Here is a 226,899-nt window from a genome sequence, read left to right on the forward strand (position 1 = left end):
ATGCTTGCCCACGTGATCGATACCGCTCGTGGCCTCGGCCCGTCGCGCATCCATGTGGTGATTGGCCATGGAGCCGACCTGGTGCGTGAGCGCCTGCAGGCGGATGACCTGAATTTCGTGATCCAGGAACAACAACTGGGCACCGGCCACGCTGTGGCGCAGGCAGCCCCGTTCCTGAGTGCAGACAATGTGCTGATCCTCTACGGCGATGTGCCGCTGATCGAGCAACCGACCCTGGAACGCCTGATGGCCCAGGCCACGCCGGCACAGCTGGCGCTGCTGACGGTCGAGCTGGACGACCCCACTGGCTACGGCCGCATCATCCGTGGCGCCGATGGCGAGGTTCAGGCCATCGTCGAGCAGAAGGACGCCACTCCCGAGCAGCGCACCATTCGCGAAGGCAATACCGGCATCCTTGCTGCGCCCCGTGAGCGCCTGCTGGGCTGGCTGTCGCGGCTGTCCAACTCCAACGCCCAGGGTGAGTACTACCTTACCGACGTCATCGCCATGGCGGTGGGTGACGGCCTGCGTGTGGCTACCGCCCAGCCGCAGGTGGCGATGGAAACCCAGGGCGCCAATGACCGTCTGCAGCTTTCCGAGCTGGAGCGCTTCTTCCAGCAGCGCGTGGCGCGCCGCCTGATGGCCCAGGGCGTGACCCTGATCGATCCGGCGCGTTTCGACGTTCGTGGCGAAGTCAGCGTCGGCCGCGACGTCAGCATCGACATCAACGTGATTCTCGAAGGCCAGGTGGAGATCGAGGATGACGTGCAGATCGGCCCGAACTGCTACATCAAGGACAGCACCCTGCGTCGCGGTGCGATCATCAAGGCCAACTCGCACCTGGAAGGCGCCCATGTCGGCCCCGACAGCGATGTCGGCCCGTTCGCCCGCCTGCGTCCGGGCAGCGTGCTGGAGCGCAAGGTGCATGTGGGTAACTTCGTCGAGCTGAAGAATGCACACCTGCAGGACGGCGTGAAGGTCGGCCACCTGACCTACCTGGGGGACAGCGAAGTCGGTGCGCGCTCCAACATCGGCGCCGGCACCATCACCTGCAACTACGATGGCGCGAACAAGTGGCGCACTACCATCGGCGAGGACGTTTTCATCGGCTCCAACAATTCGCTGGTGGCGCCTGTGGATATCGGTACCGGGGCCACGACTGGCGCGGGTTCCACCATCACTGCCGAAGTTCCGGCCGGCACCCTGGGGGTCGGTCGCGCCAAGCAGCGGGTGATCGAAGGCTGGAAGCGCCCGGAAAAGATCAAGAAGTCCTGATTCACAACGCATCGTCCTGTGGGTAAGTCGTTATCCACAGGGCGATGGCGTCAATCGATTATCCACAGCCTGTTTCGCCTTCGCGCAGTGGCTGGTTATCCCTGGAGTTTCCCCGGCCATGCTTGGCGTCGCCATCCTGATCTTTCTGATCACCGACCCGTTCGGCAACATCGCGGTCTTCCTTGCCGCTCTCAAGTCGGTCCCCGCCGAACGCCGTCTGAAGGTGGCACTGCGCGAACTGCTGTTTGCCCTGGGTCTGCTGCTGTTGTTCCTGACCCTGGGCGAGCACATCCTCACCGGGCTCGGGCTTTCGAAGGAAGCTACCGGCATTGCTGGCGGCATCATCCTCTTCGTGGTCGCCATGCGCCTGATCTTCCCCACGCCCCAGGGCGTACTGGGCGACATGCCGGACAACGAGCCGCTGTTCGTGCCGCTGGCCACCCCGGCCGTGGCGGGGCCGTCGGCGCTGGCGATGCTGATCACCCTGCGCAGCACCTACACTGGTCCCTTGTGGGAGCTGTATCTGGCGGTGATCCTGGCCTGGGCCGCGACTGCCTTCATCCTGATGCAGGCAGCATTCCTCCAGCGCTTCCTCGGCCCGCGCGGGCTGATGGCGGTGGAGCGTCTGGCCGGCATGCTGCTGATCATGCTCAGCGTCAACATGCTCCTGCAGAACGTGCGCAGCTTCCTGCACATCGCCGCTTGATGCTGTCCCCTTGAGAACTGCCATGACCCTGCGTGTCCTGACCTTCGCGCTCCTCACCACACTGCTCGCCGGCTGCGCCGACAAGGGCCTGCAGATTGATCGCGAGCACGTGTCGAAGAACCAGGACAGCCGCATCCAGTACGTCATCGTCCACTACACCTCGGCCGACCTGCCGCGTTCGCTGGCGCTGCTGACCCACGGCGAGGTGAGTGCGCACTACCTGATCGGCGACAACCCGGCGACCATCTACCAGCTGGTGGACGAGAACCGCCGCGCCTGGCACGCCGGCGCCAGCGAATGGCAGGGCCGGACCTGGCTGAATTCCACGTCCATCGGCATCGAACTGGTGAACCCCGGCTACCGCGACACCCCCAGTGGCAAGATCTGGTATCCCTATCCGGATGCGCAGATCGACGCGCTGATCGCCTTGCTCAAGGACATCACCAAGCGCCAGGGCATCACCCCGGAACACATCCTCGGGCACAGCGACATCGCCCCGCAGCGCAAGGTCGACCCGGGCCCGCTGTTCCCCTGGAAGAAGCTGGCCGACGCCGGGCTGATTCCCTGGCCGAAACCGGGCGAGCTGTCGCGCAGGCTGGCCGAGCTGAATGGGCAGCTGCCGGCGCCGGTCTGGTTCCAGCAGCAGCTGGCGCGCCACGGTTACGCGGTGCCGCTCGATGGCGTGATGGATGAGGAAACCCGCAACGTGATCGCCGCGTTCCAGATGCGCTTCCGCCCGGCGCGCTTCGACGGCGAGCCGGACCTGGAAACCGCCGCGCTGCTGCTGGCCGTACCGACTTCTTAAACCGGCAACAGCAGGTAGAAGCGCGAGCCCTTGCCCTGTTGCGAGCGCAGGGCAATGCGTCCGCCATGCAATTGCACGATTTCCCGGCACAGCGCCAGGCCGAGTCCGACGCCGCCTTTCTTGCGGCCCACCTGCACGAAGGGTTCGAAGATACGCCCCTGCTGGCTGAGCGGGATGCCGTCGCCGCTGTCTTCCACGGCAATCGCCACGCGCTCGTCCTGGCAACGCGCCTGCAGGCGGATAGTGCCGCCCTCAGGGGTGTGGCGCAGGGCATTGCCGATGAGGTTGTCCAGCACCCGTTCGATCTGCGTGCGGTCGATGTTGATGGGCGGCAGGCCCTCCGCGATCTCCAGGTCCAGTTCGATGCGCTTCTCCGCTGCGAGCCCGGTGAAGCGGTGGTTCGCCTGACGAAGCAGGTCGGCAACGTCGCACGGCTGCAGTTCCAGCTTCTGGGTACCGCTCTGGTAGCGAGAGAAATTCAGCAGATCGTTGATCAGCCGTACCAGACGGTGCATTTCCTCGTCGACGGTGCGGACCAGGTCTCGCTCGCGGGATTCCGCGGGGAATTTCAGGCGCTCGGCGAGCAGGCCGAAGGCCATGTGCATGCCGGTCATGGGGGTGCGCAGCTCGTGTGAAGCGCGTAGCACGAAGTCGTTGCGCACGCGCTCGAAGGCGCGCTGCTCGGTGACATCGCGCACCACCATCACCGCGCCGATGTTGCGGCCGTCGTCATGGCTGACCGGCGAAATGCCCCAGGTCAGCAGCCGGCTTTCGCCGCTCACTTCCACCACCAGGTCCTGTGGGGTCTCCTCCAGCAGGTTGCCACTCAGCACGCGCTGTACTGCCTGGGTCAGCGCCGGGTTGTTCAGCATCTTGCCGAGGTCCTGGCCCTGGGGGTCGCCATGGGAGAACAACTGGCGCGTGGCGACCGGGTTGGCGTGCTCGATGCGGCCATGCCGATCGAGGATCACCAGGCCGTCATCGATGCTGTCCAGCACTGCCAGCAGGCGCTTGCGCCCTGAGCCCAGGGCTTCGGTGTTGCTCGCCCGATAGAGGCGCAGCGCTTCGGCCATCAGGCCGAAGCGGCGGCTCAGGGAAGACATCTCGGCGACGCCGGAAACCGGCAAGGTCACGTCGAAATCTCCCTGGCCTATCTTGTCCGCCGCCTTGGCCAGCGTCTCGATCGGGGCGCCGAAGCGCCGGGCGATGCTATGGGCGGTGATGAAGCCGACGACCAGGATGGCGATGCCGATCAGTCCGAGGAGGCCGCTGATCAGCAAGGTTCGGTCACGGGCCGAGCGTTCGTCGTTGCTGATGTTTTCCATCGCCACCTGGTGCAGCGCCAGCAAACGGTTGCGCAGGACGTCCAGGGTGCGGCTGAGGTCGCTGTCTTCGAGCAACTCCGGGCGGCCCGGCCCAGGCGTCTCGGTAGCCGCGACGAACAGCCGGTGGGCGTCGGCGATTTCCACCATCGCCTGGCGTTCGCCGCTGGTACGCACCATCGCGCGCCCGCGCTCTAGCGCCTGGGAGAAATGCGTGCGGGCCAGTTCCAGGTGTTCAGTGCTCGGCCGCGCACTGAGAACCTGCACCAGTTCGTCGCCCAGCGCCTGGCGCAGGTGCTGGCTGACCTCGATGGCTTCGAAGTTGCGCTGGATCAGCTGGGCCTGCTGACGGCCGGTCAGCACCACGCTGAACAGGCCCAGCAGCAGGCCCAGCAGGGCTACCGTGATGAGTGCGGAGATGCTGAGAAACAGCCTCGTGCGCAGCGTCATCGGGATAGGCAGGTTCACAGGCTGTACTGCTTGCGCTTGCGATAAAGGGTGGAAGCGTCGATCCCCAAAGTCTTGGCCGCCTGGTCGAGGGTGGCGCTGGAGGCCATCACGGCGGCGATGTGGGCTTTCTCCAGTTCCTCGAGGCTCATTGCCTCGCCGATGCGCGGTGCGGAGTTGGAAGTCTGTTCCCCGATGGCCAGCTGTTCCACGCCAATGAGATCAAGATTGCAGATGATGCTTGCCCGTTCGATCACGTTGCGCAGCTCCCGGACGTTCCCCGGCCAGTTGTAGCGGCGCAGCAGCGCGCGGGCCTCGTCGGTAAAGCCGCGGGCGGGGCGGCCGTAGTCCTTCACGAAGCGCGCCAGGAAGCGTTCGGCCAGGCCGATGATGTCCTCGGCGCGTTCGCGCAGTGGCGGCAGGTTCAGCACGATGACGTTCAGACGGTAGAGCAGGTCTTCGCGGAAAGCGCCCTGGGCGACCATACCGGCCAGATCCCGGTTGGTGGCTGCGAGGATGCGCACGTCGGCGTTGCGGGTCACCGGGTCACCGACGCGCTCGTATTCCTTGTCCTGGATGAATCGCAACAACTTTGGCTGCAAAGTTAGGGGAAAATCGCCGATCTCATCGAGAAAAAGTGTTCCTCCGTCAGCTTGGCTGATACGCCCGAGGGTGTTTTCGGTGGCGCCGGTGAAGGCGCCGCGGCTGTGGCCGAAAAGCTCGCTTTCCATCAGTTCGGCGGTCAGGGAAGGGCAGTTGATCGTCACACAGGATTTCTTCGCGCGTTTGCTCCAGTTGTGGATCGCCCGCGCCAATTCGCCCTTGCCCGAGCCGGACTCGCCGAGGATGAGGATGTTGGCGTCGGTGGCGGCGACCTGGCGGGCGGTTTCCAGCACGGCTGCCATGGCCGGGCTGTGGGATTCCAGCACGTCGCCCTGTTTGCGCATCTCGCCTTCGAGCGCTTCGATGCGCGCGGTCAGCTGGCGCACCTCCAGTTGCTTGGCGGCGGCCAGGCGCAGCTGGTCGGGGCTGCAGGGTTTCACCAGATAGTCGGCGGCGCCGGCCTGCATGGCGTCCACGGCGGTGTCCACTGCCGAATGCGCGGTGACTATCACCACCCGCATCCAGGGCGCCTGCACCCGCATCTGCGCCAGAACGTCCAGGCCGTTGTCATCGCCCAGACGCAGGTCGAGGAAGCAGAGATCGAATACCTGACGTTGCAGCAGGTTCTCGGCCTGCTGTGCGCTGCTGGCGGTCGCCACGCTATAGCCTTCGTCCTCCAGGCAATAGCGGAACGAGCGCAGGATGGCGGACTCGTCATCGACCAGAAGGATGCGGCCCTGCTGTTCAGGCGTTGCGTCCATTCAGCGTTTTCCTCGTGTGAATCGTTGTTGTTAAGTGTGGGATTTTGCTTAGTCCAAGGATTTTCGTGCAAGTTGCAAGAATCTTTCGCTCCCCTCGGGCAGGGTGCACAGTCAGGGGGGCTGTATGAAATCCACAACACATTGAATTACAAGATTTTTATTCTAAAAAACGCACTGGCATGGGGCTTGCGAATCCAATAGCGAAACATCGTTGGACGGAGACCGCCATGCCTAACCCGAAGATCCTTGCCCTGGCCCTGGGTACCGCGCTGCTGGCCCTGCAGCCGCTCGCCAGCCACGCTGCCGAAGCCGGAATCACTGCCCAGTTGGCCGAAGCCCGCCAGGAGGGCTCGATCTGGACGGCCATCAATCTCAATCGCGAACTCAAGCCTTACGCCATCAAGGTGGACGTCGAGAACGGACGCGCACAACTGACCGGCGCTGTCGCCAGTGAGGAGCAGAAGGCACTGGCCGGGCAGATTGCCGGCAGTGTCGAAGGCATCAGCGCTGTGGATAACCATCTGGCCGTCGATGCCTCCCTGGCGGATGCGCAGAAAGGCGATGCCGCCAAGGACGATGGCGTCGTCCAGCGCTGGGACGACGCGACCCTCGCTGCCAAGGTGAAATCCAGGCTGTTGCTGGAAAAACGCGCCGATGGCCTGGATATCAAGGTCACCAGTCGCTCCGGCGCCATCACCCTGGAGGGCACGGCCGCCAGCGAGGAGACCAGCCAGCAGGCTGCCCACCTCGCCGCGCAGACCGAAGGCGTCACCTCTGTGGATAACCGCCTCAAGGTCGACCCGGATGCCGCTTCGACGCAGAAGCTGGAGAAATCCGTTGGCGATGCCCAGGCCGCCGTCAGCGATGCCTGGATAACCAGCCAGATCAAGGCCGGCATCCTTTCTGCCCACGCGCTGGATGGCCTGTCCATCGGTGTGTCCACCCGCGATGGCGTGGTGACCCTCAGTGGCCAGGTACCCAGCGCCGACGAGCGCCAGCAATTGATCGATTCCGCGCGCAAGACCCGCGGTGTGCGTGAGGTGGACGCCACCGCGCTGAAGGTGGCCGGCCAGGCCGCCTGACGCTTCCACCCTTCCCTGCAGGAGTAACTCCCATGTCCCGCATGACCAGTCAGCTCAACGAACTTATCGAGATCACCCGCGACGGCCAGCGCTTCTACCAGCACGCCATCCAGGAAGTGAAGGATGCTCGTCTGCAGAGGCTGTTCCAGTCCATGGCGCAGGCCAAGACCGACGTCATTAATGCCCTCGCCGGCAAGGTTGCCGCCAACCATGAGGACCCCGCCACCGGCGGCACCCTGCTGGGCAAGCTGCGCCAGGTCTACGCCGACACGCGCGCCACGCTGGCGAGCGACGAAGGCGCCACCTACGTCGCCCAGCTGGAGGAAACCGAGGATCGCATCCTCCATGCCTTCGAGGACGCCATGGAGAAAGGCACGCCGGAAACCCAGGCGTTGCTGCGTGCCGAGCTGCCCAAGGTGCGGGCCTGCCATGACCAGATGAGCCAGCTCAAGCATTCGCTGAAGTGACGTGGTTCACAGGGCGCAGGGACGCGCCCTGGACGCGGGGTTGCAAAACGCACGACCAATCCTCCCCCATCGTGCAGGATGCAGCTCAAAGGGACTTTAGTACTAGATTCAACTTATTGATTTATAAGGTAAAAATAGAAAATCCAAGACTGGCACGCGGCGTGCAATTTCTCTGATAAGCCAGTCAACAAACCACCCGCGGCGGCGAGAGCGAATAGTCCGAGAGAAAACGGACCGAAGCTCGAACAAGAAGACCGGAGGCGGGCAGGAGAAACGGGATGAACAGTGGAATGAACAGCCAGGTGCAAGTCGCACGAATCGATGTCTGGAGCCGGATCTTCTTCGCCGGTGCCCTTGTGCTGCTGCTGATCAATCAGGTTCAGCTGCAGATGCAGGTCTCCCGCACCCAGGCTGCCAGCACTACGGCCGCTTACGTCCCGACCACCTCCAGCACGCCTGGCCTGTACCGCGAAGCTTCGCGTTATCCACAGGCCGCCCCAGCTCGCAACCAGGCTCAGGTGCTGCCAGCCCCGCAGGCGCAGACCCAGGCACAGGTCCAGCCGATGGCGCGACCGCAGGGCGGCTGGGTGTTCTGACCGAATTCATGAATCGCCGGCGGGCCGAGGGCCTGCCCGATATGTCCGCAGTGCCCGGAAGTGCCCGGGCGGACAAAGCCTCCCGGAGGCTGCCTTGCGAATACTCCGCGGGCTTTCACTGGAGCAGGCACCCGGAGCGGGTGCCGAACCGACAACGAGAAGAGGAGAGACCCCATGCTTAGCTGGGCACTGACATTCCTGATCATCGCCATCATCGCCGCCGTACTGGGCTTTGGTGGTATCGCAGGCGCAGCCACCAGTATCGCCAAGATCCTGTTCGTGATTTTCCTGGTGCTGTTCATCGTGTCGTTCTTCATGGGTCGTCGTCGAGGTTGATGCCCACGGACCAGGCTGAAGACGAGCAAGGAGCTTACCGATGAGTTTTACCCGCAGCCTCCTGCTGTCCCTTCTGCTTGCCGGCGCCGGGGCGAATGCCCTGGCCGCCGAGGCGGACAAGGACGCGCAGTACCGCCTCAACGAGCTGATCGCCACTGACGAGCAGTACCGTGAAACCTGGCAATCGGTGGTCAAGGACGAGAGCCGCCTGCCGGACTGGGTGATGAACCTCAGCGGCACCGCCACGCCGATGCAGGCGGTGGACGAGCAGGGTGACAAGTATCTGGTGGGGCAGCTGTGCGAGCAGCACAACTGCGCCGCCGAACGGTTGTACGTGGCCTTCACCTGGGACAAGGACAAGGCCTACGCGCTGTACGTGAAGGTTCCCGAGAACCTTCCGGCGGACAAGTCGCCGAGCAAGCACGCCAGTTTCCGCTGGCTCGGCGAGCCGGACGACTCGGTGAAACGGATCCTCGACGACCAGCTCAAGAGCGATCCCAACTGGTATTGATGCACCGATTTCGAATACCGCGTCGCCATTAAGGCGTACGCATGGCCAGGGGGCCGGGACGTTCGGGATGCGCCATGTCTTGAGCGACCCAGGGGTACAGGGAGTACCTCCGCGTCAGCGGGCTGGGTCAGGCAAGGCGTACGGAACCGGGGCGACGCGCTCGCACCGGTTCCGGGGCGCCATCACAGGTCAGGGCTTGAAGTTGGCCGCGTCGCGCGCCCAGCCATCGAGCACCGGCTTCAGGTCGTCGAGGGTGAGGTGGGTGCTGGAGTTCTCCAGCGTCTTGCCTGCACCCTTGCGCACTACCTTGGCGACCGGCTTGCTGGTCGCGCCATCCAATGCCTCGAATTCCACGAAAACCTCGGTGTCCTGGTCACGCGTGCCGATGGCGGTCGAAGTAGCCGCTACCACCAGAGCGATCGGGATGACTTCATAGGCGTGCAGGCCTTCGTTCGATACGTCCACACCGCTGATCGCGGTGCGCAGCACCAGCGTGTCGCGGTCAGCCTGCTGGACGATGCGGTAGCGGCTGCCCAACTGCAGTTCGACCTGCTTCTTCAGGTAGTCGGGAATTTGGTTGAGGGTTGTCTGATCGAGGTTTTCGGTCGGCTTGGGCGGCGGGTAGTAGACCGGCCGCTCGACCAGCACCGAGCTGTAGTTCGCGAGCTTCAGGTTCGGGTCGACCCAGCGCAACACCGGCTGGCCACTGGGCGAAGTGGCGGGCTTGAGTTGCGAGTAGTCGCCGAGGAAGCCCGAGTACTGCGAGGCGTCCGGTTTCTGGCTGGAACAGCCGGCCAGCGCAAGGGCGCCGGCGAAAAGCAGGGTGGGTACTACAGAGCGTCGCGTCATGGAGCGTCCTTATTCAGAGTGTCACCGCGTTGTGTTTTCACCACATCGAACAACCCATTGCTTATCCGGCTGTCGCGGCGGCAGGGTATCCGCACCCTTGCTCGAACCCGCTCGAACTTCACTGATGTCGGTCAATTCGGACTCAGGCAGATTCGTCCTACAATGCCTCGCCGATTCCCGTCGGCCGAATCGACGGCCCTCCGGCATCTCAATAATGAAGAGCGGAATCCGACACTTATCCACAGTGCCTGCTTTCCCGCCAGCCTCGCAGTCGAAGGGCCCTTTTCCTCGCCCTCGGCCATCCATGACGGTCCCCTGGCGGCGACCGTACATCCGGTAACAAGAATCCGCCCGTGAGCGCGCGCGGACTTCTCATCCGAACAATCCGGGCCATTGATGGCCAATCAGCAGCAAGCCTAGACGGCTTTGCAGAGCGCTGCGTGACAGGCATCGAGGAACCTGGGTCATGCAGAAAATCAAGGGTCTTACGACCTGGAACCAAGGTTTCAGATGCCTTTTCCTATGCCGATTGTGCATGGGGTAGGCGTTTCCGGCATTAGACGGGAAAGGGGTGGGTCGGAATCATGCGCCCCTTTTTTCGCTGGCCGTCGGCATCCCGATGGTTCGGCGACCCCGACTTCCACAAGAATCAAGGGTGACTCACTATGGGCAAAGCCAAGCTCAGCCTCGCCTGGCAGATCCTCATCGGCCTGGTACTCGGAATTGCACTGGGCGCCGCGCTCAACCATTTCAGCGCGGAAAAGGCCTGGTGGATCAGCAACATCCTCCAGCCGGCGGGCGATATCTTCATCCGCCTGATCAAGATGATCGTCGTTCCGATCGTCATCTCCTCGCTCATCGTCGGCATCGCCGGCATGGGTGATGCGAAGAAACTCGGCCGCATCGGCCTGAAGACCATCATCTACTTCGAGATCATCACCACGGTCGCCATCGTGGTCGGCCTGCTGCTGGCGAACATCTTCCAGCCCGGCGCCGGCATCGACATGAGCACCCTGGGTACTGTGGATATCTCCCAGTACGCGCAGACCGCCAAGGAAGTCGAGCACCCCCACGCGTTCATCGAGACCATCCTCAACCTGATCCCGTCGAACATCTTCGCGGCCATGGCCCGCGGCGAGATGCTGCCGATCATCTTCTTCTCGGTGATGTTCGGCCTGGGCCTGTCTTCGCTGCCGGCGCCGACCCGCGAGCCCCTGGTGAAGATGTTCCAGGGCGTGGCCGAGGCCATGTTCCGCGTCACCCACATGATCATGCGCTACGCCCCCATCGGCGTGTTCGCGCTGATCGCCGTGACGGTGGCCAACTTCGGCTTCGCCTCGCTGCTGCCGCTGGCCAAGCTGGTGGTGCTGGTGTACTTCGCCATCGCCTTCTTCGCCTTCATGGTGCTGGGCCTGGCCGCACGCCTGTTCGGCTTCTCCATCATCAAGCTGATGCGCATCTTCAAGGATGAACTGGTCCTGGCCTACTCCACCGCCAGCTCCGAGACCGTGCTGCCGCGCATCATCGAGAAGATGGAAGCCTACGGCGCGCCGAAAGCGGTCAGCAGCTTCGTGGTGCCCACCGGCTACTCGTTCAACCTCGATGGCTCGACCCTGTACCAGAGCATCGCGGCGATCTTCATCGCCCAGCTCTACGGCATCGACCTGTCCATCGGCCAGCAGTTGATGCTGGTGCTGACCCTGATGGTCACCTCAAAGGGCATCGCCGGCGTGCCGGGCGTTTCCTTTGTGGTGCTGCTGGCGACCCTGGGCAGCGTGGGCATTCCGCTGGAAGGTCTGGCCTTCATCGCCGGCGTCGACCGCATCATGGACATGGCGCGCACCGCGCTGAACGTGATCGGCAACGCCCTGGCCGTGCTGGTCATCTCCAAGTGGGAAGGCGTGTACGACGCGCAGAAAGGCGCCCGTTACTGGCAGGCCATGCAGAACGGTCGCGTTGAAGCCTTCCTCGAAGGCGAGAGCGCGGACGGCAAGGAAAGCCCCGCCGCTCACTGACCCGCAAGGGTTATCCACAAGGCCCCGGCAGCGTCCGGGGCCTTGTCGTTTCTGGCGTCGGTGGGGTCCGTGCCGCTATCATCCGGGCCATTCCAAGGGGGACGATCCATGCTCAACGGCCTGTGGCTGAGCTTTTTCATTGTGGCGGCTGTCACCGCGCTTTCCCGCTGGCTGCTGGGCGGCGAAGCCACCGTCTTCGCCGCCATGGTGGAAAGCCTGTTCGCCATGGCCAAGTTGTCGGTGGAAGTCATGGTGCTGCTGTTCGGCACCCTGACCCTGTGGCTGGGCTTCCTGCGCATCGCCGAAAAGGCCGGGCTGGTGGAAAAGCTCGCGGTCGTCCTTGGCCCCCTGTTCCGCCGCCTGATGCCGGAAGTGCCTGCCGGTCACCCGGCCATCGGCCTGATCACCCTGAACTTCGCCGCCAACGGCCTGGGCCTGGACAACGCCGCCACGCCGATCGGCCTGAAGGCCATGAAGGCGCTGCAGGAACTCAACCCCAGCAGCACCACTGCGAGTAATGCGCAGATCCTCTTCCTGGTGCTCAACGCTTCCTCCCTGACGTTGCTGCCGGTGACCATCTTCATGTACCGCGCCCAGCAGGGCGCGGTGGATCCGACCCTGGTGTTCCTGCCGATCCTCCTGGCGACCAGCGCCTCCACGCTGGTTGGTCTGCTCAGCGTCGCCGTGATGCAGCGCCTGCGTCTGTGGGATCCGGTCGTGCTGGCCTACCTGATTCCCGGTGCGCTGGCGCTGGGTGCCTTCATGGCCTTGCTCGCCGGGCTGTCCGCCACAACGCTGGCGCAACTGTCCTCGCTGCTGGGCAACCTGACGCTGTTCGGCATCATCATGTTGTTCCTCGTCGTCGGCTGGCTGAAGAAGGTGCCGGTGTACGAAACCTTCGTCGAAGGCGCGAAGGAAGGCTTCGATGTCGCCAAGAGCCTGCTGCCGTACCTGGTGGCGATGCTCTGCGCCGTTGGCGTGTTGCGCGCCTCAGGTGCGCTGGAGATGGCACTGGACGGCATTCGCTGGGTGGTCGAAGGCGTGGGCTGGGACACCCGCTTCGTCGATGCGCTGCCTACCGCGCTGGTCAAGCCGTTCTCCGGCAGCGCCGCGCGGGCGATGCTGCTGGAGACCATGCAATCCCACGGCGTGGACAGCTTCCCGGCCCTGGTAGCCGCCACCGTGCAGGGCAGCACCGAGACCACCTTCTATGTGCTGGCCGTGTACTTCGGTGCCGTTGGCATTCAGCGTGCGCGCCATGCCGTGGGTTGCGCGCTGCTGGCAGACCTCGCCGGCGTGCTGGCGTCCATCAGCGTCTGCTACTGGTTCTTCGCCTGAAGCTGGCGGGTCGCCCCGCGCTTCGTCTGCTCCTGAAACAGCAGCCATTCGCGCTGGATCACCTGGTAGGGGACGAAGACACTGAGCCGCTCCATTCCGGCCAGTTCCGGTCGGTTCGCCGGCGGCGTCCAGCCGGCACGGAAGCCGATGTTGATCCCGAGCACGCTGCCATCTCCGGCCAGCAGCGGGCCGCCGGACATGCCCTTGGCCATCGCGGCATCGTGCACGCCGTAGCGCTCGGTACTTCGCGAACCGGAGTTGACGAATGGAACCGGCCAGACCCGACCCTGGGAGCTCACAGGGATCATCAGCGTGCTGCTGCCGATGGCGGTCACCCTTTCACCCGGGCGGAAATCCCGCCAGTGCGGAACTTCACCCACTGCCTTGTGGGCGATGAACAGCAGGTCGCAACCTGTGCTGCAGCGGTACGCCTGATTCATCAGATAAGGGGTGTGGGCCGCGGTTACCGCGTAGTCGGCGTTCCACTGCACCGCGGAAGCAACCAGCAGGCCGGGCAGTGGCGGGCCTGACAGGACCTGGAAGTAGCGCTCGGTCAGGCGACTGTCGGTTTCCGGCGATACCCAGCCATTGCATCCTGTCAATGTCAGGATAAGTAGGAAACTCCATTTCATATCACTAGCCTTTTCCGTTTAATTTGTGGGAAAAGTTAATGATTATTGAAGGAAAGTTCCTATATAAAATTAGGATTTATTACTCAGTAAAATAGCTTGTTAATAATCTTATATGGCGAAAGTTTCCTAGGAAGTTTCTGAAGGAAGTTGATGGGAAGTTTCAGGTAGCAACTTGGGCGTCGAAGAAACCCGGATAGTTGATTTTCCTTATCAAGACCATGATGGTTTTTGCCGACGAACAGCATCGAAGCTTTCGCGAAGCTTTCAAACCCATGTAATTCACACCTTTCAGCCATTTTTCGATTGTCTGATGTCGGTCATTACACATAGGGTTACAAATACGTCGACCCTCCACTGCCCCGATCCACCCGGATGGCGACTGTCGATTTCCTTCGTGGAAATTCCCGTGTGTCAGCCTGAGTGATGTCCCCATGGCCTCGAACAATTCCAAAGCCAAAGCCGTCTTCCGCGTGGTGAGTGGCAACTTCCTCGAGATGTACGACTTCATGGTGTATGGCTTCTATGCCACCGCCATTGCCAAGACCTTCTTCCCCGGCGACGACCCCTTCGCCTCCCTGATGCTGTCGCTGGCGACCTTCGGCGCCGGCTTCCTGATGCGTCCGCTCGGCGCCATCTTCCTTGGCGCGTACATCGACCGTCACGGCCGTCGCCAGGGCCTGATCATCACCCTGGGCCTGATGGCCATGGGCACCCTGCTGATCGCCTTCGTTCCGGGCTACGCCACCCTGGGTGTCGCGGCACCCTTGCTGGTGCTGTTCGGCCGGTTGCTGCAGGGCTTCTCCGCCGGCGTGGAGCTGGGCGGCGTGTCGGTCTACCTCGCGGAAATCGCCACCCCGGGCAAGCGCGGCTTCTTCGTCAGTTGGCAATCGGCCAGCCAACAGGTCGCCGTGGTGTTTGCCGGCCTGCTGGGCGTGATCCTCAACCACTGGCTGAGCCCGCAGGACATGGGCGAGTGGGGCTGGCGCGTGCCCTTCTTCATCGGCTGCCTGATCGTCCCGGCGCTGTTCATCATCCGTCGCTCGCTGGAGGAAACCCCGGAGTTCCAGCAGCGCAAGCATCGCCCGACCCTGGGCCAGGTGCTGCGCTCCATCGGCCAGAACTTCGGCCTGGTGCTGGCCGGCACCGCCATGGTGGTGATGACCACGGTGTCCTTCTACCTGATCACCGCGTACACCCCGACCTTCGGCAGGAACGAGCTGCACCTGTCGGACTTCGACAGCCTGCTGGTGACCATGTGCGTGGGCCTGTCCAACTTCATCTGGCTGCCGGTGATGGGGGCGGTGTCCGATCGCATCGGTCGCAAGCCGCTGCTGCTGGCCGCCACTGTGCTGGCGCTGGTGACCGCCTACCCGATGTTGTCCTGGCTGGTGGCCGAGCCCAGCTTCGCTCGCCTGCTGGAGGTGGAGCTGTGGCTGTCCTTCCTCTATGGCAGCTACAACGGTGCGATGGTCGTCGCACTCACCGAGATCATGCCGGCGGACGTGCGCACCACCGGCTTCTCCCTGGCCTACAGCCTGGCGACCGCGACCTTCGGCGGCTTCACCCCGGCGGTCTGCACCTGGCTTATCCACACCCTCGACAACAAGGCTGCTCCGGGAATCTGGCTCAGTGGCGCGGCGGCCCTGGGCCTGCTCGCCACCCTGGTGCTGTTCCGCAAGGGCGCCCGTGCGCGGGAAGGGGCGCTGGCCGCTGGGGCCTGAGACGCTCTGCGACGTTCTGCCCCAGCGCGGTTTCGGGCGGCATTGACTCAGGTCAGGCTTGCCCGGACCGCGCAGGAGAAGGATAGGGTCAACCCAATCCCTCTTCTCCAGCGGAGAACGCGTCATGATCACCCACCCCACCGCCGAGCTCGCAGCCCTCGGGGCTGTTGGCGCCGATCATTGGATAGAAACCCTCGAAGACGGCAGCCATGTGCTGATCCGCCCGTTGCGCGCGGAAGATCGCGAGCGCGAGCGCCTGTTCCTCGAGCGCCTGTCCCCCATGACCCGCAAATTCCGCTTCCACGGCGAAGTGAAGATCGACGACAGACTGCTCGATCGCCTGATGGACGTGGACTACCAGACCACCATGGCTTTCATCGCCCTGACCCATGTGGACGGTGAACTGCGCGAAGTCGGCATCAGCCGTTACGCGGCTGTGGATAACCAGCAGTGCGAATGCGCGGTGACCATCGCCGACGAGTTCAAGCAACTGGGTCTTGGCCTTGCACTGATGCGCCACCTGATCGACGTGGCCAAGCGCAATGGCTTCCACCAGATGTACTCGATCGACTCGTCCATGGACCGCGACATGCGTGACATGGCCCGCGAGCTGGGCTTCCGCGCTCAGGTCGACCCGGACGATTCCTGCCAGGTCATCCGCCGCCTCGCCCTCTGAGGCTCATCCGGCCCGGCGGGCAATCAGCCCCGCCGGCGCCAGAGCGCCAGCCCGACCAGGACCGCCAACAGCAGCGCGCCCAGCGCTGAAAGTGGATAGACCATATCGTCGTCCAGCAGCGGTTTCTCGATACGCAGATAACCCTCGTCCTTGAACAGCTGCTGCGCCACGTCGTTGGCTTGCTTGAGGCTGACCCTTGCCAGGCGCTTGTCCTCGTCGGGGAACTTGCCGTCGTCGAAATCCGCCAGGGCACCCCAGTAGTAATCCGCCAGCGTCGAGTTGCCCGGTGTGCTCCAGGCCAGTTGCGCGCGCGCCACGCGCTGGATGCGGGCAAAGCGCTGCGGGTCGAGGCCGTCATGGCGGATCTTGTCCACCAGGTCCTTCAGGGCCTGCTGGGTCACCTTCTCCTGGTCGCGCTCGACATCGGCGTTCAGGCTCATGAAGCCCTGGTTGGCCCAGGCGGTGCGTTCGCTCCAGGGGCCATAGGAGAGCTCCCGGCGTACACGCAGCTCGGTGTAGAGCGCATCGTTGAGGTAGGCCTGCAGCAGGTCCAGCGTGGCGCCGTCGGCTTCCGCCGGCTCGGGGAATATCCAGTGCAGTACGGCGCTTTCGCCGAACAGCCCGGTGGTCAGGCTGCGCTGGCGCTCGGCCCCCTTCTTCATCTGCGGCAGGTCGCGGCGCTCCGGGGTGTCGTGATCGACCAGGGCGCCGTAGGTGCGGCCCAGGTAGACCGGCAGGCGCGGGTCGAGGTCGCCGACGATGATCAGGGTCATGTTGCTGGGGACGTACCAGTCCTTGCGCAGCTGCTCCAGCTGGGCCTGGGTCAGGTTATCCACAGGCGCGCGCTCGTCGCACGACAGCCCCAGTTCCACGGCCAGCTGTTCCTGGCCGGCGCGGCTGACGTTCTGGTGGTCCAGCCAGCGCTGCAGATGCGAATAATGGCCGCCGTCCTCGCGCACCAGCACCTGTTTGGCGGAGTCGATCCTGCGCTGGTCGAGCTGGGTGCGGGTGATGATTTCCAGCAGCAGGTCCAGCACCTGGCGCTGGGTGGCGGCGGGGGATTCGACGACGAAAGCGGTGTCGCCCTCGCTGGTGTAGGCGTTCCACTGGCCGCCCAGGGCCTGCATGCGCGCTTCCAGGTCGGCCTCGTCGCCGCCATCCAGGCCACTGAAGAACAGGTGCTCCATCAGGTGCGGTAGCTGCCGGTCGCGGCAACTGAAATCACTGAAGCCGACGCCGACGATCAGGCGGATCGACACGTGGCCCTTCTCGCGGGTGGGCTTGAACAGCACGCCCATGCCGTTCTCCAGCTGATAGGCCTCGACCGTCTGTCGCTGGTCGGCAAGGGACCAAGTGTTGAGCAGCAGGGACAGCAGGGGGACGAACAACCAACGCATGAGCGGTGAGCCTGGACGCAAAGCCGTGAGGATAGCGGATTGACCGGCTCGAACCCACCGCGTTCAACCTTTGTCGGGTGGCATCTTTGGTCATGGGGCTGGCTTGTGCGGTCACTGTCGGTGCTGGCGCAGTGGAACTACGCTGCAAGCACGCACCCCTTCAATAGCCCAAAGTTCGCCGCGTACCCGAGCGATCTGGAGGTTTCATGCGCGTATTGATCACCGGCGCCGCTGGCTTTCTGGGGCAGAGCCTGCTCAATGAGCTGGCCGTGCAGCACCTGGATTGGACGCTGATCGCCGGAGACGTCAGGCGCATCAATACCCAGGGCCTGCGCCCCAACATCGAGCCGGTTGCACTGGACCTGGGGGTGGCTGCGCAGGTGAATGCCTGCATAGAACAATGGCGGCCGGACGCCATCGTCCATCTCGCCGCCGTGGTCAACCCGCCGCGGGAAATGACCTCGCAGAAGCTGCATGCCATCGAAGTCGGCGGTACTCGCGCGCTGATCGAGGCGGCGCGGCAGAACGGCGTGCAGCAGCTGATAGTCACCAGCTCCGGCGTCGCTTATGGCTTTCACCGCGACAACGCCGAGTGGATCGACGAATCCCATCCGCTGCGCGGACACCCGCACCTGCTCCATGCGCGCTGCAAGCAGGAGATCGAACAGCTGCTGGCCGACGCGCGGAAACGTTATCCACAGCTCAAGCAGTTGATCCTGCGTCCCGGCACCATCCTCGGCCGACGTGTGCATAACCCGCTGAGCGAACTCTTTGCCCGGCCCACCATGGTGGGAGTGCTGGGGCACCGCAGCCGCTTCGTGTTCATCTGGGACCAGGATGTCGTCAACGTGATCCGCCAGGGACTGGAACGCGGCAGCGAGGGCATCTACAACCTCGCCGGCGATGGCGCGTTGTCCTTGCGCGAAATCGCCGGCCTGCTCAACAAACCCTATCGGTCCATGCCTGCAGGCCTGATGCGCATGGGGCTGGGGCTGCTCAAGCCGCTGGGTTTGTCGCGCTTCGGTCCGGAACAGGTGGACTACCTGCGCTATCGGCCAGTGCTGGACAATCGCCGGTTGAAGGAAGAGTTCGGCTACGAGCCGCGCTATTCCAGCCGCGAGGCCTTCCTGGCCTATCTCGCCGCGCGGGGACCGAACGGCTGAATCTCAGGCTGTGGATATCCTGTAGGCAAGTCTGTTGAAAAGCTTCCTGGTCGTTACTTGCCGAGGCCGGCTAACTGCCTGACTGCCGCCTGCGCTGGCGGTACTCGCCCGGTGTCAGTCCCGTCCAGTGACGGAAGGCACGGAAGAACACGCTGGGTTCGGAATAGCCGAGCAGGGCGGCGATATCCGTGGCCGGCAGGTTGCCTTCGCCCAGGTAGCGTTCCGCCAGCTGCCGGCGGGTGTCGGCGAGAAGCTGTTGATAACTGCTGCCTTCCTCCGCCAGCCGGCGCTGCAGCGTGCGCTCGCTCAGGCCCAGCTCGCTGGCAACCGAAGCGCGGCCTGGCTCGCCGCGGGCCAGTTGCTCACCCAGCAGGGCGACGACACGGCCGCTGATGCTGGCGCTGGGCAGCCGGGCGAGCAGGCCTTCGGCGTGCTGGCGAAGCAGATCGCGCAGCGGCGGATTGGCCTGGGGCAGCGGAGCGTCGATGAGTGCCCTGGGCAGTCCCATGGCGTAGTCAGGGGCATCAAACTGCAGAGGGCAGCCGAAGGCCTTCTCATATTCTTCGAGATTCTCCGGCTGGCTGTGCATGAAGCGGCAGCCGGCCAGTTGCAGGCCGCTGAGCAGGGCGCGCAGCTGGCGCGCCCAGAACCCCAGCAGCGCCAGGGCGCGGGCTCGGGTCGCTGGCGGCTCGGGGCGCAGCGGGCGATAGGTCACCCAGATGATCTCGGCTTGCGCCTCAATGGCTACCTGGCCGCCTTCGCCTACCAGGCGCTGGTAGCGCATGGCCGACTCGAGGGCGTCACCCAGCGTGGTGCTCGACTGCAGCAGATAGCCCAGCGCGCTGAAGGAGGCCGGCGACAGGGCGCGGCCCATCGCCAGGCCTGGCTCGTCGTGCTTCAAGTCGGTCTGGATCACCTGCCACATGCGCTCCTGCAGCGCGAAGTCGATGCGCGCATCCGGATCGCTGAGCTGGGATTCCTGAATGCCGCTGGCAGCGAGCAGCACATCGCGGTTCATACCGAGACGCACGGCCGCCAGCAGAATGGCCTGGGTCAGGCTGGCGCTGACCGAGGGAGGGCGTTGGGATTGAGTGCATGCTTCCATGGCGGCGGATTCTGCCCGAACCCTGGGCGTCGTGATATCAGGACTTTGTAGGGGCTGGCGAACGTTCCGACGAAGCGCTCGCCCTGTCCCTGGCCGTCAACCCGTCGCGCTGGAGCCGGGCGGAGCCGGCCGCTGCTGATCCTGTACCGCTTCGACTTCGCGTTCAACGAAGTCATCGTCTTCCCCAAGTTCAGTGATTGCCGAACTGCTGGCATCCGGGTTGTCCAGAACAGCATAGGCGATGGCGCAGAACAGCGAGTTCAAGCGCTTCATGTCGCTGATCAGGTCCAGGTGCAGCGAGCTGGTCTCGATGCTCTGTACCACCTGCTGGCGCAGGCGATCGACATGCGAGTGGGCGAAGCGCCGTTCCTGCAGGCGGAAGCGCTGCTTGGCGCGACGCAGGCGCTTGGCGCCTTCCTGGTCACCATTGAGGAACACCGACAGGGACAGGCGCAGGTTGGCCACCAACTGACCGTGCAGCACGGTGATCTCCTCCAGGCCGTTGTCGGAGAAGGAGCGGCTGCGCGAGGTCTTCTTGTCCTGCACGGCGCCGAGCATGTGCTCGATGATGTCGCCCGCCTGCTCGAGGTTGATCGCCAGTTCGATGATCTCCGCCCAGCGACGGCTGTCGGCTTCGCTCAGGTCTTCGCGGGGCATGCGCGCCAGGTACAGCTTGATCGCGGTGTAGAGGGCGTCGACGTCGTCATCCTGCTTGCGGATCTCCTTGCCCAGCAGCGGGTCGCCGCTGTGGATAACCTGCATCAGGTTGTTCAGCATCTGCTCGACGATATCGCCCATGCGCAGGGTTTCGCGCACCGCATTGACCAGCGCCAGGCTCGGTGTGTCCAGTGCGCCGGGGTCGAGGTGGCGCGGGCGCACGATATCTTCCGGCGAATGGCGGTCGGGCATGATGCGCGTACAGAAGGCTGCCATCTGCCCGGTCAGCGGCAGGCAGGCGAGGCAGCGGGTGGTGTTGTAGAGCACGTGGAAGGCGATCACCAGTTCGGCGGTGCTGAACTGCCAGTGGTCGATCCAGTCGGCCAGCGGGCCTACCAGCGGCAGCACCAGGGCGCAGCCGACGACCTTGAACAGCAGGCTGCCCAGTGCCACGCGGCGGCCGGCGGCGTTCTGCGAGGAGGCACTGATCATCGCCAGGATTCCGCTGCCCAGGTTGGCGCCGATCACCAGGCACAGCGCCACTTTCAGCGAGATCACCTTGGAGGCGGCCAGCGTCGCGGTAAGCAGCACGGCCGCCAGGCTGGAATAGGAAATCATCGCGAACAGCGCGCCAGTGAGCGCATCCAGCATCACGTCGCCGGTGAGGCTGGAGAACAGCACCTTGACACCCTTGGCCTGGGTCATGGGTTCTGCCGCGGCGACAATCAGTTGCAGCGCCAGGACGATCAGCCCGAGGCCGATGAATACCCGGCCCAGTTGGCCGAGGCGCGACTTCTGGCGGCCGAGGAAGAAGATCACCCCGAAGAAGATCAGCAGCGGCGACAGCCACGACAGATCGAGGGTCAGTACCCGCGCCATCAGCGCCGTGCCGACGTCGGCGCCGAGCATGATCGCCAGCGCTGGCGCCAGGGCCATCAGCCCGGTGGCGACGAAGGAGGTCGCCAGCAGCGCCGTGGCGTTGCTGCTCTGCACCAGCGCGGTGACACCGATGCCGGCGGCGAAGGCCAGCGGGCGCTTTTCTACGCTGCGGCTGAGGATTTTTCGCAGATTACTGCCGTAGACCCTGAGGATGCCGGTGCGGACTATGTGAGTGCCCCACACCAACAGGGCGACGGCAGAGAGCAGATCGAGCAGTTTGAGCATGTCGGGCCCCCTTGCACGCAAATGGGCCCGCGGGCGGAGCGTCCGTCGACGGACCCTGTAACGACCTCGCCCGCGGCTCCGTACAGACAGCGCGGAGGGCCGAGAAGGACACGGCAGCATTCAGGCGATTGTCACAAGACTGTCATGGTAGACCCTCGTTCTTCCCTGAGGGTTCGCCAAATCTCTGATTTGCCGGGATTCCTGTCTGTCAGTAAAGCCGATCAAACACGGGTGCGAGAGGCTTTGCATCGGTTATTTCGCACGGATCGGCGGGCGGATATGTCTAGACTGCCTAACCATTTGCTGACAGAAGTGCTCATCGACATGGATGCGCCACAGGCCGAGGAGAAGTTGCATGCGTAGGTCGTTCCCCCTCCTGATCGCACTGGCGGTGGCCGGTTGCGGCGACAAGTCGGCGCTGCCGTTCAACGCCGGCACCGGACCTCAACCGCAATTGCCCGAACCCCAGAGCAGCGTGCTGCCCACCGTCAATATCGCCACCGCCACCGGCTGGCCCGCCGGGCAGATGCCCCGTGCTGCCGAAGGCCTGGAGGTGCAGCGCTTCGCCGACAAGCTCGAACACCCGCGTTGGCTTTACGTGCTGCCCAACGGCGATGTGCTGGTGGCGGAAAGCTCGGCACCGCCCAAGGAAGAATCCGGCGGATTGAAGGACTGGGTCGCCGGCAAGGTCATGGCCAAGGCCGGGGCCTCGGTACCCAGCGCCAACCGCATCACCCTGCTGCGCGACGCCGATGGCGACGGTGTGCCGGAACAGCGCAGCGTGCTGCTGGAAGGCCTGTTCTCGCCCTTCGGCATGGCGCTTGTGGATAACTGGTTGTATGTCGCCAACGCCGACGCCGTTGTGCGCTTCCCGTACAAGACCGGTGAGACGACGATCAGCGCACCGGCGGAAAAGGTCGTCGACCTGCCGGGCGGGCCGATCAACCACCACTGGACCAAGAATATCCTCGCCAGCCCCGACGGCCGCTACCTGTACGCCACTGTGGGTTCCAACAGCAACGTCGGCGAGAACGGGCTGGACGCGGAGAGGAACCGCGCGGCGATCCTGCAGATCGACCTCTCCAACCGTAACGTGCGGGTATTCGCCTCCGGCCTGCGCAACCCCAACGGGCTGGGCTGGGAGCCCAACACCGGCGCCCTGTGGACAGCCGTGAACGAGCGCGACGAACTGGGCAACGACCTGGTGCCCGACTACATGACCTCGGTGAAGGAAGGCGGCTTCTACGGCTGGCCCTGGAGCTATTTCGGCCAGCATGTGGATAAACGCGTCGAACCGCCGCGCCCGGACATGGTGCAGAAGGCCCTGGTGCCCGACTACGCCCTGGGTTCGCACACCGCATCCCTCGGCCTTGCCTTCTATCAGGGCAGCCTGCTGCCGGAGCGCTATCGTGGCGGCGTGTTCATCGGCCAGCACGGCTCGTGGAACCGCAAGCCGCGCAGCGGTTACCAGGTGGTGTTCATCCCCTTCGGCAGCGGCAAGCCCAACGGCCAGCCGGTGACGGTGCTGGACGGTTTCGTCAACGACAAGGAAGAAGCCATGGGCCGTCCTGTCGGTGTCGCTGTGGATAAGTTTGGCGGCGTGCTGGTGGCCGATGATGTGGGCAACACCGTGTGGCGGCTGCGCCCGGCTACCCTGAAGTGAATCGACGAGGAGAGAGCATGGCGATTGCCCGGCGTATTGCCCTGATGACCTTGCTGCTGGCGCTGGGCGCCTGCAGCAGCCTGTTTGGCACGCGCGACCCGCTGAACATCGATCTGGTTGGCCTGGAGCCGGCGACCGGGCAGGGCATGGAGGCGCGTTTCACGGTCAAGCTGCGGGTACAGAACCCCAACGACCAGGCCATCGACTACAACGGCATCGCCCTGGACCTGTCGGTGAATGGCCAGCCGCTGGCCAGTGGGGTGAGCGACGCCAGCGGGCAGGTGCCGCGCTTTGGCGAAGCAGTGATCAGCGTGCCGGTGAGCATCTCGGCCTTCTCCGCCTTCCGCCAGGCCTGGGGCCTGTCCGGCGGGCCACCGCGCCAGGGCATGCCCTACGAGATCAACGGCAAGCTGGCGGGTGGTCTGTTCGGCACGGTGCGCTTCAACGACAAGGGCGTGCTGAACTGGCCGGAGCCGGTCGCACGTCCGTGAAATCGATCTGCTGTGAATAAAAAGCCGGGCTGTGGAAAGCCCGGCTTTTGGTTTTCCACAGTGCGCCTGTGGATAGCTTTTGTGGGCTATTGGCCGGGAATATCCTTGCGCAGCTTCACCGGGTCCGCGTCCTTCTTTCCGCGCGCGGTGCGCATGCGGATGTTCAGCGCTTCCACCGCCAGCGAGAAGGCCATGGCGAAGTAGACGTAGCCCTTGGGCACGTGGACTTCGAAGGCTTCGGCGATCAGCACGGTGCCGACCACGATGAGGAAGGACAGCGCGAGCATCTTCAGCGACGGGTGCTTGTCGATGAAGTCGCTGATGGCGCCCGCCGCCAGCATCATTACCAGCACCGCGACCACAATGGCGGCGACCATCACCGGCACGTTGGAAACCATGCCCACGGCGGTGATCACCGAGTCCAGCGAGAACACGATGTCGATGATGGCGATCTGGATGATGGTGCCGATGAAGCCGCCCATCACGCTCTTGGGTTCGCCCTCGATTTCATCCTCACCCTCCAGGCCGTGGAAGATTTCGCTGCTGCTTTTCCACAGCAGGAACAGGCCGCCGAAGAACAGGATCAGGTCGCGCCCGGAAATGCCCTGGCCGAACACGTGGAACAGGTCGGCGGTCAGGCGCATCACCCAGGTGATCGAGAGCAGCAGCAGGATGCGCGTGACCATCGCCAGCGCCAGCCCGAAGAAGCGCGTGCGCGGCTGCATGTGCTTGGGCATGCGGCCGACCAGGATGGAGATCATGATGATGTTGTCGATGCCCAGGACGATCTCCAGGGCAGTCAGGGTGAAGAACGCAATCCAGATTTCAGGGCTGGTCAGCCATTCCATTGTCGCGGTACTCGAAGTCGGTCGTTGATCGGTCAGTCATTGAAGAGCGGGAACAGGCCCAGCAGCAGCGCGGCGGCGAGGATCGCCAGGCACACCAGCACGGCCCATTTGAGGGTGAAGCGCTGATGGTCGCCGAAGTCGATCTTGGCCAGCCCGACCAGCAGGTAGGTCGAGGGCACCAGCGGGCTGAGCAGGTGCACCGGCTGGCCCACGATGGAGGCGCGGGCCATTTCCACCGGCGTGATGCCGTACTGCGCGGCGGCCTGGGAGAGTACCGGGAGCACGCCGTAGTAGAAAGCGTCATTGGACATGAAGAAGGTGAACGGCATGCTCACCAGCGCCGTGATGGTCGCCAGGTACGGCCCCAGCGCCGGCGGGATCACCGCCAGCAGGCTCTTGGACATGGCTTCGACCATGCCCGTTCCGGAAAGGATCCCGGTGAATACGCCCGCGGCGAAAATCAGCGAGACCACCGCGAGGACGTTCTCGGCGTGGGCGCCGATGCGCTTCTTCTGCTCCAGGATGCAGGGGTAGTTGACGATCATCGCGATCCCGAAGGCGATCATGAACAGCACCGGCATCGGCAGCAGGCCGGCGATCAGGGTGCCCATCAGCACGACGGTGAGCACGGCGTTGAACCACAGCAGCTTCGGCCGACGCGCCTCGGGGTACTGCGACACGCTCACGTCCGCCATCGCTTCGTGGTCGGTCGGCAGGTGCAACTCGCCCAGGCGGGCGCGCTCGCGTTTGCCGTAGACCCAGGCGAGGGCGAAGATCGCCGCGATGCCGGCGAGCATGGCCGGGATCATCGGCACGAAGATGTCCGCCGGATCGACATGTAGCGCGCTGGCCGCGCGGGCAGTGGGCCCGCCCCAGGGCGTCATGTTCAGCACGCCGCTGGAGAGCATGATCAGGCAGGCCATCAGCAGCGGGCTCATGCCCAGGCGGCTGTACAGCGGCAGCACGGCGGCCACGCAGATCATGTAGGTGGTCGAGCCGTCGCCATCCAGCGAGACGATCATCGCCAGCGCGGCGGTGCCCATCGACACCTTCAACGGGTCGCCTTTCACCAGCTTGAGGATGCGCCTTACCGCCGGGTCGAACAGGCCGGAGTCGATCATGATGGCGAAGTAGAGGATGGCGAACATCAGCATCACGCCGGTTGGCGCCAGCGTACGGATGCCGTCCAGCATCATCGGCCCCAGGCCCTTGGCGAAGCCGCCGAGCAGGGCGAAGGCGATCGGGACCAGGATCAGCGCGATCAGCGCCGAGAGCCGCTTGGTCATGATCAGGAACATAAAGGTCGCCACCATGGCGAAGGCGAGGAAAGTCAGCATGGGGATAACTCCGTCTCGGCGCTGGGGGTCAGCAGCGGCTGTGGATAAGCACGAGTGGCACGGACGGAGTGGTAGCGGGGACGGACAGGAAACGGGGCATGAGCGATCACCGATTGTTGTTTTTGTACGCTGCGCGAACGCAGGTCCGGCCGGGACGACCGAGGCGGCGATGCTAGGGGGTCAAGCTTTCAGCAGGCTTTCGCAGGAATTTCCACTGATCTGACGATTCTTGCAGGAGGGCCATGCCCGCGAGCGCGCCTGTGGGGCGCTCCTCAGGACGCTACAGCGTCTTGCCGTACGTAGGAGCGGACTTTGTCCGCGATAGGTCCGCAACGCGCCGGAAGCCATGGCGGACGGAGTCCGCTCCTACGCGTAGCCTTTCTTCGGACTTATGCCTGGATCGCTCCCATGACCAGCAGCAGGCTGGCGCCCGCCAGCAACGTCTGCAGGGTAATGATCCCCGCCATCAGCCCGCTTTCGCCGCCCAACTGGCGGGTCAGTACGTACGCTGTCGGGGCTGTGGGTAAGGCGAAGAACATCACCAGCAGCGCGCTCTCCAGCGGCGGCAGCGCCAGCAGGCGAGCGATGGCGAAGGCCAGCAAGGGCATGGCCAGCAGGCGGATCGCGCAGTTCCAGCCCAGCGCCGATACTTCCGCACGCAGCTCCTGGGGCTGCAGCGCTGCCCCCACGCAGAGCAGGCCCAGCGGCAGGCTTGCTACGGCCAGCAGGTTGAACAGCCGGTCCGTGCCGCCCGGCAGGCCGATGCCGCTCACATTCAGCAACGCGCCCAGCACGCAGGCGAGGATCAGCGGATTCCTGACGATCGGCAGCAGTAGCGAACGCAGGCTGATGCCGCGTTCGGCGGTCAGCGCCCAGACCGACATCACGTTCACCGTCGGCACCATCAAAGCCAGCATCAGCGCGGCCAGGGTCAGGCCCGGTTTGCCATAAAGACTGCCCACTGCGGCGAGCCCCAGGTAGGTGTTGAAGCGCAGCACGCCTTGGGCGATGGCGCCGAAGCGCGCGGCGTTCCAGCCGCGCAGGCGCTTGGCGATCAACAGGGCGATCCAGGCGATGCCCAGGCCCAGCACCACCGCCAGCGCCTGGCGGGCAAGGCCGGGGTCGTCCAGCGGCGCGCTGGCCAGGCTGCTGGCCAGCAATGCGGGGAACAGGATGAAGTAGTTGAGCCGCTCCGCCGCCGGCCAGAAAGCTTCGCCGGGGAAACCTTTGCGGCGCAGCACGAAGCCGCCGACGATCAGCGCGAACAATGGCCACAGGGCCTGGAACAGAGCGGTCACGGCAACCCCGCGATGGTGGTGGGAGCGGGCATCTTGCCGAGGGCGAGTGGGCAAGGGCAAGGCGTGTGGATAAGTTCCGAGCCTCGCCCGAAGCGGTTTTCCACAGGCTCAAGCGGTGTGGAAAACCTTGCCCACAACCTCAGCGGCGGAAACCGCCGCCGCCAATGTGGCCGCCGCCGAAATGCCCGCCACCGCCCCATTGCCGCTGCGTCTGGTTGAAGCGCTGCTGGCCGATCTGCCGCGACTGGTATTGCTGCTCCAGTTGCCCGCGCATGTTGGCCTGGTTCGGCTGTACAGGCTGCCAGCCGTTGCTGGTGTGTTGCTGCCAGCCGTTGTCGGTGTGCTGGTAGACGTTGCCATCGTGGCCGGCGTAGACGTCGCCATTCTTCCAGGCCACGGCGTTGCCGGTGCGACGGTTGTAGGTCACGCCGCGGTTGTCGTGGTCGTAGCTGCCGCGACCGTCATCCACATCGCCGGATACCCCGCGCTCGGCGATGGTGGTGCGACCGGTCTGGGCGTTGTGCTTCACGCCCTGCTGGCCGGCCTTGAAGTCGCCGCTATCGGCATCGTAGGCCACGCCACTGCGCCCTGCGGCGGAGGTACCGGTGGAAGCATTGGAATAGGCCCCGCGCCGCCCGGCCACTCCCTGGTCGGTATAGGGGTTGAACGCCGCGCCCTGGCTGCTGGCGAAGCGGGTGCCGGTGCGCGGGTTGTAGCCGGCCGCCGAGCTGCCCTGCCAGTGGGTGCCGGTCCAGGCGTTGTAGCCATAGGCGTGGGTGACGGTGCCCTGGCCCCAGCGCCCGTAGAAGTTGGCCTGGTTGATGTTGGTATAACTCCAGCCGCCCTGTGGATAAGGTCCCCAGTACGGTCCCCAGTAGGGCTCCGGCGAACCCCAGTACGCACCGGCGGCATAGCCGAAGGCGAAGCCGGTCAGCGCGCCGACGGCAAAGCCCGCGCCATAGCCGTAGGTCGGTGGATAACCGTAGTACACAGTGCTGCTGACATAGGCGGGATAGGTGTAGCCCGTGCCGTACACCACTGTGCCGTCGCTGTTGATCACCACGCCCAGGTAGCCCGGCGTGTAGCCGACAACCACGGTTTGCGGGGTCACCGAGTAGATGTGCACATAAGTCACGTAGTACACCGGCGAACTGGGCGGGATACCGTAGATCGCCGCAGGCACTTCGGCGGCCACCTGCCACGGGCCGGTCGGGCTGGGCGCGGTGAACCAGACGCCGTTGCTCACGGCGAAGAACTGGTTGGCCGCCACTTCGATCACCGGCGTCGGCGTGTTCACTGCGTAATTCAGGCTGGTGCCGGTGATCGGCTGGAAGCTCGGCGCGCCGTCGTAGGTGACCTTCAACGTGGCCTTGCTGCGCGAGACGCTGGCGGTCTGCGGGATGCTCGCGGCGATGGCGGCCTCCTTGGCCTGGGGCGTACCGGGAACCGACACGAGGACGTTGGCTTTCGGATCCTTGGCGGAGATCTTCGCGAAGTCGGCGGGCAGGTCCTTGCCGGGCACATAGGTCCACGGGCCTTTCTCACCGGGGCCGCTGAACCAGCGCCCGGACACCAGCACGTACCAGGTGTTGTGGGTCGGATCGACGAACACCGCGTGATCGGCATTGTTCAGGCTCAGCAGACTGACGCCGTCCACCGGCGCCATCTGCGCGGTGCCGTCGCTGACGATCAGTTCGGTGGGCTGCGTGGCCACCAGGACGGCCGGCGCCTTGCCCGGCTTCTTGCCGTTCTTGGGCAACAGCGCGTCAACCGGGCCGGCCTTCTCCGCGGCCTGCTGGGCGCTGACCAGCGCCTTGGGCGGTTGGCTGAGCACCAGCCAGGTGCCGTCCAGCGCCTGCGCCGTGTACCAGTTACCGGCGGCGTTCAGGTAGTTGTTGCCCTGGGCGTCGCGCAGGAGCAGCACGCGGCTGTTGATAACCCGCTCGAAGTCGCTGCCCGCCAGGGCTTGCCACTTCGGCTGGCCGTCGATCATCGCCAGCACGGTCGGGGTGCTGGCGAAAATGATCTGCGGCGCGTCGTTCTTCACTTCCACGTGGCGCAGCTTGTCCAGTTGCTGGTTCACCGCGTAGCTGGCCTGCAACTGGTCGAGGGAGACCGTCAGGCCTTCTTTGGGCAGCCGCGCCACCAGGGCATCGCGCACCTTGTCGGCGCTGTCTGGTGCGGTGGGGACTTCGACCTTTTCGATGCGCAGGTCGGTGAGTTGCACCAGGCCGCTGGCCTTGTCGATGGCCGCGGCAGTGGAGAACTGCGCCACTCCGTAGGTGGGCGCGGCATTGGCGGCGCCGATGGCGATGGCCGCTCGGCCGCCCATGCGGGTGCCGTCCCAGTCTTCGATCTGCGGCTGGAATATCTGCACGTGCTGGTCGCCCAGGGCGAAATCCCGGGGCCATTTCAGTTCTTCGGCGACTGCCGGCGAAGCGGGCGCACTGGCCTGTGGTTGGCCCTGGGCGGCAACGGCGGCAGCGGGATGCAACGACAGCCCGGCGACGAGCGCCAGGGCCGAGAGAATGGGGCGGGGGGCCATGCTGGAAACCTTCCTTGAGGAGAGCTGCGTTCAACCATAGTGCAGCGCGGAACAACCCGCGCGCGGCCGAGCTCTCCCCTGCGCCATGCTGGTGCAATTTCGCCGGCAAGGCAGCTTTTTCTTATGGCGCAACGACATATTTAATAATTTTCCGAGCCTCCCGCTTCGGCCACCATCGGCCTGTCAGACATGTCGCGAGACAAAGCCTTCAGACGCTGGGCCATAGAGCCCGATGCCGCCCATGTCCCGGTTCTACCGGCCTCCTGGCCACTGCCGCAGTAAATCAACAACAAAGCCAAACGGCTGTGGGAGTGCTTCATGATCAAGTCCTTGCTCGTGCGTTCCATCGCGTGTTCCGCCCTGGCTCTCGCCGCCGCTTCTGGCGCGCAGGCCGGCACCCTGTCCATCGGCCACACCACCTGGGTCGGCTACGGCACCCTCTATCTCGCCCGCGACCTGGGCTACTTCAAGGAGCAGGGCCTCGACTTGCAGCTGACCACCATCGAGGAAGCCTCGATGTACATGGCGGCCCAGGCCTCCGGCCAGCTCTCCGGCTCCGCTTCCACCATCGACGAAATCCTCAAGTACCGGCCGAAGTTCTGCTTCAAGGCCGTGGCTGCGCTGGACGACAGCCATGGCGGCGACGGCGTGCTGGTGGGCAAGGACGTCACCTCCCTGGCCCAGCTCAAGGGCCAGGAAGTGGCGGTCAACGAAGGCTCCGTCTCGCAGTTCTGGCTGGCCTACCTGCTCAAGCACGCCGGCATGAACATGAGCGACATCAAGGTGCAGAACATGACTGCCGACGATGCCGCCAGCGCCTTCATCGCCGGCCGCGTGCCCGCCGCCGTGACCTGGGAACCGCACCTCTCCCTGGTGCGCGAGAAGCAGCAGGGCAAGGTGCTGGTGGACAGCTCCACTACCCCCGGCGTGATCGTCGACGTGGTCGCGCTCAACTGCGACGTGATCGAGAAGCAGCCCGAGGACGTCAAGGCCCTGGTGAAAGGCCTGTACAAGGCCGTGCAGTACACCAAGGAGCATCCGGACGAGGCCTACGCCATCATGGCCAAGGGCGTTGGCGGCTACCTCTCCGATCCCAAGGCCCTGGCCGATGCCGCCAAGGGTGTGCGCTTCTACGACAAGGCCATGAGCGAGCAACTCATTGGCACTCCCGGCAAGCCCGGCGACATCAAGGGCTTGATCCGCCTCGCCAACGAAACCTGGAGCGGCCTGCAGGGCAAGCGCCTGGAAGTCAGCTACGACGACCTGGTCGACCCGCGCTTCGTCTCCGAGTAACCGTCTCACTCTTGTCCCCGCGGGCGGCGCCGTGCCGCTCGCCTGGAGGAATCCGCGATGCCTCGTCGTTCGCAATCCTGGCTCAGCCGTTGCCTGACGCCCAAGGTCGACCTGCCGCTGAAGCTGGTCTGGTCTGCCGGCACCCTGTGCTGGCTGCTCGTGTTCGGCCTGTGGGCCGGGCTCTCCTATGGCGGCGTGGTGCCGGCGATGTTCCTGCCCACCCCGGACGCGGTGCTCGCGGCCGGCGTGCGCCTGGCCAGTGACGGCACCCTCGCCACCCACGTGATGGCCAGCGTCAAGGTGGTGATGATCGGCTTCATCATCTCCTCGCTGGTGGCGGTACCGCTGGGCCTGTTGATGGGCAGCTTCCGCATCGTCCAGGCCTTCCTCGAGCCGCTGGTGAACTTCATTCGCTACCTGCCGGTGACCTCCTTCGTGCCGCTGTTCATCCTGTGGATCGGCATCGGCCTGGAACAGCGCGTCACCGTGATCATCTTCGGCGTGTTCTTCCAGCAACTGGTGATGATCGCCGACGTTTCCCGCGGCGTCGCCAAGGACCTGGTCAACGCTTCCTACACCCTGGGCTGCAACCGTCGCGACGTAGTCCTCCACGTGCTCGGCCCGGCGTCGCTGCCGGGCGTGCTCGACACCCTGCGCGTGACCATGGGCTGGGCCTGGACCTACCTGGTCGTGGCCGAACTGGTCGCCGCCTCCAGCGGCCTGGGCTACATCAGCCTCAAGGCCATGCGCGGCTTCCAGGTCGACGTGATCTTCCTGGCCATCGCCATCATCGGCCTGCTGGGCCTGATCACTGACCAACTCTTCCGATTCATCCGACTGAAGGTGGCGTCATGGGCGCAGTAGCGATCAAGCAGGAAGAAGCGGCCGTGACCGGTCAGGAACAAGCCAGGCCGCCGCGCCTGCGGGTGGAGAACGTCAGCCTGCGCTACCGCACACCCGAGGGCGGCACCTTCAGCGCGCTGGAGAGCGTCTCCTTCGAAGTGCCGGACCAGCAGTTCGCGGTCATCGTCGGCCCGTCGGGCTGCGGCAAGTCGAGCCTGCTCTACCTCACCGCCGGCCTGGCCGAACCCACCGAAGGCGACATCTACGTCGGCGGCCAACTGGTCGACGGCCCCGGCGCCGACCGCGGCATGGTGTTCCAGAGCTACACCCTGTTCCCCTGGCTTACCGTGCGGCAGAACGTCGAGTTCGGCCTCAAGCGTCGCGGCATGCCGGCGGCCGAGCGCCGTGAGATCGTCGACTACTACCTCGACGAAGTCGGCCTGCGCCGCTTCGAGAACAACTATCCCAAGCAGCTCTCCGGCGGAATGATGCAGCGCGTGGCGATCGCCCGCGCGCTGGCCAACGACCCGCAGATCCTGCTGATGGACGAGCCCTTCGGCGCCCTCGACAGCCAGACCCGCATGCAGATGCAGCAACTGCTGCTGCGCGTGTGGGACCACAGCAAGAAGACCGTGGTGTTCGTCACCCACGACATCGACGAGGCCATCCTGCTGGGCGACCGCGTCTACGTCATGGGCGCACGCCCCGGCCGCATCAAGCGCATCCTCGACGTGCCCATCGAGCGCCCGCGCTCGCTGGACATGGTCATGGACCGCCAGTTCATCGAGATGAAGCGCGAGATCCTCGGGCTGCTGCACGACGATCTGGAAGAAGCTCATTGAGACCCGGTGCCGCCCACCTTCACCCCAGCCCTCTCCTAGGGGGAGAGGGAGCTATTGCGGTGCTCGCGACAAGCGCCGCGCTGGCCGGCTGATTCGGTTTGCTCCCTCTCCCTCCGGGAGAGGGTTGGGGTGAGGGCGCTCCACCATTCACGCAACACTCCAAAGGGAGCCCCCATGTCCTCCACCCACGACTCCACCTACGACTACCTCATCGTCGGCGCCGGTTCCGCCGGCTGTGTGCTGGCCAACCGCCTGAGCGCCGACCCATCCGTGCGCGTCTGCCTGCTGGAAGCCGGCGGCAGCGATGCCAGCCTGCGCGTGCAGACCCCGGCCGGCACCATCACCTTGTACAAGAGCAAGATCTTCAGCTGGAACTTCTATTCCGCGCCGCAGAAGCGCCTGAACAACCGCTCGCTGCACTGCCCGCGTGGCAAGGCCCTGGGCGGCTCCAGCTCGATGAACAGCATGATCTACATCCGTGGCCACGCCTCCGACTACGACCGCTGGGAGCAGGACGGCTGCCCCGGATGGGGCTGGAAGGACGTGCTGCCGTTCTTCAAGAAGTCCGAGCGCAACCTGCTCGGCCAGGACCCGGCGCTGCACGGCACCCTCGGTGAGCTGGTGGTGGACAAGCCGCGTGATCCCAACCCGCTGTCGAGCCTGTTCATCAAGGCTGGCGAACGCATCGGCCTGCGCCGCAACGATGACTTCAACGGCCGCGAGTTCGAGGGCGTGGGCATCTACAACGTGACCCAGAAGGACGCCAAGCGCCTGAGCAGCTACCGTGCCTTCGTCGCGCCGTTGCAGCGGCCGAACCTCACCGTGCTGACCGACCGCCAGGTGGGCCGCCTGCTGCTGGAAGGCGAGCGCGTCACCGGCCTCGAACTGCGCAGCGGCGAGCGCCTGCTGGCGCGCCGCGAGGTCATCCTGTCCGCTGGTTCCCTCGGCTCGCCGCAGATTCTCCTGGCTTCGGGCATCGGTCCGGGCGAAGAACTGAAAGCCGCCGGTATCGCGGTGAAACACGACCTGCCGGGCGTGGGCAAGAACCTCCAGGATCACCTCGACGGCCTGGTCACCGTGCGCTCGCCCAGCCCGCTGAGCCTGGGCTTCTCCCTCGGCTCGTTGCCGCAGATCCTGCTGTCGCCGTTCAAGTACCTGCTGGCGAAGAAGGGCTGGCTGACCACCAACTACGTCGAGGCCGGTGGCTTCGCCCGCACGCCATTGGCCGATTCGCTGGCCGACGTGCAGTTCCACTTCGTGCCCGGTTACCGCAGCCACCGTGGCCGCCTGTTCGAGTGGGGCCATGGCTACGCCGTGCATACCTGCGTATTGCGCCCGAAGAGCATCGGCGAGCTGCGCGTGAAGCCCGGCGGCGACATCGAGATCGACTACAACTTCCTCGCCAACGAGGAAGACGGCCGCGTGCTGGTGGAAGGCGTGAAGCTGGCGCGCAAGATCCTCGCCCAGCCGGAGTTCGACAAGATTCGCGGCGCCGAAATGCTGCCCGGCCCGCAGGTGCAGACCGACGAGCAATTGCTCGAGCACCTGCGCGAATACGCCGCCACCGTGTTCCACCCGGTGGGCACCTGCAAGATGGGTGAGGACGCGATGGCGGTGGTTGACCTGCGCCTGCGCGTGCATGGCCTGAGGGGGCTGCGCGTGGTGGACGCGTCGATCATGCCGACACTCATCAGTGGCAACACCAACGCGCCCTGCATCATGCTCGGCGAGCGGGCGGCGGCGATGATCCTGGAAGACAGCCGCATCTCCTCCACCGTTCCCGCCCGCGCCGTTCCGGCCTGAGGGGCTTCATGTAGGAGCGAGCTTGCTCGCGAACCAGCCCGGCCGATGGAGTCGTCGGCTGAATCTGTTCGCGAGCAAGCTCGCTCCTACAGGGCTGACTCCGGGATTTCCCTTTGCGTAGGAGCGGACTCTGTCCGCGATTGGCTCCCGGCGCGATACGGACCACTCCGATGCTGTGAATAACCCTCTACAGCCCCAGCTCGCTCAGCGACGGATGCTCATCCGGCCGGCGCCCTTGCGGCCAATGGAACAGGCGTTCGTCCTCGCTGATCGGCAGGTCGTTGATGCAGGCGTGGCGCTCGAACATCAGGCCGTTCTCGTCGAAGGCCCAGTTCTCGTTGCCATAGGAGCGGAACCAGTTGCCCGAATCGTCATGCCATTCGTAGGCGAAGCGCACGGCGATGCGGTTCTCGGTAAACGCCCAGAGTTCCTTGATCAGCCGGTACTGCTGCTCGCGCACCCACTTGGCGGTGAGGAACTGGACAATCTGCTCGCGGCCCTGGACGAAGGTCGCGCGGTTACGCCAGCGGCTGTCCGGTGTGTAGGCCAGCGACACGCGGTGGGGATCGCGGCTGTTCCAGCCGTCCTCGGCGAGGCGGACTTTCTGGATCGCGGTTTCGCGGGTGAACGGCGGGAGGGGGGGACGGGCTTCGCTCATGATGGCCTCCGAAGGCAGTGGGTGAGGAACCTGGTGCCCATCCTCCGCCTGGTCTGTGGATGGGTAAATGACGGTAGTCCCACAGATATTGCCAATCGCAGCAGATGCTTTTGCTTTCTGTAGGACCGAGGGGGGCGCCTAGCCCTTGCTCGCGAACCCACCCAGCTCCGACGCTGCCGGTTGATTCCGTTCGCGAGCAAGCTCGCTCCTACAGGGTGTGCGGGATGACGGCCTTGGCGACAACCTTGCGCAACCCCACCCGATCCTGGCTCGGGCACACGCCGAACTTCGTCCGGTAACTGCGCGACAGGTAGGAAGGCGTTTCGAACCCGCAGGCCACGCCGATCTCCAGCACGCTCATGTCGGTCTGGCGCAGCAGCTGGCGCGCCTTGTCCAGGCGTAGGCCGAGATAGAAGTTCGACGGCGTGTCGTTCAGGTGGAGGCGGAACAGGCGCTCCAGCTGGCGCCGGGTAACCTGGATGCGTTCGGCCAGCTCCAGCGTGGTCAGCGGGGGCTCGGTGTGGCGCTCCATCTCGCCGATCACCTGCACCAGCTTGCGGTTGCTCACCCCGTAGCGGCTGGCGACCTGCAGGCGCTGGTGATCCTGGCGAGGGCGGATGCGCCCGACCACGAACTGCTCCGACACCTGCACGGCCAGCTCGGGCCCATGGTCCTGGGCAATCAGGTCGAGCATCAGGTCGATGGACGCAGTGCCGCCGGGGGAGGTGATGCGCGGACCGTCGATCTCGAACAGCTCCTGGGTCGCCTGCACCTGTGGATAAGTCTCCCGGAAGGCGTCCAGCGCCTCCCAGTGCACCGTGCAGCGCTGGCGTTGCAGCAGGCCGGCCTCGGCCAGCACGAAGCTGCCGGTGTCGATGCCGCCCAGCGTCACGCCATCACGATCCAGGCGCTTGAGCCAGTGCAGCAGCGCCGGCGTGCAGGCGCGCAGCGGCTCGAAACCTGCCACCACCAGCAGCGTGTCGCCTTCGCGCAGCGCTTGCAGGCCGCTGTCGGCGTTCATCGACATGCCGTTGCTGGCCAGCACCGGCCCGCCGTCCAGGCTCATCAGGTGCCAGCGGTACAACTCGCCGCGGAAGCGGTTGGCCACCCGCAGCGGCTCGACGGCGGAAACGAAACCCATCACCGAAAAACCGGGCAACAGCAGGAACCAGAAGTCTTGGGACATGGCGGGTACCGTGCGATTGGAGGGCGGCATAGTGGCAGCCTGCCCCTGCTTATGGACCATGGACGTCACCCTGGCAATCGGGGAGGTCGCTGCTGTGCAAGAGCTGGTCGCCACTGTGCGACTCAACGGGGCGGCGCCTGCGTAATTTGTTCTCCAGCCCCCGTGAGGGCCGCATGACGTACAACAACGATAACCAACGCCGCAAAGGCATTGAGGGAGAAGTCATGAAGCTATCGATCCGAGCGTTCGGCTGTGCCGCGCTCATGCTCGCCGCCAGCACCACCTGGGCCGCCGAGCCCGCCCAGTGCCAGAACGTGCGCATGGGCACGGTGAACTGGACCGACGTGGTAGCCAGCAGCGCCGTGGCCGAAGCCGTGCTCGACGGCCTGGGCTACAAGGTCAAGCAGACCAGCGCCTCGCAGCAGATCATCCTGGCCGGTATGGCCGACAAGCAGCTCGACGTCTTCCTCGGTTACTGGCAGCCGACCATGCAGCCGGTGGCCAAGCCCTACCTCGACAAGCAGCAACTCGACGTGATCACCCCGCCGACGCTGCCCGATGCGCAGTCCACCTACGCCGTGCCGACCTACGTCTACGACGGCGGTCTGAAGACCTTCGCCGACATCGCCAAGTTCAAGGACAAGCTGGGCAACAAGATCTACCTGATCGAGCCCGGCAGCGGTTCCAACCGCATCACCGCGAAGATGATCGCCGACGACAAGTTCGGCCTGAAGGGTTTCCAGATCGTCGAATCCAGCGAGGCCGGCATGCTCACCGCGGTCAAGCGCGCCATCAAGCGCAAGCAGTGGGTGGTGTTCTTCGGCTGGAAGCCGCACCCGATGAACCTGCAGATCGACATGAAATACCTCACCGGCAGCGACGACGTATTCGGCCCGAACGAAGGCTCCGCCACCGTCTCGATCATGACCGCCGGCGGCTACCAGGCGCAGTGCGGCAACGTCGCCAAGCTGCTGCACAACCTCAAGTTCAGCAGCCAGCAGGTGAGCCAGGTGATGGTGCCGATCCTCGACCGCAGCCAGCCGGTGGATGCCGCCAAGGCCTGGCTGAAGCAGAACCCCGAGCCGCTCAAGGCCTGGCTCGACGGCGTGACAACCTTCGACGGCAAGGACGGCCTCGCCGCCGTGCAGGCCTCGCTCAAGTAACCACCTACCAGCAACTCCCTGCGCGTCGCCTGGCGCGCAGTGGGTTCGTTCGACCTCAAGAAGGACAGCCACCGTGAACTACGAAGTAATCGTCACCTGCGCGGTGACCGGCGCCGGCGACACCGTCGGCAAGCACCCGGCCATTCCCGTCACCCCGAAGGAAATCGCCGCCGCCGCCATCGAGGCTGCCAAGGCCGGCGCCACCGTTGCCCACTGCCACGTCCGCGACCCGCAGACCGGCAAGCCCAGCCGCGACGTAAATCTCTACCGCGAAGTGGTCGAGCGCATCCGCGAGAGCGACACCGACGTCATCATCAACCTCACCGCCGGCATGGGCGGCGACCTGCAGATTGGCCAGGGCGAACAGCCGCTGGAGTTCGGCGCCGGCACCGACCTGGTCGGCCCGCTGGAGCGCCTGAAGCACGTCGAGGAACTGCTGCCGGAAATCTGCACCCTGGACTGCGGCACCCTGAACTTCGGCGATGGTGACTTCATCTACGTCTCCACCCCGGCCCAGCTGCGCGCTGGCGCCAAGCGCATCACCGAACTGGGCGTGAAGGCCGAGCTGGAAATCTTCGACACCGGCCACCTCTGGTTCGCCAGGCAGATGCTCAAGGAAGGCCTGCTGGAAGACCCGCTGATCCAGATCTGCCTCGGCATCCCGTGGGGCGCCCCGGCCGACACCACCACCATGAAGGCCATGGCCGACAACATCCCCGACGGCCTGACCTGGGCCGGCTTCGGCATCGGCCGCTCGCAGATGCCGATGGTCGCCCAGGCGATGCTGCTGGGCGGCAACGTGCGGGTCGGCCTGGAAGACAACATCTGGCTCGACCGCGGCGTGCACGCCACGAACGGCCAACTGGTCGAACGCGCCATCGAGATCATCGAGCGCCTGGGCGGCCGCGCCCTGACCCCGGCTGAGGGGCGCAGGAAGATGAACCTCAAGCCGCGCTGATCCAATCACCCTGCGTACGAACTGCTCTTCGTAGGAGCGAGGGGGACGCCCTCGTTATTGCTCGCGAACCAGCCCCGCTGCGGACTTTGTTCGCGAGCAAGCTCGCTCCTACAGGTAATCCCTCATTCCTGCTGGAGCTACCATGCCCTTCATCACCGACATCAAAACCTTCGCCGCCCTCGGCAGCGGCGTCATCGGCAGCGGCTGGGTCGCCCGCGCCCTGGCCCACGGCCTCGACGTCATCGCGTGGGACCCGGCCCCTGGCGCCGAAGCCGCCCTGCGTGCGCGCATCGCCAATGCCTGGCCGGCGCTGGAAAAGGCCGGCCTCGCCCCCGGCGCTTCGCAGGATCGCCTGCGCTTCGTCGCCACCATCGAAGAGTGCGTGCGCGACGCCGACTTCATCCAGGAAAGCGCCCCCGAGCGCCTCGACCTTAAATGCGAACTGCACGCCAAGATCAGCGCCGCCGCCAAGCCCGACGCCCTGATCGGCTCCAGCACCTCGGGCCTGCTGCCCAGCGAGTTCTACGCCGACGCCACACATCCCGAACGCTGCGTGGTCGGCCACCCGTTCAATCCGGTGTATCTGCTGCCGCTGGTGGAAGTGGTGGGCGGCGCGAAGACCGCGCCCGAGGCCGTGCAGGCCGCGATCAAGGTCTACGAATCCCTCGGCATGCGGCCGCTGCATGTGAGAAAGGAAGTACCGGGCTTTATCGCCGACCGCCTGCTCGAAGCCCTCTGGCGCGAGGCGCTGCACCTGGTCAACGATGGCGTGGCCAGCACCGGCGAAATCGACGACGCCATCCGCTTCGGCGCCGGCCTGCGCTGGTCGTTCATGGGCACCTTCCTGACTTACACCCTGGCCGGCGGTAACGCCGGGATGCGCCACTTCATGGCCCAGTTCGGCCCGGCGCTGCAACTGCCCTGGACCTACCTGCCCGCTCCGGAGCTGACCGACACCCTGATCGACCGCGTGGTGGAGGGCACCAGCGAACAGCAAGGCTCGCGCAGCATCGCCGAGCTGGAACGCTACCGCGACGACTGCCTGCTGGCGGTGCTCGGCGCCATCAAGGACACCAAGTCCAAACACGGCTTCGCCTTTGCCGACTAACCTCTCTGATCACCGCCCACTCGGAACGGCTTCCTCTCTCTTCAGGGGGGGACGCCTAGTTAGAGGGATGGGGAGAGGGGACCTAAATAGAGAGCCGAAAATGCATGCCCTGAAAACCTGGGAAACCCCCATCCTCGCCGAGTGGACCGACTACAACGGCCACCTGCGCGACGCCTTCTACCTGCTGCTGTTCAGCTACGCCACCGACGCCCTGATGGACCACCTGGGCCTCGACGCGGAACACCGCGCCGCTACCAACGATTCCCTGTTCACCCTCGAAGTGCACCTCAACTATCTGCACGAGGTGAAGGAGGGCGAAAAGGTGGAAGTGCGCACCCAGCTGATCGCCCACGACCGCAAGCGCCTGCACGTTTTCCACAGCCTGCACCGCGCCGGCGAAGACCTTGCCCTCGCCGCCAGTGAACAGATGCTGCTGCACGTGAACCTCGAAGGCGGCGCACGCTCGGCAGCCTTCGAAGGCGTGGTGCTGGAGCGCGTGCTGGCGCTGGCCGAAGCGCACCGCCCGCTACCGCGCCCGGACTACGTCGGCCGCGTCATCGGCCTGCCGGGCTGAACTGGTATGACGCGGCGCTATCCGCTGTCCGCTGCCATGCAGGCGTTCATCGTGCGCACGCAATCGATGGCCGTCGATGAGCCCTCGCTCGTCGCCCAGCGCGAAGGCTATGAGCGCATGGCAGAAGCCTTCTGCCCGCCGCGCCCGCCGGGGCTGTGCATCAGCGAGGTGCTGTTGGAGGGCCTGCCCGAAATCCGCCTGTACCGGCCCGCTTCGCTGCCGCCGCCAAGCGGCTGGCCCACGGTGCTCTATCTGCACGGCGGCGGCTGGATGCTCGGTAATGCCGGCAGCCATGACGTCATCTGTGCGGAATTGGCCGCACAGCTACAGGCGCTGGTGGTTGCCGTCAGCTACCGACTGGCACCGGAGCATCCCTATCCTGCCGCTCTTCAGGATTGCCTGGCGGTCTGGCGTCGCCTGCGTTCCGGCAGGCTGGGCGAGCCAGTGGACAGCTCGCGCCTGGTGGTGGCCGGCGACAGTGCCGGCGGCAACCTGAGCGCCGCGCTCTGCATCGCCCTGCGCGATGCGGGTGAGCCGCTGCCGGGCGCCCAGGCGCTGATCTACCCCGCACTCGGCGATCAGCCGACGCCATCGCGCACGCAATGCGCCGACGCGCCCCTGCTGACCAGCGAGGATGTGGATAACTGTTTGAACGCCTACCTGTCGCGCCCTTCCGACCGCCGCGATCCCCTTGCGCTGCCATTGCTGGCCGACGACCTGTGCGGCCTGCCGCCGGCCTTCATCGCCGTTGCCGAGTTCGACCCGTTGCGCGACGACGGCGCGCTCTACCGCGATCGCCTGCGGGCCGATGGCGTGGAAGTGGAGTACTTCGCCGGGGCGGGACTGGTACACGGTTGCCTGCGCGCCCACGACGTTGCGGAAGTGGTGCAGCTGCGCACCGCCTTGCTGGGGGCATTGCGGCGGCACCTGCGCTGAGCGCAAAAAAAATCCCCTGCGGCGCCCGACGCGCGGCAGGGGACAAATCGAGCCGAAACAGGCTCTTTCGTGTGCGAGGCCCCGCCAGCGATGCCGGTGCCGGCCAGCGAGGTATGCAGCCAGTCTGCGCGACGCGTCGCCGCCCCGGTTAGCCGAAAACGACCTGTGCTTGCCCGCCGCGGACATTCCGTCGGACAGGTGCTTGCCGCGCCCCGCCGGGCTTACCAGAATCGAGGCAGACCCTGCCGCTCCCAAGGAGACCCGCGATGATGCACGCCGACCTGATCGACCAGGACGATTTCCGCGAACGCCTGCAAGCGCTGGGCTTCGCCGTGCCGCCGGACGTCACCGCGGAGCAGGCCTGCGAATACGCCGTGCGCGGCCTGACGCCGGAACGCTCGCTGGCGCTGCGCCGCCTGGTGGAGGAAATGCTCGCCGGCAACGCCACCCTGCTGCCGGCCGTGCGCGAGGCCATCTCCCGCCAGTTGCTGCCGGCGCTGGTACCCAAGGCGTTGTGATCGCCGCTGGCGCCGGCCCTGCCTTCAGGGCAGGTCGGCGGCCACTTCCAGCGGTGACAGCGGAAAGGCGTCGCCAATGGGATCGCCCAGCAGGGCCAGGTAGCGTCGGCCCTGGTCTTCCACCGTGACCTTGCGCCCGGCATCCAGCGGCAGCGTCGGGCAGAGCACGCGCAACCCATTCTCTTCAGGCAACAGCAGGCCGTGGCGTGGCGCGCTTTCCTGCAGTTTGCTGCGCAGGCTGAGGCGGCAGGGGCGTGGCTGTGAGGACAGCCAGGCGCCGCGCAACTCGTAGCGTTCGCCGCCGAGCAGGCGGAGGCTTTCCACCTGTGCCAGGTGCCAGGAGCCGCTGGCAGACTGTCGGATGCCAAGCAGCTCGCCGACGGCGGGCGGCGGCGAGCTCTCCCAGTGGCCACTGAAGTGCCGTTCGCTGCTACGCGGCTGCGTCAGCGGCCAGGCAGGCGGAAGGCTGGCCTTGAGCTCCTGGCGGCTGAATTCGATGTCGTGCGGGTGCGCGACCACTTCGTCCAGTCCGCCACGGCTGCCGGTTTGCTGGGACCAGACATCGCTCACCTGCTGCTGGCGCTCGAAGTGATGCGCATCGAGGCGGGTGTCGTCAGCGACGCCCAGGTGCGCGAGCAGCGCCGGGAAGCCCCGGCACACTTGCCAGGGCTCGGCACCGGGCTCGTTCCAGCAGGCGAGCAGGTGGGCATTCAGGTCAAAGGTCGCGTCGCCTGCACTCGCGGCGGTGAAGCGCTTGAGCATGTCCAGCAGTTCGTCGAGCTCCAGGGCGAGGCCGTGTTCGTGGCTGGCAGCGTCAGGGTCGCGGAAGGGGCGGTCGACCTCGCGTTCGAGCCGCCAGTGGCTGCCAGGTTGCTCCGGCCGGATGTGCACGATGGAGGAGAAGACCTGGGTCGATTCGATCAATGCCGGCAGGTATTGCGCTGGGATCTCCTGCGGCCGGGAGCCAACCACGAGCAGGCAGTGCAGATAGCCAGCAGCGACGGTCTGGCTGCGAGGCTCGTAGGCTTCGCCGTCGTCGATCGGCAGGTGCTGGACTTCGATTCGCAGGGCGCGCCCGTACACCTGGTGCAGCAGGCTCCACAGCCCTGGCGGAGCGGGGTGGTGGTTCTGCAGGCAGTTGAAGTGGATTTCCTGCAGGCTGCGGACCATGCGTTGCATCAGCAGGGCGGCGGTCTTGCGCTCGGCGCGGCGGGTGCGCAGCAGGTGCCAGTAGCCACCGAGCAGCCGGCGGTGCAGGGCGAGGATGAGCTTTTCCGCCTTGTCGGCCCTGGCCTGTTCGAGCGCGCCAGTGTGCTCGCCGAAAAGGTCGGTGAGATGGCGGCTGACGTCGAAGATTTCCGGGCGCAGGCGTTCGAGTTGGCGCAGCAACTGAATGCCGGTCAGGCTCGCGTGGTCCTGTTCGATGGCCTTGCGATAGAGCTCCCGCGTTCGCTGGGCCAGGTATTCGAGGGCGGTGTCCATGTGTCCCGAGGTTCCGAAGGATGCTGGCGAACCCTTCGGAGACTGCGAGATTCAGCGCGGTATGAGATTCAGACGAATCTGAATGATGGGGACCAATGCGTCACAGGAATGAAAAAGGGAGGCCATCGGCCTCCCTTTTCGTTTCCCGATTCCCTGGACTCAGAGCACCCGCACGCTGGCAAAGGTGGATTCGCCCTGGGCCTGGCTGAGGGCCGAGATGGCCGAGGAGTTGGGCATGAGGGCGAGATCCTGCGGGATCGGCATGACCATGACCGGTTGGCCGATCGGCTGGCCCTGGCGCTCGTCGCGCGGCGGGATGCCGAAGTACTCGCGATAGCACTTGGAGAAGTGCGGGGTGGAGACGAAGCCGCAGACCGAGGCGACTTCGATGATCGACATCGACGTCTGCTTGAGCAGCTGGCGCGCGCGGATCAGGCGCAGCTTGAGGTAGTAGCGCGACGGCGAGCAGTGCAGGTACTTCTGGAACAGGCGCTCGAGCTGGCGGCGCGAGACGTTGACGTAGACAGCCAGCTCGTCGAGGTCGATGGGCTCCTCGAGGTTGGCTTCCATCAGCGCGACGATTTCCTGCAGCTTGGGCTGGTTGGTGCCGAGCATGTGCTTGAGCGGCACGCGCTGGTGGTCCTGCTCGTTGCGGATGCGCTCGTAGATGAACATCTCGGAGATCGCCGCCGACAGCTCGCGGCCGTGCTCGCGGCCGATCAGGTGCAGCATCATGTCCATCGGCGCGGTGCCGCCGGAGGAGGTGAAGCGGTTGCGATCGATGGAGAACAGGCGGGTGCTCATGGCCACGCGGGGGAAGGCTTCCTGCATGGCGGCCAGGCATTCCCAGTGCACCGAGCAGTCGTAGCCGTCGAGCAGGCCGGCGCGGGCCAGGGCCCAGCTGCCGGTGCACACGGCGCCGAGCTTGCGCCCCAGGCGCGCCTGGGCCTGGAGGAAGGTGGTGTGTTCGCGGGTGACGCTGCGCTGGATGCCGACGCCGCCGACCACGATCAGCGTATCCATCTGCGGGGCGCTGTCGCAGGCCGCGTCAGGGGTGATCTGCAGGCCATCGCTGGCCCAGACCTGGCGGCCGTCGAGGCTCAGGGTGTGCCAGCGGTAGAGTTCGCGTCCGGACAGCTGGTTGGCCATGCGCAGCGGTTCCACCGCCGAGGCCAGGGAGATCAGGGTGAAGTTGTCCAGCAGCAGGAAGCCGATGGACTGCGGAGCTCGGTTTTGCGGCGGAACTCCGGGGTTGAACGCGTTCATTCAGTCACCTCACGCTAGTCACAGTCGCCTCACGGGAGGCGTTTCTTATGCTTGTTCTTCTGTTGGGAACTGCTCCGTGGGTTGGCCCCGGCTGTTCCTCTGATTGCTCGCTTCTACCAATAGCAAGGCAAATGCCGTGCCTAGGTTGAATGGGCGTTCAATTAAAAAAGAAAACGGCATGGGAATGCCGCTTTTGCAGGCCCGGATTGCGACGCCTCGAAGGTCGCAAATACGCATGGATCTTGGGCTGGGGTTTTTGGTAGCACTCAGCGGTCACGCGACCGGCGGTGCTGTGCCCGGAACGGTAACGCCCTTTGCTTGTCGGGACGGGCGTTCCGCTTGCGCCATCAGGGGGCGCGCCGGGCCGGGCGTGGTCGATTCGGGGTCAGCACTCGATGATGCTGACGGCCAATCCGCCGCGGGAGGTTTCCTTGTACTTGTCGTGCATGTCGGCGCCGGTGTTGCGCATGGTGCGGATCACCTGGTCGAGGCTGATGAAGTGCTGGCCGTCGCCACGCAGCGCCATCTGCGCGGCGTTGATGGCCTTCACCGCGGCGATGGCGTTGCGTTCGATGCAGGGCACCTGGACGAGGCCGCCGACCGGGTCGCAGGTCAGGCCGAGGTTGTGTTCCAGGCCGATCTCGGCGGCGTTCTCCACCTGTTCGGGAGAGGCGCCGAGCACTTCGGCGAGGCCCGCGGCAGCCATGGCACAGGCGGAGCCGACTTCGCCCTGGCAGCCGACTTCGGCGCCGGAGATGGAGGCGTTCTTCTTGCACAGAATGCCGACGGCGGCGGCGGCCAGGAAGTAGCGGGTAACGTCGTCGTCGCTGGCGTCGGGGTTGAAGCGCATGTAGTAGTGCAGCACCGCCGGGATGATGCCGGCCGCGCCGTTGGTGGGCGCGGTGACCATGCGCCCGCCGGCGGCGTTTTCCTCGTTCACCGCGAGGGCGAAGAGGTTGACCCATTCCATGGCCGAGAGCGTCGAGCCGATGACGTTGGGCTTGCCGATGTCCTGCAGGCTACGGTGCAGGCGCGCGGCGCGGCGCTGTACGTTGAGGCCGCCGGGGAGGATGCCTTCCTGGCTCAGGCCGTTGTTCACGCAGTCGCGCATGGCCTGCCAGATGACCTTGAGGCCTTCGCGGATGTCGGTTTCGCTGCGCCACATGCGTTCGTTGGCCATCATCAGCTCGGACACGCGCAGGTTGTGGCGGCGACAGAGCATGAGCAGTTCGGCGGCGCTGGCGAAGTCGTAGGGCAGCACGGTGCTGTCGGTGTCGAGGCTGCCGGAGGCGGCCTGTTCCTCGTCGACCACGAAGCCGCCGCCGATGGAGTAGTAGGTGTCGCTGTGCAGCACCTGGTCCCCTTCGATGGCGGTCAGGCGCATGGCGTTGGGGTGGTAGGGCAGGTTCTCTTCGAGCAGGCGCATGTCGCGGATCCAGTCGAAGGGGATTGTTCTTTCGCCGGCCAGCAACAATCCGCCGCTCTTTCGAAGCTCAGCCATGCGCGGTTCGATCTGGCGCGGGTCGATGCGGTCCGGCCATTCGCCCATCAGGCCCATGATCACTGCGCGGTCGGTGCCGTGGCCGACGCCGGTGGCGGACAGCGAGCCGTACAGGCGAACTTCCACGCGGCTGGTGCGTTCGAGCATCTGCCGCTCGCGCAGGGCGCCGACGAACAGCGCGGCGGCGCGCATGGGGCCGACCGTGTGCGAACTGGAAGGGCCGATACCGATCTTGAACAGGTCGAACACACTGATTGCCATGCCGGACTCCGGGCGAGCTGCGCATCCTTGAAGGAGCATCTCTTGAAGGGATGAGGAGGCACGTCCCTGTGCCCGCGATGCCCGGCCATGATCGGCCCAAGTCCCGCACCGGCTGCGTCCATCGGCGACGCGGCCGTATCCATTAACGCCGCTTGCGCACCCCGTCGGTGCAGGGCTCGGGAGCGCGTGTTCCGGCGCCGACGAAAGCTTGTCCCATTACGACATGAGCCGCGCGAACCACGACCGGTCGATAGGCGCGCACCGCCGCGCTGTTCCATGATCCGCCACCGACGAACGGCAGCGTTCGCCCGTATCCACCCCCCTTCTCCGCAGTCAGAGGCTGGCCTCATGAAGAGTCTTGTGTCGTCGCTGTTGGCGTTATCCGTGGTACTACCGGGCGCTGCTCGCGCCGCCGAACCCGAATCCTGCGCCGTGGTGCGCTTCGCCGATGTCGGCTGGACCGACATCACCGTGACCACTGCGGTGACCCGCCTGGTGCTCAGCCATCAGGGCTACCGCACGCAGGTAGTGCGGCTGTCGGTGCCGGACACCTACAAGGCGATGTCGGAGAAGAAGATCGACGTGTTCCTCGGCAACTGGATGCCGAGCATGGCGAACGACATCAAGCCTTTCGCCGACAAGGGCCAGGTGGAAACCGTGGGCGCCAACCTCGAAGGCGCCAAGTACACCCTGGCGGTCCCGCATTACGCGTACGAGGCCGGGCTGAAGACTTTTGCCGATATCGCAAAATTCAGGGAGCAGCTGGGCGGGCGCATCTACGGCATCGAGCCGGGCAACGATGGCAACCAGCTGATCCAGAAGATGATCAAGGAAAAGGCCTTCGGCCTGGGCGACTTCAAGCTGGTGGAATCCAGCGAGGCCGACATGCTGGCCTACGTCAAGCGAGCCGGGGCCTTGAAGCAGCCCATCGTGTTCCTGGGCTGGGAACCGCACCCGATGAATACCCGAATCCAAATGAACTATCTGGAGGGAGGGGATTCCTACTTCGGTCCCAACTATGGCGGTGCGACGGTCTTCACCAACGTCAGAGCAGGCTATCTTCAGGAGTGCCCCAATGTCGCGCGGCTGCTGAAGAACCTGAAATTCGACCTGGCGATGGAGAACCAGCTGATGGATGCGGTGCTCAACGAGCGACGCAATCCCCGCCAGGCCGCCAAGAGTTGGTTGAAAGCCAACCCGCAGGTGCTCGACGGCTGGTTGCAGGGTGTCGCTCCCGGCTCATCGGGCGCGGCGCCAGGGGGCCAGAAAACCGCCGCCATGGATTGATCCGGGCCTCTGGAAGTCGCTGGAACCGGGCCTTTCCACTGGATGCGACATGGCTGGTGCTGAATACGACTTCGCCTGCACTGGATGCGACCCACCCGGTAGGCGACGAAATTTTCCTGCTCCATGATCGTTTACGAAATGACAACAAAAGGGCCCTCCCAGGCCCCAACCATAATTCAGACCGCCGCGCCCCGAAGTGGGCAGCGCCGGCGCCCCAACCCCGCAGAGGAGTACGCTCATGAATGGTTTCAAGTCTTTGCTGCTGGCTGTGTCCCTAGGTGCGCCGCTGGCGGTTCAGGCCGCTGAACCTGACTCGTGCGGCACGGTACGTTTCTCCGACGTCGGCTGGACCGACATCACCGTGACCACCGCTACTACCCGACAGGTGCTGGAATCCCTTGGCTACAAGACCAAGGTGACCATGCTCTCCGTGCCGGTGACCTACAAGTCGCTGGCGAACAAGGACCTGGACGTCTTCCTCGGCAACTGGATGCCGAGCATGGCCAACGACATTAAGCCCTACGCCGACAACGGGTCGGTGGAGACGGTGAAAGCCAACCTCGAGGGTGCCAAGTACACCCTGGCCGTCACCCAGGCGGCCTATGACGGCGGCCTGAAGTCCTTCGCCGACATCGCCAAGTTCGCCGACAAGCTCGACAACAAGATCTACGGCATCGAGCCGGGCAACGACGGCAACCGCCTGGTCCAGGGCATGCTCGACAAGAACCAGTTCGGCCTGGGCAAGTTCAAGCTGGTGGAGTCCAGCGAAGCCGGCATGCTCTCGCAGGTCGGGCGCGCGGACCGGCGCAACCAGTGGATCGTGTTCCTGGGCTGGGAACCGCATCCGATGAACACCCGCTTCAAGATGAAGTACCTCGAAGGTGGCGATGACGTGTTCGGCCCCAACTATGGCGGCGCGACCATCTACACCAACGTGCGCAAGGGCTACGCCCAGGAATGTCCGAACGTCGGCAAGCTGCTGACCAACCTGACCTTCACCCTGGACATGGAGAACAAGCTCATGGACGCCGTGCTCAACGGGGGCAAGAAGCCCGAAGAAGCGGCCAAAGCCTGGTTGAAGGACCATCCGGAACTGCTCGACGCCTGGCTCGCCGGCGTGACTACCCGTGACGGCAAACCGGCCTTGGCGGCAGCCAAGGTGGCATTCGCGAAGTAAGTGCCGAGTAATTGCCGTTGGCCGAATCCTCAAGCTTCTGATGGGCCCGCATTATGTTTCTGACTGACCACAAGCTACCGCTGGGCGAGCATATCGCCGCCTTCGTCGACTGGCTCACGCAACATGGCGCGTCGGTGTTCGACAAGATTTCCGACACCCTCGAGTTCCTCATCCACGGCGTCACCAACAGCCTGCTCTGGTTCAACCCGCTGGCGCTGATCGCGCTGATGGTCTTCCTGGTGTTCTACATCCAGCGCAGCTGGGGCCTTGCCGTATTCGCCCTGGCCTCGCTGCTGCTGATCCTCAACCTGGGGTACTGGCAGGAGACCATGGAGACCCTGGCGCAGGTGATCTTCGCCACAGTGGTGTGTATCGCCATCGGCGTGCCGCTGGGCATCCTGGCGGCGCACAAGCCCTGGTTCTACACCGGGCTCAGGCCACTGCTGGACCTGATGCAGACGGTACCCACCTTCGTCTACCTGATCCCCACCCTGACCCTGTTCGGTCTGGGTGTGGTTCCGGGCCTGATCTCCACCGTGATCTTCGCCATCGCCGCGCCCATCCGCCTGACCTGCCTGGGTATCCAGGACGTGCCGGCGGAGCTGATGGACGCCGGCAAGGCCTTCGGCTGCTCGCGTTGGCAACTGCTGACGCGCATCGAGCTGCCGCACGCCATGCCGAGCATCGCCGCGGGGGTCACCCAATGCATCATGTTGTCGCTGTCGATGGTGGTTATCGCCGCGCTGGTGGGTGCTGATGGCCTCGGCAAGCCGGTGGTCAACGCGCTCAACACCGCGGATATTTCCCTCGGCTTCGAGGCCGGTCTGGCCATCGTCCTGCTCGCCATCCTGCTCGACCGGGTGTGCAAGCAACGCTCGCTGCGGGGGAGGTAAGCACTATGTCGGCGATTCGATTCGAACATGTGGATGTGATTTTCGGCACCCACACCAAGGAAGCGCTCAAGCTGCTGGACAAGGGCCTGGGCCGCGAGGAAATCCTCAAGCGCACCGGCCAGGTGCTGGGTGTGGAGGATGCCTGCCTGGACGTCGAGCGCGGCGAAATCTGCGTGATGATGGGCCTGTCGGGCTCGGGCAAGTCCAGCCTGCTGCGCTGCATCAACGGCCTCAACCGGGTCAGCCGCGGCAAGTTGCTGATCGAGCACGAAGGCCAGCAGGTGGACGTCGCCAACTGTTCTCCGGCGACGCTCAAGACCATGCGCACCCAGCGCATCGCCATGGTGTTCCAGAAGTTCGCGCTGATGCCCTGGCTGACCGTGGCCGAGAACATCGGCTTCGGCCTGGAGATGCAGGGCCGCCCGGCCAACGAGCGGAAGAAGGTGATCGACGAGAAGCTCGAACTGGTCGGCCTGTCGCAGTGGCGCGACAAGCGCCCGGACTCGCTCTCCGGCGGCATGCAGCAGCGCGTCGGCCTGGCCCGTGCGCTGGCCATGGATGGCGACATCCTGCTGATGGACGAACCCTTCTCCGCGCTGGACCCGCTGATCCGCCAGCAATTGCAGGACGAACTGCTGGTGCTGCAACGGCAATTGCACAAGACCATCGTCTTCGTCAGTCATGACCTGGACGAGGCGCTGAAGATCGGTACGCGCATCGCGATCATGAAGGACGGCCGCATCATCCAGCACGGCAAGCCCGAGGAAATCGTGCTCAGCCCGGCGGACGACTACGTGCGCACCTTCGTTGCCCACACCAACCCGCTCAACGTGCTCTGTGGCTCCAGCCTGATGCGTGGCCTGGACCAGTGCCGCCGCCAGGCCGACGAGGTGTGTTTCGACCAGGGTCGCGACTGCTGGCTGGGCCTGACCGAGACCAACCAGATCAAGACCGCGCGCCAGGGCAGCAACATCATCGACCTGCAGCAATGGCGCCCGGGCGACCCGGTGGAGAAGCTCAAGCACGAGCCAACCCTGGTGGACGTCAACATCCGCATGCGCGATGCGTTGCAGATTCGATACCAGACCGGCCACAAGCTGGTACTGCAGGAGCAGAGCCGCGTGGTCGGCGTGCTCGGCGACAGCGAGCTGTACCACGCGTTGCTGGGCAAGAACCTGGGCTGATTCTTTCGGCTACATGAAAACGCCGGCTCCCTGCGAGGGGAGCCGGCGTTTTTGTTTGAGCTGGGGGCGACGGTATTTCTTGTAGGAGCGAGCTTGCTCGCGAACGGGTTCCCCGGACGCTCGGTGCTGAGGCGGTTCGCGAGCAAGCTCGCTCCTACAGGGAAACTCCGGTGCCTCGGCTGGCCCTCACCCTAGCCCTCTCCCAAGGGGAGAGGGGACTGTCCTTTGCGTTCGGGAGGCTTGGAGCTTTCCGGCTACCTTCGTTTCCGATCCAGTACTCCGAACGGCTCCCTCTCCCTTCGGGAGAGGGTTGGGGTGAGGGGATAGCCCGCACCGATGTCGCAAGAAGCGTAGGAGCGGACTCCGTCCGCGATGGTATCCGGCGCGAAGCGGAATCGATCGCGGACGGAGTCCGCTCCTACAGGCTTGCCACGTCAGTGCTTCAGATCAGCCAACCCCTTGAGCAGCGCCTCGTGGAAGCGCTTCGGGTCCTGGATCTGCGGCGCGTGGCCCATGTCGTCGAACTCCACCAGGGTGGCGTTGGGGATGGCCTTGGCGGTCGCCTTGCCCAGTTCGGCGTAGTTGCCCAGCTTCGGCTTGAGCTCGGCCGGGGCGATGTCCTTGCCGATGGCGGTGTTGTCCTTGGTGCCGATCAGCAGCAGGGTCGGCATCTTCAACTGGCCGAATTCGTAGACCACCGGCTGGGTGAAAATCATGTCGTAGAGCAGCGCCGAGTTCCACGCCACGCGCTCATGGCCGGCGCCGTTAAACAGGCCGGCGAGCATGTTCACCCACTTGTCGTACTCCGGCTTCCACTGGCCGGCGTAGTAGGTGGCCTGCTCATACTGGCGGATGCTGTCGGCGCTGGTCTTCAGCTCGCGCTCGTACCACTGGTCCGGGGTGCGGTAGGGCACGCCCAGGGCTTTCCAGTCTTCCAGGCCGATGGGGTTGACCATGGCCAGCTGCTCCACCTGCTGCGGGTACATCAGCGCGTAGCGGGCGGCGAGCATGCCGCCGGTGGAATGGCCCAGCAGGGTGATCTTGCCGATCTTCAGGTGATCCAGCAGCGCGTGGGTGTTGGTCGCCAGCTGCTGGAAGCTGTACTGGTAGCGCTCGGGTTTGGTGGATTTGCAGAAGCCGATCTGATCCGGCGCCACCACGCGGTAGCCAGCATCGCTGAGCGCGGCGATGGTGGTCTCCCAGGTACCGGCGCAGAAGTTCTTGCCGTGCAGCAGCACCACGGTGCGGCCATTGGGCTGCTTCTTGGGCTTCACGTCGATATAGGCCATGTGCATGTGGTGGCCCTGGGATGCGAAGCTGTAGTGGCCGACCGGGTAGGAGTAGTTGAAGCGCTCCAGTTCCGGGCCATAGGTGGGTTTGGATTCGGCGGCGTGCAGCGGCAGGGCAGCGGCCAACAGCAAGGCGGGAAGCCAGCGGCGGGGCATCGGGAAGCTCTCCTGGTGGTGGGGCACGGGTCAGACAGCGGGAAAGGCCATAGGTTGGCAGATTTCCGGGCACGTTGCCGCATCGGCGCTGCGGCTTTTTGCAGGAGCGAGGGGGACGTTTGGTTCTTGCTCGCGAACCTCCCAGCCCGGTGCCGACCCTGTTCGCGAGCAAGCTCGCTCCTACAGGCCAGGACCCGCTGCGGTGTCATGACCGTAGGATGGGTGGAGCGCAGCGATACCCATGCTGATGGCATGCGGGGCGATGGGTATCGCTGCGCTCCACACCATCCTACGAAGAGCCTTTCTCAGGCTGCGGTGGCGTCGCCGGTGAGCCAGTCGATGAACAGCGAGAACAGTTCCGCCTGGGAGTTGATTTCCAACTTGGTGTAGAGGTGCTTGCGGTGCATGCGCACGGTTTCCGGCGAGATATCCAGCACCCGCGCGCTGGATTTCACCGAGTGGCCACGCAACAGCAGGTGGGCGATCTCCCGCTCGCGCTCGGTCAGCCGGTCGGCGCCGAAGTTCATGAAGGCGGCGCGGATGTGCCGGTTCAGCGGCGCCTGGGCGTCCGGCGCGCTGACGTTCACACCGCGCCCGGCCAGCAGCAGGTCCAGCCCGCCATTGCGCTCGAACTGGCGGAACAGTTCGCGCACCAGCGGCAGGACGGTGGCCAGCAGGTCCAGCTGGGTTTCGCTGAAGCGCGCGCCGCTCCTGCCCTGGTAAAGGCACAGCGAGACCTTGCGCGCCTCGCCCAGGTCGATGATGAAGTGGCAGTCCTCGGTGCAGCCGAACTTGAGGTAGTAGGTCTTGTAGTACTCGCTGGCGAAGAAATCGTCCGGGGCGATATCGGCCAGTGGGTAGAAGCCTTCGGTGAGGCCGTCTTCCATGGCCAGGCAGAAGGGGTCGAGCAGGTAGCCGCGGGCGTAGTAGCGGTCGATCAGCGCCTCGTGGTGCTCCGGGTCGATGCCGCGCTGGTACAGCGGTTGCGGCGGCTGGCCGCGCTGTTCCAGGCCGAGCATCACCGATTCCAGTGGCACCAGGCAGCCCAGGGCGTCCGCCAGGCGTTCGACGAAGACGACCTCGCCGACACTGGCTATGACGCGCGCCAGCCCCGCATGCCAGGCATGCAGGGCCAGTGCGTCGGACGTTTCGCTCAGTGCCTGAGATTCGCTCATGCCCGGCAGCATAAAGGGCTGCCGGGGTGTAGGCAAAATCCTCGGATCGATCATCAGTGCCCCGCGTAATCACCGCTGCGCTGGAGGTCGGCGGCGGCCTCGAGGATCGACTCGCGCAGGGTGTCGACGATCTCGTCGACCTGTGCACGGGTGATGGTCAGCGGCGGCGACATCACGTTCAGGTGCACGATCGGCCGCACCAGCAACCCCTTGGCCTGGGCGCGCAGGTGGATCTTCTCGCCGATGTTCAACTCCTCGGGGAACAGCACCTTGCTGCGCTTGTCGGCGACGAATTCGACGCAGGCCATCAGCTTCTGGCACCGCACGCTGCCCACCAGCGGCAGGTCGGCCAGTTCCTGCAGACGTTGCTCCAGGTAGCCGCCGACATCCTTCACGTGCTCCAGCAGGTTCTCGCGCTCGATGATCTCGATGTTCTTCAGTGCCGAAACACAGCTCACCGGGTGTCCGCTATAGGTGTAGCCGTGGGCAAAGCAGCGGCCCTTGTCGGCTTCGCCGATCACCTTCCAGATGCGGTCGGAGAAGATGCACGCGCCCAGCGGCAGGTAGCCGGAGGTCAGGCCCTTGGCGGTGGTGATGATGTCCGGCTGCATGCCGAACACGTCCTCGGAGGCGAAGAACGCGCCGAGGCGGCCGAAAGAGGTCACTACCTCATCGGCGACGTAGAGCACATCGTACTTCTGGCACACCTGCCACATGCGCTGGTGGTAGCCCTTGGGCGGGATGATCACGCCGCCCGAGCCCATGATCGGCTCGGCGAAGAAGGCGGCGACCTTGTCTTCGCCCAGTTCGAGAATCTTGTCTTCGAATTCCTTCACCAGGAATTCGAGGAAGTCCCCTTCGGTCATCCCTTCCGGCGCGCGGTAGGGGTTGGGGCAGGAAATGTGGTGGATGACGTCCTTGAGGAAGTCGAACTCGGCCGGGTGGTCGGCGACTTTGCCGCCCAGCGACATGGTGAGGAAGGTCGAGCCGTGGTAGGCGTTGACCCGGCTGATGATGTGCTTCTTCTCATGCTTGCCGCGGCAGTTCTGGTAGTACTGGATCAGCCGGTAGGCGGTGTCCACGGCGGTGGAGCCGCCGGTAGTGAGGAACACGTGGTCCAGGTCGCCAGGGGCGAGCTGCGCGAGTTTTTCGCAGAGCTGGATGGCGGTGACGTTGGCCATGTCGCAGAAGGGGTTGGAGTAGGCCAGCTGGCGCACCTGCTCGGCGATGGCGTCGGCCATTTCCGCGCGGCCCAGGCCGATGTTCGTGCACCACATGCCGCCCACGGCGTCCAGGTAGCGATTGCCCTTGGTGTCGTAGATGTAGGCGCCCTCGCCGGCGGCGATGTTCAGCGCACCGTTGACCCGGTGATCGTCGAACACGTGGTAGCCGTGCATGTAGTGGGCTTTGTCGGCGGCGACCAGCTGCTCGTCGTTGAACTGGGCGAAGAAGGCTGGGGTTGGGGTGGTCATTGTCTGTACCTCGGACTTTCGTTATTCGGTTGGGCGCTTTTGCCCTCTCCCTAACCCTCTCCCTGAAGGGAGAGGGGACTGTTCGGAGTGCATGGAGACTCCGAACCTCATGGTTGATCGCATTGCTCGTTACGTTCAGGAAAATGCCGTGACTGCCGGCAGCTCTGCTTGGCCCCCTCTCCCTTCGGAGCGGGGCGCGCAGCCAGGGCTGGGGAGAGGGGGCTGTGGTCTTGCGCTATCAGGTCCCGGTCTTCACCGCGTTCCAGGTACGGGTGATCAGGCGGGTGGCCTTGGGGTTCTGCACTTTCTGGGTGAACAGGCGGGCGCGGGTCTCGGCGTCGGGGTAGATCGCCGGGTCGTTGCGCACTTCGGCGGCCAGCAGCGGGGTAGCGGCAGCGTTGCTGGAGGCGTAGCGGATGTAGTCGGCGACGCCCGCGGCAACCTTGGGCTGCAGCATGTACTCGATGAACTTGTGGGCGTTTTCCACGTGCGGCGCGTCGGCCGGGATGTAGAAGTCGTCGAACCAGATCAGCGAGCCTTCCTTGGGCACGAAGTAGCCCAGCTTGACCTTGGCGCCGGCTTCGTCGGCGCGGGCCTGGGCGGTGGCGTAGTCGCCGGACCAGGTCATCGCCATGCACTGGTCGCCGTTGGCCAGGCCGTTGAGGTAGCTGGTGGAGTCGAACTTGCGGATGTACGGGCGGATCGATTGCAACAGGTCCTGGGCGGCCTTCAGGTCCTCGGGCAGCGCGCTGTTGGGGTCGCGTTTGAGGTAGGCCAGGGCCAGCGGGATCACGTCGGTGGGGGAATCGATGATGGTCACCCCGCAATCGGCGAATTTCGACACGATCTTCGGATCGAACAGCATCGCCAGCGAGCCGATGGGCGCATCGGGCATGCGCTGCTTGATCTTGTCGATGTTGTAGGTGATGCCGTTGCTGCCCCAGGTGTATGGCGCCGAGTACTTCACGCCCGGATCGTAGTGGTCCAGGTGCTTGAGCACGTCGGGGTCGAGGTTGTTCCAGCTGGGCAGCTTGGACTTGTCCAGCGGCTGGAAGACGCCGGCCTTGAGCAGCGGCGGCACCAGGGCGGCGTTGAGCACCACCAGGTCGTAGCCCGAGCGGCCGGGCAGCAGCTTGCCCTGCACGGTCTCGTAGGAATCGAAGGTGTCGTAGACCACCTTGATCCCGGTTTCCTTCTCGAAGTCGGCGACGGTGTGCTCGCCGATATAGTCGGTCCAGTTGTACAGCCGCAGCGTCTTCGCGCCGGCGGCATCCTCCCCGTGACCCAGTGCCGGCAAGGTCGCCAGCGCCGCGCTGAGTACTGCTGCGAGCGTTTTCTGCATGTCAGTCCCACCTTTGATTTTGTTATGGATTGGAGATATCGCGGATGAAGCCACTCTCGACCAGGGCCGGTTCCCCGGCCATTCCCCGAACGGGTAGGTACTGGCGCCTAATCGAACAATCGTTCAGATTGGCCACCTGACACTTTAGGAGCCAGGCATGAACGAGGAAGTCCGCTTTACCCGACTGGAGCCGGAGCAGCGCAAGGCGCTGCTGATCGAGGCGACCCTCGCGTGCCTGAAGCGCCATGGCTTCCAGGGAGCTTCCATTCGCAAGATCTGCGCCGAAGCCGGCGTCTCGGTGGGGCTGATCAACCACCACTATTCGGGCAAGGACGAACTGGTGGCCGAGGCCTACCTGACCGTCACCGGGCGGGTCATGCAGTTGCTGCGCGAGGCCATCGCCGAGGCAGCGCCGGATGCGCGCGCGCGGCTGTCGGCGTTCTTCCGTGCGTCGTTCTGTGCCGAACTGCTCGACCCGCAACTGCTGGATGCGTGGCTCGCGTTCTGGGGCGCAGTGAAGACCGCCGAAGCGATCAACCAGGCGCATGACCATTCCTACGGTGAGTACCGCACCTTGCTGGCGCAGGCGCTGAAGGATCTGGCGCAGGAACAGGCATGGTCCGATTTCGACGCCGACCTCGCCGCCATTGCCCTCAGCGCCTTGCTCGATGGCTTGTGGCTGGAATCCGGCCTGAACCCCAATACCTTCACCCCGGAACAGGGCGTGCAGATCTGCGAAGCCTGGGTGGATGGCCTCCAGTACGGCGGGCGGCAACGGTTCAGCCGGTCGCCGGCGGCCTGTTGATCGATTGTTCAGCGGGCGGTAACCTGCCGCCATCTGCAGGACAGTTCCTACAGCTCTACCTCCACGCATAACAAGAATGGCCCCGTCACGAGCGGCGGCTTCAGCAGGGTATTGCGATGACTTCCCGTGTACTGATCGTCGACGACGATCCGGTGGTTCGCGAGCTCCTCCAGGCCTACCTGGGCGAGGAGGGCTATGACGTGCTCTGTGCCGGCACCGCCGAACAGGCCGAGGCGAGCCTGGCCGAAGCCGAACAGGGCGGGCAGCCCATCGACCTGGTGATGCTCGACATCCGTTTGCCCGGCAAGGACGGCCTGACCCTGACCCGCGAGCTGCGCGTACGCTCGGAGGTCGGCATCATCCTGATCACCGGCCGCAACGATGACATCGACCGCATCGTCGGCCTGGAGTGCGGCGCCGATGACTACGTGATCAAGCCGCTCAACCCCCGCGAGCTGGTGTCCCGCGCGAAGAACCTGATCCGTCGTGTGCGCCACGCCCGCCAACCCGCCGCCATCTGTGTTCCGGGCGCCCGCCAGCACCACAAGCGCTTCGCCCAGTGGACACTGGACCCCGACCGCCGCCGCCTGATCGACCGCGATGGCAGCGAAACCCCGCTGACCCACGGCGAATTCCAGCTGCTCGGCGTGTTCCTGCGCAACACCGGCCATACCCTCAGCCGCGACCAGTTGATGGACCAGATCCGCAACCGCGAATGGCTGCCCAACGACCGCTCCATCGACGTGCTGGTCGGCCGCCTGCGCCGCAAGCTGCGCGACGACCCGGCCGAGCCGGAGCTGATCATCACCATCCACGGCGCCGGCTACCTGTTCACCGCCACGCCCGCCGACGCCTGAGTCAGCACGGTGATTGTGGGTCGCGCAGGACAGTCCCCTCTCCCTTCGGAGCGGGGTGCGCAGCCAGGGCCAGGGAGAGGGAAACCCCCGCTTCGACTCCTTCTGTCTCTGTTGGTCCTGCTCTTCTGCACCACCACCCAGGCCGCCCAGCCCATCCGCTACTGCGACTACCCCGTCTACCCGCCCATCTCCTGGAGCGACGGCCACGAAGTACGCGGCCTGGCCCCGCAGACCGTGCGCAGCATCCTCGGCGAGCTGGGCTACGAGGTGAAGACCGTGGTGCTGGGCAACTGGAAGCGCTGCCTGCTGGACGCCGCCGAAGGCCGCGTCGACGTGGTGCTCGCCTACCAGACCCCGCAGCGCGACGACGGCCTGCTGTTCTCCCGCGTGCCGGTGCTGCGCGAGGAAGTGGCAATCTTCTACAACCGCCGCAAGCCGGTGCGTTTCGACCAGTTGAGCGATCTGGCGAATTACCGCGGCGGGCTGCTCTTCGGCGAGAGCTACGGGCCTGAGTTCGACCGTTTCGTCGCCGAGCACGGCAACGTCGAATGGGTCTCCGACAGCCGGCAGAACTTCGGCAAGCTGATCCGCCAGCGCATCGACTTCATTGCCCACGAGCGGCGCACCGGGACGTTGTTCGTCGAGCAGCTCGCCGGCGGAGAGGACATCTTCGCGCTGTCGAAACCGCTGACCGTGGACTACCTGCGCATTGCTGTCTCCCGCCATTCACCGCTGGCCGCGCGGATGGACGAGATCGACGCCGCGCTGAAGCGGCGCGTGGACGACGGCAGCATCGCCCGCTGGCTGGACGAGAGCGAGCGCGGTTACCGCGCCATGCTCGCCGGCGACGGGGTGCCGCGTTGAAGCTGCCCGGCGGCCTGGCCCGGCGCCTGCTGCTGCGGGTGCTGCTGTTCAGCCTGTGCTTCACCGTGCTGGCCAGCGCCGTTCAGCTGTACTTCGAGTACCGCCGCGAGATGCGCGACATCGATACACGCCTGGAGCTGATCCGCGTCGGCTACCTCGCCAGCTTCGAGCGCAGCCTGTGGGACCTCAACCAGGAGCAGCTCAACGTGCAGCTGCACGGCCTGGCCGACTTCCCCGACATCGCCCAGGTGCGCCTGCGCAGCGCCGACTTCAACCTGGTGCAGGACGCCGACGACAAGCGCGGGCCGTTCCGTGTCGAGCACTACGCCCTGGCCTTCCAGCCGCCGGACGGCGAGCCCCGCGACCTGGGCGAGCTGGAAATCAGCATCGACCTGGGCGCCGTCTACCTGCGCCTGCTCCACGGCGGTCTCGCCAGCCTGCTGTGGATGGGCGTGTTCCTTTGCGGCCTGGCGGTGGCGCTGAGCTGGCTGTTCCACAGTCTCGTGACTCGCCATCTGCGCGCCATGGCCGACTTCGTTCGGGGGCTCACCGGCGGCGACCTGGGCACCGAGCTGGCGCTGGATAAAAAACGCTCAGGCGAAGAGGACGAAATCGACACCGTGGCCGATGCCCTCGATGGCTTGCGCCGGGCCCTGCGTGCCGAGTTGCGTCGGCGCGAGGCTGACCGCGAAGCGCTGCAGAGCAAGCGTGACGAATTGCAGCGGCGGGTCGAGCGGCGCACCGCCAGCCTGCGCCGCGCCAAGGAGGAAGCCGAAGCTGCCAACCGCGCCAAGAGCCGCTTCCTTGCCACCATGAGCCACGAGATCCGCACGCCGCTCAACGGCATCCTCGGCATGGCCGAACTGCTGCGCGCCGCGCCCCTGGGCGAGCAGGACCGTCGCCGGCTTCAAGCGTTATCCACAGCAGGCGAAGGTCTGCTGGCGATCCTCAACGAGGTGCTGCACTTCGCCAAGCTGGAGGACGGCGCCAGCCAGCCGGAGCCGGTGGACTTTTCCCTGCGGCGCCTGCTCGACGACGTGGTGACCCTGCTGGAGCCACGCGCCGAGGACAACGGCACCTGCCTGCGCCTGCGTGTCGAGCCCCAGGTGCAGGACGGTTGCCGGGGCGCCGAGCAGTTCTTGCGCCAGGTGCTGAGCAACCTGCTGGCCAACGCAGTGAAGTTCACCGAGGAGGGCGAGGTGCTGCTGGAAGTCGCTGTGCTGGAGACCGGCGCTGCCGGTCAGTGCTTGCGCTTCAGCGTGACCGACGACGGCATCGGCATTTCCGCCGAGCAACAGGAAAAGATCTTCCAGCGCTTCACCCAGGCCAGCGACGAGGTGGCGCGGCGCTACGGCGGCACCGGCCTGGGGCTGGCGATCAGCAAGCGGCTGGTGGAAGCCATGGGCGGCGAGATCCGCGTGGAAAGCCTGGAAGGCGAGGGCAGCACCTTCTGGTTCGAGATCGTGCTGGCGCCGGGCGTGGTCCCGCGCTCCACCGTGGCAGTAGAACAGGCGCCAGCGCTGGACGTACTGGTGGTGGAAGACGTCGCCCTCAACCGCGAGGTCGCCCAGGCCCTGCTGGAGCGCGACGGCCACCGCGTGCAGCTCGCCGAGGACGCGGAGCCGGCGCTGGCGCTCACCGCCGCGCGGCGCTTCGATCTGATCTTGCTGGACATGCATCTGCCAGGCATGAACGGCCTCGACCTGTGCCGGGCGATCCGCGCGCAGGTCGGCGGGCTCAACGCGACCACGCCGATCCACGCCTTTACCGCCAGCGTGCAGCCGGGGATGGTCCGGCGCTATTTCGAGGCCGGCATGCAGGGCGTGCTGGGCAAGCCGCTGCGCCTGGATGACCTGCGCCGTGCGCTGTCCGGCGTGGCTTGGGAGCTGTTGCCGGAGGCTGTGGATAACGGCCCGCTGGATCGCCAGGTGCTCGATACCCACCGCCGGTTGCTGGGCGAGCACAAGCTGAACGAACTGCTTGCCAGCCTGTGGAAGTTGCTCGATGAGCAATGGCCGCTGCTGCTGGATGCGCTGCGCCAGGATGATGCCGTCGAGGCCGCGAGCCTTGCGCATCGCTTGGCCGGGAGTTGCCGGTCCATGGGCTTGCGCGGGTTGGGGGATTGCCTGGGTGAGCTGGAAGAGGCGGCGCTGGCGGGGGCTTCGCTTGGTGATTGGCTGGAGCGGCTGGAGCGGGAGAGGGCGGTTGTCATTGAGCTTCTCAAGAATACCCAGTCCTAGCCCTGGTGAAGCGGGCCGGCCCTCACCCCAGCCCTCTCCCAGAGGGAGAGGGGGCCGATTGTGGCGGCTGGCACCACAGCTTCATCCTGCGCCGAACAGTCCCCTAGAGGGTTAGGGTGAGGGGAGAGCCCGAGCACCGAAGTAGCAGGGAGCGCCAAAGCCTGTAGGAGCGAGGGGGCGCCTAGCCCTTGCTCGCGAACCCGCCCAGCTATCTCATAGCCGGCTGAATCTGTTCGCGAGCAAGCTCGCTCCTACAAAATCAAAAGCGCTGAAAGCTAAGCCCCACGCGCCCTGCACAAAATCCTTACATCTTTCTACAACTTCGATCCGTAGGAACAACGGGGTCTTACATCGCCTTCCAATAATCCGGTGGCATCCGTGCCCGAGCCACGGCCTCTGATTGATTGGAGATAACAATAATGATCCAACGTAGAGTTCCGCTCCGTCGCGCCCGCCGTTTCCCGGAGGTGCGCCATGTCTGAGTCCCATCACGCCCGTAGCGGCGAGAAGATCCAGCTCACCCGCGCGCTCAAGAGCCGCCACATCTTCATGCTGTCGCTGGGCGGCGTGATCGGCACCGGCCTGTTCATGGGCTCGGGCGTCACCATCAGCTCCGGCGGCCCGATGGGCGCCATCCTGGCTTACCTGGTCGCCGGCCTGCTGATGTACCTGGTGATGGTCTGCCTGGGCGAGCTGTCGGTGCAGATGCCCGTCTCCGGCTCCTTCCAGGCCCACGCCACGCGCTTCATCGGCCCGGCCACCGGGTTCATGATCGGCTGGGTCTACTGGATGAGCTGGGCCTCCACCGTCGGCCTGGAATTCACCGCCGCCGGCATGTTGATGACCCGCTGGTTCCCCGAAGTGCCGATCTGGCTGTGGTCGGGCTTCTTCGTGGTCGTGCTGTTCTCCCTCAACGCCCTGGCCACTCGCGCATTCGGTGAGGCCGAATACTGGTTCTCCGGGATCAAGGTCGCGGCCATCCTCGGCTTCATCGTGGTCGGCCTGCTGGTGATCTTCGGCGCCATTCCGCTGAACAGCGGCGAGGCCGCGCCGGGGCTGTCCAACCTGGTCGGCGATGGCTTGTTCCCCAACGGCCTGTCCGCCGTGTTCGCGGTGATGATGACGGTGGTCTACGCCTTCCAGGGCTGCGAGATCATGGGCGTCGCCGCCGGCGAGACCGACCAGCCGGAAAAGAGCATCCCGCGCGCCGTGCGCAACGTGGTGTTCCGCGTGCTGATCTTCTATGTGCTGGCGATCGCCGTGCTCTCCTGCATCGTGCCGTGGAAGCAGGCCGGGCTGATGGAAAGCCCCTTCGTGCAGGTGTTCGACATGGTCGGCATTCCCTACGCCGCCGATCTCATGAACTTCGTGATTCTCACCGCGATCCTCTCGGTGGGTAACTCCGGCCTCTACGCGTCGACCCGCATCCTCTGGGCCATGTCCAAGACCGGCATGGCGCCGCGCAAGCTGTCCAAGCTCAGCGCCCGTGGCGTGCCGCTCTACGCGCTGCTGATCAGCCTGGGCTTCGCCCTGCTCTCGCTGCTCACCAGCGTGGTCGCCGCCGATACTCTGTTCATGGTGCTGATGGCGGTAAGCGGGATGGCCGGCACCGTCACCTGGATCGTCATTGCCTACGCCCAGTACCGCTTCCGCCGCGAACACATGGCCAAGGGCGGCACCGTGGCCGACCTGAAGTACGCAGCGCCCTTGTTCCCGCTGATACCGCTGGCGTGCATCGCGATCTGCTGCTCGCTGTTCGTGTTCCTCGCCATGGACCCGACCCAGCGCCCGTCGCTGTACTGGGGCTTCGGCTTCATGGGCGCGTGCTACCTGGCGTACTACCTGCTCAAGCGCAAGCGTGGCCAGGTGCTGAGCGAGGAGGCGCTGCCGAGTATCGGTTGAGTCTTCCTGCATCCGAAAAGCCCCGCCTCGCGGGGCTTTTTCTTTGGCTCTTTGTAGGAGCGAGCTTGCTCGCGAACCCGCCCAGGGCCGGAGCTGCCGGAGGCCAATCGCGGACGGAGTCCGCTCCTACGCTCGCCGGTCAGGGAGCAGCGGACTCTGTCCGCGAAGGCCCGCAGGGCCGTTTGTTCGAAGTTGTAACAAGCTCTCGGGGAAAACCCTGTGGAAACCCCTCAGCCCCCGCGTCGCGCGGCCTTCCCGCCGTTCGGCGGCACGTTACAAGCCACCCATTCGGGTGGATTGCGAGCTTGCTGAACACTTGTTTAGTATTGGCTCCAACGCTTCATCCGCCTCAGCAAACGACTACAAGAACGAGGGCAGCATGACTCAGCCATCCCCACTCAGCCGGGTTCAGGACGGTATCGCCTGGATCACCCTGAACCGCCCCGAGCAGCGCAACGCGCTCGACGTCCCCACGCTCAAGTACCTGCTGGCCCTGTTTGACGCCTATGAGGCCGATGCGGCCGTGCGCGTCATCGTGCTGACCGGCGAAGGCCGCAGCTTCTGCGCCGGCGCCGACCTCGCCGAATGGGCCGAGGCCGAAGCCCGTGGCGAGCTGGAAACCTACGGCTGGACCGAAACCGCCCACGCCCTGATGCGCCGCCTGCACAGCCTGGACAAGCCGACCATCGCCGCTGTCAACGGCACTGCCGTCGGCGCCGGGATGGACCTGACCCTGTGCTGCGACTTCCGCATCGCCGGCGCCTCCGCGCGCTTCAAGGCCGGCTACACCGGCATGGCCTACTGCCCGGACGCTGGCGCCAGCTGGCACCTGCCGCGCCTGATCGGCAGCGAAGCGGCCAAGCGTCTGCTGTTCCTCGACGAACTGTGGAACGCCGAACGCGCGCTGAACGCCGGCCTGGTCGGCGAAGTGGTCGCTGATGATCAATTGCAGGCTCACGTCGGCGAGTTCGCCGCACGCCTGGCCGCTGGCCCGACCTACGCCTTCGGCCACACCAAGCGCCTGATCCGTGAAGGCGCCAGCCGCACCCTGGCCCAGCAGCTGGAAGCCGAACAGGCCGCCGGGCTGCTCTGCGGCCGCAGCGAAGATGCTGCCGAGGCGCTGCATGCCGTGGCCGAGAAACGCTCCCCCCAATTCAAAGGCCGCTGACGGCTGCAGGTGATGTGATGGATTTCCAACTGACCCAAGAACAGGAAATGCTCGTCGAGGCGGTCAAGGCTTTCGTCGAGAAGGAATTGCTGCCCTACGAAGAGGAAGTGGACCGCGCCGACGCGGTGTCCCCGGAGCTGGCCGCGAAGATTCGTGGCAAGGCCCTGGCAGCCGGCTTCTACGCTTTCAACATGCCCGAGGAAGTGGGCGGCGGCGGCCTGGACTACCTGTCCCAGGCGCTGGTCGAGCGCGAGCTGTCCAAGGTCTCCTGGGCGCTGCACGTGTTCGTTGCGCGGCCCTCGAAGATCCTCATGGCCTGCAAGGGTGAGCAGATCCAGAACTACCTGCTGCCGGTGGTACAGGGCGAGAAGATCGACTGCTTCGCCCTCACCGAGCCGGGCGCCGGCTCCGACGCCAACTCGATCAAGACCCGCGCCGTGCGTGACGGCGAGGACTTCGTGATCAACGGCTCCAAGCACTTCATCAGCCATGCCGGCCACGCCGACTTCGCCATTGTCTTTGCGGTAACCGACACCTTCGAGCGCAACGGCAAGAAGCGCAACGCCGTGACCGCCTTTCTGGTGGACAAGGGCACCGCCGGCATGACCGTGCGCCGTGGCCCGAAATGCGTGAGCAACAAGGGCTACCACACCTACGAAATCTTCTTCGACGACTGCCGCGTGCCAGCCTCCCAGGTCCTGGGCGAAGTCGACAAGGGCTGGGAAGTGGCCAACGCCTGGCTCACCGCCGGTCGTGTGATGGTCGCCGCCAACTGCGTCGGCCAGGCCCAGCGCGCGCTGGACCTGGCGCTGCAATGGTCCGCCGACCGCAAGCAGTTCGGTGCGGCCATCGGCAGCTACCAGGGCATCTCCTTCAAGCTCGCCGACATGGCCACGCAGATCCGCGCCGCCGAACTGATGACCCTGCACACCGCCTGGAAGATGGACCGCGGGACCATGACCGACGGCGAAGCCGGCATGGCCAAGCTGTTCGCCAGCGAAGTGCTGGGCAAGGTTGCCGACGAGACCGTGCAGATCTTCGGCGGCATGGGCCTGATGGACGAAGGCCCGGTGGAGCGCATCTGGCGCAACGCGCGGATCGAGCGCATCTGGGAAGGCACCTCGGAAATCCAGCGCCACATCATTTCCCGCGAACTGCTGCGTCCGCTGCTGCGCTGATTCCTTCGCCCCCTCTCCCTCTGGGAGAGGGCTGGGGTGAGGGATAGACAATGCCGAGATAAGACATGAAAAGAGAAAACCTCCAGCGCCTGTTGGCCCCCCGTCACGTCGCCTTCATCGGCGGCCGCAGCATGGCGCGCGCGCTCAAGCGCTGCGCCGAAGGCGGCTTCCCGGGTGCGATGTGGCTGGTCAACCCGCAATACGACGAACTCGAAGGCGTGCCCTGCGTGCGCAGCGTCGCCGACCTGCCCGAAGGCCCGGACGCGGTGTTCGTCGCCACCAACCGCGACCTGACCCTGCAGGCCGTCGCCGAGCTGGCTGCCAAGGATGCTGGCGGCGCCATCTGCTATGCCTCCGGCTTCGCCGAGACCGGCGCCGAAGGCGAAGCGCTGCAGCGCCGCCTGCTCGAATCCGCCGGCGACATGGCCCTGCTCGGCCCCAACTGCTACGGCCTGCTCGACTACCTGCACGGCTCCGCGCTGTGGCCGGTGGCCCATGGTGGGCACATGGTCGAGAAGGGCGTGGCGGTGCTCACCCAGAGCGGCAACTTCGCCTACAACCTGTCCATGAGCGACCGCTCGCTGCCCATCGCCTACATGGCCTCGGTGGGCAACCAGGCGCAGCTGGGCGTGGCCGAACTGATGGACGTGCTGCTCGACGAGCCGCGCGTGACCGCCATCGGCCTGCACCTGGAAGGCCTGAAGAACGTTCCCGGTTTCGCCCGCGCCGCCTTCAAGGCGCTGCAGAAAGGCATCCCGGTGATTGCGCTGAAGACCGGCGTTTCCGAGATCGGCGCCGAGCTCGCGCTCAGCCACACCAGCTCCCTGGCCGGCTCCGATGCGCTTTACGACGCTCTGTTCGACCGCCTCGGGGTCATCCGCGTCAGCGGCCCGGTGAGCTTCATCGAAACCCTGAAAGCCGCCGCCTGCGGCAACCTGCCGGCCGGCCCCAGCCTCGCCGCGCTGGCCTGCTCCGGCGGTGATGCCGGGCTGATCGCCGACTACGCCGAACGCAACGGCCTGAGCCTGCCAAAACTGGTCGACGCACAGCGTACCGAGCTGGCGCAGGTGCTGCCGGACTACGCCAACATCGCCAACCCGCTGGACTTCACCACCGCCATCTGGGGCGACGGCCCGGCGCTGGAGCGCATGCTCGACAGCGCCCTGCAGACTCAAGCCGACGCCGCCCTGCTGGTGCTGGATTACCCCGGCGAAGAGACCGGCGAACGCCCGCAGTGCGATCTGCTGCTGGAGCTGTACTGCGCCGCGCTGGAGCGCCACGGCAAGGTCGGCTTCATCGCCTCCGCGTTGCCGGAACTGCTGCCCAGGCACGCCCGCGAACTGCTGCACTCCCACGGCGTTGCCGCGCTGCAAGGCGTGGAAGACGGACTCGCCGCCTGGGGCCGCATCGCCCATTACCGCCAGCGCCGCGAAGCGCTGCTGGCCCGTGGCGAAGCCGCACTGGTGCCGCTCTGCCCGCAGGCGCTGGAAGGCGAAGGCCGCCTGCTGGACGAGTGGCAATCCAAGCAGGCGCTGAAACCTTTCGGCCTGCCGCTGCCACGCGCCGCGCTGAGCACACCGACTCAGGCCCGTGAAGCGGCCGCCGATGTCGGCTTCCCGCTGGCGTTGAAAGTGGTCAGTGCGCAACTGCCGCACAAGACTGAAGCCGGCGGTGTGGCGCTCAACCTGCGCAACGAGGCGGCGCTGGAAGCAGCACTGTTCGACATGCGCGAGAACATCGCCCGCCACGCACCCAAAGTGCCGTTCGATCAGGTGCTGCTGGAGCGCATGGCCAACCCGCCGCTGGCCGAGCTGATCGTTGGCATCAAGCGCGAGAACGGTTTTGGTCTGGCGCTGGTGCTGGGCGCCGGCGGCATCCTCGTCGAGCTGCTCAAGGACAGCCGCAGCCTGCTGCTGCCGACCACCGACGCGGCGATCCGCGATGCCCTGCTGAGCCTGCGCAGCGCACCGCTGCTCACCGGCTTCCGTGGCCGTGCGGCGGTGAATCTGGAGGCGCTGGTGGAGGCGATCCGCGCGGTGGCCGACTACGCCTGTGAACACGTGGACAACCTGCTGGAACTGGACGTGAACCCGCTGCTGGCAGACGCCGATGGCGCCGTGGCGGTGGATGCGCTGATCCGCGTCGCCGAATGAACACTCCGTGCCCTGTAGGAACGAGGGGGACGCCCAGTCCTTGCTCGCGAACAAACCCCGCTGCGGGGCGTGGTTCGCGAGCAAGCTCGCTCCTACAAAGAGCAGTTCGGTGCTTGAAGGAAGAACACGAACGCTCCCCTCTCCCGCTTGCGGGAGAGGGGGCAAAAAAAGCGGCGCACGCCGGACACTCGGCGTAGGCCCCCACGAGTAGGGCGAATAACCGCTTGCGGTTATCCGCCGAAGAACAGTTCGGGAGATCGTTAATGCAAAACGACAAAACCCTCACCGGCGGCCAGGCTCTGGTACGCCTGCTGGCCAACTATGGCGTCGACACCGTGTTCGGCATTCCCGGTGTGCACACCCTGGAGCTGTACCGCGGCCTGCCCGGCAGCGGCATCCGCCACGTGCTGACCCGCCACGAGCAGGGTGCCGGCTTCATGGCCGACGGCTACGCACGCGTCAGCGGCAAGCCGGGCGTGGCCTTCATCATCACCGGCCCGGGGGTGACCAACGCCGCCACCGCCATCGGCCAGGCCTACGCCGACTCGATCCCGATGCTGGTGATCTCCAGCGTCAACCACACCGCCAGCCTGGGCAAGGGCTGGGGCTGCCTGCACGAGACCCAGGACCAGCGCGCGATGACCGCGCCGATCACCGCATTCTCCGCCGTCGCCCTGAGCGCCGAGGACCTGCCCGAACTGATCGCCCGCGCCTTCGCCGTATTCGACAGTGAGCGCCCGCGCCCGGTGCACATCTCGGTGCCGCTGGACGTACTCGCCAACCCCGTCGCCCGCGACTGGACCCATGAAGTCGTGCGCCGCGCCGGCCGCGGCCAGCCCAGCGTCGAGGCGCTCCAGCAGGCTGTGGATAAACTCAAGACCGCCCAGCGCCCGATGATCATCGCTGGCGGCGGCGCGCTGCATGCCGCCGATGCCCTGGCCGCGCTGAGCGAGCGCCTGGCCGCGCCGCTGTTCACCAGCGTCGCCGGCAAAGGCCTGCTGGCGCCGGAAGCGCCGCTCTCTGCTGGCGCCACCCTGTGCACCCAGGCCGGTTGGGACATGATCGCCGAGGCCGACGTGGTCCTGGCCATCGGTACCGAGATGGCCGACACCGACTTCTGGCGCGACCGCCTGCCGGTCAACGGCGAAGTGATCCGCGTCGATGTCGACTCGCGCAAGTTCAACGACTTCTACCCGAGCGCCGTGGCGCTGCTGGGCGATTCGAAAGCCACCGCCGAAGCCCTGCTCGCTGCGCTGCCGAGCGCAGCCCGTGAGGCGGCGAAAGCGCAGTCGCGGATCGCCGAACTGCGCGCGCAGATCGACGGCGGCCACGCGCCGCTGCAACTTATCCACAAGTCGATTCTGGAGCGCATCGCCAAGGTCCTGCCGGACAACGCCTTCATTGCCAGCGACATGACCCAACTGGCCTACACCGCCAACTACCTGTACCCGAGCAAGGCGCCGCGTGGCTGGCTGCACCCCACCGGCTACGGCACCCTCGGCTACGGCGTGCCCGCCGGCATCGGCGCCAAGTTCGGTGCGCCGGAGCGTCCCGGCCTGGTGCTGGTGGGCGACGGCGGCTTCCTCTACACCGCGCAGGAACTGGCCACCGCCACCGAAGAGCTGGACAGCCCGCTGGTGGTGCTGCTGTGGAACAACGATGCGCTGGGGCAGATCCGCGACGACATGATCGGCCTGGATATCGAGCCCATCGGCGTCCTGCCGCGCAACCCGGACTTCGCCCTGCTCGGCCGCGCCTACGGCTGCGAGATGCGCCAGCCGCAGAGCCTGGACGAACTGGAGCGCGACCTGCGCAGCGGCTTCGCCCATCCGGGTGTGACCCTGATCGAACTGAAGCACGCCTGCGTCCAGTAGGACCTGTTGCACCCGCCGGGGCCCCTGGGCCCTGGCGCCATGAAGGATGAACACCATGCGCTACTCGAACTTCACCCAACGCATCGCCGGCGACGGCGCCGCCGCCTGGGACATCCACTACCGCGCCCTGGCGCGCATGGAGCAGGGCGACGACATCCTGCTGCTGTCGGTGGGCGACCCGGACTTCGATACCCCGGTGCCCATCGTCCAGTCGGCCATCGACAGCCTGCTGGCCGGCAACACCCATTACGCCGATGTGCGCGGCAAGCGCTCGCTGCGCGATGCCATCGCCAGCCGCCATACCCAGCGCAGCGGTCAGGCCGTCACCGCCGACGACGTGGTCGTGCTTGCCGGCGCCCAGTGCGCGCTGTATGCCGTGGCGCAGTGCGTGCTCAACCCCGGCGACGAAGTGATTGTCGCCGAGCCGATGTACGTCACCTACGAAGCGGTGTTCGGCGCCTGTGGCGCCAAGGTCATCCCGGTGTCGGTGCGCTCCGAGCATGGCTTCCGCGTGCAGGCCGAGGACGTTGCCGCGCTGATCACCCCGCGCACCCGCGCCCTGGCCATCAACAGCCCGCACAACCCGTCCGGCGCCAGCCTGCCGCGCGCCACCTGGGAGAAGCTCGCCGAGCTGTGCGTGAAAAATGACCTGTGGATGATCTCCGACGAGGTCTACAGCGAGCTGCTGTTCGACGGCGAACACATCAGCCCCGCGAGCCTGCCGGGCATGGCCGAGCGCACCGCGACCCTCAACAGCCTGTCGAAATCCCACGCCATGACCGGCTGGCGCGTGGGCTGGGTGGTCGGCCCGCGCGAGCTCTGCGCGCACCTGGAAAACCTCGCCCTGTGCATGCTCTACGGCTCGCCGGACTTCATCCAGGACGCCGCCTGCACCGCGCTGGAAGCCAGGCTGCCGGAACTGGAAGCCATGCGTGAAGCCTACCGCCAGCGCCGCGACCTGGTGCTCGACTGCCTGGCTGACTGCGTTGGCGTGCGCGCCCTGCGCCCGGATGGCGGCATGTTCGTGATGGTGGATATCCGCGCCACCGGACTCTCCGCCCAGGACTTCGCCGACGTGCTGCTGGAACGCCACGGCGTCTCCGTGCTGGCCGGCGAAGCCTTCGGCCCCAGCGCCGCCGGGCACATCCGCCTGGGCCTGGTGCTCGGCGCCGAGCCGCTGCGCGAAGCCTGCCGCCGCATCGCCCTGTGCGCCGCCGAACTGCTCAAGGAAAAACGCTATGCATGACCGTACGCAGCTCTACATCGACGGCGCCTGGGTGGCGCCGCAAGGGCAGGGCGTGGCCGAGGTGCAGAACCCGGCCACCGAGGAATGCGTCGGCCGCGTGCCGCTGGGCGGCGAAGGCGACGTGAACCGCGCGGTGGATGCCGCCCGCCGTGCCTTCCCGGCCTGGTCGCAAACGCCGTCCCACGTGCGCGCCGGCTACATCCGCGCCCTCGCCGAACAACTGAAGAACCGCGCCGACGAAATGGCCGCGCTGATCACCGCCGAGCTGGGCATGCCGGTGCAGTGGTGCCGGATGGTGCAGGTCGACGGGCCGATCGAGGGCCTGGAAAGCTACGCCGCGATGGCCGCGCACATGGACGAAGTGCGCGAGGTCGGCAACTCGCTGATCGTCAAGGAAGCGGTGGGCGTCTGCGCCTTCATCAACCCCTGGAACTACCCGCTGCACCAGCTGATCGGCAAGCTCGCCCCGGCCCTGGCCGCCGGCTGCACCGTGGTGGTCAAGCCGAGCCAGGACACCCCGCTGCACGCCTTCCTGCTCGCCGAAATGGTCCACGCCATCGGCCTGCCTGCCGGCGTGTTCAACCTGGTCAGCGGCCCCGGCTCCAAGGTCGGCGAAGCGCTGGCGCGGCACCCGGACGTGGACATGGTCTCCTTTACCGGTTCCACCGGTGCGGGCGTCAAGGTCTCCGAAGCCGCGGCGCCAACGGTCAAGCGCGTGTGCCTGGAGTTGGGCGGCAAGTCGCCGTTCCTGATCACCGCCGATGCTGACCTCGCCGCCGCCGTGCGCCACGGCGTGCAGGACGTGATGATCAACTCCGGGCAGACCTGCACCGCACTCACGCGCATGCTGCTGCCGGCCCATCGCTATGCCGAAGCCGTGGAAATCGCCCGTGCCGAAACCCTCGCGCTGAAGATGGGCGACCCGCTGGACGCCGACAGCTTCCTCGGCCCGATGTGCTCGGGTGGCCAGCGTCGTACCGTGCTCGATTACCTTCGCGTCGGCAAGGAAGAGGGCGCGCAACTGGTCTGCGGCGGCGCCGAACGCCCGGCTCATCTGGAGCGCGGGCACTATGTGCAGCCGACGATCTTTGCCGGGGTGAATAACCAGATGCGCATCGCCCGCGAGGAAATCTTCGGTCCGGTGCTGTGCCTGATTCCCTATGCCGATGAAGCAGAAGCCATCGCTATCGCCAATGACTCGCCGTTCGGCCTGTCCAGCGCTGTCTGGGCGGGCGATCGCGAAGATGGCCTGCGCCTCGCCCGGCAGATGCGCGCCGGCCAATGCTTCGTCAACGGCGGTGCCTTCAACTACCGTGCGCCTTTCGGCGGCTACAAGCAGTCCGGCAACGGCCGCGAATGGGGCGAGCAGGGCTTGCACGAGTTCGTCGAGCTCAAGGCCATTCAACTCTGAGCGCCTGAACAGCACCCTCTCCCCAGCCCTCTCCCGCAAGCGGGAGAGGGAGCCGTCCGGCGTTTCTGGGATGACAGGGAGTCAGCCGGGGAGCACGGGATTCGCTACTTCCGCCGAACAGACTTCTCTCCCAGGCGGGGCAGGAACAACAGCGCTTCGGTGCCATCGGCAGGCGATGGTGCAGAAGGATCAACACGAGTACTCCCTCTCCCTTCAGGGAGAGGGCTGGGGAGAGGGTGCCGAGCAAGCACACCGATCCGCCAAGAATCGCCTTTCTGGCCAGGAATCCATATGAACGTACTGATCGTCCACGCCCACAACGAACCGCAATCCTTCAGCACCGCGCTGTACCAGCTCGCCGAGGAAACCCTCCGCGGCCAGGGCCACGAAGTGCAGGTCTCCGACCTCTACGCGATGAACTGGAACCCGGTGGCCAGCGCCGCCGACTTCGGCGCCCGCGCCAACCCCGAATACCTGGTCTACGCCCTGGAGCAGCGCGAAGGCGCCAAGGCCAAGACCATCGCCGCCGACATCCAGGCCGAGCTGGACAAGCTGCTCTGGGCGGACCTGGTGATCTTCAACTTCCCGATCTACTGGTTCTCCGCACCGGCCATCCTCAAGGGCTGGTTCGACCGCGTGCTGGTTTCCGGCGTCTGCTACGGCGGCAAGCGCTTCTATGACCAGGGCGGCCTGGCCGGTAAGAAGGCGCTGGTCAGCGTGACCCTGGGCGGCCGTGACCACATGTTCGGCGACGGTGCCATCCACGGCCCGCTGGAAGACATGCTGCGGCCGATCCTGCGCGGAACCCTGGCCTACACCGGCATGAGCGTGCTGCCGCCGTTCGTGGCCTGGCATGTGCCCTACATCAGCAACGACGCGCGCCAGGACTTCCTGCGCCAGTACCAGGACCGTCTGCATAACCTGGAGAACGACCAGCCGCTGGAGTTCGTGCGCCTGGAGCAGTTCGACGAGCGCCTCTACCCGCTGCCGCGCTAGGCGCTTTTCTACAAGTTCTGTCCTCTGCCCGGTGTAATGGCTTGCGCCTGGCAATCAGCTGGCCAGAAACGAAAAAGGGCGGCCATCCGAAGAAGGCCGCCCCTGGAGAAAGAGTCAGTCGCTGCAGCCAGGTATGCGCGGGGGAGAGGACCGTCGATTGGTGTATCGGCGGCCGTACGATGAGCCTGGTATGCCCAACGTTGCTGCAGCGACTTGTCCGGCACTATACGTGGTAACAATCGCTAAAAAACGACCCTATACTGCGATTCAGTTTTGCGGCGCGGACAATAATTGTCGTCGTTTCCTACAAGACGGATAAGCAGGGGGAAGGATGGACGTACTTCACGCGATGCGGGCTTTCGTCCGGGTGGTGGATGCTGGCAGTTTCACCGCCGCCGCCAACGCCCTGGGATTGTCCACCGCCCAGGTCTCGCGCGTGGTTTCCGACCTTGAATCGCAACTCGAAGCGCGCCTCCTGCACCGCACGACAAGACGCCTGGCGCTGACCGAAACCGGCGAGCGCTACCTGCTGCGCTGCCGGGAAATCCTCGCCGACGTCGAAGAGGCCGAAGCCGAGGCCAGCGGCGCACACCTCAAACCGCGTGGCCGGCTGCGCGTGCATTCGCTCACCGGCCTCGGCCAGCAGCACCTGATCCCGCTGATCTCGCGCTACTGCGAGTCCTTTCCCGAGGTCTACATCGAGCTGACCCTGGCCCAGCGCCAGCCGGACATCCTCGAGGAAGGCCAGGACGTGGTGATTACCCGCGACCGAGAACTGCCCGACTCCGAATTCGTCGCCCAGACCCTGGGCACCATCTACAGCGTGCTCTGTGCCAGCCCCGAATACCTCAAGCGGCGCGGCACCCCGACCAGCGTCGCCGACCTGCACCAGCACCAGTGCCTGCGCTTGCAGGACCCGACCTTCCCCGAGGGCTGGGCCTTCGAGGAGGGCAATGAGGAGAGCGTGATCCGCCCGCGTGACACCTTCATGGTCAATGTCGCCGAGGCGCTGACCGGCTCGGCCGCCGCCGGCATGGGCATCTGCCTGCTGCCCAGTTACGTCGCCGCGCCTGCGTTGCGTCGCCGCTCGCTGGTGCGCGTGCTGCCCCGGCACAGCCTGCACGTGAGGCACATCTACGCGCTTTACCCGTCGCGGCGCTTCCTCGACGCGAAGATCCGCACCTGGGTCGAATTCCTCAAGATGGAATTGCCGAAGATGTTCGAAGAGGACGAAGCAGCGCTCAACGATCCCGTCAACTGGGCATAAGGCCATCTCGGACTTTGGGCGCTAGCGCGGCGGATCGTCGCAGCCGCTCTATATCAATGTTCTCGGACGATCGGCGCGGATTGTTGCTTTTTAGGCAATGCTTTGTTGGTTAGCTAGCTATTTTTCTACCCACTGTTGCGCCGTAACCTTTCTTCAACCCCGACCAATCGGGTGTTCAGAAAGGATCACCGTCATGTCCCGTTCGCTTTATGTTGCTGCCCTGCTGTCCGTCTGCTCGCTGTCCTTCACCCAGCTGAGCTTCGCCGAAGAATCGCGCCTGATGACCGACAAGATGGTCAAGGCCAACGAAGCAGTGATCGCCCAGCAGCAGGCCCAGTCCGCCGAGCAGACTGCCAAGGCCGCTGCCAGCAGCAACGCCGATTCCTGATCGGCCGCTTCCCCCGGGAAGTCCGGAGCGTGAGCCGGGCTTCTCAACACCTTGCGCCGCATACGATATGCGGCGTTTTTTTTGCCTGCGTTTCCGCCACCGGAAAGGCGACTGTTACAGATGCTGTAACAGTCTTTCGCCGCCAGTGATCTGTATTCCTGTCTTATCGGTCAATATACTTGACCCAACAGCGCGGCTTTCGAGCGGCGCCGTTACCGGCCTCACCGCCGGCAAGCTTCCCGACGCCGATTCTTGATTGCTCCAGATCGACGTCCGTCTCAAGGCCGCTGCTGTCAGCGGCCTTTTTTTATGCCTGTGGAAAAGCGCCGGCGGGCTGGTAGGCTGGGCACACTCCGCGCCGCAGGCCGGATTCGACAAGGATGCCGAGATGACCAGTGACAATCCCTTTGCGACACCCCAGGCACCGCTCACCGCGCCGATAGCCGCTGTGGCATCGGTCGGCCGCGAGCCCCTGCAGTTCGTCGCCGCCATGATCGTGGCCGCGGCCGTGGTGTTCTTCGGCAGCAATGCCGTGCAGTGGATACTCAACCTGGGCAGCTACCGCGAACGCCTGCCACAGTACTTGCCAACCATGCTGGCGAACTGGCTGGGTGGGCTGGTGTTTTATGCCGCGGCAGTCCTGCTGCTGGTGCATTACCAGCGTGAGCGCCACGGTATTGCGCGCTTCCAGCCGCTGGCCGGGCTGCTGGTAGGTTTCGGCGTGGCCTATCTGATCGCCACCATGGTCGTCAGCACGGCGGTCTCCTACCTGAGCGTGTCTTTCTACCAGTGGGCGTTCGAGCAGGGCTCCCGGACCCTCTGGATAGCCCTGTATGGCCAGATCAATTCGCTGATCAACCTGGCCCTGGGTTGCCTCCTGCCGCTCTGGCTGGTGCTGCACCTGGCGCGCTCGCGGTGTGAACCGATGGCGCCGGGCCAAGCCGTCGCGCTGCCGTCCTGGCATGTGGCGCTGGCGATTGCGCTGTGCTTCACCGCAGTGATCTACAAGCTGTTCACGGCACTCGGCTACGGAGCGCTCTACCTTTACAGCGGCGCTGACGGCTGGCAGTCGGTATTCATGCTGTCGAGCTGCGTACTGCCTTTCGTCATCGTAATGACGGCCGTGCGGACTCGCCTGCCCGCCCGGCTCTCGCGCTTCGCCGCCGGCCGCGTGCTGGCCTGCGCGCTGGTGCTGCTGGCGCTGTGGGTGATCGCAATCGTGCTGGCGTCGGTCCTGGTGGCCTTCGCCGCCTACAGCTCGCTCAACTCCAGCAGCCTGCCGCTCTACCTGCTGCCGCCAGCGATCCTGCTGCTCGCACTGCTCTGGCCGCTGGCGCGCTGGTGTACCGGCTGGTTCTTCGCCGAGCAGATGGCTCAGTCCTCGCCCAGGTAATCCCCACGGCTTAGCCCATGGCGCTGCATCTTCTCGTTGAGGGTGCGGCGCGGCAGGCCGAGCAGTTCCATCACCGCCTTGATGTCGCCCTTGCACTGGCCCAGCGCCTGGCGGATGCACTGTGCCTCGTAGGCTTCCATGCGCTCGAACAGGCCGTTGCCGGCGGGCGCTTCCGGCAGCTCGGCGCGGTCCAGGCCGAGCACGTGGCGCTCGGCGGCGTTGGCCAGTTCGCGGACGTTGCCCGGCCAGTCGTGGGCGAGCAGGCGGGCCAGTTGGGTTGCCGAGAGCGGCACGGCTTCGCGGCCGAACTTCTCGCTGGCCAGCAGCGCGTAGTGCTCGAACAGCAGCGGGATGTCCTCGCGGCGTTCTCGCAGGGGCGGCAGGCGCAGCTCGGCGACGTTCAGGCGATAGACGAGGTCCTCGCGGAAGCGCCCGGCGCGGGCCGCTTCCAGCAGGTCCGGTTTGGTGGCGGCGATCACCCGCAGGTCGACCTTGATGCTCTGGTTCGAACCCAGGCGTTCCAGCTGCTGTTCCTGCAGCACGCGCAGCAGCTTCACTTGCTGGGCCAGCGGCATGCTTTCGATCTCGTCGAGGAACAGGCTGCCGCCGTTGGAGTGCTCCAGCTTGCCGATGCGCTTGCCCTGGGCGCCGGTGAAGGCGCCGCTTTCGTGGCCGAACAGTTCGGTCTCGAACAACTGCTCGGGGATCGCCGCGCAGTTCAGCGCGACAAAAGGCTTGCCGGCGCGTGGGCCGAAGTCGTGCAGGCAACGCGCGACCAGTTCCTTGCCGCTGCCAGTGTCGCCACGGATCAGCACGTTCACCGGCGTACCGGCCAGCGCCATGATCTGCCGGCGCAGGGTTTCCATCGGCCGCGAGACACCCAGCAGGCGCGATTCGATCTGGTCCTTGAGCGCCGCCTGTTCGCGCAGCTGACGGTTCTCCTGTACCAGCCGGCGTTTCTCCAGGGCGCGGCGCAGGCTGTCGAGCAGGCGCTCGGGGGTGAAGGGTTTCTCGATGAAGTCGTAGGCGCCCTGGCGCATCGCCTGGACCGCCATGGGCACGTCGCCGTGGCCGGTGACCATGATCACCGGCAGGTCGCGGTCGAGCTGCTGCAGGCGGTCGAGCAGCGCCAGGCCGTCGGTGCCGGGCATGCGCACATCGCTGATGACCACGCCGGGCAGCTCGCGGGCGACGCTTTTCAGGCACTCGTCGGCGCTGCTGCACAGGCGCACTTCGAAGCCGGAGAGTTGCAGCCACTGCTGCACGGCGTCGCGGATGGCGGCTTCGTCGTCGACGAAGAGAATGGTCTCGCTCATGGTCTGGATTCTTCGCTGGCGGCCGGCAGGCTGAGCCGGAATACGGCGCCGCCGGAAGGCTGGTTGGCGGCGCCGAGGCGCCCGCCGAGTTCGTGGACGATGCCGTAGGATACCGCCAGCCCCAGGCCCAGTCCTTCGCCTACCGGCTTGGTGGTGAAGAAGGGGTCGAAGACGCTGGCCAGGTGCGCCTCATCGATGCCCGGCCCGTTGTCGGCGACTTCCAGGCACCAGTGTTCGTCGTCGCGGCGCAGGGTCAGCTCGATGCGCGGCTGGGCGCTGTTGGCCACTGCGTCCAGGGCGTTGCGGATCAGGTTGACCAGCACCTGTTCCAGGCGGATCGCGTCGCCCAGTACCCAGGCCGGGGATTCCAGCGCCTGGCGGATGTCCACGCCTTCGGTACGGATGCGCACGGCCAGCAGTTGCAGCGCCTGCTCGACCACGTGGCCCAGTTCGATGCGCTCGCGCAGGCCGCCGGGGGTCTTGCGGGCGAAGGTCTTCAGGTGGCCAGTGAGCGCAGCCATGCGTTCGAGCAGTTCGTCCACGCGCACCAGCGCGGCGCGGGCGTCGTCCTGGCGGCCGGCGTCCAGCAGCAGGCGCACGCTGGCCAGCTGCATGCGCTGGGCGGTGAGCGGCTGGTTGATCTCGTGGGCCAACGCGGCGGACATCTGCCCCAGCGCGGCCAGCTTGGCGGCCTGTACCAGGCCGTCCTGGGCGGTGCGCAGGGCGGCGGTACGTTGCTCGACCAGACGCTCCAGCTCTTCCTGATTGCGCTGGCGCAGGCGGGCGAGGCGGCGCCGCTGCTGCAGCCAGAGGACGAGGAATACCAGCGCCATCCACGCGCCGGCGGCGGCCAGGCGGGCGCTGGTGACGTCCGACTGCACGCCGCGGGTGTCGCGCAGCAGGTGCAGGGTCCAGTCTTCTTCCGGCAGGCCGACCGATTGCCAGAGGTAGTCGCCGCTGATTTCCTGGCCGTCGACGCGGACCATGCGCGCATGCTCGCCAAGGCTTTCCAGCATCCGGTGCGGCAACGCGCTGAGCGGCTGCCTGTGGTATTGGCGGGTATCGGCCAGCTCCGCGCGGGCCACCGCGTCCAGCGGCATCAGCTCGCGGTAGCGCCAGCGCGGGTGGTTGGCGAGGAACACCACGCCCTTGCTGTCGCTTACCAGCACCACGTCCGGGGTCTGGCTCCACTGTCGTTCGAGGTCGGGAAACTCCAGCTTGACCACGATGGCGCCGAGGAAGTTGCCCGCGTCGTCACTCAGTGCGTTGGACAGGAAGTAGCCGGGAATCCCGGTGGTCACGCCGACCGCGTAGAAGCGCCCGGCGCCCTGGGCGATGGTCTGGCGAAAGTACGGACGAAAGCTGTAGTTGTGGCCGACGTAGCTGGTCGGCAGGTTCCAGTTGCTGGCGGCCACGGCGAGGCCGGTGCGGTCCAGCAGCTCCAGCGTCGACGAGCGTGCCGCGCCGTTGATTTCCTGCAGCTTGAGGTTGAGCCGGTGCTGCACCTCGTCCGTCAGCGGGCCTTGCATGGCCGCGCGCAGTTCCGGGTCCAGCGCCAGCACGGAGGGAATGCTGCGGAAGCGCTCGATCAGGGTATGCAGGGAACTGGCGTAGAGGCCCAACTGCTCATGGGCAGTTTCCGCCTCGGCCAGCAGCGCGCGGTGCCGCGCCTTCTCGCCCGCCCAGAACACCGACAGCACCAGCCCGGCCAGCAGGAACAGGCAGATCAGCAGCAGGCGAAGGGGGCGGGTAGGCGACATGTTCGACGGTGTTCGACCAAGGGTCGGCGACAATAGCATGACCGCGCGCTGGTCCGGCGCCCCGCTGCCTCGCTAAACTGCCGCATCCCGATGGAGAGCTTCGATGCAGTTGTCGTCCTGGACCCACGAAGGGTCCGCCGGTTTCACCCTGCGCGGCTGGCGCAGCGAGCCCAGCGGCAAGCCGCTGCTGCACTTCCTGCATGGCAACGGCTTCTGTGGCCGCGCCTACGAGCCGATGCTGAAAGTCCTGGCGGAGGATTTCGACCTCTGGCTGTGCGACGTCCAGGGCCACGGCGACAGTGACCACGGCGGGCGTTTCCATGGCTGGAACCGCAATGCCGAGATGGCGGTTGAGGCCTTCCAGGCCGGCAACAAAGCCTTTGGCGACGTGCCGCACTACGCCGCCGGGCACAGCTTTGGCGGCGTGCTCACCAGCCTGATCCTCGGCCGTCATCCCGAGCTGTTCCGCCGCGCGGTGCTGCTCGACCCGGTGCTCTTCACCCCGGCGATGATCGGCGTGATGGCGCTCTCCGAAGTACTCGGCCTGCACAAGCGCCGCACCATGGTGCAGAAGGCGCGCTCACGGCGCAGCCAGTGGCCGGACCGCGAGGCGGCCTACGCCGGCCTGCACGGACGCGGCATCTTCAAGGGCTGGACCGACGCTGCGCTCCGGGCCTACGTGGAGAACGCGATGAAGCGCACCGAAGCAGGTGTCGAACTGAAATGCCGGCCCAGCCGCGAGGCGGAAATCTTCAGTTCCTTCCCCAAGCGGCTGTGGCCTTCGCTGGGCAAGGTAGTGACGCCGACCCAGGTACTTTTCGGCGAGCGCACTTATCCGTTCGTGCCCAAGTCCGTGGCGCGCTGGTGTGCTTCGAACACGGTGGTGAGTGGCCAGTGCGTCGACGGCGGCCACTGCTTCATGCAGGAGTTTCCCGAAGACAGCGCCGAGCGCGTGTCGCGCTTCCTGCTGGGCCACGAATGAACGACCCGGCCCGCGAGTCCGTCTGGCTGGCGCTGTCCGAGCTGTGGCTGGACACGGAGCTGGACGAGGCTGATCTCGCTACCATCGCGAGCACCCTGGCGATCAGCGGCTATGCCGTGGAGGAGCTGGAGGCGATCTACCGGCTGGAAGTGGCGCCGGCGGTCTGGGGCAATGCCTGGGTGACGGCTGGCGTGTGGGACGGGTTCGATCCCGACTGGCTGTTCGAAGCCTGCCGGCGCAACCAGCAACGGCGTCGTTCGCCCTGGCATCGGCTGCGCTGTCGTGTGTTACGGCGTGCAATGACCTATGCCACCGAGGAGCACTGGCGGGCGATCCGCGCGCAGCTCTAGTCGCCGACCTTCTTGCCCTGGTGCGCGCGGCGCCATTCGTCCAGGCGCACGACTTCTGCCTTGGCGCGCGGCGGTGCAGGGGTGTCGTCGAAGACCGCGTCGACTATCTCTTCGTCCACCGGCTGCGCGGCGGGATGGAAGGTGGCGACCGGCGAGTCCGGCATGCGCGGCTCGGGCTCCATGCGGAACGGCGCCAGCTCGACGCGGCCCAGGTGCTGGCCGAACATGGCGATAGTGCCGGCGTAGCGTTCCTGGCCGGTGGCGGTGAACTCGAAGGCGTATTCGCGGGCCAGGCGCAGGTTGCCCCGGCCGTCGCGCTGGAAGCGGAAGCGCTGCAGGGCCATGGCGTCATCGAGCAGTTCCACGCCCTCGCGCGCGCAGTGCTGCTTGGCCAGGGCCAGCGCACGCTCGCGGATGCCATGGGCGCGCCACCACCAGGCGGCGCCCGCGACAACCAGCATGAAAATGAAAAGATTGCCCAGGTCCACTTCGGCTTCCTCGGAATCGGCGCATCAGCTTACTCACTCCGCCGCCGGGCGGCGAGAGGCGGATGTTCACAGCGTGTGAATTGCGCCCCATACTGCCCCATTCTGTAGCAGGACACCGTTATGCCGCGCACTCCCCACGTTCTCGCCATCCAGTCCCACGTCGTCTTCGGCCACGCCGGCAACAGCGCCGCCGAGTTCCCCATGCGACGCGTCGGGGTGAACGTCTGGCCGCTGAACACCGTGCAGTTCTCCAACCATACCCAGTATGGCCACTGGACGGGCCAGGTGCTGCCGCCGGAGCAGATTCCGGCGCTGGTGGACGGTATCGCTGCCATTGGCGAACTGGGCAATTGCGACGCGGTGCTGTCGGGCTACCTGGGCAGTGCGGCGCAGGGCCGTTCGATCCTCGAAGTGGTACGCCGCATCCGTGAGGTGAACCCGCGTGCGGTGTACCTGTGCGACCCGGTGATGGGCCATCCGGAAAAGGGCTGCATCGTCGCCCCGGAAGTCGGTGAATTCCTGCTCCACGAAGCCGCCGCCGTGGCCGACTATCTGTGCCCGAACCAGCTGGAGCTGGACAGCTTCTGCGACCGCCAGCCGACCTCCCTGGAAGATTGCGCGGCGATGGCCTGTGGCCTCCTCGTGCGTGGCCCGAAGGCGATCCTGGTGAAGCACCTGAACTACCCCGGCAAGCCGGCGGATGCCTTCGAGATGCTGCTGGTGACCCTCGACGAGACCTGGCACCTGCGCCGCCCGCTGCTGGCCTTCCCGCGCCAGCCGGTAGGCGTGGGTGACCTGACCTCGGGCCTGTTCCTTGCCCGCCTGCTGCTGGGTGACGATCTGCGCAGCGCCTTCGAATTCTGCGCCGCCGCGGTGCATGAAGTGTTGCTGGAGACCCAGGCCTGCGGCAGCTACGAGCTGGAGCTGGTGCGCGCCCAGGACCGCATCGCCCATCCGCGGGTGAAGTTCGAGGCGGTGAAGCTGGGGTGATTCTCCGACTTCCCTTGCCGGAACAACGGTCTTTGCCTGTTACCTGGTGCTGGGGATTTCCCTCTCCCTAACCCTCTCCCTGAAGGGAGAGGGGACTGTCCTGAGCTGCAGAACAGTCAGAAGCTCGCCGGCTGACTCTGTCGAGCTGCCGGACGCCGGACGGCTCCCTCTCCCTTCAGGGAGAGGGCTGGGGAGAGGGCAGGCCACTGCGCCGGAACCTGAGCTGTAGGAGTGAGGGGGACGCCATCGTTATTGCTCGCGAACAGATCTCCCGGCAGCTTTGGCGCTGGGCGGTTCGCGAGCAAGCTCGCTCCTACACAATCCCGCCTGCCGCCTGCCGCCTGCCGCCTGCCGCCTGCCGCCTGCCGCCTCAGAGCATGTACTTGCCCAGCAGCAAGCCGCCCACCACCATCGCGGTGAGCAGGCCGAACGCCAGCCCCAGGCGTTTCTCGATGGCCTCGCGCAGCGCCGGGCCGGCCCAGAACAGCAGGGCGCAGGTCGCTGCGAAGCGCAGGGTACGCGCCACCACGCTCAGGGCGATGAACAGGACGAGATCGAGCTGGGTCACCCCGCTGGTCAGGGTGATCAGCTTGTAGGGCAGCGGGGTGAAGCCGCCGCCCAGCAGCACCATCAGCCAGCCGAGCTCGTTGTAGCGCTCGGCGACCTCGGCGAAGTTCTCCTGCAGGCCATAGAAGGCGAGGATCGCCTGGCCCACCGTCTCGAACAGCAGCAGGCCGATGAAGTAGCCGGCGATGCCGCCCAGCACCGAACTGACGATGCAGATCGCCGCGTAGCGCCAGGCCTTGGCGCGGTTGGCCAGCACCATCGGCACCAGCAGCGCATCCGGCGGGATGGGGAAGAACGAGCTCTCGGCGAAGGTCACTCCGCCCAGCGCCAGCTCCGCCCGCGGATGGCCCGCCAGGCGCATGGTCCAGTCGTACAGCCGGCGCAGCATGGCGTCAGGCCGACTGCGGCAGGTGGTCGTCGCCCGGCGCCGGGGCGGCGTCCTCGCGTTCGACCCGCTCGACCATGCCGCGGGCGATTTCGCGCTCGCCCATGATCACCAGGCTGGCGCCATTCTGCTCCAGGTAATCCACCTCGGCGTCAAAGTGGGCGCGGGCGATGATGTCCAGGTCCGGGTTGATCGCCCGCGCGTGGCTGGCAATGGTCCCGGCCTCGAAGCCGTTGGGAATGGCGATCAGCAGCCAGCGCGCCGAAGTGATGTTGGCCTGGGTCAGCACATCGGGATTGGCGGCATTGCCCACCACCACGCAGAGGCCGTGCTCGCGCAGTTCGGCGGCCTTCTCGCGCTTGTCCTCGATGACCACCACCGGCACCTTGTCCTTGCGCAGCCGTTCGCTCACCAGCGCGCCGACGCGGCCGTGGCCGATGAGGATGGCGTGGTTGTGCTCCAGCACCGGCGGCGGCAGGTCCTGGGGCTCCACCTGGACCACGCCGGGCTCGCTCTCGGCCTTCTGCTCCTGGCGCGCCTGCAGGCGGTCGATGGCGATGAACAGCAGTGGGTTGACCAGGATCGACAGAATCGCGCCGGCCAGTACCAGGTCGCGACCGGCTTCGGGCAGCAGGTTAAGGGTCACGCCCAGGCCGACCAGGATGAAGGAGAACTCGCCAATCTGCGCCAGGCTGGCGGCGATCGTCAGCGCGGTACTGTTGGGATGGCCGAACATGCGCACGATGACATAGGCAGCGACCGACTTGCCGAAGACGATGACCAGGAAGGTCGCCAGCACCGGCAGCGGTTCCTGGACCAGGATCGCCGGGTTGAACAGCATGCCCACCGAGACGAAGAACAGCACGGCGAAGGCGTCGCGCAGCGGCAGCGAGTTCTCGGCGGCCTCGTGGCTCAGCTCGGACTCGTTGAGGATCATCCCGGCGAAGAAGGCGCCGAGGGCGAACGAGACGCCGAAGATCACCGCCGAGCCGTAGGCGATGCCCAGGGCTATGGCCAGCACGGCGAGGGTGAACAGCTCGCGCGAGCCGGTCTTGGCCACGCGCTCCAGCACCCAGGGCACGAAGCGCCGGCCACCGACAATCATCACCGCGACGAAGGCGGCAACCTTGCCCAGGGTCAGCAGGATTGGCATCAGCAGGCCGCCGTCGCCACCGTCGGAGGTGCCGCCCAGGGAGCCGGCCAGCGCCGGCAGCAGGACCAGAGTGAGAACCATCGCCAGGTCCTCGACGATCAGCCAGCCAATGGCGATGCGCCCGCGCTTGGTGTCGATCAGCTGGCGCTGCTCCAGCGCGCGCAGCAGCACGACGGTACTGGCCACCGACAGCGCCAGGCCGAAGACCAGCCCCCCGCCGAAGTTCCAGCCCATCATCCACGCAAGGCCCAGGCCGAGCAGGGTGGCGACGCCGATCTGCACCACCGCACCGGGGATGGCGATGGCTTTCACCGACAGCAGGTCCTTGAGCGAGAAGTGCAGGCCGACGCCGAACATCAGCAGGATCACGCCCAGTTCGGCGATTTCCACGGACAGTGCCTGGTCGGCGACGTAGCCGGGGGTGAACGGCCCGGCCAGCACGCCGGCGAGCAGGTAGCCCACCAGCGGCGAGATACGCAGGCGGTTGGCCAGGGCGCCGAGGACGAAGGCCAGCACGAAGCCGACGGCGAGGGTGGTCAGTAACGGGGTGTGATGCATGGTCTGGGCTCCGGGCACTCAGGGAGCGGCCGGACTGCGTATCAGCACCTGGCCGCTCGACGGTGGGTCACGGGGGCAAACCCGCGTGTGAAAAGTTTAGGCGTAGTAATGATTTCCTACCTTGCTTTCACGCAAGGGTAACCTGTTGACGCATTGGGAAATTTCCACGACACGCGGGATTTCTTTTCAGGAAATGTCGCGAACGTCCGTCATTCGTCGCGAAGCTCCTTGTAGCGCTGTTCCAGCTCCTGGCGAATTTGCCGACGCTGTTGCGCCTGGGCGAAGCGACGTTTCTCGTCCTTGGTCTGCGGATCGAGTTGCGGCACGACGATCGGCTTGCGCTCGTCGTCCAGCGCCACCATTGTGAAGAAGCAGCTGTTGGTGTGGCGCACGGACTTCTCGCGGATGTTCTCGGTCACCACTTTCACGCCGATCTCCATGGAGGTGCGGCCGGTGTAGTTCACCGAGGCGAGGAAGGTGACCAGTTCGCCGACGTGGATCGGCTCGCGGAAAATCACCTGGTCGACCGAGAGCGTCACCACGTAATAGCCGGCGAAACGGCTGGCGCAGGCGTAGGCGACTTCGTCGAGGTACTTGAGCAGGGTGCCACCGTGGACATTGCCGGAGAAGTTGGCCATGTCGGGGGTCATCAGGACGGTCATGCTGAGCTGGTGGTTGCCAGGTTCCATGGAATTCTCTTCGGAATTGTCTGGGGAAAAGGAAAGGGCCTCACTCTGGACAACCCGAGTGCGGCTGGCGACACAGTTTTTTCTATATCCCTGATTGACCAGCAGCGCCAGTGGACCATCCGCCAGCGGTGCATCCGCCGTTCGATCAACGCCCTGAACGAAAACGGGCGACCTCTGGCCGCCCGTTGTTCACGTCGCTGCGCTTCAGCGCCCGGCCGAGAGGCCGAAGTCGATGGCCAGATCCGCACCGGTGATGGCTTCGGATTCCGGCTTGCAGAGGTACCAGACCAGCTCGGCGACTTCCTCCGGACGGATGAAGCGCGCCACCTTGCCCTGTGGATAATCCTTCAGCAGCTCGCGCTTGTAGGCCGCCGGGTTGCCTTGGCCATAGCGTTCGGCCTGGTAGTCGAGCATCGGCGTGGCGATGTCGGCCGGCGAGATGGCGTTGACCCGCACGCCGGATTCGGCGAGTTCCAGGGCCAGCGTGCGGGTGAGCATGGTCAGCGCTGCCTTGCTCGCACAGTAGGCCGCGGAGCCGCGATAGGCCTGGCGGCCGGAGTCGCTGGAGATATTGACGATGCTGCCGTGGTTTTCCTTGAGGTAGGGCGTCGCGGCTTGGCACATGTAGAACGCCGCTTTGAGGTTGACCCCCATGACCAGGTCGAAGTCGTCCTCGTTGAAGTCCTCCACCGGGCCTTCGCGCCAGACGCCGGCAGCGTTCACCAGGGCGTCGAGGCGGCCGGTGCGGGCGAGGATGTCGGACATCAGGCTGTGGCAGTTATCGGCTCGTCGCAAATCGCCGACGGCGGTGGCGTCCAGCGGTACCTGGGCGTTGAGCGCATGCAGGCCGGCTTTGTCCACGTCGGTGGCGGCGATGCGCCAGTGGCTTTGGGCGAAACGTTTGGCGATGGCTTTTCCGAGGCCACCGGCAGCGCCGGTGATCAGTACGACGGGAGTGCTCATTGTCTACGGGTTCTCCCTGCCTGAGAGAGGACGGCGGCCGGCAGGCAGACCGGCGGGCGCCGCATCGATCGCGGAGCGCTCAGGCGCTCCGTGCAACTACAGACCAAGAAAAGACCAGAATCTTCACTCTGGCAGGGTAAATTTTTCGTAAGACTTTCGCGTGTCAGCGGGTGAGCCGATCGGAATCCCCGCGGGTCGTTGCCCTGTAGGAGCGAGCTTGCTCGCGAACAAGCTCCGGCGCGGAGGCGTTCGCGAGCGAGCTCGCTCCTACAAGAGCCGTCTTTTTTCCGCCGATCAGGCGTGGTGCAGGTACCAGCGCCAATCCTGCTCGCCGACTTCGCCCATGAACTGGCGGAACTCTTCCCACTTGATCGCCAGGAACACCTTGAGGAATTCCTCGCCCAGCGCCTCGCGAGCCCAGGTGGAGGATTCCAGCGCGCGCAACGCGGTGAGCCAGTCGGTGGGGAGGAATTCGGTGGCCTGTTCGTAGCCGTTGCCGACGATGGGCGCGCCCGGATCGATCTGCTCGCGGATGCCTTCGTGGATCGCCGCGAGGATCGCCGCCGCCGCGAGGTACGGGTTGGCATCGGCGCCGCAGATGCGGTGCTCGATGTGCCGGCTCTTGGCCGGGCCGCCGGGCACGCGGAACGACACGGTGCGGTTGTTAACGCCCCAGCTCTTGGCCAGCGGTGCATAACTGTTGGCCTGGAAGCGGCGGAAGGAGTTGGCGTTGGGGCAGAAGATCGCCAGGGAATCCAGCAGGCGCGCCATCATGCCGCCGATGGAGTGGCGCAGCAGCGGGGTGCCGTGAATGTCTTCGCTGGCGTAGAGGTTGTTGCCCTCGGCATCCGCCAGGCTGACGTGCAGGTGCATGCCGGAGCCGGCGCGATCGCCGAACGGCTTGGCCATGAAGCAGGCCTGCAGCCCGTGCTTGTTCGCCACGCCCTTCACCAGGCGCTTGTAGCGCACGCCTTCGTCGATGGCCTGCATGACGTCGAAGCGGTGCTCCAGGGTCAGCTCGACCTGGCCCGGCGCGTATTCGGAAATCGCCGTGCGCACGGGCAGGCCCTGCACTTCGCAGGCGGCGTAGAGGTCGTCGAGGAACGGCTGCAGCTGTTCCAGCTCATAGACGCCGTAGACCTGCGGCGCTTCCGGGCGGATGCCGTTCATCTGCAGCGCTGGCTGCGGGCGGCCGTTGGCGTCGCGCTGCTTGTCCAGCAGGTAGAACTCCAGCTCCACCGCCATCACGGGGTGGAAGCCGTCGGCCTTCAGCCGGTCGACCACGCGCGACAGCGCCTGGCGCGGGTCGGCGGGGGTGGCCGGCAGGCCCTGGGTCGGGTGCATGCTCACCTGCAACTGGCCGGTGGGCGAGCTGCGCCAGGGCTGCAGGGTCAGGCTGCCGGGCAGCGGGTAGGTCCAGCAGTCGGCGTCGGCCACTTCCCAGACCAGCCCGGTGCCTTCGACGTCTTCGCCCTGCACGGTCAGCGCGAGGATCGAGCTGGGCAGCGGGCGGCCGTTGTCGTAGATCGCCAGCAGCTCGTCGCGGTGCAGCAGCTTGCCGCGCGGGATGCCGTTGGAGTCGATGATGAAGAGTTCGATGCTGCGCACGTCCGGGTGGGCGGCGAGGAAGGCTTCGGCTTCCTTTCGATCGGCGAATTGCATGGTGGTCCTCGGTGGCGCTCGGCGCGCCGCAGAATGCTTTTCGTAGGAGCGAGCTTGCTCGCGAACGCTCTTTTGCAAATCCGCTGCGGGGCGGGTTCGCGAGCAAGCTCGCTCCTACAGGGGGAGTTTCGATCAGGCCTCACGCGCGCCGGGGATCGCCAGCAGCTCGGTGATGCCGGCATCGAGGGTCTCGATCAGGCGATCCACGTCCGCGGCGGTGGTGTCCGGGCAGCACAGGGTCATGTTGTGGAACGGCGTGATCAGGATGCCGCGGTTGATCAGGTACAGGTGCAGGGCCATTTGCAGCTCGTCGTGGAACGCCGCTTCGGCTTCGGCGCCGGTGCGCGGGGAGACGGGGCAGAACTGGAACTCGCTGCGCGCACCCAGCTCGGTCACCGACCACTTCAGGCCGTGCTTGGCGATCAGGGCGCGGAAGCCGTCGGCCAGGCGCTTGGCCAGCGGCAGCATGTGGTCGTAGGCCGCCTGGGTCATCACCTGTTCCAGGTTGGCGCGCATGCAGTGCATGGCCAGGGCGTTGGCCGAGAGCGTGGTGCCCATGCCGCTGTGGCCGTGGCCATGGCTGTCTTCCTGGGCGCTCTTGCGCGAGGCGGCCATGCGTTCGGCCATCTCCGCGCTGCAGCCGAAGATGCCGCAGGGCACGCCGCCGGCGATCGGCTTGCCGACCACGAAGAAGTCCGGGTCGAGGTTCCACAGCTGGGTGCAGCCGCCGATATTGGTGGAGATGGTGTGGGTTTCGTCGATGATCAGCAGCGAACCGTACTTGCGCGTCAGCTCGCGGCACTTCTGCATGAAGCCCGGATCGGGCAGGACCATGCCGATGTTGGTCATCGCCGGCTCGCACAGCAGGGCGCAGACGTCGCCCTGGGCCAGCGCGGCTTCCAGCGCCTCGACGTCGTTGAAGGGAATGGAACGGCTGTGCTGGGTCAGGTCGTAGGCCTGGCCGACCAGGCCGGAGCGATGCACGGTTTCGCCGTCGCGGTAGCGCACCATCACGTCGTCCACGGTGCCGTGGTAGCAGCCGTCGAATACCAGCAGGGTCTTGCGTTTGGTCACCGCGCGGGCCCAGCGCAGCACATAGCGGTTGGAGTCGGTGGCGGTAGCGGTTACCTGCCAGTAAGGCAGGCCGAAGCGCGCGGCGAGCAGTTCGCCGCAGACCACCGCGTCTTCGCCGGGGAGCATGGTGGTCAGGCCGCGCGCGCCCTGTTCGGCGAGGGCGCGGGCGATCGGTGCCGGCGAGTGGCCGAACATGCTGCCGGTGTCGCCGAGGCAGAAGTCCACGTAGTCATGGCCGTCCACGTCGAAGAAGCGAGCGCCCTGGGCGCGTTCGACGAACAGCGGGCAGGGCGTGGACCAGTCGGCCATCCAGTGCATCGGCACGCCGGCGTACAGCGACTTGTGCGCTCGCTCGGCAAGGGCGACGGACTTGGGATTCTGTTCCAGGAAGCGCTGGCGCTCGCGGGCGGTGAAGAGATCCACGGCCGGTTGGGCGATTCCGCTGGCGGTCATGTTGCACACCTCGTTTGTTATTTCGCACATCTTCCATTTGTGATCACAAAAATGTCAATACAGCGAATCGTCTGCCTGATAATCTGCCCTGTAACGAATTCTGTGATCACAGAATGGATAGTAAGCTATGAATGACATCACGAATGAATCGCCCTGGACAGGCCAGGTAGCCTTGGTCAGCGGCGCCGGCAGTGAATCCGGCATCGGTTTCGCCTGTGCCCGCCGCCTGGCGAGCAACGGGGTGAAGCTGCTGCTCACCGCCAGCAGCGAGCGCGTCCTGCTGCGGGCAGAAGAGCTGTGCGGCGAAGGCTTCGACGTCCGCGCGCTACCGGCCGACCTGACGGACGAAGGCGATGTCCGCCGCCTGGCCGAATGGGCGCAGGCGCAATGGGGAAGGGTAGACGTGCTGGTGAACAACGCCGGCATGGCCATGCAGGGCAGCCCTGAACCCTTCGCCGAACTCGCGGCGATGGACCTGGCGACCTGGAACCTGTCGCTGGCGCGCAACCTGACCAGCGCCTTCCTGCTCACCCGCGCATTGCTGCCGGGCATGCTGGAGCGCGGCTACGGGCGCATCGTCAACGTCAGCTCCACCACCGGCACGCGGGCCAGCAATCCGGGCGAGTCGGCCTACAGCGCGGCCAAGGCCGGGATGCTCGGCATGAGCATGGGGCTGGCGCTGGAAGTGGCGCAGCGCGGGGTGACGGTGAACAGCGTAGCGCCCGGCTGGATCGCCACCGGCTCCAGCAGCGAAGAAGAAATCCAGGCCGGGCGGCGCACGCCGCTGGGTCGTTCCGGGCGACCGGAGGAGGTGGCGGCCGCCATCGCCTTCCTGGCCTCGCCCGAAGCCAGCTACATCACCGGCGAAGTGCTGGTGGTGGATGGCGGCAACTGTCTGATCGAAAACAAGGGATAAGCGAGATGAAGCACGACTGCAGCCTGACCTTCGCCCAACTGCCGGCGCCGCCGGCCGGGCGGGAGTGAAACCATGGCCGACAACCTTCAGGAACAGCTCTACCAGAACCTGCGCCAGGCCCTTCTGAGCGGGCGCTTCCAGCCCGGCGAGCGGCTCAAGATCCGCGACCTGGCCGATGAATGGGGCACCAGCCCGATGCCGGTCCGCGCCGCCCTGCAACGACTGGTGGCCGAGGGCGCGCTGGAAGGTGAGCCGCAGCGCTCGCTACGGGTGCCGGTGATGACCCGCGAGCGCTACCTGCAGATCCTGCAGGTGCGGCAATCCCTGGAGGGGCTGGCGGTAGAGGATGCGGCCCGGCACCTGCGGCCCGCCGACATGGCCGTGCTGCGCGATTGCACCGAGCGCATGGAAAGCGCGCTGAATGCCCGTGACGTCCATGGCTATCTGGAAGCCAACAGCCTGTTCCACCTGACGCTCTACCGCGCCTGTGGCAATCCCACGCTGCTGCGCATGATCGAGGCGCTGTGGCTGCAGGTCGGGCCGTTCTTCAACCGGCTGTTCACCGAGGCCGACCTGTCACTGCGCCTCAACGACTTCCACGAAGACACCCTGCAGGCGCTGGAGCGCGGCGATGGCGCAGGCGCGCGCAAGGCCATCGAACAGGACCTGGGCTACTGCGGCCAGTACCTGCTCAATCTGCTGGAGCTGGAAAGCGGGGGAAGGCTCGGGGCGCGCTAGGGCGCCCTTCAGGGGGTCTTGATGAAGCGGACGTTGTCCTTCTTGATCAGGATCGTCTCGCCGTTCAACTGCTCGAACTCGTAGTAGTCATTGTATTTGTCGTAGTCGGAGTGATCCTTCACCAGGATTTCGCTGCCGTCCTGCAGCGTCACCACAGCCTTGTCGGCACATCCGGCGAGGCCGAGCAGCAACAGGCAGGTGAACAAGGCTTTCAACTTCATAGTTTCTCCACGGGGCATCGTACCCGCCCGGGCAGCAAGGGCTGGAGGTACGCTGGGTTGCCTGTGTGACCATGGAAGTTTCAGGAAATTCCGACATGGGGCTTCAAGTATCGAGCCATACGTCGCGTGCCCAGGTCCAGACGGAGTCCCAGGTTTCCTCGGTGAGCTCGCCGTCGGCCCAGAGAATCACCTCGCCGTCCTCGGCGACCGCGTAGTAGTCGTCACCATCGGCGCAGAGCGGAATCAGCTCGCGCGGCAGGCCATTGGCCCAGGCCACGGCTGCGACTTCCGGCAGGTAGGTGTGGGACTGTGGATCGGTCGCCGTGACGGGTTCCAGGCGGCCATAAACGACGTCGCTGACCAGCAGGAGGAATTCGCGGAATTCCGACGGAATGCCGATCAGCAGCGCTTCCTCGATCTCCACCAGCAGTTCTTCGTCGGGCAGTTCCAGCGGTACCGGAACCGGCTCGTTCGCTTCACGCAGTTTCTCGATCACATCTTCCACAGACGGGGCCTCTCTATATTCGACGAATGGCGCGCTTTATACAGTAGTAGCCGGCCCTCCGCGCAAGACCACTGCGCGGGCGCCGTCCGGACGAGCGGCGGGGGGGAGGGCATGCCCGTGCCCGATGTGCGGAAACGAAAAAGCCCGGCAATCGCCGGGCTTCTTCTTCACGTGCAGGGTCAGTTCTGGCGGATGCCAGCCACCAGCCAGGGCTGGTTGTCGCCCTGGGCACGCTCCATGCGCCAGCTTTCGCTGAAGGGTTCGCCCTGGTCGAAGCGCGAGGACTTCGACACGCCGCTGAAGGTCAGGGTGGCGATGGTCTTCTCGGCCTGGTCGTCCACGCCCTCGAGCTGCACGTCGAGGTTGTCGATGTAGGTGGACTGGTAGCCGTCGCCCAGGTCAGCGCGTTCCTGCTTGAGGAACTGCAGCATCTGCGGGGTGACGAACTCGGCGATCTTGTCCATCTCGTTGGAATCCCAGTGCTGCTGCAGGGACATGAAGTGCTCGCGGGCCGCGCCGATGAAACGGGTTTCATCGAACCAGCTCGGGGCGTTGATCACCGGGCGGCTGTCCATCACCGGACGCGAGGCGCCACCGAAGATCGACGGCGGAGCAGCCGGCATTTCACGCTGCATCGGCGCATGGCCGCCGGCCATGGCGGGCTGCTGGCCCTGCTGCTGGCGGCGACGCGAAGCGATGAAGCGGAACGCGATGAAGGCGATCAGCGCGATGATCAGGATGTCGAGGAACTGCATGCCCTGGAAGCCGTCGCCCATGAACATGGAGGCGAGCAGGCCACCGGCGGCGAGGCCGGCCAGCGGGCCGAGCCAGCGCGAAGCACCGCTCTTGGCAGCGGCGCCGGCAGCGCCTGCGGCGGCACCGGTCGCGGCCGGGCCGGCGGCAGTCGAGGAATTCGGGGCGGCGTTGGGTTGCGCCTGGCGGGTCTGGTGGCTCGGCGCAGAGCCCATGCTCTTGCCGCCACCGAAACGTTTGGCGGCGTTGACGTCGAGGCTGAGCGTCACGGCGACACAGAAGGCCATGGCAAGGCTGAGAAAGCGCTTCATCGTTGTCATTCTCTTGGTTGGTATACGACGCACGTCATGTTGCAGGCCGGGGCCGGTGAGGGCCAGCCGGATTTTGTTTCGTGCTGTTGCCCTGTCCGGGCCCGACCCCTGATATGGGGGCGGTTGAATCCCTTTCCAAATCAGTCTGTTACTGATTCTTTCAGAGCCGCCTGTCGGAAGGCTCGGATGGTAGGCTTCGCTGAGCGAGGCCGTCAGCCGCGCGATCCCCTGACCCCACGCCGCGAGGACCGCCGACCATGCATGCCATCGACTTCATCCAGGACCTCGCGGTGATCATGCTGATCGCCGGTTTCGTCACCATCCTCTGCCACCGCTTCAAGCAGCCGGTGGTGCTGGGCTACATCATCGCCGGGGTGATCATCGGCCCGCACACCCCGCCGTTCGCCCTGGTGCACGACGAGGATACGATCAAGACCCTCGCCGAACTGGGGGTGATCTTCCTGATGTTCTGCCTGGGGCTGGAATTCTCCCTGCGCAAGCTGTTCCAGGTCGGCGCCACGGCGTTCATCGCCGCGTTCCTGGAAATCACCCTGATGATCTGGGCCGGCTTCGAGATCGGCCGCCTGTTCGACTGGAGCACCATGGATTCGCTGTTCCTCGGCGCGATCCTGGCGATGTCTTCCACCACCATCATCATCAAGGTGCTGGGCGACCTGAAGATGAAGAACGAGCGCTTCGCCCAGCTGATCTTCGGCGTGCTGATCATCGAGGACATCCTCGGCATCGGCATCATCGCGCTGTTCTCCGGCATTGCCGTGAGCGGCACGGTGGAGGCCGACCAGGTGTTCTCCACGGTTGGCAAGCTGAGCCTGTTCATGGTCGTCGCGCTGGTCGTCGGAATCCTGCTGGTGCCGCGCCTGCTGGCCTACGTGGCGAAATTCGAAAGCAACGAGATGCTGCTGGTGACGGTGCTCGGCCTGTGCTTCGGCTTCTGCCTGCTGGTGGTGAAGCTGGAATACAGCATGATCCTGGGTGCCTTCCTGATCGGCGCGATCATGGCCGAGTCGCGCCAGCTGATCCAGATCGAGCGTCTGATGGAGCCGGTGCGCGACATGTTCAGCGCGATCTTCTTCGTCGCCATCGGCCTGACCATCGACCCCAAGGTGCTGGTGGACTATGCCGCGCCGATCCTGGTGATCACCCTGGTGGTGGTGGCCGGCAAACTGATCTCCTGCGGCGCCGGCGCCTTCATTGCCGGCAACGACGGGCGCACCTCGATGCGCGTGGGCATGGGCCTTTCGCAGATCGGCGAGTTCTCCTTCATCATCGCCGCGCTGGGCATGAGCCTGGGCGTGACCAGTGACTTCCTCTACCCGGTGGTGGTCGGCGTGTCGGCCATCACCACGCTGCTGACGCCCTACCTGATCCGCTCCGCCGACCCACTGGCGCTGTACCTGGGCCGCAGCCTGCCGTCACCCATGGTGCGGGTGTTCAGCCTCTATGGTGAGTGGCTGCGCAGCATCAAGCCGCGGGGCGACAAGGCTATCCTCGCCAGCCTGATCCGCCGAATCCTGCTGCAGGTCGGGGTCAACCTGACCCTGGTGATCGGCATCTTCTTCGGCCTGGCGTTTTTCGCCGGGCAGATCGGCCAGTGGCTGGCGCAGTTCGTCGAGCCCGAAGCGCTGCACAAGGCGCTGATCTGGGGTGCCGCGCTGCTGCTGTCGCTGCCGTTCCTGATCGCCGCCTATCGCAAGCTCAAGGCGCTGGCCATGCTGCTGGCGGAAATGGGCGTGAAGGCGGAAAGCGCCGGCCGCCATACGGCCCGCGTGCGTCGGGTGATTTCCGAATTGATCCCGTTGCTGTCGCTGGGCGGCATGATGCTGCTGCTGGCGGCGCTCAGTTCGAGCATCCTGCCGCCGGGTGAGCTGCTGGTGGTGGTGGCGCTGATCGCCGCACTGGTGATCGCGGTGTTCTGGCGCTGGTTCATCCGCGTGCATTCGCGGATGCAGGTGGCGCTGATCGAGACCTTCGAGCAGAACGGTGGCGGGCATCCTCATTGATGCCTTAGCTGAACCGGGCGTAGGAGCGGACTTTGTCCGCGATGTTCCGAGCTCGCTGTGAGCTATCGCGGACGGAGTCCGCTCCTACGAAAGCCGTGAATCCGGCGCGGTCCCGTCAGTCGTAGGGCGAGTAACGCGCCAGCGTTATCCGCCGGCGCAGGGCTGCCGAATCGAGTGGCAGTGACCTGTAGGAGCGAGCTTGCTCGCGAACGTTGTGGCACCAGAGCTGCCGGTGAATCCGTTCGCGAGCAAGCTCGCTCCTACAAAAGAGCTGTCAGATCGCTTCCAGCTTCGCGTAACCCATCATCAGCCACTTGCTTCCCTCGCTGCCGAAGTTCACCTGCACCCGTGCCTGGGCGCCGGAGCCTTCGAAGTTGAGGATCACGCCGTCGCCGAACAGCGGGTGGCGCACGGACTGGCCGAGGCTGAACGGGGTGTCCGGCACGCTGGCGCCGCTGAACAGGTTGCCGCTGCGCTGGTTGCCCGAGAGCGGGCGGCTCACCGAGTTGGACAGGCGTACTTCCTGGATCAGGCTCGGCGGAATTTCGCGGACGAAGCGCGAGACCTTGTTGTAGGTCTCGCTGCCGTACAGGCGGCGGGTTTCTGCGTAGGTCATGACCAGGCGGTGCATGGCGCGGGTGATGCCCACATAGGCCAGGCGGCGTTCCTCTTCCAGGCGGCCGGGTTCTTCCAGGCTCATCTTGTGCGGGAACAGCCCTTCTTCCACGCCGGCGAGGAACACCAGCGGGAACTCCAGGCCCTTGGCGCTGTGCAGCGTCATGAGCTGCACACTGTCCTCGAAGGCGTCGGCCTGGGTGTCGCCGGACTCCAGCGCGGTGTGGTCGAGGAAGGCCACCAGCGGCGGGGTGTCCTCGTCGTCCGGGGTCTCGAAGGCGCGGGCGGCGCTGACCAGTTCTTCCAGGTTTTCCACCCGGGCCTGGCCTTTCTCGCCCTTCTCTTCCTTGTGGTAGGTGACCAGGCCGGACTGCTCGATGACGATCTGGGTCATCTGGTGCAGCGGCATGCCTTCCACTTTCACCGCGAGCAGGTCAACGGTTTCCAAGAAACCGTTCAGCGCGCTGGCGGCGCGGCCGGCCACGGCCTTGGCGGCGATCACGTCGTTGATCGCGCGCCACATGGAGGTGCCGTTCAGGCGTGCGGCGTTGCGGATCGCCTCGACAGTCTTCTCGCCGATGCCGCGCGGCGGCACGTTGATCACCCGCTCCAGCGCGGCGTCGTCGTCGCGCAGGCGGATCAGCCGCAGGTAGGCCAGGGCGTTCTTGATCTCGGCGCGTTCGAAGAAGCGCTGGCCGCCGTAGATGCGGTAGGGGATCTTCTCGCGCAGCAGCGCCTCTTCCAGTACGCGGGACTGGGCGTTGGAGCGGTAGAGGATGGCGATTTCGCTTCGCTTCAGACCATCCTTGCGCAGGGCGTCCTCGATGGTCTCGACGATGTAGCGCGCCTCGTCGTGCTCGTTGAAGCCCGAGTACAGGGTGATCGGGTCGCCGTCGACGCCGTCGGTCCACAATTCCTTGCCCAGGCGCCCGCTGTTGTTGGCGATCAGCGCGTTGGCGGCCTTCAGGATGGTGCCGGTGGAGCGGTAGTTCTGCTCCAGGCGGATGTCCTCGGTGCCGGCGAAGTCATCGCCGAACTGCTGGATGTTCTCGATCTTCGCGCCGCGCCAGCCGTAGATCGACTGGTCGTCGTCGCCCACCACCATCAGGCTCTCGCCGCCCTTGCCGAGGAAGCGCAGCCAAGCGTATTGCACGGCGTTGGTGTCCTGGAACTCGTCCACCAGGATGTGGCGGAAGCGTCGCTGGTAGTGCTCCAGCAGGCTCGGGCGGTCGCGCCAGAGGTCCAGCGAGCGCAGCAGCAGTTCGGCGAAGTCGACGACGCCGGCGCGGGCGCAGGCGTCTTCGTAGGCCTGGTAGACGCTGACCATGGTCGACAGGTAGAGGTCGCCGCCGGCCTGGATGTTCTGCGGGCGGTTGCCCTCGTCCTTCTGGCCGTTGATGAACCACTGCGCCTGGCGCGGCGGCCAGCGCTGCTCGTCCAGCCCCATCTCGCGCACCACGCGCTTGACCAGGCGCAGCTGGTCGTCGCTGTCGAGGATCTGGAAGTTCTCCGGCAACCCGGCTTCCTGCCAGTGCGCGCGCAGCAGGCGATGCGCCAGGCCGTGGAAGGTGCCGACCCACATGCCCGCCGGGTTGATCCCCAGCAACTGCTCGATCCGCGCGCGCATCTCGGCGGCGGCCTTGTTGGTGAAGGTCACGGCCAGGATGCTGTGCGGCGAGGCGTTCTCGACCTGGATCAGCCAGGCGATACGGTGCACCAGCACGCGGGTCTTGCCGGATCCGGCGCCGGCGAGCACGCGCTGGCGCCCCAGCGGCGCGGCTACGGCCTGGCGCTGCGGGTCATTGAGGGAGTTGAGCAGGTAGGAGATGTCATCGTTCATGGGGAGGCATTCTACCGACGGGCGGTTTTCCCCGGCAAACCGGGCCGCCGTCCGGCGTCTTCCCGACGAAAGTTGGGAGGGCTTGCAGCCAATTGCCATCATCCTGCTTGGGTGGGGCTACCTCCTCGGGTATGCTCCGCCGACGCCTAGGCCAGAACCTACAAGAAAAACGCCTATGACCGCTTATGTAGAGCCTTCGGCGATCCCGGTGAGCCATGCCGAGATCCGCCAGCAGTACGCTCACGAAATTGCCGTCGAACGCACGCGCCTGCTCTACCAGGGCTCGCGGGTGCCGACCCTGCTCATGCTGCTCAATGGCCTGGCCTGCGCCGGGCTGCTGTGGGACTACGTGCAGCCGGGGCTGCTGGCCGGCTGGCTGGTGTGGCTGGTGCTGCTGGCCGTGCTGCGGCTGATCCAGGTCTCGGCCTTCAATGCCGCTTCCGCCGAGCGCCAGGCCAGCCCGCACTGGCAGCGCACCTTCCTGTTCGGCGCCGGGGCTTCGGGCCTGACCCTGGCCTTCGCCGCTATCGCCCTGGTCCCGCCGGATGCCTTCCTCCAGCAATCCCTGGTGTTCGGCCTGATCGCCGCGGCCATCCTGTCCGCCAGCGTCGCCTACGCGGTCAGCCTGCCGGCCTTTCTCACCTTTGCCTTGCCCTGCCTGTTTCCGTCCATTGCCTATTTATTGATCAGCGATAACCCGTTGCAGCAGGGCTGGGGCGTGCTCGGGGTGATCCTGCTGGCTGCGCTGCTGGTGGTGGCCTGGCAGATTCATCGGGTCGTCCACGTCGGCCTGCTGCGGCGTTTCCAGGCCCAGGCACTGGTGGCACACCTGGAGCGCGCCAAGGCGCAGACCGAAGCGCTGAACCAGGACCTGGAGCACGAAGTCGAGCAGCGCCGCCGCGCCGAGCGCGAACTCTGCCGTGCCCGCGATGCGCTGCAGGAGCGAGTGGAGGCGGGCAGCGCCAAGCTCAGCCACACCGAGGCGCGCCTGGCCCTGGCGCTGGAGGCCAGCGAGTTGGGCCTGTGGGACTGGAACCTGCTGACCGATGAGGTGCACCACTCGCACCTGGAGGAAATCTTCGGCATCACCCAGGAATCGGTGAAGAGCGTGCGCAACGACCTGCGCCCGCGCCTGCACCCCGACGACGTGCCGCTGCTGCGCCGCGCCCTGGTCGAGCACCTCAAGGGGCGCACCGACGGCTACCGCATCGAATACCGCGTGCGCCACGCCGCCGGCCATTGGGTCTGGGTCGAAGACCGAGGCCGGGTGATGGAGCGCGATGGTCGCGGGCAGGTCACGCGGATGGTCGGCACCCGCGCCGACATCTCCCCGCGCAAGCTCCGCGAGGAAGAACAGCGCCTGGCCGCCACGGTGTTCGAGGCCGCCAGCGAAGGCATCATCATCCTCGACCCCGATTACCGCCTGATCGCCATCAACGAGGCCTTCACCTCACTCACCGGCTACCGCCGCGAGGAATTGCTGGGGCATAACGTCGCGCGGCTGATGGGCTCGGCGGAGAGCCTGCGGCGCTACCAGTCGATCCGCACCGAGCTGGAGCGCCAGGGCACCTGGCAGGGCGAGCTGATCGAGACGCGCAAGAACGGCGAGTTGTACCCCCAGTGGCTGCAGCTCAACGTGGTGCGCGACAGCCGGGGAGCGGTGGCCCATGTAGTCGGCTTCTTCGCCGACCTCACTGCCCGCCGCGATGCCGAGGAGCGCCTGCGCTACCTCTCGCACTACGACGAACTCACCGGGCTGGCCAACCGCACGCTGTTCAAGGAGCGCCTGCACGAGGCCAGCCAGCGCGCGCGCCAGGAAGGCCGCACGGCGGCGCTGCTGCTGATCGACCTGGACCGCTTCAAGCTGCTCAACGACAGCCTCGGCCACGAGGTCGCCGACCAGTTGCTGCGGCAGATGTCGCGGCGCATGACCCAGACGGTGCCGGAGGCCGACACCATCGCCCGGCTGTCCGGCGACGAGTTCGCCGTGCTGATCGACTCCTACGCCAGTCTCGCGGCCCTGGCGCGGCTGTCCAGCCGGCTGCTGGCCAAGCTGCGCACGCCGATGACCGTGGGCGGCCATGAGCTGGTGGTCAGCGCCTCGGTGGGCATCAGCCTGCTGCCGGAAAACGCCTGGGAAATCTCCGCGCTGATGAGCCAGGCGAACATGGCCATGCAGCACTCCAAGCACTTGGGCGGCAACACCTTCCAGTTCTTCACCGACAACCTGCAGGCCTGCACCCTGGAGCGCCTGCAGCTGGAGACCCGCCTGCGCAAGGCCATCGAAGTGGGCCAGCTGGACGTGCACTACCAGCCCAAGCTGAACCTCGCCAACGAACGTCTGGACAGCGCCGAGGCATTGGTCCGCTGGCGCCATCCGGAGATGGGCATGGTGCCGCCCAGCGACTTCATCGGCCTGGCCGAGGAAACCGGGCTGATCGGTGCCATTGGCGAATTCGTCCTGCGCCGCGCCTGCCAGCAGGCCCGCGCGTGGCAGCGCCAGGGCCGCGAGCTGCGGGTGTCGGTCAACCTCTCGGTGCACCAGCTGCGCACCGGCAATCTGGTGGACCTGGTGCGCGCTGTACTGGAGGAAACCGGGCTGCCGTCGCATTTATTGGAATTGGAGCTCACCGAAAGCCAGCTGCTGGACAACGTCGAGAGTGTCACCGCGACCTTCCGCCAGCTGCGCGAGATGGGCGTGAAGCTGGCCATCGACGACTTCGGCACCGGCTATTCCTCGCTCAGCTACTTGAAGCGCTTCCCGGTGGACTACGTGAAGATCGACCAGACCTTCATTCGCGACCTGTCGGAGCGCGGCGAGGACGCGGCCATCACCCGTGCGATCATCGCCATGGCGCACAGCCTGGAACTGAAAGTGGTGGCGGAGGGCGTCGAGCACGCCGAGCAACTGCGCTTCCTGCGCGCCCACGGTTGCGACGAGATCCAGGGCTACCTGATCAGCCAGCCGGTGCCGGCCGATGCCTGCCTGGCGTTGCTGGAGAGGAGCGACCGACTCTGAATGTGCCGGTCGCGCAGCAGGGCGCTACTTGAGGGTGACTATCCATTCGGCGAGGGTCTTGGCCTCGTCCGGGCTGACGGCGTTGGCCGGCATCGGGATCGGTCCCCAGACGCCCTTGCTGCCGGTCTTGATGCTGTTGCTGATGTGCGCCACGCCATCGGCGCCGTACTTCGCCGCCACTTCCTTGAAGGCCGGGCCGACAACCGTCTTGTTGACGGCGTGACACGCCACGCAGGCCTTGGCCTTGAACAGTTCCTCGCCGGTGCTGGCCATCGCGGTGGTCTGCACCAGCAGGCCGCCGAACAGCAGGGCAACCAGGGCTTTGTTCATGAATACTCTCCTCACAGGCTGGGCGCTTCGGGGCGCCGTTCGTTTTCGCCGGCTTCCCGCCCGGCGTCTGTGGCGATTCTAGGAGCGGCTCGAGCAGCCTCGGCTTGATGGCAATCAAGAACTCTTCGCGTCGTGCTTGAGGCAGGGGGCCTGGCTGGCTAGCGTGCGAGCCGAAAACTGCCAACCGAGAGTCGCCCGCCATGAACGCCCCCGCGCATAACGATCCGCCGCTCTTCTACCAGCCGACCGGCAACGAGGTGGCGTTGTTCACCCATGCGTCCGCGCAGGGCATGCCGGTGCTGATCAAGGGCCCGACCGGCTGCGGCAAGACCCGCTTCGTCCAGCACATGGCGCAGCGCCTGAACCTGCCGCTGTACACCGTGGCCTGCCACGACGACCTGTCGGCAGCGGACCTGGTCGGCCGCCACCTGATCGGCAGCGACGGCACCTGGTGGCAGGACGGCCCGCTGACCCGCGCGGTGCGCGAAGGGGGCATCTGCTACCTCGACGAAGTGGTGGAGGCGCGGCAGGACACGGTGGTCGTGCTGCACCCGCTGGCAGACGATCGCCGCGAACTGTTCATCGAGCGCACAGGCGAATCTCTGGTGGCGCCGCCGGGTTTCATGCTGGTGGTGTCCTACAACCCCGGTTACCAGAACCTGCTCAAGGGCATGAAACCCAGCACCCGTCAGCGCTTCGTCGCCCTGCGCTTCGACTACCCGGCGCCGGAAGCGGAGGCTGCGATCATCGTCCGCGAGGCCGGGGTCGCGCCTGAGCTGGCGCAACGCCTGACGCAGCTGGGCGTGGCCCTGCGCCGGCTGGGCCGGCAGGAGCTGGAGGAAGTCTGCTCGACACGCCTGCTGGTGCTCACCGCGCGGCTGCTCAACGCCGGCGTGGCGCCCCGCGATGCCTGTCGCGCCGGGCTCGCCGAGCCGCTGTCGGACGATGAGGCCACGGTCGCCGCGCTGATGGACCTGGTCGATGTCCACTTCGCCTGACGCGACACTCGATGCCCGGCACCTGCCGGGTGACCTGGCGATGTGGTTGTTCATCCTCGCCGAGCTGACGGTCTTCGCCATCCTCATCATCGTCTTCGCCGTGGCCCAGCACCTGGACGTCGAAGGTTTCCGCGCCGGCCGCGCGCAACTGGACCTGTCCACGGCCCTGGCGCTGACCCTGACACTGCTTACCGCCGGCTTCTGCGCGGCGCTGGCGGTGGAGCAGGTGCGCCACGGCCGGCAGCGGCGCGCGGCTGCACTGCTGGGGTTTGCCGTGCTGCTGGGGCTGGTCCACGTAGCGCTCAAGTCCGGCGAATACCATCACCTCGCCGTGCAGGGGCTGGACCTGGAATACAGCACCTTCTTCACCCTGTTCTGGCTGATCACCGGCTTTCACTTCCTGCACGTGTTGCTGGGGCTGGTGATCCTCGGCTGGATGACGCTGCGCTGCCTGCGCGGCGCCTACCGCGGCGATGCCCTGGGTGGACTGGAATCCGGCGCGCTCTACTGGCACATGGTCGACCTGGTCTGGGTGGTGCTGTTCCCGCTGGTCTACGTGCTGGCGCCCGGTTCGTGAACACGCTGCTGCTCGCCTGGCTGCTGATGCTGCCGATGTCCATTGCTGCCGTCTGGCTCGGTCACCACGCGCCCGATGCCCTGTTGCCGGTGGCGGTGATCCTGCTGCTGGGCCTGGGCAAGGCATGGCTCATCGTGCTGCGCTTCATGGAGCTCGGCCATGGCCCGCGGCTGTGGCAATCGCTGCTGCTCGGCTGGCCGCTGGTGGTTACCGGGACGATCCTTGTCCTACATGCAACTCCCTGATTTCATGTAGGAAAAATACCCGACTAGAAGCATTGGTCTTTCTTGATTGCCATCAAGCGAGGCGGCCAGGGACGGTTTCTACAATGGCTCCGACCGTGACCTAGGAGGGCCCCATGTCAGAGACATTCACAAAAGGTATGGCGAGGAACATCTACCTGGGAGGAGGCGTTTTCTTCTTTCTGGTGTTCCTCGCCCTGACCTATCACACCGAAACCACCTTCCCCAAGCGCACCAACCAGAGTGAGCTCACCGAGTCGGTGGTGCGCGGCAAGCTGGTGTGGGAGCAGAACAACTGCGTGGGTTGCCACTCGATTCTCGGTGAAGGCGCCTACTTTGCGCCGGAGCTGGGCAACGTCGCGATCCGCCGTGGCGGTGATGCGGCCTTCGGCAGCTTCCTCGCCGCCTGGATGAAGATGCAGCCGCTGGGCGTTCCCGGTCGCCGGCAGATGCCGCAGTTCCACCTCAGCGACCAGGAGGTCACCGACCTCGCGGCGTTCCTGCTGTGGACCTCGAAGATCGATACCAACAAATGGCCGCCGAACAAGGAGGGTTGATCATGAACCCGGGCAATCCCTATCTGAAATTCGCCTCGCAGTCGGTGGCCAAGCCGTACTTCGTGTTCGCCCTGATGCTCTTCGTCGGGCAGATCGTCTTCGGCCTGATCATGGGCATGCAGTACGTGGTCGGTGACTTCCTGTTCCCGGCGATCCCGTTCAACGTCGCGCGGATGGTGCATACCAACCTGCTGATCGTCTGGCTGCTGTTCGCCTTCATGGGCGCGGCCTACTACCTGATCCCCGAGGAGGCCGACCGCGAGCTGTACAGCCCGAAACTGGCCATCGTACTGTTCTGGGTATTCGCCATCGCCGGGGTGCTGACCATCCTCGGCTATCTGCTCGTGCCCTACGCGGGTCTCGCCAGGCTGACCCACAACGAGCTGCTGCCGACCATGGGCCGGGAGTTCCTCGAACAGCCGACGATCACCAAGATGGGCATCGTGGTGGTGGCGCTGGGCTTCCTCTTCAACATCGGCATGACCATGCTCAAAGGCCGCAAGACCGCCGTCAGCGTGGTGATGATGACCGGCCTGGTGGGCCTGGCGGTGTTCTTCCTGTTCTCCTTCTACAACCCGGAGAACCTGTCGCGCGACAAGTACTACTGGTGGTGGGTCGTGCACCTGTGGGTGGAAGGCGTGTGGGAACTGATCATGGGTGCGATGCTGGCCTTCGTGCTGATCAAGATCACCGGCGTCGACCGCGAAGTCGTGGAGAAATGGCTCTACGTGATCATCGCCATGGCCCTTATCACCGGCATCATCGGTACCGGCCACCACTTCTTCTGGATCGGCGCGCCGCAGGTCTGGCTGTGGCTGGGCTCGATCTTCTCCGCGCTGGAACCGCTGCCGTTCTTCGCCATGGTGCTGTTCGCCTTCAACATGGTGAACCGTCGCCGCCGCGAGCACCCGAACAAGGCCGCCGCCCTGTGGGCGCTGGGCACCACCGTGACTGCCTTCCTCGGCGCCGGCGTGTGGGGCTTCCTGCATACCCTGGCCCCGGTGAACTACTACACCCACGGCTCGCAGCTCACCGCCGCACACGGCCACCTGGCCTTCTACGGCGCCTACGCAATGATCGTCATGACCATGATCAGCTACGCCATGCCGCGCCTGCGGGGCATCGGCGAAGCGCCTGACGCTCGTGCGCAGAGCCTGGAAATCTGGGGCTTCTGGCTGATGACCATCTCCATGCTGCTGATCACCCTGATGCTCACCGCCGCCGGCATCGTCCAGGTCTGGCTGCAGCGCATGCCTGCCGATGGCGCTGCCATGCCGTTCATGGCCACGGTCGAGCAACTGAAGATCTTCTTCTGGCTGCGCCTGTACTCCGGTATCGGCTTCTTCATCGGGCTGATCTGCTACCTGCTCAGCTTCCGCCAGCGCGGCCGTGTGGCTGTCGCTTCCGGCGCGGCTCAGGTGAGCTGATCGATACCGTCCACCCGGGCCCGTCCGCTTTGCGGCGGGCCTTTTGACGTATACGGAGTTTGCCGGTGGAGAGTGAGGTAACCGGCAGCGCTTCTAGCTCCCTCTCCCTTCAGGGAGAGGGCGGGGGAGAGGGCATGGCCCAGCGCTGGAGCAGCCGGTGGCACCTTCTCCCTAACCCTGGCTACGCGCCCCACTCCGAAGGGAGAGGGGACTGGTCCGGCGTGACGTTTGGCGCCGTGCCTCCCTGAATCTTCTTCCCCATGGAGTCGCCATGACCATCCACCTCGAAATCGAAGAAGGCTTCGGCCGCGCCTGGCACCGCTTCATCACCCGCCGCGCCAGCCCGGAGTTCGAAGAGGCGGCAGTGGCCCTGGAGGAGGTGCGGCGCAGCCTGCTGCTGCTGTTCCGCGGCACCGGCGGCGAAGCCGGGGTCGGCGTGGAGGCGGCCAGTGCCCGTGAGCTGCTGGTACGCCGCAGCCTTCTGCAACAGGTCGCCGGGACCTGCCAGCAATTGCCGGTGGCCTGGTTCGACGCCGATTCCCTGCGCCTGCCCGCGCAACTGGCGGTGTTCCCCGACGCCGAGTTGAACCGCGAACTCTACCGCTGGCTGGCGCTGCTCGCCGCCCACAGCCAGCCGATGTGCCACTGGGCACGGGACAACCAGGCCTGGACGCGAACGGTGCTGGAGCGTTACCCACTGCTGCGCCCGCGCTATCAGCGTATGGTGAACGCCCTGCTCAGCTTGCGGCCCGACCCCGGCACGCTGCCGCCTGCCGAGGCGGAGCTGGAGTTGGCGCTGCAACAGGCTCTGCGCGATCCGGGCAGCATCGAACGTCTGCCCCGAAGTGAAAAGGCGCCGTGGCCGGTGCCGCTGTGGCTCTACCCGCCGCAGCGCCTGGCCGCGCCGCAGCGCACCGACCTGATCGAAGGCGACGAGCAGGGCCGATCCGCCCACAGCGAAGCCAAGGGCCTGGCGCGCAAGCGTGCCGAGCGCGTCGAACAGGACCCCGGCCGTGGCGGGCTGCTGCTGTTCCGTCTGGAAAACCTCTTCAGCTGGTCCGAGCATATCGAGCTGGACCGCGCCGGCGATGACAGCGAAGACCTCGATGCGGCGAAGGTTGCCGACGATCTCGATCACCTGAGCCTGTCCCGGCAACGGCAAAAGAAGGGCGGCGGGTTGAAGCTCGATCTCGATTTGCCCGCCGCCGACTTCGACGATGTGCCGCTGGGCGAGGGCATCCGCCTGCCGGAATGGGATTACCGCCGCCAGCAACTGATCGAAGACCACGTCTGCCTGCAGCCGATGTTGCCGCGCGACGCCGTGCCGGCGCCGCTGCCGGATGCCCTGGCGCCCATCGCGCGGCGGCTGCGCCGGCAGTTCGAAAGCCTGCGCCAGCAGCCGCAGTGGCTGCGCCGGCAACCCCAGGGCGCCGAACTGGACCTGGAGGCCTGGCTGGATTTCAGCGTCGAACGACGCCTGGGTGCTTGCAGCGAGCCGGGGCTGTTCCTCGAACGCCGGCAGACCCGCCGCGACCTCGCGTGCCTGCTACTGGCGGACTTGTCGATGTCCACCGACGCGCACATCGACAACGACCACCGCGTCATCGACCTGATCAGCGACAGCCTGTTGCTGTTCGGCGAAGCGCTGCAGGCGGTGGGCGATCGTTTCGCGCTGTACGGCTTCTCTTCGTTGCGCCGGCACCAGGTGCGCCTGACCCAGCTGAAGACCTTCGATGAGCGCCACAACGACACCGTGCGCGGGCGCATCCGTGCGCTGCGCCCTGGCTATTACACCCGCATGGGCGCGGCGATCCGCCGGGCCACGCAGTTATTGCTGGAGTGCAAGGAGCGCCAGCGCGTGTTGCTGATCCTCACCGACGGCAAGCCCAACGACCTGGATTTGTATGAGGGACGCTACGGCGTCGAGGACACCCGCCAGGCGGTGCTGGATGCCCGTCGCGCCGGGCTGGTGCCGTTCTGCATCACCATCGACCGCGAGGCCGCGGACTACCTGCCGCACCTGTTCGGCAGCCAGGGCTACCTGCTGATCAACGACCCGGCGCAGTTGCCGGTGCAACTGCCGCAGCTGTATCGGCAGCTCACCCGTCGCCAGGGATGACCAGCAAGGAATGTAGGGCGAATGAAGCGGAACGCTTCATTCGCCGCGGCGCATAACGCCTGGGGCGTTATGCGCCCTACGAAGCTGATGGGGCATTCTGTAGGAGCGAGCTTGCTCGCGAACCTGGCCCCGCTGCGGGATTCGGTTCGCGAGCAAGCTCGCTCCTACAGGGATTCGGGTATTGGGCTCAGCGCGGCAGCCAGACCATCATCACCCCGCAGAACACCGCGAGCATCGCGCAGTACCAGGCGAAGCGCTTCAGCCGGCGCTGCTTTGCCAGTTCCTGATCAAGCGGCAGAGGCATCCCGCACTGCGGGCAATCGGCAGCGTCATCGGGGCTCTCGTGCTGGCAATACAGGCACTGGCGCATGGCCTTACTCGAACTGTTCCAGCCGCGCGACGTCGAGTACCTGCACGTTGCGCCCGTCGAGGTCGATGATCTTCTCGTCGATCAGCCGCCGCAGCACGCGGGAGAACGTCTCCGGCTGAATCGACAGGTGCCCGGCCACCAGTTGCTTGGCCATCGGCAGCTCGAAGCGGTTGCCTTCGCTGCCCTGGCGGTTGAGCTGGGTGATCAGGTAGCGCACCACGCGGTGGGTGGAGTTCTTCAGCGACAGCGTCTCGATCTCGTTGATCCGCCGGTGCAGGCGTACGCAGAGGGTGGCGAGCAGGGAGAAGGGCAGCTGCGGGTTGCTGTGCAGCAACTCCATGTAGGTGCGGTTGGCGAAGCGATAGACCTGCGTGGGTTCCAGCGCCTGGGCCGAGGCCACGTAGTCGGGGGTGTCCATCAGCATCATGGCTTCGGCGAAGGTCTGCCGGCTGCCGACCACTTCCAGCACCTTTTCCTGGCCCTCCGGCGTCAGGCGGTAGATTTTCACCGCCCCGGAAATCACGAAGTAGAAGGCATAGGCCGGCTCGCCCTGGAGGAACAGCTTGTCGCCCTTCTCCAGGTTGAGCAGCGCGCTGGTGGCGAGCAGTTGTTCCAGCTGTTCTTCGTTGAGCACGTTGAACAGGTGGTGGCCGCACAGAATCTGGTGGTGGACGCGATGCGCGTGCATGGCGGGGCGCTCCTGGGCGGGGACAATCCCGCCAGTATGTGCGATGCCGCCGGGCAGCGTGGTGAGACAAGCTGTCACTGGTCGCCCTCCTGGCTCCCGGTCCGGCGCTCAGGCCGGGTGGTTGGCGCCGAGGAACAGCAGGTTGTTCTCCAGGTGGATGTGCTGCATCAGGTCGCGACGCAGTTCTTCCAGGCCGCTGTAGAGACGCCGCCAGCTGTTGCAGCCGTCCGCCGGCACGGTGAGGTCGTCGGTCAGGTCGGCCAGCACGGCGAGGGATTGCGAGTGTTCGTCGTGCTCATGGCGCATCACGCCGATCGGGCCCTGCACGTGGGAAAGCGGGATGCCCTGGCGCAGCCAGGGGAAGAGCACGCTCTCCTCCTTGCACATGTGCCATTCCAGCTCTTCCTGGATGGTCTTCAGGTGCGCCGTCAGCCCGGCCGGGCACTGCGGGTGCGCGGCGTGGGTCTTCTCGACGCGCTCGGCCAGCGGGATCAGCGCCGGCAGCTGCTCGCGGTGGACCTTGTGGTAGCGCTCGAGGATGTGGTCGATGAGCTGGTCGTTGCTGGTCAGGCGCCAGTCGGTCTGGTCATTGGCCGGCGGCAGCGCCTGCAGTTCTTCGGCGATGCGCTGGGCGTCCAGGCCCTGTTCGCTGGCCGCCTCGCCCAGGCTGCGCTGGCCGGCGCAGCAGAAGTCGAGCTTGTAGTCGTGGAACAGCGCACAGCTGCCCGGCAGGCTGAAGGCCAGGTCGCTCAGGGTGCGTTCGGTGAGGGTATCGGTCATGGCGGGCCTCGGGTGGAGTGGGGCACGGCGGCCGCAGTCGTGGTGGCCGTCAATCTTGGCAAGGAGGCGATCAGTCTAGGGAAGGGCGCGCGCCAAGCTCCTTGATTGCAGTCAAGCGTCCTCGACCAGCACTTCCCGCTCGTCGCCGCCGGCCACCCGCATCAGCTGCTGCGGGTTGCACACCAGCAGCTTCTGCCGGCCACCGCGCACCAGACCACGCTCTTCCCAGGCGCTGAGGATGCGCGAGACGGTGTGCAGCGTGGTGCCGGTCATCTCCGCGATGTCCTGGCGGGTGACCGGGAAATCGATGCGGATGCCATCGGCTTCCGCTCGGCCGGACTGTTGCACCAGGCGCAGCACGGTATGGGCGACGCGCCGTTCGACTTCTTCGGTGGCCAGCTCGCAGAAACGTACGTGGGCTTCCTGCAGGCGCTCGCCGATGGCCTGGACGGTGTTCAGGGCGAAACCGGGGTGGCGCGCCAGCAACGGTTCCCACTGGCTGGTGGGCCAGGCCAACACGAGGCTGTCCTGGCGGGCGGTGGCGGTCGCGGGGTAACAGCTAAGGCCCAGGGCGCGCACGAAGCCGAACAGGTCGCCCGGATTGACCACCCGCACCAGCACCCGCTGGCCGTCGCCGGTGAGCTGGGTGGCCTTCAGCCGGCCGTGCACCAGCAGGTAGAAGTTGCTCGCCGGCGCGCCCTGCTCGAACACGGCCGCGCCGCTGATCAGGCGCAGGATGCTGGCCTGGCGGAGGATGTCGTCCTGTTCCTCGCGGCTGCTGTTGGCAAAGGGCGGCAAGCTGCCCAGCCAGGCGCGGTGGAGCGAGAGATTGGCGGTCACGGCGATGATTCCCGTCAGTTCGCCGCAGCATACCGGCTAAGGGCCTTGGCGGAACTTGAGGGGAATCAAGGGATGTCCCTGACCAGACGGAAACCGAGGTTGTCCGGTGGTTGCCCGGCGCTGCAGCCGCCACCGCGGGCATCGCGGACGAAATCGTTGATCGCCGCCCGGTGGCGGCCTTCGGCGATGCGGATCGAGCAGTACTCGGCGCGTTCGGTCTGGGCGCCCCGGGCGTCGAGGTTGACCCGCTGATGGCAGCTCTGGGTCCATTCCCAGACATTGCCGCCCAGGTCGGCCACGCCGTATTCGTTGAGCCCGTGATTGCCGCGCGTCAGGGGGAGCGCGGATTCGCTGGTGCGGGTCTGCGCTTCCAGGCTGTAGCGCGCCAGCCAGCGCCGGGCGGGGTTGCTGCCATCATCGTCCTCGATGCGCAGCGCATCGTCGGCCCAGCGCGAGCCGGCGAAGAAGGCCCACTCGCGGTCGGTCGGCAGCCGCCACTGCTGGCCGGTGCGTTTGGACAGCCAGTCGGCGTAGAACTGCGCATCCAGCAGGCTCGCGCCAGTCAACGGCATGTCGTCGCGGGAGGTGCTGCTATCCAGCGCCAGGCAGGCGCCTTCGGCCACGCAGCGGGCGTACTCGCCCTGGCTGACCTGGAATTTCATGACTTCGAAGCGCGGGGCGAGGTGTTCTCGCCGTGATGGCGCGTCCACGGCGCGCTTCTCCAGCCAGTAGTCGCCCGCCGGACGGAAGTCGAAGTCGCGGGGTTCGAGTCTCACGGTTTGCGGCGCGAGTTCCGGTGCGTACTGCGGCCGCAGCAGGAGGAAGGCCCCGCCCAGCAGCAGTGCGACGGGTACGCCGATCAGGATGGTCTTGCGCATGGTTTGCCCGGTCGCCGGCATCGATTACTGGGAAAGGGCCGGCCCGGATGGGCCGGCCTCGGGGCTTACTTGATCGCGGTTGGTGGCTGGATCTGGCTCATCAGGTCGTTGTTCCATTGGCCTTCAACCTGGATGTGCGCCGCGGCGCCCAGCAGCACAGCCTCGATGAGGTTGTGGTTGAGGTAGGTGTACAGGCCCGGCTGCAGGAAGGTGTACAGCGCAGCGCCGGCTGCACCGCCCGGAATGAACCAGGTTTCCAGGTCTTCCTCCGGCGGGTTGTGGAACTTGCCGGTGGCCCAAACGTGGTCGCCATGGCCGCCGATGAGGTGCGGGCGGGTATCGCGGTTGGCCTGTGAATGGACGATCAGCAGGGTCTCGCCGACATTGGCCTTGAGCGCATTCTTGCCGGTCAGGGCGCCGACCTTGCCGTTGAACACGATGTGGCTGGGAATCAGCCCCTTCATGACCTGCTGCATGTCGTTGTAGCTTTCCATGGGCGTGCCATAGCGCTTGAAGTTGCCGTCCTTGTCGCGCGGGACGTAGAAGTCCTGCTCGCCGATATAGACCACCTTGTCGTACTTCAGCGCCTTGCCGTCGCGGTCCTTCAGGCCGTCGCGCGGCAGCACCATGATCGCGCCGTTCATGCCCGAGACCACGTGCCAGGGGATCATCGCGCCGCCCGGTGCGCAGTGGTAGACGAACACGCCGGGGCGGGTGGCACGGAAGCGCAGTTTCACTTCCTCGCCGGGCTGGATGATGGTCAGCGCGCCGCCGCCCAGGGCACCGGTGGAGGCATGGAAGTCGATGTTGTGGGTCAGGGTGTTGGTCGCCGGGTTGACCAGGGTGAGTTCCAGGTAGTCGTCCTGGTGCACCACCATCATCGGCCCGGGCACCGAGCCATTGAAGGTCATGGCGTGGATCTCGGTGCCGTCGTCGTCGATGACGTGTTTCTTCTCCTCGATCACCATGCGGAACTGGACGACCTTGGGCTTGCCCTTGGCGCGCTGCTCGTGGGCATGGACGAAGGGTGGCGCAACCAGCTCGACCTGGACGTGCTCCAGCTTCGAGAGGTCCACCGACGGCCCCATGTTCTTCGGCGCTGCCTCCCCGTCGGCCATTGCCGTGCCGCTGGCAAGCATGCTGCCGGTGACGCCCAGAACCACGGCGCCGGCCAGCAGGGTGCGGCGGGAAAGCGAAATCTCTTCCTGATCAAGCATGGGTAACTCTCCGTAATCGACGATCTGTCGTTGGGAGAAGAAATACCTTGTCGGCAAATTCCTTCTTTGAGCCGGAACAAAGAAGGAATCAGCTGGACAACGTGTCGCAGGTCCTGCTGTGCGGTAGATCGCGTTTACAGTCTTGTGCCCATGCAGACGGGCAAGACCGGGCGCGGCGAGGTAAGATTCTTCCTGCTCTGAATTCCAGCCCGGCGTGCGGGCTCCAACGGACAAGGATCCTTCATGCGTCTGTACGGACTGACCCTGCTGGCCCTGATCACCGGCTGCCTCGGCATGCAGGAGGCGCACGCGAGCAGCGACGACTCCTGTTATCCGAGCTGGAACCTCAAGCGCGACACGCTGGACGTGTGCAACAGCCTGCCCTTCCTGAGTCCGGGCAACGACAGCCGGGTCAACCTGCAACTGCTGCTGGCCGACGCCGGGCAGGCCAGCATCCCCAACCGTGCGCTGACCGACGACGAGCAGCAACTGGGCTACGGCCAGGTGCCTTTCCCGCTGGCACGCTGGCTCGACGGTGCGACACCGGAAGACGCGACCGACAGCACCAGCACCGCGTCCCTGGCCGATCTTGCCGCGCGCATCGGCCTGCCGGCGGATGCCGTGCAGTCCTCCGCCGACAGCTTCGCCAGCGGCGAAGGCAGCCGCTGCCGCAGCAACAATCCGCTCACCGCCCAGGACTTCCTCAGCCAGCTGTTGCTGGCCGAGAGCCTCACCGCCGGCGAGCGCCAGGGCCTGGCCCGCGCGCGCCTGACCCTGCTGGGTGCCTGCCAGTGGGACGAAACCCAGCTCAGCGTGCTGCTGCCGGGCGACCTGCAGAGCGTCCCGGCCAAGGCCTACCGTACTTACCTCAAGGGTGCGGCGGACTTCTACAGCGGTCGCTTCGCCGACACGCTGAAATCCTTCCGTAGCCTGCAGGACAGCGACCAGGCCTGGCTGAAGGAAACCTCGCGCTACATGGTCGCCCGCGCACTGCTCAACCAGGCGCAGCAGAATGCCTTCGACGAGATGGGCTACCCGGACCTGCGCAAGGTCGACAAGAAGATCCTCGCCCAGGCCGAATCCGCGCTGGGCGACTACCTCAAGGCTTATCCACAAGGCCGCTACGGCGCCTCGGCCAAGGGCCTGACGCGGCGTGTCTACTGGCTGATGAGCGATGAAGGCCGGCTCGCCGGCGAGTACGCCGAGCTGTTCGCCCGCGAGGATGCCGACGATCTCGCCCAGCTGGTGCAGGAAGTCGACAACAAGCTGCTGGTCACCGCGCACCCGGCCGACGTGCGCGATGCGCGCCTGCTGGCGGTGCTCGACCTGATGCAGATGCGTCACCACGAGCCCAGCGAGCCGCGCGCCCTGGACGCTGCGGGACTGGTCGCGCAGAAGGACCTCTTCGCGAAGAACCCTGGCCTGCATGACTACCTGACGGCGGCCTACCAGCTCTACGTCGAGGAAAAGCCCGCCGAGGCGCTGAAGTCGCTGCCCGAAGAACTGCCCTCCAAGCTCGACTACCTCGCCTTCAGCCAGCAGGTCCTGCGCGGTTTCGCCCTCGAGGCCGGCAACGACTGGATCGCCGCCGAGAAACTCTGGCTGCGCCTGTTGCCGCAGGCGGTGCAGCCGTTGCAGCGCGACCAGCTGGAGCTGGCGCTGGCCTTCAACTACGAGCGCAGCGACCGCCTGGTGAAGGTGTTCGCCGAGGGCTCGCCGGTGCACACGCCGATCATCCGCGAAATCCTCCTGCGCCACATCGCGGGGCCCGAACTGCTGCGCCAGCAGGCGAAATCCACCAGCGTCTCGGTGGAAGAGCGCGATACCGCGCTGTTCGCCCTGCTCTACAAGGACTTGCTGCACGGCCAGTACCAGGCCTACATCGATGACCTCGCGCTGTTGCCCACCGATGGCAGCGGCAAGCCGCTGGGCGCCAGCATCGGTTACCTCTACGGCAGCATGCCGCTGTCGCTGTTCCAGTGGCCCGGCGGCAAGAACGACAGCGGCTACGAGTGCCCGGCGATCGTCGACGTCGCGCGCGACCTGCTGCAATCCCCGCCGCCGCCCAAGGCGCTGAACTGCCTGGGCGAGTTCATCCTGCGCAACGGCCTGGACGGCTTCCCGCTCGATACCCAGCCCAGCGAGCGCGAACTGGGTGGTGGCGAGTCGCTGTTCCCCGGCACGCCCTACTCGCGCATGGACGGCTACCTCAAGGTCATCGCCGACAAGCAGGCGGTGGAAGAGGACCGCGCGTACGCGCTGTTCCGCGCCATCAACTGCTTCGCGCCCAGCGGCTTCAATGGCTGCGGCAGTCAGGACATCGCACCGGCGCAGCGCAAGCAGTGGTTCCGCACGCTCAAGGGCCAGTACTCCGCCACACCCTGGGCGAAGTCCCTGAAGTACTACTGGTAATCCTGGTGCGCCGGGCCGTGGCGTTGGCGCTGGCGCTGCTCGCGGGCAACACCAGTGCGGCCGGCGTGGACGCCGCCGAGCACGATGCCTTCTGGCTGTGGAGCGGCGTCGCCGCGCAACCGGTGCTGGCCCAGGCTCGCACGCTCTATGTACTGCAGGGGCAGGTCAGCGCGCCGCGCCAGCGCGAAGGCCAAGCCCGCCTGATCGCCCAGGGCATCGCCATTCCGCGCCTGAAGCAGGGCGAGGTCTGGGTGGTCTACCGCGCCCACACCCTGCGCTGGAACGAGGACATCTACCGCACCCTGCTGTCCCAGCTGCGCCGCTGGCGCGCGGCGGGCAATCCGGTGGTGGGCGTGCAGATCGATTTCGATGCCCGCACGCGTTACCTGCACGAGTACGTCGACTTCCTCCAGGACCTGCGCACGCGCCTGCCCGAGGACTGCAAGCTGAGCATCACCGGGCTGATGGACTGGGGCAGCAATGGCGCGCCGGAGACCATCAACCGCCTGGCCGGCGTAGTGGACGAGGTGGTGGTGCAGACCTACCAGGGCCGCCAGACCATCCCCAACTACCAGGCCTACCTGCCCCGCGTGGCGCGACTGCAATTGCCCTTCCGCATCGGCCTGGCGCAGTACGGGGAATGGCAGGCGCCGGACTACCTGGCCAAGAGCCGGTGGTTCAGGGGGTATGTGGTGTTCCTGCAGAACCCGTGAGTCTGGAGCGGCGGTGAGTCGATCGCGGACGGAGTCCGCTCCTACGCACGCAGGTGGCATCGGTAGGGCGGCGCATTTCCCCGCAGGGTGTTGAACATGGGGTAGGAGCGGACTCCGTCCGCGATAGCTTCCCGCCGACAGAGGACTTAACTGCCGCCACACCCACACTTGCCGCAGTCGTTCCCGCAACCACCCGCCGCAGCCGGCTCGCGCGAATCGCGCGTGGTGCCGCCGTTGAGGTTGCGCATCAGCAGCGCGTACTCCAGGTCCAGCTCCTCGGGCACGGGGATGTAGACCACATGACCATCGCCGGGTGCGACGCCAATGGATTCGCCCCGCGTGTTCTCCAGCGCGTGCAGGCGGAAGGTGCGGTTGCCCGCCGGGGTCATCAGCTCGACGCTGTCGCCCACCTCGAAGCGATTCTTCACCCGCACCTCGGCCAGGCCGTTGCGCCGCTCGCCGGTGAACTCGCCGACGAACTGCTGGCGCTCGGAGCGCGAGTGGCCGTACTGGTAGTTCTGGTACTCGTCGTGCACATGGCGGCGCAGGAAACCCTCGGTGTAGCCGCGGTGGGCGAGGGATTCCAGGGTGTCCATCAGGCCGAGGTCGAAGGCGCGCCCGGCGACGGCATCGTCGATGGCCTTGCGGTAGGCCTGGGCGGTGCGCGCGACGTAGTAGTGGGACTTGGTCCGGCCCTCGATCTTCAGCGAATGCACGCCCATCTGCGTCAAACGTTGCACGTGCTGGATAGCGCGCAGGTCCTTGGAGTTCATGATGTAGGTGCCGTGCTCGTCTTCGAAGGCCTCCATCAGCTCGCCGGGACGATTGCCCTCTTCGAGCAGGACGATCTCCTTGGTCGGCGCGCCGATGCCCAGGGTCGGCTCGACGTTGCCCACGGCGTGGCCCAGTTCGTCCTCATGGGCGGCGTGGGTCTGGTACTCCCAGCGGCAGGCGTTGGTGCAGGTGCCCTGGTTGGGGTCGCGGCGGTTGATGTAGCCCGACAGCAGGCAGCGCCCGGAGTAGGCCATGCACAGCGCGCCGTGGACGAAGACTTCCAGCTCCATGCCGGGCACGCGTTCGCGGATTTCACCGATTTCCTCCAGCGACAGCTCGCGGGACAGGATTACCCGCTTGAGCCCCTGCTGGCGCCAGAATTCGACGCTGGCCCAGTTCACCGCGTTGGCCTGCACCGAGAGGTGGATATCAACCTCGGGGAAATGCTGGCGAACCAGCATGATCAGGCCGGGATCGGACATGATCAGCGCGTCCGGACCCAGGGCGATCACCGATTCGACGTCCTGCAGGAAGGTCTTCAGCTTGGCGTTGTGCGGGGCGATGTTGACCACTACGTACAGGCGCTTGCCCAGGGCATGGGCCTCGTTGATGCCGGTGGCGAGGTTGGCGTGGTCGAATTCGTTGTTGCGCACCCGCAGGCTGTAGCGCGGCTGGCCGGCGTAGACGGCGTCGGCGCCATAGGCGAAGGCATGGCGCAGGCTCTTCAGCGAGCCGGCGGGGCAGAGCAGTTCGGGGGCAAACGGAGTGTGGGACATGGCGGCGCAGCGAGTAGTGGGAAAAAGGCTGCCACTCTAGGAAATTCGCGGGTTGCGCGTGCTGAGCGAGGTCAACGCCGAGACGTTTTTCGTAGGACCGAGGGGGGCGCCCAGTTCTTGTTCGCGAACCGCATGGCACCATGCCTCGCCGGTTCGCGAGCAAGCTCGCTCCTACAGGGAGCTCCCGGCGTGCGTAGGAGCGGACTCCGTCCGCGATCGATTTCCGCTCGCTCCGAGCAGATCGATAACACATCGCGGACAGAGTCCGCTCCTACGCCGGTTCGATCATTCCAGCCAGCGGCGCCCCTGCAGCTCCAGCAGCGTCTGCGCCTGCTCCGGCCCGTTGCTGCCGGCCGGATACGGGCGCGGGCTCTGGTAGTGCTCGTGCCAGCCGGCCAGGATCGGGTCGACCCAGCGCCAGGCCGCTTCCACCTCGTCGCGGCGCATGAACAGCGTCGAGTCGCCCTCGATCACATCCAGCAGCAGGCGTTCGTAGGCGTCCCAGCGGCGCTTGTTGGTGCTGAAGGCCTGGGCGAGGTTGAGGTCCAGCTCCACCGGCTCCAGCTGCATGCCCTTGCCTGGCGCCTTGGCCATCAGCTGCACGCTGATGCGCTCCTCCGGCTGCAACCTTATCCACAGGCGGTTGGCCGCGCCGGCGCTGCTGCCGATCAGGCTGTTGGGCACCGGCTTGAACTGGATGACTATCTCCGAGCACTTTTTCGCCATGCGCTTGCCGGTGCGCAGGTAGAACGGCACGCCGGCCCAGCGCCAGTTGTCGATCTCTGCCTGAACGGCGACGAAAGTCTCCGTATCGCTGTCGTTGTCGACATTTTTCTCGAACCAGTAGGCCGGCACTTCCTGCCCGCCAATATGCCCGGCGGTGTACTGGCCGCGGACGGTCTTGTCCTGCACATCCTGCCCGGTGATTGGCTTGAGCGCCTGGAGGATCTTCACCTTCTCGTTGCGTACCGCCTCGGCATCGAAGCGCACCGGCGCTTCCATGGTCACCAGGCAGAGCAGCTGCAGCAGGTGGTTCTGCACCATGTCGCGCATGGCCCCGGCATGATCGTAGTAGCCGCCGCGGTTTTCCACGCCGAGGGTTTCGCTGACGGTGATCTGCACGTGGTCGATGGGACCGTTACGCCACACCGGCTCGAACAGGGTGTTGGCGAAGCGCAGGGCCATGAGGTTTTGCACCGTCTCCTTGCCCTGGTAGTGGTCGATGCGGAAGACGCGGGATTCGTCGAACACCTCGCCGATGGCCTGGTTGATCGCCAGCGCCGACTCCAGCGAATGCCCCAGCGGCTTCTCCAGCACGATGCGCGCCAGCGGGCCGGCCAGGCCGGCGATCTTCAGGTTCTGCGCAATCGGCGCGAACAGGCTCGGTGCGGTGGCCAGGTAGTGCACCAGCACGCGACCTTCGCTGCGCTTGAGTGCCTTGGCCAAACGACCGAAATCGGCGCTCTGCGAGGCGTCCATCGCCACGTATTGCAGGCGCTGGGCGAAGCTGCGCCAGGCTTCGGCGGAGAAATCGCTGCGCGCCACCTGGACCCGGCAGTTGCGTTCGGCCAGTTCGAGGTAGGCCGCGTTGTCTCGCTGGCTGCGGGCGAGGGCGAAGATCCGCGTATCGGCCGGCAGGCGATTCTCCCGGTGCAGGTGGTAGAGCGCCGGCAGCAGCTTGTGCAGCGCCAGGTCACCGCTGCCGCCGAACACCAGAATGTCGCAGGAGCTGGGAAGACTAAGGCTGGCGGGCGTATTCAAGACTTATTCCCTGGGCGTGGCGGTTAGTTTTGTAGTATAACTACAACAAGACTACATAAATTTCAGACAACTATCACCGAGCCTATCCCTGTGAACCTTTTGCAGCACATTGCCCAGTCGCGTCATCTGCTCCGCAAGTCGGAGCTCAAGGTTGCCGATCACGTGATGCAGGATCCTGCATCGGTCATGCACAGCTCCATGGCGGACCTCGCCCACAGCGTCGGCGTCAGCGAGCCGACTATCGTGCGCTTCTGCCGCGCCATTGGCTGCAGCGGTTTTCAGGACCTCAAGCTCAAGCTGGCGCAGAGCCTCGCCGCTGGCGCGAGTTTCGGTCAGTTTTCGATCAATGAGAGCGACTCGGTGGCGGACTTCAGCCTGAAGATCTTCGACACCACCCTGCACTCGCTGATGGAAGTGCGCGAAAACCTCGACACACACGCGCTGGAGCGTGCCATCGCGGCTATCGCCCATGCCCAGCGTGTGGAGTTCTACGGCTTCGGCGCTTCCGGCGCGGTGGCGGCGGATGCCCAGCACAAGTTCTTCCGCCTGCTGCTGTCGGCAGCGGCCTACTCCGACCCGCACATGCAGGCCATGTCGGCGGTGACGCTGAAGCCTTCGGACGTGGCGATCTGCATCTCCCAGTCCGGCCGCTCCAAGGACCTGCTGGTGACCGCCAACCTGGTGCGCGAAGCCGGCGCTACGCTCATCACCCTGTGCCCCAGCCAGACTCCGCTGGCCGACCTGGCCACGGTGAACCTGGCGGTGGACGTGCACGAAGACACCGACATCTACACCCCGCTGACCTCGCGTATCGCCCACCTGGTGGTGATCGACGTGCTGGCGATGGGCGTGGCCATGGCCCGCGGCCCGGACTTGGTGAATCACCTCAAGAGCGTGAAGCGCAGCCTGCGTAGCCTGCGCCTGTCGCCCAAGGTGGTGAAGAACCACGAGGAGCGCCCGGAAGAGGCGTCCTGAGACCATACCTGTAGGAGCGAGCTTGCTCGCGAACAGAGCTAGCCGGGTGTTCCAGGGCTGAGCGGTTCGCGAGCAAGCTCGCTCCTACAAAAGCCCGCCGCCTGGGTTGGCCGATGTAGCGGCTCGCCGACCGCTCGTCGGCGTCACCGGCGCTTCACCACCACGTCGTCAAACGGTCATCCGTCCCCAGCATTCTGGCGTCTCCAGCCCTTCGGCCTTGGGAGATGCGAGATGCCCCGCCATATCGACGACACCCAGCTCCAAGTGGATAGCAAGACCCGCCGCAAGCTCGAAGACCAGCGACGCATGCAATTCCGTCGCGCCATCGAGGACCGCATGGAGGCCCAGCGCCTCGCCCTCGAAACCTCCGATTACCCTGACCTGATCGCCGCCGCCTACCTCACTTCGGCGAAGTCGGGCCGGCGAAGCGTTCGGCAAGCTGGCTGATCAGCGCCCGCTCTTCACGGATGAAGGCGACGAACGCCTGGGCCACCGGGCTCAGGCGCTTGCCGCGGGCATGCACCAGACACCAGCTGCGGTAGAGCGGCAGCTCTTCCACCGGCAGTTCGTGCAGCAGCCCGGACTGCAGCTCGCGGCTCACCGCGTGGCGCGGCAGCAGCGCCAGTCCCAGTCCCGCCAGTACCCCTTCCCGTGACCCCTCCAGCGAGGCGAACTCCAGCGTCTGCGCGAAGTGCGCGCGCTTCTGCTGGAAGTGTTCCTCACAGGCCTTGCGCGTGCCCGAGCCGGGCTCGCGGATCAGCAGCGGATAGGGTTCCAGGTCCTTCAGCGAAAGCTTGGCGGCGTTGCACAGCGGGTGGTCCGGCGGTGCCACGGCGACGATCGGGTTGTTCAGGAAGGGCAGGAATTCCAGCGCCATGTCCTGCGGCACCAGGGACATGATCACCAGGTCGTCGCGGTTGTCCGACAGGCGCTTGATCACCTGGGCGCGGTTGACCACCGTGAGGTTCAGGCTGACGTCCGGGTGCTGCGCGTGGAACGCGGCGAACAGGTGCGGGGTGATGTACTTGGCGCTGGACTCTACCGCCAGGCGCAACTGGCCCTGCAGCGAGCCCTTGAGGTCGGAGAGGTTCATGTCCAGCACTTCCAGGCGCTGGAAGATGTCGGTGGTGGCGCGCAGCAGGGCGTCGGCGGCATCGGTCTGGTAGAGCTTCTTGCCGATGTACTCGAACAGCGGCTGGCCGACCAGTTCTTCGAGCTGGCGGATCTGCAGGCTGACCGCCGGCTGGGTCAGGGCCATTTCCTCGGCGGCGCGGCTGTAGGAACGGCTTTCGCACACCGCGCGGAAAACCTGCAGCTGGCGAAGGGTCATACGCATCAATGACTTACGCATAGAAGCCTGCTCGATGGCGACATTTTCCAGCGACTATAAAGCATTCTTTATGGCTACCCCAATAATTATTGATTTTGGTTAATCCTCCCTCCCGCGCTAGGGTAAAAACACGCCGGAACCCGCTCCGGCCACGAATATCCACAAGAGAATCCAGCTGCCTGTAACGGGGCTGCCGATTGGTCTTTACGCCGGGGTCCACAAGGCCCGGGCCGAGGGAAAGCCGCAGTGATCAAGAAAATCCTGATCGCCAACCGTGGGGAGATCGCTGTCCGGATCGTGCGCGCCTGCGCCGAGATGGGCATTCGTTCGGTGGCCGTCTATTCCGACGCCGACCGCCACGCCCTGCATGTGAAGCGTGCCGACGAAGCGCACAGCCTGGGCGCCGACCCGCTGGCGGGTTATCTCAACCCGCGTGCGCTGGTGAACCTGGCCGTGGAAACCGGTTGCGACGCCCTGCACCCCGGTTACGGCTTCCTCTCCGAGAACGCCGAACTGGCCGATATCTGCGCTGAGCGCGGGATCAAGTTCATCGGCCCGTCCGCGGAAGTCATCCGCCGCATGGGCGACAAGACCGAGGCGCGCCGCAGCATGATCGCCGCTGGCGTGCCCTGCACCCCCGGTACCGAAGGCAACGTCGCCGACCTGGCCGAAGCCTTGTCCGAAGCCGAGCGCATCGGTTACCCGGTGATGCTCAAGGCCACCTCCGGCGGCGGCGGCCGCGGTATCCGCCGCTGCAACAGCCGCGAAGAGCTGGAGCAGAATTTCCCCCGCGTGATTTCCGAGGCCACCAAGGCCTTCGGCAGTGCGGAAGTCTTCCTCGAGAAGTGCATCGTCAATCCCAAGCACATCGAGGCGCAGATTCTCGCCGACTCCTTCGGCAACACCGTGCACCTGTTCGAGCGCGACTGCTCGATCCAGCGCCGCAACCAGAAGCTCATCGAGATCGCCCCCAGCCCGCAGCTGACCCCCGAGCAGCGCGCGTACATCGGCGACCTGTCCGTGCGCGCGGCCAAGGCCGTGGGTTACGAGAACGCCGGCACCGTGGAGTTCCTGCTCGCCGATGGCGAGGTGTACTTCATGGAGATGAACACCCGCGTGCAGGTGGAACACACCATCACCGAGGAAATCACCGGCATCGACATTGTCCGCGAGCAGATTCGCGTGGCGTCGGGCCTGCCGCTGTCCGTGAAGCAGGAAGACATCATCCACCGCGGCTTCGCGTTGCAGTTCCGCATCAACGCCGAGGACCCGAAGAACAACTTCCTGCCGTCCTTCGGCAAGATCACCCGCTACTACGCGCCCGGCGGCCCCGGCGTGCGCACCGACACGGCGATCTACACCGGCTACACCATCCCGCCGTACTACGACTCGATGTGCCTGAAGCTGGTGGTCTGGGCACTGACCTGGGAAGAGGCGCTGGACCGCGGACTGCGTGCGCTGGACGACATGCGCGTGCAGGGCGTGAAGACCACTGCGGCCTACTACCAGGAAATCCTCAAGAACCCGGAATTCCGTAACGGCCAGTTCAACACCAGCTTCGTCGAAAGCCACCCGGAACTGACCCAGTACTCCATCAAACGCACCCCGTCGCACCTGGCCATCGCCATCGCTACCGCCATTGCCGCCCACGCTGGCCTGTGAGGATCACGTACATGACCGTTGCCAAGAAAGTCACCGTCACCGATACCATCCTGCGCGACGCCCACCAGTCGCTGCTGGCGACCCGGATGCGCACCGAGGACATGCTTCCCATCTGCGACAAGCTCGACAAGGTCGGCTACTGGTCGCTGGAAGTCTGGGGCGGCGCCACCTTCGACGCCTGCGTGCGCTTCCTCAAGGAAGACCCGTGGGAGCGCCTGCGCAAGCTCAAGGCCGCGCTGCCCAACACCCGCCTGCAGATGCTCCTGCGCGGGCAGAACCTGCTGGGCTACCGCCACTACAGCGACGACGTGGTCCGCGCCTTCGTCGCCAAGGCGGCGGTCAACGGCATCGACGTGTTCCGCATCTTCGACGCGATGAACGACGTGCGTAACCTGCGCGTCTCCATCGAAGCGGTGAAGGCCGCCGGCAAGCACGCCCAGGGCACCATTGCCTACACCACCAGCCCGGTGCACACCATCGATGCCTTCGTTGCCCAGGGCAAGGCCATGGCCGACATGGGCGTGGACTCCATCGCCATCAAGGACATGGCCGGCCTGCTGACTCCGTATGCCACCGGCCAACTGGTCAAGGCGCTGAAAGAGGCGCTGCCTCTGGACGTGGTGGTGCACTCCCACGACACCGCCGGCGTGGCCAGCATGTGCCAGCTCAAGGCTGTGGAAAACGGCGCCGACCGCATCGACACCGCGATCTCCAGCATGGCCTGGGGCACCAGCCACCCGGGCACCGAATCCATGGTCGCTGCCCTGCGCGACACGCCGTTCGATACCGGCCTGGACCTGGAGCTGATCCAGGAAATCGGCATGTACTTCCACGCCGTGCGCAAGAAGTACCACCAGTTCGAGAGCGAGTTCACCGGCGTGGATACCCGCGTGCAGGTCAACCAGGTGCCAGGCGGGATGATTTCCAACCTGGCCAACCAGCTCAAGGAACAGGGCGCGCTGAACCGCATGCCCGAAGTGCTCGCGGAAATCCCCCGCGTGCGTGAAGACCTCGGCTTCCCGCCCCTGGTCACCCCGACCTCGCAGATCGTCGGCACCCAGGCGTTCTTCAACGTGCTGGCCGGCGAGCGCTACAAGACCATCACCAACGAGGTGAAGCTGTATCTGCAGGGCCGTTACGGCAAGGCGCCGGGCAAGATCAACGAGCAGCTGCGCCGCCAGGCCATCGGCAACGAGGAAGTCATCGACGTGCGCCCGGCCGACCTGATCAAGCCGGAGCTGAACAAGCTGCGCGAAGAGATCGGCAGCGTCGCCAAGTCCGAAGAGGACGTGCTGACCTACGCCATGTTCCCGGACATCGGCCGCAAGTTCCTCGAGGAGCGCGCCGCCGGCACCCTCAAACCCGAAGAGCTGCTGCCGATTCCCAACGGCAAGGGCGTCGCCGCCGCTGGCGGTGAAGGCGTGCCGACCGAGTTCGTGGTCGACGTGCACGGCGAGAGCTACCGCGTGGACATCACTGGTGTCGGCGTGAAGACCGACGGCAAGCGCCACTTCTACCTGTCGGTGGATGGCATGCCCGAGGAAGTGGTGTTCGAGCCGCTCAACGAGTTCGTCGGCGGTGGTGGCAACAAGCGCAAGCACGCCAGCGAGCCGGGCCATGTCAGCACCACCATGCCGGGCAACATCGTCGACGTGCTGGTGAAGGAAGGCGACAGCGTGAAGGCCGGCCAGGCCGTGCTGATCACCGAAGCGATGAAGATGGAGACCGAAGTGCAGGCGGGCATCGCCGGCACCGTGAAGGCCATCCACGTAGCCAAGGGCGACCGGGTCAACCCCGGTGAGATCCTGGTTGAAATTGAAGGCTGACCAAGGACAGACGGGTCTTTAAGGTTCAGTCCCACGGGGGAGCACGATGCTCCCCCTTTTTTTGTCCGCGGGTTTTTCAGCCGACGGCGCGTTTGCTTGATCTGCGTCGGAAACTTCCTTCAGAAACCCATTAGCGTCGACGCTGGGAAAACTGACCAGGGTGCGGTGATGGGGAGAGTCGTTCTGTGGTGGGTGCTGCTGTGCGCAAGCGCCCAGGCATTGGCGCAGTCATCGGAAATGATGGATCGGCTTGCTGCCCTGGAGAAGGATCCGGCCAAGCGCGAGCAGGCCTACGCGGCCGCCGAGGAGCGCATCCTGCTGTGCAGCAAGTGCCACGGCAAGGACGGCAACAGCAAGCGCGATTACATTCCCAATCTGGCGGGACAGAACCCGCAGTACCTGTTCGATGCCTTCGAGAAGTACGTCGACGGCCAGCGCACCGACTTCGTGATGAACCAGGCGGCCAAGCTGCTGACGCTCAACGAGCGGGTGAACATCGCTTACTACTTCAGCCAGCAGAAGGTCCAGCCTCGCACGGAGGCCGTGCCTGACGCGGCGGAGATCGAGCAGGGCGCCCAGCGTTTCGCCACGGTCTGCGTGACCTGCCACGGCGCCCAGGCGCTGGGACACGACGGCTTCCCGCGCATTGCCGGGCAGCCCAGGCCTTACTTGACCCACGCGTTGCAGCGCTACCGCGACAAGGACCCGAGCCGGGCCGGCTCGCCGATGCTGGCGGTAGCCGGGCTACTCAGCGATGACGACATCAAGGCGCTGGCGGCCTACGTCAGCCAACTGCGCCCCTGAACCAGCCAGCCGCCTTGCGGCGGCTGGCTGGAGTGCGCTGTAACGGTGGGTGAAACCTTACTGCTGCTTGTCTTCGGCCGGCTTGTCGGCGGTCTCGGGTTGCGCTTGTGGTGCGGCCTGTTCGGCGGCTGGCTGCTCTGCCGGGGCTGCTTGTTCCTCGGTAGAAGCCGGTGCGGGCTGCTCTGCCGGCGCGGTTTCAGGTTGCGGCGCAGGCTTGGCTTGCTGCTGGGTGGCGGCAGCGGGCACAGCGGTCTGCGAGGTCGGCTCGGGTTTCTTGTCGCAGGCGGCGAGGACGGCGCAGGCGGCGATCAGGAGGCAAAGCTTTTTCATGAGGGTGCTCACTCATCGAGGGTTGGCGAATGCCGGTCGGTCGACCGGGGCGGCAAGCTTTGCCGTGTCCGGTGTGTGAGGCCATTTACCGTGCTCCGAGATTGATCGGGAAATTTCCGATTCACCCGTGTTAAAGGCTCAAAGGAAAAAGCCCGGCGGATGCCGGGCTTTTTCGTCGCGCGTTGTCCAGGTCAGAACGCCATCTGCCACTGGGCGATCAGCGCGTGGTTCTGCGCGTTGCTGCCCATCTGCCCGCTGTAGCCGATGCCGACGGTATTGCGCGCGGACAGGCCAACGTCGAAGCCGACATCCAGCAGCAGGCTGTTGCGGTCCAGTGCAGTGCCCTGGACGCTGAAGGCATCACCGCCGGCAATGAAGGACTGGCGGGTTTCGCTGTCGATGTCGCCGAAGGTGTGACGCCAGCCCAGGCCCAGACGCGGGGTGAAGCTCATGCCGTTGCTCAGGGTGTCCAGGCGGGCGATGCGCAGGCCCAGGGTGCTGCTCAGGTTGTCCTGGTCCTGGGAGTCGACGTGCAGCGCGGCGGCGCCGCCTTTCTCGTCGTACGAATCGCGCTCGTAGCGCTGGTAGTCCAGGCGCGCGTAAGGCTCGGCGCTCAGGCGGCCGCTGCCCATGGCGTAGCCGGTTTCGGCGAAGGCCTGCCAGCTGTCGGCGTCATAGTCACCTTTGGGGCGATCACTGAAGCCGTCGAACTCGACCCGGCGTTTGCTCTCGCCGTCGTGGCTGCTGTAGGCCGCGCCCAGGCGCACGGCCAGCGGGCCGATCTGGTGCAGCGCGTAGGCGCCCAGGTGCCAGCTGTCGATATCGCCGGAAACACCGCCGCTGCCATCCAGGTCAGTGTGCGAGTAACCGCCGAGCACGCCCAGGCGCCAGTCCGGAGTCAGCGCCCAGTCGGCGCCAAGCAGGGTGCCGCCGGTGTTCTGTTGCAGGTCGCCGTTGTTGTCGTGCTCATCGAGCTTGCCGTGGCTGCCGATGCCCTGCACCCACAGGCGGCCGGCGGCGTCCGGGTCGTTCAGGTTGCGCGCTTCGCTGGGCACGCCAGTGGCGGCAAGCATTGGCGTGTCGCCGCGCTCGGTGGCAGCCAGCAGGCTGCTGCTGCCCAACTGGCGCACGGCGTTGAGCATGGCGCTGCCGACCTGCTGGCTACCGGCGATGGTCGCGGCGGCGAGGCTGGCGTTGCTGGCGCCGGCCAGTTGCTCCAGGGCGGCGGTGGCATTGCCCGCATCGCTGGTGATCAACGCGTTGTACAGCGCGCCGCCGTTCTGGCTCTGCAGCGCGGCGCCGGCGTTGTGGCCGTTGCTGCTGCTGGCCAGGTCGCCGAACTGCACGTCGTTGCGGGTCAGTTGCAGGTCGACGCTGTTGGCGCCGTAGCTGAGTGTCGGGGTGAGGAAGGCGAAGTTGCTCTTCACGTCGGCGAACTGGCCGCTGACGCCGCCGCTAGCGCTGATGACCTGCACACTGCTCTGCCACGGCCAGTTGCCGCTGCCGGCCTGCACGGCGAGGTGCGAGCCAGCGATGCTGGCGGTGCCGTCCACCTGCACGGTGGCGTGGGCGCCGCTGGGCTCCACGCCGAAGGACAGGGTCGAGCCGCTCTGCAGGTTGAGGTTGCCGGTGACGTGGGCAGCGCCCAGGGCCGGCGAGGCGATCAGGGTGCCGGCAACGTTCAGGCCGCCGACACTGCCGCTGCCCGAATAGGTGGCACCCTGGTCGACCTGCAGGGTGCCGAGGATGCTGCCGGTGTTGCTCAGGCTGGCGCCGCTGAAGACTTCGCCGCCTTCGCTGAAGTCGTTCACGCTGGAGAGGGCCCAACTGCCCTGTTTCACGTCCAGCCATTCGAAGTGGGTGCTGTTGCCGAAGCTGCCGCCAGCGGCGTCGTCGAGGGTGACGGTGTCGCGGCCGGTGCCGCCGTCCACCAGGCCTTCGAAGCGGCTGCCGGAGAGCAGGATCAGGCTGTCGTTGCCGCCGCCCATTTCCAGGGCGATGCCATTGCCGCCTTGGATCAGGCCGTCGTTGATCACGGTGTCGTCGAGATCGCCGGAAAGGGTCACGCCGGAGAGTTTTTCGCCGGAGATCGTGCCGTGGTTCTCCAGGTAGGTCTTGCCGAAGCCGCTGTTGCCATTGCCGTCGTCGACCAGGATGCCGCGGTCGACGCTGCGGATGACCGCGCCGGCGTAGTTGATGATGGTGCCGCCACCCATGGCGATGCCTTCGCTGCCGTTGGGAGAGCCGTCCTTCGAGCCGGCTGCGCCGAGGCCTTCGATGATGCCGTGGTTCTCGATGTGGCCGGTGTAGTCGATGTCCACGCCATCGCCGTCGCCGTCCGGCACCAGGCCGTTGTAGGCGCCGCTGATGCGGCCGTAGTTGATCACGGTGCCGTCGCCGTCGGAGCCGAAGCCCGAGCCGTTGCGGCCGATGATCACGCCGTCTTCGTAGTTGATCAGGGTGGCGCCCACATCGGTGGTGATGCCGTGGCGGCCGCCGCTGATCAGGCCGTGGTTTTCCACGTGGCCGCCCGCGGCGCTCTGGAAGTCGATGCCGTCGTTCTTGGTGTCGGCGGTGATCATGTCCGAGCTGCTGATCTCGCCGTAGTTGGTGATGCTCGCGTTGCCGCCGGGGCGAATGGCGTCGTTGCCGTCGCTGTGGATAACCCCACTGGCGCGGTTGATGATCGTAGTGGTCGCGGCGCTCTGCAGCTTGTCCAGGTCCAGCGCCTGGCCGGTGGCCGAGGTGATGCTGCCGGCGTTGTCGATCAGCAGGCTGCCGGCGCTGAACGGATTGTTCATGCGGATGGCGTCGTCGTAGCCGACGATCCGGCCGCCTTCGCGGTTGATGATCTGGTAGAAGCGCGTGGTGCTGTCGCTGCCGGAGGTATCGACCACGCGGCCGGTGCTGGATTGCAGCAGGCCGCTATTGTCGATGACCACGCCGCTGCCGGTGGCTGCGCCCTTGAGGTCGAGGCTCTTGCCGCTGGTGACCAGGCTGCCGGTGCGGGTGACCGTCAGGGTGTCCTGGTTGGCCAGGGTGCGGCTGCTGGTCTGTGCGTCGCTGATGATCGGCGATACCGGAACGGCATGGGCGGTTTCGGCGGCCAGGCTCGCCAGAACGACGGCGATGCTCAGCGCGAGCGGGGAGGGCTTGTGCAGCATGGCAGGGCGTCCTTTTCTTATCGAAGTGGCCGCCTGTTATAGCGATGGATTCTTACGCTTTTGTAACGCTGCTGGCCTTGTGCCTTGCCTGCGTGCCCAGCGGGAAGACGAGAAACCTTATATACTCTGCGGTCTTTTTACCGTTTCCACTGTGAGAACCGCCGTGAGCCAGCTGCCGCCCTGCCCCAAATGCAACTCCGAATACACCTACGAAGACGGCGCCCAGCTGGTCTGCCCCGAGTGCGCCCATGAGTGGTCCGCCGATGCATCCGGCGAGGCCGACGGCGACGCGCGCGTGATCAAGGATTCGGTCGGCAACCTGCTGCAGGACGGCGACACCATCACAGTGATCAAGGACCTCAAGGTCAAGGGCTCGTCCCTGGTGGTGAAGGTCGGCACCAAGGTGAAGAACATTCGCTTGGTGGACGGCGACCACGACATCGACTGCAAGATCGACGGCATCGGCGCGATGAAGCTGAAGTCGGAGTTCGTGAAGAAGGTCTGAGCCTTCCTCGCCTCCATGAAAAAGCCCGGCCATGTGCCGGGCTTTTTGTTGCCTGCCCCTTGCCGCGGGCGGCTTTGTGTAGGAGCGAGCTTGCTCGCGAACCGCCCAGCTTCGGTGCATGCCCGGAGCCCTGTTCGCGAGCAAGCTCGCTCCTACAGGTGACCCATGCCCCTTCGAAAAAGGGTCTGAGGCACTTATTCCTTGTAGTAAACGATCTGGTTGCTGGTCGCCAGCAGCGCGCCGGACTCGCTCCAGAGCTGGGCGCTCTGGTCGAAGAAGCCATTGCGGAATTCCTGGGCGCGGGCGTCGCCCAGCAGGTAGCCGGTGCCGACCTCGGCCAGTTGCGCAGCGTCGGTGTGGAAGTAGGTGGTGATCGACACGGTGCCGGCCGGTACCGGCGTGGCGCGGCGCAGCCAGACGCGCGGGTAGAAGATGTCGCTCAGCGCCGCCAGGGACAGGAAGTCCAGCGGGCGCGGTTGTGCATCGCGCATCCAGAGCTGGCTGCGACTGGTCTCGCCAGTGCCGTCCCATTTGGTCGGGAAGGCGCCGGACACCGGACGCATCTCGTATTGCTTGGGCCAGGCCACCCCCTTGGCGGCTGGGCTCATCGGCTCGAAGTCGCTGGCCGGCGCGAGGTTCGGGAAGGGCAGGTCGGTCAGGCTCCAGGTCTCGCGGCGCAGCGCGGTGACCAGGGTGGCGGTGGTGGTGACCTGCTGTTCGCCGGTTTCATCGGCCTGGGTCAGTTGCAGCAGCCAGTGCTGGGTGGAGCGGTTGGTGCGCACCGGGATGGCTTCGACCTGGAAGGCGCCGGCCACGACCGCCGCGGCGTAGTTCACCGTCAGCGACACCGGGTTGCCGAGCAGCTGCGGGTGACGCAGCGCGCCCTGCAGCAGGACCGCAGCGGTCGCGCCGCCGAAGGGGCCGACCATGTTCCAGTAGTCCTGGCTGGTGTGGCCCTCGTAGAGGTTGGCTTGGCCGGCAACGGGTTGCAGGGCCACGGCGCGGTCGAACGGATGCAAGGCGGTATCGGTCATGACTCTCTCGGCGCTTTTTGTTCTCGGGAGAGGCTCTATGTAGAGGAAAGCGCCGAGGCGGGTCAAGGATACCGAGCGGTCAGGGCGTGACCTCGAACCGCAGTGTGCCGATGACTTGCCCGGCTTCGGTGAGCACCTGCACCTGCCACTTGCCGCTGGGGTCGCTGGGGAAGTTCTGCTTGTGCGTCCAGGCGCGGTAGCCGGCTTCGCGGCCGCCCTTGATGTCCAGGGCGATGCGGTCGACTTCCTGGCCGTCCTTGCGCCAGGCGTGATAGATCCGCTCGTTAAGCCCACGCGGTGCGTTGATCGCTGTGTAGGCGTAGAGGCCCTGGCTCTTGATCTGCGCGACGCTGACCGTCTCCAGGCTGTCGCCGGGGGTGCGCTGGGCGTTGTCGAAGCTCTCGGTCACCGCCATCTCGGTCATCCACAGGGTCGACGGCGGCACCCAGGCGCGGGCGAACCAGCCCACCCCGCCGATGGACAGGGTCAGGCCGATGAGGGCGAACCAGCGCCACCATTTGTGGATCTTCACCGTCACCGCGAGGCTCGGGAACGACAGCAGCACGGCGATTCCCAGCGCCGCCTCGTAGCTCTGCGGGGTGCTCAGGTGGAGGATGATCGGCAGCGCGGTGAGCAGCACCGCGAACAGCGTCAGGGTGTGATAGCCGAGGAAGGTCCAGCGCCGCACCGACAGCCACTTGTAGTAGATCGGGTCAGTGATTGCGGCGAGCCCCGCCAGTGTCAGCACGCCAGTGAACAGCGCCTGGCCGCTGTTCCAGGTGGTGGTGACGAAGAAGAACGGCAGGCAGAAGAACAGGCTTTCCTGGTGGATCAACTGGGTCGCGTAGCGCAGCAGGCCCGGCGGGACTTCCCAGCCGAAGCGGCTCTTGAAGCGCTTGGTGAGCAGGTTCTCCAGCATCAGCCAGATCCAGCTGACCAGCATGACGATGGCCATGGCGCGGGCGAAACCGGCGCGGTGGCGGTCGACCATGACGAAGCTGAACACCCCGGAGCAGAAACCGAAGAGGGCGATCAGGCGCGGGTAACGCTGCAGCAGGCCGAGGACCAGGGTGATCAGGCGCTGCACGCGCTCTTTCCAGATGAGCATGGGGAAGATGGGACAACGAAAACGAAAGGGGGCGAGATTGTAACGCCGGATGTCGGTGAGGGGCACGGGGAGTGACGGGAGGGTTGGAGGCTGGGTGTGAGCCCTCTCCCTAACCCTGGCTGCGCGCCCCGCTCCGAAGGGAGAGGGGACTGTTCCGAGCGCGTTGAGGCACTAGTGCTCGCCGGTTGACTGTGAAGTGAGCCGTTGCAGAGGACTGCTCCCTCTCCCTTCAGGGAGAGGGCGGGGGAGAGGGCAAGTCCCTGCGCCGAAGTCGGTTCGCGAGCAAGCTCGCTCCTACGCAGAGCAAAGAGCGGGCGTCAGTGCTTCCCGCTCAACTCCTCCCGCGCGAAATCGACGAACAGCTGCGCCGGCTTGGTCAGCTGGGCGCGCTTGAGCCAGGCGGCGACCAGGCCGGAGGTGCTGACCTCTTCGGCGATGTCCACCGTCACCACCTTCTTGCCGTCGTAAGTGCATTCGGAGTGCGGGCGGGTGACCAGCAGGGAGAAGCCGAAACCCTGGCCGACCATGCCGCGCACCATCTCGATGGAGGGCGAGCTGAAGGCGATGTGCGGGCTGAGCCCCAGCTCCTCGAAAATGCGCACGAAGTAGGTGCGGCTGGGCTGCACGTCCAGCAGGATCATCGGTTCCAGCACCAGGTCGCGCAGGGAGACCTTGTCCTGCTTGGCGAAGCGGTGGTTCTCCGGCAGCAGCGCGTAGGGGCGCTGGGCGGGCATCAACGGGTCGGTGGAGATGGTGGCGTCGAGGTCGTGTTCGTAGAGCAGTGCCAGGTCGAAGCGGCCGGCGGTGAGGCCCTGCACCAGTTCCTGCTGCTCGCCGTCGCTGATGCGGATTTCCACGCCGGGATAGCGCTCGCGGAAGCCCGAGATCAGGCGCGGCAGGTAGAGCGGGGCGACCGTCTCGAAGCAGCCGATGTCGATCTGCCCGGCGACCACGTCGTTGTCGGCCAGGGCGTTCTGCTCGAACTCGTGGGCCATGCGCAGCAGTTCCTGCGCCTTGCGGTAGAAGCGCGCGCCGCTGGGGGTGAGCGACACGCCTTGGGCGTGGTGGCGGATGAACAGCTGCACGCCGAAGCTCTCTTCCAGCCCCTTGATCGCGGTGGAAATGGACGGTTGCGCGATGTACAGCTTGCGCGAGGCTTCAGCCACGCTGCCGCACTCCACGGTGGTCACGAAATACTTCAGTTGCCGCAAGGTATAGGAAGCCACTGCACGCCTCGTTGATGCTTTTTTATACAAGATACCGCGTTGAGCCGGCTGGCGGGGGCGGCCCGTGGCGAAGATTTTCCTCGCCGGGGACCACATTTTTCATGGCCTTGGCCGCCTGCTGCGTCCCTCCGGGCGCGGGCATACTCCTCCCAAACCTGAAATGCACCCTGCAAATCCCGTACACGCGGACTGGAGTAAAGCCCATGCGCATTGCCCTGTGGCAGACCTGCGGACTTCCCGGCGACGTCGCCGGCAACCTTGACCAACTGGAGCACCAGGCCAGCGCGGCCGCCGCAGCCGGCGCACAGCTGCTGCTCTGCCCGGAACTCTGGTTGGGCGGCTACAACGTTCCGCAGCGGATGAACGTGCTGGCCGAAGCGGCGGACGGGCCATCCGCCCGGCGCATCGGCGAGCTGGCGCAGCGCTTCGGTCTGGCCATCGCCTACGGCTACGCCGAACGCCATCCGCAGGGCGGCAAGCCTTACAACTCGGTGCAGGTGATCGGCCCATCCGGCAAGGCCATCGGGCACTACCGCAAGGCGCACCTGTTCGGTGCCATGGAGCGCGAAGTGTTCAGCGCCGGCGATGTGCTGGAAGCTCCGTTCGACTACGCCGGCTGGCGTATCGGCCTGCTGATCTGCTTCGACGTCGAGTACCCCGAGGCGGTGCGCACCCACGCGCTGAACGGCGCCGGGCTGATCCTCATCCCCACCGCGCTGACGCCGGAATACGGCGCGGTTCCGGGCGTGATCGTCCCGGCGCGTGCGGTGGAGAACCAGCTGTTCGTCGCCTACTGCAACCACTGTGGCGTGGAGGATGGGCTGGCCTTCCTCGGCGGCTCCTGCATCGTTGCGCCGGACGGTGAGCGTCTGGCTGCCGCCGGGCCCGCGGAGAGTCTGCTGATCGTCGACCTGGATCCCGAACAGCGCGCTCGCCAGGCCGAGACCTTCCCCTACCTGCCCTGCCGTCGCCCTGAGCTGTACGGTGCGCTGGCCCGCTGAATACGGGCCCTGCAGCGGTGCGCAGGCGTGCACCGCGATGGCGCACCGTGCTCCGGGCTGGTGCGAGACTGCCCAGCTTTTTCATATACCCCGAAGACAAATTTAATAATTTTCCTTGGCAAGGCCTTGGGCGACCATCCAATCCACATTCCAACAACAACGATCCTCTACGGAGTGCCCTGGTGTACGAGCTCAACGATTGGCGGCAGCGTGCTGTCCGGCAGACCTTCATCGACAGCGCGCTGATCGGCGGCCGCCGCGTGGCTGCGCAGGACGGCGCGACCTTCGCGTCCATCGACCCGGCGACCAATCGCCTGCTGGCCAATGTCGCCGCCTGTGGCGCGGCCGAGATCGACGCCGCCGTGCGGGTCGCCCGCCAGGCCTTCGAAACCGGTCCCTGGGCGCGCATGGCGCCGCGTGAGCGCAAGGCTGTGCTGCAGAAGCTCGCCGAGCTGATGATGGCCAGCCGCGACGAACTGGCCCTGCTCGACACCCTGAACATGGGCAAGCCGGTGATGGACGCCTGGAACATCGACGTGCCCGGCGCCGCTGGCGTGTTCTCCTGGTACGCCGAAAGCCTCGACAAGCTCTACGACCAGGTCGCCCCGACCGCGCAGAACGCCCTGGCCACCATCACCCGCACGCCGCTGGGCGTGATCGGCGCCGTGGTGCCGTGGAACTTCCCGCTCGACATGGCCGCCTGGAAGCTGGCGCCCGCGCTGGCCGCCGGCAACTCCGTGGTGCTCAAGCCCGCCGAGCAGTCGCCGTTCTCTGCCCTGCGCCTGGCCGAGCTGGCGCTCGAAGCCGGCATCCCGGAAGGCGTGCTGAACGTCGTGCCGGGCCTGGGCGAAACCGCCGGCAAGGCGCTGGGCCTGCACCCGGATGTGGACGCCCTGGTGTTCACCGGCTCGACCCAGGTCGGCAAGTACTTCATGCAATATTCCGCGCAGTCCAACCTCAAGCAGGTCTGGCTGGAATGCGGCGGCAAGAGCCCGAACCTTGTGTTCGCCGACTGCCGCGACCTCGACCTCGCCGCTGAAAAAGCCGCCTTCGGCATCTTCTTCAACCAGGGCGAAGTCTGCTCGGCCAACTCGCGCCTGCTGGTCGAGCGCTCGATCCACGACGAGTTCGTCGAGCGCCTGATCGCCAAGGCCCGCGACTGGACGCCGGGCGACCCGCTGGACCCGGCCAGCCGCGCCGGCTCCATCGTCGACAACAAGCAGACCGCCGGCATCATGGCCTGCATCGACCGCGCCCAGAGCGACGGCGCGCAGCTCGCCTGCGGTGGCCGCCAGCTGAGCTTCAACGGCTCGGACAACTTCATCGAACCGACGATCTTTACCGGCGTGCGCCCGGAGCAGTCCCTGGCCCGCGACGAAGTGTTCGGCCCGGTGCTTGCAGTCATCCCCTTCGACAGCGAAGAGGAAGCCGTGCGCATGGCCAACGACAGCATCTACGGCCTCGCCGCCTCCCTGTGGAGCGACGACCTGCACCGCGCCCACCGCGTAGCCCGCAAGCTGAACGCCGGCACCGTGTCGGTGAACACCGTGGACGCGCTGGACCCGGCGATTCCCTTCGGGGGCGGCAAGCAGTCCGGCTTCGGTCGCGACCTCTCGCTGCACTCGTTCGACAAGTACACCCAGCTCAAGACCACCTGGTTCCAGCTGCGCGACTGAAGACAAGGCAGGCTGCCGGGTTCGAGCCCGGCGCCTGAGCAACACCCGAATTCCCAACCGAACCGCTCGAGACGGCCGGTGAGACTGCCCAGGTAAGTCCGTCGCCCTCGATCCCCTGAAGACCCCTCAGGCCGGCTGCCGGAGCACCGCCGAGGGATAGAGGAGAAAGTCGATGACCGACAAGACCCGCGCCCCGCGCGACACCCGTGAATACCAGAAAGCCGATGCGGCCCACCACATCCATGCCTTCCTCGACCAGAAGGCGCTGAACGCCGAAGGCCCGCGCGTGATGGTGCGTGGCGAAGGCCTGCACCTCTGGGACAACGACGGCAACAAGTACATCGACGGCATGTCCGGCCTGTGGTGCACCAACCTGGGCTACGGCCGCAAGGACCTGACCGCCGCCGCCACCGCCCAGCTCGACGAGCTGCCGTACTACAACATGTTCTTCCACACCACCCACCCGGCGGTGATCGAACTCTCCGAGACGCTCTTCAGCCTGCTGCCCGACCACTACAGTCACGCGATCTACACCAACTCCGGCTCCGAGGCCAACGAGGTGCTGATCCGTACCGTGCGCCGCTTCTGGCAGATCGAAGGCAAGCCGCAGAAGAAGATCATGATCGGCCGCTGGAACGGCTACCACGGCTCCACCCTGGCGGCCACCGCGCTGGGCGGAATGAAGTTCATGCACGAGATGGGCGGCCTGATCCCGGACATCGCGCACATCGACGAACCCTACTTCTTCGCTGCCGGCGGTGACCTGACCCCGGCCGAGTTCGGCCGTCGCTGCGCGCTGCAGCTGGAAGAGAAGATCCTCGAACTGGGCGCCGACAACGTCGCCGGCTTCATCGCCGAGCCGTTCCAGGGCGCCGGCGGCATGATCTTCCCGCCGGAAAGCTACTGGCCGGAAATCCAACGCATCTGCCGTCAGTACGACGTGCTGCTGTGCGCCGACGAAGTGATCGGCGGCTTCGGCCGTACCGGCGAGTGGTTCGCCCACCAGCACTTCGGCTTCCAGCCCGACACACTGTCCATCGCCAAGGGCCTGACCTCCGGCTACATCCCCATGGGCGGCCTGGTGCTGAGCAAGCGCATCGCCCAGGCGCTGGTGGAAGAGGGCGGCGTGTTCGCCCACGGCCTGACCTACTCCGGCCACCCGGTCGCCGCCGCCGTCGCCGTCGCCAACCTGCGCGCGCTGCGTGACGAGGGCTGGGTGACTGCGGTGAAGAACGACACCGGTCCGTACCTGCAGCAGTGCCTGCGCGAAGTCTTCGGCAACCACCCGCTGGTGGGCGACATCCAGGGTACCGGCTTCGTCGCCGCGCTGCAGTTCGTCCAGGACAAGGCCACCCGCAAGCGCTTCGACAACGAGAACGACATCGCCTGGCGCTGCCGCACCATCGGCTTCGAGGAAGGCGTGATCATCCGCTCCACCCTCGGCCGCATGATCATGGCCCCTGCGCTGGTCGCCGGCCGTGCCGAGATCGACGAGCTGGTCGACAAGACCCGCCGCGCAGTGGATCGCACGGCTCAGGAAATCGGCGTGCTGTAACGCGCTTTTACCTGTAGGAGCGAGCTTGCTCGCGAACGGCGTCCGCAGCGGGGCTGGTTCGCGAGCAAGGACTAGGCGTCCCCCTCGCTCCTACAAAAAAGAACACCAACAACAACGCCGCGAGCGCAAAGACGCCCGCGCGATGGAACCCTTTTGCCCGGCTTCTGGCCGGGGGTACTGCCCAGCAACACAACAACGCCAATCCGGCTGTGGGAGTCGTTCCATGAAAGTGTCCTTGCTCACGCGCATCTCCATCACCTGTGCCCTTGCCGCTGCTGTCGGCAGCGTTCAGGCCCAGTCCCAAAGCATCACCGTCATCTCCTTCGGCGGCGCCACCAAGGCGGCCCAGGAGCAGGCCTACTTCAAGCCCTTCGAGGCCAGTGGCGCCGGCAAGATCGTTGCCGGCGAATACAACGGCGAGATGGCCAAGGTGAAGGCCATGGTCGACGTCGGCAAGGTCACCTGGGACGTGGTCGAGGTGGAAAGCCCCGAGCTGCTGCGCGGCTGCGAGGAAGGCCTGTTCGAGCGCATCGACCCGGCGGCCATCGGCGACGAGAAGAACTTCGTCCCCGGCACCCTCAGCGAGTGCGGCGTGGCCACTTACGTCTGGTCCATGGTCATGGCCTACAACGGCGCGAAGGTCGCCAAGGCCCCGCAGTCCTGGGCCGATTTCTGGAACACCGCCGAATATCCAGGCAAGCGCGGCCTGCGCAAGGGCGCCAAGTACACCCTGGAAATCGCCCTGCTGGCCGATGGCGTGAAGCAGGAAGATATCTACAAGGTGCTCGGCACGAAGGAAGGCGTTGATCGCGCCTTCGCCAAGCTCGACCAGCTCAAGGGCAACATCCAGTGGTGGGAAGCCGGCGCGCAACCGCCGCAGTGGCTGGCCGCCGGCGACGTGGTGATGAGCGCCGCCTACAACGGCCGTATCGCCGCCGCGCAGAAGGAGGGCGTGAAGCTGGGCATCGTCTGGCCGGGCAGCCTGTATGACCCGGAATACTGGGCCGTGGTGAAAGGCACGCCGAACAAGGCGCTGGCCGAGAAGTTCATCGCCTTCGCCAGCCAGCCGCAAACCCAGAAGACCTTCTCCGAGAACATCCCCTACGGCCCCGTGCATAAAGGCACCCTCGACCTGCTGCCGGCGGACGTGCGCGACGCGCTGCCCACCGCGCCGGCCAACCTCGAAGGCGCCCGCTCGGTGGACGCGGCCTTCTGGGTCGACCACGGCGAAGAGCTGGAACAGCGCTTCAACGCCTGGGCCGCTCGCTGATTTTCCTTTCCTGATCCGCGCCCGGCGCTTGCGCCGGGCCTGCCTTGCCAACCACGCGTGAGAAACACAATGACAACGACGCAAAACCAGGCGACGACGCTGGAGCTGAGCACCATCCAGCCCATCGCCGCGCACGAACGACACGGCCGCGCCCGCGACCTCTTCACCATCTGGTTCGGCAGCAACATCATGCTGCTGACCGTGGTCACCGGCGCCCTGGCGGTCACCGTGTTCAAGCTGCCGTTCTTCGCCGCCGTGCTGGCGCTGGTGCTGGGCAACCTGGTGGGCGGCGTGTTCATGGCCCTGCACTCGGCCCAGGGCCCGCAGCTGGGCGTGCCGCAGATGGTGCAGACCCGCGGCCAGTTCGGCTCCTTCGGCTCGCTGCTGGTGGTCGCCCTGGTGGTGATCATGTATCTGGGCTTCTTTGCCTCCAACCTGGTGCTCGGCGGCCAGGCGCTGCACGCACGCTTCGAGGTGATCGGCACCAATACCGGCATCCTGCTGGTGGGCGCGATCAGCGTGATCGCCACGGTGTTCGGCTACCGCCTGATCCACGGCTACACCCGCGTGATGTCCTGGCTGTCCGGCGCGGTGCTGCTGGTCAGCTTCGTCTGGCTGGTGTTCGTCCACGGCCTGCCGGCGGACCTGCTGCAGCGCAACGAGAACAACATCCCCGGCTTCCTCGGCGCGCTGTCCATCGCTGCGCTCTGGCAACTGGCCTACGCGCCCTACGTCTCCGACTACTCGCGCTACATGCCGCAGGGCACCGGTTCGCGCACCGCGTTCTGGTCCAGCTACTGGGGCTGCTGCCTGGGCTCGATCCTGCCGATGCTGCTGGGCGTACTGGTCGGCCTGTCGGTAGGCGAGGGCGACGTCATCGCCGGCCTGATCGAGATGACCGGCGGCTTCAGCGCCATCATGGTTGCGGTGTTCTCCATCGGCATCGCCGCCACCAACTCGATGAACCTGTACTGCGGCACGCTCTCGGCCATCACCGTCGGCCAGACCCTGATTCCCGCCTGGTCGGCCAAGGCCGGCTGGCGCGCGGTGATTGCCCTGGCGCTGTTCGGCGGCTCGCTGACCATCGCCCTGCTCGGCCAGGACAACTTCATGGCCAACTACACCAACTTCATCCTGCTGCTGCTCTACGTGCTGGTGCCGTGGAGCGCGATCAACCTGGTCGACTACTACCTGATCGCCCACGGCGAATACGACGTGCTGTCGTTCTTCCGCCGTGACGGCGGCATCTACGGCACCTTCAACTGGACCGCGGTGAACTGCTACATCCTCGGCATCCTGGTGCAGGTGCCGTTCATGTCCACCGCGCTCTACACCGGCGCTGCGGCTCAGGCCATGAACGGTGCGGACATCTCCTGGGTCGTCGGCCTGGGCGTGGTCTCGCCGGTCTACTGGCTGTTCAGCCGCAAGCGCCAACGCGCCCTCGAGGCGGCCCGCGCATGAGCCGCCGCACCGGGTTCTTCTTCGACGAGCGCTGCTTCTGGCACGCAACCGGTTTGCACGCGCTGATCCTTCCCGTCGGTGGCTGGTTGCAGCCGCCGGTGGGCGGCGGCCACGCCGAGTCGCCGGAGAGCAAGCGCCGGCTGAAAAGCCTGATGGACGTTTCCGGGCTCAGCAGCCAACTGCACCTGTCCAGCGCGCCGCTGGCCAGCGAGGAAGACCTGCTGCGCGTTCACCCGGCGAGCTACCTGGAGCGCTTCAAGGCCTACAGCGAAGTCGGCCACGGCGACATGGGCGAAGAGACCATGGTCAGCCATGGCACCTACGACATCGCCCGGCAGTCAGCCGGCCTGACCATCGCCGCCGTGGATGCGGTGCTGCGTGGCGAGCTGGACAACGCCTACGCGCTGTCCCGCCCGCCGGGTCACCATTGCCTGCCGGATCGCGGCATGGGCTTCTGCTACCTGGCGAACATCGCCGTGGCGGTGGAGACGGCCAAGGCGCGCCACGGCATCCAGCGCGTGGCGGTGCTCGACTGGGACGTGCACCACGGCAACGGCACCGAGGCGATCTTCTATGGCCGCGACGACGTGCTGACCCTGTCGATCCACCAGGCCGACTGCTACCCCACTGGGACTGGCGCGGTGGACGACATCGGCGAAGGCGCGGGCAAGGGCTACAACCTCAACGTGCCGCTCTATCCGGGCAGCGGCGACGACGCTTACCGCGCGACCATGGAAACCCTCATCGTGCCGGCGCTGGAACGCTTCCAGCCCGAGCTGATCGTGGTCGCCAGCGGCTTCGACGCCAACGGAGTGGACCCACTGGCGCGGATGCTCGCCCACAGCGAGACCTTCCGCTTCATGACTGCCGCCGTGCGTGACGCTGCCGAGCACTTGTGCGATGGCAAGCTGGTGGTGGTGCACGAGGGCGGCTACGCGGAAGCCTACGTGCCGTTCTGCGGTCATGCGGTGATCGAGGAAATGGTTGGCGTGCGCACCGAGGTGGTCGATCCCTTCCTGCCGATGCTCGAAGGCCAGCAACCGGACGCGGACTTCCGTGCCTTCCAGCGCCAGGCACTGGAGCGGATGGCGGCGAAGCTGCTGGGCTGAACCCGCGACGAAACGGCGGATAACCGCGAGCGGTTATTCGCCCTACGACAGGGATTCGGTCCCACGTAGGGCGAGTAACGCCCCAGGCGTTATCCGCCGTCGGTCCTGGGCTGAACTTAGGCCTGGGTCCTACAACGCTTTCTTGCTTGAGCGGCTAGAGTGGGGATTCCATCCAAATCAACGGATAGCGTCCCCATGAAGTTGCTGTTCCTTCCCCTCTGCCTGCTGGCCTTTTCCTCCTTCGCCCAGGCCGCTGCCGACTGCGCCGACGCCCAGACCCAGGCGGATATCAACGCCTGCATCGGGTCCGCTTACAAAGCCAGCGACAAGCGCCTCAACGACCTCTACGGGCAGTACCGCCAGCGCCTGGATGCCGGACAGAAGAAAGCCCTGACCGCCGCGCAGAAGGCCTGGCTGAACTACCGCGACCTGAGCTGCAAGTTCGAGACGTCCAGCGTCGAGGGCGGCTCCGGCTACCCGATGGCCTACAGCAATTGCCTGAAGGCCATGACCGATCAGCGCATCAAGGAGCTGCAGACGCTGTCCGACTGCCAGGAAGGCGACTTCAACTGCCCTGCGCCCAAGCACTGACGGCTTTTCTGTAGGAGCGAGCTTGCTCGCGAACAGATGTCCCGGTTGCGCCGGTGCTGGGCAGGTTCGCGAGCAAGCTCGCTCCTACAGGTGCATGCCGGGCGCGCACAAAAAAAGGGAGCCTTGCGGCCCCCTGGAGATACGGCCGCGCTGGGGAGCGCGGCCGGGAGCAGGTGCGCCGTCAGGCGGCGCGGAACAGGTTGTGCGGGTCGATGACGAATTTCTTCGGTACGCCGGCATCGAACTCGCCGTAGCCCTTGGGCGCCTGGTCGAGGGTGATGACTTCCACCCCGACGATGTCGGCGATCTTGATGCGGTCCCACATGATCGCCTGCATCAGCTGGCGGTTGTACTTCATCACCGGGGTCTGGCCGGTGTGGAAGCTGTGCGACTTGGCCCAGCCGAGGCCGAAGCGGATGCTCAGCGCGCCATGCTTGGCGGCGTCGTCCACCGCGCCCGGGTCCTCGGTGACGTAGAGGCCTGGAATACCGATCTTGCCGGCAACCCGAACCACGCCCATCAGCGAGTTCAATACGGTGGCCGGAGCCTCGTGCTGCGAACCCGAATGGCCATGGCCACGGGCCTCGAAGCCCACCGCATCGACTGCGCAGTCTACTTCCGGCTCGCCCAGCAGATCGGCGATCTGCTCGTGCAGCGGGGTGTCCTTGGACAGGTCGGCGATCTCGAAGCCCTGGGCCTTGGCGTGGGCCAGGCGGGTCGGGTTGACGTCACCGACGATGACCACGGCGGCGCCCAGCAGGCGTGCCGAAGCGGCGGCAGCCAGACCAACGGGACCGGCACCGGCGATGTAGACGGTGCTGCCCGGACCGACGCCAGCAGTCACTGCGCCGTGATAGCCGGTGGGCAGGATGTCGGAGAGGCAGGTCAGGTCGCGGATCTTCTCCATCGCCGCGTCGCGGTTGGGCAGCTTCAGCAGGTTGAAGTCGGCGTAGGGCACCAGTACGTATTCCGCCTGGCCGCCGACCCAGCCGCCCATGTCGACATAGCCGTAGGCGCCGCCGGCGCGGGCCGGGTTGACCGTCAGGCAGACGCCGGTGTGCTGCTCCTTGCAGGTGCGGCAGTGGCCGCAGGCGACGTTGAAGGGCACCGAGACCAGGTCACCGATCTTCATGGTTTCCACGCCACGGCCGATCTCGACGACTTCACCGGTGATCTCGTGACCCAGCACCAGGCCTTCGGGCGCAGTGGTGCGACCACGGACCATGTGCTGATCGGAGCCGCAGATGTTGGTGGAGACCACGCGCAGGATCACCCCGTGGTCGATCTGCTTGCCTTGCGGGTCCTGCATCTTCGGATAGGGGATGTTCTGGACCTCGACCTTTCCCGGGCCGAGATAAACCACACCACGATTGCCAGACATACGCATTCCTCATTGTGTTTGTGGGTACAAAGGCGGGCCTTTCGGCGCGCGGTTCTGCACTGGGATGTCGTGTGTTGCGCGACAGGGCCGGTAGGTACTGCTGGCAGCCGGCTGGGCTGTCGGTGTTGCTCGGTGCTTGGCAGTGGGCCTGAGGGCCACACTCCGAGGTGAAACGTAGGGCGGATGAGCTCCATCCATCCGCCGTTGCAGGCGTCATGGCGCATAACGCCGGTGGCGTTATGCGCCCTACGGGAGTACCGCGGTTACAGCACCACCGTCCGATTGGCGTTCAGGAACACCCTCCGCTCGATGTGATAACCCACGGCCTTGGCCAGGGTCAGGCACTCCACGTCGCGGCCCTTGGCGATCAGGTCCTCGGGGTAGTGGGAGTGGTCCACGGGCTCGACGCCCTGGGCGATGATCGGGCCCTCGTCGAGGTCGTTGTTGATGTAGTGGGCGGTGGCGCCGACCAGCTTCACGCCCTTCTGGTAGGCCTGGTGGTAGGGCTTGGCGCCCTTGAAGCCAGGCAGCAGGGAGTGGTGGATGTTGATCGCCCAGCCGTCCAGGCGGCGGCACAGCTCGGGCGAGAGCACCTGCATGTAGCGGGCGAGGATCACCAGTTCGGCACCGCTTTCCTCGATCACCTTCCAGACCTTCGCCTCCTGCGCGCCCTTGTCGTTCGGGTCGAGGGCGAAGTGGTGGTAGGGAATGCCGTGCCAGCGCGCCAGCGGTTCCAGGTCCGGGTGGTTGGAGACCACCGCCACCACGTCCATCGGCAGTTGGCCGATGCGCTGGCGGTAGAGCAGGTCGTTCAGGCAGTGGTCGGCCTTGGAGACCATGATCACCACCTTGCTGCGGTAGCCCGGCGGGGTCAGCTCGACATTCATCTGGAAGGGCGAGACGCGGTCGGTGAGGCCGGCGCGGAAGGCTGCTTCGTCGAAGCCGTCTCCGGCGCGGAATTCGATGCGGATGAAGAAGCGCTGGGCCAGGCGGTCGTCGAAGGAGTGGTGTTCGGTGACGTAGCAGTGCTGCTCGAACAGGTAGCGCGTGACCACGTCCACCGTGCCCAGCAGGCTCGGGCTGTCGGCGGTGAGGATCCAGGTATCGGGGGTGCGGCTCATGGTCTGGCTCCGAAGTTTTCCTCTGGTTGCAGAGGTTGGAGTGGGGTTTCCCTCACCCCGGCCCTCTCCCAGGGGGAGAGGGGGGAAGAGCGTTTCTTACGCCGCCACCTGCAGGCCGTACTCGGCGCAGGCGTCCTGCAGCCACAGCCAGATGTAGTCGGAGAAGCTGCGGCGCACCACCAGTTCCCAGGTGTGTTCGCCGGTGTGGCGGATCACCAGCTGGGACTTGGCGAAGTTCGTACCCACCGCCTTGCCCACCGGGAAGTTGCTCGGGTGCACGTCGTAGCCGGTGGACTTCATCAGCACTTCGCGGACCTTGGCGCCTTCGAGTTCCAGCAGGGTCTGGCCGCCGCTGACGTTGATCACCGAGTAGTGCAGCTCTTCGCCCAGCGCCTCGCGCAGGCGCTGCTCGACGGCGAACTCCTCGCCGCCGGGCACGATCAGCAGCCACTCGTCCGGGCCGAGCCACTGCAGCGAGGTTTCGCCCTTGGCCACCAGGCCCAGGGCGACCGGCAGTTCCAGCCCCAGGGCCTTGTGCACGCCGCCGGCGAAGGCCGGGTCGTGGGCGTCGCCGCGCAGGGTCAGGTGGCCGAGGAATTTCTTCTCGCGCAGGGTCACACCGGCGTTGGCCACCTTGCGCGCGGCGAGCTTGTCCAGCTCGGCGTGGTGCAGGGGCGATTCGGCCTGGATGCCATCGGCGGGGCGTTGCTGGTAGAGGTTGGCTTTGCTCATGTTCTGTTCACCTTGGGGGCGCTTATCGCCTGTTTCCCCTCACCCCAGCCCTCTCCCAGGGGGAGAGGGGGCCGAGCTGAGTGTGCTGTGAGTGTCGTGCTCGCCGGCCGCTCCGAACTGTCCCCTCTCCCCCTGGGAGAGGGTTAGGGTGAGGGCAGCCGGACGCGCCGAATCAATCCACGTTCTGCCGTTCGCCTTTCGGGTCGTAGAACACCGAGCTGCAGATTTCCGCCTCGATCACCCGGCCATCGGCCAGCGGGGCGTAGACCTTCTCGCCCAGGCGCTTGATGCCGCCCTTCACCACTGCCAGGGCAAAGCTGTAGCCCAGGCTGCTGCTCATGTAGCTGGAGGTGACATGGCCGACCATGGTCGCCGGCACCGTGTGCTGCGGGGTGAACAGCAGCTGCGCACCCTCGGGCAGCAGGTCCATCGGGTTGGTCGGCTTCAGGCCCACAAGCTGCTTGCGGTCTTCGCGCTGGCAGTCGGCGCGGTTCATGCCGCGCCAGCCGATCCAGGAGAACGGCTTGGTGCGACCGACTGCCCAACCCATGTTCAGGTCGTCCGGGGTGACCGAGGCATCGGTGTCCTGGCCGACGATGATGAAGCCCTTCTCGGCGCGCAGGACGTGCATGGTCTCGGTGCCGTACGGCGTCAGGTTGTACTTCGCGCCAGCGGCGATGATGGCCTCCAGCACGCCCATGGCGTAGTTGGCCTGGATGTTCACCTCGTAGGACAGCTCGCCGGTGAAGGAGATGCGGAACACCCGCGCCGGGACGCCGGCGACCTTGCCTTCCTTCCAGGTCATGAACGGGAAGGCGTCCTTGTCCAGGTCGATGTCGGTGACCTCGGCCAGCAGCTTGCGGCTGTTGGGGCCGGACAGGGTCAGGGTCACCCAGTGGTCGGTGACCGAGGTGAAGTACACCTTCAGCTCCGGCCATTCGGTCTGGTGGTACAGCTCCAGCCACTCAAGCACGCGCGCCGCGCCGCCGGTGGTGGTGGTCATGACGAAGTGATTGTCCGCCAGGCAGGCGGTCACGCCATCGTCGAAGACCATGCCGTCTTCCTTGCACATCAGGCCGTAGCGGGCCTTGCCCACGTCCAGCTTGGTCCAGGCGTTGGTGTAGACGCGGTTGAGGAACTCGCGGGCGTCCGGGCCCTGGATGTCGATCTTGCCCAGGGTCGAGGCGTCGAGCAGGCCGACCGACTCGCGCACGGCGCGGCATTCGCGGGCCACGGCGGCGTGCATGTCTTCGCCGCGCTTGGGGAAGTACCAGGGGCGCTTCCACTGGCCGACGTCCTCGAACTCAGCGCCGTTCTTCACGTGCCAGGCGTGCAGGGCGGTGAAGCGCACCGGCTCGAACAGGTGGCCGCAATGCCGGCCGGCGACCGCGCCGAAGGTCACCGGGGTGTAGTTGGGGCGGAACATGGTGGTGCCGGTGTCGGCGATGCTCTTGCCCTGGGCCCGCGCAGCAATCGCCAGGCCATTGATGTTGCCCAGCTTGCCCTGGTCGGTGCCGAAGCCCAGCGCGGTGTAGCGCTTGACGTGCTCGATGGACTCGAAGCCCTCGCGGCAGGCCAGTTCGATGGCGGCGGCGGTGACGTCGTTCTGGGTATCGACGAACTGCTTGGGTGCGCGCGCCGTGGATTTCTCGTGGGGCACCTGGAACAGCGCGAGGGTAGCGTCCTCGGCGCGCTCGGCGACCACTGGCAGCTCGCCTTCGACGGCCTTGAAGCCGCCGTCGATTGCCGCCTGGTTGCCGGCCTTGAAGCCGTCGGCCAGGGCGTCGGCGAGACGGAACACGCCGTTCACCGCGCCGGCACAGATGCGCTTCTGGAAGGCCAGGCCGGGAACGAAGGCGAGGATGTCCTCGCGCCATTCCGGCTTGCCGCCCAGGTGCGAGGCCAGGTGCACCACCGGGCTGTAGCCGCCGGAGCTGGCCACCAGGTCGCAGTCCAGCCACTCACCGGGTGCGTTGACGGTGTGGCGGAAGGTGTCGATGGACGCCACCTTCGCGCCACTCACGCGTTTGCTGCCGCGTGCCTCGATTACTGCGCTGCCGGTGATGACCCGCATACCGCGCTTGCGCGCTTCCTCGACCCATTCGCCACGTGGATTGGGGCGGGCGTCGGCGATGGCGACCACCTGCAGACCGGCTTCCTGCCAGTCCAGGGCGACGCGGTAGGCGTAGTCGTTGTTGGTGGACAGCACCAGTTTCTTGCCCGGTGCCACGCCATAGCGGCGCACATAGGTGGAGACGGCGCCGGCGAGCATGTTGCCCGGCACATCGTTGTTCGCGTAGACCAGCGGGCGCTCATGGGCACCGGCGGCCAGCACCACGCGGTTGGCCCGGACGCGGTGCACGCGCATGCGCACCTGGCCCAGCGGCGCAGTTTCGCCGATGTGATCGGTGCGGCGCTCATGGATGGTGAGGAAGTTGTGGTCGTGGTAGCCGTTGACCGTGGCGCGTGGCAGCAGGATCACGTCCGGGTTGCCTTCCAGCTCGGCGATGGCCTTGGCCACCCATTCCTCGGCCGGCTTGCCGTCGAGGGTTTCGCGGGTGTCGAGCAGGCTGCCGCCGAACTCTTCCTGTTCGTCGGCGAGGATCACCCGCGCACCGCTGCGCGAGGCGGCCAGGGCGGCGGCGATACCGGCGGGGCCGGCGCCGACGATCAGCACGTCGGCGTGGTGGTTCATCCAGTCGTAGCTGTCCGGGTCCACTTCGGTGGGCGCGCGGCCGAGGCCGGCGGCCTTGCGGATGTACTTCTCGTAGGTCAGCCACATGGACTGCGGGTACATGAAGGTCTTGTAGTAGAAGCCGGGCGGCATCAGCTTGCCGCCGACCTTGCCAAAGATCCCCATGAGGTCGTTCTGCACGTTCGGCCAGCCGTTGGTGGCGGTGGCCACCAGGCCGTTGTACAGCGCCTGCTGGGTGGCGCGTACGTTGGGCACCTGGGTGGATTCGCGCGAGCCGATCTGCAGGATGGCGTTGGGCTCTTCGGCACCGGCGGCGACGATGCCGCGCGGGCGCGAGTACTTGAAGCTGCGGCCGAGGATGTCGACGCCGTTGGCCAGCAGGGCAGCGGCCAAGGTGTCACCGGCGAAGCCCTGGTAGCTCTGGCCGTTGAAGCTGAAGGTCAGCGGCTTGTTGCGGTCGATGCGACCGCCACGGGACAGGCGATTGATCTGGCTCATTAGGCCTTCTCCACGGCGGGCTGGACGGCGGCTTGCTTCTCGGTGTCAGCATCGGCGGCGGTGACGCTGGGTTTTTCGCCGATCTTGTAGGTCTCGAGGATTTCGTAGGTCACGGTGTGGCGGGTGACGTTGAAGTACTGGCGGCAGCCGGCGGCGTGCACCCACAGCTCGTGGTGGATGCCGCGCGGGTTGTCGCGGAAGAACATGTAGTCGCCCCACTCGGCATCGGTGCAGGCGGCGGGGTCGAGTGGGCGCGGGATGTGCGCCTGGCCCTTGGCGTGGAATTCCTCTTCGGAACGTAGCTCGCCGCAGTGAGGGCAGAAGATGTTGAGCATGTTTGGAGCCTCCAGAAACTGTTCTCGCCGGCGGGCCGGGGAGTTGCCCCCTCTCCCTTCAGGGAGAGGGCTGGGGAGAGGGGCGCTCTCCCGGTTGTTTCGTTTCGGTCAAGGGCTGGCTCGCGCCTGAAACACCCTCTCCCGCCCTTCGGGCACCCTCTCCCTGAAGGGAGAGGGTCATCAGATTTCGCCCTTCGGGCGGCTTTTAATGCGCGACGGCGGCGGCGCCGTGTTCGTCGATCAGCGCGCCGGTGTGGAAGCGTTCGATGGAGAAGGGCGCGGCCAGCGGGTGCGGCTCGCCCTTGGCAAGGGTGGCGGCGAAGACGTTGCCCGAGCCGGGGGTGGCCTTGAAACCGCCGGTGCCCCAGCCGCAGTTGAAGAACAGGTTCTTCACCGGGGTCTTGCCGATGATCGGGCAGGCGTCCGGGGTGGTGTCGACGATGCCGCCCCACTGGCGGTTCATGCGCACGCGGGAGAGCACCGGGAACATCTCGACGATGGCCTGCAGGGTGTGCTCGATCACCGGGTACGAGCCGCGCTGGCCGTAGCCGTTGTAGCCGTCGATGCCGGCGCCGATGACCAGGTCGCCCTTGTCCGACTGGCTGATGTAGCCGTGCACGGCGTTGGACATGATCACGCTGTCGATGATGGGTTTCAGTGGCTCGGAGACCAGCGCCTGCAGCGGGTGCGATTCGATCGGCAGGCGGAAGCCGGCGAGCATCGCCATGTGCCCGGAGTTGCCGGCGGTGACCACGCCGACGCGCTTGGCGCCGATGAAGCCGCGATTGGTTTCGACACCGATCACTGCGCCGTCCTGCTTGCGGAAGCCGATCACTTCGGTCTGCTGGATCAGGTCCACGCCCAGGGCGTCGGCGGCACGGGCGAAGCCCCAGGCCACGGCATCGTGACGGGCCACGCCGCCACGGCGCTGCACGGTGGAGCCCATGACCGGGTAGCGGGCGCTTTTGGTGCAGTTCAGGTAGGGAATCTCTTCGGCCACCTGCTGGGCGTTGAGCAACTCGCCATCCACGCCGTTGAGGCGGTTGGCGCTCACGCGGCGCTCGCCGTCGCGCATGTCCTGCAGGGTGTGGCAGAGGTTGTAGACGCCGCGCTGGGAGAACATGACGTTGTAGTTCAGGTCCTGGGACAGGCCTTCCCACAGCTTCATCGCGTGTTCGTAGAGCAGCGCCGACTCGTCCCACAGGTAGTTGGAGCGCACGATGGTAGTGTTGCGCGCGGTGTTGCCGCCGCCCAGCCAGCCCTTCTCGATCACCGCGACGTTGGTGATGCCGTGCTCCTTGGCCAGGTAGTAGGCGGTCGCCAGGCCGTGCCCGCCACCGCCGACGATGACCACGTCATACACCGGCTTCGGCGTGGGCGTGCGCCACATGCGCTGCCAGTTCTCGTGGTGGCTCAGGGAGTGCTTGAACAGGCCGAAGCCGGAGTAGCGTTGCATGGGGTGCTCCTGAAATCTCTAGTCGCCGTGCCGCCCCTGTAGGAGCGAGCTTGCTCGCGAACCAGCCCCGCTGTGAGGCCGTTCGCGAGCAAGCTCGCTCCTACAAGAGCCCTGCCGGGAATCTCAACGGTAGACCGGGAAGTCCGCGCACAGCCCGGCGACCTGGGTCGCCACCTTGGCCTCGACGTCGGCGTCGCCCAGGTGGTCCAGCACGTCGCTGATCCAGCCGGCCAGCTCGCGGCACTGTTCTTCCTTCAGGCCACGGGTGGTGACGGCCGGCGTACCGATGCGGATGCCGGAAGTGACGAACGGGCTCTGCGGGTCGTTCGGCACGGCGTTCTTGTTCACGGTGATGCCGACGCGACCGAGGGCGGCGTCCGCCTCCTTGCCGGTCAGGCCCTGCTTCACCAGGCTGATCAGCATCAGGTGGTTGTCGGTGCCGCCGGAAACCACGTCGTAGCCTCGCTCGATGAACACCTGGGCCATGGCCTGGGCGTTCCTGATCACCTGGGCCTGGTAGTCCTTGAAGCCGGGCTCCAGCGCCTCCTTGAAGCACACCGCCTTGGCGGCAATCACGTGCATCAGCGGGCCGCCCTGGGCGCCGGGGAAGACGGCGGAATTGAGCTTCTTCTCGATCTCTTCGTTGGACCTGGCCAGGATCAGGCCGCCGCGCGGGCCGCGCAGGGTCTTGTGGGTGGTGGTGGTGACCACGTCGGCGTAGGGCAGCGGGTTCGGGTACAGGCCCGCGGCCACCAGGCCGGCAACGTGGGCCATATCGACGAACAGCAGCGCCCCGACCTTGTCGGCGATGGCGCGAAAGCGCGGGAAGTCGAGGGTCTTGGAGTAGGCGGAGAAGCCGGCGACGATCATCTTCGGCTTATGCTCCACCGCCAGGCGCTCGACCTCGTCGTAGTCGATCAGCCCGGTGTCGGTGTTCAGGCCGTACTGCACGGCGTTGTACAGCTTGCCCGAGGACGACACCTTGGCGCCGTGGGTCAGGTGGCCGCCATGGGCCAGGCTCATGCCCAGGATGGTGTCGCCGGCGTTGATCAGCGCGAGGTACACGGCGGAGTTGGCCGAGGAGCCGGAGTGCGGCTGCACGTTGGCGTAGTCGGCGCCGAACAGCTGCTTGGCGCGATCGATGGCCAACTGCTCGACTTTATCCACATGCTCGCAGCCACCGTAGTAACGCTTGCCCGGATAACCTTCGGCGTACTTGTTGGTCAGCCCGCTGCCCTGAGCCTGCATGACGCGCTTGCTGGTGTAGTTCTCCGAAGCGATCAGCTCGAGGTGGTCCTCCTGGCGCGCTTCCTCGGCATCCATCGCCGCGAGCAGTTCGTCGTCATAGCCCTGGATCTGGTCGTGCTTGCTGAACATCGCTGGTCTCCCTGCGGCGCTCGGAAGCGCCATGGCCGGTACAGAGCCGAGTGGCCCCCATGGCAGCGATGGTATGACTGGCCCAGCCGGTCCAGATGCCTGCGCACGTCGCGGGTAGGTGCGTTTGCGACATGCCGCGATCGGGGCAAAAGCGACCGGGTGCGTGGAATTGCTCGTGGCGGCTGGTCAGAATGCGACATGCCTGCGCCAGGGCGGCGTGGCCGGTGGAGTCATGCGGATGAAGCGCTTCTTTCTATGGGGGTCGCTGGGCCTTGCCCTGCTGGTGTCGACGGGGTCGGCCTGGGGCATGTCGCGCCTGTTCGACGGCGACGCCAATGTCTGGATGCAGGGCAGGACGCTGTGCTTCGGCGGCGCAGCGTTCAAGTCGCCCGGTTTGTTCTTCAACCGCACGCTGAAGGTGGATGAGCGGCAGGTAGCGGTGCATTACATCGAGGTCTCCCGCGAGCCTTACGAGCCGTTCTGGGCGTCTTCCAGTATCGAGCCGGCCCAGGGCGTGCCGCTGCGCAGCGACACCTGCTTCGCCTACGGCCAGTCGATCCCCGGCTTCACCGAGAAAACTCCGGCGCGGCCCCTGGAGCCGGGCCTGTACAGCGTCACAGTTGGTGGGCACGACAGCCGCGGGGACGGCGCACGGGCGACGTTCATGAAGACCTTCTGCCTGGAGTCGCGCGGCGACGGGCTCGCAGTCATTGACGCGGGCTTCGACGAGGGAGCCGGTCGCTGGCTCTGCAAACCCGCGCAATGAAGCTGTGGATAGGAACCGCCCGGCCAAGGGACTAAACTGCGGCCCTCACGAAATGCGAGGACGCCATGAACCGTTCCCTGACTCTGCTTTCCGCCCTGCTGCTCACCGCGACGCTGCAGGGCTGTGGTGACGACAGCAAACCCGCCAAGGCCGAAGCGCCCGAGGCTGCCAGCACCGCCGCTGCCGCCACCCCGGCTGGCGACAGCTGTTCCGGCCATGAACTGGAGCGCGCATTGCCGCCGACCAAGGCCGTCTATGGCTATCCCTACCTGTCCCGCGAGTGCGGTTATGACAGTGCCACCATCGTCTACGGCAAGGCCGATGGCAGCCAGCAACTGGTCGTGACCCTGACCGACACCGGCCTGCCGGCGCCGGGCGCCGACCAGCAGGGCGAAGCCGCCAAGCAGTACCTGGCCGCCCAGGCCAAGCTGCGCGACACCACCGCCAAGAACGTCTCGCTGCTCAACCAGGCGCGTCAGGCCGCGCTGCAGAACGGCACCGCCGCGCAGTTCGGCGGCGAGCAGTACCTGCCGGTGATCGACAGCACCCGCATGGGCGACCCGTTGGCCATCAGCGTGCCGGGTCCGGACGACAAGGCCGGCGAATCGAGCCTGACGGGGCTGATCAAGGGCCGCTACGTGCTCAACATGACCTCGCCGGACAAGCCCAACGGCGGCACCGCCCAGTCCCTGCGCGAGCTGTTCATGCCCGTCTCCGAGCAGATGGCGCTGACCAAGCTGCCCTGACAGATAGAGAGATATCTGACAGGAAGCCATTCCAGTTTCTGATCCTCCATCTCACCTAGTTCTTAGGAAAATCCTCGGCATCGCTCATTACCGATCGCCAGAGGCCGAGGTGGAGGACCATGAAATTCAAATTGAGAAACCTGCCCCTGCTGCTGGCAGCAACGTTTTCGCTGGCCGGCCATGCGGTGCAGATGCCTGCGCAACCGGCGCCCGAGGTCAAGGCCTACAGCGGTGCGGACGGGGTCAAGGTCTGGCTTGAGCAGATCGGGCCGCGCAAGGCCAATATGTTCCTGGTGCGCATCGGTGGGGTGGCCCACGCATGGAACATGCGCATCCATCGAATGGATGGCCTCAGCCTGCTCGACGAATCCCTGTTCAAGCTGCATTCCCAGGACAGGGAACATATCGCCCTGGTACTGCGTGGCGACTGCGGTGAGGTGATGCTCCCCGGCGAGAGCAATGCCCGGAAGGTCTGCTACGACCATCAGTTGTCGGCGACCCAGGATGCCAAGCAGTTCGTCAGCGCCTACGTGAACCAGCGGCTGTAAGAGTCCGGCTGCACGAGAGGCGGGGTTTTCGCTACGCTGCTGACTGACATTTTCGTGCAGTGCCGAGGCAGCCCCATGACCGACAACACCCAACAGTTCGCCAGCGACAACTATTCCGGCATCTGCCCCGAAGCCTGGGCGGCGATGGCCGAGGCCAACCGCGGCCACGAACGTGCCTACGGCGACGATCAGTGGACCGCCCGCGCCTCCGACTACTTCCGCGAGCTGTTCGAGACCGACTGCGAAGTCTTCTTCGCCTTCAACGGCACCGCCGCCAACTCCCTGGCCCTGGCGGCGCTGTGCCAGAGCTACCACAGCGTGATCTGCGCCGAGACCGCTCACGTCGAGACCGACGAGTGCGGCGCGCCGGAGTTCTTCTCCAACGGCTCCAAACTGCTGCTGGCGCGCACCGACGCCCAAGGCAAGCTGACCCCGGAAGCGATCCGCGAGATCGCCCTCAAGCGCCAGGACATCCACTATCCCAAGGCGCGCGTGGTCACCATCACCCAGGCCACCGAGGTCGGCACCGTGTATCGCCCGGATGAGCTGCAGGCGCTCAGTGCCACTTGCCGCGAACTGGGACTGCATCTGCACATGGACGGCGCGCGCTTCTCCAACGCCTGCGCCTTCCTCGGCGCCACGCCGGCCGAGCTGACCTGGAAGGCCGGCGTCGAGGTGCTCTGTTTCGGCGGCACCAAGAACGGCATGGCGGTGGGCGAGGCCATCCTGTTCTTCAACCGCGAGCTGGCCGAAGGCTTCGACTACCGCTGCAAGCAGGCTGGCCAACTGGCCTCGAAGATGCGCTTCCTCGCCGCGCCCTGGGTGGGCGTGCTGCAGGATGATGCCTGGATGCACTACGCCAGCCATGCCAACCGCTGTGCACAACTACTGGCCGAGCGCGTCGCCGACGTGCCAGGCGTGCAACTGATGTTCCCAGTGGAAGCCAACGGCGTGTTTCTGCAGATGTCCGAGCCGGCGCTGGAAGCCCTGCGTCAGCTCGGCTGGCGCTTCTACACCTTCATCGGCGCCGGCGGCGCGCGCTTCATGTGTTCGTGGGACACCGAGATCGAGCGGGTCGAGGAACTGGCCGCTGACATTCGCAAGGTCATGGCGGCAGGCTGAAGGGCGCCAGAGTTGTCCCCAGGCGCTGGGGACGGTTGCACGGGCAACCTGTCCCCAACTTGTGGATGAATGCTTGCAGGCCGCGGGCGGCCTGGCTTGCACGGGTCTGGTCAATATTTGAGCGCCGCGGGCTTTATTGTAGGAGCGAGCTTGCTCGCGAACATCCGTAGCCTCGCTTCACGCCGTGAAATCAGGCGGAATGCGGTTCGCGAGCAAGCTCGCTCCTACAAGGGGGCTGACTCTCCACCGAGCGATTGGCACAGGATGAGATTGTGGTGTCAGCCGGCACGGATTGTCCCCTCTCCCAGAGGTAGAGGGGGAGGCGATGGCTCGGGCCTCCCGGAGAACAAGCCGGATTTCTATATCCTCACCGCCGTCCCGCTCACGCTGACCATCAGCATGCTGCCGTTCTGGCCCACCACCTCGTAATCCAGGTCGATGCCGACCACGGCGTTGGCGCCCAGCTCCTCGGCGCGCTCCTGCAGTTCCTCGAAGGCAATCTCCCGCGCTCGCCCCAGCTCCTTCTCGTACGCACCGGAACGGCCGCCAATGATGTCGCGCAGGCCGGCGAACAGATCGCGGAACACGTTGGCGCCGAGGATCGCCTCGCCGACCACGATGCCGCGGTATTCCTGGATGGTCTTGCCCTCGATGGTGGGCGTGGTGGTCAGGATCATGGGACTGGCTCCTCTGCTGGGGAACCCAGCATAGCCCCGCACCCCACGTAAGGCCGCGCCGGCTGTGTTTCAGCGTTTGGCGAAGATGCCGGGTAAACCTTGTGATAAAGCTGTGGACAACCTGGTGGAAAATGACAGTTACATGGCACTTGCATGAAGGCTAAGAAATTTCCGGGTATTTTCGCAAGGTGCCCGCCGTCCGGGGCTTTCAGACGTAAAGATGGGTGTTGAATAGATCTCCACAGCTGCTGTGGAGGCACGCTTGCCCAACCTGTGGAAAACCTGTTGGGAGGTACCTGCGCAGCTGATGGCGCCTGGCTTGCCCAGATCTGGCTGTTTTCTGATCAAGTCCTTCTTTTCAACCACTTGGGAGCCTGTGTATCGATTTCGGCAAAGGGTCTGTGCACGATCCTTCCTCCGCTATCCCCGGTTTGTGTTGACCCCCTTGTGCGACTCCTGTGGAAAACATCACCTGCGCCACGCCTGGCGGGGCTTTCAAAGGCTTGTTCAAAGTTTGATCAGCGATATATGCAAACGACTGATCCACAGCCACTTTTCCCCAGCGATGCGGACTGCGTGAAACTTTCCACAATCCCTGTGGGGCGAATCTCGCAGAACGTGTGGACAACCTGTACCCAGATCGTTGGAGGCCACGCAGGACGTGCCCCTGGCTCGTCAGTACGTTTTTTGATCAAACGGCGAAAGCCCCGTCATTTCTGGCTTTCAGCGATTTTCTCGACGGGTTTTCCACATTGGCTGTGCAGCGTTCTGCCAGGAAGATGTGGGTGGGCTGTGGATGGATCGCCGCAAGCTGCGCTGCCTCTGGCTCGCGCCGGACTGATCAATAATTGTCCAGGGGCGCCAGGCCCGCTGCCTATAATTCATCCACGGCGGGCAGAAACCCTGGGGGCGCGAGACCATCATGTCCAGTTACTCGGTGGAACAGATCCGCACCGTGGCTCTGGTCGGTCACGGTGACAGCGGCAAGACCCTGCTTGCCGAGGCGCTGCTGCAGCACAGTGGGGCAATTCCCAGCATGGGCTCGCTGGAGCGCGGCGACACTCTCTGCGACTCCGACCCCATGGAGCGCGAGTACCACCACTCCCTGGCCGCTGCGCTGGCGCACTTCGAGCACGAGGGCGCGCACATCCGACTGGTCGACACCCCCGGTTATCCCGACTTCATCGGCCACGCGCTGCCGGCCCTTGCCGCGGTGGAAACCGCGCTGGTGGTGGTGAATGCGCAGAACGGTATCGAGCTGTCCACGCGGCGGATGATGGACTGGGCGGGCGAGCGCGGCCTGTGCCGGATGCTGGTGGTGAACAAGATCGATGCCGAACGCGTTGACCTGCCAGCCCTGTTGGCGGGTTTGCGCGAGTCGTTCGGCAAGGAAGTACTGCCCCTCAACCTGCCCGCCGAGGGTGGCGCGCGGGTTGTGGATTGTTTCTTCAATCCCGACGGGGAGGCTGACTTCTCCTCCGTGGCCGAGGCGCACCAGGCGTTGGTGGACCAGGTGGTGGAGGTGGATGAGGCGCTGATGGCGCATTACCTGGAGGAGGGCGAGGTGGCGCCCGAGGCGCTGCACGAACCCTTCGAGCGTGCGCTGCGCGAAGGGCACCTGATTCCCCTGTGCTTCGTTTCTGCCCGCACCGGTGCTGGCGTACCCGAGCTGGCCGACATTCTCGCGCGCCTCGCACCCAACCCCAGCGAGGGTAACCCGCCGCTGTTCCTGCGCACCGACGACAAGGGCAAGGAACACCCGGTGACCTGCCAGCCGGACCCCAAGGCCCACGTGCTGGCCCACGTGTTCAAGGTGGTGATCGACCCCTTCGTCGGCCGCCTGGCCGTGTTCCGCGTGCACCAGGGCACGATTCGCCGGGAAATGCAGCTGTTCGCCGGCGATGGGCGCAAGTCGTTCAAGGTGGGCCACCTGTTGCGCCTGCAGGGAAAGAAGCACGAAGAGGCGCCGTGGTTGATCCCTGGTGACTTCGGCGCGCTGACCAAGGTCGACGAACTGGAGTACGGGGTGGTGCTGCACGACTCCCACGATGAGGACCACATCCACCTCAAGCCGCTGGAATTCCCCGAGCCGATGCAGGGCCTGGCCATCGAGGCGAGCCGCCGCGGCGACGAGCAGCGCCTGGCGGAGATCCTCCAGCGCCTGCAGGCCGAAGACCCCTGCGTGCGCCTGGACTACAACGCCTCGACCCAGCAGACCGTGCTGCGTGGCATGGGCGAGATGCACCTGCGCTACCTGCTGGAACGCATGGCCGGGCAATACAAGCTGGAGGTGCAGACCCGCGCACCCGCCGTGCCCTACCGGGAGACCGCCACCCGCGTGGCGGAGGGTCACAGCCGGCACAAGAAACAGACCGGCGGGGCGGGGCAGTTCGGCGAGGTGTTCCTGCGCATCGAGCCGCTGCCCCGCGGCGAGGGCTTCGCCTTCGTCGACGCGATCAAGGGCGGGGTGATCCCCGGCAACTTCATCCCCTCGGTGGAAAAGGGCGTGCGCTCGGCGCTGGCGGCCGGGCCGCTGGCCGGTTTCCCGGTGGAAGACGTCAAGGTCACGGTCTTCGACGGCAAGAGTCACTCGGTGGACTCCAAGGACATCGCCTTCCAGGCCGCCGGGCGCAAGGCCATGCTCGATGCGCTGCGCAATGCCGGGGGCATCGTGCTGGAGCCGGTGATGCAGATCGAGGTGACGACTCCCGAGTCGCATCTGGGCGATATCACCGCCGATCTCACCGGCCGCCGGGGCCAGGTGCTGGGTACCGAGTCGTTATCCACCAGCGTGGCGCTGGTGCGTGGGCAGGTACCGCTGGCGGAGATGGACGGCTACGCCAATCGCTTGAAATCCATTACCGCCGGGCAGGGGCTCTACAGCCTTTCCTCCAGCCATTACAGCGCTGTCCCACAGGACGTGCAGCAGCGCCTGGCCAATGGCTACAAGGCAACCCCGGAAGAAGATTGAGCGAATGTGGATAGTTGTCGCAGGCAGGTGCCGCAAAGGCCCGTGCCTGTGCGCTTTCACGCGTCGCCGCAATGGCCTCGCCAGGCTGCTGCAAGCCACGTGGCATGCGGGTTGCAGGTGGGATCGAGGCGGCCAGTCGGGTCGGCCGGAGGTGTCTCCGGCCTTGCGCCGGGACACCTCTGCCCTGTGGATAACTCAGTGGGTAACGTGTGGGGCAGGTGGGGGCAGGCTGTGATCAGTACTCGATCACCACATCGCCCTTGGGCACGCTGCAGCAGGACAGGATGTAGCCTTCGGCGACGTCTTCGTCGGTAATCCCGCCGTTGTGCTCCATCTCCACCTCGCCGGAGCGCTTCATCACCTTGCAGGTGCCGCAGATGCCCATGCCGCAGGCCTTGGGAATGTGCAGCCCGAGCTGGGCGGCGGCGGCGTGGACGGTCTCGCCCGGCGCCACGCGGATGCTCTTGCCGGTTTCGCAGAATTCCACGAGGTTCTGCTCGGCCAGCGGCACGGCCGGCGCTTCGGCGGCCTCGGCGGCCAGTTCCTTCACGTCGGCGCGCACTTCCGGTGGGGTCGGGCCGAAGGCTTCCTCGTGGTAGCGCGACATGTCGTAGCCTTCGGCTTCGAGCAGGCGCTTGACCGCGTGCATGTAGGGCGTCGGGCCGCAGCAGAAGACCTCGCGTTCAAGGTAGTCCGGCGCCATCAGCTGCAGCATCGCCTTGTTCAGGAAGCCCCGGTAGCCGGCCCAGGACTCGCCCATCTCGTACTTCTCGCAGACCAGGTACAGCTTGAAGTTGTTGATCCGCGAGTTCATGTGCTCCAGCTCGCGGTGGTAGATGATGTCCTTGGGCGTGCGCGCGCTGTGTACGAAGACCATGTCGACGTTGGCGTTGGTGTCGAAGAACCAGCGCGACATGGACATCACCGGAGTGATGCCGACGCCGCCGGAGAGGAACAGCACCTTCTCCGCGGGAAAATCGATGGCGTTGAAGTTGCCCACCGGGCCGTGCACCGGGATCTGGTCGCCTTCCTTCAGGTTGTCGTGCAGCCAGTTCGAGACCTTGCCGCCGGGCACGCGCTTGATGGTGATGGAGAAGCTGTACGGCACCGAGGGCGAGCTGGAGATGGTGTAGGAACGCATGATCGGCTGGCCGTCGATCTCCAGCTCCAGGGTGACGAACTGCCCCGGCTTGAAGAAGAACATGATCGGCGCGTCAGCCATGAAGCAGAAGGTGCGCACATCCCAGGTTTCCTGGATGGCTTTCACGCAGCGCACCAGGTGGCGGCCGTTGGCCCAGGTCTGGGTGTTGACCGGGTTGAGGAAGGTGTTCGTCGACATGCTGTCTCTCCGCGCACGCGGGCCGTGCTGGGCCTGATGGGGCAGCGCCGGGGCCCGTTTGCTTACGTCGTTTGAGCGTAGAAAGCACGGGGCCTGTCGGCATGCCTGATGGGGCGGATTGTGTGCACGAGGATGGCCGCTGCATTTACCTGCCAGCGACATTTGCATGCTTATCGCGACCTGCCGCCTGGGACGTGCCGTTGCGCGTCGGGAAATGATCTGGCCGTGTCGCCCATGGATAAGGGTTCCTACAGGGCACGGCCCCACACTCAGCCTCATGCCGAGCAACCCCCAAGGTTGAGCGAGACGGCGGGAAACGGCGCACTCGGCGCGCCTGACACCTGTCGCAATTGCCCTGCGTGGCACACCGTATCAGCCACTTATTTCCGCCGGCAGCCAAACAGGCTGCGGCATGAGGACCTAGCAATGGACGTCACTACTACCCTGAGTCTGGGCGATCCGCTGGAACCGGCCCGCAAGGCCACCGCCGAGATGCTGCGCACTCGCGACCACAGCTTCTCGCTGCCGCAACCCTTCTACAACGACGAACGCCTGTTCCAGCTGGACATGCAGGAGATCTTCCACAAGGAGTGGCTGATCGCCGGCATGACCTGCGAGATCCCCGCCAAGGGCAACTTCCTCACCCTGCAGATCGGCGACAACCCGGTCATCGTCCTGCGCGGCGCCGAGGGCAAGATCCACGCCTTCCACAACGTCTGCCGCCACCGTGGTTCGCGCCTGTGCGTCAGCGACAAGGGCAAGGTCGCCAAGCTGGTCTGCCCGTACCACCAGTGGACCTACGAACTGGACGGCCGCCTGCTGTTCGCCGGCACCGAGATGGGCGCGGACTTCGACATGAAGGACTACAGCCTCAAGCCGGTGAACGTGAAGACCGCCGGCGGCTACATCTTCATCTCGCTGTCGGAGAACCCGCCGGCCATCGATGACTTCCTGCGTACGCTCGAGCACTACATGGAGCCGTACGACATGGAGAACACCAAGGTGGCGGTGCAGACCACGCTGCGGGAAAAGGCCAACTGGAAGCTGGTGCTGGAAAACAACCGCGAGTGTTACCACTGCAACGGCTCGCACCCGGAGCTGCTGAACACCCTGCTGGAGTGGGACGACGTTACCGACCCGCGCGCCAGCCAGGCGTTCAAGGACCAGGTCGCGGCCTGCACCACCGCCTGGGATGCCGAGAAGATTCCCTACGCCCACGCCAGCTTCGGCCTGCGCAACCGTATCGTGCGCATGCCGCTGCTGCAGGGCACCGTGTCCATGACCATGGATGGCAAGCAGGGCAGCAAGAAGCTCATGGGTCGCATCCAGAACCCGGACCTGGGCTCGATGCGCATCCTGCACCTGCCGCATTCGTGGAACCACTGCATGGGCGACCATCTGATCGTCTTCACCGTTTGGCCGATCAGCGCGCAGGAGACCGTGGTCACCACCAAGTGGCTGGTGCACAAGGATGCGGTGGAAGGTGTCGACTACGACGTGGCGCGCCTGCGCGAAGTCTGGGACGCCACCAACGACCAGGACCGCCGCCTGGCCGAAGAGAACCAGCGTGGCATCAACTCCACCGCCTACCAGCCGGGGCCGTACTCCAAGACCTACGAGTTCGGCGTGATCAACTTCCTCGACTGGTACAGCGAGCGGATGTTGAACAACCTGGGCGAGGAATCCGCCCACGCGCGCCTGGTCGCCGAGAAGTAAGCCCCCGCCACCCAGCGCCCCCTTTGCGGGGGCGCTGTCGTTGAAGAGGAATCCACTTGGACGCCATGCTCTTCTACAGCAGCTCCGCCTTCGTCACCGGCCTGGTGGCGTGGAACCTCTTCGCCTGTTGGCGCAAGCGCTGAAATCGCCCTGGTGCAGCGTTAGTTGTAGGAGCGAGCTTGCTCGCGAATGTCCCCCGGCGGGCCCGGTGCCGCCGACGAAATACCCCCTCCCTAACCCTCCCCCTGAAGGGAGAGGGGACTGTTCGTGCAGCGGGCAGATCAAGTGCTCGCTGGTTGACGCTGGTCTTTCCGCGAAATCAGGACCGCTCCCTCTCCCTTCAGGGAGAGGGCTGGGGAGAGGGCGCTTTCAGCTCTCACGCCGCGTCCCGCAACGAAGAGCATTCGCGAGCAAGCTCGCTCCTACAGGTACCGCGAACCCTGCAGCACATGGGGTTCCGCACCACACATTCCCCTGTGCGACGCAAACGCTGTCGCCCATGTCGCGAGGTTGACGCTTTCGGGTCGACCCTGGTCGTTTTCGAACCGGGTCGCCTCGGGGGGCAGGGATATCCTGCCTGCAAAGCGTCGGCACAAGCCCCGGCGCGCCAAGCCTGAGAAGGGGTACGCCAAGATGAGCCCAGCCGAAGTCCACGCCGACAGCATCGTCATCGATGGCCTGATCATCGCCAAGTGGAGCCGCGAGCTGTTCGAGGACATGCGCAAGGGCGGCCTGACCGCCGCGAACTGCACCGTCTCCGTGTGGGAAGGCTTCCAGGCCACGGTGAACAACATCGTCGCCAGCCAGAAGCTGATCCGCGAGAACAGCGACCTGGTCATCCCGGTGCGCACCACCGCCGACATCCGCAAGGCCAAGGAGCAGGGCAAGACCGGCATCCTCTTCGGCTTCCAGAACGCCCATGCATTCGAGGACCAGATCGGCTACGTCGAGGTGTTCAAGCAGCTGGGCGTGGGCATCGTGCAGATGTGCTACAACACCCAGAACCTGGTCGGCACCGGCTGCTACGAGCGCGATGGCGGCCTCTCCGGCTTCGGTCGCGAGATCGTCGCGGAGATGAACCGCGTCGGCATCATGTGCGACCTGTCCCACGTCGGTTCGAAGACCTCCGAGGAAGTCATCCTCGAGTCGAAGAAGCCCGTCACCTATTCCCACTGCCTGCCGTCGGGCCTCAAGGAACATCCGCGCAACAAGTCCGACGCCGAGCTGAAGTTCATCGCCGACCACGGCGGCTTCGTCGGCGTGACCATGTTCGCGCCCTTCCTCGCCAAGGGCATCGACTCGACCATCGACGACTACGCCGAAGCCATCGAGTACGTGATGAACCTCGTCGGCGAGGATGCCATCGGCATCGGCACCGACTTCACCCAGGGCCACGGCCAGGACTTCTTCGAGTGGCTGACCCACGACAAGGGTTACGCCCGCCGCCTCACCAACTTCGGGAAGATCGTCAACCCGCTGGGCATCCGCACCGTGGGCGAGTTCCCCAATCTCACCGAGACCCTGCTCAAGCGCGGCATGCCCGAGCGCGTGGTGCGCAAGGTCATGGGTGAGAACTGGGTGCGCGTCCTCAAAGACGTCTGGGGCGAGTGATTCAACCTCAACAGCGCCCTCTCCCCCAGCCCCTCTCCCGCAAGCGGGAGAGGGGAGCAGAGCCGCCGGCATGCACCTGATCCTCCGCATGCACGGATAGCTCCCTCTCCCTTAAGGGAGAGGGCTGGGGAGAGGGCAACCGCACACACGAATTCTGGAGTCTTGCCACCATGGCCAAACACGCCCCCGAACTGCCCATCGAAGTCGACAGCGAAACCGGCGTCTGGACCACCGACGCCCTGCCGATGCTCTACGTGCCGCGGCATTTCTTCGTCAACAACCACATGGGCATCGAGGAAGAGCTGGGCGCCGAGCGCTATGCCGAAATCCTCTACAAGGCCGGCTACAAGTCCGCCTGGCACTGGTGCGAGAAGGAAGCCGAGTGCCACGGCCTGGTCGGCGTGGAAGTCTTCGAGCACTACATGAAGCGCCTGTCCCAGCGTGGTTGGGGCCTGTTCCAGATCGAGCAGATCGACCTCGACAAGGGCACCGCCCAGGTACGCCTGAAGCACTCGGCCTTCGTCTACGTCTACGGCAAGGTCAACCGCAAGGTCGACTACATGTTCACCGGCTGGTTCGCCGGCGCCATGGACCAGATTCTCCAGGCCCGCGGCAGCGACATCCGCACCGTAGCCGAGCAGGTCTACAGCGGCGCCGAGGAAGGCCACGACGACGGCCTGTTCGTCGTCAAACCCCTCTGATCTTTCGCCCCCTGTAGGAGCGAGCTTGCTCGCGAACAAGCAGCCGCAAGGCCGCCAGACAACAAGAAACCTCTGATCCCGTGAGGATGCCGCAATGGCTTTCGAGGCAATGTTCCAGCCGATCCAGATCGGCAAGCTGACCATCCGCAACCGCGTGCTCTCCACCGCTCACGCCGAGGTGTACGCCACCGACGGCGGCATGACCACCGAGCGCTACGTGAAGTACTACGAGGAGAAGGCCAAGGGCGGCATCGGCCTGGCCATCTGCGGCGGTTCCTCCGTGGTCGCCATCGACAGCCCGCAGGAATGGTGGAGCTCGGTGAACCTTTCCACCGACCGCATCATCCCGCACTTCCAGAACCTGGCCGACGCCATGCACAAGCATGGGGCCAAGATCATGATCCAGATTACCCACATGGGCCGCCGCTCGCGCTGGGACGGCTTCAACTGGCCGACCCTGATGTCGCCCTCCGGCGTGCGCGAGCCGGTGCACCGCGCCACCTGCAAGACCATCGAGCCGGAAGAGATCTGGCGGGTGATCGGCAACTACGCGCAAGCGGCTCGCCGTGCCAAGGCCGGCGGCCTGGACGGCGTCGAGCTGTCCGCCGTGCACCAGCACATGATCGACCAGTTCTGGAGCCCGCGCGTCAACAAGCGCACCGACGAATGGGGCGGCAGCTTCGAGGGCCGCATGAAATTCGGCCTGGAAGTGCTCAAGGCCGTACGTGCCGAAGTGGGCGACGACTTCTGCGTCGGCATGCGCCTCTGTGGCGACGAGTTCCATCCGGACGGCCTGTCCCACGAGGATATGAAGCAGATTGCCAAGTACTACAGCGACACCGGCATGCTCGACTTCATCGGCGTGGTCGGCTCGGGCTGCGACACCCACAACACCCTGGCCAACGTCATCCCGAACATGACCTTCCCGCCGGAGCCCTTCCTGCATCTGGCCGCCGGCATCAAGGAAGTGGTCAACGTGCCGGTGCTGCACGCGCAGAACATCAAGGACCCGAACCAGGCCACGCGCATCCTCGAAGGCGGTTACGTGGACATGGTCGGCATGACCCGCGCGCATATCGCCGACCCGCACCTGATCGCCAAGATCAAGATGGGCCAGATCGACCAGATCAAGCAGTGCGTCGGCGCCAACTACTGCATCGACCGCCAGTACCAGGGCCTGGATGTACTGTGCATCCAGAACGCCGCCACGTCCCGTGAATACATGGGCGTGCCGCACATCATCGAGAAGACCACCGGCGTGAAGCGCAAGGTGGTGGTCGTCGGTGGCGGCCCGGCTGGAATGGAAGCCGCGCGCGTCGCCGCCGAGCGTGGCCACGACGTCACCCTGTTCGAGAAGAAGGACCAGCTTGGCGGGCAGATCACCACCGCCTCGAAGGCCCCGCAGCGCGACCAGATCGCCGGCATCACCCGCTGGTACCAGCTGGAGCTGGCGCGGCTGAACGTCGACCTGCGCCTGGGCACCGGCGCGGACGCCGACACTATCCTCGACCTGCGCCCCGACGTGGTGGTGCTGGCCAACGGCGGCCATCCGTTCCTCGAGCAGAACGAACACTGGGGCGCCGCCGACGGGCTGGTGGTCAGCAGCTGGGACGTACTCGACGGCAAGGTCGCGCCGGGCAAGAACGTGCTGGTCTACGACACCATCTGCGAATTCAGCGGCATGTCGGTGGCGGACTTCCTCGCCGACAAGGGCGCCCAGGTCGAGATCGTCACCGACGACATCAAGCCCGGCGTGGCCATCGGCGGCACCACCTTCCCGACCTACTACCGCAGCATGTACCCCAAGGAAGTGATCATGACCGGCGACCTGATGCTGGAGAAGGTCTACCGCGAGGGCGACAAGCTGGTGGCGGTGCTGGAGAACGAATACACCGGCGCGAAAGAGGAGCGGGTGGTCGACCAGATCGTCGTCGAGAACGGCGTACGCCCGGACGAGAGCCTGTACTACGCGCTCAAGCAGGGCTCGCGCAACAAGGGCCAGATCGACGTCGAGGCGCTGTTCGCCATCAAGCCGCAGCCGTGTCTCAGCGAGCCGGGTGACGGTTACCTGTTGTTCCGCATCGGCGACTGCGTGGCCCAGCGCAACACCCATGCGGCGATTTATGACGCCTTGAGGCTGTGCAAGGACTTCTAACGCCCCCGTAGGATGGGTGGAGCCTGCGATACCCATCGATTGTCGAGGCAGCATGGGTATCGCTGCGCTCCACCCATCCTACGGTCGTCCCGCACCGACTCCGGTCCCTGCGAGGAGACCAATGACAATGCTTAACATCATCCTCCCCATCCTGCTCTTCGCCTCCCTCGGCCTCGCCGTGCTGGGCGCCGTGAAGCGCTTCGCGATGTGGCGCCGTGGCCGGCCCGCGCAGGTCGACTGGATCGGCGGCCTGCTGAAGATGCCGCGCCGCTACCTGGTCGACCTGCACCACGTGGTCGAGCGCGACAAGTACATGTCGAAGACCCACGTCGCCACCGCCGGCGGCTTCGTGCTGGCCGCGCTGCTGGCCATCCTCGTGCACGGTTTCGGCCTGCACAGCCGCATCCTCGGTTTCGCCCTGCTCGCGGCCACCGCGCTGATGTTCTGCGGTGCGCTGTTTGTCGCCAAGCGCCGCCTCGACCCGCCGTCGCGCCTGTCGAAAGGCCCGTGGATGCGCCTGCCGAAAAGCCTGCTGATGTTCTCGGCGAGCTTCTTCATCGCCACCTTGCCGGTGGCCGGAATACTGCCGGAAGGCTTTGGCGGTTGGTTCCTGGCTACAATCCTCGCCATTGGCGTGGCCTGGGGCGTGTCCGAGCTGTTCTTCGGCATGACCTGGGGCGGGCCGATGAAGCACGCCTTTGCCGGCGCCCTACACCTGGCTTGGCACCGCCGCGCCGAACGGTTCTCCAGTAAAGATGGGCGTGGCGGCCGCTCCACTGGCCTCAAACCGCTGGACCTGCAGGACCCGATGGCGCCGCTGGGCGTCGAGAAGCCCACCGATTTCACCTGGAACCAGCTGCTCGGCTTCGACGCCTGCGTGCAGTGCGGCAAGTGCGAGGCCATGTGCCCGGCCTTTGCCGCCGGCCAGCCGCTCAACCCGAAGAAGCTCATCCAGGACATGGTCATCGGCCTCGCCGGTGGCAGCGACGCCAACTTCGCCGGCTCCCCCTATCCCGGTAAGCCATTGGGCGAACACAGCGGCGGCCCGCACCAGCCGATCGTCGCGCTGGACGGCAAGGCACTGGTGGATGCCGAGACGCTGTGGTCCTGCACCACCTGCCGCGCCTGCGTCGAGGAATGCCCGATGATGATCGAGCACGTCGACGCCATCGTCGACATGCGCCGCCACCTCACCCTGGAACAGGGCGCGACCCCGAACAAGGGCGCCGAGGTGCTGGAAAACCTCATCGCCACCGACAACCCCGGCGGCTTCGCCCCCGGCGGCCGGCTGAACTGGGCGGCGGACCTGAACCTGCCGCTGCTGGCGGACAAGCAGCAGGCCGACGTGCTGTTCTGGGTCGGCGACGGCGCCTTCGACATGCGCAACCAGCGCACCCTGCGTGCCTTCGTGAAGGTCCTCAAGGCCGCCAACGTCGACTTTGCCGTACTCGGTCTGGAAGAGCGCGACAGCGGCGATGTGGCCCGTCGCCTGGGTGATGAAGCCACCTTCCAGACCCTGGCCAAACGCAACATCACCACCCTGGCCAAGTACCGTTTCAAGCGTATCGTCAGCTGCGACCCGCACAGCTTCCACGTGCTGAAGAACGAATACGGCGCGCTGGGTGGTGACTACCAGGTGCTGCACCACACGACCTTCATCGATGAACTGGTGCGCAAGGGCGCGCTGAACCTCGGCCAGAGCAAGGCCGCCAGCGTGACCTACCACGACCCGTGCTACCTCGGTCGCTACAACGGCGAGTACGAATCGCCGCGCGCCGTGCTCAAGGCCATCGGTATCGAGGTCAAGGAAATGGCCCGCTCCGGCTTCCGCTCGCGTTGCTGCGGCGGCGGTGGTGGCGCGCCGATCACCGACATCCCCGGCAAGCAGCGGATTCCCGATATGCGCATGGTCGACATCAAGGAGACTGGTGCGGAAGTAGTGGCCGTGGGCTGCCCGCAATGCACCGCGATGCTCGAAGGCGTGGTTGCGCCGCGTCCGGAGATCAAGGACATCGCCGAACTGGTTGCCGAGGTCCTCATCGAGGCCACCGAGGTGCCGGCAAAAAAGCCCTCGCTGGCGCGCCGTGAAGAAGCGGTGGAGGTGCAGTGATGAACAGACCTGAGTATGTAGGAGCGAGCTTGCTCGCGAACAATCCCACCCGAGGAGTTGCGAAGTTCGCGAGCAATAACGAGGGCGTCCCCCTCGCTCCTACAAAAAACACTCTGGAGGCCCGAGCATGAGCGACATCATCCGCCGCGACCCGCGTGCCGAGTGGATCGCCCGCAACCGCCTGCACCCGCTGCATGCGGCCCTGCAAACGGCCCAGGGCGGCGAGAGCCGCTGGATGGGCCCCAACGGCGTGGTGCGAAAGAATCCCCATGCGGTCGGCTTCATCGGCCCCAATGGCGTCAAACGTATCGACCGCTCCGGCAGCCAGCAAGGCACGGCAGGCGGCAAGCGCAGCAGCGCGCCGGATGTGGTGCAACTGCCGCTGGTGACCATCGAGCAACCGGCCTTCCTGATTGCCGTGGTGCCCGACATGGTTGGCGGCCGTCTCTCCAGCCACGACCGCGACCTGCTGGGCCTGGCCCGCAAGCTCGCCGGCAGCGACGGCGCGGTGCTGGCCGTGGTATTCGGCGAGCATAAGGAAAGCGCCTTCGATACCGCCGGCGTCGATCGCCTGCTGCAGATCGAGGGCGACGAATACGACGGTTACGCTCCGGAACAACGGGTGCTGGCGCTGCGCTCGGCCAACAGCCAGTTCTCTCCGCGCCACTGGTTGCTGCCCGACAGCCGCACCGGTGGCGGCGAACTGGGCCGCCGGCTCGCCGCCAGCCTGGGCGAACGCCCGGCGACCCGCGTCTGGCAGGCCGAAGGCGAGCGCTGCATCGGTCGCGCCGGAGCCGGTCAGCAGGACCTGCACCGCGACCTGCCGCGCCTGGTCCTGGCCGCTGCCGAGTGCGCCGAGCCGGTCAGCGAAACCCGCCATGAAGCCCGTGCCGTGGAGCTGGAAAGCAACGTCGCACGCAACCTGCCGCGCATCGAGGACCTCGGCCCGGTGGCGGTGGACCCGGCGCAGATTCCCATGGCCGAGGCGGAGTTCATCCTCTCGGGCGGCAACGGTGTGAAGGACTGGGAGCTGTTCCACCGCGCCGCCGTCGCCCTTGGCGCCACCGAAGGCGCGTCCCGCGTGGCGGTCGACGACGGCCACATGCCGCGTGCCCGGCAGGTCGGCGCTACCGGCACCTGGGTCACTGCGCGGGTCTATCTCGCCGTCGGTATTTCCGGGGCTATCCAGCACCTGCAGGGCATCGGTTCCTGCGACAAGGTGGTGGCGATCAACATGGACCCGGGCTGCGACATGATCAAACGCGCCGACCTCTCGGTGATCGGTGATTCTGCCGCGATCCTCAAGGCGCTGATCGAACTGGCCGAAGCCCATCGCAACGGAGCGGCGCGCGATGCGGCCTGAAATGGGTTCCCTCGTAGGGCGGATAAAGCCGAAGGCTTTATCCGCCGCCAACGCATCATCGGCGGATAGCGCTGCGCGTTATTCGCCCTACGCCAGCTTGAAAGCCCGAGGTGGCTTATGAACGACCTGAACATCGTCGCCCTGGTCTCCATCGGCGCCCACCCCGCCTCCGGCCGCGCGCGGCGCGCCGACCAGGATGCCCGTGCGGTGGAACTGGGCATGAACCTCGCCGGCAAGCGCCTGCGCGTCGTGCATGCCGGTGATGCCGGGGAAGAAGCGCTGCGCGGTTACCTCGGCATGGGCCTGGATGAACTGGCCGTGCTCGAACAGCCTGCCGGTGCCGACGCACTTCCAGCATTGGCCGCCTACCTGGGCGACAGCGATGCGCAACTGGTGCTCACCGGCACCCAGGCGGAAACCGGTGAAGGCTCCGGCATGTTGCCCTTCCTGCTGGCCGAGCGCCTCGGCTGGCCGCTGGTGGTCGGCCTGGCGGAAGTGGAGAAGGTGGAAGGCGGAAGCGCCCAGGTGCTGCAGGCATTGCCTCGCGGCCAGCGCCGTCGTTTGAAGGTGCGCCTGCCCTTTGTCGCCAGCGTCGATAACGCCGCGCCGGTCGCTCGCCAGAGCGCCTTCGGCCCGGCCCGCCGCGGCTATCTGGAAGCCCACGAAGTGGAGGTCGTGGACGACCCACTGCTCGCCGACGGCAACCTGCAACCCGCGCGCCCGCGGCCCAAGCGCCTGAAGGTGATCAAGGCGAAGACCGGCGCCGAACGCATGAAAGCCGCGACTGCCAAGGCTTCTGGCGGCACCGGGCAGGTGCTCAAGGACGCCTCTCCCGAAGCGGGTGCCGAGGCGATCTTCAAGCTGCTGCGCGAGGAAGGCGTGATTCGCGTCTGATGATGGAGTCGTCGGAAAACGATCGCGGACGGAGTCCGCTCCTACGCACAGAAATCTCCGTAGGAGCGGACTTTGTCCGCGATTTTTCGGTCCAAACTCCGCTGATAGCCGGAAATCATTGAAATGACACGAGAATTATCTCGTAAGCCATTGAATTGACAGCATACGGCTTGTCAGAAGAACCGCGTTTTTGCTGGCCCCGCCGCGCCCCTTTCTTTATCCTCCGCACCCTTTGAAAGGCTTTGCGGAGGCTCCCATGCTCGATTCCACCCTCGAACAACTTGAACAGCTGGTCGCCGAACTGCTGCAGCAGAATGAAGTGCTGGTGCAGGACAACGCCGCTGTGCGTGAAGAGCTGCTCAAGGCCCGTGAGGAAAACGACACGTTGCAACTGTCGCTCATGGAGCAGGAAGAGAAGCACAACGCCACCGCGACTCGCCTGCAGGCGCTGATCCGCCGCGTCAGCGACAGCCGCGCCAGCGCATGAGTGGCGACGGTGTCCGCGTCCTGCGCATCCTCGGACGCGAATACAGCGTCCGGGCGCCGGCCGGTGAAGAGCGCCGGTTGCAGGACGCGGCCGCGCTGTTGCAGGCGGAGATCACCGCCAGCAAGAAGAAATTCCCCTACGTCACCAGCAATGAGCTGATGGTGCTCTCCGCGCTCAACCTGTGCGCCCGCCAGCTCGGCTCGCATGACGAGGAGTGCGACGAGGCGGACGCCGTGGCGCGTATCGCCGCCCTCAATCGGCGGATTCTCGATCACCTGCAACGGCAGGATTGATCCTCCGCACCGCCTGCTTTTTGTAGGAGCGAGCTTGCTCGCGAACCCCTCCCGCGCCGGTATTGCCGGGGGGGATCGTGTTCGCGAGCAATGACGATGGCGTCCCCCCGCTCCTACAGAAGCCATCCGGCCATGACCGGAATTTCAGAGAAGTGTTTTGTAGGGCGAATAACGCGCAGCGTTATCCGCCCCACGGTCCTGTGCGACTCATGCCAATCGCGGACGGAGTCCGCTCCTACGAAACCTGAAACTGCGTAGGAGCGGACTTCGTCCGCGATGTTTTTTCGCCGCGCCCGAATTTCAGGCAAAAAAATAGGGACACCGGGGTAAGCGGTGTCCCTTCTAAAGGAGAGTGGGCCAAGAGGCCCCTCAACCGGTGAGACGTGGCGCCTCGGGTAACCCCGCGGCGCCGGGTATAAAAGAAGGGACTGGGGGTAACCAATCCCTGAAAGGTGAGGGAGGAATACTCCCCCTCAACCGGTGAGACGTGCCCGGCTCGCGCCGGGCGGATGATCAGGCGCGCAGCGGAATCAGGCGCGGGGCGATCATGTTTTCCGGCAGCAGGATGTCGGCCAGGGTGGCTTCGTCCAGCAGCTTCTCCTCGCGAACCAGCTCGAGTACGCCGCGGCCGGTTTCCAGCGCAGTCTTGGCGATGCGGGTGGAGTTCTCGTAGCCGATGTACGGGTTCAGCGCGGTGACCAGGCCGATGCTGTGCTCCACCAGCTGGTGGCAGCGCTCGACGTTGGCGGTGATGCCGGTGATGCAATGCTCGCGCAGCATGTCCATGGCGCGCTGGAGCAGGCGGATCGAGTCGAAGATCTTGTAGGCGATCAGCGGCTCCATCACGTTCAGCTGCAGCTGGCCGCCTTCGGCCGCGATGGTCAGCGCCAGGTCGTTGCCCATGATTTCGAAGGCGCACATGTTCACCGCCTCCGGGATCACCGGGTTGACCTTGCCCGGCATGATCGAGCTGCCCGGCTGGCGCGGCGGCAGGTTGATCTCGTTGATGCCGGTGCGCGGGCCACTGGACAGCAGGCGCAGGTCGTTGCAGATCTTCGACAGCTTGACCGCGGTGCGCTTGAGCATGCCGGAGAACAGCACGAAGGCGCCCATGTCGGAGGTGGCTTCGATCAGGTCGGCAGCCGGGACGACCGGGTGGCCGCTGATTTCGGCCAGGCGCTCGACGGCCAGCTTCTGGTAGCCGGGGTCGGCGTTGATGCCGGTACCGATCGCGGTGCCGCCGAGGTTCACTTCGGTCAGCAGTTCCGGCGCCAGGCGACGCAGGCGGTCGAGGTCTTCGCCCAGGGTGGTGGCGAAGGCGTGGAATTCCTGGCCGAGGGTCATCGGCACCGCGTCCTGCAGCTGGGTGCGGCCCATCTTCAGTACGCCGGCGAACTCGACGCCCTTGGCGGCGAAGGCCTGAATCAGGCTGTCGAGGCTGGCCAGCAGGGTGTCGTGGCCGAGCAGCAGGCCCAGGCGGATGGCGGTCGGGTACGCGTCGTTGGTCGACTGCGCCATGTTCACGTCGTTGTTCGGGTGCAGGTACTTGTACTCACCCTTGGTGTGGCCCATGGCTTCCAGCGCGATGTTCGCGATCACTTCGTTCGCGTTCATGTTGGTGGAAGTACCGGCGCCACCCTGGATCATGTCCACCACGAACTGGTCGTGGAAGTCGCCGCGGATCAGGCGGGCACAGGCTTCGCTGATGGCAGCGTGCTTCTCGTTCGACAGGTGGCCAAGCTGGTGGTTGGCATCGGCTGCCGCCTGTTTGACCATCGCCAGGCCGACCACCAGTTTCGGGTAGTGCGACAGCGGCACACCCGAGAGGCGGAAGTTGTTCACAGCGCGCAGGGTCTGGATGCCGAAGTAGGCGTCAGAAGGTACTTCGAGGGTGCCGAGGAGGTCTTTCTCGATGCGGAACGATGCAACAGGGGACATGACGGGGATTGTCTCAGGAAAACACGGCCAGTGCCGCGATGCCCGGTAGACTAGGGTTTTCACCTTTCGTCGGCCAATGCTGTTAAAGGCTGCCTCATGCACGAACGGCATAATGTACCCTGTGACGAATTGATGACGGCGAGCGTGTGACTGTGCTACGCGCGCCCGGCTCCTGACCAATCGATCAGCGCGTGAATGCGTTGGAGTTGACGTGAACCTCGAGACCAAATGGCTGGAAGACTTCAGCGCCCTGGCCACCACCCGCAGTTTTTCCCAGGCCGCTGAAAAGCGCTTCGTTACCCAGCCGGCCTTCAGCCGGCGCATCCGCAGCCTGGAGGACGCCCTCGGCCTGACCCTGGTGAACCGCCAGCGCACACCCATCGAACTGACCGAGGCCGGACAGCTGTTCCTCGTCACCGCCCGCGCCGTGGTCGAGCAGCTCGGCCAGGTGGTGCGCCACCTGCACCATCTGGAAGGTGGGCAGGGCGAGGTGCTGCAGTTCGCCGCCGCGCACTCGCTGGCGCTGGGCTTCTTTCCACCGTGGATAGCGCGACTGCGCTCGGAAGGGCTGAACATTGCCAGCCGCCTGGTGGCGACCAACGTCGGCGAAGCGGTACACCTGCTGCGTGAAGGTGGTTGCGACCTGATGATGGCCTTCTATGACCCGGATGCTGCGTTGCAGATGGACCCGGAAGTCTTCCCCTCGCTGCACCTGGGGCGCACCGAGATGCTGCCGGTGTGTGCGGTCAACTCCGCCGGCGTCCCGCTCTACGACCTGGACAGTGGGCAGAGCGTGCCGTTGCTGGCCTACAGTGCCGGCGCCTTCCTCGGTCGCGGGGTCAACCTGCTGCTGCGCCAGCGCAACCTGCGCTACACCACCGTCTATGAAACAGCGATGGCCGACAGCCTTAAAAGCATGGCGCTGCAAGGCATGGGCGTTGCCTGGGTACCGCGCCTGAGCATGGAGTCCGAATTGGCGCGCGGCGAACTGGCGCTGTGCGGCGGTCCGCACTGGATCGTGCCACAGGAAATCCGCCTGTACCGCTGTGCCCTGGTGCGCAAGGCGCAGATCCGTCTGCTGTGGCGCAAGCTAGAAGGTGGACTGGGGTTGGACGAAACGCCCTGAGGCGGACAGCCGGGGCTGTTCCGTTTATTTGATAAGAATTATCATTTGCGGCTTTCCAGGGTCTTCCCCTCGCACCGGCTTCGGTGCGGACCGCTGGCGAGCGTGCAGCCCCGATGTCCCATTCCGAACGCCCGGCCGATTCCCGCGCCGCGGACGCCCCGGCGCCCGCCGAGGCGCTGCCGCGCGAGGATTTCCTGCGGGTGTTCCTTTCCCAGCGTCCGCGTATGGAAGCCCTGGTACGACGCCGCGTCGGTTGCCGGGCCACGGCGGCGGACCTGGTCCAGGACCTGTTCCTGCGCTTCTGGAAGCGCCCGCAGGCGCCGGTGGAAGAGCTCGGCAGCTACCTGCTGCGCAGTGCGCGCAACCTCGCCATCGATCATCTGCGCGGTGAAGATTCGCGCGGGCGAACCCTGAGCGCGCTGCTGCCCGACGATGACGACGCGCAGCCTTCGCCCGAGCAGGCGGTCCAGGCCGGCGCCGAACTGGACCTCATCGAAGACGCCCTGCGCAAGTTGCCCGAACGCACCCGCCATATCTTCCTGCTCAGCCGCGTACACGGCCGCACCTACGGCGAGATTGCCGCGGCCATGGGGCTTTCCCAGAGCGGCGTGGAAAAACATATGATGCGCGCCCTCGATGCCTGCAAGGCGAGCCTTGAGCCCGCCTCGCCGGCCCATCGCCGTGGAGCCGCCGACCGATGAAGCCTGAAATCGCCACCTCGCCCGAGGACGCCCAGCGTCAGGCGCGCCAGTGGCTGCTGCGCCTGAACGACGCTGGCGGTGACGCGTGGCTGGGGGCTTTCCAGGCGTGGCTGGCGGCTGATCCGCAACATGCCCGCGCCTACGCCGAAGTCGATGCGCTCTGGCAGGCCAGCGCCCTGCCGGCGCAGCGGTTGGCGGCGGAAGAGGGCGATGCTTTGGGCGCGCATCTCGCTGCGATGGACCGCCCGGCGCCGCGCCGCGCGCAGACCAATCACAGGCGTTGGGCCTATCCGCTGGCCAGCGCCGCCTGCCTGCTGCTGATGCTGTGGGCCGGCGGCTGGTGGTCGCCGGGTCACTGGCTGACGGACCTTTCCGCCGACTACGTCAGTGCGCCGGGCGAAGTGCGCGAAATCACCCTGGGCGACGGCTCGCGCCTGACCCTGGACGCCGACAGCGCCGTCGCCGTCTCCCTGGATGGCGAACAACGCCGCGTCGACCTGTTGCGCGGTGCTGCGTCCTTTGCCGTGAAACATCTGCCCAAGCCCTTCGTGGTGCGCGCTGGAGAGGGTGAAGCGCGGGTGCTGGGCACCGAGTTCGAAGTCCGTCGCCAGGGCGAGCAGACCCGCGTCACGGTCGCCGAAGGCCGCGTCTCGGTGCGTGGCAGCCATGCCGTCGGCATGCCGGAAGTGGTGCTTGGCGCTGGCGAACGGGTCAGCATCGACGGCACGCGGCTCGGTGATGCGCAGCCCGCCGACGCCCAGGCCGCGCTGGCCTGGCGCCAGGGCTGGCTGACCTTCTACCGCGCGCCGCTGGGCGAGGTGCTGGAGCGCCTGGGCACTTACTACCCGGGCCGCATCGTGCTGCTGGACAGCGAGCTGGCGCAGCGCCGGGTCAGCGGCAGTTTCCGCAGCACCGATCCTCAGGCGGCGCTGGATTCCCTGCAGGCGGTGGTGGGCTTCCATCAGCAGCCTCTGCTCGGTCGCTTCGTGCTGATTCGCTGAGGGCGAAGTTTTTTTCGAAAAAGGGGTGAGGTACTGCGGCGGCTGCTCCGTGTAGTGGTCATGAATGCGATTTATTCGCATGTGTAGTCCGACCTTCGAGCAAGAGAGCCCCGATGATCCCGCTGCGCCGCGCTGTTCCCGATCTGTCTTTGAAACCCCTTGCCGCCGTCGTGCTCGGCGCTGCCCTGGTCGCCGCGCAGGCTCCCTCCGTACGGGCCGAGAATGCCGCCGCCGGCGCTGCCCTGCAGGCGCGCTTTGGTTTCGCCATCGCCTCTCAGCCGCTGCCCCAGGCGCTCAGCGAGTTCAGCCGAGTGACCGGCCTCAGCGTGGTCTATACCGACGAGGCGCCGTACGACTTCAAAGCCCCGGCGGTCTCCGGCCAGCTCAGCACCAACGACGCGCTGAATCGCCTGCTCGCGGGTTCCGGCTACCGCTTCCGCGCCCTCGATGGCCGCACCCTGACACTGGAGCGCCTGCCGGCCGATACCCTGAGCCTCACCGACACCACCGTCACGGGCCAGGCGGCGTCGACCAGCTACCAACCGGCACCGGTCGCCTCCATCGGTCGCACCGACACGCCGGTGCTGGAAACCCCGCAAAGCATCGTCACTGTCCCGGCCCAGGCGCTGCGCGACCAGAAACCGCGCAACCTCGACGACGCCCTCGGCAACATCAGCGGTGTGACCCAGGCCAACACCCTCGGCGGCACCCAGGACGCGGTGATGAAGCGTGGTTTCGGCGATAACCGCGACGGCTCGATCATGCGCGACGGCCTGCCCTCGGTGTTGGGCCGTAACCTCACCGCCACTGCTGACCACGTCGAAGTGCTCAAGGGCCCGGCCTCGCTGCTGTACGGCATCCAGGACCCGGGCGGCATCGTCAACGTGGTGAGCAAGAAGCCGCAGCTGCAGCAGTACAACGCCGTCACCCTGCGCGGCTCGACCTATGCCCACGGCAAGCAGGGCAGCGGCGCGCAGATCGACACTACCGGCGCGCTGGGGGAGAGCAACCTGGCCTACCGGCTGATCGTCGATCACCAGGACGAGAATTACTGGCGCAATTTCGGCCAGCAGCGCGAGACCCTCGTCGCGCCGTCGCTGGCCTGGTTCGGCGAGGACACCACGGTGAACCTCAGCTACGAGCACCGCGAGTTCAAGACGCCGTTCGACCGTGGCACCGCCATCGACCCGCGCACCAACAAGCCGCTGGATATCCCGCGTACGCGTCGCCTGGACGAGCCCTTCAACATCACCGAAGGCCGCTCCGACCTGACTCGCCTGGACGTCGAGCACCGCATCGACGATGCCTGGAAGGCGCATTTCGCCTACGGCTGGACCCGCGAGACCTACGACGACAACCAGGCCCGCGTCACCAAGGTCAACAGCAATGGCACCCTGACCCGCCGCACCGACGCCACCCGCGGCGCGGTGAGCAGCGACAGCTTCGCCACCGCCGGGCTGAGCGGCGACCTGCAACTGGGCGGCTTCCGCCATGAAGTGACCTTCGGCATCGACAGCGAGAAGCGCAAGATCTACCGCGCCGACCTGATCCGCGACACGAAGAACACCACCTTCAACTACCTCGACCCGGTCTACGGGCAGATTTCCCCGGCCACCGCAGTCAGCCCCGGCGACAGCGACCAGACCGACAAGCTGCGCAGCGACTCGTTGTTCGTGCAGGACTCCTGGCACCTGGACGACCACTGGATTCTGGTCGCCGGCGGGCGCTACCAGATGTACGACCAGTACGCCGGGCGCGGCCGGCCGTTCAAGGCCAACACGGATATCAGCGGGCAGAAGTGGGTGCCGCGTGCCGGGGTGATCTACAAGATCAACGACGAAATGTCGCTGTATGGCAGCTACACCCAATCGTTCAAGCCCAACTCCACCATCGCGCCGCTGTCCACGGGCGAGGTGATCGACTCGGCGATCCAGCCGGAAGAGGCGACCTCCTGGGAGATCGGCGGCAAGCTCGACATCCCCGGCCGCGTTACCGCCAACCTGGCCTTCTTCGACATCCGCAAGCGCAACGTGATGGTCACCCAGCTCGACGCCAACGGCGACAGCCGCGTCAGCACCGCCGGCAAGGTGCGCTCCTATGGCGCGGAACTGGATGTCACTGGCCAACTGAGCGAGAACTGGAACCTGATCGGCAGCTACGCGTGGCTGGACGCCGAAGTGACCGAAGACCCGGTGCTGGAGGGCAACCGCCTGCAGAACGTAGCCAAGGAAACTGCCTCGCTGGCGGCGGTATACGACGCGGGGTCGATCTTCGGTGGCGACAGCCTGCGCCTGGGCGGTGGGCCGCGCTACGTGGGCAAGCGCGCGGGCGACCCGTCCAATTCCTTCGAATTGCCGTCCTACACCGTGGCCGATGCCTTCGCCAGCTACGACACGAAGCTGGGTGGCCACAACGTCGGCTTCCAGTTCAATGTGAAGAACCTGTTCGACCGCGAGTACTACCCGTCGGCGGCGAACAACCTCTACGTCGCAGTCGGCGAGCCGCGGCAGTTCGAGATTTCGACCACTGTGGAGTTCTGATTCGTAGGAGCGGACTCTGTCCGCGATGCGCCTGAATGCCGGCCTGCCGGCCGGGTCGCGGATGAATCCGCTCCTACAGGGCAGCTTTTGTAGGATGGGTATCGCTGCGCTCCACGCCATCCTACGCAGAGCTTGGTGTTTGGAGCGGGGCCTACATCTCGACCACGATCCGCCCTTCGATCTGCCCGGCGCGCATGCGGTCGAGGATGGCGTTGATGTCATCCAGCTTGCCGGCGGCGACGGTGGCTTTCACCAGGCCCTCGCCGGCGAAGTCCAGGGCTTCCTGCAGGTCCGCGCGGGTGCCGACGATGGAGCCGGTGATGTGCAGGCCCTTGAGCACCACGTCGAAGATCGGCGTAGGGAAGTCGCCCGGCGGCAGGCCGACCAGCGACACGGTGCCGCCCCGGCGGGCCATGCCGATGCCCTGGCCGAAGGCGCTGTTGGACACGGCGGTGACGACCACGCCGTGGGCGCCGCCGATATCACGCTGCACCACTTCCACCGGGTCCTCTTTCTTCGCATTGACGGTCAGGCTGGCGCCGAGCTTGCGCGCCAGCTCCAGCTTGGCGTCATCCACGTCCACGGCGACCACGTGAAGGCCCATGGCCTTGGCGTACTGCACGGCGACGTGGCCCAGGCCACCGATGCCGGAAATGGCCACCCACTGGCCGGGGCGCGCTTCGGTTTCCTTCAGGGCCTTGTACACGGTGACGCCCGCGCAGAGGATCGGCGCGATTTCGGTGAAGCCGACATTCTTCGGCAGGATGCCGACGTAGTTCGGGTCCGCCAGCACGTATTCGGCGTAGCCGCCGTTCACCGAGTAGCCGGTGTTCTGCTGGCTCTCGCAGAGGGTTTCCCAGCCGGTCAGGCAGTGCTCGCAGCAGCCACAGGCGGTGTACAGCCAGGGCACGCCAACGCGGTCGCCTTCCTTCACGCGGGTGACACCGGCGCCGACCGCAGCGACGAAGCCGACGCCTTCATGGCCAGGAATGAAGGGCAGGCTCGGCTTCACCGGCCAGTCGCCTTCGGCGGCGTGCAGGTCGGTGTGGCAGACGCCGGAGGCCTCGATCTTCACCAGGATCTGCCCGGGGCCGGGCAGCGGGACTTTGACTTCCTCGATCCGCAGCGGCTCGCCAAAGGCGTGGACGACAGCGGCTTTCATGGTCGTGGGCAGGGTCGTGGACATTGCGCTCGCTCCTTGAAGGGTGAGGGACCTGCCCCGTCCGGGACAGGAACGTATCAGAAGAGTCTGAGCCAGTGAGCCTAGGCCATCTTGAGCTGTGGCAAGCTTTTCCGAAGTCTCTTCGGAGGTCGTTGCAGGCATCTTCGATGCAGGAATGACGAAATCGGGACCAACGGTCATGCCCAGTGCACTCCGTCGTGCCCTTTGCGGTATACTGCGCCGCCTTCAAGCCGGCACTGCCCGCCGGTTTGGCCACGTACAAGCCACGCCCTCACGGAGTCGTGGCTTGTTGGTTTCTGACGCGCCCAAGAGCGCACTTGAGAGAGGCACGACGATGAGCGCACTGGTTGGCGTGATCATGGGTTCCAAATCCGACTGGAGCACCCTGAGCCACACCGCAGACATGCTGGACAAGCTCGGCATTCCGTATGAAGTGAAGGTGGTTTCCGCCCACCGTACTCCGGACCTGCTGTTCCAGTACGCCGAAGAAGCCGATGGCCGCGGCATCGAAGTGATCATCGCCGGCGCCGGCGGTGCCGCCCACCTGCCGGGCATGTGCGCCGCCAAGACCCACCTGCCGGTCCTCGGCGTGCCGGTGCAGTCCTCCATGCTCTCGGGCGTCGATTCGCTGCTGTCCATCGTGCAGATGCCCGCGGGCGTCCCGGTCGCCACCCTGGCCATCGGCAAGGCCGGTGCGACCAACGCCGCCCTGCTGTCCGCCAGCATCCTGGGCGCCAAGTACCCGAAATATCACGAGGCGCTGAAGCAGTTCCGCGCCACCCAGACCGAGACGGTGCTGGACAATCCCGATCCGCGCGAGGCCTGAGCAGAACCATGAAGATCGGTGTCATCGGTGGCGGCCAGCTGGGCCGCATGCTGTCCCTGGCGGGCACCCCGCTGGGCATGAACTTCGCCTTCCTCGACCCGGCGCCGGACGCCTGCGCGCAAGCCCTGGGCGAGCACATCCGCGCTGACTACAGCGACCAGGACCACCTGCGCCAACTGGCCGACCAGGTCGACCTGGTGACCTTCGAGTTCGAGAGCGTCCCGGCCGAAACCGTGGCCTTCCTCTCGCAGTTCGTGCCGGTCTACCCGAACGCCGAGTCGCTGCGCATCGCCCGCGACCGCTGGTTCGAGAAGTCCATGTTCAAGGACCTGGGGATTCCGACCCCGGCCTTCGCCGACGTGCAGTCCCAGGCCGACCTCGACGCCGCGGTGGCCAGCATCGGCCTGCCGGCAGTGATGAAGACCCGCACCCTGGGCTACGACGGCAAGGGCCAGAAGGTCCTGCGCAAGCCCGAGGACGTGACCGGTGCCTTCGCCGAACTGGGCAGCGTGCCCTGCATCCTCGAAGGCTTCGTGCCCTTCACCGGCGAAGTGTCGCTGGTGGCGGTGCGTGCCCGTGATGGCGAGACGCGCTTCTACCCGCTGGTGCACAACACCCACGAGAACGGCATCCTGCGCCTGTCCGTGGCGAGCACCGAGCATCCGCTGCAGCAGCTGGCCGAGGACTACGTCGGCCGCGTGCTCGACAAGCTGGCCTACGTCGGCGTGATGGCCTTTGAGTTCTTCGAGGTCGACGGCGGCCTGAAGGCCAACGAGATCGCCCCGCGCGTGCACAACTCCGGGCACTGGACCATCGAAGGCTCCGAGTGCAGCCAGTTCGAGAACCACGTGCGCGCCATCGCCGGCCTGCCGCTGGGCTCCACTGCGAAGGTGGGCGAGAGCGCCATGCTCAACTTCATCGGCGAAGTGCCGCCGGTGGCCGAGGTACTGAACATCGCCGACTGCCACCTGCACCACTACGGCAAGGCCTTCAAGGCCGGGCGCAAGGTTGGCCACGCGACCCTGCGCAGCGCCGACCTGCCGACCCTGAAAGCGCGTATTGCCGAGGTCGAGGCGTTGATCGCCAAGGGCTGATCGTCACGGCGCTCCGAAACAAGCCGCGTCAATCACTGACGCGGCTTTTTTCATGCCGGGCTTCCACAACGCTGTAAGGCCGGCGAAACACCGGCAGTCGCTCTGGAACGCGGCAAAACACGGAACGCCGACGTTTCCTACACTGTCCCATGACAAGCGCGCACTCACCGCGCTCAACCCACAAGGAGGGTTTGTCATGGGATTAATCGGAACCATCGTCATCGGCCTGATCGTCGGACTCATCGCACGCTTCCTCAAGCCCGGCGATGACAGCATGGGCTGGATCATGACCATCCTGATCGGCATCGGTGGCTCGCTGTTGGCCACCTATGGCGGCCAGGCGCTGGGCATCTATTCGGCCGGCCAGGCGGCAGGCTTCATCGGCGCGGTGATCGGCGCCATCGTGCTGCTGGTCATTTACGGCCTGATCAAGAAGAATTGACGGTGAATTCCGGCCCTCTCCCACCAGGGGGGAGGGCGCTGGAGGAATATCCCGCCTGTGCCCGACCGGGCCTTTCGAGTCCACGATGCGCCGACCATTGCTCGCCTGCTGCCTGATATTGCTGACTTCCCTGGCGTCCGCCGCCGAACTCCCGGAAACCGACTGGCTGTCCCTGATGCCGCCCAGTGACCGCAAGGCGCTGGAAGACATGCCGGAAATCACCCACAACGGCCCCGAAGCCAACGGCACCTTCACCAACAAGGGCGGGCTCAAGCAGTCCGACAAGAAGCTGCCGCAGGTAATGTATTCGACCAGAACCGTTGCCGCGCTCAACGGCAAGGCACTGCGCCTGGGCGGCTACCCGGTGCCGCTGGAGAACGACGCCAAGGGCCGCGTCACCGAATTCTTCCTGGTGCCCTATCCGGGCGCCTGCATCCACGTACCGCCGCCGCCGCCGAACCAGATTGTGCTGGTGCGCTACCCCAAGGGCATCAGGATCGACGATATCTACAATCCGATCTGGGTCAGCGGCACGCTGAAGGTCGAGAAGGTCAGCAACGACCTGGCCGATGCGGCCTATGCCATCGACGACGCCAAGGTGCGGCCGGTGGAGGAGAGCGATCTGTAAGCTATTGCCCTCGTAGGAGCGGACTCCGTCCGCGATTGGCGTCCGGCGCGGACCGATCGCGGACGGAGTCCGCTCCTACGTATTGTCATACCGCTGAGTGATCAGCCCTTCAGCGGCTCACCCCAGATTTCCACGCTCATGGTCTCGCTGCGCCCCGGCGCCACGCTCATCACGTCGTCCCAGACCCGCGCGGTCTCGATGCACAGCATCTGCTGCCAGGCATCGTCGGGGAACTGCGACAGGCGCGCGGCCTTGTCGATCCAGGGGTTCCATACCACCGCCGAGCGCGAACCGCCGGCCTTGATGTGGATGTCGCGCCCCCAGGCCGGATCGCGGATCACCAGCGGCTTCTCCACGTCCAGGTAGATGCGGTCGGTTTCCCCGGCAATGCGCACCACGCCGTGTTGCTCGCGTAGCTCCCAGTTCTCCAGCGTTTCGACATAGCGGCAGCCCTGCAGCCCCTCGATGCTGGCCTGGCGCGCGTCGCCTACGGCGAAGTAAGTGTGCAGTGCCTGACTGATCGGCAGCGCCGCAGTGCCCAGGTTGTGGGTGGTCATTTCCAGCGTCAGGTGTTCGCCGAAGCGCATCACCAGCTCCAGCCGTGCGGAGTGCGCCCAGCCCGGCAGACCGTTGCGCGCGTCGAAGCTGAAGTGCACGGAAAGCTGGCCCAGCTCGTCGGCGATATCGTCCAGTTGCCAATCCACGGCGCGCACCAGGCCGTGGGCGGGTGGCTTGTCGCCCTGGTAGGCCGTACGGATTTCCACCGGGTTGCGTTCCAGGTTGCCGAACCAGGGCCAGCAGACGGGCGCGCCGCCGCGCAGGGACTGGCCATGGCGGTATTCGGCGGTGTCGCTCAGCCAGACCAGCGGTGGTTGCTCATGGGGCTGGTAGCTCAGCAGTTGCGCGCCCTGCTGGGCAATCAGGGCTTCACCATAAGCGGTATGGATACGCCAACAGGGCAGCTCATCGATCTGCACCTGTTCGACGCGGGGAGTCTGGATGTCGCTGCTCATGGTGGTCTCCGGGACTGCAATGCGAAAGGTTCAGTATCACCGATCCTCTCGCCGCCTGGCAGTTCCCGGAGAATGAAAAGATCAGCCCTGGCGCAGGTCTTCGAGGCGCTTGCGCTGCTGGCCGCCGGCATCGAGGTTGGATGCGTCGAGCCAGGCCTCGAAGGCTTGCTGGCAACGCGGCCATTCGCTGTCGATGATCGAGAACCAGGCGGTGTCGCGGTTGCGATCCTTCACCACGGTGGCCTGGCGGAAGGTGCCTTCATAGGTGAAACCAAGCCGCGCCGCCGCGCGCATCGAGCGGGCATTGAGCGCGTTGCACTTCCACTCCAGGCGGCGATAGCCCATCTCGAAGGCCCAGCGCGCCAGCAGGTAGACCGCCTCGGTGGAGGCTGGCGAGCGCTGCATCACGCGGCCGTAGGCGATATGACCGATCTCGATGCTGCCGTCCTTGGGGAAGATCCGCAGATAGCTGAGCAGGCCGACGGCGCGGCCGCTCGCGCGGTCGATCACGGCGAAGAACAGTGGGTCGTTGCTGGCCGCGTTCGCCGCCAGCCAGGCATCGAAGGGTGCCCGCTCGGGGAAGGGGCCGTACGGCAGGTAGTCCCATAGGACCGGGTCGGAGTCCGGGCCTTGCAGTGCTTGCCACAGGTCATCGCCGTGGAGGGCGACGTCCAGTGGCGCCAGGTTGATGGTGCGGCCGGTCAGCGTGCGGCGTTCGGGGCTGGCGGCGGGGCGCCAGTTCAGCAGGGGTTGGTCGTTCATGGGCGCTCCGGCTCAGAGGATCTTGCGGTACTGGACGAACCCGGAGCGATCGGCGATCCGGTCATAGAGGAACATGGCGTCGGTGTTGCTCTCGTGGGTCAGCCAGTGCACGCGCGAAGCGCCGTTCACGCGGGCGTCGGCGTAGACGTGCTCGATCAGCGCCGCACCGATGCCGCCGCCACGTTGGCCTTCGGCGACGTACAGGTCCTGCAGGTAGACGTAGTCGCCCTGGGTCCAGCAGGAGCGGTGGTAGATGAAATGCACCATGCCAATGGCTTCGCCGTCGCGCCAGGCGAGGGCGGCGTGCATCGGTTCGGCCGCATCGAGGAAGCGCTGCCAGGTGACGGCAGTGGTGGCCTCGTCGATGGTGGTCTTGTAGAAGCGCTGGTAACCCTGCCAGAGCGGCAGCCAGGCGGCGTGATCATCGGCGGTGATCGGGCGGATCTCGACAGCGGAAGACATGGTGACGACCTTGTGTGCGTTGGAGTGCTTCCAGCCTAGGCGCGGAATTGGTTCTGCTAAAGAGCCATTCATGATCAAATCAAAGGAACCATTGTCGTTTTCCTGGAAGCTGTCCCATGAGTGTTCCGCTGCCTTTCAACCCTTCCGGCATTCGCCTCGATCCTGCCCAACCGCTGGGCCTGCAGCTGTTCCAGGCGCTGCGCGAGCGCATCCTCGATGGCCGCCTCGCGGCGCGTTCGCGGCTTCCGGCCAGCCGCGACCTGGCGGCGTCGCTGAACGTCTCGCGCAACACCGTGGTGCGCGCCTACGAGCAGCTCTACGCCGAGGGTTACATCGAGGGCCGCACCGGCGATGGCACCTATGTGGCCGAGCGGGTGCAGCCTTCGGTCGAGACGATCCGCAGCGAGGCGCGCAGCCCGGACGCGCCGTCCCTTGAACGGCTGGCGCGGCATCACCTGCCCCTGCCGCCCACTGGCGAACCGCGTGCGTTCCGGGTAGGGGTGCCAGCCTTCGACCTGTTTCCCTTCGATACCTGGGCGCGGCTGCAGGCGCGCTTCTGGCGCGATCCGCCGCTGGATTGCCTGGGCTACGGCGACCCGGCCGGCGAGCAGCGCCTGCGCGAGCTGGTCGCTGCCTACCTGCGGACGACTCGCGGGCTGCACTGCGACGCCGGGCAGATCATCATCACCAGCGGCGCCCAGCAGGGCATTGCGCTGTGCGCCCAGGTGCTGCTGGCCGCCGGCGATGGCGCTGCCATCGAGAACCCTGGCTACCGCGCCGCCGGGCATGCGTTCGCCACAGCGGGGGCGCACCTGCATGGCGTTGCGGTGGACACGGACGGTCTGCGCACCGACCAACTGGAACAATTGCCGGATTGCCGGCTGGTCTACGTCACGCCTTCGCACCAGTACCCCACCGGGGTGACGCTCTCGCTGGCGCGCCGCCTGGAGTTGCTGGAATGGGCCGAACGCAGCGACGGCTGGATCGTTGAGGACGACTACGACGGCGAGTACCGCTACAGCGGCACGCCGCTGATGCCGCTGGCGGCGCTGGATCGGCACGACCGCGTGCTCTACGTCGGCACGTTCTGCAAGATCGCCTTCCCGGCGTTGCGCCTGGGCTATCTCGTCGTGCCGCCGGCGCTGGCGCAGGCCTTTGCCCGCCGCCGGGCGCTGGACGTACGCCACTCCGAGGTCGGCACCCAGCGGGTGATGGCCGACTTCATCGCTGAAGGGCACTTCCAGCGGCATGTCCGCCGCATGCGCCGTGCCGCCCGCAGTCGCCGCGATGCATTGCTGCGTGGTTGGCCGGAAGTGGACGGCTGCGCGCCGATGCCGGCGGTGGAGGCGGGCCTGCATTTGTGCGTGCGGGTCGATAGCCGCCAGCGTGAACTCGAACTGGTGCAACGCGCGGCGGCGGTAGGCGTGGAAGTTAACGCGCTGAGCGACTACTGGCTGCCGGACTCCCCCGAGGCCGAGGATGAGCGCGCCGGACTGGTTCTCGGCTTTGCGGCCGTGCCTGAAGCCCGGATTGCCAAGGCGCTGGACCAGCTGCGAAGAGCCTGGCCGACAAAACCGGCGTAATCATGGCCGTTTCCCGAAGCGACATCGGTCATCTCTGACAGCTATCTCCCTGACCCCCGCTCATCATTCCCTGCACCGGGAATCCAGATGCTGGCTTCCCAAAAGCGGTACTGAATCTTCTTTCAGCGCCGCGCGGTAGGCCTGCAAAGGTCGTTGGGGTGATGGAGCAGAGTGTCGGATGATTTCCCTCAAGCGGGGCCTGTGGTTGCTCATGGTGTTCGGGTTGTACGGGTGTGATGGTGAAAGCACGCATCCACTCATGGGGACGCTGGAATGGGATCGCGTTTGCATACTCGCCGAGGTCGCCGAACCTGTCTTGAGCTGGAGTGTGGTGGAGGGCGAAAAGGTCGAAGCCGGGCAGCTTCTGCTCAGTCTCGACCCTCAGCGTCAGGACGCGCAGATCGCCCAGGCCAGGGCCACGCTGGATCGCGTCAGGTGGCGAGCCCAGGAACTAACGAACGGTTCGCGCAGTGAAGACGTCGAGGCGGCTCGGGCCAGGGTTTCCAGTCGCCACGCAGCGCAGCTCGAGGCGCAGCGGCGTTATGAGCGCGTGGAGCAACTGCACATGCGCGGGATGGCGACGAACGCGGAGCTGGACCGGGCGCGGGCCGACCGCGATCAGATGAGCAGCGCCGATCGGGCCGACAGTGCCAATCTCAAGGCGTTGGTCAGTGGCGCGCGCGCCGAACAGCTCGAGCAGGCCAGCGCGGATGTGCGAGCCGCCGAGGCCAGTCTCGCCCTGGCGACCGCTGTGCGCGGACGGCTGGACATTCGCGCGCCGCGGGCCGGGCGGGTCGATGCGCTCCCTTTCCGTCCGGGAGACCAGCCGCCGCAAGGCGCTGAGGTCGCCAGCCTGCTGGTCGGTGAGGTGCCGTACGTACGCTTGTTCATCCCCGCGTCACGCCGTGCAGGTATCGCCGTCGGCGACCGCCTTGTCGTTCAGGTGGAAGGCGTAAGCCAGCCTTTTGCGGCGCGCATCCGCAGCCTGCGCAGCGAAGCCAGCTTCACCCCCTACTATGCGCTGGCGGGCAAAGACGCCAGTCATCTCAGCTACCGCGCGGAAGCCGTCCTGGAAGACGAGGCCGCCCGGCAATTGCCGGCGGGCCTGCCCGTTCAGGCGAGGTTCGAAGCAAATGTCCAGCACTGACATCGTCATTCACTCTCGCGGATTGACCAAGAAGTTCGGCGATCTCCTTGCCGTCGATCACCTGGACCTGGATGTGCGTCGGACCGAAATCTTCGGTTTCCTGGGCGCCAATGGCAGCGGCAAGTCCACTGCCATCCGCATGCTCTGTGGTCTGTTGCGCCCCACCTCGGGGGAAATCGAGGTCCTGGGCTGCAGAATTCCCCGTGATGTCGAATCGCTGAAGGGGCATATCGGCTACATGACCCAGAAATTCTCCCTGTATGAGGACCTTTCCGTCGCCGAAAACCTCGAGTTCCTCGGGCGCATCCACGGTATCCGCGGGCAGCCGCTGCGCTCGCGGGTCGACGAGATGTTCGAGCGCTACCGCCTGACCGAGCTGCGCCAGCAACTGGCCGGAACCTTGAGTGGCGGGCAGAAGCAGCGGCTTGCCCTGGCCGGGGCGGTACTGCACCGGCCGAATATCCTGCTGCTGGATGAGCCCACCAGCGCTGTCGACCCGAAATCGCGCCGGGACTTCTGGGACTCGCTGTTCGAACTGGCCGAGGGCGGAGCGACACTGCTGGTCTCCACGCACTACATGGATGAGGCCAAGCGCTGTACCCGCCTGTGCATCCTCGACGCTGGCCGAGTTGCCGTCGACGGCAGCCCTCAGGATCTGATGCGCTCATTGCCGGGCAGGGCGCTGCTGATCGAATGCGATGAGCCCAGGCGGGTGCAGCGGCTGCTGGAGGAGGTCGACGAGGTGATCGGGATGTCGCAGATCGGCGGCACTCTGCGGGTGCTCTGTGCAGATCCGGAGGTTGCCGTGGACTTGAAACCCAGGCTCGCGCGCTGTGGGGTGGAGGTGACCATCACGCTGGCCGAGCCGAACCTGGAGGATGTCTTCGTCAACGCGACATGCCCCAGGAGCGTTGCATGAACTGGTTTCGAATCCAGACCATCATGCTCAAGGAGTTGCGCCAGCTGCGGCGGGATCGGATGACCTCGTGCATGGTGGTGATCATTCCGCTGCTGCAGCTGGTGCTGTTCGGCTACGCCATCAACCTGGACGTGCGGGGGCTGAGTGCCGCGGTTCTCGACCTTTCCGACACGGCGGTCTCCAGGGAGGTCGTCGCGGAGATTGGTGCCAGCCAGGTACTCGATCTGCGTTACTGGCTGCATTCGGCAGAGGAAGGGGATCGCCTGCTCCGCGCGGGACGCATCCATGCGGTGCTGACCGTACCGGCCGACTTCGCGGCGCGGCTCGCCCGTCATGACGTGCAGCGTCCGCCCCTGCAATTGGTGGTGGACGGCTCGGACCTGACGATTCAGGCGTCCGCACGGCAACTGACCGAATACCGCCCGCCCGGCTGGAGATCGATGTCTGCCCTGGAGGTCGTGAATCTGTACAACCCCGAGCGGCTGACGCAGGTGAACACCGTGCCGGGGCTGGTGGGACTCATCCTCGCCCTGACCATGGTGCTGTACACCGCCAACGGCATAGTGCGGGAGAGAGACCAGGGCAACATGGAGATGCTCATCTCCACACCGGTCTCGCCCTGGGAGCTGGCGCTCGGCAAACTGCTGCCCTTCGTCGGCATAGGTATCATCCAGGCGTCGATCGTGCTGCTGGCCGGCAACCTGCTGTTCCAGGTCCCATTACGCGGCTCGTTGCTGGAGCTGTACATGGCTCTGTTGGTGTTCATTCTCGCCAACCTGACGCTGGGAGTGCTGGTCTCTACCATAGTGAACAGTCAGTTCCAGGCGCTGCAGCTGGCCTTCCTGATCTTCGTTCCGCAGATACTGCTGTCCGGCTTCGCCTTTCCCTTCTCGGGCATGCCGCCGCTGGCGCAATGGATCGCCGAAATCCTGCCCATGACCCACTTCCTGCGCCTGGTGCGGGGGATCATGCTGCGCGGCGCGCCGCTGATCGAGCTGTGGCAGGAGATGCTGATGCTTTCGGCCTTCGCGGTCATGATGATGACCATCGCCGTGACGCGCCTGAACAAGTCACTGGGGTGATCCGCCCGGACAGGCCCGCGTTGACTCACTGGCGCGGCAGGCCGTCGCGCTCCGCCCAGTAGGTCTGCTTGTGGCCGCGGGCCTGGTAGTCCCGCGCCAGGGCTTCGGCCTCGGCGCGGGTCAGTTGGCGGCGCATGATGAAGCGGTTGCCGTTGTCGTCCAGGCGCAGTAGGCACCAGTCCCGCTCATCAGGCATTGAAGGTCGAGGTCTTGCGCAGGCGCAGTGCGAGCAGGATCAGCAGCACGCCGAAGAACACTGAGTAGGCGCCGATCACCCAGGCTACGGCGATCGCTCCGGCCCCCGGGTTGCCGATCATCAGCACGCCGAACAGCACCGATATCGCGCCGGAAAGTCCCAGCCACCACTCGTTCTGCAGCGCCTTGCGCAGACGGATCGCGGCGATGATCTGCAGCACGCCCATCACCAGCGCCCAGCCGGCGATCAGCATGAGCAGGCCCAGTGCAGTCAACTGCGGCCAGAGGAAGGCGACCAGCCCGGCCGCTATCCCCAGCAGACCTACCAGTACCAGCGGCCACAGGGGCCGTCCTGATTCGCGCATCTGCGCGGCGGCGATCAGGGTGAACAGGCCGTCGACGAAGGCGTAGGCGCCGAAGAACAGCACCATCACAGTGAGTACGATGCCCGGCCAGACCATGGCCAGGATGCCAAATAGCAGGGCAGCGACGCCGCGCAGGGCGATCCATTTCCAGTGGCGGCCCAGGGCCTGCCAGAGCGGGTGTTGCGACATGACGGCGATCCTCGCGAGGGGTATGGCTGAAACCATAGCTCTGCCGATTCCCCAGCGCTTGCGCCAGGTCATGCCGGCCACTGTAGGAGCGAGCTTGCTCGCGAATCGAGTTCACCGGCAGCGCCGTCGCTGGGCGGTTCGCGAGCAAGCTCGCTCCTACAACGAGAACCCAAAAAAGAAAGCCCGGCACGGGCCGGGCTGTGAAGGGCCCGTCGCAACGGGCGGGTGCCGTCTGGTGACGTCACCGGGGAGAGCGTGCCGCGACACATCCGGCGCGGATTCTGCGATCCTTGCGGGTTGGAGTGCGGTGCAGTGATGAACGGTACAGGCCCCGCCATGCGGGCGCCTCAAGGCGTTGATACAGCGCAGCATATTCTTAGTTGATTGAGCGTTCAATAAAAAACGAATAGACTGGCCCACAGTATCGCCGGACGGCACAGGTACGCCCGGCGAAGAGGAGATTGAAAAATGCCCAAGGTCGGTATGCAGCCGATTCGCCGCTCCCAGCTGATCCACGCGACCCTCGAGGCGGTGGACCAGGTGGGCATGAGCGACGCCAGCATCGCCCTGATCGCCCGCCTGGCGGGGGTCTCCAACGGCATCATCAGCCACTACTTCCAGGACAAGAACGGGCTGCTGGACGCGACGATGCGACATTTGATGTCGGCATTGAGCAAGGCTGTCGCCGAGCGCCGCGCTACCTTGCGCAACGACGAACCGCGCTCGCATCTGCGCGCCATCATCGCCGGCAACTTCGACAGCTCCCAGGTCAACGGCCCGGCCATGAAGACCTGGTTGGCGTTCTGGGCCAGCAGCATGCATCAGCCGCAGCTGCGTCGCCTGCAACGGATCAACGACCACCGGCTGTATTCGAACCTGTGCAGCCAGTTCCGCCGCGAACTGCCGCTGGCCCAGGCCCGCAGCGCCGCTCGCGGGCTGGCCGCGCTGATTGACGGCCTCTGGCTGCGGGGCGCGCTCTCGGGCGACGCCTTCGACACCGAGCAGGCGTTGGCGATTGCCTACGACTACCTCGACCAACAACTGGCCAAGCGCCCCGGATAGCGGGCGCAGCCTTGCGCTGACACCGACAAGAGAGGACCACCGCACCATGGCTCGATTCGAAGTACAGAAGCTCTACATTGGCGGTCGCTACGTGGAAGCCACCAGCGGCGCCACCTTCGAGACCATCAATCCGGCCAACGGTGAAGTCCTCGCCCAGGTACAGCGCGCCTCGAAGGAAGACGTAGAGCGCGCCGTGCAGAGCGCGGTGGAAGGGCAGAAAGTCTGGGCAGCGATGACCGCCATGCAGCGCTCGCGCATCCTGCGCCGCGCCGTCGATATCCTCCGCGAACGCAATGACGACCTGGCCGAGTTGGAGACCCTCGACACCGGCAAGCCGCTGGCCGAAACCCGCTTCGTCGACATCGTCACCGGCGCCGATGTACTTGAGTACTACGCTGGCCTGGTGCCCGCCATCGAAGGCGAGCAGATCCCGCTGCGCGAGACCAGCTTCGTCTACACCCGCCGCGAGCCACTGGGCGTGGTCGCCGGTATTGGCGCCTGGAACTACCCGATCCAGATCGCCCTGTGGAAATCCGCGCCGGCCCTGGCCGCCGGCAACGCGATGATCTTCAAGCCCAGCGAAGTCACCCCGCTGTCCGTGCTCAAGCTCGCCGAGATCTACACCGAGGCCGGCCTGCCCGATGGCGTGTTCAACGTCCTCACCGGCAGCGGCCGCGAAGTCGGCCAGTGGCTGACCGAGCACCCCGTCATCGAGAAGATTTCCTTCACCGGCGGCACCTCTACCGGCAAGAAGGTCATGGCCAGCGCCTCCAGCTCCTCGCTCAAGGAAGTCACCATGGAGCTGGGCGGCAAGTCACCGCTGATCATCTTCGAGGACGCGAACCTCGACCGCGCCGCTGATATCGCCGTCATGGCCAACTTCTTCAGCTCCGGCCAGGTCTGCACCAACGGCACGCGGGTGTTCATCCCGCGCAACCTGCAGGCGCGCTTCGAGGCCAAGGTACTGGAGCGCGTGAAGCGCATTCGCCTGGGCAACCCGCAGGACGAAAACACCAACTTCGGCCCGTTGGTGAGCTTCCCACACATGGAGAGCGTGCTCTCCTATATAGAGTCCGGCAAAGAACAGAAGGCCCGCCTGCTGTGCGGTGGCGAGCGCGTCACCCAGGGCGAGTTCGGCCAGGGCGCCTACGTCGCGCCTACCGTGTTCACCGACTGCCGTGACGACATGACCATCGTCCGCGAGGAAATCTTCGGGCCGGTCATGAGCATCCTCGTCTACGACACCGAAGACGAGGCCATCCGCCGCGCCAACGACACCGAGTACGGCCTCGCCGCCGGCGTCGTTACCCAGGACCTGACCCGCGCGCACCGAGCGATTCACCGCCTCGAAGCGGGCATCTGCTGGATCAACACCTGGGGCGAATCGCCGGCCGAGATGCCGGTTGGCGGATACAAGCAATCGGGTGTCGGTCGTGAGAACGGCCTGACCACCCTGGCTCACTACACTCGCATCAAATCCGTACAGGTAGAGCTGGGCGACTACACCTCGGTGTTCTGATCGCCGCGATCGAGCCATGAAAGGCCGGTCGCAGGCATGACTCCCTGACCACCGGCCATCTTCGAACACGCAGACACCGGCGCGCACGCGTCGCGGGCGGTGTCGTGCCTGAAAAAAGAGGAAGGCCTGCATGTCCCAGGAATACGACTACATCATCATCGGCGCTGGATCGGCCGGTAACGTACTGGCCACCCGCCTGACCGAGGACGCGGACGTCAACGTCCTGCTGCTCGAAGCCGGTGGTCCGGACTACCGAGCCGACTTCCGCACCCAGATGCCCGCCGCCCTGGCCTATCCGCTGCAGGGTCGCCGATATAACTGGGCGTACCTGACCGATCCGGAACCACACATGAACAACCGCCGCATGGAATGCGGGCGCGGCAAGGGCCTGGGCGGCTCCTCGCTGATCAACGGCATGTGCTACATCCGCGGCAACGCCATGGACTTCGATGGCTGGGCGCAGGAGAAGGGCCTGGAAGACTGGACCTACCTCGACTGCCTGCCGTACTTCCGCAAGGCCGAGACCCGCGACATCGGCCCCAACGACTACCACGGCGGCAGCGGCCCGGTGAGCGTCACCACGCCCAAGGCCGGCAACAACCCGCTGTTCCACGCCATGGTCGAGGCCGGCGTGCAGGCCGGCTATCCGCGTACCGAAGACCTCAACGGCTACCAGCAGGAAGGCTTCGGTCCGATGGACCGTACCGTCACCCCACAGGGCCGTCGCGCCAGTACCGCTCGTGGCTATCTGGACCAGGCCCGCGGGCGGCCGAACCTGACCATCGTCACCCACGCGCTGACCGACCGCATCCTGTTCAGTGGCAAGCGCGCCATCGGCGCAACCTACCTGCACGGTGATGACAATGATCTGAAGGAAGTGCGTGCACGCCGCGAAGTGCTGGTGTGTTCCGGCGCCATCGCTTCTCCGCAGTTGCTGCAGCGATCCGGTGTCGGCCCGTCGGCCCTGCTGCGCGATCTGGGCATTGAAGTCGTGCATGACCTGCACGGCGTTGGCCAGAACCTCCAGGACCACCTGGAGATGTACCTGCAGTACGCCTGCAAGCAGCCGGTGTCGCTGTACCCGGCGCTGCAATGGTGGAACCAGCCGCAGATCGGCGCGGAATGGATGTTCCTCGGCACCGGCCTGGGTGCGAGCAACCAATTCGAGGCCGGTGGCTTCATTCGCAGTCGTCCGGAATTCGAGTGGCCGAATATCCAGTACCACTTCCTGCCGGTGGCGATTAACTACAACGGCAGCAACGCGGTGAGCGAGCACGGCTTCCAGGCCCATGTTGGCTCGATGCGCTCTCCCAGCCGTGGCCGGATCAACCTGACTTCCCGCGATCCGCGCAAGCACCCGAGCATCCTGTTCAACTACATGTCCTGCGAGCAGGACTGGCAGGAGTTCCGCGACGCCATCCGCATCACCCGCGAGATCATGAACCAGCCGGCGCTCGACCCCTATCGCGGCCGCGAGATCAGCCCGGGCCTGGACAAGCAGAGCGATGCAGACCTCGACGCCTTCGTCCGCGAACATGCGGAAACGGCTTTCCACCCGTCCTGCTCCTGCAAGATGGGCGATGACGACATGGCGGTGGTCGATGGCGAGGGTCGCGTGCACGGCATGGAAGGGCTGCGGGTGGTCGATGCGTCGATCATGCCGCTGATCATCACCGGCAACCTCAACGCCACCACTATCATGATGGCCGAGAAGATCGCCGATAAGGTTCGCGGTCGCCCGGCGCTGCCGCGCAGCACTGCTGACTACTTCAAGGCTGAAGGTGCACCGGTGCGCGGAAAACCGCAGCGCTGATTCCGTAAGGCAGAGACGAAAACGCCGGCGAGAGAGCCGGCGTTTTCAGTTTTCAGCCACGACGCGGAGGAACCGGGCGGGTACGACCGCTGCCGTCGATGGCGACGAAGACGAACACCGCCTCGGTGACCTTGCGCCATTCGCTGGACAGCGGGTCGTCACTCCACACTTCGACGAGCATGCGGATCGAGCTTCGGCCCACTTCCAGGGTCTGGGTATAGAAGGAGAGCTGCGCGCCGACAGCGACCGGGACCAGGAAGGCCATGCGGTCGATGGCTACCGTGGCTACGCGGCCACCGGCAATGCGGCTGGACATGGCGGTTCCGGCGAGATCCATCTGCGCCACCAGCCAGCCACCGAAGATGTCGCCGAAGCCGTTGGTCTCGCGCGGCAGGGCGGTGATCTGCAAGGCCAGGTCGCCCTGCGGGATGGGATCTTCTTGTTCAAGCTCGATCATAGGTAAGGGCCTCGTGCCCCCGGCGTACTCATGGTGAGGTTATGGAAAAACTCTCCCAAGACACCTGCCGGTGCAAGGCCTTGGGACAGCTTTTGATCGGCCCGGCTGCATTATATAGAAGCAGGGCCCTGTGCGACGACCGCAGGACTTCGAGATTTTCCCGTGGGCGCGTCCGCTGTGTCGTCTTCGCGCAATTTGCTATGGTGCGGCACCTGCGGCTGCCGGCCGCAGCCACCTTGCCTGCAGAGATAAAAAGCACCATGCCTTCTGTGAACGCTCCTGCCGCGCCTGCGTCACGTCCGTTGACCCGCAGCGACTACAAGACTCTCTCGTTGTCCGCCCTGGGCGGCGCCCTGGAGTTCTACGACTTCATCATCTTCGTCTTCTTCGCCACCGTGGTCGGCAAGCTGTTCTTCCCCGCCGACATGCCGGAATGGCTGCGCCAGCTGCAGACCTTCGGCCTGTTCGCTGCCGGTTACCTGGCGCGCCCATTGGGCGGCGTGGTCATGGCCCACTTCGGCGACCTGCTGGGCCGCAAGAAGATGTTCACCCTGAGCATCTTCCTGATGGCCGTGCCCACACTGATCATGGGCCTGCTGCCGACCTACGAGCAGATCGGCATCTGGGCGCCGCTGGTGCTCCTGCTGCTGCGCGTCATCCAGGGCGCTGCCATCGGTGGTGAGGTGCCGGGCGCCTGGGTGTTCGTGGCCGAGCACGTCCCGCATCGCCACGTGGGCTATGCCTGCGGCACGCTCACGTCGGGTCTGACCGCCGGCATCCTCATCGGTTCGCTGGTGGCGACTCTGATCAACAGCGTCTTCAGTGCCGAAGAAGTGCACGGCTATGCCTGGCGAATCCCGTTCCTGCTGGGTGGCATCTTCGGGCTGTTCTCCGTCTACCTGCGCCGATGGCTGCACGAGACGCCGGTGTTTGCCGAGTTGCAGCAGCGCAAGCAACTGGCGGAGGAAGTACCGCTGGGTGTGGTGGTGCGTGAGCATCGCCCGGCGGTGGTGCTGTCCATGCTGCTGACCTGGGTGCTGTCTGCCGGCATTGTGGTGGTGATCCTGATGACCCCGTCGGTACTGCAGACCGTTTATGGCTTTGACGCGGCCACTTCGCTGAAGGCAAACAGCCTGGCCATCGTCTGCCTGAGCGTCGGCTGCATCCTGGCCGGTCGCCTCGCCGACCGTTTCGGCGCGGGTCGTACCTTTATAGTTGGAAGCATCCTGCTGGGTGTCGTCTCCTGGACCTTTTACACCAGCTTGAAGGCGCATCCGGACTGGCTGTTCCCGCTGTATGCGATTACCGGCCTGTGCGTCGGCGTCATTGGCGCGGTGCCCTATGTCATGGTCAACGCCTTCCCGCCGGTGGTGCGCTTTACCGGGCTGTCCTTCTCCTACAACCTGGCGTACGCCATTTTCGGTGGCCTTACCCCGATGGTCGTCGCGCTACTAATGAAGGAGGACCCACTGGGCCCGGCTTATTATGTGGTGGCACTTTGTGTGGTCGGCCTGCTGGTCGGTGCCTACCTGCTGCGCCAGGAGCGCCTTCTGCGAGGGCAGGAGATGGCTGTAAACTGATCGACCGGACAGTTTTTTGCAGAAAGTTTAAATTAGTCGTTGACGCTCAATTTAAACTCCCTATAATGCGCACCACTCCCAGCGACGAAGCGCTGAAAGAACTTGAAAATCAAGTACTTACAAAGATTCAAAGATGGGAGTGGTGATCAGGCGGGTGATTCACTTGCCACTCTTCATTAGCTGCTCCGGCAGTGAGCTGAAAAGAAGATCGCCGAGGTGCTTGACAGTGAGCTTGATCGCTGTAGAATGCGCCTCCCGCTGATGAGAAGGTCTCCTTCACTGAGGCCCAAGCGATTGAGTAGAAAAGAAATTTTCGAAAAATAAAGCTTGACGAAAGATGAGGTTAGCGTAGAATGCGCGCCTCGGTTGAGACGAAAGTCTTAACCAACTGCTCTTTAACAAGTTGAATCAAGCAATTCGTGTGGGTGCTTGTGATGTAAGACTGATGATCGACTGATTATCAGCAACGCAAGTAACACTCGTGAATTCGAGAGTTTTAGCTCATTAAATTGAGCATGCGATTGCTGAGCCAAGTTTAGGGTTTTCTCAAAACCCAAGCAGTATTGAACTGAAGAGTTTGATCATGGCTCAGATTGAACGCTGGCGGCAGGCCTAACACATGCAAGTCGAGCGGATGATGGGAGCTTGCTCCCGGATTCAGCGGCGGACGGGTGAGTAATGCCTAGGAATCTGCCTGGTAGTGGGGGACAACGTTTCGAAAGGAACGCTAATACCGCATACGTCCTACGGGAGAAAGCAGGGGACCTTCGGGCCTTGCGCTATCAGATGAGCCTAGGTCGGATTAGCTAGTTGGTGGGGTAAAGGCCTACCAAGGCGACGATCCGTAACTGGTCTGAGAGGATGATCAGTCACACTGGAACTGAGACACGGTCCAGACTCCTACGGGAGGCAGCAGTGGGGAATATTGGACAATGGGCGAAAGCCTGATCCAGCCATGCCGCGTGTGTGAAGAAGGTCTTCGGATTGTAAAGCACTTTAAGTTGGGAGGAAGGGCAGTAAGTTAATACCTTGCTGTTTTGACGTTACCAACAGAATAAGCACCGGCTAACTTCGTGCCAGCAGCCGCGGTAATACGAAGGGTGCAAGCGTTAATCGGAATTACTGGGCGTAAAGCGCGCGTAGGTGGTTTGGTAAGATGGATGTGAAATCCCCGGGCTCAACCTGGGAACTGCATCCATAACTGCCTGACTAGAGTACGGTAGAGGGTGGTGGAATTTCCTGTGTAGCGGTGAAATGCGTAGATATAGGAAGGAACACCAGTGGCGAAGGCGACCACCTGGACTGATACTGACACTGAGGTGCGAAAGCGTGGGGAGCAAACAGGATTAGATACCCTGGTAGTCCACGCCGTAAACGATGTCGACTAGCCGTTGGGATCCTTGAGATCTTAGTGGCGCAGCTAACGCGATAAGTCGACCGCCTGGGGAGTACGGCCGCAAGGTTAAAACTCAAATGAATTGACGGGGGCCCGCACAAGCGGTGGAGCATGTGGTTTAATTCGAAGCAACGCGAAGAACCTTACCTGGCCTTGACATGTCCGGAATCCTGCAGAGATGCGGGAGTGCCTTCGGGAATCGGAACACAGGTGCTGCATGGCTGTCGTCAGCTCGTGTCGTGAGATGTTGGGTTAAGTCCCGTAACGAGCGCAACCCTTGTCCTTAGTTACCAGCACGTTATGGTGGGCACTCTAAGGAGACTGCCGGTGACAAACCGGAGGAAGGTGGGGATGACGTCAAGTCATCATGGCCCTTACGGCCAGGGCTACACACGTGCTACAATGGTCGGTACAGAGGGTTGCCAAGCCGCGAGGTGGAGCTAATCCCATAAAACCGATCGTAGTCCGGATCGCAGTCTGCAACTCGACTGCGTGAAGTCGGAATCGCTAGTAATCGTGAATCAGAATGTCACGGTGAATACGTTCCCGGGCCTTGTACACACCGCCCGTCACACCATGGGAGTGGGTTGCTCCAGAAGTAGCTAGTCTAACCGCAAGGGGGACGGTTACCACGGAGTGATTCATGACTGGGGTGAAGTCGTAACAAGGTAGCCGTAGGGGAACCTGCGGCTGGATCACCTCCTTAATCGAAGATCTCAGCTTCTTCATAAGCTCCCACACGAATTGCTTGATTCACTGGTTAGACGATTGGGTCTGTAGCTCAGTTGGTTAGAGCGCACCCCTGATAAGGGTGAGGTCGGCAGTTCGAATCTGCCCAGACCCACCAATTGTTGTGGTGTGCTGCGATCCGATGGGGCCATAGCTCAGCTGGGAGAGCGCCTGCTTTGCACGCAGGAGGTCAGGAGTTCGATCCTCCTTGGCTCCACCATTAAATCGTCGAAAGCTCAGACATGAATGTTCAGGTTGAACGAACATTGATGTCTGGTCTTTGTGCCAGAACTGTTCTTTAAAAATTTGGGTATGTGATAGAAGTAGACTGAATAATCTCTTTCACTGGTGATTATTCAAGTCAAGGTAAAATTTGCGAGTTCAAGCGCGAATTTTCGGCGAATGTCGTCTTCACGTTCGAGACAATAACCAGATTGCTTGGGGTTATATGGTCAAGTGAAGAAGCGCATACGGTGGATGCCTTGGCAGTCAGAGGCGATGAAAGACGTGGTAGCCTGCGATAAGCTTCGGGGAGTCGGCAAACAGACTTTGATCCGGAGATCTCTGAATGGGGAAACCCACCTGGCATAAGCTAGGTATCTTGTACTGAATACATAGGTGCAAGAGGCGAACCAGGGGAACTGAAACATCTAAGTACCCTGAGGAAAAGAAATCAACCGAGATTCCCTTAGTAGTGGCGAGCGAACGGGGATTAGCCCTTAAGCTTCTTTGAATCTAACAGAACGCTCTGGAAAGTGCGGCCATAGTGGGTGATAGCCCCGTATGTGAAAGGTTCTTTGAAGTGAAATCGAGTAGGACGGAGCACGAGAAACTTTGTCTGAATATGGGGGGACCATCCTCCAAGGCTAAATACTACTGACTGACCGATAGTGAACCAGTACCGTGAGGGAAAGGCGAAAAGAACCCCGGAGAGGGGAGTGAAATAGAACCTGAAACCGTATGCGTACAAGCAGTGGGAGCCTACTTTGTTAGGTGACTGCGTACCTTTTGTATAATGGGTCAGCGACTTATATTCAGTGGCGAGCTTAACCGTATAGGGAAGGCGTAGCGAAAGCGAGTCTTAATAGGGCGTTTTAGTCGCTGGGTATAGACCCGAAACCGGGCGATCTATCCATGAGCAGGTTGAAGGTTAGGTAACACTGACTGGAGGACCGAACCCACTCCCGTTGAAAAGGTAGGGGATGACTTGTGGATCGGAGTGAAAGGCTAATCAAGCTCGGAGATAGCTGGTTCTCCTCGAAAGCTATTTAGGTAGCGCCTCACGTATCACTCCAGGGGGTAGAGCACTGTTTCGGCTAGGGGGTCATCCCGACTTACCAAACCGATGCAAACTCCGAATACCTGGAAGTGTCAGCGTGGGAGACACACGGCGGGTGCTAACGTCCGTCGTGAAAAGGGAAACAACCCAGACCGTCAGCTAAGGTCCCAAAGTTATGGTTAAGTGGTAAACGATGTGGGAAGGCTTAGACAGCTAGGAGGTTGGCTTAGAAGCAGCCACCCTTTAAAGAAAGCGTAATAGCTCACTAGTCGAGTCGGCCTGCGCGGAAGATGTAACGGGGCTCAAACCATACACCGAAGCTACGGGTGCATCGCAAGATGCGCGGTAGAGGAGCGTTCTGTAAGCCTGTGAAGGTGAGTTGAGAAGCTTGCTGGAGGTATCAGAAGTGCGAATGCTGACATGAGTAACGACAATGGGAGTGAAAAACTCCCACGCCGAAAGACCAAGGGTTCCTGCGCAACGTTAATCGACGCAGGGTTAGTCGGTCCCTAAGGCGAGGCTGAAGAGCGTAGTCGATGGGAAACAGGTTAATATTCCTGTACTTCTAGTTACTGCGATGGAGGGACGGAGAAGGCTAGGCCAGCTTGGCGTTGGTTGTCCAAGTTTAAGGTGGTAGGCAGAGATCTTAGGTAAATCCGGGGTCTTAATGCCGAGAGCTGATGACGAGTCATCTTTCAGATGATGAAGTGGTTGATGCCATGCTTCCAGGAAAAGCTTCTAAGCTTCAGGTAACTAGGAACCGTACCCCAAACCGACACAGGTGGTTGGGTAGAGAATACCAAGGCGCTTGAGAGAACTCGGGTGAAGGAACTAGGCAAAATGGCACCGTAACTTCGGGAGAAGGTGCGCCGGCGAGGGTGAAGCATTTACTGCGTAAGCCCATGCCGGTCGAAGATACCAGGCCGCTGCGACTGTTTATTAAAAACACAGCACTCTGCAAACACGAAAGTGGACGTATAGGGTGTGACGCCTGCCCGGTGCCGGAAGGTTAATTGATGGGGTTAGCGAAAGCGAAGCTCTTGATCGAAGCCCCGGTAAACGGCGGCCGTAACTATAACGGTCCTAAGGTAGCGAAATTCCTTGTCGGGTAAGTTCCGACCTGCACGAATGGCGTAACGATGGCGGCGCTGTCTCCACCCGAGACTCAGTGAAATTGAAATCGCTGTGAAGATGCAGTGTATCCGCGGCTAGACGGAAAGACCCCGTGAACCTTTACTGTAGCTTTGCACTGGACTTTGAGCCTGCTTGTGTAGGATAGGTGGGAGGCTTTGAAGCGTGGACGCCAGTCTGCGTGGAGCCATCCTTGAAATACCACCCTGGCATGCTTGAGGTTCTAACTCTGGTCCGTTATCCGGATCGAGGACAGTGTATGGTGGGCAGTTTGACTGGGGCGGTCTCCTCCTAAAGAGTAACGGAGGAGTACGAAGGTGCGCTCAGACCGGTCGGAAATCGGTCGTAGAGTATAAAGGCAAAAGCGCGCTTGACTGCGAGACAGACACGTCGAGCAGGTACGAAAGTAGGTCTTAGTGATCCGGTGGTTCTGTATGGAAGGGCCATCGCTCAACGGATAAAAGGTACTCCGGGGATAACAGGCTGATACCGCCCAAGAGTTCATATCGACGGCGGTGTTTGGCACCTCGATGTCGGCTCATCACATCCTGGGGCTGAAGCCGGTCCCAAGGGTATGGCTGTTCGCCATTTAAAGTGGTACGCGAGCTGGGTTTAGAACGTCGTGAGACAGTTCGGTCCCTATCTGCCGTGGACGTTTGAGATTTGAGAGGGGCTGCTCCTAGTACGAGAGGACCGGAGTGGACGAACCTCTGGTGTTCCGGTTGTCACGCCAGTGGCATTGCCGGGTAGCTATGTTCGGAATAGATAACCGCTGAAAGCATCTAAGCGGGAAACTAGCCTCAAGATGAGATCTCACTGGGAACTTGATTCCCCTGAAGGGCCGTCGAAGACTACGACGTTGATAGGTCGGGTGTGTAAGCGCTGTGAGGCGTTGAGCTAACCGATACTAATTGCCCGTGAGGCTTGACCATATAACACCCAAACAATTTGCGTGTTGTACGGTGAAGACGTAACGAACCGAAAGTTCGTGTGAACCGCAAATACCTGTCACATACCCGAATCTGGATGAACGTGTGCACTTGCCACGAGCGTCCATAAAGAATTGCTTGACGACCATAGAGCGTTGGAACCACCTGATCCCATCCCGAACTCAGTAGTGAAACGACGCATCGCCGATGGTAGTGTGGAGTTTCTCCATGTGAGAGTAGGTCATCGTCAAGCTCCTATCCCAAGACCCCTGGTCAGCATCGCTGGCCGGGGGTTTTGCTTTTGCGCGGGAAAAAGGTCGCCCCTCGACATGGAAACGTTGATTTCAACCCTCATTCTGCTGGGTGTTCTGAGCCTCAGCGTCGGCCAGTTGCTTGCCTTCTTCCTGTTGCTTACGCGAGCGGGACCAACTGCGCTGCTTGCATTGATCATCCCAGGCTTCGGCTTCTTTCTCGGACGCCGGCATGGCATTTATAAATGGCTCCTGCTGCCGTATCTGGTGTGCATGGGGTGCTTCATCGCTGCGATGATCGTGGCCGGATGAGCCCCGCGACGAGCCGGCGAGTCGTCGGGGCAGACTCAGCAATAGGCGCTCTAGAACAGTCATTTCAGCGCGATTTTCCCCATTCGGAAGGCGCCATTCTTGCTGTTACAAAACCTCTGCTGCAGCACTGATGGCACTTCATCCAACTGTCACATTAGTGTCATAGAGTCTTCATGCGGCCTCACGATACTGGCCCCCGTTCCATCCAACCCCATTCTCCTTAAGGAGCAAGGCATGAAACTCAAGCGTTTGATGGCGGCCCTGACTTTTGTCGCCGCAGGCGTAGGCACCGCCAGTGCGGTGGCCGCGATCGATCCGGCTCTGCCGGACTACCAGAAAGCCAGCGGTGTGTCGGGTAACCTGTCGAGCGTCGGTTCCGACACTCTGGCCAACCTGATGACCATGTGGGCGGAAGAGTACAAGCGCCTGTACCCGAACGTGAACGTGCAGATCCAGGCCGCCGGTTCCTCCACCGCGCCGCCGGCTCTGACCGAAGGCACCGCCAACCTGGGCCCGATGAGCCGCAAGATGAAGGACGTCGAGCTGCAGGCCTTCGAGCAGAAGTACGGCTACAAGCCGACTGCTGTTCCGGTTGCCGTGGACGCCCTGGCCATCTTCGTGCACAAGGACAACCCCATCAAAGGCCTGACCATGCAACAGGTCGACGCCATCTTCTCCTCCACCCGCCTGTGTGGCGGCAAGTCGGAAGTGAAGACCTGGGGCGACCTGGGCCTGACCGGCGACTGGGCCAACAAGCCCGTCCAGCTGTTCGGTCGTAACTCCGTCTCCGGCACTTACGGCTACTTCAAGGAAGAAGCCCTGTGCAAAGGCGACTACAAGCCGAACGTGAACGAGCAGCCGGGTTCGGCTTCCGTGGTGCAGTCGGTCAGCCAGTCCCTGAACGGCGTTGGCTACTCCGGTATCGGTTACAAGACCGCTAGCGTGAAGACCGTTGCCCTGGCCAAGAAAGAAGGCGGCGAGTTCATCGAAGACAACGAAGCTAACGCCCTGAACGGTAGCTACCCGCTGTCGCGCTTCCTCTACGTCTACGTCAACAAGGCGCCGAACAAGCCGCTGAACCCGCTGGAAGCCCAGTTCCTGAAGATGGTGCTCTCCAAGACCGGCCAGCAGGTTGTCGTGAAAGATGGCTACATCCCGCTGCCGTCCAAAGTCGCCGAAAAAGCGATCAAGGACCTGGGTCTGTAATCAGCCTTCAAACCGGGCGGAGATCCCCGTCCGGCATGGGCTGACGCTTACTCGACCGAGCCCGCCAGCATGGCTCTGCTGGTGGGCTTTGTCGCGTCACTTCCATGTCATCTTTCTGTCATATAGGGCCGCTAGGGTGTCACTCCATGAACGACATGGCCAACTCCCCGATGACTTCTTCTCTCCCCGAGCGGATCGATTTCAATACGCCTGCCCTGCAGCGCAAGCGCCGTATCCGGGCGCTGAAGGATCGACTGACCCGTTGGTACGTCCTGGTCGGCGGTCTTGCCGTACTGGCTGCCATTACCCTGATTTTCTTCTACCTCGCCTACGTCGTGCTGCCGCTGTTCCGCGGCGCCGAACTGGAGACCCGCGAACCCCTGGCTCCCGCCTGGCTGAAGACGGCCCAGGCGCCGCTGCTGCTGAGCATCGAAGAGCAGAACATGGTGGGCATGCGCGTCGCCGCGAACGGCGAGGTGGTGTTCTTCGACGCCAAGAAAGGCGACGAGATGGACCGCGTTGCGCTGAAGCTGCCTGCCGGCACCAGCGTCACCTCCATCGCCGAGGACCAGCCGGGTCACCCGACCGTCGCGCTGGGCCTGTCCAACGGTCAGGTGCTGGTGTTCAAGCACAACTACAAGGTCACCTACCCGGACAACAAGAAGACCATCACTCCGCACATCGACTATCCCTATGGCGAAGCCGCGATGAACCTGGATCCCCAGGGCCGCCCGCTGGAGCACGTGGCGATCGTCTCGGGTGATGACAGCCTGTTGCTGGCCGCGTCCACCGGCAGCGAGATGCTCCTGCTCGGCCTGACCCAGCAGGAAAACATGCTGACCGGCGAAAGCACCCTGCAGGAAGAGCGCATCAACCTGCCGCAGATCGCCGACCCGGTGAAAGCCATCTACATGGACCCGCGCAAGCAGTGGCTCTATGTGCTCAATGGACGTGCCCAGGCCGACGTCTTCAACCTGAATACCCACCAGCTCAACGGCCGCTACAAGCTGCTGGATGATGCCTCCGCCGAAGTGACCGCCAGCAGCCAACTGCTGGGTGGCATCTCGCTGATGGTCGGCGACTCCAAGGGCGGCATCGGTCAGTGGTTCATGGCCCGTGGTGAAGATGGCGAACCGCGCCTGTCCCACGTACGTGACTTCAAGCTGGGCGACCAGCCGATCTCCAGCATCGCGCCGGAGCAGCGCCGCAAGGGCTTCCTGGCCCTCGACAAGCAAGGCAACCTGGGCATCTTCCACAGCACCGCGCACCGCACGCTGCTGGCGGAGAACGTCGCTCCGTCCGCCGGTCCGATGGCCCTGTCCCCGCGCGCCAACCGCCTGATCGTAGAGCAGGGTGGCGAGCTGCGTCGCTTCAACCTGAGCAACCCGCACCCTGAGGTGTCCTTCAGTGCGCTGTGGGGCAAGGTCTGGTACGAGAGCTACGACAAACCGTCCTACGTCTGGCAGTCCACCGCCGCGACCACCGACTTCGAGCCCAAGCTGAGCCTGTCGCCGCTGACCTTCGGTACGCTGAAGGCCGCGTTCTACGCGATGATCCTCGCCGCGCCGCTGGCCATTGCCGCCGCGGTCTACACCGCCTACTTCATGGCTCCGGGCATGCGCCGCAAGGTCAAGCCGGTGATCGAGCTGATGGAAGCGCTGCCGACCGTGATCCTCGGCTTCTTTGCCGGCCTGTTCCTGGCGCCCTACGTCGAAGGCCACCTGCCCGGTATCTTCAGCCTGCTGCTGCTTACGCCGTTGGGCATCCTCGCCGCCGGCCTGATCTGGAGCCGACTGCCCGAGCGCATCCGCCTGAGCCTGCCGGCCGGCTGGGAAGCGGCGATCCTGATCCCTGTGGTCCTCGCCACCGGCGCTTTCGCCCTGTGGATGAGCCCGCACCTGGAGACCCTGTTCTTCGGTGGCGACATGCGCCTGTGGATCAGCCACGACCTGGGCATCACCTACGACCAGCGCAACGCCCTGGTAGTCGGCCTGGCCATGGGCTTCGCGGTGATCCCGAACATCTTCTCCATCGCCGAAGACGCCATCTTCAGCGTGCCGCGCAGCCTGACCTACGGCTCCCTGGCCCTGGGCGCCACGCCCTGGCAGACGCTGACCCGCGTGGTGATCCTGACCGCCAGCCCGGGCATCTTCTCCGCGCTGATGATCGGCATGGGCCGCGCCGTGGGCGAGACGATGATCGTACTGATGGCCACCGGCAACACCCCGGTCATGGACGTGAACATCTTCCAGGGCATGCGAACGCTGGCGGCGAACGTCGCGGTGGAAATGCCCGAGTCGGAGGTCGGCGGGACTCACTACCGCGTGCTGTTCCTTTCGGCACTGGTACTGCTGTCCTTCACCTTCGTGATGAACACCCTGGCAGAGCTGATCCGTCAGCGCCTGCGCAAGAAATACGCGTCGCTCTAAGCGCCGCCCGACGAGGCTAGTTCCGTGAAACAGAAACAGGAATCCGTCAAAGCGTGGTTCGCCAGCGGTTCTCCCTGGGTGTGGATGAACGCGGGTGCGGTGTCCATCGCCGTGATCATGACCATCGGCCTGCTCGCCGTGATCGCCGTGCGCGGTCTCGGCCACTTCTGGCCGGCGGACGTGATCGAGGCGACGTACAGCGTCCCCGGTGAAGGGCCCAAGACCCTGATCGGCGAGGAAGTGCAAGTCGAGCAGGTACCGCGTGCGCGCCTGCGCGGCGCCGGCCTGCCGGTGCCGGACAACGGCCCGGAATTCATGACCCGCGAACTGCTCAAGCTGGGCAACCGTGACCTGTATGGCAGCGACTTCTCCTGGGTGATCGGCGAGTGGCTGACCGATCGTCATCACCCCGCCGAGCTGGTGACCCTGGAGCGCCGCGAGTGGGGCAACTTCTACGGCTACCTGCTCAGCGTCAAGGAAAACGGCAAGGTCGTTGCCGAAGGTCCCGGCGCCATGGCCGAGCTGCAGACCCGGCTCAAGCGCGTCGATGAGCTCTACTCCAAGCTGTATCGGCTGGAGAAGAAGGACATCGGCGGCATCAACCATGGCCTTGAGCGCCTCCGCCTGAAGGAACGTGGCCTGCAGTTGAACAACAAGCTGGATGCCACCGCCGAGGCCGACATCGCCGCCGGCCGCGCCGAGCTGAACGCCCAGTACAAGGTGCTGGAAGAGCAGCTCAACGGCCTGCATCAGGAGTTCAACCGCGACAGCATCGTCATGCGCGATGCCTCCGGCAAGGAAACCGAGATCAGCGTCGGCAAGCTGGTGCACGCCTACCAGCCCAACCAGATGGGCGTCGCCACCAAGCTGGGCTTCTACTTCAAGAAACTGTGGGAATTCCTCAGCGACGACCCACGTGAAGCCAACACCGAGGGCGGTATCTTCCCGGCCATCTTCGGCACCGTGATGATGACCCTGGTGATGGCCGTGATCGTCACCCCGTTCGGTGTGATCGCCGCGGTCTACCTGCGCGAGTACGCTCGCCAGGGCCTGCTGACCCGGATCATCCGCATCGCGGTGAACAACCTCGCGGGCGTTCCGGCGATCGTCTACGGCGTGTTCGGCCTGGGCTTCTTCGTCTACGTGCTGGGCGGATCCCTCGACCGAATGTTCTTCCCCGAGGCCCTGCCAGCGCCGACCTTTGGCACGCCGGGCCTGTTCTGGGCCTCGCTGACCCTGGCTATCCTCGCGGTGCCGGTGGTGATCGTGGCCACCGAGGAAGGCCTCGCGCGTATCCCGCGTGCTACCCGCGAAGGTTCGCTGGCCCTGGGCGCGACCAAGGCCGAGACCTTGTGGAAAGTGGTCCTGCCGATGGCCAGCCCGGCGATGATGACCGGCCTGATTCTCGCCGTGGCCCGCGCCGCGGGTGAAGTGGCACCGCTGATGCTGGTGGGCGTGGTGAAGCTGGCTCCGGCGCTGCCGGTGGATGGCAACTACCCCTACGTGCACCTGGACCAGAAGATCATGCACCTGGGCTTCCACATCTATGACGTCGGCTTCCAGAGCCCCAACGTCGAGGCTGCACGCCCGCTGGTATATGCCACCGCGTTGCTGCTGGTGATGGTGATCGCCCTGCTGAACTTCTCGGCCATCGCCATTCGTAACCGCCTGCGCGAAAAGTACAAGGCGCTGGAAAACTGATTCTGCAGGCGGCGGGCAAGGCCCGCCGCCAAGCCTCCCAAGGAGACTGAACATGCAACATGAAACCTCATCCCACGGCATCGACATCGGCGCGCTCGGTCGCGGCGACCGCCACGGCATGAAGCTGGAAAGCGAGACCGTCGCCCTCGAAGTGCCGGGCCTGAGCCTGTTCTACGGCGAGAAACAGGCGCTGTTCGACGTCAGCATGAACATCCCCAAGCAGCGCGTGACCGCCTTCATCGGCCCGTCCGGTTGCGGCAAGTCCACCCTGCTGCGCTGCTTCAACCGCATGAACGACCTGGTCGACGGCTGCAACGTGAAGGGCGAGATCCGCCTGGACGGCCACAACATCTTCGCCAAGAACGTCGACGTCGCCGAACTGCGCCGCCGCGTCGGCATGGTGTTCCAGAAGCCCAACCCGTTCCCCAAGAGCATCTACGAGAACGTGGTGTACGGCCTGCGCATCCAGGGCATCAACAAGAAGCGTGTGCTCGATGAAGCTGTCGAGTGGGCGCTCAAAGGCGCCGCGCTGTGGGACGAGGTAAAGGATCGCCTGCACGAGTCCGCCCTCGGTCTCTCCGGTGGTCAGCAACAGCGTCTGGTCATCGCCCGCACCATCGCCGTGGAGCCGGAAGTGCTGCTGCTCGACGAACCCTGCTCGGCGCTGGACCCGATCTCCACCCTGAAGATCGAAGAGCTGATCTACGAGCTGAAATCCAAGTTCACCATCGTCATCGTGACCCACAACATGCAGCAGGCCGCGCGCGTCTCCGACTACACGGCGTTCATGTACATGGGCAAGCTGATCGAGTTCGGCGATACCGATACCCTGTTCACCAACCCGGCCAAGAAGCAGACGGAAGACTACATCACCGGTCGCTACGGCTAGTTTCGCGGTATCGCGTGCGCGGTAGAACTTCCCGGAGAACATCACAAGCCAGCGGCCCGGAGCCTGCGGCTTTCGCGGAGCGAACATGATCAACAAAGAAAGCCTCACCCACCACATCTCGCAGCAGTTCAATGCCGAGCTGGAAGATGTGCGCAGCCATCTGCTGGCCATGGGTGGCCTGGTGGAGAAGCAGGTCAACGACGCCGTCAACGCGCTGATCGACGCCGATTCCGGCCTCGCCCAGCAGGTGCGCGAGATCGACGACCAGATCAACCAGATGGAGCGCAACATCGACGAGGAATGCCTGCGCATCCTCGCCCGCCGCCAGCCGGCCGCCTCCGACCTGCGCCTGATCATCAGCATCTCCAAGTCGGTGATTGACCTCGAGCGCATCGGCGACGAAGCCTCGAAGATCGCCCGCCGCGCCATCCAGCTGTGCGAGGAAGGCGAATCACCGCGCGGCTACGTCGAGGTGCGCCACATCGGCAACCAGGTGCGCAAGATGGTGCAGGAGGCGCTGGACGCCTTTGCCCGTTTCGATGCGGACCTCGCGCTGTCGGTCGCGCAGTACGACAAGACCGTCGACCGCGAATACAAGACCGCCCTGCGCGAGCTGGTCACCTACATGATGGAAGACCCGCGCGCCATCTCCCGCGTGCTCAACGTCATCTGGGCCCTGCGCTCGCTGGAGCGTATCGGCGACCATGCACGCAACATCGCCGAACTGGTGATCTACCTGGTGCGCGGCACCGATGTCCGCCACATCGGCCTGACCCGCATGAAGGAAGAAGTACAGGGCACCGCTGCCAAGGCAGACAAGGCCGAATAAGCCAGACGCCCGTGCCAGAACGAACCCGGCCCTCGCGCCGGGTTCGTCATTTTATGGCCAGGCGGTCCCGCACCAATGGCACGTAGCCACCCGGCAAGGCTATTCTTCGCCCTATCGTTTGCGGGAGATGCCGATGGGCAAAGTCAGTGTGCTGGTGGTGGATGACGCTCCGTTCATCCGTGACCTGGTGAAGAAGGGGCTGCGGGACCATTTCCCCGGCCTGCAGATCGAAGAGGCGGTCAACGGCCGCAAGGCCCAGCAGTTCCTCGCGCGCCAACCGGTGGACCTGATCCTCTGCGACTGGGAAATGCCCGAGCTCTCGGGTATCGAGTTGCTCACCTGGTGCCGCGAGCAGGACAGCCTGAAGACCACACCCTTCATCATGGTCACCAGCCGTGGCGACAAGGACAACGTGGTGCAGGCCATCCAGGCCGGCGTCTCCGATTTCATCGGCAAGCCGTTCTCCAACGACCAGCTGGTGAGCAAGGTGAAGAAAGCGCTGTCGCGTGCCGGCAAGCTGGAAGCCCTGGCAGCGCAGGCGCCGCAGCGCAGCCTGGTCGGCTCGATGCCCAACGACTCCCTGGCCGCCCTTACCGGTGGCAAGGCAGAAGTGGTTCGTCCGGCGGCGGCACCCGCCGCGCCACGCCCGGCTCCGGCTGCTGCAGCACCGACAGTGGCCGCTCCCGCCGCGCGCAGTGGCGCCAAGGGCCAGCAAGGGCAACTGCGCCTGCCTTCGGCGAACCTGCCCTGCGTCATCAAGGCGCTGAGCCTCAAGGAAGCGTTGCTGGTAGTGAAGCGCGGTACGCCGCTGCCGCAGGTGCTGGAAAGCGCCGTGCTCGATCTGGAGGAAGACAGCGACGTCGCTCGCCTCAACGGCTACCTGCACGCCGTGGCAGCGCTGGAGCCCAAGCCGGACAGCGAGTGGCTGCAACTGACCTTCCGTTTCGTCGACCGTGATCCACAGAAGCTCGACTACCTGTCGCGCCTGATCGCCCGCGGCAGCACCCAGAAGCATTACGTGCCCGGCGCCTGATTCGGTTACAAATGGGCCGCCCTCTGGGTAGTACTGCTTCACAGGCCGACCGGCGGCAGGTCGCGGCGCAGGGCCTGCGCTGCTAGTCTTGCCAGCGTCGCAATACCTATAACCAGAGTCGACATGCTAGGGCGCAGTATCCTCCTGTGCGGTCTATTGGCCGCCTCCGGGACGGCTTCGGCCGTGACCATCTACAAGTACACCGACGCCAACGGCGTGGTCACCTACACGGATAAAGCCGTGGCGGGTGCGGCCGTGTTCGTCTTCCGCGATCGCATGGTCGAGCACCTGGAAGAACAGGTGAAACTGGAGACGAAGAAGCACGCTGGCGGCGAGACGCTGCAGGTGCGCAACGATCTATACGCACCGGTGGAGGTGGAGTTGAGCGTGACCGGCGTGCAGAACGCCGTGGGCGCGCCGGAACGACCGATCCGCTGGGTGCTGGCGCCGCGCAGCTCGATCCGTCTCGCTACTCTGGCTCCGCTCGACCCCGCCAGGCCACTGCGCTACAAGCCCAAGCTGCGCTACGCGCTGGGTGACCCGCGCCCGACGCCCTTGTCCTACCAGTACGCTTTGCCGTGGGTGGGTGGGCCGTTCCGCCTGACCCAGGGCGCCAACGGCCGCTACAGCCACTTCACGCCCAAGGGCCGCTACGCCATGGACATCGCCATGCCGGTGGGCACGCCCATCGTTGCGGCGCGTGGCGGTACCGTGGTGAAGGTCGAGAACGCTCAGGACGGCCGCGGCAAGAATCCTTCCGGCAACTTCGTGCGGGTGCTGCATGACGACGGCACCATGGGCGTGTATCTACACCTCATGCGGGGTTCGGTGCTGGTGCACGAGGGCCAGCGCGTCGGTACCGGCACGCCGCTGGCGCAGTCGGGCAACACCGGCAACAGCAGCGGCCCGCATCTGCACTTCGTGGTGCAGCGCAACGTCGGCCTGGCGCTGGAGTCGATTCCCTATGACTTCTCCCAGCCGGTGGACACGCTGCCGAACTTCGCGGTGGTCAGGGAGCACTGAGCGCAGCGCGGCATCCATGTAGGAGCGAGCTTGCTCGCGAACCCGCCCACCTCCAGCGCATCGGCGAGCACTGTTCGCGAGCAAGCTCGCTCCTACGAAGAGCCAAAGAAAAAGGCTGCCCGAAGGCAGCCTTTTTCATTCAGGGGCAACAGGCTCAGTCGAGCTTCACCACCTTGGCGAGGACGATCTTCGGGCCTTTCATCTTCTTCACGATGATGCGCAGGCCTTCGGTATCCAGGACTTCCTCTTCCTCCGGTACGCGCTTGAGCGTGTCGTAGACGAGGCCGGCGAGGGTGTCGGCCTCGATGTGATCCAGATCGATGCCCAGCAGGCGCTCCAGCTTGAACAGCGGGGTATCGCCACGCACCAGCAGCTTGCCGGGCTGGTAGGCGACGATGCCGCGCTCGGCCTTGCGGTGTTCGTCCTGGATATCGCCGACCAGCACTTCCAGCACGTCTTCCATGGTCAGGTAGCCGACGACCTTGTGGTCGGCTTCCTCCACCAGAGCGAAGTGCGAGCCGCCCTGGCGGAACTGCTCCAGCAGGCGGGCCAGCGGCAGGTGCTTGGTGACCATTTCCAGCGGGTGGGTCAGCTCGTCGAGATCGAAGGACTCCGGCAGGCTGTCCAGCGTGGCCAGGGCCAGCAGCAGGTCCTTGATGTGCAGCAGGCCGATGAACTCGTTCTTCTCGCTGTCGTACACCGGGTAGCGGCTGTACTTGTGGCGGCGAATGGTGGCGAGGATGTCATCCAGCGGCGCCGTGCGCTCGAGGTAGACCAGGTCCTCGCGGGAGTTGGCCCAGTCGGCGACTTCCAGCTCGCCCAGCTCCACTGCCGAAGCCAGCACGCGCATGCCCTGGTCGCTGGGGTCGTGGGCGCGGCTGGAGTGCAGGATCAGTTTCAGCTCATCACGGCTGTAGTGGTGCTCATGGTGCGGGCCCGGTTCGCCCTGCCCGGCGATCTTGAGGATGGCGTTGGCACTGGCGTTGAGCAGCCAGATGGCCGGGTACATGGCCCAGTAGAACAGGTAGAGCGGCACTGCGGTCCACAGCGACAGAAGCTCCGGCTTGCGGATCGCCCAGGACTTGGGCGCGAGCTCGCCGACTACAATGTGCAGGTAGGAAATGATGAAGAACGCGGTGAAGAACGACACGCCGCGGATGACTTCCTCGGAGTGCACGCCAATCGCGGCCAGCAGGGGCTCCAGCAGCTCGGCGAAGGCCGGCTCGCCGACCCAGCCCAGGCCCAGCGATGCCAGGGTGATGCCCAGCTGGCAGGCGGAGAGATAGGCGTCGAGCTGGTTGTGCACCTTGCGCAGGATGGTGCCGCGCCAGCCGTGCTGGTTGGCGATGGTCTCCACGCGGGTGGAGCGCAGCTTGACCATGGCGAACTCGGCGGCGACGAAGAAGCCGTTGAGTACGACGAGGAACAGGGCGAACAGGATCAGGCCGAAATCGGCGAAATAAGTGAGGAAGTTGCTACTAGGGGAAGGGTCCATGGTTCTGTTGGTTTGCAAATGGACGGACAAGAATGCGGTTCAGCGGGCCCGGCTGGCAAGCCCGCTCGCGCAAGAGTCGAAGCGGAGGGCTGCTATGCGCGGCTCTCGACCTGTTGCGGCGGGAAGTGACAGGTGAAGCTGCTGCCCTTGCCCGGCACGCTGCTGATGTCCAGGGTACTGCGATGGCGCAGCAGGACGTGCTTGACGATGGCCAGGCCCAGGCCGGTGCCGCCGGTGCTGGCGTTGCGGCTGGAGTCGACGCGGTAGAAGCGCTCGGTCAGGCGCGGCAGGTGCTTGGGATCGATGCCGATGCCGCTGTCCTGCACGGCCAGGTGCGCGCCCTGTTCGTCGCCCCACCAGCGGATGCGGATCTCGCCTTCATCGGGGGTGTACTTCACGGCGTTGAACACCAGGTTGGAGAAGGCGCTGCGCAGTTCCGCCTCGCTGCCCTTGAGCTTCAGCTTCGAGTCGGCCTCCAGGCTGATGCGATGGTTGCGCGCGCCGGACAGCGCGTGGGCGTCGTTGCGAATCGACAGCAGCATCAGGTCCACCGCCACCGGCTTGTTGTCCGCTGGGTAGTCGGTGGCTTCCAGCTTGGCCAGCAGGAGCAGGTCGTTTAGCAGGTTCTGCATGCGCCCGGCCTGCTGCTGCATCTGCTGCAGCGCGCGGGTCCAGCGCGGGTTCACGTCCTCGACGTTGTCGAGCAGCGTCTCCAGGTAGCCGGCGATCACCGTCAAGGGCGTGCGCAGCTCGTGGGAGACGTTGGCGACGAAGTCCTTGCGCATCTGTTCCAGCTGGTGGACGCGGGTCACGTCGCGCACCAGCATCAGGTGTTCGCCGGCGCCGTACAGGGTGATGTGGAATTGCAGGCGCAGGTTGTCGCTGATGGGGGAGGAAAGCTCCAGCGGCTCGCGGTAATCCTCGCCTTCGAAGTATTCCTTGAAGCGCGGGTGGCGCACCAGGTTGGTGACCGGTTGGCCGCCGTCCTGCGGGCTCTTGAGGCCCAGCAGGCGCTCGGCGGACTGGTTCCACCATTCCAGGTTGCCATCGCGATCGAGCAGGATCATGCCGTCGCGCAGCGCCGCGGTGGATTCCTGCATGCGGTCGATCACCGCCTGCAGGCGCCCGCGGGCCCTCTGGTTGCGCCGCTGCAGGTGGTAGATGCTGTCGAACACCTCGCCCCACAGGCCATAGCCATCGGGCGGGGCTTCATCGGGCTGGTGGTTCTTCAGCCACTTGTGCAGGCGCAGCAACTGCCAGGTCGACCAACCGAGGTAGGCGCCCAGCGCCACGGCGATGGCCCAGCCGTACTGGCCGGTGATCAGGCCGAGCAGCGTGCCGGCGGCTACGACTAGCAGCAGGTGGCGTATCAGCACGCCACTCCAGTTCTGGGTCACGAAATTCCGTTCCTTGTGCCCGCCAGATGATTAGCCGGGTCAGCTTTTGGTCGAGAAACGATACCCGGTGCCGCGCACGGTCTGAACCAGATTTTCGTAGACCTCGCCCAGCGCCTTGCGCAGGCGACGGATGTGCACGTCGACCGTGCGTTCCTCGACGTAGACGTTGCCGCCCCAGACCTGGTCCAGCAGCTGGCCACGGGTGTAGGCGCGCTCCTGGTGGGTCATGAAGAACTGCAGCAGGCGATATTCGGTCGGACCCATCTCGGCGGGCTTGCCGTCGATGGTCACGCGGTGGCTGATCGGGTCGAGCATCAGGCCGCCCACTTCGATCGGCGTCTCGCTGTCGCCGGCGCCGGTGCGGCGCAGCACGGCCTTCAGGCGGGCCACCAGTTCGCGCGGGGAGAAGGGCTTGGTGATGTAGTCATCCGCGCCGACTTCCAGACCCTGGATCTTGTTGTCCTCTTCGCCCTTGGCGGTGAGCATGATGATCGGGATGGCCGAGGTCAGCTCGTCGCGCTTGAGGCGGCGGGCCAGTTCGATGCCGGAGGTGCCCGGGAGCATCCAGTCGAGCAGGATCAGGTCCGGTTTGCGATCGACGATCACCGCGTGAGCCGTCTGGGCGCTGTCGGCCTCCAGACATTCGTAGCCGGCCATCTCCAGGGCCACGGCGATCATTTCCCGGATCGGAGCTTCGTCATCGACGATGAGGATTGTCTTGCCAACCATGCTGAGGCCTCAGAATTTCTGTGTTGCGCCGCATTAGATAACGGAAATATTTCATGAATGTGACACCCGGATGTTAGCCGAGCCTCGTCGCAGAGCGCTCGTCTATGCTCAATGGGCCGCCACGCGTTTGCCGCGCGGCACAAGCGGAACTCACCGGCCCGGTCGGCGGTGTGTCCGGCAGGCTCACCTGCCGGAGTCTTGCGATGACGGTAGTGAGTGCGTTGTCGATGTCGCCCTGGCCGGCCCTGCCCGCAATCCCGCCCGCCTTTGCGCCGATGCTCGCGCCGTTTCCACCTCACCAGAGGAGAAGCGTTATGAAACTGCTATTCCCGGCCCTGGCACTGGGCCTGATGCTGCCTGCGATGTCCGCCCTGGCCGCCGGCCCCGGCATGGAGAAGAACGGCATGCTGGTCGATGCCAAGGGCATGACGCTCTACACCTTCGACAAGGACAGTGGCGGCAAGTCGATGTGCAACGGCGGCTGCGCGCAGAACTGGCCTCCGCTGATGGCCGCTGCAGATGACAGCGCCATGGGTGACTGGACGCTGATCAAGCGTGACGACGGCAGCGCCCAGTGGGCCTACAAGGGCAAGCCGCTGTACACCTTCGTGCAGGACAAGAAGGCCGGCGACATGGCCGGTGAAGGCAAGATGGGCGTCTGGCACATGGCCAAGCCGTAAAGCTCTCTGTAGGAGCGGGCTTCGTCCGCGATGGCCTCCGGCGCGATGCGGACCTATCGCGGACGGAGTCCGCTCCTACGGATGTCCCAGCCTCAGCGCAGGGCGAAGTCCAGCACGGTGCCGAGGAAGATCGCCAGCCCCGCCCAGTGGTTGTGCAGGAAGGCCTTGAAGCACTTCATCGGCTCGCGGTCGCGGGTCGAATGGAACTGCCAGGCGAAGCAGCCCGCCGCCACGGCCAGGCCCAGGTAGTAATACAGGTGCATCGCCAGCTTGTTGCCGGCCAGGATCAGCAGCAGGAGCATCAGGCCCTGCAGGCTCAGGTTGATCACCCGGTCGGCGTCGCCGAAGAGGATCGCCGTGGACTTCATGCCCATCTTCAGATCGTCCTCGCGGTCGGTCATCGCGTAGTAGGTGTCATACGCGACCGTCCACAGCACGTTGGCGAAGAACAGCAGCCAGGCCACCGCCGGCAGGGTGCCGCTGGCCGCGGTGAAGGCCATTGGGATGCCCCAGGAGAAGGCCGCGCCCAGCACCACCTGCGGGTAGTAGGTGTAGCGCTTCATGAACGGGTACAGCGCCGCGATGGCCGCCCCGCCGAAGGACAGCCAGATGGTCTGTATGTTGGTGCACAGCACCAGCAGGAAGCTCAAGCCCAGCAGCACGAAGAAGGCAATCCAGGCCTCGCGCACGGTGATCCTGCCGGTGGCCAGCGGGCGCGCCTTGGTGCGCTCCACGTGGCCGTCGAGCTTGCGGTCGGCGAAGTCGTTGATCACGCAACCGGCCATGCGCATCAGCACGGTGCCGAGGACGAAGATCACCAGGTTCTTCACGCTCGGCACGCCGCCGCTGGCCATCCACAGCGCCCACAGCGTCGGCCAGAGCAGCAGGTAGATGCCGATCGGCTTGTCCATGCGCGTCAGCTGGATGAAGTCCCAGGCGCGGGGATGCAGGCGGGCGAGGGGTTTGATCAGGGCGACGAACATGGCGGCCTCCGGAAAACGATCCGGGAATTATACGGGCTGTTGTTCCACGCGTTGCCACAGTGTCGGCAGGAATACTTCGGCAACCAGCACGCCCAGGCCATCGCGGCTGAAGCAGGAGCGGCGCCCCCACAGGCGTTCGGCGCGGACCTCGGCAGGCAGGCTGGCGGCAGGATAGCGGCACACTTCGATGGGCCCGCGCAGGAAGGCGCGGTCACTGAACAGCAGTTCGCCCAGGGAGCGCGTGCCGAGCAGGCGCAAATCGAAACCCGAGCCCTCCAGCGCCGAGCGTGCAGCGACGCTGCGGGCGAATACCCAGGGCGTGCCGTGGCCCTTCAGGTACACCTCGCGCACCCAGCCCTGGCTGCCATCCGGCACGCCCAGCGCAGCGCACTCATCGGTACGCAGGCGATGCCAGCCCTCGGCAAGCGGCTGCACGGCGAAGGCTCCGTCGGACAGCGCGGTAAGGCGGCGCGTCAGCGAGCCTTCGTCGAACAGCCAGTCCACCACCTGGACGGCGGGGGCAGGGTGCAATTGGGCGGCGGTGAGCCAGCGAGGCGGGTGGATCAGGGCGGCTTCGGGCACGGTATCGACTGCGGTTGGCCAGGGACGCGGCAGCTTAACATGGCGGCTTTGCGGCTCCGATTGCGTTGTCTGCAACAGTGCCTTGCGCAAAACCCCACCAAAGGTTTGGCCGGCTACCCGCATTTTTTCAGGGGCTTGCGCCACAAGCCCATCGCCAGTAAAAAGCCGGACATTGGACGCACTGACGTTCAAGCGACAAGAACATGAGGGTGATAGCTGATGAAGAAGTGGCAGTGCGTGGTTTGTGGCCTGATCTATGACGAAACCAAGGGCTGGCCGGAAGAGGGCATCGCCGCCGGTACCCGCTGGGAAGATGTGCCGGAAGACTGGCTGTGCCCGGATTGCGGCGTCGGCAAGCTGGATTTCGAGATGATCGAGATCGGCTGATCCACGGCCAATGGAATCCCCGCGACGGCGGCCTTCGGGCCGCCGTCTGCGTTTGTGTGGCCAGCAGGCCTCAGCCGTGCGCGGTAGACTGGATGGACGCCGGGTTGGCCTTGCTGACGCATCCCGGCGGCACGGGCGCCGTTGGCCGGCGCCGTCAAAGTGGGTTAGGTTCACTTCGCAATCGCAGGAGGGCTTGGCTGATGCGCAAATGGCAATGCGTGGTCTGTGGCTTCATCTACGACGAGGCGCTGGGGTTGCCCGAGGAGGGCATAGCTCCCGGCACGCCGTGGGAAGACATCCCGGCGGATTGGGTCTGCCCGGACTGCGGCGTCGGCAAGATCGATTTCGAAATGATCGAAATTTCCTGAACCCTGCCGAGATAACGAATCAACGCGGCGGCCCGATGGCCGCCGTGCCGTCTTTACGATGTGCCGTCTTTTGGAAATGGAGAGAGCAATGAGCGAAAACGCACCGCTGGTGATCATCGGCACCGGCCTGGCCGGCTACAACCTGGCTCGCGAGTGGCGCAAGCTGGACAGCGAGACGCCGTTGCTGCTGATCACCGCCGATGACGGCCGCTCCTATTCCAAGCCGATGCTCTCCACCGGCTTCTCCAAGGACAAGGACGCCGACGGTCTGGCGATGGCCGAGGCTGGCGCCATGGCCGACCAGCTCAAGGCGCGCATCCTCACCCACACTCGTGTCACCGGCATCGATCCGGGCCACCGGCGCATCTGGATCGGCGAAGAAGAAGTCCAGTACCGCGACCTGGTGCTGGCCTGGGGCGCCGAAACCATCCGCGTGCCGGTCGAGGGCGATGCCCAGGAGCTGATTTTCCCGATCAACGATCTCGAGGACTATGCGCGCTTCCGCGCGGCTGCCGCCGGCAAGCGCCGCGTGTTGCTGCTGGGCGCCGGCCTGATCGGCTGCGAATTCGCCAACGACCTGTCCAGCGGCGGCTACCAGCTCGACGTGGTGGCGCCGTGCGAGCAGGTCATGCCCGGCCTGCTCCACCCGGCTGCCGCCCAGGCTGTGCAGCAGGGGCTGGAAGGCCTCGGCGTGCGCTTCCACCTCGGCCCGGTGCTGAACAGCCTCGTGCGTGCGGGAGATGCCCTGGAGGCGCATCTTTCCGATGGCCAGGTGATCCTCTGTGACCTGGTGGTTTCTGCCGTGGGCCTGCGCCCGCGCATCGATCTGGCCGCTGCCGCGGGCCTGGATATCAACCGTGGCGTGATGGTCAATCGCGAGCTGCGCACCTCCCACGCCAATATCTACGCCCTGGGCGACTGCGCCGAGGTCGATGGCCTCAACCTGCTGTACGTGATGCCGTTGATGTCCTGCGCCCGCGCGCTGGCCCAGACCCTGGCCGGCAAGCCGACGCCGGTGACCTACGGTGCCATGCCCGTGACGGTGAAGACGCCGGTGTGCCCGCTGGTGGTGTCGCCGCCCCCGCGCGGAAGCGAGGGCGAATGGCAGGTGGAAGGCTCTGGCCCGGACCTCAAGGTCCTGTGCCGGGATACCGCCGGTCGATTGCTCGGTTACGCCCTCACAGGCGCCGCCGTGAGTGAAAAACTCTCTTTGAACAAGGAGTTGCCGGCCCTGTTGGCGTGACAGGCGCCGTCTATGGCGTTTTTGCCTTGGGAAACTGCTCGCAAATTGTCAGACGATACTGGCGTACCAGCTTTCGGCGTGCCATTCTCCCCCCGTCTGCCGCAGCCTAGAGCCTGTACGGCAAGGCTGCGGTGCCTTGGGCGCTGTTGGGAAGACAGCACGGACACAACAACAACAAACCGTCAAAGAGGCATTTATGCGTAAACCAGAACTCGCCGCCGCGATCGCCGAGAAGGCCGACCTCACCAAAGAACAAGCCAACAAGGTGCTGAACGCGCTGCTGGATGAAATCACTGGCGCGCTCAACCGCAAGGACAGCGTTACCCTTGTCGGTTTCGGTACCTTCGTTCAGCGCCACCGTGGCGCCCGTACCGGCAAGAACCCGCAGACCGGCCAACCGGTCAAGATCAAAGCCAGCAATACCGTTGCTTTCAAGCCGGGCAAGGCGCTGAAAGACGCGGTCAACTGATCGCGCCTGACCCGGGGCCAGAGCGGCTCCGGGTTGCCTCCTCCAGTTACATAATCCCTCCAAAAGACCGGATGTAGTCCGTTTTCAAACTGGCTACAATGCGCAGACTTTTGTCTCGAACGTCGAGGTTTGTGCATGAAATTCCGTCTTCTCCTGTGGATGCTCGGTCGCCTGATGGCCAAGGCCAGCCGCGAAAACCCGGCATTCCAGAAGCAGCTCGAAGGCAAGGACCTGGTGTTCCAGCTCCACACCCTCGACGGCAAGGTCGCCCGCCACTACATCGTCAAGGACCTCAAGGTCAGCGCCCGCCGCGGCACGCACCCCAGCCCTGCCTTCGCGCTGGGTTTCAAGGACGGCGCCTACGGCTTCGCCACCATGACCTCGAAGAACCCCCAGCTGGCCTTCATGCAGGGCATCCAGAACAAGGACATCCAGATCCAGGGCAACCCCGGCCTGGTGATCTGGTTCCAGGGCCTGGTGAAGTACCTGAAACCGAAGAAGAAGGCCGCACCGGCCAGCGACAAGAAAGCGGCCTGAACCGGCCACAAAAAAGCCCTCATGAGAGGGCTTTTTTATGGGTGCAGATAACGGCTTTTCGTAGGAGCGAGCTTGCTCGCGAACCGGAACCGCTCGGTGCTATTGGGTTCGCGAGCAAGCTCACTCCTACAAGAGGAAGCGCGGCTTCGCTCAGTGGCCGGGATTGAACTGGCTGGCCAACTCGCGCAGTACCGCTTCGGCGTCGAGCACCTTGCGCACGGCGTCTTCGGCCTTTTCACGCGGGATGTCCAGGCGGTCCAGCAGGTCCTGCGGGATATCGGTCTCCGGGCCGCTGCCGATGCCGTGGTTGCGCAGCAGGCGGGTCGCCAGGCACACCAGGTTGGCGTAGGCCGAGCAGTCGCCGGCATAGGACGGATCGTGCTGGAAGCGCAGCGCGGTGTAGATCTCTTCCGGCATGTCCCAGGTGCGCATCAGCCAGGCGCCGATCTGCTCGCGGGTGATGCCCAGCAGGTGCTGCTCGACGAGGTTGTGCTCGACGTGCGGGTTCACTTCCAGGTGCCGGCAGATCAGCGAGAAATGCGGCGGGAAGATGTGCGCCAGGACCAGGTAGCCGATGCTGTGCAGCAGGCCGCCCAGGTAGGTCAGGCCGGCTTCCGGGCGTTCGGCGCGGGGCACGGCGCGGGTCAGGCCCTCGATCACCGCAGCGGTGTAGATCGCCTGGTGCCAGTAGGGCGTGGCGTGCTGCGGCTGGTCCTTGGGCAGGCTCAGGGTCTTGCCCAGGGCCAGGCCCAGGGCGAGGTTGATCACCAGGTCGAAGCCCAGCACGCGGACGATGGCGTCTTCCACCGAGCGGATCTTGCCGGGTGCGGCGTAGTAGGGCGAGGCCGCCCAGCTGACCACCTGCGCAGCGAGTGCCGGGTCGGTTTCCACCACGCCGGTGATGTCGTCCACCGTGGCGTTGGGATCGACGCGCAGCTTGATGATCTTCTGTGCGGTTTCCGGCAGCGGCGGAATCTCGATGGTTTCCTCCAGGCGCTGCTGGATGCGGCGGGCGGTGAACGCCTGCACGGCCTGGGTGATCTCCTTGCGGTCGTCGTCCGGGCGATCGAGGTTCGGCCGGATCGAGTCCAGCAGCACGCCGAAGCGCGCCGCACTGGCTTTCTCCAGCAGGCTGCGGAAGGACGCCGTGGGAATCTCCAGCAGGGTGCCCGGCGTGCCGGATTCGATCAGCAGCTGGGGCTCCTGCAGCAGGCGCTCGTCATACAGGCACGGCGAGCTGGTCAGCGGCGGCAATGCCGGCAGGCGACCGAGCTGGTGCTTGCCGAGCATGCGCTCCAGGCGATCAGGCTTGACCGCCACCAGCTTGCGCCCGGTGAGTTCGGCGAGGCGATTGAGGTCCAGCAGCTGGCTCTGCGGGAACAGCACCAGCAGGGTGCCGACGGCATCTTCCAGCAGGCTGGCCTGCACCCGACGCGCCGCGGGAAGCGTGGTGGCGTCGCTCACCTCGCGAGAGGGAATGCCCAGCTTGGCGAGCAGCTGCAGGATGACCTCGGGGGCCTGCGAGGAGTCGGATGGGGCGCGTGCGGCATCGCTCATGAATGTGATCCGGTTATCAACGGCTGGGTCGGAGTATAACCACGCAGTCAGCGTGACCGAGCGGTCAACTGACCGATGAGAGTGAAATACATCACACTTGTCCGTATTGCTGCCCGTGTCGCAGCCAGCGTGCCAGTAATGGGCTGACCGATTGCGGCCAGTGTGCCAGCAGGGCTTGAGCGGCATCGCGTACCGCTGGCAGCAGGTCGGCGTCGCGCATCAGGTCGGCGACCTTGAATTGCAGCAGGCCGGTCTGGCGGGTGCCGAGCATTTCGCCGGGGCCACGTAGCTCCAGGTCCTTCTCGGCGATGACGAAGCCGTCGCAGGTTTCGCGCATGATCCCCAGGCGCTCGCGGCCGATCTGCGACAGCGGCGGGTGGTAGAGCAGCACGCAGTGGCTCGCCGCACTGCCCCGGCCGACGCGGCCGCGCAGCTGGTGCAGCTGGGCCAGGCCCAGGCGCTCGGGGTTCTCGATGATCATCAGGCTGGAGTTGGGCACGTCCACGCCGACCTCGATCACCGTGGTCGCTACCAGCAGCTGCAGCATGCCTTCCTTGAAGGCTTCCATGACCACGGCCTTGTCCGCAGGCTTCATGCGGCCGTGGATCAGGCCCACGCGCAGTTCGCCCAGCGCCGAGGAGAGTTCCTCGTAGGTGGTTTCCGCGGCCTGGCAGGTCAGCTCTTCGGATTCTTCGATCAGCGTACAGACCCAGTAGGCCTGACGGCCTTCAGCGCAGGCGGCACGAACGCGCTCGATCACTTCGATGCGGCGGCTGTCGGCCACCAGCACGGTATTCACCGGCGTACGGCCGGGCGGCAGCTCGTCGAGGATCGAGGTGTCCAGGTCGGCGTAGGCGCTCATCGCCAGGGTTCGTGGGATGGGCGTGGCGGTCATGATCAACTGGTGCGGGCAGAGCCGGCCGTCCACGCCTTTCTGGCGCAGGGCGAGGCGCTGCTGTACGCCGAAGCGGTGTTGCTCGTCGATGATCACCAGAGCCAGGCGCTTGAACTTCACTTCGTCCTGGAACAACGCGTGGGTGCCGACGATCATCGGCGCGCCGCCAGCGATCTGTTCCAGCGCGCTGGCGCGGGCCTTGCCCTTGAGCTTGCCGGCCAGCCAGGCGACCTCGATACCCAGCGGCTGCAACCACTTGGTGAAGTTGAGGAAGTGCTGCTCGGCCAGGATCTCGGTGGGGGCCATCAGCGCCACCTGGTAGCCGGCCTCCAGCGCCTGCAGGGCGGCGAGGGCGGCGACCACGGTCTTGCCCGCACCCACGTCACCCTGCACCAGGCGCAGCATGGGTTCGGGCTGGGCGAGGTCGTAGGCGATCTCCGCACCGACGCGCTGCTGCGCGCCGGTGGGCTTGAAGCCGAGGTTCTTCAGGTACAGCGCCGGCAGGCGCTTGGCTGGCGGCAACTGCGGCGCAGCCTGGGAGCGCACGCTCTCGCGCAGGCGTTGCAGCGACAGCTGGTGGGTCAGCAGCTCCTCGAAGGCCAAGCGGTGCTGGGCCCAGTGGCGGCCCTCGGCGAGTTCTTCCAGGTCGGCGTCCGGCGGCGGCCGGTGCAGGTAGCGGATGGCTTCGTCCAGCGGGCCCAGGCGGTAGTCGCGGGCCAGCTCCGCCGGCAGCCAGTCCGGCAGGCTCGACGGGCCGAGGCGCGCCAGTGTCTGCTCGCTGAGCTGGCGCAGACGCTGCTGGGTAAGGCCTTCGGTGGTCGGGTAGATCGGCGTCAGCGTCTGCTCCACCGGCGCCGCGGCGGCGTCGGTGAGCGAGCGGTATTCGGGGTGGTAGATCTCCAGGCCCGATGCGCCGGGGCGCGCCTCACCGTAGCAACGCAGGTGCGTGCCGCGCTTGAGGTTTTCCTTCTGTGCCTGGCTGAAGTGATAGAAGCGCAGGCTCAGCGTGCCGGTGCCGTCCTGCAGGCGCACCAATAAACTGCGGCGCTTGCCCATCACCACGTCGGCGCCGGAGACCACGCCTTCAACTACTGCATCCTGCCCTGGGCGCAGCGCGCCAATGGGAGTGATGCGGGTACGGTCCTGGTAGCGCAGCGGCAGGTGGAAGAGGATGTCCTGGAGGTTCTCCAGGCCGACCTTCGCCAGTTTCTCCTCCAGCGCGGCGCCTACGCCCTTGAGCGCGGTGACCGGGACGTTAGACAGATCGGTCATGCCGGCTCGGCTTCACCCTTGACGGTCGGCTTGGCGACCGAACAGAGGCGGATCGAGTCGGCCAGCACCTCGATGGCGCGCGGCCGCGGGAAGCTGGCGCGCCAGGCGATGGCGACGGTACGGAAGGGCACTGGCGCGCTGAACGGACGCACTTCCAGCACGCCCGGCGCATAGTGGTGGCTGTCCACGGCGGAGAACGGCAGCACCGACACGCCCAGGCCGGAGGCGACCATGTGGCGAATGGTTTCCAGCGAGCTGGATTCCACGGTGGTGTGCTTGTTCTCGCTGCCCTTGTGGGTCGTCGGGCAGGCTTCGAGTACCTGGTCGCGGAAGCAGTGGCCCTCGCCGAGCAGCAGCAGGCTCTTGTCGTTGAGCAACTCCGGGTCGATGGTCTTCTTCGCGGTCCATTGATGGTCCGCCGGCATCAGCACGTAGAACGGCTCGTCGAACAGCTGCAGGGTCAGCACGTCGGCTTCCTGGAACGGCAGGGCGATGATGATCGCGTCCAGCTCGCCGGTGCGCAGCTTGTCGCGCAGGATGTGGGTGAAGTTTTCCTCGATGTACAGCGGCATCTGAGGGGCAACCCGGTGCAGCTGCGGGATCAGGTGCGGGAACAGGTACGGGCCGATGGTGTAGATGGCGCCGACCTTGAGCGGCGAGGTCAGCTGGTTCTTGCCGGCCTGGGCCAGTTCGCGGATGCCCTGGGCCTGCTCCAGCACCTTCTGCGCCTGCGCCACGATGCCTTCGCCGACCGGGGTCAGGCGCACCGCACTCTTGCTGCGCTCGAAGATCAGCACGCCGAGCTCGTCTTCCAGCTTCTTCACGCCCACCGACAGGGTCGGCTGGCTGACATGGCAGCGCTCTGCGGCGCGGCCGAAGTGTTGCTCCTGGGCAAGCGTGACGATGTAGCGCAGTTCGGTCAGGGTCATGGCGACTAAATCCGTTGAGGTGGCCCAAGCATAGCGGCTGCACCGCCGCGAACCAACCGCGCTAAACTGCCGAGCTTTGATTCGCGGAGCCAAGCATGAGCAAGAGCACCTTCCCGAGCCTGATGATCGTCGGCTGCGGCGATGTCGGCAGTCGCCTGGGGCGCCATCTGGCCGCGCAGGACTGGCGCGTCCATGGCCTGCGTCGCAATGTCGCCGCGCTGCCGCTGGAAGTGCTGCCGGTGGCAGGTGACCTGGCCCAGCTCGAATGCCCCGATACCTGGCCGGTCGGCAGCCTGGATTACCTGGTGTACTGCGCCGCCGCGACCCAGCATGACGAGGCTGGTTATCGTGCTGCGTACGTCGAAGGCCTGCGCAACACCCTCGGCTGGCTCAAGCAACGCGGGCAGACGCCCAAGCGCCTGCTGTTCGTTTCCAGCAGCGGCGTCTATGCCCAGCGCGATGGCCAGTGGATCGACGAGACCTCGCCGGCCGAGGCCGAAAGCTATTCCGGCAGCGTGATGCTCGAGGCCGAACAGGTGGCCCTGCAGAGCGGTATTCCCGCCAGCGTCGTGCGCCTGACCGGCATCTACGGCCCCGGCCGCGAGTGGCTGCTCAAACAGGTGCGCGAGGGCTACCGCGTAGCCAGCGAGCCGCCGCTGTACGCCAACCGCATTCACGCCGAGGACTGTGCCGGCCTGCTGGCGCATCTGCTGGAAGCCGATCGCCAAGGTGTTGCTCTGGAAGACTGCTACCTCGGCGTCGACAACGATCCCGCCGCCTTGCATGACGTGGTCGCCTGGCTGCGCGAGCACCTCGGCGTGACCCACTGGGCCGACGAGCAGACCGTGCGCCGCGCCGGCAGCAAGCGCTGCAGCAACGCCCGCGCCCGTGCGCTCGGCTGGGAGCCGCGTTACCCGAGCTTCCGCGAAGGCTACGCGGCGATCCTCGCTGGCAAAGACGACTGAGATGGACGCCAACCGGCTGCTGGCGCGCCCCTGGTTGCCCGGGGTGGAGTTGTTCCACGCGGACTTCTCCGGCCAGCCCTTCGGCCGCCACAGCCACGATGCCTTCGCCATCGGCGCCATCCTCCATGGCGCCGGCGGCTACCAGTGCCGCGGCGCGCACCACGTGCTCCCCGCCGGCACGCTGTCGCTGATGAATCCGGAGGAGCCGCACACCGGCAACGCCGAAACCGAGCGGCTGGTCTATCGCATGCTCTACATCGAGGAATCGCGCCTGCTGCCGCTACTGGGGCGCAAGCAGTTGCCGCGCGGCTTCCAGGCGCTCAATCCACCTGACGATGGACAAGTCGCGGACGCGCTGCAACGCGTGGCAACCGAGTTCGAACGCAACGATGCGCTGGCGCTGGAGAGCGAGTTGCTGGCACTGCTGGAGCGGGTGTTCATCCGCCATGGCGGGATGCGTCCGAATGCGGCGGCGTCGCGGGATGGCAGCGTGACGGCGCAGCTGCGGGATTACCTGGAAGCGCATTACCGCGAGGCCGTCACGCTGGAAGACCTCGCCGCCCTGTTGCAGCGCCACCCGCGTCATCTGATCGAAGCCTTCCGCAACGCCTACGGCGTGCCGCCGCATACCTACCTGCTGCAACGGCGCATCCGCGAGGCCAAGCGTCTGCTGGTGTCCGGCGAGAAGCCACTGGACGTCGCGTTGTCGCTGGGCTTCTACGACCAGGCGCATTTTTCCGGCACCTTCCGCCGCTTTACCGGCGTCACTCCCGGACGTTTCCTGCGCGCCACGCGGACCTGAGTTTCTTCCAAGACTGCTCGGGACGGGGCCTTCCAGACTGCGCGGCACCGCATTCGGGAGATCGCCATGTTCGCCGCCTTCGCGCTGGTCGCCAGCACCCATTTCGCCGCTCTGCTGTCGCCGGGGCCGGATTTCTTCCTGCTGATCCGTGCTGCGCTTTTGCGCGGCAGGCGCCACGCAGACGGCTGCGCAGCGGGCATCGCCCTGGCCAATCTGGCCAGCATGCTGCTGGTGTTGTTCGTCCTGGGCCTGCTGCCGGAGGTGGCGAGCCATGGGCTGCGCGTCGTGCAACTGCTGGGGGGTGGGTATTTCGTCTGGCTCGGTGCGCAGGCCCTGCTGGCGCGGCGTGAGCTGGAGATCCCCACGGCCAGCGGCCACCGCGAGGCGGGCGGCTTCCTGCGGGGAGTGCGCGAGGGGTTTCTGGCCAGCAGCCTGAATCCCAAGCTGCCGATCTTCTACACCGGCCTGTTCGGCGTACTCGGGCAGTTCCACCTGCCCGCCTGGGCGCTGGGCGCCTGCGTGCTGTGGATGGCCGCGGTGGTGCTGCTGTGGGACATGGCGCTGGTGCGCCTGCTGGATCGCCCGCGCTGGCGCGGCTGGCTGAAGCGCCGGGTCACGGCGCTGGACAGGATCTGCGGGGGATTGCTGCTGGCGCTGGGTGGCTGGCTGCTGTGGAGCGGGCTGCGCTGATGCTGTCGGCCCGCCCGCTTGCGGATCAGTCGCGCTCCAGGGTCCAGACCTTGTTGCCCGGGGCGTACTGCGGCATCTCGTCGGCCTGGGCGCGGTTTACCGCCTCGAACAGCTCCAGCTTGTCGCCGTCGCGCTCGAACAGGTACTCGCGGCCCTGCTGGCCCTGTTGCAGCCAGATGCTGTCGTTGTCGCCGCTCATGGCTGCGCAGTCGCCGGCCAGGCACAGCGCGTAGCGGTCGAAGCCCGGCATGCCTTCGAGGGTGCCGTTGGAGAGGAACTTGACCTTGCTGCCCTTGCCTTCGCCTTCCTCGATGATCCAGGTGCCGTTGAGGTAGGCCGCATACAGCGCGTTCTCGAAGGTGCTGCCGGCCGATACCTGAGCGGCGGGTTGCTCCTTGGGGCGCAGGAAGCGCTGTTCGGGCCAGTTGTCGCTGCCTACCTGCACCAGTTCCTTGCCGTCCAGCTCCAGGGCTTCCTGGTTGCTGCCGTAGAACTCGACGCGGTAGTGCTTGGGACCTTCAGCGGTAAGCTGGCCTTCGCCCAGCTCGAAGCCGTTGCTGAAGGTTGCCTGGCTGGTCTTGGTGTCCAGCTTCCATTCCAGGTTAGGGCCGTAGGCCAGCAGCGCCTCGCGCAGCTTGCCACCCTTGCCGGCGGCGTCGATGGCGGCCTGGTTGACCCAGACACCGGAAGGGTCGGACGGGGTGCCGGCGCAGCCGGTGAGCAGGCC

193 protein-coding genes, 2 tRNA genes, 3 rRNA genes and 1 pseudogene (2 of these 199 running past the window's edge) are annotated in these 226,899 nt (G+C 65.5%); 125 read left to right on the plus strand and 74 right to left on the minus strand.

Annotated elements, in window-relative coordinates; translation table 11 throughout:
• The 3 genes from glmU to G4G71_RS02920 form a co-directional block, all read left to right on the plus strand.
• A protein-coding gene (gene glmU / locus G4G71_RS02910) for a bifunctional UDP-N-acetylglucosamine diphosphorylase/glucosamine-1-phosphate N-acetyltransferase GlmU (RefSeq protein ID WP_169935333.1) crosses the window boundary here: on the plus strand, positions 1-1,275 show its 3' portion. The gene continues 93 nt to the left of window position 1, outside the view; 1,275 of the gene's 1,368 nt are visible here — the last part of the coding sequence; its start codon lies off the left edge, out of view; its stop codon occupies positions 1,273-1,275.
• A gap of 118 nt (positions 1,276-1,393) precedes the next feature.
• A complete protein-coding gene (locus G4G71_RS02915; RefSeq protein WP_017518835.1) occupies positions 1,394-1,981 on the plus strand; it encodes a MarC family protein in 588 nt (195 codons plus the stop codon).
• 22 nt (positions 1,982-2,003) lie between these two features.
• Positions 2,004-2,786: an N-acetylmuramoyl-L-alanine amidase gene (locus G4G71_RS02920; protein ID WP_169935334.1), complete on the plus strand. Its 783-nt coding sequence runs from the start codon at positions 2,004-2,006 to the stop codon at positions 2,784-2,786.
• Here G4G71_RS02920 and G4G71_RS02925 read toward each other — a convergent pair.
• Positions 2,783-4,570 (minus strand): ATP-binding protein, encoded by a 1,788-nt coding sequence (locus G4G71_RS02925; protein ID WP_240964932.1) that lies wholly within the window; start codon positions 4,568-4,570, stop codon positions 2,783-2,785. The two genes, G4G71_RS02920 and G4G71_RS02925, sit on opposite strands and share 4 nt — an antisense overlap.
• Positions 4,571-4,572: 2 nt before the next feature.
• Positions 4,573-5,919, minus strand: a complete 1,347-nt coding sequence (algB, locus tag G4G71_RS02930) for a sigma-54-dependent response regulator transcription factor AlgB (protein WP_169935336.1) — start codon at positions 5,917-5,919, stop codon at positions 4,573-4,575.
• 227 nt (positions 5,920-6,146) lie between these two features.
• Here algB and G4G71_RS02935 point away from each other — a divergent pair, with 227 nt between their 5' ends.
• From G4G71_RS02935 to G4G71_RS02955, 5 genes are all read left to right on the plus strand, one after another.
• On the plus strand, positions 6,147-7,001 hold the full coding sequence (locus G4G71_RS02935) for a BON domain-containing protein (protein WP_169935337.1): 855 nt from the start codon (positions 6,147-6,149) through the stop codon (positions 6,999-7,001).
• Between the two features lie 32 nt (positions 7,002-7,033).
• Positions 7,034-7,468 (plus strand): ferritin-like domain-containing protein, encoded by a 435-nt coding sequence (locus G4G71_RS02940; RefSeq protein WP_054907597.1) that lies wholly within the window; start codon positions 7,034-7,036, stop codon positions 7,466-7,468.
• Between the two features lie 278 nt (positions 7,469-7,746).
• The gene (locus G4G71_RS02945; RefSeq protein WP_169935338.1) at positions 7,747-8,064 is read left to right on the plus strand and encodes a hypothetical protein; all 318 of its coding nucleotides are present in this window, start codon (positions 7,747-7,749) and stop codon (positions 8,062-8,064) included.
• Positions 8,065-8,238: 174 nt separating this feature from the next.
• Positions 8,239-8,400, plus strand: a complete 162-nt coding sequence (locus G4G71_RS02950) for a DUF1328 domain-containing protein (protein WP_017518828.1) — start codon at positions 8,239-8,241, stop codon at positions 8,398-8,400.
• 40 nt (positions 8,401-8,440) lie between these two features.
• Positions 8,441-8,911, plus strand: coding sequence for an inhibitor of vertebrate lysozyme family protein (locus G4G71_RS02955; RefSeq protein ID WP_054907599.1), 471 nt, complete (start codon positions 8,441-8,443; stop codon positions 8,909-8,911).
• Positions 8,912-9,100: 189 nt separating this feature from the next.
• On the opposite strand, the gene G4G71_RS02960 is transcribed toward G4G71_RS02955, so the two are convergent.
• Positions 9,101-9,760 (minus strand): DUF3313 domain-containing protein, encoded by a 660-nt coding sequence (locus G4G71_RS02960; protein ID WP_169935339.1) that lies wholly within the window; start codon positions 9,758-9,760, stop codon positions 9,101-9,103.
• 665 nt (positions 9,761-10,425) lie between these two features.
• On the opposite strand from G4G71_RS02960, the gene gltP reads away from it, so the two are divergent.
• Both gltP and G4G71_RS02970 read left to right on the plus strand, forming a co-directional pair.
• Complete coding sequence (gltP, locus tag G4G71_RS02965) at positions 10,426-11,775, plus strand: glutamate/aspartate:proton symporter GltP (protein WP_169935340.1); 1,350 nt, start codon at positions 10,426-10,428, stop codon at positions 11,773-11,775.
• Between the two features lie 108 nt (positions 11,776-11,883).
• On the plus strand, positions 11,884-13,113 hold the full coding sequence (locus G4G71_RS02970; RefSeq protein WP_169935341.1) for a nucleoside recognition domain-containing protein: 1,230 nt from the start codon (positions 11,884-11,886) through the stop codon (positions 13,111-13,113).
• Here G4G71_RS02970 and G4G71_RS02975 read toward each other — a convergent pair.
• Positions 13,095-13,745 carry a S1C family serine protease gene (locus G4G71_RS02975; RefSeq protein ID WP_240964872.1) on the minus strand — a complete coding sequence of 217 codons (651 nt, stop codon included), beginning with the start codon at positions 13,743-13,745 and terminating at the stop codon, positions 13,095-13,097. The two genes, G4G71_RS02970 and G4G71_RS02975, sit on opposite strands and share 19 nt — an antisense overlap.
• Positions 13,746-14,176: 431 nt before the next feature.
• On the opposite strand from G4G71_RS02975, the gene tcuC reads away from it, so the two are divergent.
• Together tcuC and G4G71_RS02985 are read left to right on the plus strand one after the other, a co-directional pair.
• Positions 14,177-15,466, plus strand: a complete 1,290-nt coding sequence (gene tcuC, locus G4G71_RS02980) for an MFS transporter (RefSeq protein ID WP_169935342.1) — start codon at positions 14,177-14,179, stop codon at positions 15,464-15,466.
• Positions 15,467-15,590: 124 nt separating this feature from the next.
• The gene (locus G4G71_RS02985; RefSeq protein ID WP_054907604.1) at positions 15,591-16,142 is read left to right on the plus strand and encodes a GNAT family N-acetyltransferase; all 552 of its coding nucleotides are present in this window, start codon (positions 15,591-15,593) and stop codon (positions 16,140-16,142) included.
• A 23-nt stretch (positions 16,143-16,165) separates the two neighbouring features.
• Here the strand turns inward: G4G71_RS02985 and G4G71_RS02990 are convergent, their stop codons facing one another.
• Positions 16,166-17,539, minus strand: coding sequence for a M16 family metallopeptidase (locus G4G71_RS02990; protein ID WP_169935343.1), 1,374 nt, complete (start codon positions 17,537-17,539; stop codon positions 16,166-16,168).
• 206 nt (positions 17,540-17,745) lie between these two features.
• Between G4G71_RS02990 and G4G71_RS02995 the strand changes: the two genes are divergently transcribed.
• The gene (locus G4G71_RS02995) at positions 17,746-18,702 is read left to right on the plus strand and encodes an NAD-dependent epimerase/dehydratase family protein (protein ID WP_169935344.1); all 957 of its coding nucleotides are present in this window, start codon (positions 17,746-17,748) and stop codon (positions 18,700-18,702) included.
• A 70-nt stretch (positions 18,703-18,772) separates the two neighbouring features.
• Here G4G71_RS02995 and G4G71_RS03000 read toward each other — a convergent pair whose 3' ends face one another.
• Both G4G71_RS03000 and G4G71_RS03005 read right to left on the minus strand, forming a co-directional pair.
• Entirely contained in the window at positions 18,773-19,807 is a 1,035-nt protein-coding gene (locus tag G4G71_RS03000; RefSeq protein WP_169935345.1) for an AraC family transcriptional regulator, read from the minus strand.
• A 96-nt stretch (positions 19,808-19,903) separates the two neighbouring features.
• A complete protein-coding gene (locus tag G4G71_RS03005; RefSeq protein WP_169935346.1) occupies positions 19,904-21,628 on the minus strand; it encodes a Na/Pi cotransporter family protein in 1,725 nt (574 codons plus the stop codon).
• Positions 21,629-21,983: 355 nt separating this feature from the next.
• Between G4G71_RS03005 and G4G71_RS03010 the strand changes: the two genes are divergently transcribed.
• Together G4G71_RS03010 and G4G71_RS03015 are read left to right on the plus strand one after the other, a co-directional pair.
• Complete coding sequence (locus G4G71_RS03010) at positions 21,984-23,291, plus strand: PQQ-dependent sugar dehydrogenase (protein WP_169935347.1); 1,308 nt, start codon at positions 21,984-21,986, stop codon at positions 23,289-23,291.
• A gap of 17 nt (positions 23,292-23,308) precedes the next feature.
• Positions 23,309-23,782, plus strand: coding sequence for an LEA/WHy family protein (locus G4G71_RS03015; protein ID WP_045213830.1), 474 nt, complete (start codon positions 23,309-23,311; stop codon positions 23,780-23,782).
• Positions 23,783-23,868: 86 nt separating this feature from the next.
• Here G4G71_RS03015 and G4G71_RS03020 read toward each other — a convergent pair whose 3' ends face one another.
• The 4 genes from G4G71_RS03020 to G4G71_RS03035 form a co-directional block, all read right to left on the minus strand.
• Positions 23,869-24,630, minus strand: coding sequence for a TerC family protein (locus G4G71_RS03020; protein WP_169935348.1), 762 nt, complete (start codon positions 24,628-24,630; stop codon positions 23,869-23,871).
• 32 nt (positions 24,631-24,662) lie between these two features.
• Entirely contained in the window at positions 24,663-25,967 is a 1,305-nt protein-coding gene (locus G4G71_RS03025) for a CitMHS family transporter (protein ID WP_054907612.1), read from the minus strand.
• A gap of 389 nt (positions 25,968-26,356) precedes the next feature.
• Entirely contained in the window at positions 26,357-27,319 is a 963-nt protein-coding gene (locus tag G4G71_RS03030; protein WP_169935349.1) for an AEC family transporter, read from the minus strand.
• Between the two features lie 85 nt (positions 27,320-27,404).
• Positions 27,405-29,810 carry a carbohydrate-binding family V/XII gene (locus G4G71_RS03035; RefSeq protein WP_169935350.1) on the minus strand — a complete coding sequence of 802 codons (2,406 nt, stop codon included), beginning with the start codon at positions 29,808-29,810 and terminating at the stop codon, positions 27,405-27,407.
• A gap of 318 nt (positions 29,811-30,128) precedes the next feature.
• Between G4G71_RS03035 and G4G71_RS03040 the strand changes: the two genes are divergently transcribed.
• The 4 genes from G4G71_RS03040 to G4G71_RS03055 all read left to right on the plus strand — a co-directional run bounded on the left by G4G71_RS03040 (position 30,129) and on the right by G4G71_RS03055 (position 34,591).
• The gene (locus G4G71_RS03040) at positions 30,129-31,103 is read left to right on the plus strand and encodes an ABC transporter substrate-binding protein (protein WP_169935351.1); all 975 of its coding nucleotides are present in this window, start codon (positions 30,129-30,131) and stop codon (positions 31,101-31,103) included.
• A gap of 57 nt (positions 31,104-31,160) precedes the next feature.
• Positions 31,161-31,967: an ABC transporter permease gene (locus G4G71_RS03045; RefSeq protein WP_024764976.1), complete on the plus strand. Its 807-nt coding sequence runs from the start codon at positions 31,161-31,163 to the stop codon at positions 31,965-31,967.
• The gene (locus G4G71_RS03050; RefSeq protein WP_024764975.1) at positions 31,955-32,788 is read left to right on the plus strand and encodes an ABC transporter ATP-binding protein; all 834 of its coding nucleotides are present in this window, start codon (positions 31,955-31,957) and stop codon (positions 32,786-32,788) included. Before G4G71_RS03045 ends, G4G71_RS03050 begins: the two co-directional genes overlap by 13 nt.
• A 174-nt stretch (positions 32,789-32,962) precedes the next feature.
• The gene (locus tag G4G71_RS03055; RefSeq protein ID WP_169935352.1) at positions 32,963-34,591 is read left to right on the plus strand and encodes a GMC family oxidoreductase; all 1,629 of its coding nucleotides are present in this window, start codon (positions 32,963-32,965) and stop codon (positions 34,589-34,591) included.
• A 187-nt stretch (positions 34,592-34,778) separates the two neighbouring features.
• Here G4G71_RS03055 and G4G71_RS03060 read toward each other — a convergent pair whose 3' ends face one another.
• Together G4G71_RS03060 and G4G71_RS03065 are read right to left on the minus strand one after the other, a co-directional pair.
• On the minus strand, positions 34,779-35,249 hold the full coding sequence (locus G4G71_RS03060; RefSeq protein ID WP_169935353.1) for a nuclear transport factor 2 family protein: 471 nt from the start codon (positions 35,247-35,249) through the stop codon (positions 34,779-34,781).
• A 208-nt stretch (positions 35,250-35,457) separates the two neighbouring features.
• Complete coding sequence (locus tag G4G71_RS03065; protein ID WP_169935354.1) at positions 35,458-36,435, minus strand: GlxA family transcriptional regulator; 978 nt, start codon at positions 36,433-36,435, stop codon at positions 35,458-35,460.
• Between the two features lie 224 nt (positions 36,436-36,659).
• Between G4G71_RS03065 and G4G71_RS03070 the strand changes: the two genes are divergently transcribed.
• The 6 genes from G4G71_RS03070 (at position 36,660) to G4G71_RS03095 (ending at position 41,692) form a co-directional block, all read left to right on the plus strand.
• Positions 36,660-37,598: a choline ABC transporter substrate-binding protein gene (locus tag G4G71_RS03070; protein WP_169935355.1), complete on the plus strand. Its 939-nt coding sequence runs from the start codon at positions 36,660-36,662 to the stop codon at positions 37,596-37,598.
• Between the two features lie 73 nt (positions 37,599-37,671).
• A complete protein-coding gene (cdhC, locus tag G4G71_RS03075; protein ID WP_169935356.1) occupies positions 37,672-38,556 on the plus strand; it encodes a 3-dehydrocarnitine:acetyl-CoA trimethylamine transferase CdhC in 885 nt (294 codons plus the stop codon).
• A gap of 142 nt (positions 38,557-38,698) precedes the next feature.
• On the plus strand, positions 38,699-39,664 hold the full coding sequence (locus G4G71_RS03080; RefSeq protein ID WP_169935357.1) for an L-carnitine dehydrogenase: 966 nt from the start codon (positions 38,699-38,701) through the stop codon (positions 39,662-39,664).
• Between the two features lie 100 nt (positions 39,665-39,764).
• Positions 39,765-40,238 carry a thioesterase family protein gene (locus tag G4G71_RS03085; RefSeq protein WP_169935358.1) on the plus strand — a complete coding sequence of 158 codons (474 nt, stop codon included), beginning with the start codon at positions 39,765-39,767 and terminating at the stop codon, positions 40,236-40,238.
• 6 nt (positions 40,239-40,244) lie between these two features.
• Complete coding sequence (locus tag G4G71_RS03090; RefSeq protein ID WP_169935359.1) at positions 40,245-41,174, plus strand: alpha/beta hydrolase; 930 nt, start codon at positions 40,245-40,247, stop codon at positions 41,172-41,174.
• A 266-nt stretch (positions 41,175-41,440) separates the two neighbouring features.
• Positions 41,441-41,692: a hypothetical protein gene (locus G4G71_RS03095; protein WP_024766693.1), complete on the plus strand. Its 252-nt coding sequence runs from the start codon at positions 41,441-41,443 to the stop codon at positions 41,690-41,692.
• Between the two features lie 24 nt (positions 41,693-41,716).
• On the opposite strand, the gene G4G71_RS03100 is transcribed toward G4G71_RS03095, so the two are convergent.
• From G4G71_RS03100 to G4G71_RS03110, 3 genes are all read right to left on the minus strand, one after another.
• Positions 41,717-43,174 carry a hypothetical protein gene (locus G4G71_RS03100; RefSeq protein WP_169935360.1) on the minus strand — a complete coding sequence of 486 codons (1,458 nt, stop codon included), beginning with the start codon at positions 43,172-43,174 and terminating at the stop codon, positions 41,717-41,719.
• Between the two features lie 159 nt (positions 43,175-43,333).
• Positions 43,334-44,440 (minus strand): choline metabolism transcriptional regulator GbdR, encoded by a 1,107-nt coding sequence (gene gbdR / locus G4G71_RS03105; RefSeq protein ID WP_024766695.1) that lies wholly within the window; start codon positions 44,438-44,440, stop codon positions 43,334-43,336.
• 385 nt (positions 44,441-44,825) lie between these two features.
• The gene (locus G4G71_RS03110) at positions 44,826-46,202 is read right to left on the minus strand and encodes an L-serine ammonia-lyase (RefSeq protein WP_169935361.1); all 1,377 of its coding nucleotides are present in this window, start codon (positions 46,200-46,202) and stop codon (positions 44,826-44,828) included.
• A 348-nt stretch (positions 46,203-46,550) separates the two neighbouring features.
• Here G4G71_RS03110 and G4G71_RS03115 point away from each other — a divergent pair, with 348 nt between their 5' ends.
• From G4G71_RS03115 to choV, 4 genes are all read left to right on the plus strand, one after another.
• Positions 46,551-47,489: a choline ABC transporter substrate-binding protein gene (locus G4G71_RS03115; protein ID WP_169935362.1), complete on the plus strand. Its 939-nt coding sequence runs from the start codon at positions 46,551-46,553 to the stop codon at positions 47,487-47,489.
• 238 nt (positions 47,490-47,727) lie between these two features.
• Positions 47,728-48,666, plus strand: a complete 939-nt coding sequence (locus tag G4G71_RS03120; protein ID WP_169935363.1) for a choline ABC transporter substrate-binding protein — start codon at positions 47,728-47,730, stop codon at positions 48,664-48,666.
• 53 nt (positions 48,667-48,719) lie between these two features.
• Complete coding sequence (gene choW / locus G4G71_RS03125; RefSeq protein WP_169935364.1) at positions 48,720-49,559, plus strand: choline ABC transporter permease subunit; 840 nt, start codon at positions 48,720-48,722, stop codon at positions 49,557-49,559.
• A gap of 5 nt (positions 49,560-49,564) precedes the next feature.
• On the plus strand, positions 49,565-50,743 hold the full coding sequence (gene choV / locus G4G71_RS03130) for a choline ABC transporter ATP-binding protein (RefSeq protein ID WP_169935365.1): 1,179 nt from the start codon (positions 49,565-49,567) through the stop codon (positions 50,741-50,743).
• 434 nt (positions 50,744-51,177) lie between these two features.
• On the opposite strand, the gene G4G71_RS03135 is transcribed toward choV, so the two are convergent.
• From G4G71_RS03135 to G4G71_RS03150, 4 genes are all read right to left on the minus strand, one after another.
• The gene (locus G4G71_RS03135; protein WP_169935366.1) at positions 51,178-52,188 is read right to left on the minus strand and encodes an alpha/beta fold hydrolase; all 1,011 of its coding nucleotides are present in this window, start codon (positions 52,186-52,188) and stop codon (positions 51,178-51,180) included.
• Between the two features lie 305 nt (positions 52,189-52,493).
• The gene (locus G4G71_RS03140; RefSeq protein ID WP_169935367.1) at positions 52,494-53,363 is read right to left on the minus strand and encodes a helix-turn-helix transcriptional regulator; all 870 of its coding nucleotides are present in this window, start codon (positions 53,361-53,363) and stop codon (positions 52,494-52,496) included.
• Positions 53,364-53,416: 53 nt separating this feature from the next.
• Positions 53,417-54,835 (minus strand): aminotransferase, encoded by a 1,419-nt coding sequence (locus tag G4G71_RS03145; RefSeq protein ID WP_169935368.1) that lies wholly within the window; start codon positions 54,833-54,835, stop codon positions 53,417-53,419.
• A 238-nt stretch (positions 54,836-55,073) separates the two neighbouring features.
• Entirely contained in the window at positions 55,074-56,177 is a 1,104-nt protein-coding gene (locus tag G4G71_RS03150) for a polyamine ABC transporter substrate-binding protein (protein WP_054907630.1), read from the minus strand.
• Positions 56,178-56,334: 157 nt separating this feature from the next.
• On the opposite strand from G4G71_RS03150, the gene G4G71_RS03155 reads away from it, so the two are divergent.
• From G4G71_RS03155 to G4G71_RS03225, 15 genes are all read left to right on the plus strand, one after another.
• A complete protein-coding gene (locus G4G71_RS03155; protein ID WP_169935369.1) occupies positions 56,335-56,982 on the plus strand; it encodes a TetR family transcriptional regulator C-terminal domain-containing protein in 648 nt (215 codons plus the stop codon).
• Between the two features lie 110 nt (positions 56,983-57,092).
• On the plus strand, positions 57,093-57,839 hold the full coding sequence (locus G4G71_RS03160) for a response regulator (protein ID WP_169942496.1): 747 nt from the start codon (positions 57,093-57,095) through the stop codon (positions 57,837-57,839).
• A gap of 102 nt (positions 57,840-57,941) precedes the next feature.
• Positions 57,942-58,703: a substrate-binding periplasmic protein gene (locus G4G71_RS03165; protein WP_169942497.1), complete on the plus strand. Its 762-nt coding sequence runs from the start codon at positions 57,942-57,944 to the stop codon at positions 58,701-58,703.
• Positions 58,700-60,943, plus strand: a complete 2,244-nt coding sequence (locus tag G4G71_RS03170; RefSeq protein ID WP_169935370.1) for an ATP-binding protein — start codon at positions 58,700-58,702, stop codon at positions 60,941-60,943. The genes G4G71_RS03165 and G4G71_RS03170 overlap by 4 nt, the downstream gene beginning before the upstream one ends.
• Before the next feature lie 474 nt (positions 60,944-61,417).
• Positions 61,418-62,845 (plus strand): amino acid permease, encoded by a 1,428-nt coding sequence (locus G4G71_RS03175; protein ID WP_169935371.1) that lies wholly within the window; start codon positions 61,418-61,420, stop codon positions 62,843-62,845.
• A 379-nt stretch (positions 62,846-63,224) separates the two neighbouring features.
• Positions 63,225-64,013 carry an enoyl-CoA hydratase/isomerase family protein gene (locus tag G4G71_RS03180; RefSeq protein WP_169935372.1) on the plus strand — a complete coding sequence of 263 codons (789 nt, stop codon included), beginning with the start codon at positions 63,225-63,227 and terminating at the stop codon, positions 64,011-64,013.
• 17 nt (positions 64,014-64,030) lie between these two features.
• Positions 64,031-65,191, plus strand: coding sequence for an acyl-CoA dehydrogenase family protein (locus tag G4G71_RS03185; RefSeq protein ID WP_054910338.1), 1,161 nt, complete (start codon positions 64,031-64,033; stop codon positions 65,189-65,191).
• A 65-nt stretch (positions 65,192-65,256) separates the two neighbouring features.
• Positions 65,257-67,344, plus strand: a complete 2,088-nt coding sequence (locus G4G71_RS03190) for an acetate--CoA ligase family protein (protein ID WP_169935373.1) — start codon at positions 65,257-65,259, stop codon at positions 67,342-67,344.
• A gap of 263 nt (positions 67,345-67,607) precedes the next feature.
• Positions 67,608-69,218, plus strand: coding sequence for a 5-guanidino-2-oxopentanoate decarboxylase (locus tag G4G71_RS03195; RefSeq protein WP_169935374.1), 1,611 nt, complete (start codon positions 67,608-67,610; stop codon positions 69,216-69,218).
• A gap of 55 nt (positions 69,219-69,273) precedes the next feature.
• The gene (locus G4G71_RS03200) at positions 69,274-70,464 is read left to right on the plus strand and encodes a pyridoxal phosphate-dependent aminotransferase (protein ID WP_169935375.1); all 1,191 of its coding nucleotides are present in this window, start codon (positions 69,274-69,276) and stop codon (positions 70,462-70,464) included.
• Positions 70,457-71,875 (plus strand): aldehyde dehydrogenase family protein, encoded by a 1,419-nt coding sequence (locus G4G71_RS03205; RefSeq protein WP_169935376.1) that lies wholly within the window; start codon positions 70,457-70,459, stop codon positions 71,873-71,875. Before G4G71_RS03200 ends, G4G71_RS03205 begins: the two co-directional genes overlap by 8 nt.
• Positions 71,876-72,166: 291 nt before the next feature.
• Positions 72,167-72,871: an NAD(P)H-dependent oxidoreductase gene (locus G4G71_RS03210; protein ID WP_169935377.1), complete on the plus strand. Its 705-nt coding sequence runs from the start codon at positions 72,167-72,169 to the stop codon at positions 72,869-72,871.
• A 331-nt stretch (positions 72,872-73,202) separates the two neighbouring features.
• Positions 73,203-74,138 carry a LysR family transcriptional regulator gene (locus G4G71_RS03215; protein ID WP_169935378.1) on the plus strand — a complete coding sequence of 312 codons (936 nt, stop codon included), beginning with the start codon at positions 73,203-73,205 and terminating at the stop codon, positions 74,136-74,138.
• A gap of 193 nt (positions 74,139-74,331) precedes the next feature.
• The gene (locus G4G71_RS03220; RefSeq protein ID WP_024766827.1) at positions 74,332-74,526 is read left to right on the plus strand and encodes a hypothetical protein; all 195 of its coding nucleotides are present in this window, start codon (positions 74,332-74,334) and stop codon (positions 74,524-74,526) included.
• A gap of 388 nt (positions 74,527-74,914) precedes the next feature.
• On the plus strand, positions 74,915-75,919 hold the full coding sequence (locus tag G4G71_RS03225) for a hypothetical protein (RefSeq protein WP_169935379.1): 1,005 nt from the start codon (positions 74,915-74,917) through the stop codon (positions 75,917-75,919).
• Here G4G71_RS03225 and G4G71_RS03230 read toward each other — a convergent pair.
• Together G4G71_RS03230 and G4G71_RS03235 are read right to left on the minus strand one after the other, a co-directional pair.
• On the minus strand, positions 75,901-77,235 hold the full coding sequence (locus G4G71_RS03230) for a sigma-54-dependent transcriptional regulator (protein WP_169935380.1): 1,335 nt from the start codon (positions 77,233-77,235) through the stop codon (positions 75,901-75,903). The two genes, G4G71_RS03225 and G4G71_RS03230, sit on opposite strands and share 19 nt — an antisense overlap.
• Complete coding sequence (locus G4G71_RS03235) at positions 77,232-78,995, minus strand: sensor histidine kinase (RefSeq protein ID WP_169935381.1); 1,764 nt, start codon at positions 78,993-78,995, stop codon at positions 77,232-77,234. Before G4G71_RS03235 ends, G4G71_RS03230 begins: the two co-directional genes overlap by 4 nt.
• A 103-nt stretch (positions 78,996-79,098) precedes the next feature.
• Here G4G71_RS03235 and G4G71_RS03240 point away from each other — a divergent pair, with 103 nt between their 5' ends.
• On the plus strand, positions 79,099-79,977 hold the full coding sequence (locus G4G71_RS03240) for an alpha/beta fold hydrolase (protein ID WP_024766831.1): 879 nt from the start codon (positions 79,099-79,101) through the stop codon (positions 79,975-79,977).
• On the plus strand, positions 79,974-80,327 hold the full coding sequence (locus G4G71_RS03245) for a DUF7079 family protein (protein WP_169935382.1): 354 nt from the start codon (positions 79,974-79,976) through the stop codon (positions 80,325-80,327). The genes G4G71_RS03240 and G4G71_RS03245 overlap by 4 nt, the downstream gene beginning before the upstream one ends.
• Here the strand turns inward: G4G71_RS03245 and G4G71_RS03250 are convergent.
• Positions 80,324-80,788, minus strand: a complete 465-nt coding sequence (locus tag G4G71_RS03250) for a DUF3301 domain-containing protein (RefSeq protein WP_420826004.1) — start codon at positions 80,786-80,788, stop codon at positions 80,324-80,326. The two genes, G4G71_RS03245 and G4G71_RS03250, sit on opposite strands and share 4 nt — an antisense overlap.
• A gap of 147 nt (positions 80,789-80,935) precedes the next feature.
• On the opposite strand from G4G71_RS03250, the gene pdxY reads away from it, so the two are divergent.
• Positions 80,936-81,805, plus strand: coding sequence for a pyridoxal kinase PdxY (gene pdxY, locus G4G71_RS03255; protein ID WP_169935384.1), 870 nt, complete (start codon positions 80,936-80,938; stop codon positions 81,803-81,805).
• Between the two features lie 370 nt (positions 81,806-82,175).
• Here pdxY and G4G71_RS03260 read toward each other — a convergent pair whose 3' ends face one another.
• The 6 genes from G4G71_RS03260 to G4G71_RS03285 form a co-directional block, all read right to left on the minus strand.
• Complete coding sequence (locus tag G4G71_RS03260; RefSeq protein ID WP_024766834.1) at positions 82,176-82,760, minus strand: YqaA family protein; 585 nt, start codon at positions 82,758-82,760, stop codon at positions 82,176-82,178.
• A gap of 4 nt (positions 82,761-82,764) precedes the next feature.
• A complete protein-coding gene (gene ybaL, locus G4G71_RS03265) occupies positions 82,765-84,468 on the minus strand; it encodes a YbaL family putative K(+) efflux transporter (protein WP_169935385.1) in 1,704 nt (567 codons plus the stop codon).
• Positions 84,469-84,677: 209 nt separating this feature from the next.
• Positions 84,678-85,157, minus strand: a complete 480-nt coding sequence (locus G4G71_RS03270; RefSeq protein ID WP_169935386.1) for an acyl-CoA thioesterase — start codon at positions 85,155-85,157, stop codon at positions 84,678-84,680.
• A 204-nt stretch (positions 85,158-85,361) separates the two neighbouring features.
• A complete protein-coding gene (locus G4G71_RS03275; protein ID WP_054910324.1) occupies positions 85,362-86,120 on the minus strand; it encodes an SDR family NAD(P)-dependent oxidoreductase in 759 nt (252 codons plus the stop codon).
• Positions 86,121-86,414: 294 nt separating this feature from the next.
• On the minus strand, positions 86,415-87,782 hold the full coding sequence (locus G4G71_RS03280; RefSeq protein WP_169935387.1) for a glutamine synthetase family protein: 1,368 nt from the start codon (positions 87,780-87,782) through the stop codon (positions 86,415-86,417).
• Positions 87,783-87,914: 132 nt separating this feature from the next.
• Positions 87,915-89,309 (minus strand): aspartate aminotransferase family protein, encoded by a 1,395-nt coding sequence (locus G4G71_RS03285; protein ID WP_169935388.1) that lies wholly within the window; start codon positions 89,307-89,309, stop codon positions 87,915-87,917.
• A gap of 127 nt (positions 89,310-89,436) precedes the next feature.
• Here G4G71_RS03285 and G4G71_RS03290 point away from each other — a divergent pair, with 127 nt between their 5' ends.
• Both G4G71_RS03290 and G4G71_RS03295 read left to right on the plus strand, forming a co-directional pair.
• Complete coding sequence (locus G4G71_RS03290; RefSeq protein WP_169935389.1) at positions 89,437-90,225, plus strand: SDR family NAD(P)-dependent oxidoreductase; 789 nt, start codon at positions 89,437-89,439, stop codon at positions 90,223-90,225.
• A 72-nt stretch (positions 90,226-90,297) separates the two neighbouring features.
• Positions 90,298-90,963, plus strand: coding sequence for a GntR family transcriptional regulator (locus tag G4G71_RS03295; RefSeq protein ID WP_169935390.1), 666 nt, complete (start codon positions 90,298-90,300; stop codon positions 90,961-90,963).
• Positions 90,964-90,971: 8 nt separating this feature from the next.
• On the opposite strand, the gene G4G71_RS03300 is transcribed toward G4G71_RS03295, so the two are convergent.
• The 3 genes from G4G71_RS03300 to G4G71_RS03310 form a co-directional block, all read right to left on the minus strand.
• A complete protein-coding gene (locus G4G71_RS03300) occupies positions 90,972-91,184 on the minus strand; it encodes a YgdI/YgdR family lipoprotein (RefSeq protein WP_017521498.1) in 213 nt (70 codons plus the stop codon).
• Positions 91,185-91,287: 103 nt separating this feature from the next.
• The gene (locus G4G71_RS03305) at positions 91,288-91,689 is read right to left on the minus strand and encodes an SMI1/KNR4 family protein (protein WP_024766840.1); all 402 of its coding nucleotides are present in this window, start codon (positions 91,687-91,689) and stop codon (positions 91,288-91,290) included.
• Between the two features lie 179 nt (positions 91,690-91,868).
• Complete coding sequence (locus tag G4G71_RS03310) at positions 91,869-92,753, minus strand: Tim44 domain-containing protein (protein WP_169935391.1); 885 nt, start codon at positions 92,751-92,753, stop codon at positions 91,869-91,871.
• Positions 92,754-93,010: 257 nt separating this feature from the next.
• Between G4G71_RS03310 and G4G71_RS03315 the strand changes: the two genes are divergently transcribed.
• Complete coding sequence (locus G4G71_RS03315) at positions 93,011-94,774, plus strand: cation:proton antiporter (protein WP_169935392.1); 1,764 nt, start codon at positions 93,011-93,013, stop codon at positions 94,772-94,774.
• A 274-nt stretch (positions 94,775-95,048) separates the two neighbouring features.
• Here G4G71_RS03315 and uvrD read toward each other — a convergent pair whose 3' ends face one another.
• Complete coding sequence (uvrD, locus tag G4G71_RS03320; protein WP_169935393.1) at positions 95,049-97,229, minus strand: DNA helicase II; 2,181 nt, start codon at positions 97,227-97,229, stop codon at positions 95,049-95,051.
• A gap of 175 nt (positions 97,230-97,404) precedes the next feature.
• Here uvrD and G4G71_RS03325 point away from each other — a divergent pair, with 175 nt between their 5' ends.
• Positions 97,405-100,248 carry an EAL domain-containing protein gene (locus tag G4G71_RS03325; RefSeq protein ID WP_169935394.1) on the plus strand — a complete coding sequence of 948 codons (2,844 nt, stop codon included), beginning with the start codon at positions 97,405-97,407 and terminating at the stop codon, positions 100,246-100,248.
• Positions 100,249-100,272: 24 nt separating this feature from the next.
• On the opposite strand, the gene G4G71_RS03330 is transcribed toward G4G71_RS03325, so the two are convergent.
• Positions 100,273-100,578 carry a c-type cytochrome gene (locus G4G71_RS03330; RefSeq protein WP_152227636.1) on the minus strand — a complete coding sequence of 102 codons (306 nt, stop codon included), beginning with the start codon at positions 100,576-100,578 and terminating at the stop codon, positions 100,273-100,275.
• 200 nt (positions 100,579-100,778) lie between these two features.
• Here G4G71_RS03330 and G4G71_RS03335 point away from each other — a divergent pair, with 200 nt between their 5' ends.
• From G4G71_RS03335 to G4G71_RS03360, 6 genes are all read left to right on the plus strand, one after another.
• Positions 100,779-101,576, plus strand: a complete 798-nt coding sequence (locus G4G71_RS03335) for a CbbQ/NirQ/NorQ/GpvN family protein (RefSeq protein ID WP_169935395.1) — start codon at positions 100,779-100,781, stop codon at positions 101,574-101,576.
• A complete protein-coding gene (locus G4G71_RS03340) occupies positions 101,560-102,153 on the plus strand; it encodes a cytochrome c oxidase subunit 3 (RefSeq protein ID WP_169935396.1) in 594 nt (197 codons plus the stop codon). Before G4G71_RS03335 ends, G4G71_RS03340 begins: the two co-directional genes overlap by 17 nt.
• Positions 102,150-102,398, plus strand: coding sequence for a cytochrome C oxidase subunit IV family protein (locus tag G4G71_RS03345; protein ID WP_240964873.1), 249 nt, complete (start codon positions 102,150-102,152; stop codon positions 102,396-102,398). The genes G4G71_RS03340 and G4G71_RS03345 overlap by 4 nt, the downstream gene beginning before the upstream one ends.
• Positions 102,399-102,511: 113 nt before the next feature.
• Positions 102,512-102,952 (plus strand): c-type cytochrome, encoded by a 441-nt coding sequence (locus G4G71_RS03350; protein WP_169935397.1) that lies wholly within the window; start codon positions 102,512-102,514, stop codon positions 102,950-102,952.
• A complete protein-coding gene (locus G4G71_RS03355) occupies positions 102,952-104,379 on the plus strand; it encodes a cbb3-type cytochrome c oxidase subunit I (protein WP_169942501.1) in 1,428 nt (475 codons plus the stop codon). The genes G4G71_RS03350 and G4G71_RS03355 overlap by 1 nt, the downstream gene beginning before the upstream one ends.
• Positions 104,380-104,650: 271 nt before the next feature.
• Positions 104,651-106,498, plus strand: a complete 1,848-nt coding sequence (locus G4G71_RS03360) for a nitric oxide reductase activation protein NorD (protein ID WP_169935398.1) — start codon at positions 104,651-104,653, stop codon at positions 106,496-106,498.
• Positions 106,499-106,685: 187 nt separating this feature from the next.
• Here G4G71_RS03360 and G4G71_RS03365 read toward each other — a convergent pair whose 3' ends face one another.
• From G4G71_RS03365 to nirK, 6 genes are all read right to left on the minus strand, one after another.
• Positions 106,686-106,868, minus strand: a complete 183-nt coding sequence (locus tag G4G71_RS03365; protein WP_169935399.1) for a protein DnrP — start codon at positions 106,866-106,868, stop codon at positions 106,686-106,688.
• A 4-nt stretch (positions 106,869-106,872) separates the two neighbouring features.
• A complete protein-coding gene (locus tag G4G71_RS03370) occupies positions 106,873-107,556 on the minus strand; it encodes a Crp/Fnr family transcriptional regulator (protein WP_169935400.1) in 684 nt (227 codons plus the stop codon).
• A 108-nt stretch (positions 107,557-107,664) separates the two neighbouring features.
• Positions 107,665-108,336: an iron-sulfur cluster repair protein YtfE gene (ytfE, locus tag G4G71_RS03375; RefSeq protein ID WP_169935401.1), complete on the minus strand. Its 672-nt coding sequence runs from the start codon at positions 108,334-108,336 to the stop codon at positions 107,665-107,667.
• Between the two features lie 111 nt (positions 108,337-108,447).
• Entirely contained in the window at positions 108,448-109,176 is a 729-nt protein-coding gene (locus tag G4G71_RS03380; RefSeq protein ID WP_169935402.1) for a Crp/Fnr family transcriptional regulator, read from the minus strand.
• Between the two features lie 65 nt (positions 109,177-109,241).
• Positions 109,242-110,054 carry an SUMF1/EgtB/PvdO family nonheme iron enzyme gene (locus G4G71_RS03385; RefSeq protein WP_169935403.1) on the minus strand — a complete coding sequence of 271 codons (813 nt, stop codon included), beginning with the start codon at positions 110,052-110,054 and terminating at the stop codon, positions 109,242-109,244.
• A gap of 65 nt (positions 110,055-110,119) precedes the next feature.
• The gene (gene nirK / locus G4G71_RS03390) at positions 110,120-111,271 is read right to left on the minus strand and encodes a copper-containing nitrite reductase (protein ID WP_169935404.1); all 1,152 of its coding nucleotides are present in this window, start codon (positions 111,269-111,271) and stop codon (positions 110,120-110,122) included.
• A 243-nt stretch (positions 111,272-111,514) separates the two neighbouring features.
• Between nirK and G4G71_RS03395 the strand changes: the two genes are divergently transcribed.
• Entirely contained in the window at positions 111,515-113,683 is a 2,169-nt protein-coding gene (locus G4G71_RS03395) for a PA5441 family protein (RefSeq protein WP_169935405.1), read from the plus strand.
• A gap of 5 nt (positions 113,684-113,688) precedes the next feature.
• On the plus strand, positions 113,689-114,396 hold the full coding sequence (locus G4G71_RS03400; protein ID WP_169935406.1) for a DUF3142 domain-containing protein: 708 nt from the start codon (positions 113,689-113,691) through the stop codon (positions 114,394-114,396).
• A gap of 146 nt (positions 114,397-114,542) precedes the next feature.
• Here the strand turns inward: G4G71_RS03400 and trhP are convergent, their stop codons facing one another.
• A complete protein-coding gene (gene trhP / locus G4G71_RS03405) occupies positions 114,543-115,946 on the minus strand; it encodes a prephenate-dependent tRNA uridine(34) hydroxylase TrhP (protein ID WP_169935407.1) in 1,404 nt (467 codons plus the stop codon).
• 285 nt (positions 115,947-116,231) lie between these two features.
• Entirely contained in the window at positions 116,232-117,707 is a 1,476-nt protein-coding gene (zwf, locus tag G4G71_RS03410; RefSeq protein WP_169935408.1) for a glucose-6-phosphate dehydrogenase, read from the minus strand.
• 90 nt (positions 117,708-117,797) lie between these two features.
• Between zwf and hexR the strand changes: the two genes are divergently transcribed.
• Positions 117,798-118,682: a transcriptional regulator HexR gene (hexR, locus tag G4G71_RS03415; protein ID WP_138213612.1), complete on the plus strand. Its 885-nt coding sequence runs from the start codon at positions 117,798-117,800 to the stop codon at positions 118,680-118,682.
• 231 nt (positions 118,683-118,913) lie between these two features.
• Positions 118,914-119,129, plus strand: a complete 216-nt coding sequence (locus G4G71_RS03420) for a PA3496 family putative envelope integrity protein (RefSeq protein WP_169935409.1) — start codon at positions 118,914-118,916, stop codon at positions 119,127-119,129.
• Here G4G71_RS03420 and G4G71_RS03425 read toward each other — a convergent pair.
• A complete protein-coding gene (locus G4G71_RS03425; RefSeq protein WP_169935410.1) occupies positions 119,083-120,018 on the minus strand; it encodes a LysR family transcriptional regulator in 936 nt (311 codons plus the stop codon). The genes G4G71_RS03420 and G4G71_RS03425 overlap by 47 nt on opposite strands.
• Positions 120,019-120,258: 240 nt before the next feature.
• Between G4G71_RS03425 and G4G71_RS03430 the strand changes: the two genes are divergently transcribed.
• The 3 genes from G4G71_RS03430 (at position 120,259) to G4G71_RS03440 (ending at position 124,304) form a co-directional block, all read left to right on the plus strand.
• The gene (locus tag G4G71_RS03430) at positions 120,259-121,674 is read left to right on the plus strand and encodes an acetyl-CoA carboxylase biotin carboxylase subunit (RefSeq protein ID WP_024766119.1); all 1,416 of its coding nucleotides are present in this window, start codon (positions 120,259-120,261) and stop codon (positions 121,672-121,674) included.
• A gap of 11 nt (positions 121,675-121,685) precedes the next feature.
• On the plus strand, positions 121,686-123,500 hold the full coding sequence (oadA, locus tag G4G71_RS03435; RefSeq protein WP_054909660.1) for a sodium-extruding oxaloacetate decarboxylase subunit alpha: 1,815 nt from the start codon (positions 121,686-121,688) through the stop codon (positions 123,498-123,500).
• Positions 123,501-123,668: 168 nt separating this feature from the next.
• Positions 123,669-124,304 (plus strand): c-type cytochrome, encoded by a 636-nt coding sequence (locus G4G71_RS03440; protein WP_240964875.1) that lies wholly within the window; start codon positions 123,669-123,671, stop codon positions 124,302-124,304.
• A gap of 57 nt (positions 124,305-124,361) precedes the next feature.
• Here G4G71_RS03440 and G4G71_RS03445 read toward each other — a convergent pair whose 3' ends face one another.
• Entirely contained in the window at positions 124,362-124,634 is a 273-nt protein-coding gene (locus tag G4G71_RS03445) for a hypothetical protein (protein ID WP_205896257.1), read from the minus strand.
• A 191-nt stretch (positions 124,635-124,825) separates the two neighbouring features.
• Complete coding sequence (locus G4G71_RS03450; protein ID WP_169935411.1) at positions 124,826-127,798, minus strand: autotransporter family protein; 2,973 nt, start codon at positions 127,796-127,798, stop codon at positions 124,826-124,828.
• Between the two features lie 163 nt (positions 127,799-127,961).
• On the opposite strand from G4G71_RS03450, the gene G4G71_RS03455 reads away from it, so the two are divergent.
• A complete protein-coding gene (locus tag G4G71_RS03455; RefSeq protein ID WP_169935412.1) occupies positions 127,962-128,303 on the plus strand; it encodes a zinc ribbon domain-containing protein YjdM in 342 nt (113 codons plus the stop codon).
• 194 nt (positions 128,304-128,497) lie between these two features.
• On the opposite strand, the gene G4G71_RS03460 is transcribed toward G4G71_RS03455, so the two are convergent.
• From G4G71_RS03460 to G4G71_RS03470, 3 genes are all read right to left on the minus strand, one after another.
• The gene (locus tag G4G71_RS03460; RefSeq protein WP_169935413.1) at positions 128,498-129,337 is read right to left on the minus strand and encodes an acyl-CoA thioesterase; all 840 of its coding nucleotides are present in this window, start codon (positions 129,335-129,337) and stop codon (positions 128,498-128,500) included.
• A 79-nt stretch (positions 129,338-129,416) separates the two neighbouring features.
• Positions 129,417-130,445, minus strand: a complete 1,029-nt coding sequence (locus G4G71_RS03465; protein WP_169935414.1) for a DUF5924 family protein — start codon at positions 130,443-130,445, stop codon at positions 129,417-129,419.
• 317 nt (positions 130,446-130,762) lie between these two features.
• The gene (locus G4G71_RS03470) at positions 130,763-131,671 is read right to left on the minus strand and encodes a LysR substrate-binding domain-containing protein (RefSeq protein ID WP_169935415.1); all 909 of its coding nucleotides are present in this window, start codon (positions 131,669-131,671) and stop codon (positions 130,763-130,765) included.
• Positions 131,672-131,874: 203 nt separating this feature from the next.
• On the opposite strand from G4G71_RS03470, the gene G4G71_RS03475 reads away from it, so the two are divergent.
• The 8 genes and pseudogenes from G4G71_RS03475 to G4G71_RS03505 all read left to right on the plus strand — a co-directional run bounded on the left by G4G71_RS03475 (position 131,875) and on the right by G4G71_RS03505 (position 140,334).
• Entirely contained in the window at positions 131,875-132,672 is a 798-nt protein-coding gene (locus G4G71_RS03475; RefSeq protein ID WP_169935416.1) for a carbon-nitrogen hydrolase family protein, read from the plus strand.
• A 182-nt stretch (positions 132,673-132,854) separates the two neighbouring features.
• Complete coding sequence (locus tag G4G71_RS03480; protein ID WP_169935417.1) at positions 132,855-134,348, plus strand: aldehyde dehydrogenase; 1,494 nt, start codon at positions 132,855-132,857, stop codon at positions 134,346-134,348.
• 44 nt (positions 134,349-134,392) lie between these two features.
• Positions 134,393-134,508: pseudogene (locus tag G4G71_RS30165) on the plus strand (hypothetical protein); the annotation flags it as partial.
• 12 nt (positions 134,509-134,520) lie between these two features.
• Positions 134,521-135,903: an aspartate aminotransferase family protein gene (locus tag G4G71_RS03485; protein WP_169935418.1), complete on the plus strand. Its 1,383-nt coding sequence runs from the start codon at positions 134,521-134,523 to the stop codon at positions 135,901-135,903.
• 223 nt (positions 135,904-136,126) lie between these two features.
• Positions 136,127-137,173 (plus strand): ABC transporter substrate-binding protein, encoded by a 1,047-nt coding sequence (locus G4G71_RS03490; protein ID WP_169935419.1) that lies wholly within the window; start codon positions 136,127-136,129, stop codon positions 137,171-137,173.
• Positions 137,174-137,242: 69 nt separating this feature from the next.
• Positions 137,243-138,634 carry a purine-cytosine permease family protein gene (locus G4G71_RS03495; protein ID WP_169935420.1) on the plus strand — a complete coding sequence of 464 codons (1,392 nt, stop codon included), beginning with the start codon at positions 137,243-137,245 and terminating at the stop codon, positions 138,632-138,634.
• Positions 138,631-139,743 carry a class II histone deacetylase gene (locus G4G71_RS03500; protein WP_169935421.1) on the plus strand — a complete coding sequence of 371 codons (1,113 nt, stop codon included), beginning with the start codon at positions 138,631-138,633 and terminating at the stop codon, positions 139,741-139,743. The genes G4G71_RS03495 and G4G71_RS03500 overlap by 4 nt, the downstream gene beginning before the upstream one ends.
• A 195-nt stretch (positions 139,744-139,938) precedes the next feature.
• On the plus strand, positions 139,939-140,334 hold the full coding sequence (locus tag G4G71_RS03505) for a lysozyme inhibitor LprI family protein (protein WP_169935422.1): 396 nt from the start codon (positions 139,939-139,941) through the stop codon (positions 140,332-140,334).
• Between the two features lie 181 nt (positions 140,335-140,515).
• Here G4G71_RS03505 and fdhA read toward each other — a convergent pair whose 3' ends face one another.
• From fdhA to glyA, 7 genes are all read right to left on the minus strand, one after another.
• Positions 140,516-141,715 carry a formaldehyde dehydrogenase, glutathione-independent gene (gene fdhA, locus G4G71_RS03510; RefSeq protein ID WP_169935423.1) on the minus strand — a complete coding sequence of 400 codons (1,200 nt, stop codon included), beginning with the start codon at positions 141,713-141,715 and terminating at the stop codon, positions 140,516-140,518.
• A gap of 263 nt (positions 141,716-141,978) precedes the next feature.
• On the minus strand, positions 141,979-142,836 hold the full coding sequence (locus tag G4G71_RS03515) for a formyltetrahydrofolate deformylase (RefSeq protein WP_169935424.1): 858 nt from the start codon (positions 142,834-142,836) through the stop codon (positions 141,979-141,981).
• Between the two features lie 96 nt (positions 142,837-142,932).
• Positions 142,933-143,568, minus strand: a complete 636-nt coding sequence (locus tag G4G71_RS03520; protein WP_054909645.1) for a sarcosine oxidase subunit gamma — start codon at positions 143,566-143,568, stop codon at positions 142,933-142,935.
• A 172-nt stretch (positions 143,569-143,740) separates the two neighbouring features.
• Positions 143,741-146,761: a sarcosine oxidase subunit alpha gene (locus G4G71_RS03525; RefSeq protein WP_169935425.1), complete on the minus strand. Its 3,021-nt coding sequence runs from the start codon at positions 146,759-146,761 to the stop codon at positions 143,741-143,743.
• Positions 146,761-147,096 (minus strand): sarcosine oxidase subunit delta, encoded by a 336-nt coding sequence (locus G4G71_RS03530; RefSeq protein WP_045214064.1) that lies wholly within the window; start codon positions 147,094-147,096, stop codon positions 146,761-146,763. Before G4G71_RS03530 ends, G4G71_RS03525 begins: the two co-directional genes overlap by 1 nt.
• Positions 147,097-147,301: 205 nt before the next feature.
• Entirely contained in the window at positions 147,302-148,552 is a 1,251-nt protein-coding gene (locus G4G71_RS03535; protein ID WP_045214067.1) for a sarcosine oxidase subunit beta, read from the minus strand.
• A 123-nt stretch (positions 148,553-148,675) separates the two neighbouring features.
• Entirely contained in the window at positions 148,676-149,929 is a 1,254-nt protein-coding gene (glyA, locus tag G4G71_RS03540) for a serine hydroxymethyltransferase (RefSeq protein WP_169935426.1), read from the minus strand.
• A 238-nt stretch (positions 149,930-150,167) separates the two neighbouring features.
• Between glyA and G4G71_RS03545 the strand changes: the two genes are divergently transcribed.
• The 4 genes from G4G71_RS03545 to G4G71_RS03560 all read left to right on the plus strand — a co-directional run bounded on the left by G4G71_RS03545 (position 150,168) and on the right by G4G71_RS03560 (position 153,111).
• Positions 150,168-150,695, plus strand: coding sequence for a hypothetical protein (locus G4G71_RS03545; protein ID WP_169935427.1), 528 nt, complete (start codon positions 150,168-150,170; stop codon positions 150,693-150,695).
• Positions 150,696-150,760: 65 nt separating this feature from the next.
• Positions 150,761-151,441, plus strand: a complete 681-nt coding sequence (locus G4G71_RS03550; RefSeq protein WP_054909640.1) for a hypothetical protein — start codon at positions 150,761-150,763, stop codon at positions 151,439-151,441.
• Positions 151,442-151,560: 119 nt separating this feature from the next.
• Complete coding sequence (locus G4G71_RS03555) at positions 151,561-151,989, plus strand: hypothetical protein (RefSeq protein ID WP_169935428.1); 429 nt, start codon at positions 151,561-151,563, stop codon at positions 151,987-151,989.
• A gap of 75 nt (positions 151,990-152,064) precedes the next feature.
• The gene (locus tag G4G71_RS03560) at positions 152,065-153,111 is read left to right on the plus strand and encodes a threonine aldolase family protein (RefSeq protein ID WP_169935429.1); all 1,047 of its coding nucleotides are present in this window, start codon (positions 152,065-152,067) and stop codon (positions 153,109-153,111) included.
• Positions 153,112-153,470: 359 nt separating this feature from the next.
• On the opposite strand, the gene G4G71_RS03565 is transcribed toward G4G71_RS03560, so the two are convergent.
• On the minus strand, positions 153,471-153,788 hold the full coding sequence (locus tag G4G71_RS03565; protein ID WP_138523208.1) for a heavy metal-binding domain-containing protein: 318 nt from the start codon (positions 153,786-153,788) through the stop codon (positions 153,471-153,473).
• Positions 153,789-154,710: 922 nt separating this feature from the next.
• On the opposite strand from G4G71_RS03565, the gene fusA reads away from it, so the two are divergent.
• On the plus strand, positions 154,711-156,759 hold the full coding sequence (gene fusA, locus G4G71_RS03570) for an elongation factor G (RefSeq protein ID WP_169935430.1): 2,049 nt from the start codon (positions 154,711-154,713) through the stop codon (positions 156,757-156,759).
• 235 nt (positions 156,760-156,994) lie between these two features.
• Here the strand turns inward: fusA and gbcB are convergent, their stop codons facing one another.
• On the minus strand, positions 156,995-158,098 hold the full coding sequence (gbcB, locus tag G4G71_RS03575) for a glycine-betaine demethylase subunit GbcB (protein WP_038803790.1): 1,104 nt from the start codon (positions 158,096-158,098) through the stop codon (positions 156,995-156,997).
• 426 nt (positions 158,099-158,524) lie between these two features.
• On the opposite strand from gbcB, the gene gbcA reads away from it, so the two are divergent.
• From gbcA to G4G71_RS03620, 9 genes are all read left to right on the plus strand, one after another.
• Entirely contained in the window at positions 158,525-159,814 is a 1,290-nt protein-coding gene (gene gbcA / locus G4G71_RS03580) for a glycine-betaine demethylase subunit GbcA (protein WP_045214087.1), read from the plus strand.
• Between the two features lie 633 nt (positions 159,815-160,447).
• Complete coding sequence (locus tag G4G71_RS03585) at positions 160,448-161,425, plus strand: dipeptidase (protein ID WP_169935431.1); 978 nt, start codon at positions 160,448-160,450, stop codon at positions 161,423-161,425.
• 170 nt (positions 161,426-161,595) lie between these two features.
• Positions 161,596-162,126: a 4-vinyl reductase gene (locus tag G4G71_RS03590; RefSeq protein ID WP_015479613.1), complete on the plus strand. Its 531-nt coding sequence runs from the start codon at positions 161,596-161,598 to the stop codon at positions 162,124-162,126.
• Between the two features lie 94 nt (positions 162,127-162,220).
• Positions 162,221-164,281: a dimethylglycine demethylation protein DgcA gene (dgcA, locus tag G4G71_RS03595; protein WP_169935432.1), complete on the plus strand. Its 2,061-nt coding sequence runs from the start codon at positions 162,221-162,223 to the stop codon at positions 164,279-164,281.
• A gap of 127 nt (positions 164,282-164,408) precedes the next feature.
• Complete coding sequence (dgcB, locus tag G4G71_RS03600) at positions 164,409-166,391, plus strand: dimethylglycine demethylation protein DgcB (protein WP_169942505.1); 1,983 nt, start codon at positions 164,409-164,411, stop codon at positions 166,389-166,391.
• A gap of 127 nt (positions 166,392-166,518) precedes the next feature.
• Positions 166,519-167,754: an electron transfer flavoprotein subunit alpha gene (gene etfA / locus G4G71_RS03605; RefSeq protein ID WP_169935433.1), complete on the plus strand. Its 1,236-nt coding sequence runs from the start codon at positions 166,519-166,521 to the stop codon at positions 167,752-167,754.
• Between the two features lie 117 nt (positions 167,755-167,871).
• Complete coding sequence (etfB, locus tag G4G71_RS03610; RefSeq protein WP_169935434.1) at positions 167,872-168,648, plus strand: electron transfer flavoprotein subunit beta; 777 nt, start codon at positions 167,872-167,874, stop codon at positions 168,646-168,648.
• A gap of 256 nt (positions 168,649-168,904) precedes the next feature.
• Positions 168,905-169,135, plus strand: a complete 231-nt coding sequence (locus tag G4G71_RS03615; protein ID WP_169935435.1) for a hypothetical protein — start codon at positions 168,905-168,907, stop codon at positions 169,133-169,135.
• Entirely contained in the window at positions 169,132-169,428 is a 297-nt protein-coding gene (locus G4G71_RS03620) for a cell division protein ZapA (protein WP_169935436.1), read from the plus strand. The genes G4G71_RS03615 and G4G71_RS03620 overlap by 4 nt, the downstream gene beginning before the upstream one ends.
• A 513-nt stretch (positions 169,429-169,941) precedes the next feature.
• Here the strand turns inward: G4G71_RS03620 and G4G71_RS03625 are convergent.
• Complete coding sequence (locus G4G71_RS03625) at positions 169,942-171,366, minus strand: aspartate ammonia-lyase (RefSeq protein WP_045214106.1); 1,425 nt, start codon at positions 171,364-171,366, stop codon at positions 169,942-169,944.
• Between the two features lie 211 nt (positions 171,367-171,577).
• Here G4G71_RS03625 and G4G71_RS03630 point away from each other — a divergent pair, with 211 nt between their 5' ends.
• The 4 genes from G4G71_RS03630 (at position 171,578) to G4G71_RS03645 (ending at position 176,734) form a co-directional block, all read left to right on the plus strand.
• Positions 171,578-172,492: a LysR substrate-binding domain-containing protein gene (locus G4G71_RS03630; RefSeq protein WP_169935437.1), complete on the plus strand. Its 915-nt coding sequence runs from the start codon at positions 171,578-171,580 to the stop codon at positions 172,490-172,492.
• 113 nt (positions 172,493-172,605) lie between these two features.
• A complete protein-coding gene (locus G4G71_RS03635; protein ID WP_169935438.1) occupies positions 172,606-173,193 on the plus strand; it encodes an RNA polymerase sigma factor in 588 nt (195 codons plus the stop codon).
• Positions 173,190-174,194, plus strand: a complete 1,005-nt coding sequence (locus G4G71_RS03640; protein ID WP_169935439.1) for a FecR family protein — start codon at positions 173,190-173,192, stop codon at positions 174,192-174,194. The genes G4G71_RS03635 and G4G71_RS03640 overlap by 4 nt, the downstream gene beginning before the upstream one ends.
• A 113-nt stretch (positions 174,195-174,307) precedes the next feature.
• A complete protein-coding gene (locus G4G71_RS03645) occupies positions 174,308-176,734 on the plus strand; it encodes a TonB-dependent siderophore receptor (RefSeq protein WP_169935440.1) in 2,427 nt (808 codons plus the stop codon).
• Between the two features lie 151 nt (positions 176,735-176,885).
• On the opposite strand, the gene adhP is transcribed toward G4G71_RS03645, so the two are convergent.
• Positions 176,886-177,920, minus strand: coding sequence for an alcohol dehydrogenase AdhP (gene adhP, locus G4G71_RS03650; RefSeq protein ID WP_038803792.1), 1,035 nt, complete (start codon positions 177,918-177,920; stop codon positions 176,886-176,888).
• Positions 177,921-178,251: 331 nt separating this feature from the next.
• Here adhP and purE point away from each other — a divergent pair, with 331 nt between their 5' ends.
• From purE to G4G71_RS03670, 4 genes are all read left to right on the plus strand, one after another.
• Complete coding sequence (gene purE / locus G4G71_RS03655) at positions 178,252-178,743, plus strand: 5-(carboxyamino)imidazole ribonucleotide mutase (protein WP_024766741.1); 492 nt, start codon at positions 178,252-178,254, stop codon at positions 178,741-178,743.
• A gap of 8 nt (positions 178,744-178,751) precedes the next feature.
• Positions 178,752-179,837 (plus strand): 5-(carboxyamino)imidazole ribonucleotide synthase, encoded by a 1,086-nt coding sequence (locus G4G71_RS03660; protein WP_169935441.1) that lies wholly within the window; start codon positions 178,752-178,754, stop codon positions 179,835-179,837.
• Between the two features lie 196 nt (positions 179,838-180,033).
• Positions 180,034-180,279 carry a GlsB/YeaQ/YmgE family stress response membrane protein gene (locus G4G71_RS03665; protein ID WP_169935442.1) on the plus strand — a complete coding sequence of 82 codons (246 nt, stop codon included), beginning with the start codon at positions 180,034-180,036 and terminating at the stop codon, positions 180,277-180,279.
• A gap of 85 nt (positions 180,280-180,364) precedes the next feature.
• Positions 180,365-180,907, plus strand: a complete 543-nt coding sequence (locus G4G71_RS03670; RefSeq protein WP_169935443.1) for a DUF3299 domain-containing protein — start codon at positions 180,365-180,367, stop codon at positions 180,905-180,907.
• Between the two features lie 101 nt (positions 180,908-181,008).
• On the opposite strand, the gene G4G71_RS03675 is transcribed toward G4G71_RS03670, so the two are convergent.
• The 3 genes from G4G71_RS03675 to G4G71_RS03685 all read right to left on the minus strand — a co-directional run bounded on the left by G4G71_RS03675 (position 181,009) and on the right by G4G71_RS03685 (position 183,144).
• Positions 181,009-181,920: a D-hexose-6-phosphate mutarotase gene (locus G4G71_RS03675; RefSeq protein WP_169935444.1), complete on the minus strand. Its 912-nt coding sequence runs from the start codon at positions 181,918-181,920 to the stop codon at positions 181,009-181,011.
• A gap of 81 nt (positions 181,921-182,001) precedes the next feature.
• Positions 182,002-182,682: a GNAT family N-acetyltransferase gene (locus G4G71_RS03680; RefSeq protein ID WP_169935445.1), complete on the minus strand. Its 681-nt coding sequence runs from the start codon at positions 182,680-182,682 to the stop codon at positions 182,002-182,004.
• Between the two features lie 12 nt (positions 182,683-182,694).
• Entirely contained in the window at positions 182,695-183,144 is a 450-nt protein-coding gene (locus tag G4G71_RS03685) for a GNAT family N-acetyltransferase (RefSeq protein WP_169935446.1), read from the minus strand.
• A 116-nt stretch (positions 183,145-183,260) separates the two neighbouring features.
• Between G4G71_RS03685 and pdxR the strand changes: the two genes are divergently transcribed.
• The 4 genes from pdxR to G4G71_RS03705 all read left to right on the plus strand — a co-directional run bounded on the left by pdxR (position 183,261) and on the right by G4G71_RS03705 (position 187,875).
• Entirely contained in the window at positions 183,261-184,727 is a 1,467-nt protein-coding gene (gene pdxR / locus G4G71_RS03690; protein ID WP_169935447.1) for a MocR-like pyridoxine biosynthesis transcription factor PdxR, read from the plus strand.
• Positions 184,728-184,905: 178 nt separating this feature from the next.
• Positions 184,906-185,874 (plus strand): HlyD family secretion protein, encoded by a 969-nt coding sequence (locus G4G71_RS03695; protein ID WP_169935448.1) that lies wholly within the window; start codon positions 184,906-184,908, stop codon positions 185,872-185,874.
• Positions 185,861-186,793: an ABC transporter ATP-binding protein gene (locus G4G71_RS03700; protein WP_169935449.1), complete on the plus strand. Its 933-nt coding sequence runs from the start codon at positions 185,861-185,863 to the stop codon at positions 186,791-186,793. The genes G4G71_RS03695 and G4G71_RS03700 overlap by 14 nt, the downstream gene beginning before the upstream one ends.
• Entirely contained in the window at positions 186,790-187,875 is a 1,086-nt protein-coding gene (locus tag G4G71_RS03705; protein ID WP_169935450.1) for an ABC transporter permease, read from the plus strand. The genes G4G71_RS03700 and G4G71_RS03705 overlap by 4 nt, the downstream gene beginning before the upstream one ends.
• 25 nt (positions 187,876-187,900) lie before the next feature.
• On the opposite strand, the gene G4G71_RS03710 is transcribed toward G4G71_RS03705, so the two are convergent.
• Together G4G71_RS03710 and G4G71_RS03715 are read right to left on the minus strand one after the other, a co-directional pair.
• Entirely contained in the window at positions 187,901-188,071 is a 171-nt protein-coding gene (locus tag G4G71_RS03710) for a hypothetical protein (protein WP_169935451.1), read from the minus strand.
• Entirely contained in the window at positions 188,064-188,624 is a 561-nt protein-coding gene (locus G4G71_RS03715) for an HdeD family acid-resistance protein (RefSeq protein ID WP_169935452.1), read from the minus strand. Before G4G71_RS03715 ends, G4G71_RS03710 begins: the two co-directional genes overlap by 8 nt.
• 468 nt (positions 188,625-189,092) lie before the next feature.
• Here G4G71_RS03715 and betI point away from each other — a divergent pair, with 468 nt between their 5' ends.
• The 3 genes from betI to betA all read left to right on the plus strand — a co-directional run bounded on the left by betI (position 189,093) and on the right by betA (position 193,018).
• Positions 189,093-189,686: a transcriptional regulator BetI gene (betI, locus tag G4G71_RS03720; protein WP_054909619.1), complete on the plus strand. Its 594-nt coding sequence runs from the start codon at positions 189,093-189,095 to the stop codon at positions 189,684-189,686.
• A gap of 46 nt (positions 189,687-189,732) precedes the next feature.
• Positions 189,733-191,205 carry a betaine-aldehyde dehydrogenase gene (gene betB, locus G4G71_RS03725; RefSeq protein ID WP_169935453.1) on the plus strand — a complete coding sequence of 491 codons (1,473 nt, stop codon included), beginning with the start codon at positions 189,733-189,735 and terminating at the stop codon, positions 191,203-191,205.
• Between the two features lie 130 nt (positions 191,206-191,335).
• Complete coding sequence (betA, locus tag G4G71_RS03730; RefSeq protein ID WP_169935454.1) at positions 191,336-193,018, plus strand: choline dehydrogenase; 1,683 nt, start codon at positions 191,336-191,338, stop codon at positions 193,016-193,018.
• Between the two features lie 52 nt (positions 193,019-193,070).
• Here the strand turns inward: betA and G4G71_RS03735 are convergent, their stop codons facing one another.
• Entirely contained in the window at positions 193,071-193,475 is a 405-nt protein-coding gene (locus G4G71_RS03735) for an acyl-CoA thioesterase (RefSeq protein WP_017521585.1), read from the minus strand.
• Positions 193,476-193,735: 260 nt separating this feature from the next.
• Between G4G71_RS03735 and G4G71_RS03740 the strand changes: the two genes are divergently transcribed.
• The 14 genes from G4G71_RS03740 (at position 193,736) to G4G71_RS03805 (ending at position 210,192) form a co-directional block, all read left to right on the plus strand.
• Complete coding sequence (locus tag G4G71_RS03740) at positions 193,736-195,055, plus strand: MFS transporter (RefSeq protein ID WP_169935455.1); 1,320 nt, start codon at positions 193,736-193,738, stop codon at positions 195,053-195,055.
• Positions 195,056-195,620: 565 nt separating this feature from the next.
• Positions 195,621-197,157, plus strand: a 16S ribosomal RNA gene (locus tag G4G71_RS03745).
• A 64-nt stretch (positions 197,158-197,221) separates the two neighbouring features.
• A tRNA-Ile gene (locus tag G4G71_RS03750) sits at positions 197,222-197,298 on the plus strand.
• Between the two features lie 26 nt (positions 197,299-197,324).
• Positions 197,325-197,400: transfer RNA gene (locus G4G71_RS03755), tRNA-Ala, on the plus strand.
• A gap of 230 nt (positions 197,401-197,630) precedes the next feature.
• Positions 197,631-200,522: ribosomal RNA gene (locus G4G71_RS03760) — 23S ribosomal RNA — on the plus strand.
• A 134-nt stretch (positions 200,523-200,656) separates the two neighbouring features.
• Positions 200,657-200,772: ribosomal RNA gene (rrf, locus tag G4G71_RS03765) — 5S ribosomal RNA — on the plus strand.
• The 16S, 23S and 5S rRNA genes sit together here with 2 tRNA genes alongside, the layout of an rRNA operon.
• A 76-nt stretch (positions 200,773-200,848) precedes the next feature.
• On the plus strand, positions 200,849-201,082 hold the full coding sequence (locus G4G71_RS03770) for a hypothetical protein (RefSeq protein WP_169935456.1): 234 nt from the start codon (positions 200,849-200,851) through the stop codon (positions 201,080-201,082).
• Positions 201,083-201,316: 234 nt separating this feature from the next.
• Complete coding sequence (locus tag G4G71_RS03775) at positions 201,317-202,288, plus strand: phosphate ABC transporter substrate-binding protein PstS (RefSeq protein ID WP_054910037.1); 972 nt, start codon at positions 201,317-201,319, stop codon at positions 202,286-202,288.
• A 395-nt stretch (positions 202,289-202,683) separates the two neighbouring features.
• On the plus strand, positions 202,684-204,717 hold the full coding sequence (locus G4G71_RS03780; protein ID WP_169942507.1) for an ABC transporter permease subunit: 2,034 nt from the start codon (positions 202,684-202,686) through the stop codon (positions 204,715-204,717).
• A gap of 24 nt (positions 204,718-204,741) precedes the next feature.
• Positions 204,742-206,418 (plus strand): phosphate ABC transporter permease PstA, encoded by a 1,677-nt coding sequence (pstA, locus tag G4G71_RS03785; protein ID WP_169935457.1) that lies wholly within the window; start codon positions 204,742-204,744, stop codon positions 206,416-206,418.
• 52 nt (positions 206,419-206,470) lie between these two features.
• A complete protein-coding gene (gene pstB / locus G4G71_RS03790) occupies positions 206,471-207,307 on the plus strand; it encodes a phosphate ABC transporter ATP-binding protein PstB (protein WP_169935458.1) in 837 nt (278 codons plus the stop codon).
• Between the two features lie 85 nt (positions 207,308-207,392).
• Positions 207,393-208,136 carry a phosphate signaling complex protein PhoU gene (gene phoU, locus G4G71_RS03795; RefSeq protein WP_054910041.1) on the plus strand — a complete coding sequence of 248 codons (744 nt, stop codon included), beginning with the start codon at positions 207,393-207,395 and terminating at the stop codon, positions 208,134-208,136.
• A 133-nt stretch (positions 208,137-208,269) separates the two neighbouring features.
• The gene (locus tag G4G71_RS03800) at positions 208,270-209,169 is read left to right on the plus strand and encodes a response regulator (RefSeq protein WP_169935459.1); all 900 of its coding nucleotides are present in this window, start codon (positions 208,270-208,272) and stop codon (positions 209,167-209,169) included.
• 123 nt (positions 209,170-209,292) lie between these two features.
• On the plus strand, positions 209,293-210,192 hold the full coding sequence (locus tag G4G71_RS03805; protein WP_169935461.1) for a peptidoglycan DD-metalloendopeptidase family protein: 900 nt from the start codon (positions 209,293-209,295) through the stop codon (positions 210,190-210,192).
• Positions 210,193-210,346: 154 nt separating this feature from the next.
• Here the strand turns inward: G4G71_RS03805 and G4G71_RS03810 are convergent, their stop codons facing one another.
• The 3 genes from G4G71_RS03810 to phoB all read right to left on the minus strand — a co-directional run bounded on the left by G4G71_RS03810 (position 210,347) and on the right by phoB (position 213,813).
• Positions 210,347-211,687 carry a hemolysin family protein gene (locus tag G4G71_RS03810; protein ID WP_054910044.1) on the minus strand — a complete coding sequence of 447 codons (1,341 nt, stop codon included), beginning with the start codon at positions 211,685-211,687 and terminating at the stop codon, positions 210,347-210,349.
• A gap of 92 nt (positions 211,688-211,779) precedes the next feature.
• Positions 211,780-213,084, minus strand: a complete 1,305-nt coding sequence (phoR, locus tag G4G71_RS03815; RefSeq protein WP_169935463.1) for a phosphate regulon sensor histidine kinase PhoR — start codon at positions 213,082-213,084, stop codon at positions 211,780-211,782.
• Positions 213,085-213,123: 39 nt separating this feature from the next.
• Positions 213,124-213,813 (minus strand): phosphate regulon transcriptional regulator PhoB, encoded by a 690-nt coding sequence (phoB, locus tag G4G71_RS03820; RefSeq protein WP_054910046.1) that lies wholly within the window; start codon positions 213,811-213,813, stop codon positions 213,124-213,126.
• Positions 213,814-214,127: 314 nt separating this feature from the next.
• Between phoB and G4G71_RS03825 the strand changes: the two genes are divergently transcribed.
• On the plus strand, positions 214,128-214,493 hold the full coding sequence (locus tag G4G71_RS03825) for a COG4315 family predicted lipoprotein (RefSeq protein ID WP_024762044.1): 366 nt from the start codon (positions 214,128-214,130) through the stop codon (positions 214,491-214,493).
• Between the two features lie 92 nt (positions 214,494-214,585).
• Here the strand turns inward: G4G71_RS03825 and ubiA are convergent, their stop codons facing one another.
• The gene (gene ubiA, locus G4G71_RS03830; RefSeq protein WP_169935465.1) at positions 214,586-215,476 is read right to left on the minus strand and encodes a 4-hydroxybenzoate octaprenyltransferase; all 891 of its coding nucleotides are present in this window, start codon (positions 215,474-215,476) and stop codon (positions 214,586-214,588) included.
• Between the two features lie 27 nt (positions 215,477-215,503).
• Positions 215,504-216,043 (minus strand): chorismate lyase, encoded by a 540-nt coding sequence (locus G4G71_RS03835; protein ID WP_169942509.1) that lies wholly within the window; start codon positions 216,041-216,043, stop codon positions 215,504-215,506.
• 234 nt (positions 216,044-216,277) lie between these two features.
• Between G4G71_RS03835 and G4G71_RS03840 the strand changes: the two genes are divergently transcribed.
• From G4G71_RS03840 to G4G71_RS03860, 5 genes are all read left to right on the plus strand, one after another.
• Positions 216,278-216,445: a rubredoxin gene (locus G4G71_RS03840; protein ID WP_015479573.1), complete on the plus strand. Its 168-nt coding sequence runs from the start codon at positions 216,278-216,280 to the stop codon at positions 216,443-216,445.
• Positions 216,446-216,645: 200 nt separating this feature from the next.
• Entirely contained in the window at positions 216,646-216,813 is a 168-nt protein-coding gene (locus tag G4G71_RS03845) for a rubredoxin (RefSeq protein WP_024762047.1), read from the plus strand.
• Between the two features lie 88 nt (positions 216,814-216,901).
• Positions 216,902-218,056 (plus strand): NAD(P)/FAD-dependent oxidoreductase, encoded by a 1,155-nt coding sequence (locus G4G71_RS03850; protein WP_169935467.1) that lies wholly within the window; start codon positions 216,902-216,904, stop codon positions 218,054-218,056.
• A gap of 196 nt (positions 218,057-218,252) precedes the next feature.
• Positions 218,253-218,525 (plus strand): HU family DNA-binding protein, encoded by a 273-nt coding sequence (locus G4G71_RS03855; RefSeq protein ID WP_017520695.1) that lies wholly within the window; start codon positions 218,253-218,255, stop codon positions 218,523-218,525.
• Between the two features lie 135 nt (positions 218,526-218,660).
• Positions 218,661-219,062, plus strand: coding sequence for a hypothetical protein (locus tag G4G71_RS03860; RefSeq protein WP_024762049.1), 402 nt, complete (start codon positions 218,661-218,663; stop codon positions 219,060-219,062).
• 150 nt (positions 219,063-219,212) lie between these two features.
• Here the strand turns inward: G4G71_RS03860 and G4G71_RS03865 are convergent, their stop codons facing one another.
• The 3 genes from G4G71_RS03865 to G4G71_RS03875 form a co-directional block, all read right to left on the minus strand.
• Positions 219,213-220,619, minus strand: a complete 1,407-nt coding sequence (locus G4G71_RS03865) for an aminoacyl-tRNA deacylase and HDOD domain-containing protein (protein WP_054910051.1) — start codon at positions 220,617-220,619, stop codon at positions 219,213-219,215.
• 91 nt (positions 220,620-220,710) lie between these two features.
• Positions 220,711-222,786: an ATP-dependent DNA helicase RecG gene (recG, locus tag G4G71_RS03870; protein ID WP_169935469.1), complete on the minus strand. Its 2,076-nt coding sequence runs from the start codon at positions 222,784-222,786 to the stop codon at positions 220,711-220,713.
• A complete protein-coding gene (locus G4G71_RS03875) occupies positions 222,783-223,715 on the minus strand; it encodes a hydrogen peroxide-inducible genes activator (protein ID WP_037016754.1) in 933 nt (310 codons plus the stop codon). Before G4G71_RS03875 ends, recG begins: the two co-directional genes overlap by 4 nt.
• Before the next feature lie 95 nt (positions 223,716-223,810).
• Between G4G71_RS03875 and G4G71_RS03880 the strand changes: the two genes are divergently transcribed.
• The 3 genes from G4G71_RS03880 to G4G71_RS03890 all read left to right on the plus strand — a co-directional run bounded on the left by G4G71_RS03880 (position 223,811) and on the right by G4G71_RS03890 (position 226,172).
• Positions 223,811-224,680, plus strand: coding sequence for an NAD-dependent epimerase/dehydratase family protein (locus G4G71_RS03880; RefSeq protein ID WP_169935471.1), 870 nt, complete (start codon positions 223,811-223,813; stop codon positions 224,678-224,680).
• 1 nt (position 224,681) lies between these two features.
• On the plus strand, positions 224,682-225,482 hold the full coding sequence (locus tag G4G71_RS03885) for a helix-turn-helix transcriptional regulator (RefSeq protein WP_169935474.1): 801 nt from the start codon (positions 224,682-224,684) through the stop codon (positions 225,480-225,482).
• Positions 225,483-225,548: 66 nt separating this feature from the next.
• Complete coding sequence (locus G4G71_RS03890) at positions 225,549-226,172, plus strand: LysE family translocator (protein ID WP_169935476.1); 624 nt, start codon at positions 225,549-225,551, stop codon at positions 226,170-226,172.
• A 25-nt stretch (positions 226,173-226,197) separates the two neighbouring features.
• On the opposite strand, the gene G4G71_RS03895 is transcribed toward G4G71_RS03890, so the two are convergent.
• Positions 226,198-226,899 carry the 3' portion of a putative periplasmic lipoprotein gene (locus tag G4G71_RS03895; protein ID WP_169935478.1) on the minus strand. The gene runs 33 nt beyond the window's last position, so the window shows 702 of its 735 coding nt (coding positions 34-735); its start codon lies beyond the right edge, outside the window; its stop codon occupies positions 226,198-226,200.

The sequence above is a fragment of the Pseudomonas multiresinivorans genome, from assembly GCF_012971725.1.
Classification (GTDB): Bacteria; Pseudomonadota; Gammaproteobacteria; order Pseudomonadales; family Pseudomonadaceae; genus Pseudomonas; species Pseudomonas multiresinivorans.

Bases quoted from the DNA above. Each gene is read 5' to 3' on its own strand.
- G4G71_RS02915 (WP_017518835.1), top strand. From the start codon at position 1,394: ATGCTTGGCGTCGCCATCCTGATCTTTCTGATCACCGACCCGTTCGGC.
- G4G71_RS02920 (WP_169935334.1), top strand. From the start codon at position 2,004: ATGACCCTGCGTGTCCTGACCTTCGCGCTCCTCACCACACTGCTCGCC.
- algB (WP_169935336.1), bottom strand. From the start codon at position 5,919: ATGGACGCAACGCCTGAACAGCAGGGCCGCATCCTTCTGGTCGATGAC.
- G4G71_RS02935 (WP_169935337.1), top strand. From the start codon at position 6,147: ATGCCTAACCCGAAGATCCTTGCCCTGGCCCTGGGTACCGCGCTGCTG.
- G4G71_RS02940 (WP_054907597.1), top strand. From the start codon at position 7,034: ATGTCCCGCATGACCAGTCAGCTCAACGAACTTATCGAGATCACCCGC.
- G4G71_RS02945 (WP_169935338.1), top strand. From the start codon at position 7,747: ATGAACAGTGGAATGAACAGCCAGGTGCAAGTCGCACGAATCGATGTC.
- G4G71_RS02950 (WP_017518828.1), top strand. From the start codon at position 8,239: ATGCTTAGCTGGGCACTGACATTCCTGATCATCGCCATCATCGCCGCC.
- G4G71_RS02955 (WP_054907599.1), top strand. From the start codon at position 8,441: ATGAGTTTTACCCGCAGCCTCCTGCTGTCCCTTCTGCTTGCCGGCGCC.
- G4G71_RS02960 (WP_169935339.1), bottom strand. From the start codon at position 9,760: ATGACGCGACGCTCTGTAGTACCCACCCTGCTTTTCGCCGGCGCCCTT.
- gltP (WP_169935340.1), top strand. From the start codon at position 10,426: ATGGGCAAAGCCAAGCTCAGCCTCGCCTGGCAGATCCTCATCGGCCTG.
- G4G71_RS02970 (WP_169935341.1), top strand. From the start codon at position 11,884: ATGCTCAACGGCCTGTGGCTGAGCTTTTTCATTGTGGCGGCTGTCACC.
- G4G71_RS02975 (WP_240964872.1), bottom strand. From the start codon at position 13,745: ATGAAATGGAGTTTCCTACTTATCCTGACATTGACAGGATGCAATGGC.
- tcuC (WP_169935342.1), top strand. From the start codon at position 14,177: ATGGCCTCGAACAATTCCAAAGCCAAAGCCGTCTTCCGCGTGGTGAGT.
- G4G71_RS02985 (WP_054907604.1), top strand. From the start codon at position 15,591: ATGATCACCCACCCCACCGCCGAGCTCGCAGCCCTCGGGGCTGTTGGC.
- G4G71_RS02990 (WP_169935343.1), bottom strand. From the start codon at position 17,539: ATGCGTTGGTTGTTCGTCCCCCTGCTGTCCCTGCTGCTCAACACTTGG.
- G4G71_RS02995 (WP_169935344.1), top strand. From the start codon at position 17,746: ATGCGCGTATTGATCACCGGCGCCGCTGGCTTTCTGGGGCAGAGCCTG.
- G4G71_RS03000 (WP_169935345.1), bottom strand. From the start codon at position 19,807: ATGGAAGCATGCACTCAATCCCAACGCCCTCCCTCGGTCAGCGCCAGC.
- G4G71_RS03005 (WP_169935346.1), bottom strand. From the start codon at position 21,628: ATGCTCAAACTGCTCGATCTGCTCTCTGCCGTCGCCCTGTTGGTGTGG.
- G4G71_RS03010 (WP_169935347.1), top strand. From the start codon at position 21,984: ATGCGTAGGTCGTTCCCCCTCCTGATCGCACTGGCGGTGGCCGGTTGC.
- G4G71_RS03015 (WP_045213830.1), top strand. From the start codon at position 23,309: ATGGCGATTGCCCGGCGTATTGCCCTGATGACCTTGCTGCTGGCGCTG.
- G4G71_RS03020 (WP_169935348.1), bottom strand. From the start codon at position 24,630: ATGGAATGGCTGACCAGCCCTGAAATCTGGATTGCGTTCTTCACCCTG.
- G4G71_RS03025 (WP_054907612.1), bottom strand. From the start codon at position 25,967: ATGCTGACTTTCCTCGCCTTCGCCATGGTGGCGACCTTTATGTTCCTG.
- G4G71_RS03035 (WP_169935350.1), bottom strand. From the start codon at position 29,810: ATGGCCCCCCGCCCCATTCTCTCGGCCCTGGCGCTCGTCGCCGGGCTG.
- G4G71_RS03040 (WP_169935351.1), top strand. From the start codon at position 30,129: ATGATCAAGTCCTTGCTCGTGCGTTCCATCGCGTGTTCCGCCCTGGCT.
- G4G71_RS03045 (WP_024764976.1), top strand. From the start codon at position 31,161: ATGCCTCGTCGTTCGCAATCCTGGCTCAGCCGTTGCCTGACGCCCAAG.
- G4G71_RS03050 (WP_024764975.1), top strand. From the start codon at position 31,955: ATGGGCGCAGTAGCGATCAAGCAGGAAGAAGCGGCCGTGACCGGTCAG.
- G4G71_RS03055 (WP_169935352.1), top strand. From the start codon at position 32,963: ATGTCCTCCACCCACGACTCCACCTACGACTACCTCATCGTCGGCGCC.
- G4G71_RS03060 (WP_169935353.1), bottom strand. From the start codon at position 35,249: ATGAGCGAAGCCCGTCCCCCCCTCCCGCCGTTCACCCGCGAAACCGCG.
- G4G71_RS03065 (WP_169935354.1), bottom strand. From the start codon at position 36,435: ATGTCCCAAGACTTCTGGTTCCTGCTGTTGCCCGGTTTTTCGGTGATG.
- G4G71_RS03070 (WP_169935355.1), top strand. From the start codon at position 36,660: ATGAAGCTATCGATCCGAGCGTTCGGCTGTGCCGCGCTCATGCTCGCC.
- G4G71_RS03080 (WP_169935357.1), top strand. From the start codon at position 38,699: ATGCCCTTCATCACCGACATCAAAACCTTCGCCGCCCTCGGCAGCGGC.
- G4G71_RS03085 (WP_169935358.1), top strand. From the start codon at position 39,765: ATGCATGCCCTGAAAACCTGGGAAACCCCCATCCTCGCCGAGTGGACC.
- G4G71_RS03090 (WP_169935359.1), top strand. From the start codon at position 40,245: ATGACGCGGCGCTATCCGCTGTCCGCTGCCATGCAGGCGTTCATCGTG.
- G4G71_RS03095 (WP_024766693.1), top strand. From the start codon at position 41,441: ATGATGCACGCCGACCTGATCGACCAGGACGATTTCCGCGAACGCCTG.
- G4G71_RS03100 (WP_169935360.1), bottom strand. From the start codon at position 43,174: ATGGACACCGCCCTCGAATACCTGGCCCAGCGAACGCGGGAGCTCTAT.
- gbdR (WP_024766695.1), bottom strand. From the start codon at position 44,440: ATGAACGCGTTCAACCCCGGAGTTCCGCCGCAAAACCGAGCTCCGCAG.
- G4G71_RS03110 (WP_169935361.1), bottom strand. From the start codon at position 46,202: ATGGCAATCAGTGTGTTCGACCTGTTCAAGATCGGTATCGGCCCTTCC.
- G4G71_RS03115 (WP_169935362.1), top strand. From the start codon at position 46,551: ATGAAGAGTCTTGTGTCGTCGCTGTTGGCGTTATCCGTGGTACTACCG.
- G4G71_RS03120 (WP_169935363.1), top strand. From the start codon at position 47,728: ATGAATGGTTTCAAGTCTTTGCTGCTGGCTGTGTCCCTAGGTGCGCCG.
- choW (WP_169935364.1), top strand. From the start codon at position 48,720: ATGTTTCTGACTGACCACAAGCTACCGCTGGGCGAGCATATCGCCGCC.
- choV (WP_169935365.1), top strand. From the start codon at position 49,565: ATGTCGGCGATTCGATTCGAACATGTGGATGTGATTTTCGGCACCCAC.
- G4G71_RS03135 (WP_169935366.1), bottom strand. From the start codon at position 52,188: ATGCCCCGCCGCTGGCTTCCCGCCTTGCTGTTGGCCGCTGCCCTGCCG.
- G4G71_RS03140 (WP_169935367.1), bottom strand. From the start codon at position 53,363: ATGAGCGAATCTCAGGCACTGAGCGAAACGTCCGACGCACTGGCCCTG.
- G4G71_RS03145 (WP_169935368.1), bottom strand. From the start codon at position 54,835: ATGACCACCCCAACCCCAGCCTTCTTCGCCCAGTTCAACGACGAGCAG.
- G4G71_RS03150 (WP_054907630.1), bottom strand. From the start codon at position 56,177: ATGCAGAAAACGCTCGCAGCAGTACTCAGCGCGGCGCTGGCGACCTTG.
- G4G71_RS03155 (WP_169935369.1), top strand. From the start codon at position 56,335: ATGAACGAGGAAGTCCGCTTTACCCGACTGGAGCCGGAGCAGCGCAAG.
- G4G71_RS03175 (WP_169935371.1), top strand. From the start codon at position 61,418: ATGTCTGAGTCCCATCACGCCCGTAGCGGCGAGAAGATCCAGCTCACC.
- G4G71_RS03180 (WP_169935372.1), top strand. From the start codon at position 63,225: ATGACTCAGCCATCCCCACTCAGCCGGGTTCAGGACGGTATCGCCTGG.
- G4G71_RS03185 (WP_054910338.1), top strand. From the start codon at position 64,031: ATGGATTTCCAACTGACCCAAGAACAGGAAATGCTCGTCGAGGCGGTC.
- G4G71_RS03190 (WP_169935373.1), top strand. From the start codon at position 65,257: ATGAAAAGAGAAAACCTCCAGCGCCTGTTGGCCCCCCGTCACGTCGCC.
- G4G71_RS03195 (WP_169935374.1), top strand. From the start codon at position 67,608: ATGCAAAACGACAAAACCCTCACCGGCGGCCAGGCTCTGGTACGCCTG.
- G4G71_RS03200 (WP_169935375.1), top strand. From the start codon at position 69,274: ATGCGCTACTCGAACTTCACCCAACGCATCGCCGGCGACGGCGCCGCC.
- G4G71_RS03205 (WP_169935376.1), top strand. From the start codon at position 70,457: ATGCATGACCGTACGCAGCTCTACATCGACGGCGCCTGGGTGGCGCCG.
- G4G71_RS03210 (WP_169935377.1), top strand. From the start codon at position 72,167: ATGAACGTACTGATCGTCCACGCCCACAACGAACCGCAATCCTTCAGC.
- G4G71_RS03215 (WP_169935378.1), top strand. From the start codon at position 73,203: ATGGACGTACTTCACGCGATGCGGGCTTTCGTCCGGGTGGTGGATGCT.
- G4G71_RS03220 (WP_024766827.1), top strand. From the start codon at position 74,332: ATGTCCCGTTCGCTTTATGTTGCTGCCCTGCTGTCCGTCTGCTCGCTG.
- G4G71_RS03225 (WP_169935379.1), top strand. From the start codon at position 74,915: ATGACCAGTGACAATCCCTTTGCGACACCCCAGGCACCGCTCACCGCG.
- G4G71_RS03230 (WP_169935380.1), bottom strand. From the start codon at position 77,235: ATGAGCGAGACCATTCTCTTCGTCGACGACGAAGCCGCCATCCGCGAC.
- G4G71_RS03235 (WP_169935381.1), bottom strand. From the start codon at position 78,995: ATGTCGCCTACCCGCCCCCTTCGCCTGCTGCTGATCTGCCTGTTCCTG.
- G4G71_RS03240 (WP_024766831.1), top strand. From the start codon at position 79,099: ATGCAGTTGTCGTCCTGGACCCACGAAGGGTCCGCCGGTTTCACCCTG.
- G4G71_RS03245 (WP_169935382.1), top strand. From the start codon at position 79,974: ATGAACGACCCGGCCCGCGAGTCCGTCTGGCTGGCGCTGTCCGAGCTG.
- G4G71_RS03250 (WP_420826004.1), bottom strand. From the start codon at position 80,788: ATGCTGGTTGTCGCGGGCGCCGCCTGGTGGTGGCGCGCCCATGGCATC.
- pdxY (WP_169935384.1), top strand. From the start codon at position 80,936: ATGCCGCGCACTCCCCACGTTCTCGCCATCCAGTCCCACGTCGTCTTC.
- G4G71_RS03260 (WP_024766834.1), bottom strand. From the start codon at position 82,760: ATGCTGCGCCGGCTGTACGACTGGACCATGCGCCTGGCGGGCCATCCG.
- ybaL (WP_169935385.1), bottom strand. From the start codon at position 84,468: ATGCATCACACCCCGTTACTGACCACCCTCGCCGTCGGCTTCGTGCTG.
- G4G71_RS03270 (WP_169935386.1), bottom strand. From the start codon at position 85,157: ATGGAACCTGGCAACCACCAGCTCAGCATGACCGTCCTGATGACCCCC.
- G4G71_RS03275 (WP_054910324.1), bottom strand. From the start codon at position 86,120: ATGAGCACTCCCGTCGTACTGATCACCGGCGCTGCCGGTGGCCTCGGA.
- G4G71_RS03280 (WP_169935387.1), bottom strand. From the start codon at position 87,782: ATGCAATTCGCCGATCGAAAGGAAGCCGAAGCCTTCCTCGCCGCCCAC.
- G4G71_RS03285 (WP_169935388.1), bottom strand. From the start codon at position 89,309: ATGACCGCCAGCGGAATCGCCCAACCGGCCGTGGATCTCTTCACCGCC.
- G4G71_RS03290 (WP_169935389.1), top strand. From the start codon at position 89,437: ATGAATGACATCACGAATGAATCGCCCTGGACAGGCCAGGTAGCCTTG.
- G4G71_RS03295 (WP_169935390.1), top strand. From the start codon at position 90,298: ATGGCCGACAACCTTCAGGAACAGCTCTACCAGAACCTGCGCCAGGCC.
- G4G71_RS03300 (WP_017521498.1), bottom strand. From the start codon at position 91,184: ATGAAGTTGAAAGCCTTGTTCACCTGCCTGTTGCTGCTCGGCCTCGCC.
- G4G71_RS03310 (WP_169935391.1), bottom strand. From the start codon at position 92,753: ATGAAGCGCTTTCTCAGCCTTGCCATGGCCTTCTGTGTCGCCGTGACG.
- G4G71_RS03315 (WP_169935392.1), top strand. From the start codon at position 93,011: ATGCATGCCATCGACTTCATCCAGGACCTCGCGGTGATCATGCTGATC.
- uvrD (WP_169935393.1), bottom strand. From the start codon at position 97,229: ATGAACGATGACATCTCCTACCTGCTCAACTCCCTCAATGACCCGCAG.
- G4G71_RS03325 (WP_169935394.1), top strand. From the start codon at position 97,405: ATGACCGCTTATGTAGAGCCTTCGGCGATCCCGGTGAGCCATGCCGAG.
- G4G71_RS03330 (WP_152227636.1), bottom strand. From the start codon at position 100,578: ATGAACAAAGCCCTGGTTGCCCTGCTGTTCGGCGGCCTGCTGGTGCAG.
- G4G71_RS03335 (WP_169935395.1), top strand. From the start codon at position 100,779: ATGAACGCCCCCGCGCATAACGATCCGCCGCTCTTCTACCAGCCGACC.
- G4G71_RS03340 (WP_169935396.1), top strand. From the start codon at position 101,560: ATGTCCACTTCGCCTGACGCGACACTCGATGCCCGGCACCTGCCGGGT.
- G4G71_RS03350 (WP_169935397.1), top strand. From the start codon at position 102,512: ATGTCAGAGACATTCACAAAAGGTATGGCGAGGAACATCTACCTGGGA.
- G4G71_RS03360 (WP_169935398.1), top strand. From the start codon at position 104,651: ATGACCATCCACCTCGAAATCGAAGAAGGCTTCGGCCGCGCCTGGCAC.
- G4G71_RS03365 (WP_169935399.1), bottom strand. From the start codon at position 106,868: ATGCGCCAGTGCCTGTATTGCCAGCACGAGAGCCCCGATGACGCTGCC.
- G4G71_RS03370 (WP_169935400.1), bottom strand. From the start codon at position 107,556: ATGCACGCGCATCGCGTCCACCACCAGATTCTGTGCGGCCACCACCTG.
- ytfE (WP_169935401.1), bottom strand. From the start codon at position 108,336: ATGACCGATACCCTCACCGAACGCACCCTGAGCGACCTGGCCTTCAGC.
- G4G71_RS03385 (WP_169935403.1), bottom strand. From the start codon at position 110,054: ATGCGCAAGACCATCCTGATCGGCGTACCCGTCGCACTGCTGCTGGGC.
- nirK (WP_169935404.1), bottom strand. From the start codon at position 111,271: ATGCTTGATCAGGAAGAGATTTCGCTTTCCCGCCGCACCCTGCTGGCC.
- G4G71_RS03395 (WP_169935405.1), top strand. From the start codon at position 111,515: ATGCGTCTGTACGGACTGACCCTGCTGGCCCTGATCACCGGCTGCCTC.
- trhP (WP_169935407.1), bottom strand. From the start codon at position 115,946: ATGTCCCACACTCCGTTTGCCCCCGAACTGCTCTGCCCCGCCGGCTCG.
- G4G71_RS03420 (WP_169935409.1), top strand. From the start codon at position 118,914: ATGCCCCGCCATATCGACGACACCCAGCTCCAAGTGGATAGCAAGACC.
- G4G71_RS03425 (WP_169935410.1), bottom strand. From the start codon at position 120,018: ATGCGTATGACCCTTCGCCAGCTGCAGGTTTTCCGCGCGGTGTGCGAA.
- oadA (WP_054909660.1), top strand. From the start codon at position 121,686: ATGACCGTTGCCAAGAAAGTCACCGTCACCGATACCATCCTGCGCGAC.
- G4G71_RS03440 (WP_240964875.1), top strand. From the start codon at position 123,669: ATGGGGAGAGTCGTTCTGTGGTGGGTGCTGCTGTGCGCAAGCGCCCAG.
- G4G71_RS03445 (WP_205896257.1), bottom strand. From the start codon at position 124,634: ATGAAAAAGCTTTGCCTCCTGATCGCCGCCTGCGCCGTCCTCGCCGCC.
- G4G71_RS03450 (WP_169935411.1), bottom strand. From the start codon at position 127,798: ATGCTGCACAAGCCCTCCCCGCTCGCGCTGAGCATCGCCGTCGTTCTG.
- G4G71_RS03460 (WP_169935413.1), bottom strand. From the start codon at position 129,337: ATGACCGATACCGCCTTGCATCCGTTCGACCGCGCCGTGGCCCTGCAA.
- G4G71_RS03465 (WP_169935414.1), bottom strand. From the start codon at position 130,445: ATGCTCATCTGGAAAGAGCGCGTGCAGCGCCTGATCACCCTGGTCCTC.
- G4G71_RS03475 (WP_169935416.1), top strand. From the start codon at position 131,875: ATGCGCATTGCCCTGTGGCAGACCTGCGGACTTCCCGGCGACGTCGCC.
- G4G71_RS03485 (WP_169935418.1), top strand. From the start codon at position 134,521: ATGACCGACAAGACCCGCGCCCCGCGCGACACCCGTGAATACCAGAAA.
- G4G71_RS03490 (WP_169935419.1), top strand. From the start codon at position 136,127: ATGAAAGTGTCCTTGCTCACGCGCATCTCCATCACCTGTGCCCTTGCC.
- G4G71_RS03495 (WP_169935420.1), top strand. From the start codon at position 137,243: ATGACAACGACGCAAAACCAGGCGACGACGCTGGAGCTGAGCACCATC.
- G4G71_RS03500 (WP_169935421.1), top strand. From the start codon at position 138,631: ATGAGCCGCCGCACCGGGTTCTTCTTCGACGAGCGCTGCTTCTGGCAC.
- G4G71_RS03505 (WP_169935422.1), top strand. From the start codon at position 139,939: ATGAAGTTGCTGTTCCTTCCCCTCTGCCTGCTGGCCTTTTCCTCCTTC.
- fdhA (WP_169935423.1), bottom strand. From the start codon at position 141,715: ATGTCTGGCAATCGTGGTGTGGTTTATCTCGGCCCGGGAAAGGTCGAG.
- G4G71_RS03515 (WP_169935424.1), bottom strand. From the start codon at position 142,836: ATGAGCCGCACCCCCGATACCTGGATCCTCACCGCCGACAGCCCGAGC.
- G4G71_RS03520 (WP_054909645.1), bottom strand. From the start codon at position 143,568: ATGAGCAAAGCCAACCTCTACCAGCAACGCCCCGCCGATGGCATCCAG.
- G4G71_RS03525 (WP_169935425.1), bottom strand. From the start codon at position 146,761: ATGAGCCAGATCAATCGCCTGTCCCGTGGCGGTCGCATCGACCGCAAC.
- G4G71_RS03530 (WP_045214064.1), bottom strand. From the start codon at position 147,096: ATGCTCAACATCTTCTGCCCTCACTGCGGCGAGCTACGTTCCGAAGAG.
- G4G71_RS03535 (WP_045214067.1), bottom strand. From the start codon at position 148,552: ATGCAACGCTACTCCGGCTTCGGCCTGTTCAAGCACTCCCTGAGCCAC.
- glyA (WP_169935426.1), bottom strand. From the start codon at position 149,929: ATGTTCAGCAAGCACGACCAGATCCAGGGCTATGACGACGAACTGCTC.
- G4G71_RS03545 (WP_169935427.1), top strand. From the start codon at position 150,168: ATGAAGCGCTTCTTTCTATGGGGGTCGCTGGGCCTTGCCCTGCTGGTG.
- G4G71_RS03550 (WP_054909640.1), top strand. From the start codon at position 150,761: ATGAACCGTTCCCTGACTCTGCTTTCCGCCCTGCTGCTCACCGCGACG.
- G4G71_RS03555 (WP_169935428.1), top strand. From the start codon at position 151,561: ATGAAATTCAAATTGAGAAACCTGCCCCTGCTGCTGGCAGCAACGTTT.
- G4G71_RS03560 (WP_169935429.1), top strand. From the start codon at position 152,065: ATGACCGACAACACCCAACAGTTCGCCAGCGACAACTATTCCGGCATC.
- G4G71_RS03565 (WP_138523208.1), bottom strand. From the start codon at position 153,788: ATGATCCTGACCACCACGCCCACCATCGAGGGCAAGACCATCCAGGAA.
- fusA (WP_169935430.1), top strand. From the start codon at position 154,711: ATGTCCAGTTACTCGGTGGAACAGATCCGCACCGTGGCTCTGGTCGGT.
- gbcB (WP_038803790.1), bottom strand. From the start codon at position 158,098: ATGTCGACGAACACCTTCCTCAACCCGGTCAACACCCAGACCTGGGCC.
- gbcA (WP_045214087.1), top strand. From the start codon at position 158,525: ATGGACGTCACTACTACCCTGAGTCTGGGCGATCCGCTGGAACCGGCC.
- G4G71_RS03585 (WP_169935431.1), top strand. From the start codon at position 160,448: ATGAGCCCAGCCGAAGTCCACGCCGACAGCATCGTCATCGATGGCCTG.
- G4G71_RS03590 (WP_015479613.1), top strand. From the start codon at position 161,596: ATGGCCAAACACGCCCCCGAACTGCCCATCGAAGTCGACAGCGAAACC.
- dgcA (WP_169935432.1), top strand. From the start codon at position 162,221: ATGGCTTTCGAGGCAATGTTCCAGCCGATCCAGATCGGCAAGCTGACC.
- dgcB (WP_169942505.1), top strand. From the start codon at position 164,409: ATGCTTAACATCATCCTCCCCATCCTGCTCTTCGCCTCCCTCGGCCTC.
- etfA (WP_169935433.1), top strand. From the start codon at position 166,519: ATGAGCGACATCATCCGCCGCGACCCGCGTGCCGAGTGGATCGCCCGC.
- etfB (WP_169935434.1), top strand. From the start codon at position 167,872: ATGAACGACCTGAACATCGTCGCCCTGGTCTCCATCGGCGCCCACCCC.
- G4G71_RS03615 (WP_169935435.1), top strand. From the start codon at position 168,905: ATGCTCGATTCCACCCTCGAACAACTTGAACAGCTGGTCGCCGAACTG.
- G4G71_RS03620 (WP_169935436.1), top strand. From the start codon at position 169,132: ATGAGTGGCGACGGTGTCCGCGTCCTGCGCATCCTCGGACGCGAATAC.
- G4G71_RS03625 (WP_045214106.1), bottom strand. From the start codon at position 171,366: ATGTCCCCTGTTGCATCGTTCCGCATCGAGAAAGACCTCCTCGGCACC.
- G4G71_RS03635 (WP_169935438.1), top strand. From the start codon at position 172,606: ATGTCCCATTCCGAACGCCCGGCCGATTCCCGCGCCGCGGACGCCCCG.
- G4G71_RS03640 (WP_169935439.1), top strand. From the start codon at position 173,190: ATGAAGCCTGAAATCGCCACCTCGCCCGAGGACGCCCAGCGTCAGGCG.
- G4G71_RS03645 (WP_169935440.1), top strand. From the start codon at position 174,308: ATGATCCCGCTGCGCCGCGCTGTTCCCGATCTGTCTTTGAAACCCCTT.
- adhP (WP_038803792.1), bottom strand. From the start codon at position 177,920: ATGTCCACGACCCTGCCCACGACCATGAAAGCCGCTGTCGTCCACGCC.
- purE (WP_024766741.1), top strand. From the start codon at position 178,252: ATGAGCGCACTGGTTGGCGTGATCATGGGTTCCAAATCCGACTGGAGC.
- G4G71_RS03660 (WP_169935441.1), top strand. From the start codon at position 178,752: ATGAAGATCGGTGTCATCGGTGGCGGCCAGCTGGGCCGCATGCTGTCC.
- G4G71_RS03665 (WP_169935442.1), top strand. From the start codon at position 180,034: ATGGGATTAATCGGAACCATCGTCATCGGCCTGATCGTCGGACTCATC.
- G4G71_RS03670 (WP_169935443.1), top strand. From the start codon at position 180,365: ATGCGCCGACCATTGCTCGCCTGCTGCCTGATATTGCTGACTTCCCTG.
- G4G71_RS03675 (WP_169935444.1), bottom strand. From the start codon at position 181,920: ATGAGCAGCGACATCCAGACTCCCCGCGTCGAACAGGTGCAGATCGAT.
- G4G71_RS03680 (WP_169935445.1), bottom strand. From the start codon at position 182,682: ATGAACGACCAACCCCTGCTGAACTGGCGCCCCGCCGCCAGCCCCGAA.
- G4G71_RS03685 (WP_169935446.1), bottom strand. From the start codon at position 183,144: ATGTCTTCCGCTGTCGAGATCCGCCCGATCACCGCCGATGATCACGCC.
- pdxR (WP_169935447.1), top strand. From the start codon at position 183,261: ATGAGTGTTCCGCTGCCTTTCAACCCTTCCGGCATTCGCCTCGATCCT.
- G4G71_RS03695 (WP_169935448.1), top strand. From the start codon at position 184,906: ATGATTTCCCTCAAGCGGGGCCTGTGGTTGCTCATGGTGTTCGGGTTG.
- G4G71_RS03700 (WP_169935449.1), top strand. From the start codon at position 185,861: ATGTCCAGCACTGACATCGTCATTCACTCTCGCGGATTGACCAAGAAG.
- G4G71_RS03705 (WP_169935450.1), top strand. From the start codon at position 186,790: ATGAACTGGTTTCGAATCCAGACCATCATGCTCAAGGAGTTGCGCCAG.
- G4G71_RS03710 (WP_169935451.1), bottom strand. From the start codon at position 188,071: ATGCCTGATGAGCGGGACTGGTGCCTACTGCGCCTGGACGACAACGGC.
- G4G71_RS03715 (WP_169935452.1), bottom strand. From the start codon at position 188,624: ATGTCGCAACACCCGCTCTGGCAGGCCCTGGGCCGCCACTGGAAATGG.
- betI (WP_054909619.1), top strand. From the start codon at position 189,093: ATGCCCAAGGTCGGTATGCAGCCGATTCGCCGCTCCCAGCTGATCCAC.
- betB (WP_169935453.1), top strand. From the start codon at position 189,733: ATGGCTCGATTCGAAGTACAGAAGCTCTACATTGGCGGTCGCTACGTG.
- betA (WP_169935454.1), top strand. From the start codon at position 191,336: ATGTCCCAGGAATACGACTACATCATCATCGGCGCTGGATCGGCCGGT.
- G4G71_RS03735 (WP_017521585.1), bottom strand. From the start codon at position 193,475: ATGATCGAGCTTGAACAAGAAGATCCCATCCCGCAGGGCGACCTGGCC.
- G4G71_RS03740 (WP_169935455.1), top strand. From the start codon at position 193,736: ATGCCTTCTGTGAACGCTCCTGCCGCGCCTGCGTCACGTCCGTTGACC.
- G4G71_RS03770 (WP_169935456.1), top strand. From the start codon at position 200,849: ATGGAAACGTTGATTTCAACCCTCATTCTGCTGGGTGTTCTGAGCCTC.
- G4G71_RS03775 (WP_054910037.1), top strand. From the start codon at position 201,317: ATGAAACTCAAGCGTTTGATGGCGGCCCTGACTTTTGTCGCCGCAGGC.
- pstB (WP_169935458.1), top strand. From the start codon at position 206,471: ATGCAACATGAAACCTCATCCCACGGCATCGACATCGGCGCGCTCGGT.
- phoU (WP_054910041.1), top strand. From the start codon at position 207,393: ATGATCAACAAAGAAAGCCTCACCCACCACATCTCGCAGCAGTTCAAT.
- G4G71_RS03800 (WP_169935459.1), top strand. From the start codon at position 208,270: ATGGGCAAAGTCAGTGTGCTGGTGGTGGATGACGCTCCGTTCATCCGT.
- G4G71_RS03805 (WP_169935461.1), top strand. From the start codon at position 209,293: ATGCTAGGGCGCAGTATCCTCCTGTGCGGTCTATTGGCCGCCTCCGGG.
- G4G71_RS03810 (WP_054910044.1), bottom strand. From the start codon at position 211,687: ATGGACCCTTCCCCTAGTAGCAACTTCCTCACTTATTTCGCCGATTTC.
- phoB (WP_054910046.1), bottom strand. From the start codon at position 213,813: ATGGTTGGCAAGACAATCCTCATCGTCGATGACGAAGCTCCGATCCGG.
- G4G71_RS03825 (WP_024762044.1), top strand. From the start codon at position 214,128: ATGAAACTGCTATTCCCGGCCCTGGCACTGGGCCTGATGCTGCCTGCG.
- ubiA (WP_169935465.1), bottom strand. From the start codon at position 215,476: ATGTTCGTCGCCCTGATCAAACCCCTCGCCCGCCTGCATCCCCGCGCC.
- G4G71_RS03840 (WP_015479573.1), top strand. From the start codon at position 216,278: ATGAAGAAGTGGCAGTGCGTGGTTTGTGGCCTGATCTATGACGAAACC.
- G4G71_RS03845 (WP_024762047.1), top strand. From the start codon at position 216,646: ATGCGCAAATGGCAATGCGTGGTCTGTGGCTTCATCTACGACGAGGCG.
- G4G71_RS03850 (WP_169935467.1), top strand. From the start codon at position 216,902: ATGAGCGAAAACGCACCGCTGGTGATCATCGGCACCGGCCTGGCCGGC.
- G4G71_RS03855 (WP_017520695.1), top strand. From the start codon at position 218,253: ATGCGTAAACCAGAACTCGCCGCCGCGATCGCCGAGAAGGCCGACCTC.
- G4G71_RS03860 (WP_024762049.1), top strand. From the start codon at position 218,661: ATGAAATTCCGTCTTCTCCTGTGGATGCTCGGTCGCCTGATGGCCAAG.
- G4G71_RS03865 (WP_054910051.1), bottom strand. From the start codon at position 220,619: ATGAGCGATGCCGCACGCGCCCCATCCGACTCCTCGCAGGCCCCCGAG.
- recG (WP_169935469.1), bottom strand. From the start codon at position 222,786: ATGACCGATCTGTCTAACGTCCCGGTCACCGCGCTCAAGGGCGTAGGC.
- G4G71_RS03875 (WP_037016754.1), bottom strand. From the start codon at position 223,715: ATGACCCTGACCGAACTGCGCTACATCGTCACGCTTGCCCAGGAGCAA.
- G4G71_RS03880 (WP_169935471.1), top strand. From the start codon at position 223,811: ATGAGCAAGAGCACCTTCCCGAGCCTGATGATCGTCGGCTGCGGCGAT.
- G4G71_RS03885 (WP_169935474.1), top strand. From the start codon at position 224,682: ATGGACGCCAACCGGCTGCTGGCGCGCCCCTGGTTGCCCGGGGTGGAG.
- G4G71_RS03890 (WP_169935476.1), top strand. From the start codon at position 225,549: ATGTTCGCCGCCTTCGCGCTGGTCGCCAGCACCCATTTCGCCGCTCTG.